Source organism: Streptomyces sp. YIM S03343 (genome assembly GCF_054729195.1).
This window is the reverse complement of record NZ_JBPUKX010000002.1, coordinates 1-225,914: the sequence shown is the minus strand read 5'-3', so window position 1 is coordinate 225,914 and position 225,914 is coordinate 1. Positions and strand designations below refer to the sequence as shown.

Genomic DNA, 225,914 nt, shown 5'->3' with positions numbered 1-225,914 from the left:
CCGGCCCGGGCCGAGGGTTCGGTCCCGGCCGGACGCCGGCCGGGACCTTCTCCCACCTGCAAGGTGTTCCCGTCAGTGCTCGACGTCGGGCTTCGGCATGCCTTCCAGCTCCGCGATGACCAATGCCTCGACGGTCGCCGAGAAGCTCAGGTTGTGCACTCTCCCGTTGGCTTCGTAGGCGGGTGAGGGACGCAGGTAGACGCTCAGCGTCACTTCGCCGTCCTGATGGCCGTGCTGGTCCACGTCCACACTCACCAGCTCGCGGCCGAACCAGAATTCGTCGCCCGCGCCCACCATGCTGTGAGCGACCAGATCGAACGACTTGATGGCCACGTCAACGGCACGGTTCCCCTTGTAGTCCTGGCGAATGCGTGCGTCCTCGAAGAAGAACTTCTCCTTCCTTTCCACCGGCTTCCCGATGTAGATGTTGTCGACATCGAAACGAACGACCCGGAATGCGAGTGCCATGTAGTCCTCCATCAGGAGCGGCAGCGCCGACTCCCGTACGGCGGCGATCCCCCGCCAGGGCGACAGACGGCGGCGGCTGGTCGTCTTCATCCTTTGGCACGCCCGGGCCCGGTGCTCGCCGGGTACGGCCGGATGCTTCGTGTGTTCCGTCGAGGCCGGCTGTTCGGGTGGTCGAGCACGGCAGTCGGCGGAGGAGCCGCGCTGGATGTCGGCCTCGGTGAGGGCGTCGACAGCCTCGGTGACATGGCGGTGGGACGTGGTAAGTCCGCCGCGAACCCGGCCGCGAGCCGGGCATACGTGTGCGCACCCGCAGATGGGTGAGTATGAGTAAGGAGAAGCGGGCCTACGCGCTCGCCGAATTCTTCGACGCCGCGTGCACGCAAGATATGGTCCGGGCCGCAGAGCCTGGGGCGACGAGTCCGAAGCCGGCCCCGGCTTGTTCCGCCGGCCGCGTCAAGCCTCAACCCCGGTAGTCAGCAAGGCCCCCCGGCGGATGAGCTGAGACGTGAGACATCTCGCCCGATCCCAGGGCCTCGCCTGTCAGGCTTTCATCACCCGATCAGCGGCGAAGTCAAGACGCTCGCTGGTAGTTCCGGGCGACGTCCTCGGCGAGCTTCTGGCCGGTGGTCAGGGCCTCGCCCACGCTGGTCTTGCCGGCGATGGCGGCGGATATCTCCTTCGTCACCTCGGTGCCGAGGTCCTGGAATTCGGGGATGGCCACGTACTGGATGCCGACGGTGGGCCGGGGCTGGATGCCCGGGGCGGCCGGGTCGGCCTGCTGGATGGACTTCAGGGTGATGTCGCCGAACGAGGCGGCCGCCTTCTGGTACTCGGGGATCTGATAGGTGCTGGCCCGCTTCCCGGCGGGCACCCTGGACCAGCCGAGCTTCTCACCGACCAGGCTCTCGTACTTCTTGCTGGACGCCCAGAGCATGAACTTCGAGGCCAGGCTGGCCTTCAGCGTGGTCTCCGGCATCGCCCATGCCCAGGCCCAGAGCCAGCCGCTGCTGTTGGTCTCCTCCACAGGTGCGTACGCGTATCCGATCTTGCCCGCGACCTTGCTGATGCTGGCGTCCTCCAGCGAACCGGCCGCGCTGGTGGCGTCGTACCACATCGCGACCTTGCCGTGGCTCATGGCGTTCAGGCATTGGCTGAAGCCGGCGTGCGCCGCGTCGTCCTCACCGTGGCTGCGGACGAGATCGACGTAGAAGTTGGTGGCCTTCGCGAAGCCGGGGCTGTTGACCTGGGCCTTCCAGTCCTTGGTGAACCAGGTGCCGCCGAAGGTGTTGACCATGGTCGTCAGCGGCGCCCCGAGCTCACCCCAGCCGGGCAGACCGCGCAGGCAGATGCCCCGCATCCCCGGCCTGGCGCCGTCGGCCTGGGCGGCGAGGTCGGCCACCTGCTGCCATGTCGGGTGTGCCGGCATGGTCAGGCCCTTGTCGGCGAAGATGTCCTTGCGGTACATGAGGAAGGACGACTCGCCGTAGAAGGGCAGGGCGTACGGGTTGCCGTCCGGGTCGGACAGCGACTGCATGATCGGCTTGAGCAGGTCGTTGCGGTCGAAGTCCCTGCCCATCGCGATCTCGCCGTTCAGCTTGCGCAGCCACCCCTTCACGTACCAGTTCCAGGCCTCGTAGGCGCCGATGGTGATGACGTCGTAGCGGCCCGTGTGGTTGGCGACGTCCTGGGCGACCTTCTCGCGCAGTTCGTTCTCGGGCAGGACCGTGAAGTTCACCTTGATGCCGGTGTCCTTCGTGAAGGTGCTCTCGGTGAGCTTCGCGATGTCCTCCATCTGCGGGTTGCCGACCATCAGTACGTTGATGCTCCTTCCGTCCCCGTCCGAGGACCCGCCGACAAGCGAGCACCCGGACAGGAGAAGAGCCGTGGTGGTTGCGCCGGCGATGAGCGCATGTCTGGACGATGGCATGGTGCACGCCTCTCTGTAGGGATGGCGATGTTCTGGGCAGCGAACGGAAGCACGCCGCGCGCTGCTGCCGCTGCGGTGGGCAGGGAGGCGGTCACCACGTCAGGTTTCGGGGCGACTTGCCATGGTTGCCACCGTCATCTCGGCATTTGGGGGAGCGGGCGCAGTGTATGGGCATGATCCAATGCACTTCCAGGCCGATGTGCCCTTAGTGTTCAGGTCGTTATCGACGGTGACGGCCGGGGCGGGCGCCGGCCCGAAACCGCGATCAGTTCGTGACAGGCTTGGCACAGCCCTTGTTCCTCCGACCTGCTACGGAGGTGGCCCGTCGGCGAGTTGACGGGTTCGCGGACGGTTGCCGCGTACCGCTTGTCGGCGCTGCGGTCCCCGGCGAGGATCTGGGTGGCCGGGCGGAGCATGGCGGCGATCTGAGCCCCGTTCCCACCGTCGTGGGACAGACCGACCATGTGCCGCCGGTGGGCGGCGGGGTCGTGCCGACGGATGGTCGGACCGCGCGCCTCAAGCCCGTTGAGGACTCCTGCCGCGCTGCCCGGGTCCAGGCCGAGTACTTCGCCTCGCCTGCTGACTCATGGCCCCGGCTGACTCAGCAGGGTGAGCGCGATGACCTGCCGACGACGGAGGCCCTCCGGCCCGTGTACGCGTCGATGTCGCCCGCGCGGAAGCGGTTGCAGAGACGCGCGAGGTTGTCAGACAAGTGCGGTGGTGGGAGTCAGGGTCCCGCCGTCACCGCACGCCGTGTCCCGGCGGACGGCCGCCCCCGCGATCGCCGGCTACGGTCCGCTGCGGTCCGCGACGACCCGTTCGACTGGAGGACCGGCAGGGCGGGCGCGCCCGTCGGCAGCATGTGCTTGGCGGCCAGGACCGGTGTCTCGCCGGCCCGTACGACCTGCGTGATCAGCACGGCGGGGGTGTCGGCCGACCGGTTCAGCTGCTCACCCCGATGCTGTCCGACCAGTGTCGCCGTCACCGTCGAGTGCGCGCCGAGCGCCACCCCGTGCGACGCCCCGGTGAGCACGGCGAGCATCGAGGTGCGGTCGGGCGCGGGCTCCTCGCGCAGCGCGCGGGCGAACGCGGGGTGCACCCGCTCCAGTACGTCGTCGGTCGCCGCCCACTCCTGGCTGAGCGCCGCCGCCGCGGCGTCCCCGGTCAGCAGCGACTCCCAGAACCGCAGCTCCGCGCGGGCGGGCGCGAGCAGGTGCTGGGTGGTGAAGTCGGTCGGCTCCTCGACGGTCCGCAGCAGCGCCCGTACGTGCAGGGGGGCGCCCGCGCCGATCACCTCCTCCAGCGGCTGGATGTGCTCGAAGCCCCGGCGCGGCGGGCGGTCGTTCACGGTGCGGCCGACCCCGCGGCGCACGGACAGCAGGCCGTCCTCCTGGAGCAGCAGCAGGGCCTCGCGCAGGGCGGGCCTGCTCACGCCCAGCTCGGCGGCGAGCCGGGGCTCGGAGGGCAGCGTCGAACCGGGCGGATAGGTCCCGGCATGGATGGCGTCCACGATCCGCTCGTACAGCACCACGACCGGCCGTCGCTGCTCTCCGCTGACCACCAGTGCCCCTCCTCGGCTCACTTGTCAGCAAGTTATGCCGTCAGCGCCGCACCGGCAAATGCGCGACGACCAGGGCGAGGGACCTTCGGCCGGTGTGGTGGGCCGGAGGCCCTCTGACGTTATACGCGCGTAGATTCCAGGCTGTCCTCATGCACTTGTCTGACAAGAGAGGGCAGGGGCTGTTGACCGTACATCCAAGACATGACCTGCAAGGCAAAGGGGCCGACATGTCCACCACGCTCGGCCGGAGTCGCTCCGGATCCACATCCGAATCCGAATCCGACCTGGCGGGGCGCGGGCCCATGCTGGTGGCGATGGTGGTGGCCGTACTCGGCTATCAGATCAACGCAACCATGCTCAGCCCGGCCATCCCCGACGTCGTCAAGCGGCTCGGCACCACGACCGGCGCCGTGGGCCTTTCCCAGACGCTGTTCTTCCTCATGGCGGCGATCGGCCAGGTCACCCTGGCCCGCCTGAGCGACCAGCGCGGACGCAAGCCGATGATGATCATCTGCGCGGTCTCCCTGATCCTCGGCGACCTGCTCTGTGTCGTCGCGCCGAACATCCAGATCTTCATCGCGGGCCGTATCCTCCAGGGCGTCTCCGCCGCGTTGTTCGCCCTCACCTTCCTCACCCTGAACCAGGTGCTCACCCCGGCCGGCTTCGGCAAGGCCGCGGGCGTCATCACCGCCGTCAACGGCGGCCTCGCCGGTATCGACGCCATCGCAGGCGGTCAGATCGCCGACACCATCGGCTTCCGCGGCATCTTCGTCTGCTCCACCCTGATCGCCGTCGTCGGCCTGCTGGGTGTTCGCAGATACGTACCGGACGTGCCGCCGACCACCTCCCCGGACGCCCGCTTCGACTCGCGCGGCATCTCCGCCCTCGCCCTCGGTCTCACCGGCATCCTGGTCGGCCTCGCCGAGGGCGCTGCCTGGGGCTGGACGTCCGCGCTCACCCTCGGCTTCCTGCTCGGCGGTCTCGCCTCGCTGATCTTCTTCGTCGTCTCGCAGAAGAGCGCCCCGAACCCGGTCATCGACGTCGAGGTCCTCGCCTCCCGCCGCGCCTGGCCGCTGCTGCTCACCACCATCTGCACCCTCGGCGGCGCCTTCGGGGCGATCGCCCTCACCATCCCGCTCTACTCCCAGGACACCCGGGTCGGTCTCGGCATGTCAGCGGTCATGGCGGCCGTCGTCTTCCTCACCCCGGTCCAGATGATCGGCGTGATCTCCGCCCCGCTGACCGGCCGCTTCGGCCCGAAGATCGGCTGGCGCAAGCTCGTGGTCACCGGCGCGACCGCCAACTTCGTGATCTTCCTCCTCGCGACGGTGTTCCTGAAGAGCCAGTGGGTCCTGGTCCCCGCGCTGGCCGCGCTCGGCGTCACGTACGCCGGTTTCATGCTCACCGGCCTCAACGCGCTGTCCGTCACCGCCGCTCCGAAGGACAAGCCCGGATCGCTCTCCGGCCTCAACGGCGCCTGCTTCGGCATCGGAGCCTCGCTGGGCATCGCCCTCGCCTCCGCCATGATCAGCGCGGGCAGCGACGCCGGCGGCGTCACCGCGGCCGGTTACCAGCACGCGATGTACTCGGCGCTCGCCCTGCTCGGCGTCGGCGTCGTCACCGCCCTGCTCATCGAGCGTCCCGAGCCGTCCGACGTGGGCGGCACCGGCCAGGGCGACGAGCCGCTCATCGGCACCCACCACTGAGCCCTCACGCGCAGGGCCAGTCACCCCGCCCCCGGCACCAGGACATCTCGCCCGGTGCCGGGGGCGGGGTCGTCGTCCCACCCGGCCCGGACGACCGAGTCATCCCGCGCCCGAGAGCTCGCCTCGACGGCCGAGGCGGCGCCAGACGGCCCGTTGGAATCTGAGCGTCAGCACGCCCACCACAATCAGCAGCACGATGTTGAGTAGGAGTTGGCCCAGTGATCCGCGCGCCTCGCTCCAACCGGAGAACGCGCAGGACACCCCGATGTCGGCGGCGGCGGGGATGGTGGTGACCGAGATGAAGACGCCGAGCAGTGCGCTGGACCTGGCCTGCGTCAACGACATGATGCCGACGATGCCGGCCAGTACCGCGACGACGACCGAGAAGAGATTGGGGGCGTCGATGAGCGCGGAGACAGGCCGGATGCCCAGTTCGAATGCCTTGGGCTGACGGTCGAGGCCCCGGACGGCCCGGGAGAACAGAAAGGTCACCACGATGGCCGTCAGGAAACCCGCGGTCAGGGCGAACAGCCCCTGCCGGATCCTGGTGGCGTTCTTGAGGTCGATGGCCAGCGCGACGCTGGTGATGGCGCCGTACTCCGGTCCGACCACCATCGCCGCGACGATCAGAATCTGGGAGTTGGTGAAGATTGCCACCGCTGCCAGGATGCCTGCGATGACCAGATAGATATAGAAGCTCGGCCCGTACGTGCCCTCCGAGCGGATCCGCGCCTCGACTTCGTCCCAGACGGGTGCGTGCGCGAGCGCCCCGAGCTGCTGCCGCTCCGCTTCGGCGGCCACGCCCGAGAAGGCCGTCTCCACCGGCTCGATGACAAGGGATCCACGGCGGTCGAGACCGAGTTCGCGCAGGCCGCGCAGTACGGCGTTGGCTCCACCCGAAAGGACGTCGCACTCGACCGCGTCGCCGTCGGGACGGTGTGCCGACCCAGGTTGGACCACCAGGTTGAACACGAAGCGGTTGCCGGTCAGCAGCCCGATGGCCCGGGGTGCGAGATCAGGGGGGCTCACCAGCCGGAGGTGGATCATCTGCATGCACGATCTCCCTCACGCGGCGGGCGACGGCCGAGCCGCTGTGGTGAGTGCGCGTACTCGGAGTCGGCTCAGGCTGGACCCGGCCGACTACAGCCAGTAATGCCTGCCGGGGCGGCGACGGCAAGCCGAGTGGGGGGTATGCGGGCGGCGCAGGCCGCCAGTGGGCCGTAGGGGCGCCGGCCTCTGGAGCGGTCGGCGGTACGGCCGTGGGGCTGCGCTCTCGGCGACTCCTTCGATGTGACAGGTGGGACCAAGGGGACTGATAGTGAACAAAGGGGGATTTGCCGATTCTTCGGAGCAGCCATGGATCGCTATCCTCCCATCGCCGACCACGGCCTGGTGGGTGACCTGCAGACCGCCGCGCTGGTCTCGTCGCAGGGTGTCGTCGACTGGTTCGCCGCTCCCCGGTTCGATTCGCCCAGCGTCTTCGCCGCGCTGCTCGACCACGACCGCGGCGGGTACCTGCGGCTGGCTCCCGAACACCCCGACGGGACGTTCAAGCAGCTCTACTATCCCGACACCGCCATCCTGGTGACCCGGTTCATGTCACCGGACGGGGTGGGCGAGGTTCTCGACTTCATGCCTCCGAGTCATGATCGCACCCCCACCGACCGGCACACCCTGGTGCGTGTGGTCCGTGTCGTGCGCGGGACCGTCGACTTCACACTCGAGTGCCGGCCGCGCTTCGACTACGGCCGCGCCGAGCACGAGCTAGCACTCGGCGACGACGGCGCTCTGTTCCGGGCTCCCGCCGCCGACGGGCACCTGCGGGCCACCTTCCCGCTGGAGCGGGACGGCCAGGACGTGCGCGGACGGGTAAGTCTGAGCGCAGGCGAGTCCGGTGGCGTGGTGTTCACCGTCTGCGCGTCCGGCGGCGAGGCGCCCGAGGCCCCCACGGCCGACTGGCTGACCGGACAGTTCGACGACGTCGCAGGGTTCTGGCGGCAGTGGCTGCGCCAGTCCCGCTACCGGGGACGGTGGCCCGAGCTGGTTCACCGCTCGGCCATCACCCTCCGGCTCCTCACCTATGCCCCGACCGGCGCGCTGATCGCTGCTGCCACCATGGGCCTGCCCGAACAGGTCGGCGGAGAACGGAACTGGGACTACCGGTTCACCTGGGTGCGTGACAGCGCGTTGTCCGTGCGGGTCATGCTCGATCTCGGCTTCGCCGACGAGGCCATCGGCTTTGTCCACTGGCTGGTGGACAGGCTGCGTGAGCGCGAGGGCAAGGAGGAGGAGCCGCTCCAGACGATGTACCGCGTCGACGGCAATGCCGACCTGCCGGAGGAGACGCTCGATCACTTCGAGGGCTACCGCGGCTCCTCGCCCGTCCGTATCGGCAACGGCGCCGCCGACCAGCTTCAGTTGGACATCTACGGCGAGGCCCTCTACGCGGTGTCCCAGGGTTTCGAGGTCGCGCAGCAGTCCAGTATCGAGGGATGGCGGGCGCTTGCCAGGACGCTGGACTGGCTCGCCGACGCCTGGGACCGGCCGGACGAGGGCATCTGGGAGACCCGTGGCGGCCGCAAGGACTTCACCTACAGCCGGGTGATGTCGTGGGTCGCCTTCGACCACGGGATGCGTCTGGCCGAGTTGTTCCGCAGGCCCGCCGACGTGGACCGGTGGCGCAGGGCGAGGGACGCCGTGTTCGACCAGGTCATGGAACGGGGCTGGAGCGAGAAGGAGCGCGCCTTCGTCCAGCACTACGACGAGGACGTGCTGGACGCCTCGCTGCTGCTCATGCCCAGGGTCGGATTCATCGCTCCCCGGGACAGGGCCTGGCTCTCCACTCTCGACGCCATGGACCGCAAGCTCGTCTCCGACAGCCTCGTCTACCGTTACGACCCCGCGGCATCGCCCGACGGGCTGCGCGGCTCGGAGGGCACCTTCAGCCTGTGCACCTTCCTCTACGTCGACGCGCTGGCCCGGGCGGGACGGGTGTCCCAGGCCCGCTACACGTTCGAGAAGATGCAGACCTACGCCAACCATGTCGGCCTCTTCGCCGAGGAGATCGGTCCTGCCGGGGAACAACTGGGCAACTTCCCCCAGGCGTTCACGCACCTTTCCCTGATCATGGCCGCCATCACGCTCGACGAGGCGCTCGACGCGGAGCACGGGCGCTGACCCATGGCCACGCAGACCCGTCCGGCGGAACAACCACGGCTCACCGCAGCCGAGTTCGACGCGCTGTACCGGCGCCTGGCGTCGCGCGCCGCCTGGGCCGGGGGCGAACGGGGTGCCTTGGCCGCGCTCACCCCCAGCCGTGTGCTGGACGCCACCCGCGAGGTGCGGACCGGCCGGTCGGTCACGCTGGCCGCGCCGGTCGAGACCTCGCGCGGTCCCGACGATCCGGAGCCCGCACGGCACCGGATGAGCGCGTGGCACGGGCAGACCGGTGACACGGCGGGCGGACTTCACTTCGCCAGGGACAGCTTTGCCATGAACGTGCATGGGGACGCCGACAGCCACTTCGACGCCCTGTGCCATGTGATCTACGACGGTACGCTGCACGGCGGAGTGAGCGCGGGCAGCGTGACGGCGGACGGCGCCACGGCGCTCTCCGTCGACACGGTCCGCGACGGGATTGTCGGACGTGGCGTGCTGCTGGACATCCCGCGGGTGCGTGGCGTCCCGTGGCTCGAGCCGGGTGATCACGTGACCGCCGATGACCTCGCGGGAGCCGAGAGCGCACAGCAGGTCCGAGTGACCGAGGGCGACCTTCTGTTCGTCCGCGTCGGCCACCGCCGGCGCCGTGCCGAGCTGGGAGCGTGGCACTCGGCGAAGGCCCGTGCGGGCCTCCATCCGTCCGCCATGGAGTTCCTGGCGGACCGTCGGGTGGCTGTGCTCGGCAGCGACGGGAACAACGACACCGCACCGAGTTGCACCGAGGGTGTCGACTTCCCCGTGCATGTGCTCGCGATCCACGCCATGGGCCTGCACCTGTTGGACTACCTGCAGTTCGAGGACCTGGCGCCGGTCTGCGAAGGGGAGGGACGCTGGTCGTTCCTCTGTGTCATTGCTCCTTTGAGGCTGCCGCTCGCCACCGGTTCACCGGTCAACCCGATCGCCGTTCTGTGAGTTCTTGGATCCCGGGTACAGATGGAACGTCATGTGCACAGTCCGCGCGCTGCCCACCGTCGTCGTGGTCATGGGCGTCTCGGGATCGGGCAAGTCCACTGTGGGAAGACTGCTCGCGCGGCGGCTCGCGGTGCCCTTCCTGGAGGCGGACGACCTCCACCCGGCCGCGAACCGCGCCAAGATGGCCGCGGGACGTCCCCTCGACGACGAGGACCGCCGGCCCTGGCTGACGGCTCTGGTCGCCTGGATCCGGGAGGCGACGGACTCGGGCCGTGGCGGAGTGATGGCGTGCTCGGCACTCAAACGCGAGTACCGGGACCTGTTCCGCGGGGCCGGCGCAGGCGTGTGGTTCCTTCACCTGCAGCTCGACCCCTCTTCCGCCGGTCGACGGGTCGCCGGACGGGTGGGGCATTTCATGCCCGTCCAATTGGAGGACTCGCAGTACGCCACTCTCGAACCCCTGCGAGCGGACGAGCCGGGGATGACCGTGGACGCGGCAGCCGCCCCGCAGACCATAGTCGACGAGGCGGCGAAGGCCGTGTCGGCCGCCGAATGAACGGGCGCCTGCTCGATCCCCCTCAGGTCGCAGATCCCAACAGCGCCCGATAGGTTCGAAATAGGCTGGTTGCACCTGATCGCCCTGGTGGGCGCTCCTGCGAACGGATCTCCTCATGGCTGACGATCACCACTACGACGTCATCATCATCGGTACAGGAGCGGGCGGCGGTACGCTCGCTCACCGGCTGGCCCCCACCGGCAAACGGATCCTGATCCTGGAACGCGGCGACTACCTGCCGCGGGAACGGGACAACTGGGACTCCACCGCCGTCTTCGTCAAGGGCAAGTACCGTGCGCCGGAGTTCTGGTACGACAAACACGGCAACGAGTTCCCCCCGGAGGTCAACTACTACGTCGGCGGCAACACCAAGTTCTACGGCGCCGCCCTCTTCCGGCTCCGGCCCGAGGACTTCGGTGAACTGCGCCACCACGACGGCACCTCACCGGCCTGGCCGATCCGCTACGAGGACCTGGAGCCGTACTACACGCAGGCGGAGCAGCTCTACCTGGTGCACGGGCGGCACGGCGAGGACCCCACCGAGGGGCTGGTCGGCGGCCAGTATCCACACCCCCCGGTCGAGCACGAGCCGCGCATCCAGCAGCTCAGTGACGACTTGGAGAAGCAGGGACTGCACCCCTTCCACCTGCCCATCGGCGTGAACCTCACCCAGGACGACAACGGCGGGGCCACCCGTACCAGCGTCTGCATCCGCTGCGACCGGGTCGACGGCTTCCCCTGCCTCATGGGCGCCAAGTCCGACGCTCAGGTGATCTGCGTCGATCCGGCGCTGGAGCACGACAACGTCACGATGGTGACGGGCGCCCAGGTGCGGCGCCTGGAGACCGACCCGACCGGACGCACCGTGACCAAGGTCGTTGCCGAACTCGGCGACGGCGCGACCGAGTCGTTCGGGGCCGATATCGTGGTGGTGGCCTGCGGCGCGGTCAACTCCGCTGTCCTGCTGCTGCGTTCGGCCAACGACAGGCATCCCGGCGGCCTGGCCAACAGCTCGGACGTGGTGGGACGCCACTACATGCGGCACAACAACCTGGCCCTCATGGCGGTGTCCAAGGAACCCAACCCCACCACGTTCCAGAAGACCCTGGCCCTGCACGACTGGTATCTGGGCGCGGACGACTGGGACTTCCCGCTCGGCGGCATCCAGATGCTGGGCAAGTCGGACGCGGACCAGATCCACGGCGAGGCGCCGCGCTGGGCCGGTGCTGTCTCGCCCGACATGCCGTTCGAGATGCTGGCGCACCACGCGGTCGACTTCTGGCTGTGCGGGGAGGACCTGCCGCTGTCCGGGAGCCGCGTCACCCTCGACAAGGACGACCGCATCCACCTCGCCCTCGACGAGAAGAACAACATCGCCGGACTCGAACGCCTCCGCCACAAGCTGCAGAAGATGCTCGGTCACCTGGGCATGCACGAGCACCGTCTGCTGTCGCACAGCATCTACCTGCACAAGGGCATGCCGATCGGGGCCACTGCGCACCAGGCGGGCACCGTACGGTTCGGCGAGGACCCTCGCAGTTCGGCCCTAGACGTCAACTGCAAGGCCCATGACGTCGACAACCTCTACGTCGTGGACACCAGCTTCTTCCCGAGCATCGGCGCGGTGAACCCGTCACTGACCGCCATCGCGAACGCCCTGCGGGTCGGCGATCACATCGCCGCACGGCTGAGCTGACGGGAGCGGCGCCCGCCCTTTGCGCGACAGCACCCGTCACACGTTGTCCCCTGGCGTTCCGGCGGCCGAGGTGTCGGCATCCGTGAGCGGCTCCAGCTCACCCATCGTGTCGAGCCGGAACAGCAGCACCAGAGCCGGGCCGACCAGCACGACGGCGATGACCGTGACGATCGTCAGCCAGCGCAGGGTGTGCGCGGCGCCGGCCGCCTGGGCCACCGTCAGCGAGGTGGGCAACATGTAGGGCCGCTGCGCGAGGCCCCAGGCACCGACGGTCAAGGCGATGCTCGCCACCGAGGTGTAACGGGACAGGCCGTAGGACCGGCGCCACAGCATCAGGACCGTGGCCAGACCGCAGACCCCGGCCAGAACGACCAGCACCAGGCCCCATCCGCCGGTGAGTCCCTGCCAGACGTATCGCGCGTCGTCGTGGGTGACGGGCAGGCCGACGAGCGCCAGGACGACGACGGCCGCGAAGGCGAACAGCGCGCGCGACCGGAAGTAACCGACGAGGTCGTCGGCGTCGAACCGGCGGGCGTCGGAGCACAGGAACACCGCCCCCAGGAACGCGGTTGCGGCGATGGCCAGCAGACCCGCCAGGACGGAGGTCGGGTTGGCCCAGGCGTCCGCGGAGGCGGTCGTGCCGACCGCCACCCGACCGGAGGCGATGCCGCCGAGCACGGCCCCGAAGAAGAACGGCGTGAGCAGTGATGACACCGCGAACACCGCCCCGTAGACCCGGCGCCCGGCCAGCCGGCGGGTCGGTTTGCGCAGGGCGAATCCGGCCCCGCGCAGCAGCAGCCCGACGGCGCCGAGGACGAGGGGCAGCCACAGCGCGGTGAAGACGGCCTGGAACAGTGTGGGGAAGCCGGTCCACATGACGACCAGGATGAAGATCAACCACACGTTGTTGGTCTCCCAGACCGGTGCCATGGCATGGTCGATGAGCCAACGGGGCCGCTTGCCGCGCTCCGCTCCTCCGGCCAGCAGGTCCCAGAAGCCGGCGCCGTAGTCGGTGCCCCCGGCGCAGGCGTACGCGGCGATCGCGATCACCAGGACCCAGGCGATGAGATCGGCCATCATGACGCACCGCCCGCGGAGTTGCCGGACCCGTGCCGGGGCGCGGCCTGGGCCGGCTCCGGCTCTCTGGGCCCGTACGGGGTGCCGGCCTCAGGGGGCGACGCGGCCCGTGCGACGGCATACCCCTCGTCGGCGATACGCCAGCGGGTCCGCATCTTCAGGACGACCGCGAGGAACGAGCCGAAGACGGCCACGTACACGCCCATGACGATGCCGAGCGTCGTCCACAGCGATCCGGCGCGAGTGGGTGTCACCGCCTGGGAGACCCTCATGAAGTTGTAGACGATCCAGGGCTGCCGGCCGACCTCGGTGGTGATCCAGCCGCACTCCACGGTCACCAGGCAGGCGACTCCCGCGGCCGCGGCGCAGCGGAAGAACCAGCGGCTGCGGGGCAGGTCCCGGCGCCTGAGCCAGCACCAGCCGTACCAGAGCGCGAGCAGGATGAGCAGGCTGCCGATGGTGACCATGATGTCGAAGGCCCAGTGGGCGATGGTGGCCTGGACGACGGTGGGGCGGTCGTCGGCCGGTACCGACGTCAGCCCGGTCACCTGGGTGCTGGGCTTGAAGCTGGCGAGGATCGAGTCCAGTTGCGGGATCTTCAGGCCGCCGGAGACCGTACCGTCGCTGTTGAGCCTTCCGAACATGTACTCGGGCACATGGGTGTCCGTTTTCCAGACGAGCTCCATGCCGGCGAACTTGACCGGCTGCTTGTGGAAGACCGCCCGGGCGGCGGAGTCGCCGAGCATGAACTGGACCGGTGTGAGGATCGCGGCCACGGTGAACGGCACCGTGAAGCCCAGCCGGTGGTACCGGTCGCGGCGCCCGCGCAGCCAGCCGACCGCGTACACGCCGGCGACCACATAGCCGGCGGTCAGGAACATCGCCACCACGAAGTGCCAGTACTCCGCACCGAAGATCGGCGTGAAGACCGCCTGCCGCACATCGACATGGACGGGATTGCCCTTGGCGTCGAGTGCGAACCCTTGCGGGGTGTTCATCCAGGAGTTGGCGGCGATGATGCCGAACGCCCCCAACAGAGCGGCCGGCGGCAGCGGTACGCCCAGCCAGAAGTGCGTCCAGGGCTTGAGTCGGCGCCAGCCGTACAGGTAGACCGCGATCAGAACGGCCTCCAGGAAGAACGCCCATGCCTCGACCCCGAATCCCAGGCCGAACACGTCACCCCAGCGGCCCATCATCCGGGGCCACAGCAGGCCGAACTCGAAGGACAGCACGGTGCCGGTGACGACACCGATGGCGAACTGGACCGCCATGACCGCCGACCAGCGGCGGGCCAGGGTGAGAGCGACGGCGTCATTGCGGCGCAGCCCGCGGTGGTGCATCAGCAGGGTGATGAACGGCAGCGCCACCCCGAACGGGACCAGCAGGATGTGTGAGGCGAGGGTGAAGGCCATCAGCTCGCGAGCCGGCAGGAGTTGAGGGGGGCTGTTCGCCAGATACGCCGCTGTGCTGAGCATGTACGCCTCGGTGGTCTGCCCCGCGGGGCGCGGGAGTGGGCAAGGACGGAGTGCGAAGGGAGGCCGGGGTGTCTCGCCGGTCGGAGGGACGGCAGCACGGTGCCCTGGTCAGGGAGACGGCGGAGGTGCCTTCCGCGGCGGCGGGCCACCGTCGGACGAGGGGCTGCCGTCGGACGAGATGAAGGCGCGTTCGCGTCGCGCATTGGTGGCGAAGGTGACCGCCCAGCTGAGCACCGCTCCCAGTCTGCTGCGGAATCCGGTGAGAAATGCCAGATGGATGAAGAGCCAGACGAACCAGCCGGGCGCTCCCGACAGATGCACCGGACCGACCTTGACGACGGCCCGGCCCCGGCAGATATAGGCGGCGCTGCCGAGGTCCGTGTACTTGAAGGGCTTCGGCTGCTTCGTCCTGCCCTCCACGGCGTGGCGTACCGCCCGGCCGGCATACGCGCCCGACTGCATGGCGACCTCGGCCAGGCCCGGCAGCCGGTTCAGGCTCATCGCATCGCCCGTGACGCGGATCTCCGGATGACCGGGAAGGGTGAGGTCGGGTTCGACCGCGATACGCCCGGCCCGGTCCTGCTTGGCACCGGTCGCCCGAGCCACCACCGCGGCGATCGGCGGGGCCTCGACCCCGGCCGTCCACAGCACGGTGCGTGCCGCGAACCGGGAGACCGCGCCGGTCCGGTCCCGTACCGTCAGGCCGTGCGCGTCCACGTCGGTCACCATCGTGCCCATGTGGAACTCCACGCCGAGGCTCCGCAGAGTCCGTTCCGCGCGATGGGCCAGCCGAGGGCCGAACGCGCCCAGCACATCGTCCGAGCCCTCGAAGAGCAGCACCCGGGCCTGGGCGGAGTCGATCGTCCGGAATTCCCGGTCGAGGGTGTGACCGGCGATCTCCCGGATCTGACCGGCGAGTTCGACCCCCGTCGGCCCGCCGCCGACGAGCGCGAAGGTGAGCCACTGCCGCCGCTCCTCGGCGTCCGCGGTCGTTTCGGCCATCTCGAACGCCCGGTAGAGCCGTCGGCGGATGTCCAGAGCGTCGTCCAGGGTCTTCATACCGGGGGCGTACGCGGCGAACTCGTCGTGCCCGAAGTAGGACTGACGCATCCCGACGGCGACGATCAGATCGTCGTAGGGCAGTTCGAGAGTCCTGCCGTCGGACCGCCGGGCGTGCACGAGCCGGGCCCGGACATCCACATCGGTGGCCTCGGCGAGCAGGCAGTCCACGTTGTGGTGTCGGCGCAGCACCTTGCGCAGCGGCTGGGCGATCTGCCCTTCGGAAAGGATTCCGGAGGCGCACTGGTAGAGCAGCGGCTGGAAAAGGTGATGGGCGCGGCTGTCGACCAAGGTCACGGCGACCGGTGACCGCCGCAGGGCCCGGGCGGCGAACAGCCCGGCGAAACCCCCGCCGAGAATCACCACCCGGCGGGGCGTGACGTGATCCTCCACGGACCTCAGCCTCCGGTGGCGAAGCCGGGGAAGAGTGTCATTCCGCCATCGACATAGAGGGTGGTGCCGACGACGTAGTCGAGCAGATCGGACGCGATGGCGACGACGGCGTAGGCGATGTCGTCAGGGTCGCCCACCCGGTCGTACGGGATGAGCCGCAGCAAGTTGGCCTCGGCGTCGGGGGTGGACCAGGCGCTGCGGTTGATCGGTGTGCGGATGGCGCCTGGTGCGACGGCATTGACCCTGATCCGTTCGGGGGCCAGTTCCTGGGCCAGGGTCTGCATCATCATGGATACGCCTCCTTTGGAGGAGGCGTAGTTCACGTGTCCCTTCCAGGGGATGATCTGGTGGACCGAGCTCATGCAGATGATCTTCCCGGCGGACCGTGACACCTCCTCCACCACACCGCGCCGCCGGAACTCCTTGACGGCCTCCCGGGCACAGAGGAACTGGCCTGTCAGGTTGACGTCGATGACCTCCTGCCACTGGGCGAGCGTCATGTCGGTCAGCGCCGAGTCCCGCTGCAGGCCTGCGTTGGCCACCAGGATGTCGATGGTGCCGAACTCCTCGACCATCCGCCCGACCATGTCGATCACCTGGTCCTCGTCGGACACGTCGGCCTTGTGGGCGTAGGCGCGGACCCCGAGGCCCTTGATCTGCTCCACGACCCTTTCGGCTTCTTCCGGCCCGGCGATGTAGTTCACCACGACGTCCGCTCCGGCATGGCCCAGGGCGACAGCGGTAGCCAGGCCGATACCGGAGCTGGCACCGGTCACCAGCGCCTTCTGACCTCTGAGAAGCGGTTCGGCCATCACGTGGCGGCCATCGACGGCCCTTGCTGCCATCTCGTCTCTCCTTCGGTGTCTCAAGCGGCACACCCGCCGGGAGCGGGCGGTACACAGGGGGAGGCCGAGGGCGGTCGGCCCGCCGGTACGGTCGCAGGACGGAACAGGGCAGATGCCGGAACCGTCGGATGCCCGGCGCTCCGACCAAAGCATCAAGGGTCGTGACGGGGACGGAACGGCACACCTCGAAGGCGTATACGGCCGTGCATGCCACACGGGCGGCCTACGAGCGCCACCGCAGCGGGCTTCGCATGCGGCGCCGGTCGCCGTGATGACGGGTGCCGCGGGCGGTGTGCAGCGGGCGGGATTGCTGCGCCGGGGCCGGGTGGTGGAGCAGCTGTGACCTGCGTCGGCTTCACCGCCGACCGGTTTCGGCCGGTGGTCGAGGGCCGGGCTTTGCTCAAGCCGCCGGTACGGTGCCGATCTCGGCCGGCAGGATCAGATCCGCGGCCGTGGCGGCCCGTACCTCGTCGGCGGTGATGCCGGGAGCGAGCTCGGCGAGGAGGAAGCCGTCCGGCGTGATGTCGACGACCGCGAGGTCGGTGATGATGCGGTGGACAACGGCGCGGCCGCTCAGCGGCAGGGTGCACGCGGTCACGAGCTTGGGGCTGCCGTCCTTGGCGGTGTGTTCCATGAGGACGATGACCCGGTCGGCTCCGTGCACGAGGTCCATGGCGCCGCCCATGCCCTTGACCGTCTTGCCGGGGATCATCCAGTTTGCGAGGTCGCCCGAGGAGGAGACCTGCATGGCACCGAGCACGGCGGTGTCGATGTGGTTGCCGCGGATCATCGCGAAGGACAGGGCGGAGTCGAAGAACGAGGCGCCGGGCAGGGCGGTGACGGTCTCCTTGCCCGCGTTGATCAGGTCGGCGTCGAGTTCGTCCTCGGCAGGGTAGGGGCCCACACCAAGGATGCCGTTCTCGGAGTGCAGGACCACCTCGACGCCGGGCGGCAGTTGGCCGGGGATGAGGGTGGGCAGGCCGATGCCGAGGTTGACGTAGCTGCCGTCGGTCAGTTCCCGGGCTGCCCGGGCCGCCATCTGCTCGCGGGTGAGAGCCATGTCAGGTGTCGCCTTCCTGCCGGACGGTCCTGCGCTCGATGCGCCGCTCGGCTGCGGGGTCGCCGGGCGTCACCCGGACCACGCGCTGGACGAAGATGCCGGGCAGATGGACCTCGTCGGGGTCCAGTTCGCCCGGTTCGACGAGGTGGTCCACCTCGGCGACGGTGATCCGGCCCGCCATGGCGGCCGGCGGGTTGAAGTTGCGGGCGGAGGAGCGGAAGCAGAGGTTGCCGTGCCGGTCGCCGATCGTCGCGCGGACCAGCGCGAAGTCGGTGGTGATGCCGCGTTCGAGCAGGTACGGACGTCCGTCGAAGTCCCGCGTCTCCTTGGCGGGCGAGGCGACCGCGACCGAGCCGTCGTCAGCGTACCGCCAGGGCAGTCCGCCCTCGCCGACCTGGCTTCCGGTTCCCGCAGGGGTATAGAAGGCGGGGATGCCGGCGCCCCCTGCGCGCAGCCGCTCCGCGAGCGTTCCCTGGGGCACGAGTTCCACCTCCAACTCGCCGCTGAGGTACTGCCGGGCGAACTCCTTGTTCTCGCCCACGTAGGAGCTCGTCATGCGGGAGATCTGCCCGGCGGCGAGCAGGAGGCCTAGGCCCCAGTCGTCGACGCCGCAGTTGTTCGAGACGATCCGGAGGTCGTTCACCCCACGCCGCCACAGGGCGTCGATCAGTGTGGCCGGTATCCCGCACAGTCCGAATCCGCCCACGGCGAGCGAGTCGCCGTCGGAGATGTCGGCCAACGCCTCCGCCGCGCTCGCGACTGTCTTGTCCAGACCCATGGGGCCCCTTTCTCTCGGGCGACCGGGAAGACTTGCTGGTCACAACCGGTGCCAGTGCCGACGACGAGCAGCGAGCCTAGGTGTGGGGGCGATGCGCGAACATGGCTGTCATCCACACATCGACCCCCGCCGAGGTGTCGCCCGCCCCCCGTGTGGGCCCGGGCGGCGAAGTGAGGGTCAGGCGGAGCAGCCGGAGTCCGCGACGACGTAGTAACCGGGCGCGGTCTGCTCCAGGGTGTGCGTGGTGAACGTGTTCCACAGCCCCATCGACCGGCCGGAGCCCTTGGCGTAGGTGCGGCCGCCGCTCTGGTAGGCGCGTCCGGCGACGGTGTGGTCGTAGTTGCCAGCCGTGTGGCACGTGGGTGTGAACCCGGTGGTGGTCGCGGCCACCACAGGGGAGGGCGCGCCCGCCGTGCCCGACGCGTCCACGGCCGCCACGGTGTAGCTGTACGTCGTGCCGGTGGCCAGCCCGGTGTCGGTGTAGGAGGTCGACGTGGTGGTGCCCACTTTCGTTCCACGGCGGTAGACGTTGTACGACGCGGCGTCGGTCACCGCGTTCCAGCTCAGGTCGGCCGTGGTGGCGGTGGTCCCGGTGACCGTCAGCCCCGTCGGCGCGGACAGGTTTCCGGTGTCCTGGCCGTCGCCGCCGAGACCCCAGAACAGGGTGGTGCGGTAGCTGGAGCAGATGGTGTCGAGGTAGTAGGTACCGGTGCTGCCGCACTGCTCGGTGCCGCTGCCCGGGTCGACCGCGAGCCCGTGTGTCATGCCGGAGACGGAATAGACCTCGACCGCGGGCCGACCCAAGGCGTCGTCATAAACGCTCAGTGTGGTGCCGCCGCTGAGACTCTCGGTGCTGGAAGGCGTCTGTCCGATGCCCCACACGTCGGTCCACTGGTCGCGCAGTTCGCCGGCGTCGGCGGGCCGGACCGTTGTGTCGGCGGTGCCCTGCCAGATCGCGACGCGTGGCCAGGAGGCGGTGCCGGCGGGGGCCGCGGCGCGCACTGCATCGCCCCACTGGGCGGGGGCCTTGTCCGGCGGGCTGTACATGCAGGTGTACGCCGAGGAAACGCTGTCCGCGCAGTACGCGGGCAATCCGGAGTCGATGGCGCCGCCCGCGAAGACGTCGGGGTAGGCCGCGAGCATGTTCGCGGTCATGGCGCCGCCGGCGGAGAGACCGGTGATGTAGACACGCCCGGTGTCGCTGCCGTACCGCGAGACGGCTGTGTCGACCATCTGCTTGATCGACAGCGCCTCTCCCCGGCCGCGCGTGCTGTCGTCCGACTGGAACCAGTTGAAGCAGGAGTTGGCGTTGTTGGTGCGGTTCGTCTGGGGGAGGACCAGGGCGAAGCCGTACAGGTCGGCGAACTTGGGCCACCCTGAGTGGGAGTAGTAGTCGCCCGCGTCCTGCGTGCAGCCGTGCAGGGCGACCACGAGCGGGGCACCGGACGGCAGGTCGTCGGGTGCGTAGGTGTACATGGAGAGGTTGCCGGGGTTGGTGCCGAAGCCCGTGACCTGGGTCAGGCCCGCGGCGGACGCCTGCGGGCCCATGGCGACCAGGCCACCCGTGAGGGCCAGAGCCCCTGCGGCGGCTGTGATCCAGCGGCGGATGCCTCCGAAGAAGCGTCGGCCCCTGCCGGAGCGGTCCGAGCGGTCCGAGCGGTCCGAGGGGTTCGAGGGGTTCGAGGGGTTCGAGGGGTGCGACTGTCCCATGACGACTGCCTCCTGATGGATGAACTCGCCGTTCGCCGACAGCGGTTCGGGGCCCGGTACCGGCGTGGCCTGAATCATCGGGGCACCCGTGGCGAAGTTGGCATGGGCTTGCCACTCAGGGCCGGCGGGGGCTCTGTGTGACCGCCATCCATGGCCGCGTCCGCGACGGGCGTGTAGGGCGGGAGCCCGCAGGACAGGTCCCGTTCCGATCCCACCGGCAGGGTGGTGTCCCGGACCACCACCGCCGGGAGAAGGACGGTGGTGGTCCGGCCTCTATGCCCGGGGGAACCGACGCCATAGCCTCCGGCGCGTCCTTGCACGCGATCTCGGAGGCACACTGATGCGTTCTTCCTCCAGTTCCCCGTCACGTCGTCGGCCGCGGGTTCTCCCGGCGGCCCTCGCCCTGACCGCCCTCGTCCTCACCCCCGTACCCGCCACGGCCGCATCAAGGGACCCAGGCGGCCCCTGCGAGAACCTGGCGCAGGCGCGCGTACCGGGTGCCGAGTACCAGCAGGCAGCGTGTCTGGACGAGTTGACCACGGCGGGCACGGTCGCCTCGGGACACACAGACCCGGCCGACTGGGCCGGGCTGACGCCGAAGGACCTCACCGTGCCCAGCGGGGTCCCCGGCATACAGATCGACGGCTACTTCCCCGACACCTCCACCACCAACACCGACCACGGCTGGAACCACGACGCCCAGTTCGTCATCCGCCTGCCAGGCCGGTGGAACGGTGGTCTGGTGGTCGCCGGCACCCCCGGCAACCGTGAGCAGTACGCCAACGACCGCGCCATCTCCGACTGGGTGCTCTCCCGCGGCTACGCCTACGCCGCCACGGACAAGGGCAACACCGGCCTCGCTTTCTATCGGGACGGGAAGATGCCGGGCGATGCCATCGCCGAGTGGAACGACCGGCTCACCCAGCTCACCCGCGCCGCCCGGGCCACGGTCGCCCGGCGCTACCACCGTCCACTGTCACGCACTCTGGTGACGGGCATGTCCAACGGCGGATACCTGGTGCGTTGGCAGTTGGAGAACCACCCCGAGCTCTACGACGGGGGCGTCGACTGGGAGGGCACCCTGTGGCGCTCCGACGGGCCGACCCTGCTGGACTTCCTGCCCAAGGCACTGCGCCACTATCCCGTCCACGCCGCCGGGGGCGAGGGCGCACAGCAGGCGCGGGAAGCCCTGCACGCCGCGGGGTTCCCGGCCGGGTCGGAGTTCCTCTGGCCCTACCACTACCAGGTCTACTGGGACCTGACCCAGCGCATCTACCGCGAGGCACTGGACCCCGGCTTCGACGGGCCGACCGAGGCGGGCACCCCGTACTGTGCGACGGGCACACCGCAGTGTGACACCGACTACGACCTCACGGTGCACCCCGACAGCGTCAGGAAGGCGGTTCGGAAGATCGCGCTCACCGGGCGGATCGGCAAGCCGCTGATCACCGTGCACGGCACCCTGGACGTCCTGCTGCCGATCAGTCAGGACTCCGACATCTACGCCCGCATGGTGCGCGAGGCCGGCCGCGGCAGGCTGTACCGCTACTACCGCATCGGCGGCGGCACCCACACCGACGCGCTGTTCGACACGTTCCCTGACCGGCTGCGTCCGCTCACGCCGTGCTACCGGGCGGCGTTCACGGCGCTCGACGGCTGGCTCACCACGGGCCGGCGGCCGCCCGCCTCCCGCACCGTCGCCCGGCCCGAGGGGGCGGACGCCGCGACCCTCCTGGACGACTGCCCCCTCGGCGGACGGGACAGCACCCGCCTCTCGTCCGCGTCCTGACCCGTCGTTCGCGCCATGGTGAGGGACACCACCTCCGGGGCACGGTTTGTAGCTGTCGCCCCCATGGGAGGAGACCGCGCCTCTCTTTACTGTTTCCCGCCATGACGAACACGTTTTCCGCCCCGGCTCCCTTGCCGCCCCCCGGCGCCGCGGTCGACCTGAGCGGGCGAGCGGCTCTGGTGACCGGCGGCGGCAGCGGTATCGGCCGGGCCTGTGTGCTCGCTCTGGCGCAGGCTGGGGCCCTTGTGCACGTGGCCGACCGGGATGCCGCGGCGGCGAAGGCAGTCGCGGAGATGGCAGGCGGTGAGGCGCACGTGGTCGATCTCGCGGACGGGGGAGCCGTCGATCTCCTGCCGCCCGGGGTCGACATCCTCGTCAACAACGCCGGCCTCCAGCACGTGGCCCCCCTCACGGAGTTCCCGACGGAGCGGTTCGAACTGATCCAGAAGGTGATGGTCACCGCTCCGTTCCTGCTGATGCGCCGGGTCCTGCCCCACATGTACGCGCGGGGCTGGGGACGGATCGTCAACGTCTCCAGCGTCCACGGACTGAGGGCCAGCGCCTACAAGTCCGCCTACGTCGCCGCCAAGCACGCCCTGGAAGGGCTGAGCAAGGTCGCCGCGATCGAAGGCGCCCCTCACGGAGTGACCAGCAACTGCGTCAACCCCGGGTACGTCCGGACCCCCCTTGTCGAGGGTCAGTTACGGGACCAGGCCGCCGCCCACGGCATCAGTGAGGCAGACGTGCTCTCCGACGTCCTGCTGGCCCGCTCACCCGTCAAACGCCTCCTGGAGTCCGAGGAGGTGGCCGCCGCCGTCCTGTGGCTGTGCGGCCCCCACACCGGCCACCTCACCGGCGCCTCCCTGCCGCTCGACGGCGGCTGGTCCGCGAGCTGAACCGCCGCCGCACCGCCGCGCACGGTCCCCGTACCACCCGTCCCGCCCAGCCCCGTCCCCGTACCACCCGTCCTGCCCCGCCCCGTTCGTGAAACCGGTGAATCCATGGCTGACACCAGCACACCGCGAGGCGGCATCCGCCGCATCGTCGCCGCGAGCCTGATCGGCACCACCATCGAGTGGTACGACTTCTTCCTGTACAGCTCGGCCGCCGCCCTCGTCTTCAGCACGCTGTTCTTCCCCAGCGCCGACCCGCTGGTCGGCACGCTGCTCGCCTTCGTCACATACGCCATCGGCTTCGCCGCCCGGCCGCTCGGCGGGATCGTCTTCGGCCACTTCGGTGACAAGATCGGCCGCAAGAAACTGCTGGTCGTCAGCCTCCTGATGATGGGCGGGGCGACCTTCGCCATGGGCCTGCTGCCCACCTACGACAGCATCGGCGCCGGAGCGCCGGTCCTGCTGACCGTGCTGCGTCTGATCCAGGGCTTCGCCCTCGGCGGCGAGTGGGGAGGGGCCGTCCTGATCGTCTCCGAGCACGGCGGCGACAAGAACCGCGGCTTCTGGGCGTCCTGGCCGCAGACAGGTGCTCCCGGCGGCAACCTGCTCGCCACCGGAGTGCTGGCGCTGCTCGCCGCGTTCCAGTCGGACGCGGCCTTCCGGTCCTGGGGCTGGCGCGTCCCGTTCCTGCTGTCCGGGGTCCTCGTGGCGGTCGGCCTGTGGATCCGCCTCTCGCTGTCCGAGTCCCCGGTGTTCCTGGCCGAGCAGGCCAAAGCCGAGGCGGCCGCGGCGCGGGGCGTGAAGGAGAAGGCTCCGGTCGTCGAGGTGTTCCGGCGCAGCTGGCGCGAGGTCCTGTCCGCCATCGGCACGCGGTTCGGCGAGAACATCTCGTATTACATCCTCACCTCCTTCCTCCTGGTGTACGTCACCGAGCACCTGGACCTTCCGAAGAGCACCGCACTGAACGCGGTCCTGATCGGCTCGGCCGTGCACTTCGTCACGATCCCCGCATGGGGTGCGCTGTCCGACCGCGTCGGCCGGCGGCCGGTCACACTGATCGGCTCCGTGGGCATGGCCGTCTGGGCGTTCGCCTTCTTCGGCCTCCTCGACTCCACGTCGTTCCCCGTGATGACCCTGGCCGTCACCGTCGGACTGCTGCTGCACGGTGCGATGTACGGGCCGCAGGCCGCGTTCATCTCCGAGATGTTCGACACCAGGGTCCGCTACTCCGGCGCATCGGTGGGCTCTCAGCTCGCCTCCATCCTCGCCGGGGCTCTCGCCCCTGTCATCGCCGTCGAACTCCTCAAGGACTACGGCTCCGCCACCCCCGTCAGCCTCTACCTCTGCGGGGCGGCCGTGGTCACCACCGTCACCGTGGCGATCACCCGGGAGACCCTGGGCCGCGACCTGGCCCGCTCGCGGGACGGAGAGCCGGCCGCCGCCCCCGCCGCCCCCGCGGTCGACCCGGCAGTGACGCCGCCGCTCTCGTGAACCGCCCGGTCTGCCGCGATGATGTGCGAGGAACGCGGCAGACCCGGCCCGCGTCGCCGGACACCGCGACACCCGCCCGCGAGGAGGCCCGATGACCGCCGACCGCCGAGCCGACGCCCGGATGCCGACGGCTGCCGAGGCGGCCGCGCGTCGCCTGCTGGACCTCCTCGCCGCCGACGCTCCCACGGAGGAACTCGCCCTCCAGCCGGCCCGCTCGCGTGCCGACGGAGCCGACCCGGCGGACATGGTCCACATCGAGAAGAGCACAGGCGCCGCCCTGTCCGTGCGGCGGGTACTCGACCAGCACCGCCGCCGGGAGGCGGAACTGGTGGCGCTGTTCGACACCGCGGGCGATCTGGCCGGCCTGCGGGACCTCGACGCCGTGCTGCGCGCCATCGTCCGGCGGGCCCGCACCCTGCTCGGTGCCGACGTCGCCTATCTCACCCTCAACGATCCGACCGCGCACGACACGTTCATGCGCGTCACCGACGGATCCGTCTCCGCGGCCTTCCAGCAGCTCCGACTGGGCATGGGAGAGGGCCTGGGCGGGCTGGTCGCGCTGACCGCCCGCCCCTACGCCAGTACGGACTACGCCACCGACCAGCGCTTCCGGCACACCGGGGCGATCGACGACGGGGTGGCCGAAGAAGGGCTGCGCGGGATCCTCGGCGTTCCGCTGCGGGTGGGCGAGGAGATCATCGGGGTGCTGTTCGCGGCGGACCGCACCCCGCGCGAGTTCACTCCCGACGCCATCGCCCTGCTCGGCTCATTCGCCGACCACGCTGCCGTAGCGATCGACAGCGCCCGGCTGCTGGAGGAGACGCGCAACACCCTTACCCGGCTCGAGGACGCCAACGCGTCGGCCCGGGTGCACAGCGAGGCGCTGCACCGGGCCTCCGACGCCCACGACCGCCTCACCAAACTGGTGCTGCGCGGTGCGGGCATCGACGAGGTAGCAGATGAGATCGCGGCGCTGCTCGGAGGCGGAGTGGCCGTCCACGACATCGACGGCAGTGAGCTGGCCCGGGCCGGGACCGAGCCGGTCACACCCTCCGCCGTCAGCCTGGCGGCTTCGCATGCCGACGGCCGCGCGGTCCACACGGACGACGTCTGGACCTGCGCCGTGCTGGCGGGCACCGAGCCGCTGGGCAGCATCGTGCTCACTGGACGGGCGGACCTCTCCGAGGCCGACCGGCGGCTGTTCGAGCGCGCCGCGCTGGTCACCGCGATGCTGCTCCTGATGCGCCGGTCCGTCGCCGAGACCGAGGACCGGGTGCGAGGCGAACTCTTGGACGATCTTCTCGCCGGCTCCACCGCGTCGTTACGCCGGCACGGCGGAAGCCTGACCCTGCGGGCCCGGCGTCTCGGAGTCGACCTCGCCCGCCCCCACGTCGTCGCCGTCCTCGACTGCGAGCCGCCGCTGCGCCCCCGGCTCTCCGCGGAGACCACCCGCACGGCCCGCAGGCTCGGCGGCCTGGCGGGGACCAGACACGGCCACATCGTCTTGCTGGCTCCCTGCGACCAGCCCGGCACCCTGGCCCGCACCCTCGCCGCGGACCATGCCCGCACCCTCGGCACCTCCGTCACCGTGGGCGCCGCCGGCCCCGGGTGCGGACTGGAGCCCCACGCAGCCCTCCACGCCGAGGCGGTGCGCTGTCTCAGGGCGCTCCATGCCCTCGACCGCACCGGCGAGGGAGCTGACATCGCCGACCTGGGCTTCATCGGCGTCCTGCTGGGCGACCGGGCCGACGTCGGCTCGTACGTCGAGCGCGTCCTCGGACCCGTCATGGCCTACGACGCCGAGCGCGGCACCGAGCTGCTGCGCACGCTCCACGCCTACTACGACCAGGGAGCCAGCCTCTCCCGCGCCAAGGACGCCCTCCACGTCCACGTCAACACGGTCGTGCAGCGCCTCGACCGGGTGGCGCACCTGCTCGGGCCCGACTGGAACACGCCCGCCAGGGCCTTGGAAACCCATCTTGCGCTCCGTCTCCACCAGTTGACCCGCGTCGCCGACAGCGCCGACCTGTGACCCGCGGGGGCATTCCTCGTCTCGCGCGCCGCCAGCGCGACGACGTTGTGGCGCATGTTTTGAGTTTTTGCTCTAATTAGAGTGTGAGCTCAAAGAAGTTGGAGGGTGCCAGGTCGCGCGCGGCCTCGGGCACGAAATCGCAGGCGACCCGGGGCCGGATCCTGGACGCCGCGCATCAGTTGTTCAACGACGAGGGCACCGCCGCGGTCAGCACCAACCACATCGCTGCCGCGGCCGGGCTCAGCCCGGGGAACCTCTACTACCACTTCGCCGACAAAAAGGAGATCATCCGCGAACTCCACGCCCGGTACGCCGCAGCGCACGAGGACCGGTGGCGCCAGGCCCCGGACGCACAAGTCGGCCTTGTGGCGCTGCGACAGAGCGTGACCGAGGGGGCAGCGCTGGCCTGGCGGTACCGGTTCTTCGAACGGGAGCGGCTCGCGCTGCTGCGCGCGGATCCGCACCTGTGCGCCGACTACCGCGAGGTGTACGAGCGAAGGCTCGTCCAGTGGCTGGACTACGCGGAGCAACTGGTGGCACACGGGTTGGTGCGTCCGCCGCGCCCACCGGGCACGCTTCGCCGTCTGGGGATCGCCGTGTGGCTGATCGCCGAAAACTGGCTGGCCTTTCTGGATGTGGTGGGTGATCCCCAGGATCCGGAGCAGGTCGCCGAGGGGGCGGATCTGATTCTGGTGGCACTGGAGCCGCATCTGACCGCCCTCGGGCGGCGGCAGTGGCAGGCGTCGGCTCCCGAACCGGGCAAGGGCGGAAGCAGCGGAATGACAGGCGGTTCGCAGGCCGGTGAGGCCGGCGTCGCAGACGCCCGGCACCGTCTTGCGGGAGAGGAGTAGGGGTTGTGGAGCGCAGCCGTGTTGACGACAAGCCGGTCGGGAGGCGCCGGGTGATCGGTATGGTCGGCCTGACCGCGGGCGCCGCCGCAGTGGCCGGGGCCGGGGGTCTGACCTGGCGGGCGGTGGAGGAGGGAGTGTTCGCCACCGGAACCGGGCCGGCCTACGCGGCCTGGGACCGGTGGAACCCTCCCGGTCGTGAGGTGCTGAACCTGGTCCGTGCGGGGGTACTGGCCGCCAGCGCGCACAACACCCAGCCCTGGCTCTTCCGAGTCGGCCGGGACCAGATCGACCTGTACGCCGATCTGGAACGCGGTATGGGCAGTATGGATCCGTTGCGGCGCGAGATGCATCTGTCGCTGGGCTGCGCCCTGGAGAATGTGGTGCTGGCAGGGCTGCCCAACGGCAGAAGGCCGACGGTCGTGCTGATGCCTGACCCCGCGCGGAGCAGCCATGTTGCGCGTATCTCCCTGAGCCCGGCGCCGGTCGCGCACTCGCCGCTGTTCGCCGCTGTTCCGAAGAGGCACACCAACCGGGGCGCCTACGACACCGGACGCCCGCTCTCCGCCGATGTCCTTGCCGGGGTGCACGGCCTGATCGGCTCCGGCTCCGTCCGCCTGCTCTGGCTCACGACCGAGGCGGACAAGCGTGTCTTCGGGGAACTCACCGTGCGTGCAACGGAAGCGATCATCGCCGACCCGCGGCAGGCCGCCGACGACTATGCCTGGTACCGCACCGGCTGGCAGCAGATCCAGTCCCGCAAGGACGGCATCACGATCGACGCCTCGGGACAGCCACCGCTGATCCGCGCGGCGGCCAAGCTGCTCGGCACCTCGCGCAAGCAGAACCAGGACGGATGGCTGCGGGCGACCCGGGACAGCCAGGTGGCCACCGCGGCGGCGTTCGGGATCCTGATGGTGCGCGACCGCCTCGATGCCGTCCAGCGCCTCGAGACCGGCCGGATCTGGCAGCGCACGCATCTCTGGGCCACCACCCGGGGGCTGGGTGTGCAGCCGCTCAACCAGGTACTGGAACGCATCGACAGGGAGGACTCCGCCGGGCTGACTCCCCGGTTCACCGACGCCATGGCCCGCTTGGTGCCGAAGGGATGGCATCCGCTGATGGCATTCCGGATCGGCCGTCCCACCGTCGATGTGGCGGCCAGCCCTCGTCGCCCGGCCGAAGACGCCCAACTCACCTGACTCGCAGGGGTAATGCACGATGAACGACGCGCTACGGACCTGGTGGAGCACCGGTCTGACGGCGATACTGGCCGCGCTGTACGGATGGATCGGCTTCGCCGCACACGGCGTGGACCGCGCCCTGGGCCTGACCGGTGCCCTGCTGATCCTCGCTGCTTTGCCCACCGCTCGCCGGTCCCGGGCCCTCGCCGTGGTCCTGCTGGTGTCGGGAGCGGGGCCGTTGGCCGTCGCGGCGTGGTGGAGCATCGCCGCGCCGCTGGTCGGACTGCTGGTCCTGCCGCTGGGCTGGGCCGCCATCCGCACCCAGTCCGCCCCCACGACAGACCCGAAGCGGTAAGGACCCGGGTTCCTGACCTGTCCGCCCAACACAGCCCCGTTTCTGCCCAGTTGACCGCTCTGCCGCCCTGGCCCGTTCTCTGCCGCTGATCGGTCTACGCCTTGACTGGTACAGACCAATGCGGTTGGGTGTGCCTCACACCCCCCACCACGGCCGGCCCCGCGCCGCGTCCTGTCCCACCGGTACGCGCACAAGGCTCGCTCTGTCCTGCCCGCGCCGGGTACGGCCGTTCTCCGTCAAGGAGTTGATTCCGTGTCGAGGCGCCGTATCTCCGCGGTGATGACCGTGCTCGCCCTCTCCGCCGCCGTACCCGTGCTGGTGCCGACCAGCAGCGCGTCCGCCGCCACCTGCTCGAGCTACCCGAGCTGGGTGGCCGGCAAGGCGTATGCCACGGGTGACATCGTCCGCTACACGGACGGCAAGGCGTACATCGCGGAGCACGACAACCCGGGCTACGACCCGGTCATCAGCACCTGGTACTGGGAGCCGTACGGCTGCGACAGCGGCACGGGCTCCAGCACCTGCGCGAGCTACCCGAGCTGGGTGGCCGGCAAGGCGTACGCCACCGGTGACATCGTCCGCTACACGGACGGCAAGACGTACATCGCGGAGCACGACAACCCGGGCTACGACCCGGTCATCAGCACCTGGTACTGGGACCCGTACAACTGCGACGGCGGCACCACCACACCCGTCGGCAACTTCGTGGTCTCCGAGGCCCAGTTCAACCAGATGTTCCCGAGCCGCAACAGCTTCTACACCTACAGCGGTCTCGTTGCCGCACTCAGCGCCTACCCCGGCTTCGCCACCACCGGCAGCGACGAGACCAAGAAGCAGGAGGCGGCCGCTTTCCTCGCCAACGTCAGCCATGAGACGGGCGGACTGGTCTACGTCGTCGAGCAGAACACCGCCAACTACTCGCACTACTGCGACTGGAGCCAGCCGTACGGCTGCCCGGCCGGTCAATCGGCCTACTACGGACGCGGCCCCATCCAGCTCAGCTGGAACTTCAACTACAAGGCCGCAGGCGATGCGCTCGGCATCGACCTGCTCAACAACCCGTCGCTGGTGCAGACCGACGCCGCCGTGGCGTGGAAGACGGCCCTGTGGTACTGGAACACCCAGTCCGGCCCCGGCACCATGACCCCGCACAACGCCATGGTCAACGGCGCGGGCTTCGGCCAGACGATCCGTTCCATCAACGGTTCCCTCGAGTGTGACGGCAAGAACCCGGCGCAGGTGCAGAGCCGTGTGAGCGCGTACCAGCAGTTCACGCAGATCCTGGGCGTCTCGGCGGGCGCCAACCTGTACTGCTGACCCGGTCCCCGGGCGGTCGTGCCGCTGCGCAACCGGCACGGCCGCCTTCCGGTCCCCTCTACTTTCCTGCGCCCGGCGACGGTTCCCGGCGGCCGTCCGCCACCGGAAACTTCACCTTCTGGTACGGGTGCTGTTGCGGGGAAGCAACGGTTCCGTTACTTGACCGTATTGGTCCAGTCCAATAACGTCAGCCTCGAACAGAACCCCACACGGGACAACACCCCCCACCGTCAATGATGTTGACGGGCCATCACCCCTCATGGAGGGCCTGTGGTTTCCCGACGTTCCTTCCTGGCCGCGGCCGGTGCCGTCAGCACCGCCGCAGCGCTCAGTCCGTTCTCTCCCCTCACCTCCAACGCGGCGGCAGCAGGAGTCTCGCTCCCCATCAAGCTGGCGAACAACTCCGGCCAAGGCACCGTCTACGCCTACATATCCGGCACCGACAGCAGCGGCTGGCCGGTCTTCGTCTCGGCGAACGGCACCCTGAACCGGCTGCCCAACCCGTCGTCCGCGGTGACCCCCATCGCCGACTACTCCATCCCGCTGGGCGCCTCCGGTTCGGCCGCAACGACCGTCAACCTGACCAACTACGTCATCGGCGGACGTGTCTGGTTCTCGGTCGGCAAGAAGCTCCAGTTCTTCGTCAACCCGGGCACCGTGCCCGGCGTGGTGCAGCCGGCGCTGGTCAGCTCCGACCCCAACTGGTCCACCAACTGGACGTTCTGCGAGTTCACCTTCAACAGCGCCAACCTCTACGCCAACATCTCCTACGTGGACATGGTGGCGCTGCCGATCTCGATGTCCAGCACCGGCAGCGGCGGCAACCAGTCCGTCAGCCCGCTGCCCTCCGGCGCCCTCGCCTCCATCGCCTCCGGCCTGCAGGCACAGCACGCCTCCGACGGAGCACCCTGGGACAGGCTGGTGGTCAGCGACTCCTCCGGCGGTGTGCTGCGCGTCATGGCGCCCTCGCACTCGCCGGTGGACTTCGGCGGCTACTGGGACGACTACCTGAACCGGGTCTGGAGCCACTACGCCTCCACCCCGCTGACCATCAACGGCCAGGGCAGCATCGGTTCCTACACCGGCACCGTCTCCGGCAACGCCATCGTCTTCTCCGGCCTCAACACCAACGGCGTGCCGTTCACCAAGCCGAGCGCCGTCGACATCTTCGGCTGCGCGTCCGGTCCGCTCTACAACTCCGGCGGGGACGCACGCGGGGCGATCGCCGCCCGGCTCGCCGCCGCGATCAACCGCAGCTCGCTGCTGGTCTCGGGCGGGAACAACAACCCCGACGGCGTGACACCCTCGCAGTACTACCAGGACTCGATCACCAACCACTACGCACGGCTCGTCCACAAGTACGCCAGCATCGGCTACGCCTTCCCCTACGACGACGTCGGCCCCACCGGTGCGGCCCCCGTCGACGGGCACATCCAGGACGGTGCGCCCACCTCGTGGACCATCACCCTGGGCGCCGGCGGCTCCGGCGGAGGATCGGGGGGCGGCTCGGGCGTCAGCGCCTACAGCACCATCCAGGCGGAGTCCTACTCGGCACAGAGCGGGACCACCACCGAGAGTTGCTCCGACTCCGGCGGCGGCAGCGACGTGGGCTACATCTCGAACGGCGACTGGCTGAAGTTCTCCTCCGTCGACTTCGGTTCGGCCTCCCCGAACCAGTTCAAGGCCCGGCTGGCGTCGGGTGCCGCGGCCGGCATCAGCGGCGCCATCCAGGTGCGGCTCGACAGCACCGGCGGCACGAAGATCGCCGAGATCAACTTCGCCAACAACGGCGGCTGGCAGAACTGGCAGACCATTCCCGCCAATATCGTCGCCTCCGCCACCGGCGTCCACGACGTCTATCTGGTCTTCTCCTCAGGCAGCGGTTCGGACTTCACCAACATCAACTGGTTCACCTTCACCAGCTGACCGTCCGGCCCCGGAACAGCAGACGTCGCGGGCCCAGCGCTTCTCGGCGGACAAGCGCTTGACTCAGGCGACGCTCTCGGGACCGTCCCGGCCGACGTACGGTTCACCCATAGCGGTGCTCGCAGCCCTCCCAGGGCGGCGGGCACCGCTGTCGGTTCGGCAGGCAAAGAGCCCGGGTTCCCTACCGAACGCTTCACGCCCCCTCGGGGCGGCAACACCGCTGCGCGCCGGGTGGCGTCAGCCTTCCGCAGCCTCCCCGGCGTGCCGCCGGATCGCGCATTCGACGCCGTCGAGGATGCGCTCAAGGCCGTAGGTGAACAGGAAATCAGGGTCGGCGAACCGCCTGGCCTCGCCGGGGTCGAAGGCGCCGGCGTCCACCGCCCGGCGCAGTGCGGGGAAGCGCTCCGCGTCGGCAAGGGCTCTCATTGCCGTGGTGTAGGAGGCCGCCCCTTCGGCGACCGGGACACCGCTTTCCCGCGCGGCGTCCTGCATGTCGGCCAGGACCCGGGCGTCCGCGAACACGTGTCCGTTGAGCAGCAGCAGGATCTGGGTCTTCTCGAACTCGCCGAGAGGTGTTCCGGCCAGCGCGCGCAGGCCGCGGTCCAGCCAGGTGAGCTGGCTGGGGGTGCCCATCCGCTCGGTGACCCGGATGCGCTCAAGCCACGGGTGGCGCTGCATGGAGGCCCGCAGTTCCCGCGCCCACGTGTCCAGGGCGGTACGCCAGTCGTCGTCGGGGACGTCGAGCACGGTCGGCGGCTCCCATGCGGCGTCGTGCATGAGGAGCAGGAGCTCGTCCTTGCCGGCGACGTAGCGGTAGAGCGACATCGTGGTGAACCCGAGGCGCTCGGCGACGCGGCTCATCGAGACCGCGCCGAGACCGTCGGCGTCGGCCAGTCCGATCGCGACCTGAACGATGCGCTCCAGGCTGAGTCCCAGTCTGGGCTTGCGCTGGGGTCGTTCGTCGGATCCCCAGAGCCGCTTCAGGCCGCTGGGCAGCCCTTCGTTCGCCGTCTCGGTCCGTTCGATCCCATCCACGATCTATAGTGTAGACGCAGTATATGTCGTACACTCAATGTACGGCATACATTCCGTGTTGCGGAATTCCGTGATGAGGTGACAGAACGTGAGTACAGCGATCTCGGTGTCCGGCCTGGTGAAGACGTTCGGGTCGACCCGAGCCCTGGACCGGCTCGACCTGAGCGTCAAGACCGGAGAGGTGCACGGCTTCCTGGGACCGAACGGCGCCGGCAAGACCACCACGACCCGGGTCCTGCTGGGCCTGCTCCGCAAGGACGGCGGGGATGTCACCGTGCTGGGAGGGGACCCATGGCGCGACGCCGTCGCGCTGCACCGCCGTATGGCCTACGTACCGGGCGAGGTGCATCTGTGGCCCAACCTCACCGGCGGCGAGGTGATCGATCTGCTGGGCGCCCTGCGGGGCGGTCTCGACCCGGCCCGCCGCGCCACCCTGCTGGAACGCTTCCAGCTCGACCCCACCAAGAAGATCCGCGCCTACTCCAAGGGCAACCGGCAGAAGGTGGCCCTGGTGGCGGCCTTCGCGTCCGACGCCGAGCTGTTCCTCCTCGACGAGCCGAGTTCCGGCCTGGACCCGCTGATGGCGGCCGTCTTCCAGGACGTGGTCCAAGAGGCGCGGCAGGCCGGCCACACGGTGCTGCTGTCCAGCCACATCCTGGCCGAGGTCGAGGCCCTGTGCGACCGCATCACCATTATCCGCGCAGGTCGGACCGCTGAGACGGGGACCTTCGACCAGCTGCGCCATCTGACGCGTACGAGCGTCGTCGTCGAGACGGCGCAGCCGGCCGGCACGCTGAGCACGCTGCCCGGGGTGCACGACGTGAGCACCGACGGCCGTCGTGCGCGCTTCGGAGTCGACCCCGGTGAGCTCAATCGTGTGCTGCAGCACCTCGTCGCGTACGACATACGCACCCTGACCAGCTCACCGCCCACCCTCGAAGAGATCTTCAAGCGCCACTACGGGGACGACGCGGCCACCACCGCCCCGGACGCCGGGGCCGCAGCGGACACCGCCCAGGCAGAGCCGGTGAGTTCACGATGACCGCGCTTACCGGCACGACCGCTCTCACCCGGCTCGCGCTGCGGCGCGACCGCTTCGCGCTCCCCGCCTGGGCACTGGGCCTGGCCGCCCTGATGGCCGGGTTCACGGCCATGGCGGCCGGGCTCAAGGAGGCGGATCTGGTCCAGGAGACCGAGTTCACCGCGGGGAACCCCGGACTGCGCATCTTCGGCCTGGCCTCCGGGGCCAGCGTCGGCGGCTACACGATGCTCCGGAGCTACATGCTTCTGGCGGTCCTGGCCGGGCTGATGAGCACGCTCGCCGTCGTCCGGCACACCCGGCAGAACGAGGAGACCGGCCGCGCCGAACTGGTGGGCGCCTCCTCGACGGGGCGGTACGCGTCCCTGGCCGCGGCTGTCGTCGTGGCGGTCTGCGCGAACATCGCGCTGGCGGTACTGACGGGACTGGCCATGATCGTGAACGGCCAGCCGGTGGCCGCGTCGTTCACGGCAGGGGTCTCCGTCGGCGCCGCGGGCACCGCTTTCGCCGGCGTCGCCGCGGTCACCGCGCAGCTCTCGTCGAGCTCACGCGGGGCCAATGGTCTCGCCGCCGGGGTGCTGGGGATCTCCTTTCTGCTCGCCGGTGTGGGCAACATGCTCGGCAGCGTCGACGCGAGCGGCCTGTGGGCGGAGAGCTCGTGGCCGGCCTGGCTGTCGCCGCTGGGCTGGGGTCAGCAGATGCGGCCCTTCGACGGCGGGCGCTGGTGGCCGCTGGCGCTGTTCGCCGTCCTCCTGGCCGTCCTGCTCGCCGTCGCGTGCGCGCTCGCCGGACGGCGGGACGTCGGCAGGGGCGTACTCCCCGACAGGCGCGGGCACGCCGCGGCCGCACCCGGTCTCCTCAGTCCGCTGGGCCTGGCCATGCGTCTGCAGCGCGGCACACTGCTCGGGTGGGCGATCGGCATGGTCACGCTGGGCGCGGTCCTGGGCGCCGTCGCCGACGACGTCAAGAACCTCGAGGGCGCCGCCCTCGAGTGGTACACGCACATGGGCGGCACCGACCGGATCGTCGACGCCTACCTCACGTCCGTGGCCGAGATGGCCGGTATGGCCGTCGCCGTCTACGTCGTGCAGATGCTGCTGCGCATGCGCGCCGAAGAGGCCGAGGGCCCCTTGGAGTCCCTCCTCTCGTCCTCCGTGAGCAGGCCCCGGTGGGTCGTGAGCCACGTCCTGAATGCGGCGGTCGGCGCAGTGGGGCTTCTCCTGGTCTTCGCCGTCAGCATGGGACTGACCGCCGGCCGGGTGCTGGGCGACACCCCGGCCCAGCTTCGCGCCATGACCGAGGCGGTTCTCGTCCAGCTTCCCGCGATCCTGGCGATCGGCGCCCTCGTGATCGCGGTCACCGGGCTGCTGCCGCGCTGGGCCGGACCGGCCTCCTGGTCGGTCCTCCTGGGGTCCCTGCTGCTGGGGCCGATGTTCGCGCCGAACGTGAAACTGCCGCAATGGATGCAGGACGTCTCACCGTTCACCCATACCCCGAAGGCCCCCGCAGACGGCATCACCGCCGCCCCCGTCATCACCCTGCTCGCGGTCTCCGTGGCCCTCGCCGCAGCGGGCTTCATGTCCTTCCGGCGCCGCAGCCTCGTCCTGCCGGCCTGATGCACACCGATCCGGGCCGGGGGCCGGACAGTGGACGGCCGAAAATTCCGTGGTCCAGAGCACCCGGGAAAATTTGAACATTCAAATTATTGGGCGTATCGTCCGGCATTGATTGAGGTTTCAAAGACCCTTCCCGGGGGTGTCATGGTCACCGCGCACACGGCGCGCACCGCGCATACCGTGCACCTCCGGATGGGTCTGGCGTAACGTTTCATCTAGCTCGGCTGAACGGACTCCCACCACCATGAGCAGCAAGAACAGAAAGGGCGGAAACGGCCCCCGAAAGGCGGAAGACCCGGGCCGCCGCGCCCGTGTGGCGGCAGCCCGTCGGCAGGCCGAACGCGATCAGGCCCGACGAACGCTGGTGCGCCGCACCGGCATCGTTGCCGGCGCACTGGTGCTCATCGGCGGCGTGGTGGCCGGTGCGATAGCCCTGAGCAACAGCGGGACCGGCGGGCAGGCGGCGTCGGGTGCCGACAAGATTCCGGCCCATCCCATCACCCAGGCCAAGGGTGCCGTTGCCGACCCGCCGTGGGCCGCTCCGGGGAATCCGTCCGCCCGGGCGGACGCGGCGGGGCTGTCGTTGCTCGGCTCCGAGGGTGAAGTGCTGCACATCCACTCGCACCTCGACGTGATCGTCGACGGCAAGGCTGTGACCGTGCCGTCCGACATCGGCATCGACGAGGCGCACGGCGTGAGCCCCTTGCACACGCATGACGCATCGGGCGTCATCCACATCGAGTCGCCGAAGAAGGCGGACTTCACCCTCGCCCAGTTCATGACCGAGTGGAACGTGGCGCTGACCGCTCACAACATCGGAGGGCTGAAGGCCGGCAACGGCAAGGAACTCCACGTGTACGTCAACGGCAAGGACTACAGCGGCAACCCCGGCGCGATCAAGCTCGGCTCGCACCAGGAGATCGCGATCGTCTACGGCTCGGCGGGCCAGAAGACCACGGTCCCGGGCAGCTACAACTTCCCGTCCGGCGAGTAGCCCTCGCCGGGCAGGCCGAGACGGCACCGGGTCCCTTCCCTCTGCCGTGCCCGCGGCCGCTGTGCGGTCTTCCCCGACCGCTTCTTGGTAGACGGATGTGGCAGGCGGGAGCGGGCGGTCAAGGCACGGCCTACGGCCGGAGCGCGATCTTGCCGTGGGCGTGCCCCCGTTCCAGTTCGCGGAACGCGTCGCGCACGCGCTCCAGGGGGTAGGTGCGGGTGATCGGCACCTCCAGATCCCCGCGGGCGGCAAGCCGGGCCAGCTCGCCGAGCACGACCGCGCACGCTGCCACGCCTTCGCCGTAGCCACGTCCCAGGACAGCCCCTCCGGACGCGAGGTCAGATTCACGTCGTCGACCACGACGAACTCCGCGTGGCTCGCCCTGTTGTGGGTGAAGCCCAGCACCTCGTCGCCCACCGCAAAGCCGCGCACCTGCTCACCGGCCTCCACCACGACGCCGGCCAGATCGCCGCCCTGCCCGAAGGGGAACGTGGCCGGCCAGCGTTTGTGCCGCGTGCCCTTGCAAACGGTGTAACTCTGATCGTCCACGGGCTCCGGTACGGGGCGAGCAGGGCAGCCGTCGCATGGCCCGCACCGGTCTATTCCTTAGTGGGCCATCCGTCAGTCGCACCGGGACACGGATGTTCTCCGATCGATTTACCGATGGGTGGGCGGATGTCGGCGGTGGAATCATTTCCATCGGTTGTGCAAGCGCTTCCCGGAATTTACGGGAAGTTGCTGCGAACGCTCGTCGACAGAAGCCGCCAAGGTGATGTAAGGCGGCAAAATATTCCGATCCGGACACGTGAAAGAAAGTCGTTGAAGATTTGAACGCGCTGTGTCCGCGGTGCGTATCGGGTGGGGTGACCAGCAATCCCGTTACCGTCACCGTCGCGTATCAGATGGTGCCGGGTCGTGAAGCCGACTTCCACTCGTGGGGGTGGGCCGTGCTGCGTGCGAGCGCACAGCAGCAGGGCTTTCTCGGGGGCGGAGTACTGGTCGACGCAGCGGAGGAGTGGCATGTGGTATACCGCTTCGACACCGAGGGCGATGCCCGGACCTGGGAGAACTCCCTGGCCGGGGCGTATTGGGCGGCGCACGCCGAGGGCCTCGCCCGGGAGACCGGGCGCCGCACGGTGCACGGCTCCAAGGCCTGGTTCGACTCCCAGACACCCAAGGCGCCGAGCCCGCCCGCACCCTCGCCGCCGGCGAAATGGAAACTGTGGTTCGTGAATATGAGTGCGGTTTTTCCACCCGTGCTCTTATTCAATCTGACCGTGCTTCCCTATCTCGGCAGCCTCAATCCACTCATCCGTACTCTGCTGCTCTGTCTCTGTGTGACCGCACTCGTCACCTGGATTCTGATGCCGCGGCTCCAGCGTTTCTTCAAGAAATGGCTGTACCCGCCGCTGCAGGCGCTCCGCGGACGACACAAACGGCGGACTGCCTAGGCCCCGAGAACGACACAAGGGAGGTGGGCGGCGGGTGAAAACCCTGCTCATCGACAATTATGACTCGTACACGTACAACCTCTTCCAGCTGATCGCCGAGGTCAACGGTGAGGAACCCACGGTGATTGTCCACGACACCCTGCCCGGGGATGTTCCGGACCTGCGGGAATTCGACAACGTCGTGATCTCGCCGGGACCGGGGCACCCGGCCGAACCGCGCGACTTCGGCATCGCCGCCCAGGTCATAACCGATGCCACGGTCCCCGTGCTCGGCGTCTGCCTGGGCCACCAGGGCATCGCCGTGGGGGAGCGGGGCCGGGTGGGACCTGCGCCGCAGCCCCGGCACGGACACCTCACCACCGTCCGGCACGACGGCCGCGGCCTCTTCCAGGGGCTGCCGCAGAACTTCACCGCGGTCCGCTACCACTCCCTGGCCGTCGCGGGGCCGCTCCCGGACACCCTGGAGGCCACCGCCTGGGCCGAGGACGGTGTTCTGATGGGCCTCAGGCACCGCGCCCGCCCGGTGTGGGGCGTGCAGTTCCACCCGGAGTCCGTGCTCACCGACTACGGCCACCGCATGCTCGTCAACTTCCGCAATCTCACCGCCGAGCGCGCCCGCAGCCCCCGTACGAAGAACACCGCGGTCCTCGCGTCCGCCCTCCCCGTTCCGCGCCCCGGATCCGGGAACGGCACACCGGCCGCCGCCGCCATTCCCCGCCCCCGCCGCTCCGCGCCCACCGCCCACCGGCTCCACTTCCGCCGCATCCCCGGCGCCGTGGACACCGAGACGGCCTTCACCCGCATGTACGCCGGCTCTCCGCGCGCCATCTGGCTGGACAGCTCCCGCGTCGAACCGGGCCTCTCCCGCTTCTCCTTCCTCGGGGACGACAGCGGCCCGCTCACGGAGTACATGCGCTACGACGTCGAGGCCGGCGTCTGCGAGGTCGAGCGGCCCGGACAGCCCGCACGCAAGGTCCGCGCGAGTGTCTTCGACTACCTCAAGCGGCAGTTGGCGACCCGCCGCATCGACGCCACCGGACTGCCCTTCGACTTCACCGGCGGATACGTGGGCTACTTCGGGTACGAGCTGAAGGCCGACTGCGGCTCCCCGAACCGCCCCCGCGCCCGAACCCCCGACGCCTGCTGGCTGTTCGCGGACCGCCTGGTCGCCGTCGACCACGAGGAGGGCTTCACCTACGCGGTCTGCCTTGCCGAGGACAACCCGCAGGCCGCCCGCGAGGCCGCCGACTGGCTCGATGCCGTCACGGCCCGACTCACCTTCGTGGCAGGGAAGGACGAGCCCGCCGCAGACCTGCCGCCCGGGGAGCCCACCGGCTCCGCCGAGCCCTGGCTGGACCGCGACCGCACGAGGTACCTCGCCGACATCGAGGCCTGCCGACGGGAGCTTAAGGCCGGCACCAGCTACGAGATCTGCCTGACCAACGCCGCCCGGATGCCCGCACCGGATGACCCGTACGCCTTCTACCAGGCGCTGCGCCGGGTGAACCCCTCCCCGTACGCGGCCTACCTGCGCTTCGGTGACCTCGACGTGGCCGGATCCTCCCCGGAGCGGTTCCTGAGGATCACCCGGGACGGCGTCGCCGAGGCCAAGCCCATCAAGGGCACCGCACCGCGCGGCGCCGGTCCGGAGGAGGACGCGGTCCTCAGGGACACGCTGGCCGCCGACGAGAAGACCCGCGCGGAGAACCTGATGATCGTCGACCTGCTGCGCAACGACCTCGGCCGGGTCTGCGAGACGGGCACGGTCCGGGTCTCCCGGCTCATGGCCACCGAGACGTACGCCACCGTCCACCAGCTCGTCTCCACCGTCGAGGGACGCCTTCGCGCGGACACGGACGCCGTGGACTGCGTGCGCGCCTGCTTCCCGGGCGGCTCGATGACCGGCGCGCCGAAGCTGCGCACCATGGAGATCATCGACGGCCTGGAGACCGAGGCCCGGGGCGTCTACGCCGGGGCGCTCGGCTACCTCGGGTGCAGCGGCGGCGCCGACCTGAACATCGTCATCCGCACCGCCGTGATCGCCGACGGGCAGCTTCACCTCGGCGCGGGCGGCGCGATCGTCCTCGGCTCCGACCCGGCTGCCGAGTACGACGAGATGCTGCTGAAGACCGCCGCCCCGCTGCGCGCCTATCACGAGCACACCACCGCCCCGGCAACCGCGGAACAGGAGGCGGCCCGATGACCACCCCCCGGTCCACGCTGGCCCTCGCCGACACGGACGCCCCCGGCGACAGCGACGCACCCGCGGACACCGACGCTCCCGGCAACCTCGCGGCCCAGCTCGCCGAACTCGCCCGGCGGCGCGGCTGGACCCACCGGCTGGCCTTCCACCAGGGGCACCGGTCCTGGACCCACGGCGAGGTGCACGACCTGGCCGCCCGTGCCGCCACCGTGCTCGCCGACCACGGCGTCGGCCCCGGCGACCGGGTGCTGCTCGCGCTGCCCGACTCGATCGCCTGGGTGACCGCGTTCCTCGCCACCGCCCGACTCGGCGCTGTCGCCGTCCTGGTCAACCCCGAACTCACCCCATCCGAACTGGAGTTCATGGCCGACGACACCGAGGCCGTGCTCTGCCTGACCGGCCCCGGCCTCGACGACCGCTTCCCGCGCCGTACCCGTCTCGGCGCCGACCAACTGGTCGCCCTCACCCGCGCCGCCGCACCCCTGACCGGTGCCCACCGGACCGACGCCCACTCCCCGCTGTACATCCAGTACACCTCGGGCACCACCGGCCGCCCCAAAGGTGTCGTCCACACCCACGGCGATCCGAAGGCGTACCACGACCTCATCGCGCGGCGCCTCCTGCGCATCACCGAGGACGACGTCACGCTGTCGGTGTCCAGGCTGTACTTCGCCTACGGCTTCGGCAACGCGTTCGCCTTCCCGCTGTTCTCCGGTTCCTCCGCGGTCCTGGTGGACCGGCGGCCGGGCCCCGCGGCCGTGGACGACCTCGTCGTACGCCACCGGGTCACCCTCCTCTACTCCGTGCCCTCGGCCTACGCCGCCCTGGTCGCGGACCGGGGCAGCGGGCACAGCGCCTGCTTCGCCTCCGTGCGCGCCGCAGTCTCGGCCGGCGAGGGCATGCCCGCCGGGCTCGGGGCGCGGGTCACCGAGCTCCTCGGCGCACCCGTCCTGGAGCAGATCGGCTCCACGGAGGCCGGGCACGCCTTCTGCGCCAACAGCTTCAGCCACAACCACCCGGGCACCGTCGGCCGCCCCGTCCCCGGCTTCGAGGTCGAGCTGCGCGATGGCTCGGGGCAGCCCGTGCCGGACGGCGAGGAGGGTGAACTCTGGGTGCACGGACCGACGTTGATGCCCGGCTACCTCAACCGGCCGGAGGACAGCGCCCGCACCCTGGTCGACGGCTGGCTCGCCACCCGGGACCGGGCACGCCGCGAACCCGACGGCACCTTCCGGCACCTGGGCCGCGCCGACGACATGGAGATGGTCGGCGGGATCACCCTCTCCCCACTGGAGGTCGAGGCGCTGCTGCGTACGCACCCGGCGGTCAGGGAGGTCGCCGTGGCCGCCGTCACCGATGCGCGCGGCGCGAGCAGACTGCGGGCGTTCGTCGTCCCGGTCACCCCCATCCCGCCAGGACTGGAGGCCGAACTGATCTGCCTCGCCCGGGAAAAGCTCGCCGCCTTCAAGGTCCCCCGCAGCGTCAGCTTCGTCGGCTCGCTGCCCCGCACACCATCCGGAAAGCTCCGCCGCCACCTCGTCCGCCAGGGCGCCTGGTGACCCTGCAGAAAGGACCGGGCTCATGCCACAGCAGCAGCCCCTGCTCGCCGACCGCGCCTTCTATCTGGGCCCGGTGTTCCGGCAGGCGGCGGACCGCCACGGCGCCGTCTTCGTCACCCTCGACCGCCCCCTCGACGTCAGCCCCGGCCTCGGTGTCGACCTCACCTACACGGCCCTCGCCGACCTCGTCGAGGAACTGTCGGCACGCCTGTGGGAGGCGGGCGTACGACCCTCCGAGGAAGTCGTCGTCCACAAGACGGACAACGTCGACATCGTGCTGCTGACCTGCGCCGTCTCCCGGATCGGCGCCGTCCCCGTGCTGCTCTCGCCCACCCTCGCGGGCCCGGTCGTCGCGCAACTCCTGGCCCGCCTCCACCAACCCTGGCTGATCACCGACCGGGCCACACTCGAAGGCACGCTGAGCGAGGCCGCGCTGCCCGACCTGGTCCGCCGGACCCTCTCCGTCGACGACGCCCCCGGCGCCGTACCGCTGGAGAAGTACGCCGGCTCGCAGCCCCCGGCCGCCGTGCGCCTCCACCCCCGCGAACCCTCCCTGATCACCCACAGCTCCGGCACCACAGGCGTCCCCAAGCTCGCCGTGCACTGCGCGAACACCATGTGGAACCGGCTGGTCCCGCAGAAGGCCATGGGCCTGCCCACCCGCGGTGAGACTGCCGCGCTGCACATGTCCTTCGTGCACTCCCGCTTCTACCACCTGCTCGGCGTCCTGCTGCACTACGGCAGCCCCCTGGTCCTCATCACCGACCCGGACCCGGCGAAGGTCGGCCCCCTGCTGACCCGGCACCGCCCCGGAATCGTCGAGACCCACCCCAACACCTTCGTCCTGTGGGAGGAGTTGGCGGACGCCCCCGGGGCCCCGCTGTCCCGGGTGCGCTCCTACGGCGCCACCTTCGACGCCATCCACCCGCGCACCGTGCGGCGCCTGCTCGACGCCTCGAAGCGCCGAGCCCCGTGGCTCATCCAGCTCTACGGGCAGAGCGAGACCGGCCCGGTCGCCTTCCAGTGGTTCACCCGGCGCAGCGCGGCCCGCGCCGACGGCCGCCGGGTCGGTATCGGCATACCCGGCTTCACCCGGGTCCGGGTGGCCGACGAGACCGGACGGCGCGTCCGACCGGGCACCCCCGGCCGCATCGAGGCCCGCACCCGGGGCCGTATCCTCACCTACCTCGGCGGCCACCAGCAATACCTGCGCCAACTCGGCGACGGATGGTGGCAGATGGGCGACATGGGTTACCAGAGCCGCCTGGGAGCCCTGTATCTGATCGACCGTGAGATCGACCGGATCGACACCGTGCACAGCAACCTCGAAGTCGAGGACGCCCTCATGTCCCGCCTGGAGGAACTGCGCGAGGTCGTCATCGTGCCCGGCGCCGAGCGCGAACCGGTGCCCGTGGTGTGCGTGCGCGGCGAACAGCCCCTCGACCTCGACCGCTGGCGCCGCGCGGTCGCCGACCTGCCCACGATGGCCGAACCACAGCAGTGGCGGTTCGAGGAACTGCCCATGACCGCCACCTGGAAGGTGAAACGCGTCGAGATCACCCGCCTGCTGACCGAAGGTGCCCACGCGTGAAGCCGGCCGTCGTCGTGGGCGCGGGCCCGGTCGGCCTCGCCGCCGCCCTCGCCCTGCGCGGCCACGGCCTGCCCGCCGTCGTTCTGGAGGCAGACCCGGAGGGACGGCAACGGCCAGGCAGCCGCGCCCTGTTCGTCCACCGCGAGACCCTGCACCTCCTCGACGGGATGCGGGCGGGCCTGGCCGCCGAGATCACCGGCTACGGCCGCAGCTGGCAGACCCGGCGCACCCTCTACCGCGGCCGTGAGGTCTATGCCCGCACCTTCCCGCCCCCCTCCGGACTCCCGCCCTTCACCAGCCTCCGCCAGGTGGACACCGAGCGCTTCCTGCTCGCCGCCTGCCGGGCCGCCGGCGTCGAGTTCGTGTGGGACGCGAACGTCGCGGAGGTCCGCACCGCGCCGACCGGCGTCACCCTGACCACCGAGGACGGCCGCACCTGGAACGCCGAACGCGTCATCGCCGCCGACGGCGCCCGCTCGACCGTACGGCAGGCACTGGGCATCCCCCTTGAGGGCAGTCACGCGGCCGGCTTCCACGTCGTCGCCGACATCGCCGACATCCCCGGCAGCGAACTCCCGCTGGAGCGTGTCTTCCACTACGAGCACCCCGGCGTCGGCGGCCGCAGCGTGATGCGCGTGCCGTTCACCGGCGGCTTCCAGCTCGACCTCCAGTGCCGCGACGACGACGGCCAGGAGGAGTACGGCACCGAGCGCGCTGTCCGACGCTGGCTGCCTGCGGTCGTGGGGGAGGGGTACGAGGACCGCATCCTGTGGGTGTCCACGTACCGCTTCCTGCGCAAGGTCGCGGCCGACTTCGCCGATCCGCACCACCGGGTGCTGCTCGTCGGCGAGGCGGCCCACCTCTTCCCGCCGTTCGGGGCGCGCGGCATGAACAGCGGGATCGCGGACGCCGCGGCGGCCGCGGCGGCCGTCGTCACCGGTACGACGACGGCCGTCGCCGAGTTCGCCGCCGCCCGGCGGGCGGCGGCCCTGTTCAACAGCGCCGCCGCCGGAGCGGCCCTGGACCACCTGCGGCCGCAGCGCCGGACCGTGCGGGCCCGGCAGCGCGCCGCCGCAGCCCTCGCACCGGTCCTGCCCTGGTGCGGCTCCTGGCTGGAGCACGCCCCTTACGGACCGCGCGGCGGTGCGCCGGTGAACGCCGGACGTACCTACTGATGACCGTGCCCCTGACCGAGGAGGGAGCCTCGATGACCCGATCCGCCGTAGTGGAAGGCCTGTTGGCCTGGAAACCGGCCGAGGGGCTGATTCCCGCCCAGGTGGAGAGCGGGCGGCTGCTGGCCGCCGACTCCTGGCTGCTGCGCGACGGACGCATGCGCGGCCTCGAACGCCACCGCGAGCGCTTCCTGCGCGCCTGCGGCGAGTGCGACGGGCCGCCCCTGGGGCAGCTCGTCGAGTTCTGGCGGGACGTCACGGACATGCTCCCGCGGTCGGGGGAGTGGTTCCCGCGGGTCGAACTCGAGGCTGGATCACGCGAGTTGCGGCTGTGGCTGCGACCGGCACCACCGCTCGCCCCCGAGGTACGGGTGTGGGCCGAGGGCCAGACCGATCCGCGCACCCTTCCCCAGCGCAAGGGCCCGGATCTGGCCATGCTGGCCCGCATCCGTAACCGGGCCTCCGCCCACGACGCCGAGGAGGCCGTGCTGGTCGCCCCCTCCGGGCTGGTGCTGGAGGGGGCCGCCTCCAGCCTGGTGTGGTGGGAGGACGACACCCTCTGCCTGCCCTCGCCGCGGCTCCCGGTGCTCGCCGGGGTCACCATCGGCCTCATCCAGGAACACGCCCGGCAGTCCGGCATCCGCATCGCCCACCGCGAACGGACCCTGGACGACCTGGACGGCCGGGAGGCCTGGCTGGTGAACGCCCTGCACGGCATCCGGCCGGTGACCGCCTGGACGGGACGGGACCTCACCCCGGGCCCCGCCGTCCGCGCCCCGGAATGGCGGGACCGGCTCGACGACATCGCGGAGCCGTTGCCGGAGCAACGCTGACGGAATGACGAAAGAGAATCGCGCCGGATCAGAATATGACGACCCGGCGCGATTCGTTGTGTGTGATGTGTGGTGCGTGGAATGGGATGCGAACCGGAAATCTACTTCTTGGCGGACTGATAGGCCCCTGGAACCATACGCGTCGCGATGGCGATGCGGTTGTAGGCGTTGATGACCGTGGCCGCCCAGACGAGGGCGGCGAGCTGCGCTTCGTCGAAGACCTCGGCGGCTCGCGCGTACACCTCGTCCGGCACGTGTCCGTCGTTCACCAAGGTCACGGCCTCGGTCAACTCCAGTGCGGCACGCTCGCGTTCGCTGTAGAAGGGGGTCTCCCGCCAGGCGTTGAGCGTGTAGATCCGCTGTTCGCTCTCGCCCCGAGCGCGGGCGTCCTTGGTGTGCATGTCGAGACAGAACGCCCATCCGTTGATCTGTGAGGCACGAATCCGGACGAGTTCGAGGATCTCCGGCTCGACCTTCGCCTCCTGTGCCGCGGAAACGGCGGCAGCGTGCAGGGCGCCCATGGCGCCGGACACATCGGGCGTGATTTTCTTCAGGGCAACGCGCGGCAGGGATTCGCTATTGGTCATACCGGAACTCTAGCTTTCCGGAACGGAGTTCGATTGCGAAAACCAGGAATTCCCCTGAAACGGCAGCAGGTTGCGGATCTGGCCAGGACAGGCGACTTCACACTCCGGGTGCGGGCCGTACGGCGATCCCGTTCCGCTCAAGCAGCGCCGCCGTCACCCCGTCTCCCGTCACCAGCTCACCGGCGAACGATCCGTCGTACACCACACCCCGTCCGCACGACGGGCTGCGCGGCATCAGCAGTGCCTCCGCGCAGCCGGCGTGCCGCGCCGCCGCGAGGGCGCGCCGTGCCCCGTCCACGAACTCCGCTGTCACGTCACGCCCCGTGTCCTCGACGACCCGCGCTGTCCCGTCGAGCACGTCGTGCCCGTCGCCACCCACCAGCTCCGCGGGCCGCCGCGGTGTCGTGAGCCCGCCCGCGACCTCTGGGCAGAAGGAGACAACTTCGCGTCCGGTCACTGCCTCCTCGACTGCCGACGATGCCTTGTGGCGCCCGTCGAACCGGCATGGCACCCCACGCAGACACGCGCTGACCAGGATCGCTTCCATGTCGTCAGGCTAGTACGCGTCCGCCCCATCTGAGGCCGGCCTCCCGGCGGAGGTGATCACGTGGACCCGAGACGAAGCCCTCCCCAATCGATAGTCTACTATCGAGGTGATAGTGGACTATCAGTTGTTCCGTCGGATCGACGAGCGGAGCAGCGCTCGCACGACGACGAGAGGGAGGGCGATCTGTGGACGCGCCCCGCACGGAGCCGACTGAAGCCGGGAAGAGCCCGGGACCAGGGACTTCCGAGGTCTGGGGCCTCGTACTCTCCAGCGGGGCGGCGCGAGGGGCCGCTCATGCCGGGGCCCTGCTGGCGTTGGCCGAGTACGGGGTCGATACCGAGATCGTCGTAGGGACGAGTGTGGGGGCGCTCGTCGGCGGTGCATGGGCGGCAGGGCTGTCGGCCACGAAGATCGCCGAACGCATCGAAGCCGCGACCTGGTCGGACTTCGGGAGCCTCCGATTGAGCCGGCGGATCGCGCTCATCGAGACGACCGCGCTCAGGGCGAACTTGCACTGGATCTTCCAGCACCGGCATGTCGATGACCTTCCACGCCGCTTCGCGACCGTGGCGACCGACGTGCGCACCCGCCGGGCGGTCCTGCTGGACCGGGGCTCCGCGGTCACGGCGGTCGAGGCGTCGGTCGCAGTCCCCGGCGTGTTTCCTCCGGTGCGCGTCGGCGACATGGTGCTTGTCGACGGTGCACTCAACTCGCAGCTGCCCGTCTGGGCCGCCCACCGACTCGGTGCCACGCGGACGATCGGCATACGGCTGCGCGCACCCTCCTCGCGCAGCGGCCGTTCGGCCCTTCAACGCGCGGTTCTTCCCCCGGCGGACATCATTGAGCCCGATATCGAGATCGTCATCGACACCGACGGACACTCCTCGTGGACCTCACGGGACGTGCCCCGGCTCATGGCCCTCGGATACGACGCGGCTACTCGCCAACTCCATGAGTGCGCCCGGGACATGGACCTCACGTCGATGCGGGTTGCCGGTGTCCGGCGCTGAGACGAAGCTCCCGGAGGGGCGGTCTCCCCACGGAGGATCGCCGCGCGACGTCGACACGCTTGAGTCTCTTGCTGCCCGGGTGCTGCGGCGCGGTGCCGGTGCCCTGATCGCGCTCGGTGTCCGAGGAGTCGCCCGGCTGGAGATCTCCGGGCTCGAGGAGTGCGGTGATCTGGGGAAGGGGCCTCTGATCGTCATCAATCACCGCAGCTTCCTCGACCCGCTGGTGGTCGTGACCCTGTGTCGCAGGTATGGCGTGTGGCCGTACACCCTTGCCCGGGAGGACTTCTTCGACAGGCCCTTGAGCCGTACGGTCCTTCGTGTACTCCGGGCGATCCCCGCCCTCCGAGGGCGCTCGGCCCTGGGCGGACTACGGCGAGCCGAGCGCCTGCTCGCAGCGGGACAGGTCGTGGTGATCGCTGCGGAAGGGCGGATCGTCCCTGATCACGAGCGTCCCGACGGCGTCGGCGAGCTACGTGGTGGGGCCGCCTGGCTCGCGTACCGCACCTCCGAGATGGTGGTGCTCACCCTGACCGGAACGGATGACGCGTGGCCGGTCAGGCGCACACTGCCGCGGTGGAGGGCGCTGGACCGGCCGATCGTCACCGTTCGTGCACGCCGGGTCTCCCTCGATCCCGGCGCACGCGGCCACTCGATCACCGCCACCATCCGCGCGACGATGTCCGAACTCATCGACGGGGCCTGACCCGTGGCGGCCGGGAGGCACAGGCGCGGCTCCCGCCATGCTGCCCTGAGGGCGACGGGAGCCGTACGGCGGAGATACGTCAGCTCAGGCCGACGGCCTCCAGGGCGGTGGTCCAGTCGGCGGCGATGGCCTTCTGCGCCGGAGCAAGCTTGATCGTTCCTGCGCAGACCGCCTTGTACAGCTTGTACTCGACGGTGTCCTTGTCGGTGGCGCTGGACCCGCCCGCGTCGTAGCGGGGCTCGGGCCACAGGTTCTGCTCGCTCTTCGGGCTGCCGCCCAGGGACAGCGGTATGAGGTGGTCTTCTTCGTAGTCCGCGGTGGAGGTGTCGCTGTAGCCGTACTCGGCGATCTGTTTCACCTTCAGCGCGTTGGTGTAGCTGGTGGACGGACGGATCGAGGAGCTGTAGCCCGAGACGCAGATCGTGGAGTTGATCGTGGACTGGGTGACGGCCGAGTTGAGCGCACCGGGCTGGCAGGCGGGATCCTGCAGCGGCAGATACGCCTGCGAGCAGCTGGCGGCGTGCGCGGTCCCGGTGGTGATGACCAGACCGCCGGTGGCGAGGGTCAACGAGCAGATGGCAACGGCGATGTGGCGCATGTGGGGCATGGCATGGCTCCTGCATGGAAGACTCACTTCGGCATGCGCTCGAAGTGTCGCTGACATGACAACAGAGCGGGGTCTATGCGGGTAGATCAATACGATGAACAGCTCGTTACCGACAGATGGCCCGGGTCGGCCCCGGCGTGATCGGGCAGCGCGTGCTCGTGCTTCAGACCGTCGCAGCGACGGATACGAGGTGGCCGACGTCCAGCCTCACTCCGGGTGGAAACGTCGGCCCCCTGTCAGCCCTGTCAGCCCTGTCAGCCCTTCTGTTCGACCCTCACCCAGTCCACCTCGGCCTGCACTCCGCCGGCCGCGATCCTGTCCACGCTGGACTGCGGCAGACCCCAGTACGGGGTCGTCACCTTGTTCCAGCCGGCCGGGTACGCGCCGCCGAGGGCGAGGTTGAGGATGACGTACTGGTTGTGGTCGTAGACCCACTGACCGCGCGTCGACTCCAGCTTGTTGCGGGTCGTCTCCTGGACCGGCCGGTCGTCGACATAGAACCGCATCGCCGTCGGGGTCCACTCGACCGAGTACGTGTGCCACTCGTCGACCCGGCCACCGCCCGGGAAGACCTGGCGGGCGCCGATGTTGCCGTCGGCGGAGTAGCCGGGACCATGCAGGGCGCTGCTCGTCCAGTCCGGGTAGCCGATGGCCTCCATGATGTCGGTCTCGCCCGAGGCGGGCCAGGACACCGACGGGTTGTCGACGTTGCTGCCGAGCAGCCAGAAGGCCGGCCAGAAGCCGTCGCCGGCCGGGAGCTTCATACGGGCGCTGACCTTGCCGTACGTGAAGTCGAACTTGGTGTTGGTGTCGATGCGGCCGGAGGTGAAGTCGTAGGTGCCGCCGCCCGCCTGGGTGCAGTCGTTGCAGTACTTGGCGCGCAGGATCAGGCTTCCGTTCTCGGTGCGGATGTTGTCCGCGGAGTCGACGTACGCCTGGGACTCGCCGTTGACCGGGCCCATCTCGGTTCCGGTGCGTACGACACGCCACTTGGAGCGGTCGAGGGACGAACCGGTGAAGTCGTCGAAGAACTTCGTCTGGTACGACCCCTGTTGCTCGCCCGGGAGCGCCGGGTAGGCGGCGTTCGCGCTGCCGCCGGTGCCCCAGACCTGGAACTCGTAGAGGGAATAGCCGAATTGGGCGGTGTAAGGGGCCGGGTTGTAGAAGCTGCGGCGCTCCTTGCCGAGCATGCGGACGTAGCGGCCGGTCACCGGGGAGGGAAGGACGATCGTGTCGTGCAGGCCGACCGCCTCGCCCGGGGACTTGACGTCGGCGCGGCGGGAGGCGACTTCGGCGGCCGAAGGCTGGTACACCGTCCGCCAGTCGACGTTGTTGTCGGAGACCTGGAGTTGGTAGTCGACGGCGTAGGCGGCCTCCCAGTACAGGTCCACCTTGGAGATGGTAGAGGTGGCGCCGAGGTCGACGGAGACCCAGCGGTCGGCGTTCCAGTCGCTGGACCAGCGGGTCGCGTCGTCCTTGAGGCTGGCTGGGATGCCGCCGTCGGTGACGAAGGCGGGCGAATTGCCCGCGTGCTGGTAGAAGTTGCTGTACGCCGGGTGGTTGAGGGCCAGGTTGGTCACCGACGGGGAGGCCGGGGCGGGCTCGCCGCCGTAGACCCTGAAGGAGAACAGCGAATAGCCCCAGGGCGTGGCGCGTTCGATGCCGCGCATACGGACGTAACGGCCGGTCGCCTCCTGGGGGTAGGTGTGCGCGGTGACGGTGCCTCCGGTGCCGTCGGTCTCGGTGTAGAACGGGGTCCAGCCGGTGCCGTTCTTGGAGACCTCCAGGACGTACTTCTTGCCGTAGGCGGCTTCCCAGTGGAGGACGACGCGGTCGACGCGGATGGTCGAGCCGAGGTCGATGCGGATCCAGGCGTCGTCGGCGAAATTGCTGGACCAGCGGCTGGCGGCGTTGCCGTCGAAGGCGTTGCCGGGGGTGGTCGCCCCGTTCTCGCTGCCGGAGGCGGTGACCGAACTCGCGTCGGCGGCGTAGGCCGTGCCCGCCCGGTCGGCGTCCCAGGTGACGGCGGCCGCGGCGGGCGGTGCGGTGAGGATCGTGCCCGAGGTGAGCAGGGCGGCCGTGGCGAGCGCGGCCAGGAGGGTACGGCGGGCGCGGGATGGCATGGGGGACTCTCCCTCGAGTCAGATTGGTGTGGACCTGACATTCACGGGCTGGTCGCAAGGGCGGCGGACGGCGGCGTCTCTGAGGTTGTGGGGGGTTCGGCTACTGAATGCCGTCATGGCTTAATTTAGGACGTGAGTTAAACGTCGGGAGGCATGCGCGTCAAGGGGAACGGCAGGACTTGCAACAGGAGCTGCTCCGCTCTCCACGTGACTTGATCCGATGGCCGGGCATCCGAGGAGTCCTGCCGAACCCTTGACGCTCCCGTTCGGACAGTTGAAGCAATCAGCATCGGGAGGGCGCCCTCGGCCCGGCTGAGTTCACTCTCTGAATCCAGGAGCTGTCCCATGTCCGGCCTGGTGTCGGCTTCTCGTCCTCACCAGCGGCGGTGACGCCGGTCTTGCCGCCTTACCCGTCGTCGGGGCCCTCCGCCGATCGGTGTTGACGTCATCAACGTGCGACGTCTAGTGTTGATGACGTCAGCACGCGACCCTCTCAGGCCGAGGAACACACCATGTCCGACCGCCGACACACGTCCCGGCGGGCGATCCCCGCCATGCTCACCGCCGTCATGGACGCCGGTTCCGTCCCCGTCCGCACCCTGCAGGAGTGCCTCGGCCCCCTGGCCGCCCGGCTCGCCGACGGTGAGGGCACCGCCGAGGCCACCCTGGAGCCGGCGCGGCTGATCGTCCGGCTCTCCCTCACGCCCGCCCCCGAACCCGACCGGGACGGTGCGGAGGCGGCGGCACTGTCCCGCGACGATCTCCTCGACGCGCTCGCCGCGCATCAGCAGATCGCGCGGGAGGTCACCCACGTGCTGGCCCTGGATCGCCCTCTGCCCCTGCTGACGCTCACGATCGAGGGCCCGTGGCAGCGCTACGAGGTGGAGCTGTCCGCCGGACGCGACCGCGACCTGGTCGGCATCGCCGAGATCGCCGAACTGCGCGGGGTCGCCCGGCAGAGTGCCCACCGCACCACCCAGCTGTCCGACTTCCCCGACCCCTACGCCGACCTCGCCGCAGGCCGGATCTGGCGGCGCCATGACGTCGAGCAGTACTTCGCCCGCCGGGACAGCAAGGCGCAGGAGAGCAAGACGGCGGGCCCGCCGCCGCCGTGGCTCATCTACCGGCTGCAGATCGCGGGCATGCTCGCCGACCGCCGCAAGCAGCTGCCGCCCGATCTGGCGAACGCGGTCGATCACCCGCACCTGCTGACCGGCGCCCTGCTTGCGCGGGCCGTCGCCGAACTCGGCGGCCCGGCCGCGATCTGCGACCGGCTCAGCGTCTCGGCGCGTACCGTCCAGCGCTGGATCGCCGGGACCGACTGATCGCCGGAGTGGCGTACGCCCGGGGTGCGGCGGCATCTGCTCGGCGACCGTCAGACCGGCCCCGCCGCTCCGTCCGGATCAGTGCCCGCCGGGCGTGGGCGGCGCCGGCCGGGCACGGGGAGCGAAGGGAGCAGCGCAGGCTCGCCCGCGCTGCTCGTCGGCACCCCCGGCCCGGGACCGCAGCCAGAGCGCCGATGTGACGGCCCTGCCCGAAGTCACCGCCACCCTGGAGCGCATCCGGATGCCCGAGCAACTCGGCGTCCGCAACCCCTACTTCCTGCCCCACGAGGGCACCATCCGGGACACCACCCGGGTCGAGGGCAGCGAGCTGATCTCGTTCTCCAGCTACAACTATCTGGGCCTGTCCGGCCACCCGTCGGTCGCCCGGGCCGTGCACGAGGCGGTCGAGCGGTACGGCACCTCGGTGTCCGCCGCCCGCATCCTGTCCGGCAACCGCCCGCTGCACCAGGAACTCGACGAGAGCCTGGCGGGTCTCGTCGGCGCCGAGGCCGCGGTGACTCTGGTCAGCGGCCATGCCACCAATGTCACCGTCATAGGGCACCTGGTGGGCCCCGAGGACCTGATCCTCCACGACGCGCTCGCCCACGACAGCATCCTCCAGGGCTGCCGTCTGTCGGGCGCGGCCCGCCAGCCGTTCCCGCACAACGACATGGCCGCCCAGGACCGGATCCTGAACCACGTACGGGACCGCTACCGCCGGGTCCTGATCGTCGTGGAAGGTGTGTACAGCATGGACGGCGACACCGCCGACCTGCCCGCCCTGATCGCCCTCAAGCAGAGGCATTCGGTGCTGCTGATGGTGGACGAGGCGCACAGCATCGGCGTGATGGGCAAGACCGGCGGCGGCATCGGTGAGCACTGCGGCACCGACCCCCAGGACGTGGACGTCTGGATGGGCACCCTGTCCAAGTCCCTGGCGAGCTGCGGCGGTTATGTGGCCGGACGCCGGGAGCTGATCGAGCACTTCCGGTACACCCTCCCGGGCTTCGTCTACAGCGCGGGCCTCACCCCACCGAACGCCGCCGCCGCTCTGGCAGCGCTGCGGCTGATCCGTGAGGAGCCCGAGCGGATCGCGCGGCTGCACGAGCGCTCGGAACTGTTCCTGCGCCTCGCCGCCGAGGCCGGGATCGACGTCGGCACCAGCGAGGGCACACCGATCGTGCCGTGCATCATCGGCGACTCGCTGAAGACGATCCGGCTCGCAGACCGGCTCTACACCCGCGGAATCAGCGTCAATCCGATCCTTCACCCGGCGGTGGAGGAGCGGCTGACACGGCTGCGCTTCTTCATCACCTCCGAGCACACCGAGGAACAGATCGCGTCCACCGTCACCGCCATGGCCGAGGAGTTGTCCCGGCTGGGCTGACCGGAACAAGAATGATCCGGAACAAGAGCCAACTGCTACAAGAGCCAACCGAGACAAGAACTGACCGACACAAGAACTGACCGACACAAGAACTGACCGACACAAGAACATCCGAGCAGGAGACAGACATGACGACGCACGTGGTCATCGGAGCAGGAGCGATCGGCGCAGCCACCGCTCTCCTCCTGGCCGAATCCGGCGACCAGGTGACGGTCGTCACGCGGCAGGGCACCGGCCCGGATCATCCCCGCATCGGGAAAGCGGCTGCCGACGCGACGGACCCGGACCGGCTGGCGCGAATCGCCGAGGGCGCTGCGACTCTGTTCAACTGCGCCGCTCCGCCCTACCACCGATGGGCCGAGGAATTCCCGCCGCTGGCCGCGTCCTTGCTCACCACCGCCGAGCGCACCGGCGCCGGGCTGGTACTGGTCGGCAATCTCTACGGATACGGCCCGGTCGACCGCCCCATGACCGAGGACCTGCCGCTGACCGCGACCACCGTCAAGGGCGGGGTGCGCAGCCGGATGTGGCAGGCGGCCCTGGCCGCGGCGCAGGCGGGTCGGGTCCGCGTCAGCGAGGTGCGCGCCAGCGACTTCATCGGGCCGGGAGCGCAGTCGTTCTTCACCGTGGCGGTTGCTCCCGGGGTGCTCGCCGGGCGGCGTGTCCTGGTGCCCGCCGACCTTGACGCGCCTCACTCCTGGACGTGCACCACCGACGTGGCCCGCACCCTTGTCGCCGTCAGCCGAGGCGAGGGAGCCTGGAACCGGCCCTGGCACGTGCCGTCCGCCCCGCCGCTGTCGGTGCGGGAGCTCGCCACCCGGCTGGCTCGACTCCACAACCGGCCGGTGCCGCGCCTGCGCCCCCTGCCGGGACCACTGTTGTCCCTGGCCGGAGTGTTCTCACCCCAGGCACGTGAACTGGTGGAACTCCAGTACCAGTTCCGCCGCCCCTTCGTACTCGACAGTTCCTCGGCCGAGGTGGCCTTCGGCCTCGCGCCCACCCCCGTGGACCAGGCACTGCTCGCCCTTCACCCCCTTCCCCGAGAAAAGAGGCCATGACCGAACGCATTCGGGTGGGCGTCATCGGCGCCGCGGCCGCTGTCTGTACCATCGAGGTTCGAGTGACGTGGATCACTAAAGATCTATGTATGGGATGCAACTGCGACCCTTGCTGTCACAGTCTGACAGGAGGTCGGGCCCCTGAGGGCCGGGGAGCGAGAGAGCGGGGCAGGTCGTGGGACGGCGCAGCGGGGGCATAGGGATCGCACTCGTCACGGTCGCGATGCTCGTGGGCACGAGTGCCTGCGGCGGGGGCGGCAGCGACAAGGCGGCTGGGGACGACGCGAAGGCGCCGTCGGGAAAGGCGAGTGCGAGTGCGTCACCCACGCCGACGAAGCCCGCGGGGCCGCCGATGCTGCTGGACACGATCACCCCTCAGACGGGAAACACGGTCGGCGTGGCCATGCCGATCTCGGTGATCTTCACGAACCCGGTGGCGGTGAAGGCGCGGGCCACGGTCGAGAGGCACCTGAAGGTGAGCGCCTCCCAGCCGGTGGCCGGCGCCTGGCACTGGATGGGCGACAGGCGCGCCGACTGGCGGCCGAAGACGTACTGGCCCTCCGGCACGAAGGTGAAGATCGACGCCGACCTGAAGGGCGTCACCAACGGCAACGGACGCTACGGCGTGCACGGCTACACCCACACCTTCACGATCGGCGACGACGTACGTGCGGACGTCTCGGTGACCGGCCACACCATGAAGGTGACCCGCAACGGCAAGGCGGTACGCACGCTGTCGATCAATGCGGGCAGCGCCCAGTATCCGACGTGGAACGGCACGATGGCCGTCATCGACAAGCAGGAGAAGGTCCACATGACCTCCTGCAGTGTCGGCATCAGCTGCGACAAGGGCAGCGCCAACTATTACGACCTGACGCTGCCCTGGGATGTCCACCTGACCCAGTCCGGCACCTATGTGCACTACTCGACCGGTGACCCCAATCCGGGCAGCGGCAGCGCCCGTGGCTCGCACGGCTGCGTCCATCTGTCCCTGTCGGACGCCAAGTGGTTCTACGGCCAGGTCAAGCAGGGCGACCCGGTCACCATCACCGGCTCGCCCCGTGCCAAGGCCTCGGCCGACAACGGCTACGCCGACTTCAACGTGGGCTGGGATCAGTGGCTCGCAGGCAGTGCGTCGGGGGAGCAGACGACCGCGCAACTGTGACAGGGGCAGCGGCGCCGACCGGCCGTCACCGATCGACAGAGCTGCGACGCCTCCGGATCAGGGGAGCACCGGCGACCGAGAGCGCGCACACCATCAGGACCACAGGAAGCACTCCGGCCCATCCTGGAGCCGCCCGTAGCAGCCCGGCGGAAGCCCCCGCTCCCACGATCAGGGCTCCCAGCTGGGCCGGTACCCAATGATCCGGGCGGCCCGCGCCCACACCCTTCACGATGTACATGGTGAGCGTCCCGGTCAGGTAGGTGGTCACCGCCGCTGCCCGACCGGCCGCCACCATGGCAGCCGACTGGATGCCCATCGCCGCCGCAGCACCGAACTGCAGGAGGTTCCGGGCCATTTCCCCCGGCGACCCGCCCACGGCAGCCCAGATCCCCGTGCCTGCGGCGAGGAGAACGGCTTCTCCCGCAAGGCAGAACATGACCGGCTGCGGCCAATGTGTGACCGCATTCTCGGACCGACGGGTGAGCCAGGCGGTGGCGGCCGTGCCCACACCGAAGCCGGCCAACGCCAGCACCGCTGCGGTCATGCCGGACGCCTGTCCCCGACCCACTGCCATCCCGAGCAGAGCCAGATTGCTCGTCATCACCCCGGCGAACACATGGTCCAGCGCGAGGAAGGAGATGGCTTCCACAGCCCCCGACGTCGCCACCAGAAGTACAACAGCGACGTGCAGGCGTGCCCCGGCTCCGGTGCCCTTCACTGCCCGGCCGTAGGTCGGCATGGGTACCCGGGCTGGTCGGTCAGTGTTCCTGGAGCACGGCGAGAACGTTGCCGGCGGGGTCGGTGAACCACGCGATCCCCGCGGGGCCGCCGTTGTCGGCGCGGACGATGCCCTTTTCGTCGTGGTCGAATCCCGAGTAGCGCTCAAGAGTCACGCCTCGCCGTTCCAGTTCGGCGACAGCGGCCCCGATGTCGTCCACCGGGAAGTTGAGAATCGTGAACGTCGCAGGGGTGTGCGTCTCCTTGGGGTAGACGAGGACCTGCGCGCCGCTGCCGAGCTTGAGGGTCAGCATCCGCATGTCCCCCTGCCCGGACTCCTCGACCTGGAGGCCGAGAGTCTCACCGTAGAACCGGCGGGCCTCGTCGAGGTCGTCGACCGAGAAGCCGCTGAAAGCCTGCGACTGTCCGAACATGCCGTGTGTCTCCTTCACGGGTGAGCGATACCGACGTCTCAGGGCACACCAGAGGCGCCATGGCCGGGCGCCGCGCCACGCGGACGGCGTCCGGATGGTCGTGCGCCCTTCACCCTCACGAATCGCCGACGCGGGTTACGGAAGGGAGCACGACATGCGCCGTCGGTGACCCGCGCGCCGGAGGAGCCCCTGCGGCACCACCCACCGACGCGACGCAAGCCGTCGGACCTGCTCTGCGTGCGGTCGCGGCGACGTGCCAAGCTGTGGGTGTGCGCCGCGATCCGAACCTGGACGAACTGGGGGCCTACCTCAAGTCTTGCCGTGCCCGGTTGAGCCTTGCCGCAGCGGGCTTGCCCGACAGCGGTGAGCCACGTCGTGTCCCCGGTCTGCGCCGTGAGGAAGTCGCCCGGATGGCCGCGATCAGCACCGATTACTACACGCGGCTGGAGCAGGGCCGCATCCCCGCCTCTGCGGCCGTCCTCGGCGCTCTCGCTCAAGTGCTTCGCCTGGACGACGACCAGCGGGACTACCTGCTGACCCTCGCCGGGAAGACCTCCGTGCCCACGGCCGGCCGCAGCGACCGGCAGGTCGCACAGCCGCGGCTGCAGCACCTACTGGACGACCTCACCCTGACGGCGGGGTTCGTCATCGGGCGTAACACCGATCTTCTCGCGTGGAATGCGATGGCCGCCGCCCTCGTGATGGACTTCGGGAGCATCCCGGAGCACGAGCGCAACTATGTGCGCCTGGTGTTCACCGACCCCGCCATCCGCGTGCTGTACAGGGACTGGGAGGACATGGCCCGACTGGCCCTGTCGCACCTGCGCATGGACAGCAGGCGCAATCCTCACGACCCCCGGCTGACGGCTCTCGTCGAAGAACTCTCCGCGCGGGATCCGCAGTTCCGGCTGTGGTGGACCTCGCACGATGTCGCCGTGCGGGCCGGCGGCACCAGGCTGCTCCGTCACCCCGTGGTCGGCGACCTGACTCTGGAACGGTCCACCTTCAGATTTACCCGACGGTGCCGAAGGCCGTCTGTTTCTGATCCGCGGCCCAGGACGCCAGGAGTCGCAGCCCGTCGCAGGAAGGAGAATCGGGCTCGGCCGTCCACACGATGATGCTCTGCTCAGGGTCCGTGGCACACATGAGCGTGTCCCAGTCGAGCGTCAATTCCCCCACTACCGGGTGCCGAAGGGTCTTTCTGCCCTTGCCCCGTATCGCGACGGCATGTTCCGTCCACCACTGCCGGAACTGTGCGTCCCGAACGGACAGTTCGTCGACCAGAGAGGCGAGGCGCGGGTCGCCGGGGTAACGCGCGCTCTCCATGCGCAACTGCGCGACGGCCAGGCGGGTGACGTCCTCCCAGTCCGCGTACAGCTTGCGCATCCAGGGCTCTGTGAAAAGCAGCCTGACAAACACGCGCTCCTGCTCGGCATAGCGCCCGAAATCGGTCCACAGCGCGGCAGCGAGCTGGTTCCAGGCCAGGATGTCCGTTCGCCGGCCGATGACGAAGGCGGGAGTGGCGGTGAGGTCGTCCAGCATGCGCTGCAGTTGAGTGTCCACACGCTGGCGGACGGCTGACGCGGACGGACGCGCCGTCTCCTTCGCCGCGAGGTCGAAGAGATAGGTGCGCTGGTCCTCATTCAGGCGGAGCACCTGCGCGATCTCCTTCAACACGGGAGCCGACGCCGGGAGGCGGCCCTGCTCGATCCGCGTGTAGTACTCGGTGCTGATCCCGGTGAGAAGGGCCACTTCCTCGCGGCGCAGACCGGGCACACGCCGCCGTTGCCCGGCGCGGAGTCCGACGTCGCAGGGACTGAGCTCGGCACGGCGGGCCTTGAGGAACTCACCCAGCTCGTTGAGATGCGGGTTGCGGCTCATGATCTCCAGCCTCGCACAGAAGCCCGGCGTTGTGAGGGGGAGAAATCCTTCCTACGTTGGCTCGGCTCACGCATGAGAACCTTTGTGCGCGGCGCGGTGGCGCGGACGCTCCCCAAGTGTGCGCCGGTCAATACCCGTTCACCCGTTTGCCGCAGCGTAGCGATGCCCTTTCGGCTGAATACTCACTATGACGACCGGGGGTCGGGACGGTCGATTGCCTTGCAGGCCGGCACACAAAGAGAAAGGGTCGCCATGTCCACGGAAACCGCATCTGAGGCCACCATCCAAACCGCCAGGGGAGAAAGCCTCGCGGCGATCACCGGTAACGTCGCCGACATCTCGCGCGGCTGGGTCGTCTGGAACGGCACTTTCAACGGCTGGGTCGACTTCCGGATCAACTGGAACATCATCAATCCCAACTCGACCGTCATCGTCACCGCATCCGAAATCGACGCGAACGGCGTGAGATTCATCGGGGCCGCGCCGTTCACGGTGACGAGCATCGCACCGGCCGCCGGCTTCGTCGTCGCCAAGATCAACATCGCATGGGACAGCCCCCTGCGCATTCGCACTGACCTCGCAGTGCTCAACTGACCTGCTGCACAAGCGCCTGCGGTCAGCGGGCACGCTCCGGCCATGCCGGTACCTGTGCCCGTCGTGCCTGTCGGCTCCGTGCCCCGCACGGGGTTGTGGCCCCGCAGGTCAGTGCTGAAGCAGAAAGCGGCCCGTCTTGTCTCCGGGTCTGCGGCAAACACCCTCGGGCGGGTGTCCGTTCGGGGGTGTTCGTGTTCCGGCTCGGACGTGGAGACCGTCGGCGGCCGGTCAGCAGATCCGGGGCAATTGTTCGCCGATGAGCATGTCGAGGATGCGGCGTGCCCCCAGCAGGGTGCGGACCGTGACCTGCCCCGGGGCGGATTCGAGGACGGTGCCGACCTGTACGGCCCCCGCGCCCTCCGGGAGCGCGCGCATCGCGGCGAGCAGCCGGTCGGCCCGGTCGCCGGCGACGAACGCGACGAGGCAGCCCTCGTTGGCGACATGCAGCGGGTCCAGACCCAGCATCTCGCAGGCGGCGGTCACCGCGGGCGGCACCGGAAGGGCGGCCTCGTCGAGTTCCACACCGACGGCGGACGCCTGCGCCAGTTCGTTGACGGCCGATGCCAGCCCGCCTCGGGTGGGGTCGCGCAGGGCGTGCAGGGCGGGGCCGACCGCCTGCACCATCGCGCGGACCAGCCGGTGCAGCGGCTGGGTGTCGGAGGCGATGTCGGCTTCGAAGCCGAGTCCCTCGCGGGTGCTGAGGACGGTGGTGCCGTGCAGTCCGATCGGGCCCGAGAGCAGGACCGCGTCGCCCGGACGCACACGGTCGGCGGACGGTGTGGCCCCAGCAAGCCGCCGGCCAAGACCTGTGGTGTTGATGAACAGCCCGTCGGCGGCCCCGCGGCCGACGACCTTGGTGTCGCCGGTCACCACCGGCACCCCGGCGGCCGTCGCCGCCCGCCCGATGGACTCGGTGACCCGGCGCAGCACATCGAGCGGGAAGCCCTCCTCGATGACGAAGGCCACCGACAGGGCGAACGGCTCCGCGCCCATCATGGCCACGTCGTTGACCGTGCCGTGCACCGCGAGCGACCCGATGTCGCCGCCCGGGAAGAACAGCGGGCTGACGACGAAGGAGTCGGTGCTCATCACCAGGTCCAGGTCTCCGAGCGGGAGCACCGCGGCGTCCTGGGCAGGCCCGGCGGGCGAGGCCTGGCCGAGGCCGGGCAGGATCAGGTCCCTCAGCAGGTCGGCGGAGAGCCGCCCGCCGCTGCCGTGGCCCAGCAGCACGCGTTCGGCCTCGGCCCGCGGCATGGGGCAGGTGGCTCGCAGGGGGTCGGCGGCGGTCATCGGTCGGTCCTCCGTCCGGCGTTGTGGAAGGCGGCGCAGGTGCCCTCGGTGGACACCATGGGGGCGCCGAGCGGGTTCCGCGGAGTGCACAGGGTGCCGTAGGCACGGCAGTCGGTAGGCACCTTGGTGCCCTGCAGGATCTCCCCGGCGATGCAGTCCGGGTGTTCCCGCGCGGTCAGGGCCGCCACGTCGAAGCGGGTCTCGGCGTCGTATGCGGCGAACTCCGGGGCGAGGCGCAGCCCGCTCTCGGGGATGGGTCCGATACCGCGCCAGGTCCGCTCGCTGACGGTGAAGACACGGCTGATCGTGTCCTGGGCGGGGGTGTTGCCGGAGCGGACCACGGCTCGGGCGTACTGGTTCTCGACCTCGTGGCGGCCGTCCTCCAGTTGACGGACCGTCATGAGGATGCCTTCGAGGAGGTCCAGCGGTTCGAAGCCGGTGACCACGATGGGCACCTTGTACCGGGCCGCGAGCGGCTCGTACTCGGTCCACCCCATGACCGCGCAGACGTGCCCGGCGGCCAGAAAGCCCTGGACGCGGGCGGCGGGGGAGTCGAGGATCGCGGTCATCGCCGGGGGGACGAGGACGTGGCTGACGAGGATGCTGAAGTTCTTCAGGCCAAGGGTGTGTGCCTGCAGGACGGCCATGGCGTTGGCGGGCGCGGTGGTCTCGAAGCCGACGGCGAAGAACACCACTTGGCGGTCCGGGTGCCGCTGGGCGAGGCGCACCGCGTCGACCGGTGAGTACACGACCCGCACGTCGGCGCCGCGTGCCTTGAGCGCCAGCAGGTCGGTGCGCGAGCCGGGCACACGGAGCATGTCGCCGAAGGACGTGAAGATCACATCGGGGCGGGCGGCGATGGCGAGGGCCTTGTCGATCAGCTCCAGGGGGGTGACGCAGACCGGGCAGCCGGGGCCGTGGATCATGCGCAGCCCGTCGGGCAGGAGCTCGTCGATGCCCTGGCGGACGATGGTGTGGGTCTGGCCGCCGCACAGCTCCATGATCGTCCAGGGGCGGGATGCGGTGGCGTGGATCTCCTTCAGCAGCCGCCGCGCGAGGACGGGATCGCGGTACTCGTCGAGGTATTTCACTGTCCCAGCTCCCCGGCCAGGGTCTGGCCGCCGTCCATGGCGCGCAGCACATCGAGGGTGCGCCGGGCCTCTTCCTCGTCCACCCGGCTGATGGCGAAGCCGACGTGCACGATGACGTAGTCGCCGACCTCGCACTCCGGGACGTAGGCCAGGCAGACGTCCTTGCGGACGCCGCCGAAGTCGACCGTGCCCATGCGCAGTCCCGCATGGTCGTCGGTGGTGATGATCCGTCCGGGGATGCCCAGACACATGGCCCCCTCACCTTCCTTTCAGCAGGCACGCGGCGATGGCGGCCTGCCCGTAGCTGATACCGCCGTCGTTCGCCGGGACCAGGTGGTTCAGGCGGGGCTGCAGCCCGCCTCGCCCGAGGGCGGACACCAGGCCGGTGACGATCCGGCGGTTCTGGAGCACGCCGCCCGACAGGCACACGTCCCGCAGCCCTGTCTCCCGGGCGGCCTGTTCGACGAGGGCGACGGTGACGGCGACGACGGTGTTGTGGAACCGGGCCGCGAGCCGGGGCACCGGGCGCCCGTCGGCCGCGCCCGCGAGCAGGTCGCCGAGGGTCGGCCGGGGGTCGTAGACGAGCAGGCCGCCGCGCCGCTGAAGCCGCCAGGCCAGTTCGCCGCGTTCGCGCGGGTCGGCGGCCGCCTCCAGCGCGATGGCGGCCTCGCCTTCGTAGTCGGCGTCGTCGCGCAGGCCGAGAAGGCTGGAGACGGCGTCGAACAGCCGCCCGGCGCTGGAGGCGAGCGGCGCGTTGACGCCGCGCTCGACCATGCGGCGCACCGTCCGCACCTCGGCGACGGGCAGCCGGTCCAGGAACGGGCCGGTGCACGCGTCGTCCAGGCCCAGCCCGTCCAGGCCCGGCCCGCCCTGGCCCGGCCCGCCCTGGCCCGGCCCGCCCTGGCCCGGCCCGCCCAGGTCCTCCGCGCCGTACAGGTAGCCGAGCGCCATCCGTGCCGGGCGGTGGACGGCCGCCGCGCCGCCGGGCAGCGGGGCGGTGCCGAAACGCCCGAAGCGGCGGTAGCCGGTCAGGTCGGCGATGAGGATCTCGCCGCCCCACAGGGTGCCGTCGTCGCCCAGGCCCAGCCCGTCGTAGGCGACGCCGATGAACGGGCCGGTCAGGCCGTGTTCCGCGGCGCAGGAGGCCACATGGGCGTGGTGGTGCTGGACGGGGATGCGGGAGCGGGCGGGGAAGCGGTCCGCGGCTTGCGTGGACAGATAGGCGGGGTGCAGGTCATGGGCGACGTACTCGGGCGTCACGGCCTCCAGCCGCATCAGGTGCGCGAGGTTGCCGCTGAACGCCTCCAGGGTGTCGGCGTCCTCCAGGTCGCCGGTGTGCGGTCCGAGCACCACGCGGCGGCCGTCGGCGAGCGCGAAGGTGTGTTTCAGCTCGGCGCCGACCGCGAGCAGCGGACCGGGCGCGGGCACGGGCAGCCTCAGCGGTTCGGGGGCGTGACCGCGGGCCCGGCGGACGATCGACTCGCTGCGCCCCACGGCCCGGGTCACCGAGTCGTCGTAGCGCGCGCGGATCTGGCGGTCGTGCTGGAGGAAGCCGTCGGCGATGTTGCCGAGCTGGGCCGGTGCCTCGGTGTCGTCGATGACGATCGGTTCCTGCGAGCGGTTGCCGCTGGTGACCACGAGCGGCCGGTCGAGGTCGTGCAGCAGCAGATGGTGCAGGGGCGTGTACGGCAGGAACAGGCCGATCTGGCGGGTCCCGGGGTGCAGTCCCTCGGCCACGGCCGGACGGGTGTGCGTCCGGGCGGTGAGCAGGACGATGGGCGCGGCCGGTGACGTCAGCAGCTTCTTCTCGGTCGCGGTCGGATTCGCCAGTCCGGCCGCCGCCCGCAGGTCGCGGACCATGACGGCCAGCGGTTTGGTCCAGCGGTGCTTGCGCTGCCGCAGCCGCCGTACCGCCTCCTCGTCGGTGGCGTCGCAGACGAGCTGATAGCCGCCCAGGCCCTTGACGGCGACGATCCCGCCCTCGGCGATCACGGCCACCGCGGCCCGGAGCGCCTGCTCGCCGGCGGCCGCGGGTCCCCGGCCCGGGACCGGTTCGCCGCCCGGCAGCCATGACAGCCGGGGGCCGCAGTCCGGGCAGGCCACCGGTTCGGCGTGGAACCGGCGGTCCAGCGGGTCGGTGTACTCGGTGCGGCACCGCAGGCACAGCGGGAAGGCCCGCATCGCCGTGCGGGACCGGTCGTAGGGGAGATCGTCGATGATGGTGGCGCGCGGTCCGCAGTTGGTGCAGTTGGTGAACGGGTAGCGGTAGCGCCGGTCCAGCGGGTCGAACAGCTCGTGCAGGCAGTCGTCGCAGGTGGCGATGTCGGGCGGGAAGTCCCGCGACGCCGAGGGGTTCACGGTGCTCTCGGCGATGGCGAAGCCTGTACCGGCCGGCGCTGGTGGCCCGCCCGGCGCGCCCACGGCGACCCGTGTGACGCGGGCCCGGGGCGGCGCGTCCGTGCGCAGCCGGCCCGCGAACGCCGTGAGGACGTCCGCCGCAGCCGCCGCCTCGATGACGACGAACCCGCCCGCGTTGCGGACCGAGCCGTCCACGCCGAGTTCACCCGCGAGCCGGTGGACGAACGGCCGGAAGCCCACGCCCTGGACGGTGCCGTGGACTTCGTAGCGCCGTGCGGTGCGGCCGCTCATCGGACCGCACCCGCCTGCGCCCTGCGGGCGGCTGCCGCGGGGCTGCCCATGAAGACGCTGCGGCACACCGCCGTATGAGCGGCAAGTGCAGCTATCGCCAACTCGCCCAGGTCAGGCATGGCCCGACCATGCCCATCGGAAGGTGCCCACGACAGGGGCCGACGGGCCCCGGCGCCGGGACCTTCGTCACCTCCCTGCTCGGCGGCCTTACGGCGCTTGCCGGTCGGGGCGCCGGTGAGGGAACGCACTACCGGTCCGTGCAGGAGTAGCAGGGGTCGATGGATGCCTGGATGAGGGGCAGGTCGGAGATGCTCTCGCCGACGGCCATGAGCGGGACCGTCGGCATGTTGGCGAAGGTGGGGGTCCGCACCCGGATCCGTGCGGGCACGTCGGTCCCGTCGGAGGCCATGTAGTAGAACACCTCGCCGCGGGGTGCCTCGATCCGGAGGGACGCCTCACCGGCGGGCACGGACGGGTACAGCGGCCCTCCGATCGGTCCGGCGGGCATCATCTCGATGGCCTGCTCGATCAGGCGGCAGCTCTGCAGGATCTCCAGGGCGCGCACGACGATCCGGGCGAAGACATCGCCCTCTTCCCGCACCGGGACGTCGAACTCGAGCTTGTCGTACGCCTCGTACGGGGCGGACTTGCGGATGTCCTGGGCGACACCGGAGGCCCTGGCCAGGGGGCCGACGGCACCGTGGGCGAGGGCGTCGTCCCGGCTGAGGAGGCCGATGCCCGAGCAGCGGGCCCGCACGGTCGGGTCCGCGGTCATGATCGGGATCAGTTTCTCGGACGTGGTCTTCTCGATCGTGCGGACGGCGGCCAGGACGGCGCCGGGGTCGGTGATGTCCCGGTTGACTCCGCCCGGCCGGTTCATCGCGTAGTTGACGCGGTTGCCGGAGATCCCTTCGAGGATGTCCATCACCTGCTCCCGGAGGGAGAAGCAAGTCATGAACAGGGTCTCGAAGCCGATGAGGTTGCAGGCGACGCCGGCCCAGAGCAGGTGGCTGTGCAGCCGCTCGGCCTCGGAGACGACGACCCTGATGTACTGCGCCCGTTCGGGCACCTCGAGCCCCGCGATCTTCTCGACCGCCCGGCAGACCATCAGCGTATGCACGTTGCTGCAGATTCCGCAGACCCGTTCGAGCAGGGCGATGTCCTGCGTGTAGGTCTTGCGCTCGGCCAGCCACTCGATGCCCCGGAAGTTGAAGCCCACGGTGATGGAGGCGTCGCTGATCCGCTCGCCCTCGCAGGTGACTTCGATCTTGTAGGGCTCTTCCAGGGCCGGGTGGAACGGCCCCATCGGGACAACGGGACTCATCGGTGCTCACCCTCCTCGGCCGCGATCGCCGCGTGAGCGGTCTGCGCGGGATCGGCTTCGTTTCCCTGGTGCCGCGTGCGGACGAACAGACCGGGCGGGTCACCTTCGCGCAGCATCAGCGGCGGTGTCGTGTCACGGCCGTCGAACTCGGGACCGTAGTAGTCGCGGATCTCGCGCTCGGCCCAGTCCGCACCCGGCACGATGTCACTGATCGAGGGGACATGCCCGGACGTCACTGTCGTGGACAGATTGACCAGTTCGCCGTCGGCGTCCCAGGTGTAGATGATCCGGAGCGCGTCCCCGTCACCGGGCGTGGCCGTGATCGTGACGAGCCGGACCACGTGCTCCCTCATGATCCGGGCCATGGCGCGGACGTCGAGGTCCGGCCACGTGGCCCAGTACCCGCCGGCGGTGTGTGCGTAGGGCCGGTTTCCGTTCAGCTCCCGCAGGAGTGTTTCAGCGTCCATGGCTGTTCTTCTCCGTGTTGCTCATGGCGGCGAACGTCCTGCGCAGCACCTCGGCGGTCGCCTGACGTCGGCAGTGCTCACAGAGCCGGGCCCGTCCGCGCAGCTCGTCGGCGAGCTGTCCGTACGCGGCGCCGACGAGGTTCTCGTTGTACGGCATCGCGGGCTTGCCGCACCCTGTGCAGGGCGGGTACTCGACGACCGTGGTGTTCGTCTGCTCACCGGGGCTGTTGGCCGACGTGCCCCGGTCCGACACCTGGCTCAGCGCGTCGACGGGGCAGTGCCGGACGCAGGCTCCGCAGAACGTGCAGCTGGCCGGGTTGTAGACCCAGGCGCAGGAGTCCTCGGCGGGACGCAGTTCGATGGCGGCCGAGACACAGACCTGCGTGCAGATCCCGCAGGCGACGCATGCGTCGGGATCGTTGGTCACGTGCCCGCGGTACTCGGCCGCCGGTGGCTCCCGGTCCGGGAACCGCTCGGTCTGCGGCCCCCGGACCCAGTTGCCGCCGATCAGATGGAGGATGTTCATCGCTGACGGCTCCTAGAATCCGGCGAACGCGAGGACGAGGGCGGACCCGGCGGGGACGAGCCCCCACAGCCAGAACCATCGGGCGGTCTGGGCGAGCTTCAGACGGGCCGTCGCGGCTGCCGCGACCGAGAGCAGGACCACGACCACGAGCGACAGCATCAGGAACACCAGGACCCGCACCGGCCAGCCGAGGCCGTCGACCGGCAGGCTGAGCGCGGCCACCAGCCCGACCAGCGCCACCCATTCCAGGCCGTGCGCGAGCTCCCACAACGCCAGGCGCGGCCCGTCGTACTCGGTGGTCGCCCCGGCGTAGATCTCCTGCTCGGCACTGGCGATCGAGAACGGGTTGAGGTGCAGCTTGGCCGGCAGGCAGATCAGGATCGCGATCAGAGCCAGTGTCCGCACCGGCCAACCGGCCGTGAGAGCCATGCCGTTGAGGGACAGTCCGCTGCTGTAGGCGAGCGCGGCCAGCGCGGTGAGGAAGGGCAGGTTGTAGGTCGCCGTCATGATCGCTTCCCGGGAGGCCCCCAGGCCACCCCACAGCGACTGGGAGACGTATCCGCCGAGCACCACCAGCAGCGGGCCGAGCTCGATCAGCCCGACGAGCAGGATGAGGTCTCCGTCGAACCCACCGCTCGTGGGAACGACCGGCAGCAGCGTGGCCGCGCCGAGCGTCGCCACGACGGCAGCCGTCGGCAGCGCCGTCATCATCAGCCCCTGCAGCGGCGGCCGTTCGACCGATCTCTTGCCGAGCAGCTTCACGACGTCGAAGAACGGCTGGTAGAACGGCGGCCCGATCCGTCCCTGGAGGCGGGCGTTGATCTTGCGCTGCAACCACTCCATGAGGAACGCTGCTGCGAAGGCATAGAGGAGGCCGGGGAAGACCAGCAGCTGGACGGCGGCCCGCACCGATGTCATCGCCGCCCCGCCTCTCCGGCGGCGTCCACCGTGCTCGGACCTCCCTGACGGTTCGGTCGCGGCTTGTCGCCGGCCAGGATCGCGGCTGCCTCGGCGAGACCGGCGACGATCGCCTCCGGCCGTGGCGGGCAGCCGGGGACGTAGACGTCCACGGGCAGCACGCGGTCGAGGGGGCCGACGACGGTGGGACTGCCGGCGAAGACATTGCAGGAGGCAGTGCAGGAGCCGAGCGCCACGACCACCTTCGGGTCGGGAACCTGCCCGTAGACCGTCTGCAGCGCCTCGCACGTCGTACGGGTCACCGGCCCGGACACCACGACGATGTCGGAGTGCCTGGGGCTGCCCTCGTGCTTGAGGCCGAGCTGCTCCATGTCGTAACGGGGTGTCAGACAGGTCATGAACTCGATGTCGCAGCCGTTGCAGCTGCCGGCGTTGGCGTGGAACACCCATGGGGAGCGGCGCCGTGCCGTGCGCATCAGGGAACTGAGGAGTTTCATCGGACAACCCAATCCTGGAGCAGTCGGGGGAGGAGACCGGCGGCCAGGACGGCGGTCGACAGGCCGACGAGGGCGATCACCCGGGGAGGCGGTTCAGTGGCCCAGACGGACACCGGTCGCGGGCGGTCGGCGGGCAACGGCGGGGCATCTGCTGCGCCGCCCCACCACGCCAGGGCGATGACCCGGGAGTAGGCCAGCACCGACAGGATCGTGGCGACGATGAGCAGGGCCAGCAACAGCCCGCTCTCGTGCTGGGCGGTGGCGTACACCCGCCAGTGGCCGGGGAAGCCCGGGGTGAAGGGGACGCCGAGCGTGGCCAGGCTGCCGAGGACGAAGCCGGCGGCGGCCAGCGGATGGTCCCGGGCGACACCCCGCGATGACAGGGTCAGGGGGCGGTCGGCCTCGGCTCCGGCGAGCGTCGCGAACAGCAGGCCCTTGCCGAGCGCGTCGGCGGCGGCCCCGGCGGTGGCGCCGTCGAGGCCGAACTTGCCGGCCAGCGCGATCCCGAGCACCAGGAACCCGGCACCGGTGACGGTGGAGAACGCCAGCATGCGCTTGACGTCGTGCTGGGCCAGGGCCAGCACCGCACCGCCGAGGGCAGAAAGCAGGGCGAGCAGGAGCCACGGCCAGGTGGGCGAGAACAGCCACGGCTCGGTCTGCCTGAGACTGATCAGTTCGGCGAACGCGGCGACGTCGACGACCGCGACGACGAGTCCGATCAGGGCCGCCGGGGTGCGCCCTGCCATCGCGGGGAGCCATAGGCAGGCGGGGACCAGCGCCAGCTTGATGGCGAACCCGGTCAGCAGCAGCGCCAGGACCAGGTGTGCCGGAGCTTTGTCGATGAGGACCGTGCCGGTCACCAGGGTGAGAGCGGAGAGTACGGCTGCCGCGAGGTAGGCGTTGCGGGCGGCGGCGTCCACACCGGCGAGTACCAGGACCCCGACGGCCACGAAGGCGGCGCCCTCCAGCAGGAGCACACGGACCAGCTCGTCGTCGGCCAGCAGGCCCGGGACGACCATCAGCCCGGCGAGTGCGGCGGCCCAGATCCACCGCCGCGGCTGCGGTGAGGAGGCCATCACCAGGAGCAGCCCGAGGAGGGCTGTCGTGATCGCCACGGCCAGGGACCAGGGGCGGGCCACGTCGACGGCCGGCTCGTCGACCCGCACGACGTCGGCCCCGGCGACGGCGACGAATCCGATGAGGACCGCGAGGGCGGTCAGAGCGGCGACGGCCCGGCGTTCCAGCCATGCGGCGGCACGGCCCGCCACGGCGCAGACGCGCAGGGTGGTGTGCCAGACAGCCAGGTAGTACCGGTCCACGTCGGCCCAGCGGTAGAACGGCGCGAGTCCGCGGGCGACGGGGGAGGAGAAGTCGCTGGCGCGCAGGTAGCTGTGCTTGCGCAGCGTCTCCCCGCCGGTGAACGGCGCGGTGGGAGGCGCCAGCTGGGTTCCGAGGCCGACCGGGGCGAGCGCCCAAGGGGCGGGGCCTGCGGAGACGAGCTCTCGCGGTGCCCAGGCTGCCGTGGCGGCGGCGGTGGCCGGCAGGGCGCTGCGCCGGCGCAGCCGCTGGTAGGCGATGGCGCCCGCGACGACCGAGAGCAGCGTCAGGACGAGGCCGCCGGCGAGGAAGGAGCTTCCCGTGGAGGTGAAGCCGAACCAGCTCACGTGGACGTGCCCCGAGAGGCCCATGCCGCTCAGCGCAGGGTCGATGAGGTGGTCGAGGGCGAGTTGCGGTGCGATCCCCAGGACGAGGCAGGCGGTGGCGAGGATGCCGGACCCCATGAGCATGGCCCGGGGCGATTCGTGGGCCTTGGCACTGGCCTCGCCCTCCGCGCCGAAGAACATGGCGGAGGTGGCCTTCATGAACGAGAACATGGTCAGGACGCTGACGATCCAGGCGATCAGCGCGGGGATCGTCTGGTGCGACTGGAGGGCGGCGACGTAGAGCAGCAACTTGCTGACGAACCCGTTGAACAGCGGGACGCCGGCGATGCTGGCGGCTGAGACCAGCCACAGCCCCGTGGTGCCGGGCATCCGCCGGGCCAGGCCGCCGAGGCGGTCCATGTCCCGGGTGCCGGCGGCGTGCTGCACCGCTCCGGCGCCGAGGAAGAGGCCGCCCTTGAACAGGCCGTGGTTGAAGGTGTGCAGCAGGGCGGCGGCGACGCCCAGCGGGGTGCCCAGGCCCAGGCCGAGCATCATGTAGCCGATCTGGCTGACCGTGTGGAAGGCCAGCAGCCGCTTGGCGTCGTGCTGGATCATCGCGAACAGGACGCCGACGAGCATCGTGACCGTGCCGACCCAGACCACGCCGTTCTGCCAGGCGTCCGGCCACGGGGCGAAGGAGTGCATGCGGGCGACCAGGTACACACCGGCCTTGACGTAGACGGCTGCGTGGAGCAGGGCGCTGACCGGGGTCGGGGCGGCCATCGCGAAGGGAATCCACGTGTGCAGGGGGAACTGTACGGACTTGGCGACGGCGGAGACGAGCATGAGGACGAAGACGCCGCCGGTGAACGCCTTGGCGACCTTCGGGTCCGTCCACAGCGTGGTGCCGGTGCGGGCGTAGATCACCAGGATGGCGGCGAGCAGGGCGTAGCCGGCGCTGTGGGTGATCACCAGGACCTTTCGCGCCCCGTATGCCGCCGCCTTGTCGGTGTACCAGAAGCTGACCAGCAGGAAGGAGCAAAGGCCTACGATCTCCCAGCCGGCGTACATCAGCAGCAGGTCCGCGGCGAACACCAGGGTGATCAGACCGGCGATGAAGACCTGCATGATGATGTAGAAGCGGGTGGCGGAGATGTCGTGCGCCATGTACGGCACGGAGTAGAGCAGGATCGCCGCGCCGATCGAGGTCGCCATGAAGGCGAACAGCAGGGCGAGCCCGTCGACATGGAAGGTCAGTGAGACGGGCCCGTCCCAGGAGCCCAGGCGGCGGTCGAGCACCTCGCCGCCGAGGATCGTGGGCCACAGGGCGATCACGGCGGCGCAGGACGCCGTCGCCATACCCATCGCCAGCCACCCCTTGGCGGCCCCGGACAGCACGCGGGACAGTGCTGCCTGCAGGACCACGCCGAGCAGCAGCACGGCGACGGGGACGATGACGAAGTCGTTCAACTGCACGGGGTTCGCATCCCTTCCGGACTCATCCGCCGGCGACCATCGGGAAGACCGACACGTCGTCCCGCGTGGTGAGCGGTGTGGCGAGGCCTCCGGTGAGCCGGACGTTGCGTCCGTTGACCAGGAGGATCAGTTCGGGGCCGAGTTGACCGTCCGCCAGGACGGCGCGCCGGAATTTCTCGCCGTATCGCGTGGAGAGCAACTCCAGCAGTCCGGCGATGTCGGCGGGCGGATCGTCGAGGTCGAACGACCGCTCTCCGGTGAGTTCGCGGAAGGTCGCGAAATATTTGATGTGCACCGGTCAGCCTTCGGTTCTCCGTGTGTTCCTGCGGGGGACGGCCAACGGCAGGGAGCCGGTGGCCGTCCCGCTCGGGGTTGCTCCTGTCACAGAGACAGCTCTTCGAGCTTGGCCTGCGTCGGCACGCCCTCGGCGTCCCAGCCCCGCAGGCTGTAGTACTCCGGGAGCATCTCGGGCAGGCGGTTGACCTCTCCTGCCGACGCCCCCGTCTTGGGCGGCTCCTCAAGGAGCCGCTTGGGCAGGGTGTCGTCCGCGGCGGTGTAGCCCACCTTGAGGTTCCACATCCGCTCGAGGTTCCAGATGCGGTCGCCGGCCTTCAGGAACTCCTCCAGGGAGTACTCCACACCGGTGAGTGCGCTGAGCATCTCGGCCAGTTCGGGGCCGCCGGCCCCGAAGGTCACGAACAGGCACGACCCGGTGGCGTCGAGCGCGGCCGTCAGGTTCTGGAACGCGATGGCCATCGCAGGCTTGCCCTCGGTGGTGTGCGGGTCCGTGTCCGGGCCCTGGCCGAGCACCTCGTAGGAGATGGTGTAGCCGCGCACATGGCAGCCGCCGCGGTTGTTGGTCGCGTAGTTGAGGCCGATGCCCTGGATCCCCCGCGGGTCGTAGGCGGGCATCTCCTGCTTCTTGGCGGTCATGGACAGCTCGGGGTGCCCGACGCCGGCGGCCAGCCGGTAGGAGCCTTCGGCCAGACGCTTGCCGAAGCCTTCCCCGACGCCGGCCTTGCGGACCGCTTCGACCATGGCCTGAGCGTTGCCGAACGTCAGGTCCAGGCCGTCGGTGTCCTCCTTCGTCAGGTAGCCGCGCTCGAACAGCTCCATCGCGCAGGCCACCGTGCTGCCCATGGAGATGGTGTCCAGGCCGTACTCGTTGCACAGGAAGTTGGCCTTCAGGATGGCGTCGAGGTTGTCCACGCCGGAGTCGGCGCCGAAACCCCACGCGGTCTCGTACTCCGGCCCCTCGCCCTCACCTGCGAACAGCGGGTTGTCCACCTTGGTGACCCGGCCGCAGCTGATCACGCAGGCGTAGCAACCCTTCGGCCGAAGCAGCTGGTTGGCGGCCAGGGTCTCACCGCCGGTCTTGTCCGCCGCCGGGAAGTAGCCCTCCTGGAAGTTGAAGGTCGGCAGGGCCCCGACCTCGTTCAGGATGTTCACCAGCACGTTGGTGCCGTAGGCCTTCAGACCCGTGCCACCGACCGGATTGGCCTTGACCTTGGCGGTGCAGTCGAGCACGGCGGACTGGAACCGCTTTGGATCGGCGGCGGTCACCGGGCCGGTGCCGACCACGACGATCGCCTTGAGCTTCTTGGAGCCCATGACCGCGCCGACGCCGGTACGCCCCGCCGCGCGGTGCATCTCGTTCATGATGGCCGCGATCAGGGACAGGTTCTCCCCGGCCGGGCCGATGCAGGCCACCTTGGCTTCCTCGTCGGTCTCCGCGCGCAGTCCGTCGACGGTGTCGTGAACGTTCACGCCCCAGAAGGCGCTTGCGTCGCGGATCTCGACCTCGCTGTCCCGGATCCAGAGATAGACCGGCGTGGGGGACCGGCCTTCGACGATGACGGCGTCGTAGCCGGCGTACTTGAGTTCCGGACCCCAGGTGCCGCCCGAGTTGGAGGCGGCGATGGTGTTGTTGAGGGGGCTCTTCGTGACGACGTTGTAGCGGCCGCCGGACGGTGCGAACGTACCGGTGAAGGGTCCGGGAGCGAAGACCATCTTGTTCTCGGGGCCGAGGGGATCGGCCTGGGGGTCGACCTCGTCGGTGATGATCTTGGCGCCCAGCCCGCGCGCGCCGATGTAGTCGTGGACCAGTTCGGGGTCGGTGCGCTCACGCCGCACCGTGCCATGGGTCAGGTCGACCCGGAGAATGGTGCCGGTCCAGCCGTGCATCACTTCACCTCCTCGAAGACGGCCTTGAGCTTCTCGGCGACGACACGCTTGCGCGCGCGCGTCTGCTCGGCGTCGTCGACGAACTCCAGCGCGCCGTTGGGACACATCGCCACGCACTGAGGGGCGCCGGCACACGTGTCGCACTTGGCGATGAGCTTGGTGGCCGAGTCGTATTTGACACTGCCGAAGGGGCAACCGATGACGCACAGCTTGCAGCCGATGCAGGCGTCCTGGTCCAGTTCGACCAGATGGGAGCCGGGGGGGCCGTAGTGCATCGCCCCGGTCGGACAGACGCTCACGCATCCCGCGTCGTCGCACTGCTGACACGTCAGGGGAACCGAGAAGCCCTCGCGCTCCCAGGTCAGGGTGTTGATCCGGGACGCTCCGGGCCGGAAGCCGCCCTCCTGCTGGAAGGAGCACGCGAGTTCACAGATGCGGCAACCGGTGCACTTGTCGGGATAGATCATCAACATTTTTGCCATGTCGGAGTCCCCTTCGCTGCCCGGACGGCGGTCGGCGTCCTGGGACGCCCTCCGTCCTCGCCGGGTGGTTTCCTTGCCATTCCGGATTACACCCTCCTTCAGTTCCTGGAGGGATGATTGCACCGTGGTGCATGGCCGGGGAGGGACCTAAGGCCCTTTTTCCTGGTGTGTGGTCGGCAATTCTTTCCGCTATTAACGTTGCCTTACGTTGCACCTCGGAAAGACGGTGAGGGTAACCTTATGTAGCGCACGGGAGAGATGCCGCAAGGTTGCCTTACGCTGCACGGATGCCCGGTGACTCCACTTCATTATTGACCCCCGGGCAAGGCCTCGCTAGATTCAAATTGCGGCAGGTTCCTGTGGAGTCGAGATACGCGTACGGCCATGCCGTTCCACACGGAAGCCGACGGAATTTCATTCGTCGGCTCCACCGGACACACGGAGGTGACCAGGGTGACCGGTCTCGAAGAGGCTCGGGAGACGATCCTGAGCTCCGTCTCCCCCCTCGGCCCCGAGGTCGTGCCCCTGCCGGACGCTGCCGGGCGCGTCCTCGCCTTCGATCACCTCTCCTCCTGGGACCTGCCGATGTGGGACAACTCGGCGATGGACGGCTACGCCGTACGGGCCGCCGACTGCCGGGAAGGCTCGGTCCTGCCGGTTCGGGGGTTCCTGCCTGCCGGCAAGCCCGCCGTCGACGCGCTGGAGCCGGGGCAGGCGGCCCGGATCCTCACCGGCGCGCCCCTTCCCGCGGGGGCCGATGCCGTCGTCCCGTTCGAGCTGGCCGAAACCGCTCCGGACGGCGTCCGGCTGCTCGCCCGGCCCGCGGCCGGTGACCATGTCCGCAAGCAGGGCGGCGATCTGCGGGCGGGAGAAGCGGTGCTGTTGGGGGGCCGCACTCTGGGCCCGGCCGAGATCGCCCTCCTGGCCGCGACCGGCGTGTCGACGGTCCCCGTCATCCGCCGGCCGCGGGTGGCCGTCCTGTCCACCGGAGACGAACTCCTCATGCCGGGTGAGGCCCTGCAGGACGGCAGGATCTACGACAGCAACAGTCCGGCGCTGGCGGTGGCGGCTCTGCGGGCCGGAGTCGTACCCACCGTCCTGCCGATCGCGCGCGACCACCCTGACGACCTCCGCAGGCGCCTGGGGGAGGGGCTGCGGGCCGACGTTCTGGTGACCTCGGCGGGAGTCTCCGCCGGTGACCGCGACCTGGTGCGGGAGGTCCTCGGCGACCTGGGCGTCAAGGAAGCCTTCTGGAGCGTGGCCGTCCAGCCCGGGCGGCCGATGGCGTTCGCCACCACGGACAGCTGCCGCGTCTTCTCGCTGCCGGGGAATCCCGTGGCGGCCTTGCTGACCTTCGAGGTGTTCGTGCGGCCCGCGCTGCGCCGGATGCTGGGCCACGCCAGGCCTGTCGAGCCGACGCTCCGGGTCCGGCTGGGGGAGGACGTCCGGCCGCGCTCGGACAGGGTCACGCTGCGACGGGTCCGACTGGACCGGACGCCTGACGGACCGGTCGCCGTGAGCGCAGGCCGGCAGGCCACGGGGTTCCTGACCACCCTGGCCGGGGCCGATGGCATCGCGTTCATCCCCAGGGGCGAGGACATGTTCCGCGCCGGAACACAGGTGGACGTCCAGCCCCTGCGTACCGAGAGCGACTTCACGGGAGGGGCGGCATGACCGCGTCCCCGGCACCGCATCTGAGCCGGGACCGACTCGTCGGGATCACCGCCCGCACCGCTCACCTCGTGGCCGGCAGTGTTTACGTCGGCGGACGGGTGGTGGACCGCCCGGAAGGCGAGCTGCGCATCTGGCGCCGACTGACCGTTCTCACGGGCGTGGCGCTGCTCGTGACCGAGGCTCGTCACAGCCGTGACTGGCCTCGCCAGGGACGAGGGCTGAGCACGTTCGCCCATGTCGCCGCGCTCGCCCCGGCCCGGCTGTCACCCGCCGCGGCCAAGGTGTCCCCGCTCGTGGCCCTGGTGATCGGCTCGGTGGGCAGTCATCTTTCGAAATCCATCCGTACCTGGACAATCTTGAAGCGCCCGGGCGGGGCGTCGGAGGACTCCGGTTGCACGACGGGCTCGTGCGAACACAGCCGACGTGGGTGAGGCCGCCCCCGCAGCGCCCGCGCCTTGGACCGAACGACCCTAGTTGGACCGAAAGACCCTAGGACACTGACGCCATGAGGCGGTATATGTCCCGTATCGTTGACGTTTGAAGGACGTGCCATGGCGCCGCAGCCAGACCCGCCCCGCTCAGGCGGCGAACCCACCTCCCCGGTCGGCTCGCTGGCCGTCGACGTGGCGTGCCTTTCGGGCGCCGCTCTGATCGGCGGCCCTCGCTCGCCCGGCCTTCGCCCGGTGGTCGCACAGTCGTGGCAACGCTCCGAAGCGGTGCGGGCCGGCCGGGACGGCGACCACCTGCCCCGCATCCGGCGGCAGGCGGACGAACTGACCGGATACCGTGAGAGCCATCCCCTGGCGCTGATGCTGCCCGTCTGCCGCGACCTCCTCGATGACGTCGCTCGCGAGCTCGGGTGCATCTTCGCCCTGGGCGACGCACGGGGAACTCTGCTGTGGGTGGAGGGCGACCCGCGGACCAGGAGCCGGATGGAGCGGATCCACTTCGTGGAGGGCGCGGACTGGTCGGAGGACGCGGTCGGCACCAACGCGCCCGGGACCGCCCTCGCGGTCGGTGCCCCGGTCCAGATCCGCACCGAAGAGCATTTCAACGAGGTGGTTCGTGCCTGGTCCTGCGCGGCGGCGCCCATCCGGGACCCGGACAGCGGCCGGCTCATCGGCGTTCTCGACATCACCGGCGGTGCCGCGGTCGCCGAACCGCAGGTGCTGGCACTGGTCAGGGCGACGACCAGGGCGATCGAGGCGGAACTCGCCGGGCAGGTCGCCCTGCGTGACCTGCGTGCCCACGAGAGCTACGTCAGGAGCGGGCATGCGCCCGAGGGCGGCGCGGCCGCGCTGGTCAGCCCCGGCGGCCGGGTCCTGGTGGCCAGCTCGGATCTCGGCCTCACCAGGATCGCGGAGGTGAAGGCGACCGGCGACGGCGTCGGCCGGCTGCCGGACGGCCGGCGGCTGCTGTTCGAGCCCGTGGGGGTGAGCGGTTACGTGGTGGTCCGCGTCGTGGACGGCCCTTGTGAACCGGACCCCTTGTCCCCGCTGCGGTTGAGCGTTCTGGGGCGTGACACGTCGATGCTGGAGGTCGACGGCCGTACGATCAGGCTCGGCCCCCGCCACAGCGAGATCATGGTGCTGCTGGCCGGTGCCAAGGACGGCCTGACCGCAAGAGGTCTTGCCGAGGGCCTGTCCCGGACGGAACTCAACCCGACGACCCTGCGGGTGGACATGAGCCGACTTCGCCTCCTGGTCGGGGAGGAGCTCCTGGCGTCCCGCCCCTATCTGCTGCGCCGTCGCGTGCGCATCGACGCCCACGTCGTGGAAGGTCTGCTGGACGAGGGGCGGATTCCGGAGGCATTCGGGCTGTATCCCGGCCCGATGCTGCCGCACTCGCAGGCGCCCGGGATCGTACGGCTGCGTGAGGCACTGCACGAGCGGCTGCGCTCCGCCGTCCTCGCCGGCTACGACGCGCGCCTGCTGCAGCGGTGGCTCGACACGCCGTGGGGAGCCGACGACGCGCAGGCGTGGCAGACCTTGAGCGGGCTGCTTCCGGAGGGATCCGCACGGCGTGCCGAGGCTCTGCAACGGGCGACGTCCCTTCAGGCGGCGGTGCCCCTGTCCTGAGCACGGCCGGACAGGGGCACCGCCGGCGAGCGGGACGAGGGCAGCTTCTTTGGCCCGGCGGCGAGCGGGCCCGAGGGCAGCTCCATTCACCCGGCGGTGAGCGCCAGCTCCTTCAACGCGGCAAGACTCTCGTCGATCTCCGACATCGTGGTCATGGGCCCGGGAGCCAGCCGAACCGTGCCGTGCGGGTACGTCCCGAGGGTCTGATGGGCGAGCGGGGCACAGTGCAGGCCGGGACGTACGGCGATCCCGAAGGAGCTGTCCAACGCGGCAGCGAGATCGAGCGGCTCCCAGCCGTCCACCGTGACGGACACGACGGCGATCTGCCGGGAGGCATCACCGGTCCCGTGCACGTGCAGGCCGGGGATCTCCTTCAGTCCGCCCAGAAGCCTGGCCGTCAGCGCTTCCTCGTGGGCCCGCACCTCGGCCAGGCCGCGGTCTCGCAGGAAACGGAGCCCGGCCCCCAGACCGGCGATCCCGACGGTGTTGACCGTCCCCGCCTCCAGCCGGTCGGGCATCTCATCCGGTTGGCTCAGTTCCTCCGACCTGCTGCCGGTTCCGCCCTGCCGCATCGGCGTGAGCTCCACGCCGGAAGCCACGAAGAGGGCACCGGTTCCCGTCGGCCCGAGCAGTCCTTTGTGCCCGGGGACGGCGAGCAGGTCGATCCCCTGCGCCGTGACGTCGATCGGGAGCACGCCGGCCGTCTGGGCGGCGTCCACGAGGATCAACGCTTCGTACTGGTGGGCGAGTTCGGCCGCTTCGGCCATCGGCAGGACCGTTCCGCACACGTTGCTCGCATGCGCCATGGCAACCAGTCGGGTGGGCGCGGACCTCAACTCCCTTTCCAGGTCAGCGAGATCCATGCTTCCGTCGCGAGCGCACGGGATCCGGCGGACGTCGACGCCGGACTCGGCCAGCGCGAACAGCGGCCGGGCGACGGCGTTGTGCTCCATGCTCGTGGTGACGACGCGGTCGCCCTCTCGCAGCAGCCCCCACAGGGCCAGGTTCAGGGCGTCGGTCGCGTTGAGCGTGAACGCCAACCGGGCCGGGTCGCCGGCGCCGAGGAGCGAAGCCAGCATGCGCCGGGTGTCCGAGACGACACCTTGCGCGGCCAGGGCCAGGGAATGCCCGGAACGCCCTGGGTTTCCGGCTTTGTCGGTGAGGAAGCCCGCGATCACAGTGGCGACGTCGGGCGGCTTGGGGAACGAGGTGGCGGCATTGTCGAGGTAGATCATGTCAGTCCCTCACCACCTGTCAGGCCCCTACATACCGGGCATAGAGCGACCGTGCCACGCTCAGGTCGTCGGTTCCTTTCACGATGGCCCGGCCGTCGGGGAACACGGTCAGCTCATGTGCTCCCAGGCCGAGACGGAGCAGGAACTTCGTCGTGGTCAGGGTGCCCACCCCGGCCAGCCGGGTCGCGAGCTCGCCCAGATCCAGGGCTACGCTGTGCCCGGGGCTGACCTGGACGGCGTTGCGCCCGCACAACGACGCGGTTCTGCTGGTGGCGCCGGCCTCCAGGAACTCGTAGCGGTGCCGGCCACAGCATGGGCAGTCGGGTGAGGGACCGGCCCGGTCGCTGTCCAGCCTGTCGTTCTCCCAGACATCGAAGTAGACCAGCTGCGGGTTGAGGTGCTCGCGGTCCCCGACAAGGAGTTTGACCGCTTCCGTCCACTGGAACGCCGACACCATGACCACGGCCGATGCCAGCACACCCGCCGTCTCGCAGGTGTCCAGAGCCCCCGCCGGAGCCTGCACGGGGAACAGGCAGCGGAAGCACTGCGTCCGGCCGGGCACAACCACCATCGCCATGCCTCCGGAGCCCACCGCGCCGCCGTAGATCCAGGGGATGCCGGCCTTCACACAGGCGTCGTTGAGCACATAGCGGGTCTCCAGATTGTCGGTGCCGTCTAGGACCACGTCCGCGCCGGCCACCAGTGCCTCGACGTTGTCCGGTGTCACGTCCGCCACGACCGGCTCCACCGTGATCTCGGAGTTGATCCGCCGGACCGCTTCCGCGGCAGCCACTGCCTTGGGCGCGCCCGCCGCCGCGTCAGCCTCGTCGAACAGCAACTGGCGCTGCAGGTTCGACAACTCGACGACGTCACGGTCGACGATCGTGATACGTCCGACTCCCGAGCGGGCCAGGAGATCGACCGCGGCGCTCCCCAGAGCCCCGCATCCGACGACCAGCACCCGGCCGGCCCGCAGCCGCTCCTGGCCCGCCTGGCCGATGCCCCGGAACCTCGCCTGGCGGGAATACCGGTCGCCGTTGTGATCTCCGGGCGCGGTTGTCATGGGACCTCCCAGTACACCAGGGCCGACCCGGTCTCCCATGGGCGGACGTTCGAAATTGTCGAGTGACAGCCATCATGATTTCCCTCGGCAAGGCATTCCGGCAAGGCCCGACAGTCCCGCGCAGCGGCCATTTCCATACTCCGAAGGTCCCGCCTGGCGCGAACAGTCCGCACCATTTCTCCGCGCCCAACGTAAGGTTACCCTCACCGCCTTTCCGGGGTGCAACGTCAGGCAACGTTAAATTGGCCGAGGATAAATTTCGACCGTGTTCCCGGAAAAGGACTTACGGCCCATCCCCTGCCCCTGGGCCCAGGGTGCGATCATTCAAAGACATCCGCCGATTACGTGCACGGCGGAATTCATTCATCGGCATCACCGGGCACAAGGGATCGGGACGGAGCCGTCCGGCCTCACCCCTTCGGGCGGAGAAGTCCTGCTCGGACAGAAGAATCTTGAGGAGGACATCTGATGTCCAAGCTCACGAGACCTACGCGCAGGGCTGTGTGCTGGGCGGCGGCGGCCGTCACCGCCGCGACCGTGGCCGGATGCGGAGGCACGGCGTCCTCTGCCTCCGGCAGCGCCACCTCGGCCCCCGCGAAACGCGGGGTCATCCTCGCAACCACGACGTCCACCCAGGACTCCGGGCTGCTCGACGTTCTGGTTCCGGCGTTCGAGAAGGCGTCCGGCTACCAGGTGAAGACGGTCGCCGTCGGGACCGGGGAAGCTCTCAAGATGGGCCAGCAAGGCAACGCGGACGTCCTGCTCGTCCATGCCCCCTCGAAGGAGGAGACGTTCATGGCCGGCGGTTACGGCGTCGACCGCCGCCTTGTGGCCCACAACCACTTCTACGTCGTCGGACCCACGTCGGACCCGGCCGGGCTCAAGTCCGCCGCAACGGCCGCCGCCGCCTTCAAGAAGATCGCCGCTGCCAAGTCCGCCTTCGTCTCCCGCGGCGACGGGTCGGGGACGGAGACCAAGGAGCTGGCCGTCTGGGACAAGGCGGGCGTGAACCCGAAGGGCAAGTCCTGGTACCTGCAGAGCGGCCAGGGCATGGGTGCCACGCTGCTGATCACGTCGCAGAAGCAGGGGTACACCCTGACGGACGACTCGACCTTCCTCTCCACAAAGTCGAAACTCCAGCTCACCTCACTGGTCCAGGGCGACCCCTTCCTGCTCAACGTGTACCACGTCATCGAGGTGAACCCCGCCAAGTTCCCGAAGGCGAACAGCGCCGGTGCCAAGGCGTTCGAGGACTACGTCACCGGGTCGAAGGGGCAGTCGATCATCGCTGAGTTCGGCAAGGACAAATTCGGCAAGCCGCTCTTCAGCGCCGACGCCGGCAAGAGCGAGACCGAGCTGAAGTAGACCCCTACGAGCGACAGGAGAGCGCGATGGACGACCTGGTGCAGATCACTCTGCTCTCGCTCGGGGTGTCCGGCCTGGCGACGGCGATCAGCCTCCTGATCGGCCTGCCGCTGGGAACCTGGCTCGCGCTCTCCGCCTTCCGTAGCCGCGGTGTGCTGCTCAGTGTCGTCAACACCGGGATGGCACTGCCGCCCGTGGTGGCCGGTCTTGCTGTTGCCTTCACCCTGTGGCGCAGCGGTCCCCTCGGGGATTACGACCTCATCTACACCCCGACCGCCATCGTCATCGCCGAAGTGGTGATCGCAACCCCGGTGATTCTCGGCCTGGCCGCCGCGGGCATCGGCCAACTGGACCCGCGGCTCCGGCTCCAACTGCGGGGCCTGGGGGCTTCCCGGTGGCAGACGATCTGGTGGCTCTGGCGGGAGGCGAGGCTGTCCCTGCTCGCCGCCCTCATGGCCGGTTTCGGAAGCGTCATCTCCGAAGTGGGCGCCGCCATGATGGTCGGCGGCAACATCAGCGGGCAGACCAGGGTTCTGACGACCGCCATCGTCCTCGATGTCGGCCGTGGCGAGTTCGGCGCCGCGGTCGAGCTCGCCGGGATCCTGTTGGCCCTGGCCTTCCTCATCAACGGGGTACTGACGTGGGCCCAACTGCGAAAGCAGCAACACTGACATGAACGCGAGACTTTTCCACCGGCAGCCTGCTCGCCCCTTGGACAGCGGTCAGCCGACTCCTGCCGTCCTGGAGGTACGGGGGCTGGTGGTCGAGCGAGGCCACCGGCGCGTCCTGGACATCGAACGGTTCTCGGTGGGCCGCGACGAGACGGTCGCCGTGGTCGGACCGAACGGCGCCGGGAAGAGCACACTCCTGCTTGCCATGGCCTCCCTTCTACGGCCCACGCGGGGAGAACTGGCGTTCAGCGGAACCCCCGTCACGCCAAGACGGTCACTGGCCCTGCGTCGCAGGATCGGTCTCGTCCTGGCCGATCCGTTGCTGCTGGACACCACGGTCCGGGGGAACGTCGCCTCGGGCCTGCGGTTCAGGGGTGTTCGTGGCAAACAGGCGGGCCTGCTTGTCGACGAGTGGCTGGACCGGCTGGGCATCCTTGCGCTGAGGGACCGTCATGCCCGCGAAGTGTCCAGCGGCGAGGCACAGCGGGTGAGCCTCGCCAGGGCCTTGGTCCTGGATCCCGAGGTGCTGCTGTTGGACGAACCCTTCGCGTCCGTCGACGTCGCGGCCCGAGCGCAACTCGTGGACGATACGGAGCGGTTGTTGCGCGAGACGGCGCGGGGCTGCCTTCTGGTGACCCACGACCTGGACGAGGCCGGTCGGCTCGGATCCCGGATGGCCGTCGTCATGAACGGTCGGTTGCGTCAAGAGGATGTGCCGCAAAAGGTGTTGGCCGCTCCGGTCGACCCGGAGGTGGCGGCCTTCGTCGGTGTCGAGACCCGGCTGTCCGGTCGGCTGGAGTCGGTTCACGGCGGGCTGGGAACAGTCACGGTCCAGGGACATCGGATCGAAGCGGTCACCTCGCTGCCGCCGGACCGGAACGTCCTGTGCTGCCTGCGGCCGGAGGACGTGACGCTCCGGAGTGTGGGTCGGCTGGGTCCGCCGTCCCCGCTCACCAGCGCCCGCAACCGGCTCGCCGGAGTCGTCGTGAACCTGGTGTTCAGGGGGCCCCTCGTTCATGTCACCGTGGACTGCGGAGCGGTACTCGTGGCCGCCGTCACGAAGATGTCCGCGATCGAGATGGGTCTGCAGCCGGGAGACAGGGTCGAGGCATCCTTCAAGGCCACCGCCCTGCACTTGATCGGCCTGCCGGAATGAGCCGCACGCATCCCTCGTCGGACGGGCACGGGAACAGTGCGGGCTGACGGGCGACGAACCCCGCACGCTCCCGCTCAGCCCCCGATCGCGCTCATCGGACGATCGGGCCGGTGGAACTCGCCGTCGTCGATGCCGTGGCCGCGTTGCTTGGCCCGCATGGTCACGCGCCACACATCCGCGATCTCACGGTCGGACGCGCCGCCGCGCAGCAGGGCACGCAGGTCGGTCTCGGCGCGGGCGAACAGACAACTGCGCAGCTGCCCGTCCGCGGTCAGCCGGGTGCGGTCGCAGGCCTGGCAGAAGGGCCGCGTGACGGAGGCGACGATTCCCACGGTCGGGACGATCCCGGCCGGCGAACGGACATCGGAGACGACCCACGTCTCCGCTGGAGCCGCGCCACGCGTGGCGGGATGAGAGGGAACCAGAGTGAGTTCGGACTGCAGAAGGCTCAGTATCTCGGGCGCCGAGACCATGCCGCCCCTGTCCCAGGCCTCCGAAGGGCCCAGGGGCATCTGCTCGATGAACCTGGGCTGGTATCCCCGCTCCAGGGCCCAGCGGACCAGGGAGACCGCCTCGTCGTCGTTGACCCCGCGAAGGAGCACCGCGTTGGTCTTGATGGGTGTCAGCCCCGCCTCAGCCGCTGCCTGCAGACCTGAGAAAACCTGGGGCAGCCGGTCCCGACGAGTCAGTCGGGCGTACCGGTCGCGGTCGAGGGTGTCGAGCGACACGTTCACCCGCCGCAGTCCCGCAGCGTGCAGGGCCGAGGCACGCCGCTCCAGCAGAACGCCGTTGGTGGTCAGGGCGGTCTCGGGGACGTGGCCTTCGTCCGTCCGCAGCGAGGCCGTGGCCGCGATGATGCGCTCCAGTCCGGGACGCAGCAACGGTTCCCCGCCGGTGAAGCGTATCTGCCGAACACCCAGGTCACGGACGGCGACAGTGATCAAGCGGATGAGCTCGTCGTCCGTCAGCAGGTCCTCGGCCGGACACCATGGGGCGCCTTCGGCAGGCATGCAGTACGAGCAGCGCAGGTTGCAGCGGTCCGTCAGGCTGATCCGCAGATTGGTGGCGGTTCGCCCGAACCTGTCCGCCAACGCGGAGATGTGGGGCATGGGTTGAGACTACGAACCTCGACAAGGCCGCGACCATGGATCCAACGTCCTGATTCCCGGCCCGAGATCCCCCTGTCAGGGGGCCTTCCGGCCCTTTCGCGAACATGTCGGCCTATTGCTGAATAGGGCAGATGCTGCTCTGAAGGGGACCGGGCCTCGCAAAGCGATCCGGGAGAAGAGGAAGTGCCGTGCACGAGCTGTCGATCTGCGAAGGGATCGCCCGAGCCGTGATCCGCCATGCCGGCGGGCGCAAGGTCCGGTCGGTCGAGCTCAGGGTCGGAGCGCTGCGGCAGGTGGTTCCCGACGCCCTGGTCTTCTGCTGGTCCGTCGCGGCCCGTGACCCCCTCCTCCAGGGATCGGTGCTCGACGTCGACGTGGTGCCCGCCGAGGTCGAGTGCGTCGAGTGCGGAGCCAGGCACACCCTCAGCAGATTCGTCCTCCAGTGCCCCGACTGCCAGGGCCTGGTGTCGGTGGTGTCGGGTGAGGAACTCCTCATCATGTCCATCGAAGTCGAGGACGGGGACGACCCGGACGGCAGTCCGGCGGAACAGGACAGCGGGCAGCCGGCGGGCTCCGGCACGAAGGAGTGATGGGTCATGGGTCGTTTCCACCGGCACGAGGACGGCACCGTCCACGCGCACGCCGACCACGACGACGGCGAACACTCCCAGGCGAGCGCGGCCGTCGGTGACCACTCGGGGTACCGCACAGGAACCCAGCGTGTGGAAGTCCTGGAAGCGATCTTCGGGGAGAACGACCGGCTCGCTGCCGCCAACCGCGCCGACTTCGACGCCGCCCACGTCCGTGTCGTCAATCTGATGTCCTCACCCGGGGCGGGCAAGACCATGCTTCTGCGTCGGACGTTGGAGCGTCTTGCAGGAAAGCTGCGAGTCGGCATCGTCGAGGGGGACATCGAGACGAGTCTGGACGCCGACCGGCTGCAGGGCTTCGGTGCCGCGGTTGCCCTCATCAACACGGGTGACGGGTTCGGCGGCGAGTGCCACCTCGATGCGCCCATGGTCCGCTCCGCACTGCCACGGCTGCCGCTGGGGGACCTCGATCTTGTCGTGGTGGAGAATGTCGGAAATCTCGTCTGCCCGGCGGAGTTCGGCATCGGTGAACACGCCAGAGCGATGGTCTACTCCGTGACGGAGGGTGAGGAGAAGCCCCTCAAGTACCCGGTGATGTTCCGGTCCGTGAACCTCGTGGTGATCAACAAGATCGACCTGCTCCCGCATCTCGATTTCGACCTCGATCTCTTTCTGAAGAACCTCGAGGCGGTCAACCCCGGCGTCGCGACGATCATGGCGAGCGCCAGGACGGGGGAGGGCGTCGACGCCTGGTGTGCCTGGCTCACCGATGAAGCGCAGCCCTCCGCCACACCTTGAGGTCTTCAACGATGTGCCTGGCGGGCGCCAGGACAGCGGGATCGTCCTCGCCCGGGGCCATCTTTGCGGTGCGCCAGTCGACGGAGCCGTCGCGACTCACGCCCGCAGCTTGCGGATCCCTCGCCCACTTGTACACCGCGACAACTTTCACGGCGCGTACTCCCTTCACGACGCTGCATGCCCGCCGAACGATTCGCGCCTCGGCGTCGCCCTGGTGCGCGGCTCCGCCGGGCATCCGTCACGCTCAGCCCGGTCTCAGGCAACCGTGTGGCGAGGCCGGGGCCAATGTCCTGCTCACCCAAATCGCCGGCGGTTCCTGTCTTCGTTGACAAAGGACATCCGCGCGAGCGAGCATCGCGCAGACCCGCACACCTGACGCACCGCTTCGGGTGACGCGACGGACACGGGAGTAAAGGGGTCAGGACATGGCCGCCACCGATCCGATCCCGGAAGACATCAGGCGCATGCTGGGAAGCGCGATCGCCCGTGACGCGGACCTGATTGTCATGAGGGCCCTCGCGGAAGTGCACCGGCACGTCGTCGACGTGGTCGGCGGTATCGGGGCAGCCGAGTACCTACGTCCCGTCGTGGCCGACGCGGTCGCGGAACATGCGACATCCCTCACCCTCGGCCTGCGGACGGTGCCCCGGGGTGATTCGACCGCGGCGCTGCGCATCGCCCAGGACCTGGTGGCCATGTTCCTCGTCCAGTCCGTCACCGGTGTCGCCCTGCTGGCGGTCGATGACCGGGGCGGCTGGGAGTGGACCCTGACCGGCTGGGTCTTCAACGTGGCCACGATCGGCACCGTGCGCCTCGTTCACCATCTGATCCTCTGGTTCACTTGGGGATTCGTCGTCAACCACGTCTACTCCGCGATCCTCATGGACAACGTCGAACGCAGCGGAGTGATCTCGTCCATGGTCAACGGCTTCAAACACGTACCGAAGCACCACCTGCCGAAGGACCCCGCGGACAGGGACCAGCAGACAAGGACCGCCCATGAACAGCCGACCCCCCGTGCTCGTCCTCGGCATCGGCAACGAACTGTTCACCGACGAGGGCCTGGGTGTCGTCGCCGCCCACCGCATCGCCGGGCTCAGCCTCGACGGTCTGCAGGTGATCGACGGCGGCACTCTCGGGATCGCCTTGCTCCCCGAGATCGCCGGCCGTGAGGCGCTGCTCGTCCTGGACGCCGTCGTCGCGGATGGCGCCGAACCCGGGACCGTCGTCGTCCTGCACGGCGACGAGGTCACCCGTGCGCAGAGCCTGATGGTGTCCGCCCACCAACTGGGCATCGCGGAAGCCCTCGCGGCCGCCGAGTTGGCGGGGTGCCGCCCCCACCGGCTCGCCGCGGTCGGCATGGTCCCGGCCGACCTCGACACCGGGTACGGCCTCTCACCGCTCGTCGGGTCCCGGCTCGACCGCCTGGTCCGCCAGGCCCTGGATGTCCTCGCCGGCTGGGGAGTGGAGGTGCCTGCTCATGCATGAGGCCGGCCTTGTCGCCGCCGCCGTCTGCGCACTCGCTTCGGCGGTGGACGGCCGCCCATTGCGCAAGGTGACGCTCGCCATCGGCCCCGGGGTCGACCCCGGGGCCGCACGCCACGCCTGGGAACACGCGACCGCGGGCAGCCCCGCGGCGCAGACCATGGTGACCTGGGCTCGGGCGTCCGACACCCTGACCTGCTTCGACTGCGGACGGGACTACCCCGGCGACCGCCTCACCCCCTGCCCCGACTGCGGCGCCGACGGACTCGTCACCCGCCCCGCCCCCGAGGTCGAGATCCTCGACTACGAGATCACGGCGGCCCCGCGCTGAGCCCGTCCGCAGGCCGTCGTGCGTGCGTCACAGAACCTTCAGATGCTCGGCGAGGTCCCCGGCAGGCGCCTGCGCCTGCCGGGGACCTCGGAGACACGGAGCATGTCATCGGCTGCCTCACCTGGGTGTTACGACCAGGGGACATGGCGCAGGCTGGAGACCTGGCCACCACCACGCCTCCAGCCTTGACTGCCGGGACTTGTCTGGCCGCCACCGGCGGCGGCCACGATCAGATCGTCTCGCGAAGCCCTTGAACGACTTCGGCAGCCCGCCTGCCGGAGTTCAGCGCGCTCTCACACGAGCCCGTGTACAGGTAGTCGCCGCACAGGTACAGGCCCTTGACGTCCTGGTAATGCCGCTCGCGCAGCTGCTTCATCGCCGTCGCGGCTCCGGGGTGCATCGTATAGTTCCCCTCCTCGATCTTGATCGTCTTCGCGGAGGAGAAGTGCTTGGGCAGCTCGGGGAAGAACTTCCGGAACTCCCTCGCGGAGACTTCGGCGATCTCGTCCTCGCTCGAGTTCCAGTACCTGTCGTTCCCCTCGCCGTAGTAGAAGAGCGAGACACACTCCTTGCCCGGAGGCAGGGCTGCGCTTCCGTAGCGGGAGTTGAACAGCAGGCCGCAGAAGGGCGCCCCGGTCCGGCGCGGCATCATGCCACCCATCATCCTGTCCGACAGGACTTCGTCGTAGAAGAGCATGGAGTGCATGCACCGGCAGTAGGTGACCTTGGAGATCGCGTGCTTCTGGGCATCGGACAGGCCAGGGATCAGCCCCAGCACCTTGTTGCCCTGCGTGGCGCAGATCACGGCGTCGGCCTCGTAGAAGCCCTTGTCCGTCTCCACACCGGTCGCCCGGCCGTTCTTTACCGTGATCTCTCTGGCGGGGGTGTCCGCCACGACCGAGTCGCCCAGGTGCTCGACGAGCTTGGTGCCCAGGTCGCCGACGCCGTGCGTGAGGACCTCGCACTGCCCGCCCATCACCGACTTCACCCACATCGCGCCGGCGGCGATGCCCAGGTCGGCCGGCACTGTCAGGCCGATCGTGGCGATGATGGGCTGAACGAGGTTCTCCAGTACCTCCTCGCCGAAGTTGTTGCGGACGAAGTCCTCGAAGTTGCCGCTGTCCTCGCCGTCCAGGTCCGCCAACCAGTCAGTGTTTCCTTCGTACATCCCCGCGCCCTGGCGAGCGATCCATTCGAAGAACCTGGGCAGGTTGGGTCCCATACTCCCGGCGAAGGCTCCGGCCTTCGCCAGCTCCACCGCGTCGCTCGGATCTGGCTTGGAGTTCACCCATCCGTTGTCGAAGTAGGTCCGCATCAGGCTCATGTCCACGGGCAGGACCTGGTCGGTGAGCCCGACCTCGTCGATGAGCTGGTGGGCCACCGTGTAGCTGGGAACGAACAGCTGGGTGGCGATGTTGATCGAGAAACCGTCCTGCTGGTACATCTTCAGGCGGCCGCCGGGCTTCTTGTCCCGGTCGAGCAGAGTGACGTCATACCCGCTCTTCTTGAGCGTGAATGCGGCCGACAGCCCTGAGGAGCCGCCGCCCACGACGACAACCTTCTTCATCAGAGGCGTTTCCCTTCAGTGATTGAAGCAAGCAATGCAGAGAATCGATGACCGGGCCCCGTCGCCGGCCTTAGATGGCGCCCTTCATGTGGAGAACGGCGTGCCTCGCGAAGGTGATGGTCTTCCCCGAGGCGATGCCCACGACCAGTTCCGGGTAGTAGTTGGTGCCGAAGAACCCACCGGCGACATCACCGGCTGCATACAGGCCGTCGATCGCCTTTCCGGCTGTGTCCAGCACCTGCATGTCGGTGTTGATGCGAACTCCGTCCGTCGTATGCATCATCCAGCCCGCATTGGTGGCACCGTAGAACGGCGGCGTCTGGAGGGCGATCAAGTCCTTGGCCGGCTTGCCGAATTCCTCGTCGAGGCCGGCCTTTGCCATGCGGTTGTATCGCTCGACGGTTGCCTTGAACTGGTCGACGGGCAGCTTCAACTTCTCGGCCAGTTCCTCAATTGTTCTTGCCTTCTGGATGTAGCCCTTCATCGAGGCCCGTGCCAGGAGCAGCCGGTTGATGTTCTTCCGAATGCCTTCGTATGTTCTGGGCCTGGTCGCGCTGGGGATCTGGCGGCAGCAACCGACCAGGCGGAAGCGCTCGATGTTCTCCCAGTACCTGGCGTCCCAGATCACACAACTGACGCCGTTCTTCTCGTGTTCGAGGGGGTAGATACTCACGTCGTACGGGACGGACTCGTTGCCGTAGCGACGGCCGTCCATGTTGACCTTCAGGAACGGCTGGCTGCCCATGTGGAAAGCGTCCAGCGGCCCGAGAGTGGAGCCGAGTCGCCGGAAGGGGAGGCCGGACCTCGCACCCGGTTTCGCGATCCCCCGGTCGAAGAGGCCGGCGGTTCCATAGCGGTCTTGGTGGCCTCCGGCCCAGATCGCGGCCTTGATGCCGTCGCCCGTGTTTCCCTTCTGTCCGTAGTACAGGGTCGTGACAGCCGTGGCCTGGGGATTGCGCTTCCCGAACAACTCGTGGTCGTCCGAGTAACCACCCGTGCACAGAAGCACGCCCAGCTCGGCCACGATGCGCAGATAGCTGCCGTCCCGGTTCTTGGCGAGCGCTCCGACCACCCGGCCTCTTGACTTGATCAGCTTGACCAGCGGGGTTCTGAACCTGAACTGGACGCCATAGCCCTTCGCCTTTTTCACGAGCCAGGGCTCGATGAGACCCACACCCCCGTGCAGGCGAGCCTTCGGCCCTCCTTTGAGCAGCGGAATGATGAACTTCGTGTGCGTCGGGAAGATCTTGAAGTCCCCGTGACGACCGTCTCCCGTATCCCATTCCGCAACGTGCTTGATGCCGTACTCGGCCAATTCCTCGGCGAGGAAGTCCATGGTCGGACCGCTTTCGTCCGCCCACAGCCGGATCAGGTTCTCGTTGACGGGGTTCGTACGCTCGATGAGCTTCCGGTCCACATCGTCGTACTGCGCCGGATACTGGACCAACTCCCGCACCAGTTCCTCTTTGTCGAGCCTCGCCGGGGCGCCGGCCGCCCTCTGGGCCCTTGAGTCGACAGCTCCGTTATAGGTCTTGTAATAGCCGACCCGCGCATTCTTCTCGATGACGAGCGCCCTCGCGCCCTGGCTTCCGGCGACGATCGCCGCCACCATGCCGGCCGTTCCTGCGCCGACGATCAGAATCTCGGTCTCGACGGTCTCCGCAATGGCTGATTCCGGAATATCGGGTTCGGTGCCGTACCAAGCGCTGCCCGCGATGTCGTACGCATGTTTGTTGGCCATCATGACGTTCACCTCTGTGCTGGCTGGTCCTCAGGACCACTGGTGGGCTACGGGCATGCTCGGATCGACCGGACGCCCGGTCCGCGCCGCGCCCACTGCCCGAACCCGCGGGCAGCTCCTGTGGCGACGCGCCGAGGGGCCGACACCCTGCCCATGGCAGATACAGGTACTTCTCAGGGGCTCCACCGACGCGGCCACCCCCGTGGCCAGGACGGGGAACGGTGATGCAGGCCGTGACTCCCACGTCGGGGACTGACGGTGAGCTTCGTCAGCGGTCGCCTGCAGCCGACGGACCCGTCGCGGCTGACCGTCGCGGCCTTCGAGCCTCTCGCCCCTTGCGCACCCCAACAACTCCCACAGGCATGCACTCCCTTGCGCGGACACCTCGGCCACCGTCGGCCCAGCCAGACGGTCGCGTCGTGGTCGCCCCCACCAGGCACTGTGTCCCGGTCGACCTGAGGGCATGCAACCACGCAGGCCACGGCGGACCCCATATCCCGCTGAACCAATTCACGGGGGGTTCTTGTCGTTCGCGACAAGGGTCGTCCCACCCGGCGAGGGGCGCGCCGATCAAGAGCAGCGAAGCGATCTCCGTCAAGAGCTCTCGTGGCCGGCCGCAAGGCCCGCCTGGACGCCCTCGCCGCTCAGCACGCGGACGAGGGCATCGAGGCCGCCGCCTTCCCCGCCGACCTCTCCGACCCCGCCTGGCTGCCCCCTCTGGTGGACGCCATCCGCGGTTCCTTCGGCCGCATCGACGGGGTCGAGTACACCCCGATCGGCGGCGATACATCCCCCGGGGCCGGTGGTGTTACAGCAGTCCCGACAGAGGCAGAATGCGCTCGGTGAGCTGTCCGCGCAGCCTTCCGTCGGCGATCTCGGCTCCGGCCAGCCAGTCGGCGTTGACCAGCAGTCCGGCGTGCTCGGCGATCTGTTCGGGCGGCAGGGTGCAGAACGCCGTGACCTGGTTCAGGTGCAACCCGCCGTCGTCGGGGTGTCCGAGGTGTCCGTCGGGGCGGGCGTGGGCGGCGGTGTACAGGGCCAGGAGCCGGGTTGCGGCACCGAGTTTCTTCTTGCGGATCTTCCGGTCGCCCACGACTTTCTGGGCCCAGCCGGAGATCCTCGCGCGGGTGGTCTTGCCGAAGCCGAACGGGCGGGGCTGCTCGGGCAGCAGCGCGGGGACGGTGACGGCGGTGGGGTCTTCGGGCCGGGAGGCCATCGCCTCGCAGGCGGTGCCGGGCAGGCCCAGCCAGCCGGCTGCGACCAGCCGTTCGAGTACCGGTTCGGCATCGTCCTGGAGCCAGCCCGCCAGGTCCTGGCCGGTGATGTTCCCGGTGCCGGCGCGGGCGGCCCGCAGGGTGAGCATGACGACGGCGAGGCGTACCTCGGCCTCGGGGAGCGGGGCGTGGGCGGTGGCGTAGTCCAGCACGGCGCGGGCGTGCACGGCCTGACTGCGGGTCAGCAACCACTCCACCACCGGCCCGTCCCCACCTGCCGTGCCGCCGACCAGGGGGCCGACACGGTTCTCGTGCATCTCGCGGGTGGTCTGCGCGGCCTTCTCGGCGCGTTGCGCCTCTTGGCGCAGGGAGTTGTCGCCGCTCACGTCGGCCCACGTCGCGAATGCGCGGGCCTTGCGCTCGTGGAGTTCGGCGAGCAGGGCGAGGTCGGGTTCGGCGCACTGCTGATAGGCGCGGAAGGCGTCGCCCAGCTCGATGAGCTCCACCCGGAGGATGTCGGGCTTGAGGTCGTGCGGCACGATCCGCTGCGCGATCTTCCCCCACCGCTTGGCCCGCCGGGATGCTGCGCCCGGCGATACGGCGCGGGCACGGGGCACCGACGCCTCGGGAGTTCGGGGTGACGGGGTATCGGCGGTGGGGGAGGGGCCGTGGTCGGAGAACATCGCCGCCGCACGAGCCCCGGCCGTGCCGTCCGCGGGATCCCGCTCAGCAGCCGGCTTCCGCGCCGCCCGGTCGCTCGCGGCCGATGGCGCGGCGGTGTCCAGGACGCGGCAGCCGGGGATGGCGGCAGCGCAGCGCGCGCACATCTCGGCGATCCGCCACAGCCTTCCGGCCCTGTCCCCGTACACCGTCAGCACCACCAGACCGCCGCACCGCACCGTCTCCGTGACCGGTCGCGCACCACCCGGTCGTCCGGCGGCAGGCTCGGAGGTGTGCCACGCGCAGTCGGCGGCGCGGCAGGCGCACCACGCCTGGCTGCGCGGCCCGCCGTCCGCGCTGATGCCGGCCAGGTGCATGTTGATGTGGCCGGTCGCGGCCTTGCGCGCCTCAGTGGCACCACCGGTGAAGCGTTGATCGGCGCAGGCCGGGCGGGAACAGGAGAGTGTCACCACGCCGGCGGAAGGGCGGCCATAGGGGTCCAGGCGCACCGTCCATACTCGTCCCGCGATGCGTTCCTCATGCTGTGTCCCGGCCTCCACCGCCATGGGCACCTCCCACGTTCCTTGATCCGTTGCCAGACGGTCCCCATCATCGGGGATACCGCCACCCAGTCCCCGGATAACGGAACTTTCGGGCCCGGCGTGCCGCCTCGTACGTTCTTGGCAGCCGACAGCACGAGCACGGCTGTGATCACCACGACGGGCCTGGCCGCCGCCTCCACCCCGACCGCCGTCGAGGTTGTCGAACGCGAGCGAGCCGGTCACCCCGATACCGTCGCCGACGGTATCGCCGAGGCGATCCCTCGCGCGTACAGCCGTGCGTCGAGGTGTGGAGCCAGGAGCCCGTGGCCGGGAGCCAGGCGCGTCGTGGCAGCACCGTGATGCTGCGGATGGTCCGCAGCGACCAGCCTCGCGCTCCGAAGACCACGGTGTTGTGGGCGGTGAGCTCCCCCGTTCGGCCGCATGGCAGAGCTCGTGCACACTCGCCCCGGGCCGACCGCTCTCAGCTGTAATGCGGCCGGATCCGGGACGCCGAAGAGGCCATGGAGATGCCCGTGCACCGGATCCTGTCGAGTGGAGCCGGGCTTCGACGTGCGCAGGTTGTTCCGCCTGCGCTACAGTAGATCTTGGACGGGCTGCCGAAGGGCAGGAATCGTCCACGCGTTGGTGGTCTAAGGAAAGACGCCCCGCTTCCTGCGGGGAGATGCAGGTGCAAGGCCTGCCCGGCGCTCCGCACCCGCCATTCCCCGCCCCGCTACCTACCGGGGTGGGGAATGGCTTGTTTCAGTCCTCCCATGCAGAGCCGTGGCCTGGGATCCCGGCCGCCGACGGCAGCATCCTGGGCGGCTGGCCGCACATCACGGCATCACCGACGTGGAACACATCGAGATCGAGCTGTCGCTCAAACACCCGCACAAGCGCCTCGTCCCCGGCCAGAGCCCTCATTGCCGCCCGGCGGACGCCCGGGTCGTCCTGGAAGACGGACACCAATGAACAATCCGGGCGTGGCGTACGTACGTATTTGAGGGTAAATACTCCGTGAGAGGAGAGGCGATCATGAACCTCCTGAAGCGTGCAGCCCTCATCCTGGGCTCCGTCGCTCTCCTTACCGGCGCCGCGGGTGTCGCCGCCGTCCCCGCCTTCGCCGGCCAGCCCAACCAGTCCTGCGAGGACCAGCCCAGCCGCCCCGGCCAGTCCCAGACCGCCACCGGCTCTGCCTTCAACCCCGGTGGCGTCGCTGGTACCCACTACGCGGGCGAACAACCGCAGAACTCCGTCAACCCCCACTCGGTCTCCCAGTACGACGTGGCCTGCCTCCAGGTCTCGACGCACTGACAATGCCCTCACGCCATCAGTGCAGCCCCGGCGGCAGCGCGAACAGGGGGAGCCCCACTGTGCCCCTCCGGGAGACGTCAGGGTGCTCTCGGGGACATACCTGATGGTCGATCTCTCCGGGCCGGAGAAAGATCGGCAATGTCCGCTGCGGGCCGCACAGCCGCCCGCGGTGGACGGCCGAAGTACGCCGTTCCGGCGTTTCACTCCATTCCCGGAGCCGCCGCATGCCCACACCACTGTTCCGAGGAGCGCTCGCTGCGACCCTCCTCATCGCCCCTCTCGTCGGGTTAGCCCCCGACGCCGATGCCCAGGCTGAGGTGACTTCCTCCGGCACGAACCGCCCGGCATCGACCATCGACTGGTCACCCTGCGAGGAGGAGGCGACCGCCGAGTGCGGAACGGTCACCGTGCCCATCGACTGGGACAGATCCCGGGGTTCCACGATCGACGTCGCCGTCATCCGCAGAAAGGCGACCAATCCGCGGGAACGTCTTGGATCGCTCGTCCTCAACCCCGGCGGCCCCGGCGGATCCGGAGTGGACGTGGTCCTCCACGCGTATGACACCTTTCCGAAGGAACTGCTCAGCCGCTACGACCTGGTCAGCTTCGACCCGCGTGGCGTGGGCCGCAGCCATCCGATCGTGTGCTCGCAGAAGCTGACGGAGGCCGTCCTTTCCCCCATCGTGTCGAGCGAGAAGGAGTTCGACCGGGCGGTGCGGAGCAGCGGGCGCCTGGGCAAGGACTGCCGCCGGAGGACCGGGCCGCTGTTCGACCACGTCGACACGGTCAGCGTCGTGCATGACGTCGACGCCATTCGCACGGCCCTCGGCGAGCAGAAGATCGCGTTCTACGGGTACTCCTACGGCACCCAGATCGGCCTGCAGTACGCCGAGCTCTACGGTGACCGGCTCAGTGCTCTGGTCGTCGACAGCACCGTGGACCACAGCCTCTACAACCCGGAGTTCGTCGAGACCACGAGTGCCGCCGTGGAGGACTCCTTCGACGAGTTCGCCGCCTGGTGCGACCGGAACACCGCCTGCGTTCTCCACGACCAGGGGATCCGGCCCGTCTGGCGCAGTCTGAAGCAGAAGGCCGCCCAGGGCGCGCTGTCCTCCCCGTACGAACCGGGCGCGGCCTTCGGCACCTTCGAGCTGACCACCATGGTGAGATCGCTGCTCACCGGCCCGTACTGGTCAGGCCTTGCGAAGATCATGGCGGCCATGGATTCCGGGTCCACGGTCGACGTCTCCGGGAAATTCGCGACCTTTACGGTGTCCGAGCTGGCGATCTCCTGCCAGGACTGGGACTTCTCCGTGCGCGACTACAGTGACTACGCCGAGTATGTCGAGCAGGCGCAGCGGGTCGCGGAGGACCTGGGGCCGTCACCTGACGCTCTCAAGCAGATGGTCTGGTGCGCCGGTTGGCCGTCGAAGGTCAGCAATCCCCAGCACCGCCTCGACGTCACCGAAGGCCCGAAGGTGCTTGTGGTCAACTCCCTCCATGATCCTGCGACGTCGTACGCCTGGGCGCGGAATGTGGCCCGGCAGTTGGGGGACAGGGCGGCCCTGATCACCTACGAGGGATGGGGCCACGGCAGCTTCAGCGACTCTTCCTGCACGATGAACGCCATCGTCACCTACCTCACCGAGGACACGGCGTCCGCCAGGAACACCGGTTGCCCCGCCGTGGAACCAAGCCTGGAGTACCAGGACTCGATTCTGGGGAGCTGATGCTCCGCCAGCGGTTCGCGGACTCATGTCCCGTCACCTGATGACGAAGAGCCAGCAGGGCGGGCGCTGAGGGATGGCCCGGCCGTTCCCTGGTGGACCCCGCTGGGGAACGACCGGCTAGTCCGGGTCGGCGGGTGTCCAAGGCGGCAGAGCAGACCTCTCCGGGTACGGAGACCGACGTCCCACTTGGGCGTCCCTTCCCGGACCTTCGAGATCAGCGGCTCTCAGGCGTAGGGGCCAGAACCTGCTCGGGCTGAGGCCGTACGCCGACGCCCTCGACACCGACGCGGGGAAGCCGGCGAACAGGCTCCCGAGCCAGCCCCACTGGAAGACGGCGACCACCATGCCGTATGCCCCGCCGATGGACAGCAGGTTGACCACGGTGGCCTTCAGCGGCACGGCCACGGAACGGATCCTGCGGGAGGCGGACTGGGACGTCCGGGTGCTGATCCTCACCACGTTCGACCCGGACGAGTACGTCTACGAAGCGCTGCGCGCCGGTGCCAGCGCCCTCGTCCTCAAGGACATTCCCCCGAGCAACTCGCCACCGCCGTACGCACCGTGGCCGAGGGCGGGGCGCTGCCGGCACCGTCCATCACCCGGCGCCTCATCGGCGAGTTCGCACAACGACGTGCCGTCAACGCCACCTTGGCGGGCCCGCCGTCTGGGGCGACTCACCGACCGCGAACGCGAGATCGTGGCGGCCCTCGCGCGCGGCGCGAGCAACTCGTAGATCGCCGCCCAGCTCTTCACCGGACCCGCCACCGTCACGTCACATGTGTCGAGCATCCTCACCTAGCTCGGTCTGCGTGACCGCGTCCAGATCGTGATCTTCGCCTACGAGAGCGGACTCGTCGAAGCGGGCGGCCATGACATCGGCCGCTGAGACGACGGGCGCCGCACGCCGAGGAGGGACGGGCACGGCTGCACGGGCGATCACCGGCAATCAGTAGCGCACTGGAAGACTGAGCAGGCCGCGGGCGCGCATCGACGGTCGCCACTGCGGTCCGTCCGGTGGGAGGTCAAGCGCAAGTCCCGGAAAGCGGTCGATGAGGGCGGAAAGGGCGATCTCGGCCTCCATACGGGCCAAGGGTGCCCCCAGGCAGTAGTGAATCCCGTGCCCCAGCGCAAGGTGTCCCGTCGCGTCCCGAAGGACATCGAGCCGGTCCGGGTCGATGAAGCGGCGCGGGTCGCGGTGGGCGGCGGCCAGCGACAGCAGGACGGTCTCGCCGGCCGGAATGTCGACTCCGCCGATGGTGATGTTCTTGGTGGGGAAGCGGCGGATCGCCAAGGGCGCGGGACCGTCGTAACGGGCAAGCTCCTCGAGGGCCGATCTCAGCCGGCTGGGATCGGCGCGGAGCGCAGCCAGTTGCTCGGGATGGCTGAGCAGGGCCAGGGCGGCATTGCCGATGAGATGGACGGTGTTCTCATACCCGGCGAAGAGGATGAGGAAGGCCAGCGACATGAGTTCGTCCTCGGTCAGCCGGTCCTGGTCGTCTCGGACGGCGATCAGCGCGGAGAGCAGATCGTCGGCGGGGGCGGCCCGCTTGGCGGCGAGGAGCCCGGTGAAGAAGCCGAGCATGGCCCGGACGGCTTCCTTCGCCTTCTCGGGCCGGGCCGGGTCAGGGGCCACCAGGGAGTCGGTCCAGGACCGGAAGTCCTGCCGGTCGTCCGGGGTCACACCCAACAGATCGCAGATCACGGTGATCGGCAGCGGCGCCGCGTACCAGGAGATGAGGTCGGTGCGGCCGTACGGTGCCATGGCGTCGAGCAGTGCGTCGGCCGTCGTCCTGATGGGTTCCCGCAGGAGCTCGACACGGCGTGGGGTGAACGCCTTGGACACCAGGCGCCGGATGCGGGTGTGGTCCGGCGGGTCCATGTTGAGGAGGTTCGCATCCAGCGCCGGCGGAAGCGCGAGGCCCCGGTAGCCGCCGGGTAATGCGTTGCGCTTGTCCAGGGAGAGCCGGGGATCGGCGAGTGCCTGGCGTACGTCGTCGTAGCGGGTGACCAGCCAGGCCGGAAGCCCGTCCGTCCCGGTGATCCGGTGGACAGGCCCGGCCTCGCGCAGCCGCGCGTACACGACGTACGGGTCGGCGATCAGCTCGGCGGGGTCAACCAGGGGCATGTGCCCGGGCGTTGTGGGTGGCATGGTGTCCACCCTAGACAGACGAGTCGTCAGCACGGACCGCCTCCGTAAGGAGAGCTGGGCCGGAGTCCTTCAGCAGGAACCGGCACGCACCTCCTGCCGCGCCGGCCCCAGCGCGCGCTGCCGGTTCAGGACGAGGCCGTCGGGGTTCCTGCCGCCGACGGATTCCCGGGCGGACATTGTTCGGACGCTCCGGAGGGGGTGTGCAGCGCGCGGCCTGCCTCGCCTGTGGGCGTTGGCGGGCGTGACTGTTTGCGGAGGGTGCGGTGTTCGCGGGGCGGACTGATGAGAGATCTGCATTTCTCGATCCGTGTGCCACGTCGGAGGCTGGCGTCGTGGTGGAAGCGTCCGGGATGTTGCCCGGGGGTGTGACCTGGGCCGGCCCCGTGTCGGGCGGGTGTCGCCACTGTGTGTGTTCGCAATGACGAGGAGCAGGCCGTGAGCTGGTTCGGTGCCGGGATGCCGGGTGGTGTCGTCCCGGGCTGCCGGCTGTCTGCCCGTGCGTGTCCGCCGTGTTGAGGTTGCGCGGTGTCACGTTCGGCCACCGTGTGACGGCCGTGGCTGCGGTCGGGGCGGGCGAGGCGCCGACTGCGTGCGATGTCGTGTGAACGTCTGATACGTCTGATCACCCGAGAGGAAGACCTGCCATGATCCGTGGCAATTACGAGTCGGACCACGACAAGCGGAAGGAGCTCTCCCACGAGGAACTGGGGACGATTCCCCCGATGAAGTTCGAGGAGTACTCCGAGCGTCTGAAGCACTGCTTCACGATGACGCGGACGAACGGCATCCTCGAGGCGCGTCTGCACACCAACGGCGACTCGCTGCAGTGGGGCGCGGCGGCGCACCAGGGTCTGCACTACTTCTTCAATTGGGCTGGTCGTGACCCCGACAACGAGGTGATCATCCTCGGTGGCACGGGCAAGGACTTCATGAAGGGGATCGGCCGGGTCGACAAGGAGGGGAACTGGCAGCCGTCGTACGAGTTCGCCTCCGACCCCGAGCACGCCTGGCGGATGTACGACTACCAGTACTACGACGGGACGAACGACATCGAGGGCCAGGTCTTCGACGTCGAGGTGCCGACGATCGGTGTGTGGAACGGTGCGGCCTTCCACACGGATCTGGTGCTGTTCTCCGACATCACGCTGGCGACCGAGGACGCCTGGACCACGGAGATGCACTTCCGGGTGAACATGGTTCCCGGCGACGGTATCGGGATCGCCTGGCGTGAGCTGATGGGCCGTAAGCGGTACGCGTACGCGGAGCTGACGGGTGAGATCATCACCGCCCGCAAGGCGCTGCAGCTGGGCATGGTCAACGAGATCTGCGACGACACCGAGGCGGCCTACGCCCGTGCCCGGGAGATCGCCGAACTGATCATGCACACCGGGACCCGGGTGACCCGTCGAATCACCACGCAGCAGCTGCGCAAGGCGTGGAAGGAAGACATCGCCGACGAGCTGCGCAACTCGTTCGCGGCGGAGATGTATGTGACCGCGACGGAGCACTCGCCGCACGAGGTGAGCTACTGGGAGTGGGCGCACGAGGAGGCGGAGCTGGTCAAGGCCGCCGAGAAGAAGGGCAAGGTCATCCGGCCCCGGCTGAACGGCGGTCAGGAGGAGGACGAGATCAAGTAGCACGACCCGGACGGCCCCGGTGGAGATGCCTCCACCGGGGCCGCCGGCCCGTCCCGGCCACCGCACCCCGGCCGCCGGAACACCGCGCCACCGGCACGTCAAGCCCTGACAGGTCACTGCCGAGAACGTGACGCGGTCGGGGGCTGCCCCATGCCGTGCCGGTCCCCCTGACCAGGAACGAGCGTTCCCTGGACAGCCCCGGTCGGTGCGCTCCCCGCCGCGGGCACGGTCGTGCGGCTGCCGGAGGGAACGGAACGCGGCCGCAGGCCCAGGACGAGGCCGGTGATCACTATGGTGATGCCCAGCCATACCGACGGTCCTGGCACGGTGCCCGAGAGAGCGCCGACGGCCGCCGCGGCGAGTGGCGCGATGCCGGTGAGCAGCCCGGCCCGCCCGGCCCCGACGGCACGAACCGTCGAGTACCACAGTACGAAGGCGACCGCCGTCACCATCACTGCCAGGTAGCCGACGGCCGCCCACTGCGGTGGGGACAACTCCCTCATGGCCGAGGGCTCTTCCGCCGTGGCGCCGAGAACGGTCAGCAGCGCCGCGCCCAGCCACGTCGCGTGTACGGACACCCCCCACGGGGAGTGACGCCGCAGTACCGGCACCGCGAGCAGCGTGAAGGCGGCCTCGCAGCCCAGGGCCAGCGCCGCCCAGGCCACCCCGACGGCATCGGTGCGGCCCGTACCCTCCACCAACACCGCGCCTGTCATGACGACGGGTGCCGCCAGGAGGACCTGCCGACTGGGCCTGCGCCGTTCCAGCACGGGGCCCACCACCCCGAGCACCACCGGTGCACACGCCACCGCCACGGCGACCACCGCCGGTTCCGCATGAGCGACGCCCCGGACCACGGCCACGTTGAACAGCACCAGACCGGTGGCCGCGAGCCCGGTCAGCCACAGCCACTCCCGTCCGCGTGGCCACACCAGGCGAGCACCGGTGAGCCGGGCGATGACCACGAGGATCGCGGTCGCGGCCGCGTACCTGACGGCCTGGGTGGTGAACAGCGGGGCGTCGACGAGCGTGCGCGAGACGGTGACGCTGCCGCCGACCAGCGCCATGCCGACCATGCCGGGGGCGAGCTGGGCGAACGAAGCGGTAGGTGTGTCCATGCCGTCCACCCTGCCGTCACAATGGACGTCATGGGCAGGTCCACCGAGCCATCGCCTGAGGGGTCCAAAACACCGGCCCCGACGGCTGAGGCGAACAGCAAGCCGACCTCCGGCGCGGCCGTGGGTTCGGACTTCCTCCAGTTGGACATCGGCCAGGCGCCGCCCGGCAGGCGTACCGACTGGCTCGCCGACCGGCTGCGGTCAGCCATCGCCGACGGCCGACTGCCCGTCGGGGCACGGCTGCCTGCCAGCCGAGTGCTCGCCGGGGAACTGCGCGTCACCCGGGGCGTGGTCACCGAGGCCTACCGGCGACTCGCCGAGTCCGGCCAGATCGCCGGTCGTGGCCGGCTCGGCACGGTGGTCGTGGCCGCTCCCGCCGCGCCCCGCGAGCGCGCCCGCGGGGCGGCGGAGCGCGGCCCCGCGCTCTTCGGCTCGGCGGACCGCGAGGGTGTCGCCGACGCTCTGCGCGCCATGCCGTGCCGGATAGACCTCTCCCCGGGCGTCCCCGATCTCGCCGCCTTCCCCCGTACCGGCTGGCTGCGCGCCGAACGCGCCGTCCTCGCGGGCGCGGGCCCGGCCGACTTCGGCTACGGAGACCCCCGGGGTGCTCTCGCCCTCCGCCGGGCTGTGGTCGGCTGGCTGGCCCGCAATCGCGGCATCCGCGCCGACCCGGACGAGGTGATCGTGGTCGCGGGTGTGGCCCAGGCACTCGGCCTGCTCGGGCAGCTTCTGCGGGCGGAGGGGATCGACCGCATCGCCGTCGAGGACCCGGGATCCCTCGGAGCACGCCAGCAGTTGGAGTACGGGGGCCACACGGTGGTCCCCGTCCGCGTGGACGAGGGCGGCCTCGACGTCGGTGCGCTCCGTGCCAGTGACGCCCGGGCGGTGCTCCTGACCCCGGCCCACCAGTTCCCCACCGGTGTCGTCCTCGACGGGGAACGCCGCCGAGAGCTGCTGAGCTGGGCGGCCGACGGCGGGGTGGTCATCGAGGACGACTACGACGCCGAGCACCGCTACGACAGGCCGCCGGTACCGGCACTGCGCTCGCTGCTGCCCGAAGGCGTCTGCTACGCGGGCAGTGTGTCCAAACTGCTCGCGCCCGCGCTCCGGGTCGGCTGGCTCCTTGTGCCGTCGGGCCGGCAGGACGCCGCCGTGACCGCCAAGCGGTACGCCGACCTCGGGAACGGCATCCTCACCCAACTGGTCCTCGCCCGGCTGATGGACTCCGGCGAGCTCGAACGGCACCTGCGTCATGTCCGGCAGCGCCACCGTCGGCGCCGCGACGTGATGCTGCGGGCGGTCGAGGCACACCTGCCCGGCGCCCGGGTCCACGGGGCGGCCGCGGGCCTGCACCTGCTGGTCACCTTCGGCGACCCGCGTGGCGGTGTCCGCGACGGCGGCTTCGACGACACCGACCTCGCCGCGGCCGCTCTCGCACGGGGCGTCAAGGTGCACCCGCTGTCCTGGCACCGGATGAGCCCCGGCCCCCCGGGTCTGGTCCTCGGCTACGCCGCCGGCCCCGCCCACGAGATCGACGAGGGCATCGCCCTCATCGGCGCCGCCCTGCGCGGTCTTCATCCGGTGGCCCCGGGTGGCCGACCCGCCGGCGCGTCGGGCAGCTGACCTGACGCGGTGTCCGCCTCTGCCACCTCGGCAGCCGACTGCGCCGTGGACGCAAGGGAACCCTTGGCATCCGGTTGGCGCTCAAGTCCTGAGACGCGTGCGGCCGTGCGGTCCCGCGAGGAGGACCGCACGGCCGTCGTCGTTCTCCGGGTCGCCGCTACGGGGCGTCCAGCACGGTGCCGCTCAGTACCGCGCCACCGGGGACCGGGTCCCCGTGGTCATCGGTCAGCTGGAACCGTACGGACTCGGCGGGCTCCGTCACCCGGTCCGTGACCGTGGGCAGGGTCACGTTAGCGCTTACCTGCCCCGGGCGCAGGTACACCCACACGGAGAGGTACTTCACCTGCGACAACGGACGCTCGGGATCCGGCTTCTCACCCGAGGAGTCGGCGAGCCACTGCGGGGTGACGTCCTTCGTGGACAGCTCAGCGCCGTCGGTGACCGGCACGACGCCGAAGCCCACGCCGAGATCCACGTCCGCGGACTCCGACAGGGACACCTTCCACTTCAGGGACTGTCCCTCGGACACCCGGCCGGCCACCGGTGTCACACTGACCGTGGGCCTCGGGTCGTCGTTCAGCACGGTGATCCCGCCGCGGTAGGAACCGATGACGGCGCCCCGTACGGCCTTCACCAGCACGTTGTTCTCCACGTCGTACGAGAACCGCTTGTCGCCCTTCACCCGCACCGCCACGTCGATGTCGTGGCCGCCCGGGCGTACCGTCACCAGGCGCTGCTCGGTCTTCTGGGTGACCGGGTCGACGACGTAGACCCGTACCTGCCCGCTGCCCTTTCCGGACACCTGCACCGGCACGCGGTACGTACGCACGCCGGAGTCGCCTTCCTTGACCGCGGTGCGGCCGACGTCGACACGTGGCAGCGCGGGCTCCGCTGCCGCCGGGGTGCCGGGACGCCAGCCCCAGGCGTCCATCAGCCAGGCCTTGCCCGAACGCGAACGCGGCGTGAGGCCGAGGGACTTGACGTGCTTGAGGTCGAGGCCGGCCCGGGAGGCGGCCGTCAGCGGGACGCGGATCTCCCGCGCCCAGTAGGAGGCGGTCCGATCGGTGCCGGGCAGGCCGTCGACCCGGATCCGGCCGAGAGCCGCCCGCTTCCCGCGGGCATCGGCGAGGGTCACGTCGAACTGTGTGCCGGTCGAGTTGGGCGGTACGAACATGCGCAGCGCCAGGTCCTTGGAACCACTGAGCGAGACCGGCGTGCCGGGGCGCACCTGCGTGGCGTGTCCGGCCGCGGACCACTTCAGGGCCACTGCGCGACGGCCGGTCTCCCGGTCGGTCTCCCACTGGGCGAAGTGCGGTGAACTGCCCTTCGCGTCGCGGCTCAGGCAGGCCACGCCCGGAGCCGGGTCCACGGCCGCGCACAGCCGCCCGCCGGTCACCGAGACCTTGGCGTCCGGCAGGAAGCCGCCGCCACGCTTCGCCCCGACTGCGTGGGTGAGCACGCGCGCGGGGTCGGCCGAGGGTGCCCGCCTGCCCGAGCCGTCGAGCAGCGGCCGCACCCGGTCGTCGCCGGCGACGAACAGCCGGGCCGCCGCCGCGATGTAGGTGCTGCCCGCCCGGTGCTGCTGGTTCGCGGTCAACCGGGTCGCGGTGCCCGGCGAGCACACCGGGTCGCGGTGCCCGGGATCGTCGTAGAAGTCGTCGTCCGCGGGCGCCTCGGCTTGCCCCGGAGTCCACTCGGTATTGAAGAAGTTGTGGTCGGCACCGACCACGTACACGGCGCTGTGCAGTGCGGCGCCTCGGCTCGTACCTCGGGTGCCGTCGACGTAGATCTCGCCCTGGAGGTCGGACACGTCGCCGTCGCAGCCCGGCAGGATCGTCGCCGACGGCACGTCCGCGACCGGGTTCTGGCCGAAGACCGTCGGTCCGATGAGGACGGTGCCGCGGATGTGCCAGCGCACCGGGCCGTGGTAGCCGTCCTGGGCGGCGGGCGGCGGGTAGAGGCTGTCCATCGCTGCCCGGTTGACGCCCTCGCCGCCACGCGAGTGGCCGACGAGCAGGACGCGCGAGAGGTCGGCCCCCGGGGCGTTCCGTACGACGGCGGGTGCCGAGTCCGGGTGGGCGGCCCAGTCGGCCCAGCGGGCGAGGTGCTGCCGTACCAGCGAGGAGCGGGCCTGCGCGCCGCCGTCCTCGGCCGCGTAGTCCTGCCCGTTGATGCCGTTGGCCGAGATCGACACCGTCACATAGCCCTGCGACGCGAGGAGTCGCTGGTCACGCAGATAGCCGCGGTGGCTCGGGATCGGCTTGGTGCCCGCCGGGCAGGGCCAGTCGCCGGTCACTTCGTTGCCGCGATAGCAGGTGGAGTGGCGGCCGTGCAGGAACAGGGCGAGCGGGCGGTGACCGGTGGCACCCTTCGGTGCGACCACCACGGCCTTCATCTCGACCGGTTGGGCGAACCCGGGCAGCCGCACCGGGGCGAGGCCGTACTCGCCCGTCGTCGTGCGGAACGCGCCCGGCTTTCCGGGGTCGACGGGGTTCGCCGGGAGCGGGGCGGGCGGCTGCGCCGCTGTCAGGGAATGCCGGCTGCCGGGGGAGCGCGTACGGCCCGCGGCGTCCAGTGTCCTTCCTGCGGAGCGTACTTGGAGCCCCGTCAACGAACTCGTGTCGCGGGCCCGGCCGAGATCGAGACGGAATGTGCGCCCGTCCGCGTCCGGCCGGGGGACGCCGAGCGGGCGGCCCCCGGAATAGAACTCGACGCGCGCGTCCCCCATGGGCACTTCGGTGGTCGAACGCCAGACGAGCTGCCGTTTCGTCCCCTCACCGGTGATTTTCCAGCCGGGCGGGACACCACCGTCCCCGTCGGCCACCGCTCTCGGCGGTCCGGTGTCCGGCACCGCCGCCTGCGCCGGCCCTGGCGATCCCCCCGCCACCGCGAACACCACCGCGGCGGTCACCCATATTCGCCGGGTACGCATCAAGGCACCCCTCCTCAACTTCCGAGCTCAGGCGCCCCGTTGGTCGGCGGGGGCCTCTCGCGTCTCGGAGGATGACGAGCGGAGCCTGTGGGTTGCCTGTGGTTGGTGAGCAATCGGCGGCGCGCTGTGCCTGTGCGCCGACGGGGCCGAAAGGGCATGGGGGAGTGGCCGCCGGGAAAGGGCACCTCATTGAGCGGACACGCTGATACTGGATCTGCTTGATCCGGGTTAAGCGAGTGGGGTGCTGCGGAACCGCGAACACCGCGTTCTCGCAGCCGCTGCCCCGTCCGCGGCCGGGACCGGCCGGGCGGTCCTGCCGGTCAGGAACGTCACGCAGGCCCCTGAACCAGCACCACGTATGTGTTGCCCCTGCTCAGCAGCATCGGCCGGTCACCGACGGTGTACCGCGTCGTGGAGGTGTCGGTGGGCTTGGACCACAGGCCGTGCCAGACCTTTCCGTCCCGGTAGAAGTCGGCACGGCCGCTGCCGGTGGTGACGGTGAAGACCTCGTTGTCGGGGTGGCCGGCGTTGAAGTCCGTGTACTTGCCGGGCACCACCCGGACGTGCTGGACGATGACGTTGACGGCGGTGAGCGACGTCGACCGCCCGTCCACGGCGATGCTCCACGTCGTGCCGTTCGCGGTGAAGACGAAAGAAGCGGTGGGCATGGCCGCGCGGACGCTGTCCGCCTGGCTGCCGCCCGGCATGTTTGCGCCGAACCGGAAGCCCACATCCCTCGCCTGGGCCAGGTCCGGGTACCGGGCGAACACCTGGGCCGGACGAATGTACGTGGGCGAGGACCCGCCGTTGCTGAACAGTCCGCTGACCGGCGTGATGTTCCGCAGGTCGGCCTTGGCCAGGTCGTGCAGCAGACCGGAGATGGCGCCGCTGTAGGCCAGGCCGACATGCCCGTAGGCGGCGAGGAGGGGGATGTCCGTCTGGCGGGCGCTGCGCACGGGGCCGACCCGGTCGGGCGCGTGGTTGCTGTCGTAGACCGCCAGATAACGGCTGAGCCCGCCCTCGACCTGCTCGACATAGACCACATCCGCGGCGTTCAGGCCGACCTGCTGCGCCTGGGCGGCACCTACGTTGTCGACCTTCACCGCCAGCACCCGCCCCGCCGTTCCAACCCCTGTCAACGGGTTGGCGGCGGGGCGGGTTGACACCGTCGGCGAAGGAGTCGTGGCCGTACCACCGCCCTTCGGCAACGCCAGGAACAGCACCGCTGCGATGATCGCGGCCAGGGCCGCGACGATCCCCGCCACGGCGGCGGCCGGCAGGCGGCGCAGGCGGGCCATGAGCTGTCCTGGCATCGTGATCACCCCGATCAGTGGTGGATGACGACCGCGGTGCGGGGCGGCGGAGCGCCACTCGCCACCGTACTGAAAGTGGCCGCCGGTGTTGCCGACCGGCGCTCCTGCCCGACGGCGGGCACGGACGACTCACCCTCCGAAGATGCCGGGGCCGGCCTGTCGGCCGACGACGCCGACCCGACCGGGAGATCGTCGCGTGCACCTGTGTGGTTCAGCCGCGGCGGTTCGTCCTGGACCGGGACCCTGCGGGGGTCAGTAGCCCCCGCTGCCTCCCGAGCTGCCCGAGGACGGGCTGGGCGCGGTGATCGGGTTCCCGCTGGGGCCGACCACGTACCAGGTGCCTCCGAAGGCCGAGCTGCCCTGGCCGTTGGTGTCGCCGGACTTGGTGTCCCCGGAGTAGTGGTAGAGGGGGTGGCCCTTGTACGTGACCTGGGTCGTGTGGTCGTTGCGGGCGGTGGTGCCGAGCAGAGCGGCGTTCAGGCCCTGCGCGCCGGGGTGTCCGGTGGTGGTGTCGGGCGGCCAGGCCTGGGCGCAGGCGCCGTAGCAGTGCGAGGTGGTGCCGCTGTCGGCCTGGAACACGTAGAGGGTCCTTCCGGATCCGTCGACGACGATCCGGCCGAGGGAGGAGCTTCGCGCCTGGACCATGCCGGAGCCGCCGGTGGCGGACGCGGAGCTGCTGGACGGGTGCGAGGAGCCGTACGAGGAGCTGGTGCCGGAGCTTCCGCATGCGGCGGCGAATGCCGCGACGGCGGTCGCAGCCGCAGCGATGGCGGCGGTGCGGTTCATGACGTTCTTCTTTCCGCCGGAACCCCCTGCCGCGAGGTGTGCGGTAGGGCTGGTCCACCGGCCCGCCACTGGGGCTGGTCTGTAGTTCGATACGTGCGGTAGTTCCGTTTGATTCATTTATGGGCCTGTTTCACTACGATGCGTGTGTGGCGCTCCGCTGCTGGGCCGACCGCCGGGTGAACATGTTGCACTCGGTACACGTATGTCGATGTATAGACCTCTTGGTGTGTGCGTGGTTGTTCGGTCGGGGGTGGAGGCGGGGTGACGGTGCGATGGCGTGTCGCGAGCGCCTCGCTCTTGGCGCCTATCTGCTGGGGTCGCTCGATCCGGCGGAACGCTCTGCCGTGGAACGGCACGTGGTCCGCTGCGCGGACTGCCAGGCCGAACTGCAGGAGCTGGCCCCGCTGGTCGAGCTCATGCAGCATCTGCCCTTCGAGGAATCGCCGCAGACGGTGCGGAGCGCGTGGGGCCCCGGCTCGGGACGGGCTGCCCCGGGCCCGGCCCTCGAGCCCGGCCGCACCGCTGACGCCTTGTCCCGCGTGGTGCGGCGAACAAGGATCCGCCGGGTTCTGGTCGGCTGTGCGCTCGTGGTCTCGGCCGCCGTCGCGGGCGTAGGCATCCATCTGGGTGCCCGTGCCCCGCAGCCTGTGGCGGTCCGCCCGGCGGCCTTGGTCTCCGCCACCGACCCGGCCACCCATGTGAAGGCGTCCGCCGCACTCACTCCCGACCTGACGGGCACCTCGATCCGGCTCCGCATGTCGGGGCTGCCCCCGGCTGTCTGCCGACTGGTGGTGCACGCCCGCGACGGCCGCACCGAGACGGCCGTCGGCTGGACGTCCGGCTACGCGAGTGCGATCAGTGTCCCGGGATCGACCTCGCTCCGCGTGCGGGACATTTCCCGCCTGGACGTCGTCACCGGCCGAGGCCGACTCCTCGTGGAGCTTCGACCCCGGTGAGCGAAGTTCCGCACCGGTGGGGACATAACGGGTTGAACCATCAGGTGTCCTGATACGTACCTTCTGGCGAAGACCGGCAACAAGCCCTGCCCAGCAGGTGACGGAGGTGGCCATGACAGTCGTCGGCCCTGGAACACGCGTACAGCAGCGGGCGTGGACATTCTCCCCGAGTGTCCGGCTGTGGCTGCTTCGTCTTTTCACCGCCGCTTGTCTGGCGGTGGACGCCTACGTGCACGCAGACCTCGCCCCGACCTACGACTCGGTCACCAGGACGATCAGCCAGGGCGACCTGTTCCGGATCGAGGCCGCCGCCGCCGCACTGGCAGCCTTGCTGCTGGTCCTGCTCGGCACACGGCCTCTCGTGTGGGGGTACGCGCTCCTGGTGGCCGCAGCCGGAGCCGCCGCGGTGCTGCTCTACCGGTACGTCGACGTCGGTGCCTTCGGGCCGCTGCCGAACATGTACGAGCCTGTCTGGTACCCGAAAAAGACCGCGTCCGCCATCGCCGAGATGGCGGCAACGGTCACCGCTGTCGCCGGGCTCGTCCTCGCACGCCGCCTGAACCGGCAGCCCGGGGCACGGCCCTGAGCGGAGCCCTTTGTCGGGCGTCGGCAGACCGGGCTCCACGGTGCGCGTCCTGTCGGACGCGCCCCGCGGAACCGCAGGCTCATGCGCTGCGGCGTACGACCAGGGAGAAGTCGGTGACGATCTCCGAGGGGTGGCTGGTGGGGCCTTCGGCGATGCGCCGCGTGAGCAGTTCCACAGAGATACGGGCTATGTCGGCGCTGCCTGGGTCGATCGTGGTCAGACTCGGGTTGCTGTAGGCGGCGGCGGTGACGTTGTCGAAGCCGACGACGGCGACTTCCCGGGGCACGGAGACGCCGCGGGTGACGAGGGTATGCAGGGCACCGAAGGCCAGGGAGTCGTTGAAGCAGATCACGCCGTCGATGGGGATGCGCTTGTCGAGGAGTCTGGCCATGGCGCTCGCGCCGTTGGACTGGTGCCATTCCGTCGCGAGCGCGACCCGTTCCTCGTCCAGGGGCAGACCGCTGCTCTCGTGGGCGAGACGGAACCCTTCGTAGCGCAGCGAGGCGGCACTGATGGGCCCGCCCGCGGGGTTGACGCCGATGGCGGCGATGTGGCGTCGGCCGCGGTCGATCAGGTACTGGGTCGCAGCCATGACGGCCTCGGTGTTCGCCATGGTGACGTGGTCGACGGGTCCGTCGAAGATGCGGTCGCCCAGCAGGACCAGGGGGCCGCCTCCGGTGAGCACGCGCTCGTCGGAGGGTCCGAGGGCGTGCGGTTGGAAGATCAGGCCGTCGGACAGCTGGCGGCTGGTGCCGGAGAGGATGTCGAGCTCGGTCCTCAGGTCTCCACCGGTCTGCTGGATGATCACAGTGAGGTGGTGCTTGCCGGCTTCGGCCATGACCGCCCGGGCGAGTTCGGCGAAGTACTCGATGCCGAGGTCGGGGAGGGCCAGAGTGATGAAGCCCGTCCGGCCGGTGCGCAGGCCCCGGGCGGAGACGTTCATCTGGTAGCCCAGCTCCTGGACGGCCCGTATGACGGCGTCGCGTGTCTCGGGGCGGACGTTGACCTTGCCGCTGAGCACGTTGGACACGGTGCGCGCGGTCACGCCGGCGGCCCTGCCGACGTCGGCCATGGTGACCGGGCGAGCGGGCGGATGGGACATGGGTCTGCTCCTCCTTGAAGGCTGGCTATCAGTCAGCGGCACGCGTGGTCAACCGGAGCACTGCCCACGACACCGCAGGGAGGGACGCCGTGATGACGCCGTCCCGCAGCCGCGTGTCCAGCCGGCCCGGCCGTACGCGGTCGGGGTGTTCGGCGTCGTTGCGCGTCTCGGGGCTGGGACTGTGCACCATGACGGCGGACTCGAGCGCCATCGCGCCGAACGCGCTGATGTCCACCCGCACCTGTGTGGGGCTGCCCGGGTCGCGGTGTGCCAGGTAGATGTGCAGGTCGCCCTCGGGGGCCGAGGCCGCGGCGCAGGCCACCGCCGGCGTCTGCGGGTCGTCCGTGGCGTCGTAGGTGGCCGAGCGCACACTCGGACGCAGGGCGGTCATGCCTGCTGACCGGCGGACGTCGGCGAACGGGTAGAACGTCGTCTGGCGCCAGGCGGGGCCGTCGGCCTCGGCGATGATGGGCCCGATGACGTTGACCAGCTGGGCCATGCTGGCCGCCCGGACGATGTCGGCGTGGTTGAGGAAACTGATGAGCATGTCGCCGACCACGACCGCGTCGGCTGCCGTGTACCGATCCTCGAGCAGGGCGGGGGCCACCTCCCAGGGCATGCCCTCGGTGACCCGGTCGTCGTGCTTCTCCCAGTCCCAGACGTTCCACTCGTCGAACGATATGGCGATGTCGCGGGTGGACCGAGTGGTTGCCTTGACATGGCGGATGGTGGCGGCGATGTCCTCGATGAAGCGGTCCATGGCGACGCCGGAGGCCATGAAACGGGGCAGGTCCCCGTCGTTTCGGAAGTACTGGTGGCAGGAGACGTAGTCGACCACGTCGATGGTCCGCATCAGGACGTCCCGTTCCCAGGACCCGAAGGTGTCCATGCGGTTGTTGGAGCTGCCGCAGACGATCAGTTCGAGGTCCGGGTCGACGGCACGCATGGCGGTGCCGGTGGCGGCGGCGAGCCGTCCGTACTCGTCGGCATCCTTGCGGCCGATCTGCCACGGTCCGTCCATCTCGTTGCCCAGGCACCACATGCGCACCCCGTAGGGGTCTGCCGCGCCGTTGGCGCGCCGGGCGTCGGAGAGCGTCGTTCCCCCGGGGTGGTTGAGGTACTCCAGCAGATGGAGGGCGGAGCGCAGGTCGCCGGTGCCCAGGTTGACCGCCATCATCGGCTCGACGCGGGCCGAGCGGCACCAGGCGAGGAACTCGTCGACGCCGAAGGCGTTGGGCTCGACGCTGTGCCAGGCCGGGTCGAGGCGGACCGGACGCCGGTCGCGGGGCCCGATGCCGTCCCGCCAGTCGTAGGCGGACACGAAGTTGCCGCCCGGGTAGCGGACGGTGGTGACGCCGAGTTCCTGCGTGAGCTTGAGGACGTCCGTCCGGAAGCCCTCGTTGTCCGCGTCGGGATGCGCGGGGTCGTAGATGCCGCCGTACACGCCGCGACCGAGGTGTTCGACGAAGCTGCCGAACAGCCGAGGATCGATACGACCGATCGTGAATCCGGGGTGCAGAACGACGTCTGCACGCTTCGCAGCTGGCACCGGGTAGCCCCTTACCAAGAGATATTTCATCGTGGAAACCAGTGGGTGGCCACACACTATGCCACCCGCCCTTGATGCCGTGCCACCGCCGATGTCTGCATTGATCAAGCTCCCGACACGGTAACCCAGTTGTGAACGCCTCCCCTTGACGCGCGCCACACGCGTTCCTACTGTTTCGCACGGCTCCACAGATTTCATCGATGAAGTCATCGATGAACGCCTGTGGTCGCAGCTGACCCACAACGAAGTGAGGCGTCATGAGAGCAAGAGCAACGGCCGGCGCGGTGCTGCTGAGCGCGACACTGCTGGCCGTGGCCGGATGCAGCCCGAGTTCCAGCGCGGGCGCCGACGGGTCGGGCGGCGGCAAGACCCTCACGGTCTGGCACTACTACTCGGTTCCGGGCCAGACCGCCGGCCTGGACGAACTCGGCAAGGACTTCGCCGCCGGCCATTCCGGCGTGAAGGTCGTCAACACCTACATACCCTTTGACCAGTTGACCAACAAGCTGGTCCAGGCTGCCGGCACCGGAAAGGGCCCGGACGTGGTGGTCTACAACGCCGCCGACACCTACACCCTCACCCAGGCCGGCGCCATCAAGCCGATGGGCGCCTGGTGGGACGGGCGCGCCGACAAAGCGCAGTTCCCCGATGCCGTGGTGCAGAAGGTGGACGGTCGCGTGATGGGCGTCCAGGGCTTCGTCAACCTCATCGGCCTCTGGTACAACAAGGACATCCTGGACAAGATCGGTGTCAAGCCGCCGACCACGTACCAGGAACTCGAGAAGGACATGGCCAAGGCCACGGCCGAGGGCTACGACGCGATCACTCTGACCGGCAAGCCCAACTCCGAGGGTGAGTGGCAGGCCTTCCCGTGGCTCTCGCGGCTCGGCTGGAAGTACGGCGCCCCGCAGCAGGAGCCCCTGAAGAAGGCCTTCGAGCAGGTCCAGGACTGGACCGACAAGGGATACCTGTCCAAGGAGGCCTCCACCTGGGACCAGACCGTCCCCTTCCAGAAGTTCGAGGCCGGCAAGACCGCTTTCGCCGTCAACGGCAACTGGCAGATCACCTCGGCCAAGCAGAACGCCTCGTTCAAGTACGGCGTGGTGCCCCTGCCGGTGGAGAGCCAGGGCTCTGTCTACCTGGGCGGTGAGGTCCAGAACGTGGGCGCGTTCTCCAAGAACAAGAAGCTTGCGCAGGAGTTCCTCGACCAGGAGTTCTTCTCCAAGAAGGGTGAGCTCACCCTCCTGAAGGCGTTCGGCTCCATCCCCGCTCGCGCCGACGCCGGCACCGACCCGGCCATCAGCGATGACCCGATCCTGTCGGTCTTCAGCAAGATCGTCACCAACAACGGTCACGCGTCGCCCGACCCGGCCATCCCCCCGAAGAACGTCGCCCAGGTCCTGCAGAACGTCGGAACCCAGTGGAGCGCGGCCATCGCGGGCAACGGCTCCCCCTCGAAGCTGAGCTCCAGGCTGCTCAGCCAGCTCAAGCCGCTGCTCTCCAGCCGCTGAGCCGGCGCGGCCACCCGCGCAGACCCCTGCTCGAACGCGAAAAGCGCGAAAGAAGACACCATGACGAGTGCATTGGATCTGGACCCAAGCCCCCGAAAGGCCGGCTTCCGGCCTATGCCGTCACGGCGCAGGCGGGCGGCGCACGGGCGGAGCCGCCTCGGCTTCGCCTCGCCCGCCCTGACCTTCCTCGCAGCGCTGTCGATCTATCCGATCTACGTGCTGATCAGGATGAGCGTCAGCCAGGTGTCCTCCGGGACAGTCAACCAGGCGTGGCCGTTCGTCGGCCTGCGCAACTTCCGGGCCCTCTGGGACGGACCGGACCTCGGCAGTGCCGCAGTGCGCACGGCGGTCTTCGTGGCGGTGGTGACCGTCCTCGGTGTGGCCGGCGGCCTGGGCGTCGCCCTCGTCATGCGGGGCAACAAGTTCACCACCTCCGTCCTCCTGGCCGTGATGGTGTTCGTCTGGGCCTTGCCGCCGGTCGTCAACGGAAGCGTGTGGAAGTTCCTGCTCGCAGACAACGGCCTCATCAACGGCCTGCTCCGCGACCTCCACCTGTCGGACGGCGTGCCGTTCCTCTACGACCAGCACCTCGCGCTCTATTCGGTCGCCCTCGTCAACGCCTGGGCCGTCATCCCCTTCAACGCGCTGGTCTTCCGGGCGGCCCTCCTCAACATCGACCCGTCCATCCTCGAGGCCGCATCGCTCGACGGCGCGAACAAGTGGCGCGAGGCCAGGAGCATCCTCATCCCGTCGGCCCGGCCCACCGCGTTCATCCTGACCATCCTGACCATTGTCTACGCGTTCCGAAGCTTCGATTTCGTCTACGTCATGACGGCCGGCGGCCCCGGCCAGGCCACGACCACGCTGCCGTACCTCAGTTACACCCAGGCCTTCACCGAGAGCGACTTCGGCATCGGCTCGGCAACCGGCGTGATCTCACTCCTCATCGTCGCCGCCCTGGCAGTCGTGTACGTCCGCGCAGCCCGCAAGGAGGCGGAGTGACTCGGTTCAGCCCCGGCCCGTCCACCGCACCCGTGCCGTCCACGACACCGCTCGCCCCCCGACCGGAAGGCCAGTCCGCACCCGTGGCCGCGAATGACGTCACCTCTCTCCAGCCCGAGAAGGCCAGGAAGCCCAAGAAGGCCAAGAGCGACCGGGGGCACAAGCCCCGCCGTGAGCGACAGCCGGTCGCGCGTACCACCCGGGCTGTCCTGACCGTCGTCTACGGGCTGCCGCTGCTGTGGATCGTGCTCACGTCCCTCAAGCGCCAGGGCGACGTGCTGTCCAGCACCTTCGCCTTCACCCCCACGCTGCAGGCCTACCGGGACGCGTTGGCCAATCCGGACCTGCCGTACGCCGTCCTCCAGTCGGCGCAGATCTCCATCGGCACCGTGCTCGTCGTCCTGGCGCTCGGTACACCGCTCGCCTACGCACTCGCGCAGGTCCGCGGACACGTTGCCGGAGTCTTCCTCGGCCTGCTGATCTTCCTGCAGATGGTGCCGCAGACCGCGAACGTCATCCCCCTGTTCACCGTGCTGAACAAGCTCCACCTGCTCGACACCACGGCCAGCCTCGTCGTCGCCGACAGCGCCATGCTGCTTCCCTGGGCCACCCTGCTGCTCCGGCCGTTCTTCGCCGCCATACCCGGCGAGATCGAGGAGGCGGCCATGGTCGACGGGGCCGGGCGTCTGCGCACGTTCTTCTCTGTGGAACTGCCCATGGTCCGCAACGGTGTCGCCACCGTCGGTGCCCTGATCTTCCTCGTCGCCTGGGGCGAGTTCGTCTACGCCATCAATTTCCTGATCACCCCGGTCAACTACCCGATGAGCGCACTCATCGCCCAGCAGACCTCCGGCTACGGCGTCAACTGGCCCGGCCTGATGGCACTCGCCACCCTCTCGTCCATTCCGCTGCTGGCCGTCTACACCCTGTCCTTCCGGTCCCTGCGTGAAGGTCTGTCCGTCGGGTCCGTGAAGTGAAGCCCGGCCCGGCCGCCCCGGCCGGGCCGTTGACCATTCGTCCAACCCGAGAGGTCGTCATGGTTTCACCGCCGAAACCACGGTTGGCCGTCGCCGCACTTGCGGCGGTCCTCGCGGTGGTGTCCCTCGCCATCGCTCCACCGACCAGGGCACACGCTGCCACCACCTATCCCTTCACCCTCTCCTCCAGCCAGCTGAATGTGGGCTTCGCCTCCGACGGAAGCATCCAGTCCCTGAAGGTCGCAGGAGACACCTTCGACACCGAGTACGTCATGAACCCCGACGTCGCTCCCGACCAGGGCAACGAGCCCCGTGCCAGGTACCGCCAGTGGCTGGGGAACGTCATGTTCTCCTACGCCACCGGTACCGGAACCGTCAGCAGCACCGGCGTCGGCAGCACACGCTGGAAGTCCGGTTGGACCACTTCCTCCGCGGACTCCCGCACGGTGACCAAGTCGGCCGACGGGAAGACCGTCACCGTCACCTACAACACGTCGTCCGACGCGAACGGCATCAAGGACTTCACCTTCACCGAGACCTACAGCCTCGCGGCGGACGGTTCGCTCACCTGGACGCAGAAGGTCACCAACACCTCGGGTCGGCGCCTGGTGATCGGCGACTGGGGCGTCCCGATGCCCGACAACGAGTTGTGGAAGAGCGGCGACCAGATCTACGAGACCCGCGTCCTCAGCCACTCCTACATCGGCAAGAACGGCTCCTACGTCACCCTGCAGCGACCCAGCGGCCAGGGTCCCTCCGTGCTGTTCACCCCGGACACCGCCACGGGCTCCGGCTTCGAGTACCAGGACCGCTGGCGCACCGAGGAGGTCGGCGACACCACCTGGGCCTGGAACGCCAACAACGAGGGCTCCAACGTCAAGGGCCTCAACGTCTACTACGTCCATTCCATGGCGGCCCAGAAGACGAACCGCGGGTACCTGCCCTCGACCAGCCTCTCCTTGGCCCAGGGCGGCAGCAAGACGTACACCTTCCACATCGGCAAGGTGAACTCCGACCAGGATGTCAAGGACAGCCTCTACAACCAGGGCCTCCTCGACGCCACCGTCGTGCCCGGCATGGTCGTCCCGTACGACCAGACCGCCCAGATCGCCCTGCGCGTCAAGGGAACCGTCAACAGCGTCGTCGCGAAGAACCTGAACGACTCGAGGAACAGTTCCCCGACCGACCCCAGCGTCACGTTCTCCCGCACCAAGGGCCAGTACCGCATCTACAACGTCGGCTTCGACTCCACCCAGATCGGCAACGACCAGCTGACGGTCAACTACACCGACAGCGGCGGCCGCGCCAGGACGTCGGTCCTGCAGTTCGATGTCATCGGCAAGATCTCGGACCTGCTGGACTCGCACGCCAAGTTCATGGCCGACAAGACCCAGTGGAACACCTCGGCCGGTATCACCACCGCCGACATCCGCTACAAGACGTTCGACGACTGGATGATGAACGCTGCGGACGGCTCCGTCCCCAGCGGCTCCGACCCGCCGGCCGGACGCCGCAACGCGTACGCCGGCTACTGGGGTCTCGGCGACGACTGGGGCCTGACCCACGGCGAGTTCCTTGCCGCGAAACTGGTCGCACGCCCCGACGCCACCCAGGCCCAGGCCCTCGACGACTACCTCGAGAAGGCCGTCTGGGAACACCTGATGGGCAACACCGCAAACCAGCCGGACCCGAGCTACCTCGTCTACGACTTCTGGGAGCAGGGCCACCCCGGCAGCCAGAACACCACGCCCAGCTACCGCGGTTACGCCTATGCGCACGTCTTCAACACCTACTTCGGGATGTACCAGATCGAGAAGCAGAACCCCGGTCTGATCACCTATGCCCACGACGCCAACTGGTACCTCGGCACCGCCTACCACATCTTCAAGGAGCTGTACGACGGCCCGGTCGCCTACAACTGGAACACCGGCCTGATGGGCGAGCTGACCACCCCGGCCCTGATCACCGCCCTGCGCGCGGAGAACCTGAGCGACTACGCGAACGACGTCGAAGCGAAGATGGCGGCCAAGTACGCCAACTTCTCGGCACAGAAGTACCCCTACGGCTCCGAGTACAGCTACGACAACACGGGCGAGGAGGCGGTCTACACCCTGGCCAAGCAGAACGTCAACGGTGACAAGGCCAACGCGCTGCGGATGATGCGCGACATCGTCCTCAAGACCCGGGCGGCACGCGGCCAGATGCCGGTCTGGTACTGGTACGCCGATCCCACCTCCATCACCGGTGAGAACTGGTGGCAGTTCCAGTACAGCATCGCCCTCGCCGGCTACACGATGGACGACTACATCAACCACACGTCCGCGCTGGAGACCGGCACCAACGCCGTCTCCTCCGCAGACCGAGCCACGCTGCAACGGCTCAACTACGCCGCCAAGCTGGGTACCTTCTCCACCATCAACTCCGGCCAGATCAGCAACCACCCCGACAACATCGGCGCTTCCGCATGGAGCTACCAGTCCGAGAAGGGCAACCTCGGCACCCTGGGCACCGGCGGCGGCACCGGTGTCCAGCTGCTCAATGGCTGGCGCGGTATGACCGGTGAGTCCGACCTCGGTCTGTGGGGAGCACTGCAGACGCTGAGCGCGGACGTCGTCACAAACGACCCGATCTTCGGCACCGTCGGCTACGGCGCCACCGTCACGTCCGGATACGACTCCACCGGCGTGGTCCCCAAGGACGGACTGGGACGTCGTCTCAACCTGATCACCCAGCAGCTGTCGGTGTCCCTGGACAACGACCGGTACACCGCGGCCACCGTCGACTCGAACAACAGCGACGTCGATCTCACCTTGAAGAACCTGAGCGGTGCGGCCCACAGTGCCTCGCTGAAGGTGACCGGCCTTGCGCAAGGCACCTACGCGGTCAAGGTCAACGGCACAACCCAGAAGAAGGTGAACGTCTACACGGCACCCGCCGACGCATCGAACCTGCAGGTACCCACCACGGTCACCTACGACGCACCCACCGGGTCCACCTACACGGTGCACCTGGTGCCCACCACCTCCGACGCCAACAGTGCTCCGACGGTGAACGCGGGCACCGACCAGACCGGTCTCCGCCAGAGCCTGGACACGATCAAGCTCAGCGGTGCCGTCTCCGACGACGGCCTGGGCCGGCCCAACGGCACCCTCACCACCACCTGGTCCGTCGACAGCAAGCCCGCTGGCGCGACGGTAAGCCTCACCAACGCCTCCAGCCTCCACCCGACCGTCACCGAGGACAGGCCCGGCACCTACGTGTTCCGGCTGACCGCCAGTGACGGCGCCCTCAGCAGCAGCGACACCGTCCAGGTCACCGTGGACGCACTGCCGCCGATGCCGGCGAACTGGGTGCACTATTCCTTCGACTCCTCCTCCGACGGCACCGTCCCCGACCTGTCCGGCAACAACAACGCCCTCACACTCAAGGGCAACGCCGTCACCGGCGCCGACAGCAGCGACAGCGTGCTCAGACTCGACGGCAGCGACGGCACCTATGCCCAGCTGCCCGACGACATCCTGGCCAACGGCACCGACATCACCATCAGCATGCGGGCCAAGGTGAACAGCGCCGCCGACTGGAGCAGGCTGCTCGACATCGGCTCCAGCACCCAGAAGTACCTCTACCTCGCCCCGAGGACCGGGTCCGGCACCGTCGGCGTCGGGATCAGCACATCGGGCAACGGCAACGAATCCCAGATCACCACCGACTACACGATGCCCACCGGGACCTGGGTGACGATCAAGCTCACCTTCAAGGACAACGGCAACGGCACCACCACCGGAACCCTCTACGCCAACGGCACCCAGATCGGCCAGAACACGGCCATGACCGTGGCGCCGCGCGAGCTGGGCCACACCACCGGCGACTACCTCGGCAAGTCCCAGTTCCCCGACCCGTACCTCAACGGCGCCATCGACAACTTCCAGATCCACGGAGACATCGAGTAGCCCGGCCTTCTGACCCGGTGGCGGGCCCCGCCCGGGCCCGCCACCGGATCACACCCCGACTCACCGACCCGCCACGACACCAGACCAGAGTCAGAAAGGGCAGTCCCGTGCCCCACCCGATGAGCGGACCAGTCGCACCCACCGTGACCGCATCCGGCGTGCTCCACCCACTGCCCCACACCGCGGTCACGCTCGACTCCGCCGGCTGGCTGGGAGAATGGCAGCAGCTCAACCGGACCACGACCATCCCCCATGTCCTGACCGAGGTGGAGGACGGCGAGGCGTACAGCAACCTGGCCCGGCTCGTCGGCGACAGCCAAGAGCCCTGGCACATGCCCTTCTTCAGCGACTCCGACGTCTACAAGACCCTGGAGGCGATCGCCTGGGCCGCCCCGAACCTCGCGCCCGGTGATCCGACGCTCGAGCGCGCCACACGCCTGGTCGAACTCCTCGAACGGGCCCAGGAGGCCGACGGCTACCTCAACTCCTACGTCCAGGGCACCGACACCGCCACACGCTGGGCAGACCCGCAATGGGGTCACGAACTGTACTGCGCCGGGCACCTGTTCCAGGCCGCCGTCGCCGCCGCCCGCACCGACGCACTTCCCGGGCTGCTGGATGTGGCCCGCCGTTTCGCCGATCACCTGGTCGCCCGCTTCGGCCCCGACGCCCCCGCCTACGTCGAGGGCCATCCCGAGGTCGAGACCGCGCTCGTCGAGCTCTACCGCACCACCGGCGACACCAGTTACCTCGACCTGGCCAGGCGCCAGCTGGAAGCCCGCGGCCACCACCGGCTCGGCGAATCCCTGTTCGGCTCCGCCTACTTCCAGGACCACCGGCCCGTCAGCGACGGCGGCCCCGCCACAGGCCACGCCGTGCGTCAGCTCTACCTGCTCACCGGCGCCGTGGACATCGCCGTCGAGACCGGCGACCCCCAACTCCTCGACGCCGTGCTGCGTACCTGGCGCGACTTGGTCGAGACCAAGACCTACATCACCGGAGCCCACGGTTCCCGCCACCGCGACGAGTCCATCGGCGACCCCTACGAGCTGCCCGCCGACCGCGCCTACGCCGAGACCTGCGCCGCCATCGCCGGCTTCCACCTGAACTGGCGGCTCCTGCTCGCCACGGGAGACGCCCGCCACGCCGACGAGATGGAGACCGCCCTCTACAACGCCATCGCCGTCTCCACCTCCGTCGACGGAACCGCCTTCTTCTACTCCAACCCGCTGCACCTGCGCACCGGTCATGAAGGCGGACACGAAGACGCCCCCTCCGCGCGCCGCCCCTGGTACGCCGTCGCCTGCTGCCCGCCCAACATCGCCCGACTGCTGGCCACCGCGCACGACTACCTCGCCACCACCGACCCGACCGGCGTCCAGATCCACCACTACGCGGCCGGAACCATCCGCACCACCGTCGGCGACGGCACTGCCACCCTCACCGTGGCCACGGGCTACCCGTACAGCCCCACCACCACCCTCGCCGTCGACGCCACCAGCACCGGCACCTGGGAACTCGCCCTGCGCATCCCGGCCTGGTGCACCTCCTGGACCCTCCACACCGACGGCCGGCCTGCCGACGCAACCTCCCACAACGGCTACCTACGCATCCGCCGTCCCTGGCACGACCACCGCCACGTCGTCGCCCTGACCCTCGACATGCCCGTGACCCTCATCAGCCCGCACCCGCGCGTCGACAGCGTCCGCGGCTGCCGGGCGATCACCCGCGGCCCCCTCGTCTACGCTCTCGAAACCGCGGACCTGCCCGCCGGAGTCGTCCTCGAAGACCTCTCCCTCCACGACATCCAGGGCCCGCCTTCCGACGCCACCTCCACCGCCGGCATCATCGTCCGACTGCGCCACCACCCCGCCGACCACGCCCCCCTCTACCGACCCGTACCCGGCAGCGTGGCCCCGGCGAACCAGGACCGCGTACTCACCGTCCCCGCCATCCCGTACCACCGCTGGGGCAACCGCGGCCAGGGAGCCATGCGCGTTTGGATCCCCACCGCACACACCTGATCAGGCAGGAACGGGACACCTCCGCTAGAGCGGAGGTGTCCCGAGGGAGTGTCATGAATCAGGTGTGATCTTCCCCGAAGGAGTCACCTGATGAGTACGACGATGGATCACCGGATCGAGTCCTTGGGCAGCGTGTCGCTTGCCGTGGCTGGCGGTGGCGTTCAGGGTGCCGACGTGAGGTCGATGCCGGTGTCTGAGAACGGTCTGTCCAGTGAGTTGCTGGAGGAGCTGGCCGCGTTGGCGGCCGAGAAGGTCCGCGGCGGGGGCGGACTGCGGCTGATGGGCGAGGGCGGGCTGCTGCCCGAGTTGGCCCAGCACCTGATGCAGGCCGCGCTGGATGCCGAGATGGACGAGCACCTGGCTGCCGGGGCCGGCCGGGTGGGCGGGCGCGGATCGCGCTCGGGCGGCAACATGCGCAACGGCTACCGGGCGAAGAAGGTCATGACGGAGGTCGGCCCGGTGACGGTGCAGGTCCCCCGTGACCGGCTGGGGACCTTCCGGCCCCGGATCCTGCCCGCCTACGCCCGCCGCACGGGCGCGCTGGACGATCTGGTGCTCTCGCTGACCGCCAAGGGCCTGACCTCCGGTGAGATCGTCTCCCACCTCGCCCAGACGTACGGGATGACGACCACGAAGGAGACCATCTCCACGATCACCGACAAGGCCCTGGAATCGATGGCGGAATGGCGCACCCGCCCGCTCGATCCGGTCTACCCGGTCGTCTTCGTCGACGCCGTGCACGTCAAGATCAGGGACGGTCATGTCGCCAACCGGCCGATCTACGTGGCCGTCGCGGTCACCGCCGACGGCTACCGCGAGATCCTCGGCCTGTGGGTCGGCGACGGCGGTGAGGGTGCCAAGTACTGGACCACAGTCCTGACCGAGATCAAGAACCGGGGCGTGCGCGACGTACTGATGCTGGTCTGCGACGGGCTGAGTGCTCTGCCCGACGCGGTGAACACCGTCTGGCCTCGCACGGTGGTGCAGACCTGCGTCGTCCACCGAAGCCGTCAAGAAACAACGCGTTGCTTCGCGGAGACGAGATCGTTGATCTGGTATGCGCATATCCGACGAGGTCCGCAGCCAGTTGGCACGACGGTTCGACGTTCTTCTCCCGCATCTGAACGAGCGTCAACGGCGACTGGCGTTGGCGACCGAGGCCCGGCTGATCGGGCACGGAGGCGTCGGACTGATTGCGCGGATAGCCCAGGTCAGCGAGACGACTGTCCGCAAGGGCGTGTTCGAACTCGAGGCCGGGGCCGACCCGCTGCCCGAGGGGCGTATCCGGCGCCCTGGTGGCGGGCGGATGCGGGCCGAGGAGGTCGACCCTCAGCTGGTCCCGGCCCTGATGGCGCTGGTTGAACCGGACGAGCGCGGTGATCCGATGTCGCCGCTGCGCTGGACGACGAAGTCGCTGCGGCACCTGGCCGCAGAGCTGTCCCGGCAAGGGCATCGCGTGACCGCACCCACGGTGGGTCGGCTGTTGAAGGAGCAGGGGTTCAGCCTGCAGGGCACCGCCAAGACGCTGGAAGGCGATCAACACCCTGACCGGGACGCGCAGTTCCGCTATATCAACGAGCAGGTCAAGGAGCATCAGGCTGCGGGTGATCCGGTGATCAGCGTGGACGCGAAGAAAAAGGAACAAGTGGGGCAACTGCCGATGCCCGGGCAGGAATGGCGGCCGGCCGGACAGCCCGTCGAGGTCGAGGACCACAGTTTCTTCGCCGGTCCGCATGTGGAGTCCGTGATCCCGTACGGGATCTACGACATGAGCACGAACACTGGCTGGGTGAACGTCGGCACCGACCACAACACTGCCACGTTCGCGGCAGCTTCGATCCGCCGCTGGTGGCAGGCGCGCGGCCGCCACGACTACCCCCAGGCATCACGGCTGCTGATCACCGCGGACGCCGGGGGGTCCAACAGCTACCGCTACCGGGTTTGGAAGGCCGAACTGGCCGCGTTCGCCGCCGATGTCGGCCTGAACGTCACGGTGTGTCATTTTCCGCCGGGCACAAGCAAATGGAACAAAATCGAGCACAGGCTGTTCTCCCACATCACGATGAACTGGCGCGGACGCCCCCTGACCAGCCACGAAGTCGTCCTCAAAACAATCACCGCGACCACCACCCGGACCGGCCTGCGCGTCGAGGCCGCTCTCGACGAAGGCTCCTACCCGACCGGCATCGCGGTCAGCCGAGAACAGTTGCAGGCCCTGCCGATCACCGCGCATGCCGACCACGGCCAGTGGAACTACAGCATCGCCCCGAGCGGCGGCACCGCCCTCGCCCCGCGCGCCGACGAACGCACCGAGGCCCGCGCCCAAGCCCTCCAATTGCTCACCGACCCCCGCCTGACCGGCATGAGTACCGACGAACTGAACGCGCTGAAAGCCAAGTTGGCCCCCGCCCAGGCAGCCGCTGCTGAACAACACCGCTACGTGCTCCGCAAAGGGCGCCGCGTCGCCACCACCGGCCGCAGCCGATCACTGCTCTCCGATGCGGACGAAGTCCTGATCACCGTCATCTACCTGCGCCAAGTCTGCCCACAGAAGGTGCTGGGCGACCTGCTCGGGATCAATCCCGTCACCATCGGCCACGGCATCAAGGCCACCCGGAAGCTGCTGGACGAACAGAAGATCGGCATCACGCCCACCATCGTGCGCTACTTCACCCGCGCCGAGGACCTCCGCGCCTGGGTCACCGGCAGCGGCCCGGCCCAGCACGCTCCCGCGACACTGACCCGCCAGGCGCTGACGGCCCCGACTCTGACCGGCATGAGTCACGAGGCACTGCATGCCCTGCTCGAAGAACTGATCGTGCCCTATGCCGCCGCGATCGAAGAGCGCCGCCACCGCCAGCGCGGCGGCAACCGGCGCCCGGGCACTCGCGGCGGAGTCTTCCGGCAGAAGATCACCGACGGCGACCGGATCCTCGCCACGATCCTCTACCGCCGCCGCGTCTGCGGCCTCGACGCTCTCGCCGAGCTGTTCGGCGTCTGCCGCAGCACACTGTGGAACGCGATCCGTGATGTCCTGCCGATCCTCGATGCCCGCCACACCGACATCACTCCCGCCGACCACCGCCACCCCACCGCAGCCGACCTGCTCACCTCAGTCGGCGCCGATAAACACCAGGTTGTTTCTTGACGGCTTCACCTCATCCGCGCCAGCCTGCGCTATGCCTCCCGCCGTGACTGGGCCGAGGTCGCCCGCGACCTCAAGCCCGTCTACACCGCGGTCAACGAGGACGAAGCACGTCAACGGCTCGCCGAGTTCGACGCCACGTGGGGCAAGCGCTACCCGTCGATCGCCGGGACCTGGCAACGGGCCTGGAGCGAGTTCGTGCCCTTCCTCGGCCTGCCCGACGCGATCCGCCAGGTCGTCTACACCACGAATGCGATCGAGTCGCTCAACGCCCGCTACCGGCGCGCGGCCCAGGCCTGCGGACACTTCCCCAACGAGCAGGCCGCCCTCAAGCGCCTCTACCTGGCCACCCTCGCCCTCGACCCCACCGGCCGCGGCCGCCAGCGCTGGAACAACCGCTGGAAGTCCGCCCTCGACGAGTTCGACGTCCTCTTCGACGGACGCCTTACCGCCGGCCGGGTGTAGGCCGAACAGCCCACCGATCAACTCGTAGGCCAAACAGACGAATCACACCTAATTCCTGATAGACCCTGTCCCGACGGTCCGAAGTGGCTTCACTTGGCACTGGAGTCGTTTGCGTTCCAGCGGTCGTCGTAAAGCCCCAGCTCATGGGGCGCGGCGGCCGATCAGCCGGCGACGCGTCCGATACGGACCTTCCACACCTGCGGCCCCTCCTCGATGTACTCCCAGGTGAACTGGTCGGTGTGCTCGGCGGCCAGCTGGTAGTACAGCGGCTTCGGGTCGTGATCGTTGACCAGCACGAAGTGATCGTCGACGTCGAGTGCGCCGTAGGTGGAGAAGATGAGGTCGTGGCGGCGTGCGGGGATCTCCTGGCGGACGTCCAGCTCGTTGTTGGCAGCGGTCATGACTTACTCCTTGGTGGGTGGGGTGGGGTGGGTGCCGATGTGGTTCCGGTGTCCGGCAGTCGGGCGAGATAGTGCAGCAGGCCGTTGAGCCGGTCGGCGGAGCGTGCATGGTTGCTGCGCAGTACTGACCATGCGTGGCCGGCCAGCCGGCTGGCCAGGTCGACTTGACCGGTGCTACCGAGAGCCCGCAGCCCCCGCACCAGCAGGTCGACCACGGCTGCCATCTCCGCGTCCGCGTCCGTGTCCTCGCTGGGCACGGAGTGCACATCGCGCTGGGTGGGCACCTTCGGTCCGGTCATCGTCGACTCCCTCCTTCATTTCGTACTATCCCGGCTTGTTTTTACGATAGCACTCGTAAAAATGAAGGAGTCCTCCCGGCTCACCTCACCCGGCACGAGCCGACGTGAAAGGGTGCCCGGTGGTGCGGCAGTGGGCGCCGCATCCGGTTGCCAAGCCGTGCGGTGAGCACGAGGCCGGCCGTCACGGCCGTGGCGGCCGGCTCCGGAGAACAGGAAGGACAGGTCGCCGAACTGTCATGGAGATCTCATCGACTCACCGTGCGATCGAGAACCTGATCGCCGCCTACGCCGAGCACGTCGACAGTGGAGACTTCGGGGCCGTCGGCGCGCTGCTGGCAGATGCCGTGTTCGTCGGCAGCGGGACACCCGTCCGCGGCCAAGAGGCCATCGAGGCGATGTTCCGGGACACGCTCATCACCTACCAGGACGGTACGCCGCGAACCAAGCACGTCACGACCAACACCGTCATCGACATCGCGGCTGATTCCACGCACGCAACCGCGCGGTCGTACTTCACCGTGCTGCAGGCGCTGCCGGACCTGCCTCTGCAGGTTATCGCCGCGGGCCGGTATCACGACCGGTTCGAATGCCGTGAACAGCGGTGGCACTTCACCGAACGGCGCGTACATGTCGACCTCGTGGGGAATGTGACACACCACCTGCGAGCCTGAGCCATGGCGATACGGGCGGGCTGCCCCAGGCCTTCCGGGGAGGACCTCAGGATTTCCTCTTCGGGCAGACTTCACGGTCACTCCGGACCCGGCCGGCCGCGATTCGCGCTGGTCGGGCGCCCGGCTGCCCACCGGTGAGTGCATACCGCAAGTGCCTTGCGGAGCTGCACTGTTGACACACCCTGAGGTGGTGATCGAGGATCACGGGTAGATCTCGGAAGCACTGAAGAATCCCCCACGTCCTCTATTGGTGCCCTGTCGGTTCCGCAGTCGAGAGACTCCGCAGAGGGCGGCGAGCGTGCCGCCCGGTCTCCGCAACCTCATATCCCGGTGAACATGACCGATGCCTGGTCATAGGGTCGCCGGATTCTTTCCTGCCGTTCGACATGAACCGGTGCGCCTGCTCGGCGCCGACCGTCAGAGATGCAGTAGACGGGAAGGTCAGATTCAGTCGATGCACATCGCCCCCCGCATTCTTTCCCGCGTGCCCGGCAAACCCGTCCCTGGTAAATCAGCTCCTGCGAATTCCGCCCCGCCCGACGCCCCGGTTGGCCCGCTCGACCGCAGCCCCCGCCCGCATTCCCCCATGCGCTCGCCCCGGACGTCCCGCGCGAAGGCGACGAGACCCTCCGCACTCGCCTGACCAGCGAGAACGGTGCGGTGCGGCAGTGCATTGACCCTTCCGGCGTCGGGTTAGAAGAGGCCGACACGCCTTTGAGCGTGCGCGCGGGCCCTCGCTGACGGGGTTCCGCTGCCGTATCCGCTGCTCCAACCATCACACCCGCTTTCCCGATATCCGCATGCGAGTGACGAAGGAGTGTGCACATGACGCTCAACGCCCTGATGGGCACATCCCCGAACGGCGACAGGCTCTCGCGGGTCGGTGCCGCCGCGCGGCTCCACACCGTGATCAGCGGTCACTGGCCGTCGGACGTCCTGCTGCGCCTGCGTCTGCGGCAATGGCCGGACCCGGCGGAACCGCCTCTGGAAGGCCACGAGGTGGTCGCTCTCCACGACGGCGGCCACACGCACATCCTGGACACGGGCACAGGCTTAGTCACCGTGCAGTTCACGCCCGAGCCGGACTCCGCGCCGCACACGCTGGAGCACAGCGACCCACCCACCCCGCGCTGGCGTGCCGCCGTGCTGACGGAAGGCGTCCGGCCGGACGCTCCGAGGCCGGCCGCGGTGGCACAGGCGCTGGCCGAAGCCCTGCGGAGCGAAGGCGTCGCCTTCAGCGACACGGAAGTCGCGACACTGTGGGAGGCGATGCCGCTGCTGCGCCGATACGCCACCGGGGACAGTGCCCTCGGAGACTGGGCCCTGATATTCCGCGACCACTACGTGGAGAACAGCGTCGGTTTCCTGCTGGCCGCCGAACGCGCGGGATTCTCACCGCAGTGGATCTACGCCTTGGACAAGGGCGACAAGACGTTACGCCGGGATCGCGTGCACGGATGGTTCCTGTCCCGGGGTTACCGCAGCGCCACGCTCGACAACTCGGTCGTGAACGGCACCGCCACCGACGAGGAAGTGGTTCGTGCGCGGGACGTGGGTGCCGACGTCGACGCCTTCATCCGGACGGCCCGGGCCGCAGGCAGGCGCGTGCTGATGGTCGACGACGGCGGCATCATCGCCCTCGGCTCCGCGCGCGACCGTCTGGTCACCGAGCAGCCGGACGCCGCACTGGAGTTGACCGTCAGCGGCCTCAAACGCATCGCGGCAGCCGACGACATGCGCCTTCCTGTCTTCAACATGGCACGCTCCCAGGTCAAGACGCACCTGGCCTACAACGAGATCGCCGACTCCTGCGTCCGGCGGCTGCGTGCCATCGTGCCGGGGGAGAAGTTCGTGGGGCGACGGGTGCTGTCCCTGGGCTTCGGCACCCTCGGTGCCCGGATCGCCAGGGCGCTGCGCGCTGCCGGGTGCCGCGTCACCGTCGTGGACACCGACGCACTCGCACTCGTGCGCGCCGCCGAGGAGGGGTTCGACACCAGCCGCTCGGCCCATGAGGCCTTGTCGCGCATCCGTCCTTTCCTGGTCCTCGGCACCACCGGCGAGGACGCGCTCACCGGGGCCGACCTGAGGCTGCTGCCCGACGGCGTGCTCCTGGCCGGATTCGCCACCCGGGACTTCAGCCTGCTCAGTGAGCGTCGTGTCGCGACCACGGTGTCGGACGTCCCGGGTGTCGGCGTCCGCCACACTCTGCCCGGGGGCCGCTCGGCAATCCTCCTCGGTGACGGCCGGTCACTGAACCTCTATGCGTACGAGGGCATCCCCAACCGCGGTTACGACGCCTACCGCGCCGCCACGCTGGTCGCCGCCAAGCATCTGTGCCGTTCCGCGACGACGCTGTCGTCCGGGGTTCACCTGGAGGCCGTGGACGAGGTGGTGCGGGAGGCGGGGCTGTTCGAGGCGTACTACGAGACGTATCTCGCCGACACCGCCGGGCCGGCTGCGGAGTACGCCGAGGACGCCGAGGACGGTGGCGACGCGCATGCATGACCTGCCCCGTGTGTGCATCGTCGGTTACGGAGTGGCCGGCCAACTGCACCATCGGCTGCTGGAAGCCACCGGTCTGCGCGTCTGCACCGTCGATCCGGCACTGACCGGCGTGCCCGCCGGCGCCTGCAGTCACCGTCCCGTCGAGCACCGGGCGAGAGTGGAGGACGTGTCGGCTCCCGTGGATCTGTGGTCGCTCTGCACTCCCACGCAGACCCACGTCGACGCCCTGGCGGCGGTCCTGGAGCGTGATCCCCGGGCCCGGATCATCCTGGAGAAGCCGGCCTGCCGGGCGCAGGATGTGCCCCGTCTCCTGAATCTGCTGGAGCGGTATCCCGAAGCGCGCGTGGTGGTGATGAACCAGTACCGGCACGCCCACGCGCTGCGCCTGCTGGACGACCTCCGGCGCCACCACATGCCGTCCCACCCGGTGACGGCGGTGCGCGTCGCCTTCAGCAAGGACCGGCGCGCCGACATGGAGGCAGGCCGGTTCGTCGACCGCGACCACGGCGTCTTCGGTTATGAATGGCCGCACATGCTGGCGGTGGTGAGCCGATTACTGCCCTCCGAGGCCTACCGCGCCTACGTCGAGAGCCCCGTCGAGGACGTGCGCGGCGTCGTCCATCACGACTACTTCGTCACGGCCGCCCGGGAACGGGCCATGACGGCGGACGGCGTCGAACTGGAGCTGTACTCCTCGGTCCTCGGCGATCCACCGGACGACCCTGACGTCCCCGACTGGACCAAGGCCTTCGGACACTCCACCGGTGGCCGCCAGCGACTCGCCCAGATCCAGGTCGGGCCCGCGCTCTTCACAGCCGAGATGGACCCCGTCGCCCTGCCGGACGGCTACCGGCTTCCCGGCGGTACACACCGGTTGACGGCCCACCTCCCCACCGGTCGCAGGGAGATACTGGTGAACGACTCACCCATGGACAACGCCTTGCGCACCGTGGTCGCGCGGTTGCTCGGCGATGCGCCCCTGCCCCCGGTCGACTTGCGGCCCGTACACCGCATCAGCGCCCTCGCCGGCCACTTCGGGCGGGACCGTGCCACCGCCGCGGTGGGGCAGTCGAGCGGAGGGGCCGCATGAGCAGGCTCCGTTTCGGTGTCCTCGGCTGCGGGGTGATCGGCGGTCTGCACGCCCGGGTGCTCAGCTCCTACCCACCGCTTTCCGCGCGGGCGCGACTCGTCGCCGTCGCCTCGTCCGCACCGGAGCGAGCACATCGGCTGGCGGCGGAGACCGGCAGTGAGGCGACCGATGCCGACACCCTTCTCAACCGGACCGATATCGATGTCATCAGCGTGTGCACACCCAGCGGACTCCACGCCGAAGTGGGGCAACGGGCCCTGGCCGCGGGCAAGCACGTCGTCGTGGAGAAGCCAGTGGACGTCACCGCCCGGGCGGCGGACCGGCTGATCGACAGCGCACGGAAGGCCGGACGCACCCTCGCTGTCATCAGCCAGCACCGCTTCGACCCCGCCGCCCGGATGCTGCGTCGCGCCCTCGACGCGGGGGAACTCGGCACTGTCACGTCCGGGCTCGTCGAGGTCCCGCTCTGGCGCGGCCAGTCGTACTACGACTCGGGCGACTGGCGCGGCAGCCGTGCCCTGGACGGCGGGGGAGCGCTGCTCAACCAGGGGGTGCACGCCGTCGACCTCATCCAGTGGTTCATGGGTCCGGTCGTGGAGGTCACCGCGCACACCGCCCTGCGGGGGCACCACGGCATCGAGGTCGAGGACGTCGTCACCGCGAGCCTGCGGCACGCCGACGGCGCCCTGACGTCCCTGCTGGCGACAACCGCTGCCTACCCGGGACGCACCACGCGCCTGGCGGTGCACGGCGACCGGGGAAGCGCCGTGCTGGACAATGACGAACTCACCTACTTCCACGCCGCGGGGCCGGGAGACGACACCTCCGCCTACGGCGCCTATGGGGCGGGCAACCAGGCCGCTGAGCGCCGCCCGGCCGCCTCTGCGCAGCAGCGGGACGCCAGCGGGCTGCTCCCCTCGCCGCACGGCGACCAGCTCCTCGACTTCTGTGACGCCGTCGCCGAGGGCCGGGCGCCCAGCGTCGACGGCCAGGAGGGCCGCAAGGCCCTGCTGACCGTTCTCGCGGTGTACGAGGCGGCGCGCACCGGCACCGTCACCCGTGTGTCGTCGGACCCGGCCCCGGTCACTGCACCCGCCCTGTTCGCCTCGTCCGCCCCCATGACCCCGGAGTCGGCATGACCACCGTATGTTTCGTCGTTGCTGACGACGAGTTCGAACGTGACTTCCTGCAACTTCCCTTGGACGTCGCCAACGCGGCCGCTGTTCTGCGCCAGGACGGTGCCCACGTCACGGTCTGGGACCGCCGCCTGAGTTCCACGGCACCTCCCGTCGACGCGGTCGACGTGGCCGTCGTCGTCACGGCGATCGCGGACCGCGCGCAGTGCTATCCGCTCGACCTGCACCCGGTGCGCACCGCCGTGGAACATGTGCGAGGGACCTGGCCGCGGGCCACGGTCGTCGCGGTCGGCCCGCACGCCACCCAACTGCCCGCGGCCACGCGGCGTGAGCTGGGTGTGCACCACGTGGCGCGCGGTGAGGCGGACGCGGCGGCGGTGCACGGCGTCCGTGACCTGCTGAGCGGCAGCCCCGTGCTCGGCGAGCTGCCGCTGACCGGGACGTACCCGCCGCTGGTGCTCGACGAGGCGCCCCTGCCGGCCTACGACCTGCTGGACCTGACCGCCTACACCGCCGAGATGATCACCGGCGGGCGGGTCCGGCGCGGACCGTGCGGCATGGTGCTGGGGGTGCGCGGGTGCACGTACGGCTGCACGTTCTGCCATCTGCCGTTCGGTACCCGGATGCGCCCGCAGTCCGTGCGGCGCACGCTCGCGGAGATCGATGCGATCCGCGAACGCGGCGTGGACTCGTTGTTCTTCCTCGACTACGTGTTCGGTCTGCATCCGGACTTCTACAAGGACCTGTGCACCGGACTCGCCGGAGGCGGCATCGGCTGGACCGGTCAGAGCCGGGCAGAGGTGGTTCTGCGCCAGGACGTCGACCTGTGGGCCGCGGCGGGATGCAACGGCATGTGGCTGGGAGCCGAATCGCCGGCCGTCGCCGAAACCGGCGTCGGCAAACGCGTGACCGCGGAGAAGATCGACGCGGCGATCCGCAGGCTCTCGACGGCCGGGATCACCCCCTTCGCCTTCGTTCTGCTCGGCCTGCCCGGTGACCCGGCGTGCCTGAGCGGCGAAGTGGTCGACTGGGCTGCTTCACTGCCCGGTTACTTCGGGCTCAACCAGCTCTTCCTGCGCCCCGGCACCCCGCTCTACGACGAACTGGCGGCCGACTACAACGGTGGTACCCAGCCGACGACTTGGGCCGAGGTGGAGGCGGTCACCCGCCGCTACCGGGAGCGCTACCCGGTCAGTCTGGACGACCTGTGGGAGCGGCTCGTCAGGCTGCCGAACTACATCGGCAACGCGATGGCCGCCGTATGAGCGCCGCCCCCACCGTCACCGGCGACGGCCCGGCGCGCCTCGGCGTGCCCCGGCGAAGGATCCGGCGTCCCCCGGCCAGGACCTGACGGACCGCCCGCCGGTGCCGGGGGCTGCGCTTCCGCCACCGGCCACGGTGCGCCCGTACAACGAGAGGGAGGAGTCCGTCGTACCGTGACCACCGATGCCCGGAGCGCGGCGCCCGAAGCGGCCGATGCGAGGCCGGCGCTGCCGCGCGCGTTCTGGTGGCTGTGGACCACCACGCTCGTCAACCGGCTCGGCGGCTTCGTGGTCGTCTTCCTGTCACTGTATGTGACGCTGGAGCGGGGCTACTCGGCGTCCCTAGCCGGTTTCGTCACCACGCTCTACGGCGTCGGCGGCGCGGTGGGCGCGGTCGGCGGCGGTGTGCTCGCGGACCGCCTGGGCAGGCGGGTGACGCTGCTGGGTGCCCAACTGCTGAGCGCCCTCACCACGGGGGCGCTGGCGTTCGCCCAGGACCGGGTGGCTATCGCGGTCACCGCGTGCCTGGTCGGTGTGGCGGGCAACGCTTCCCGGCCGGTCGTCCAGGCCGTGGTGGCGGACGTGGTCACCCCGGAGGCACGGGTCAGGGCGTTCTCTCTCACCTATTGGGCCGTCAACATCGGTGTCGCCGTCTCCGCGGCGCTTGCCGGGGCGCTGGCGCAGCACGGCTATCTCCTGCTCTTCCTCGGTGAGTCGGCGGTGACCGCGCTGTGCGCGCTGACCGTGTACCTCACCGTGCCCGAGACGCGGCCCGATCCGGCACGGCGCCCGGACGCCGACCCGCCCGAGAGAGCCGGGGATTCGCGGCCGCGGCGCCGGTTCCTCGCCTTCGCGGCCGTGACCTTCCTGGTCGGGCTGCTGATGCAGGAGGTCAGTACCGCACTCCCGCTCACCATGACGCAGGCGGGTCACACCGCACGGGACTACGGCCTGGTCATCAGTCTCAACGGCCTTCTCGTGGTGATGCTGCAACTCCCCGCGGGCCGGATCACCGCGCGGTACGGTCCCACGGGTCCGCTGGTCGCCGGGGCCCTGCTGCTGGGGGCGGGGCTGGGGCTGACCGGTGTGGCCGCCTCCCTCGAGGTGTACGCCCTGACCGTGGTGATCTGGACGGTCGGCGAGATCGTTCTGGTGCCGACCGCCATGGCCACCGCGACCGAACTCGTGCCGGGCCGCGCGCAAGGGCGTTACCAGGGTGCGTACAGCTTCGCCTGGGCTGCGGCGGCGTGCGTTGCCCCGGCGGCCTCGGGATACGCACTGGACACCGTGGGCCCGGCCGCCCTGTGGGGCGCGAGCGCGGCACTCGGCGCGCTGGCGGCCGCAGGGTACTTCCTCATCCTGCGGGGACGGAAGTGATCAGCGGGAATTGCGCGGCCGGCGGGGGCGGCCGGGGCCCTGTGACAGGTCGGCCGCAAGAACATCCGAACGAGACGGCGAGCAGGAGGAACAGAGGGATGGCCGACCGGATGACGTTCTGGGACTACTCGAGGTCGCAGGCGCTCAGCTGCTACAACGGTTCGAAGATCGACGTGCGCGGGATAGCGGAACTGTGCGGCATCCGCAAGGACACGGAATCGGTCGACCTGCAGCTTCCCTCCCCTGACGAGATGGCGGGGATCCATCCGCTGGCACTCACGCGGCCTCGACGATGGGAGGCGGCCATCGTCGCGACGATCTACGCCTGCAGCGGTCAGATCGCCGCGCGAGAGGAGGTGATCAAGGCAAGAGAGCTCCTGGATCGGCTCCCGAGGACCGATCGCAGGGCCCTCACCGTGTCGCGCATGCTGGCGCTGGTACCCACCATGATCGCCGGCTTCCGCTTCAGCCGGCAGGGCGAGACGTTCAACCCGGAGTCGAACCGCTACCTGGAAGGCGCGCGTTTCCTCTCGGTGCTGCTGGAGGACCGGCCGGCCCTCGACGTGGAGATCGGGCTGTGTGCGCACCGGGCCGGTGTGAGCAACCCGGTTCTTCCCGAGCACGTCAGCGGTACGGGCCTGAGCCGAATGCTGGCATTCGTCGGTTCGCTGATGGACAACTCGCTCGCGAAGAAGCGGACGGTCGAGATATTTCAGCAAACGGCGACCGATCGGGCCGCGAGCACGGTGAATTCCCTCGTCTTCACGCACTACGCGGCCGGAGGAAGGGTGGAGTATCTGCTCCGCATTCTCGATCAGCACGCGGACGACATGCGGACGGCGGTGGCGCGGCACAACACCGTCTCGGGCACGGAATTCAGGTTTAAGCCGCTCGATCCCCTCAGCGACTCGGTCGAGCGCCATATGGAAGAAGTATTCGGCCCGGACTGGTCCGGCGCGCCCGCCGACCCGCGATGGAGAAGCGGGGGGACGCTGGACGCGGCCGTCGCGGAGGCAAAGGGAAAGATGGCGCGGTTCATGCGGAACGAGCCGCTCGAACTGGACCGTCTGCTCAGGGTTCACAAGAACTCCGAGGATCCCAGCGAACGCGGTGTATCGGCGCTCCACTGGTTCGACCGGCATCAGCGGCAACCACTCGAGGTCCGGGCTCGTTACGATGTCGCTTTCCACCATCGCCTGGCTCTGACCACCTTACGAAAAGGCGGGGTGGGAATAGGGATGGAGCGGGGATGGGACGCGTACCAGTGGCTCGCTTGGAGCGTCGCGTACGGCTCGACCCGGACGGAGATGCCGCTGCTCTATGCCAGGAGTTCGACCGAGCCTGCGAGCCGTATTTCCTTGAGGAGCTTCAACCTCCGGCAGTTCTGGTAAACCCTGCCGGGCTTCCGGGAGGCCGCCGCTGCTTGTGCGAGGCAGGCTGTTCCCATGAGGTCACATCCTCGCTCGCCCGTTCGGCCGGGAGTGCCCCCTCGATCAGGAGTGGGCGGTCGCGGCGAGGTCCGTTTCACGCTGGCGCAGTGTGCGCCCTTCGCGATCGCGCTGGGCGTGCTGGGCGTCGAGCTCTCGCCCGCACACAATCTGGTGACCGGTCCCGTCCTCACCACGACGCCGGCGCTGGCCGCGATGACGATGGGCCCGGTGGGCACGCTGTCCGCGGCGGCTTTCGCCGGGGGTGTGAACGCAGCCTCCGCGACCTACAACCATTCGTGGGGAACCCAGACCCAGCTGATCATCGGCAACTTCCTGGGGCTGATCGTGGTGTCTGTGGCCAGTGTCATCCTGAGTAACGCGGTGCGCACGCGCAGGCAGAGCGAGCTCGACCGGGTCCGCCGGATCGCAGTTGCGGCTCAGGAGGTGGTCCTGCGGCCCGTCCCCGAGCTCCTGGGCCCGGTACGGGCGGCCAGCCTGGCCCTCGCGGCCGGGACAGGTGCACAGATAGGCGGCGATCTGTACGAGGCGGTGCAGACGCGCTACGGCGTGCGCCTGATCGTGGGGGACGTCCGGGGGAAAGGTCTGTCCGCCATACGCGCGGTCGCAGTGGCATTGGGCGCGTTCCGGGAGGCCGTTCACTACGAGGACAAAGTGCAGGAGGTCATGAATCATTGCGGGGCCGCGCTGCGGCGAGAGGCCGCCGTACCGGGTACCTACTCTCAGGCAGAACTTCCCGAAGTCCTCCTGGAGGGATTCACCACCGCGCTCATCGCCCAGGTGCCGGACGAACAAGTGGTGTACCTGGTCAACCGCGGCCATCCGCCTCCGCTGGTGCTGCACCATGGCAAGGTCCAGGCCCTGATGTCGGCCTCGCCGCTGCCGCCGCTCGGTTTCGAAGACCTCGTCGACGGGCCTCCTGCCGAGCCCGAGGGCTTCCCGTTCCTGCCCGGTGACCGGCTGCTGCTCTACACCGACGGCGTGATCGAAGCCCGTAACCGTGACAACGCCTTCCTCCCTCTGCCGGAGACCATGGAGCAGATACCCGCCGGCACCTCCCCACAGGAGTTCCTGGACGAACTCCACCATTCACTGATCCGCCACACCGAGGGCCGCCTGACGGACGACGTGGCGATGATCCTCATCGACCGGCTCTCATGAAGAGGGCCGCAAGCAGGTCAGCGCAGAAGCCCGATCGACGGAAGCACTCACCCGGTCCTCCTGGAGCCAGTTGCCTCAGAACGGCCCGCTGCCTCAGGGCAGTCCGTCCCTCATCCAGTCGCTCATCTGCGGAAAGGCCTGCGTCACCGGGTCCGGTGACGGCTGTGGCACAGGGGAGTGCCGGTGGGCCGGGCGGAGGCCGAAGAGGGATCCCGCGGCCTGAGCCAGCCCGGCCGCGCAGTAGGCGGCTTGCTCGGCCTGAACGTCCGCCCGGCTCAGCGCACCGGCGAGGGCGTCCTCCACCAGGTTCAGTCGCATGGCCATACCGGCGATCCCGACCCGCCCACCGCCCGGCGCGTGCGCCAGTGCGGTGAGTACCTCGTCGGCCCGGACCCGCACCAGGCCGAGTGCCTCCCACCCGGACGGCTGCCGGGCGGGCGCGGCGGTCGGCGCTCTCGGCGCCGGGACGCCGGCGGCGTCCCGGATCCGGTCCCCGACGGTCGTGTGCCACGGCGCCAGGGCGCCGTGCAGTTCCGCGGACAGACCGTCGAGGAAGGCCAGGAGCCCGGCCGCGCCGTCCGGGGGAGCGTCCGCGAACGGGGGTCGGCCGTCGGCGGAGGCCCTGGTGAGCAGGGCCCTTTGCAGCGGGTCCAGGATCTGGCTCGCCTGTTCGGCCGCGGCGTGGCAGGCATGGTCGGTGGGCATCGACCCTCACTCCTGTGCCGGGTCGCCGGAGGGCGGCTCGTCGGGGACGGACCCTGCCGCGAGGGCGAGGAACTCCGCCAGGTGGATCGCCTTCGCCCGGGAACGGCTGCGGCGCAGGCCCTGCTGCACCTGCCGCAGGCAGCCGGGGTTGACGGTCACCACGTAGTCGACGTCGGCCTCCTCGACCTCGCGCAGCTTCGGTTCGAGCACCCTTCTGCTGTCCTTCGGCCTGAGCAGCGCGTACGTGCCCGCCGCGCCGCAGCACTTTCCGGCGCTGGGCAGTTCCACGTAGTCGGCGACCTCGGCGATCAGCTCGCGGGGCGGGCGGGTCACTCCCATACCGTTGCGCAGATGGCATGAGTCCTGGAGTGCCGCGCGCGCCCGGCGGCCGTTCACCATGACCTGACCGACGGGCTGGTGGTCCTTGGCGTCGAGGTACTCGCTCAGCTCCCGCACCCGGTCCCGGCCCAGGTGGTGCGCGAGGTGTGCCGCGCAGCCGCCCGCGGTGGTGAGGATGGTGCCGGGCAGCTGTTCTCCGAGCTTGCGGGCCATGTCGGCACCGGTCTCGGAGTCCCCGTTGTGCGCGTGGAGCGCACCGCAGCAGCCCTGCTCGGAAGGCACGGTGATCTCGGGGCAGAGCTGCTGTGCGGCTCGGGACACCCCGGGGTACATGCCGCGCTCCACGCAACCGAGCATCAGCGACACCTGCGGCCCGTCCGCCTGCTGCCGGCAGCAGCCGCCGTCCCCGCACCCCTGCGCGGGCTCGGGACCGGCCGTCGCCGACGCGGACCGCGTCGGCGCGGAGGTCGCCGCCGGGACGGTCTCCGGTGCGGACGGGGCGGGCGCGGCCGTCGCCGTATCTCGCGCGTGCCGGCGTACGAGCCCCTGGAGCCGCAGCAGCCCCGGCCGGGACACCACCGCCATCAGGGCGCGGGCGATCCACGGCCGGTTCGAACCGCTCCACTGGTGGTCACGCCACTGCTCCAGCAGCTGCCCGTACTCCACGCCCGCCGGGCACACCGTCTCACAGGCCCGGCAGCCCAGGCAGAACGACGACTCCTCGGCCAGTGTGGCGTCGTCGGGGGCGAGGTCGCCGGCCTCCAGTGCCCGCATCAGGGTGATACGGCCGCGTGGGGAGGAGGTCTCCTCGCCGGTCAGGGCGTACGTGGGACAGGCGGGCAGACAGAACCCGCAGGAGATGCAGCGGTCCAGCAGGTCCTTGTCGAAGATCCCGAGGCCAGGCTTCTGCCCGGGCGCGGGTGCGGGCGTACGGCCGGTCGGGCCGGTGGGATGTCCGGTCATGATCCGAGCTTTCCGGGATTGAGAATGCCTGCCGGGTCGAAGGCCTGCTTGATGCGCCGCAGCAGGGCCATCTGGTCCGCTCCCAGCCGATCGGTGAGGTACGGCAGTTTGGCGGCGCCCACACCGTGCTCGCCGGTGATGGTGCCGTCGAACGCGATGGCGGCCGCGAAGATCTCCGCGAACGCCCTGTGGGCTCGTTCGGCGCCATCGGTGTCGTCCGGGTCCAGCACACAGGTCGGGTGCAGATTGCCGTCCCCGGCGTGGCCGAAGGTCGCGATCCTCAGGTCGTGACGATCGGCGATCTTGTCGATGCGGTCCACCATCTCGGCCATCCGGTGCCGCGGCACGGTGGCGTCCTCCAGGATCGTCAGCGAGCCGAGGCGGGAGAGCGCCGGCAGCGAGCAGCGGCGCGCCGCGAGCAGCGCGTCGGCGCGGGCCACGCTCTCCGCGAGGGTGACCTCGAGGGCACCCGTCTCCATGCACACGTCCTGGATGCGGGCGAGGTTGCCGGACACATTGGCAGGCGAGCCGTCGTCACCGAAGATCAGCAGCGCGCCCGCGTCGCCGCGCAGACCCAGCCCGGCGTACTCCTCGACCGCGGCGATGCACTTGCGGTCGAGGAACTCCAGCGTGGCCGGGACGATCCCGGCCGCGATGACGGCCGCCACGGCGCGCGAGGCGTCGGCGAGCGAGTCGAAGTACGCCACTCCCGTGCCGGTGTCCGCGGGTGCGGGGAGCAGGGCCACGGTGGCCTCGGTGATCACCGCGAGGGTGCCCTCGGAGCCGGTGAGCAGCCGGGTCAGGTCGTAGCCGGCGACGTCCTTCCACAGTCTGCCGCCGGTGCGGATGATCTCACCGGTGGGCAGCACCGCCTCCAGACCGAGCACGTAGTTGCGGGTGACGCCGTACTTCAGTCCCCGCAGGCCGCCGGCGCAGGTGGCCACGTTGCCGCCGATCGTGGAGACGGTGTGACTGCCCGGGTCGGGGGCGTAGAGCAGTCCCCGGGCGGCCGCGGCGCCCGCGAGCGTCGCGGTGGTGACACCGGTCTGCGCGCGGGCCAGCAGTTCCTCGGAGCTGATCTCCAGCAGCTTGTCCAGCCGGGTCAGCACCAGGACGATGCCTCCTTCCAGCGGGACGGTGCCGGCGCACAGATTGGAGCCGGCGCCCCGCGGCACCACGGGGATGCCGCGGGTGGTGGCGTACCGCAGCACGGCCGCCACCTCCTCGGTGCTGCCGGGCAGTACCACGGCCTGCGGGCGGGCGTTGAACAGCGGGGTGGCGTCGCGGGCGTAGGCGGCGAGCGCGCCGTCGTCGATCCGGACGTGGCTGTCGCCGACGATGGCCGCGAGGTCCTTGGCCAGCTCGGTCCCGGTCGGCATCAGCGCACCACCATCCAGCTGAGGACCGGGGTGGACTGCAGGTAGACGAGGGCACAGACCGCGACGAGCATGCCGAGGCCCCAGCCGACCACCTTGCGGAACAGCTCGCCCTCGCGGCCCTCCAGGCCGACGATCGCGGCGGCGATGGCCAGGTTCTGCGGGGAGACCATCTTGCCGAGGACACCACCCGTGGTGTTGGCGGCGCTGAGCAGGTAGGGGGAGATGCCGGTCTGCTGGGCCGCGGTGACCTGGAGCATGCCGAACAGGGAGTTGGAGGAGGTGTCGGAGCCGGTCACGGCCACACCGAGCCAGCCGGCGATGGGAGAGAGCAGGGCGAAGGCGCCGCCCGCCTGTGCCAGGAACAGGCCGAGGGTGACGGTCTGGCCCGACAGGTTCATCACGTAGGCCAGGGCGAGCACCGCCATGACGGTGACGATGGTCCAGCGGAACTGCCGCACGGTGTTCCCGTAGGACCCGGCCGCGCGGCGGACGCCGATGCCGTAGAGCACGGCGGTGAGCAGCCCGGCCAGGAGAAGGATCGTTCCGCCTGCGTTGACGACGTTGAAGTTGAAGACCAGCGAGGACAGCGGCTCGCCCTTGGCGTTGACCACGTCCAGGCCGGGCCAGGCGAACTTCCAGCCCGAGTGCGCCTCCAGCCATGTCTTGATGGGACCCGAGGTGGCCAGGGCGAAGAGAGCGACCACGATCAGGTACGGCGCGAAGGCCTTCAGTGCGGAGCCCTCACCGGTCTCCCGGCGCCGCAGCACCGCGTCCGAGGCCTGGGCGCCGACGGACCCGGTGACAATGACCGGCGCCGTCCGCTGGGCGGCCAGCACCTCCGAGGGCTGCCACACGCGCAGCATCGCCATGACCGCCAGCGCGCCGGTGAAGGCGGCCACGATGTCGGCGATCTCGTACGACAGGTAGTTCGCGGTGACGAACTGTGCGGCGGCGAAGGCGAAACCGCCCACCAGGGCGACCGGCCAGGTCTGCCGCACACCCCGGCGCCCGTCCACCATGAACACCAGGATCAGCGGAACGAACAGGGTGAGCAGCGGGGTCTGACGTCCCACCATCGCGCCGAGGTCGGCCGCGTCAAGGCCGGTGATCTTGCCCAGGGTGGTGATCGGGATGGCGATGGCGCCGAAGGCCACGGGTGCGGTGTTGGCGACCAGGGAAACGGAAGCGGCCTTCAGCGGGCGCAGCCCCACGGCCATCAGCATCACCGATGAGACCGCGACCGGGGTACCGAAGCCGGCCAGTGCCTCGAGCAGCGCGCCGAAGCAGAAGGCGATGATCACGGCCTGGACGCGCTGGTCACCGGAGAGTGATCCGAAGGCGCGGCGCAGGACCGCGTCCCAGCCGGTGATCTCGGTCATCTTGTAGATCCACAGTGCGTTCAGCACGATGAAGACGATCGGGAAGAGACCGAACACCGCGCCCTCACTCGCCGCGAGGGCGGCCTGCCCGACAGGCATCGAGTAGGCCAGGACCGCCACCGCCAGAGCGACGGCCAGCGAGACGAGCGATGCCTTCCACGCCTTCCAGCGCAGCCCGCCGAGCAAGACGAAGAGCGTGACCAGGGGAAACGCCGCGCATACGGCGCTCCACCCGAGAGAGCCCCCTACGGGGTCGAAGATCTGTTGGTAATCGGCCATGAAAGCGTCCTTGCTTCGTCGGTTGCCAACTTGTGACCCCCGTCACCTCTGGCTCCGGGGCTGGTCGATTGTCAGACAATCTCTCATGTCTGTCAATGGGTCTTGTTACACGTCGTGAGACTATGTGGGGGGTCCCCAATGGAGGTATTCATGGCTCAGGACGCCGCAATCCGGCTGTCCACCGTCTCTGTCGTCGACGCGCTCGCCGCATCCCTGCGCAGCCGGGTGCTCGACGGTCGGCTCGTGTCCGGCACCACATTCGCGGAGGCGGAGGTCGCGGCCGAGTACGGTGTCTCACGGCCCACCGCCCGCAGCGCGGTGACCGCACTGGTCCACGAGGGGCTGCTCCACCGGGAAGCGAACAAGCCGGCCTATGTACCGCAGCTCACCAGCGCCGACGTCGCCGACCTGTTCCTCGTGCGCATTCCGCTGGAGACACAGGTGGTCAAGGTGCTGGTCGAGCACGGAACGGTGCCGGTGACCGCGGCGGAGCGAGCCATAGCGGATCTGGACCGGCTGGGGCCCGAAGCGCCGCACAGCACGTTCGTGGAGTCCGACCTGCGCTTCCACCAGTCACTCGTGGAGGCCGTCGGCAGCCCGCGGCTCACCCGGCTCTACCACGGCATCCAGGGCGAGGTGCACCTGTGCATGGTGCAGACCCGGCACACCCTGGGGCGGGAGCGCATCGTCACCGAGCACAGCGAGGTACTGGAGGCGCTGCGGGCCGGGGACGCCGACGAGGCGGTGCGCCGGATGCGCGCACACCTGGACGGCGCCAGCCGCTCACTGCAGCGGCTCTTCGACGAGAGGATCCTGAGCGTCGGCCACGGGGGGTGACCGGAACTCGGGGTCAAGCCGTACGTGCCCGTGCGCCCCGGTCCCATGGCCGAGGTGCACGGCGGACGATTCCCCTTCGATCTCAGCGCTCATGACGGCTCCTCAGCCGGTCGTGAGCCCGAAGACCAGGATGCACAGCGCCCAGCACAGCACCACGAGGGCAGCCCCCGCCACATGGATCCGCACGGACTGTGCCCGCAGGGGCACCAGCCAGAAGGCGAGGACCCGGTTCACCAGGGGCATGAAGAACCAGGTAAGAATGGAAACGCTCAGTACGTTGCCGATGAACAGGCCGATGTAGCCGGGCAGTCCGAGGTCGTCCAGCCCATGACCGACCGTCAGATTGAGGACCATGACGGTGGGATACAGGGCCAGCACCACGGACATGGCCTGTTTCCAGTTGGGCGGGACCTCGTCGTCCGCGCCGTCACCGAAGCGGAACCAGCCGCTGAACGCCGACCCCACTTTGTGCACGTCGTACGTGGAGAAGTAGTCCTCGCCCTCCTCCAGGAGCCCGGCGCGGACGTCGGACGCGAGCCATTGGTCGAGGTGTTCACGCGTGTCGAAGCGGAAGACGACGACCCAGTTCTCCTGGATTCCCTCGACCGGCCTGAACAACTCGGTGCCCATGAAACCGGGAAACTTCCCCTGGGCCTTGAGGACTTTGTCCTGCCACCGCGCGAACTCCTCCTCGCGGCCGGGTCGCACATGATGCGAGATGACCGCCGTGACGGCTTCCTCCTTGGCGGGCGGTGGCGCCGCACCGGCGAGGACTTCCTGCGTCGGCGACCCGTCGAACAGCGGACGGCCCTCGTCGAGCAGTTCCCGGCGCGCGCCGGAGTCCAGCCAGGCGGTCAGCTTGTCGATGCGGGAGAAGCGGAACACCACCACCCAGGCGCGCTCGTCACCGACGCCCGGGGGATACATTTCCGTCCCCTCGAATCCGTCGAATGCGCGCACGGCCCGATTGGTCCGCTCCTGCCAGCGCTGATAGTCGTCCTCGCAACCTTCCCGCACCATTTGGGAGGTCACCACGGTCGCGCCGTCTCCGGCGGGGGCACGGATTGCACTGACACCCATGCGGAGTAGTCTAGTTCAAAGGGGAGTTGTCGGACAAACGGGGATATGTGGCGAGGGTGGGCAAGCGGGGACGAGCAAGAAATCATCCAGCATTTTCCGCTGCAGTGCTGAGTGGAGGTCGGACATGGGTCACAAGGAGTTCCTGGCCGAAGCGGTACAGCTGGCCACCGAATCCGTCGAGAACGACTGGGGCGGTCCGTTCGGTGCCGTCATCACCCGGGACGGCGAAGTCCTGGCCCGGGGACAGAACCGTGTGCTGCTCACCGGCGACCCCACCGCGCACGCCGAAGTGGAGACCATTCGCAAGGCCGTACAGCGCTTGAACCCCGCGGCGCCCTCGATACCGCAGGAACACCAGAACGAGAGCACGCTGGCATACGTGCCGCGCCCCGAAGGATCGCCCGACCCGGTTCCGGAGCGGGCCAGGATGCTCCAGGGCTGCTCGATCTACATCAGCGGCGCCCCCTGCCCGATGTGCATGAGCGCCATCTACTGGTCGCGGATCGACAACGTCTACTTCAGCTGCGATCTGCACGCCACACGCGAGATCGGCTTCGACGACGCCTTCCAGTACGAGGACTTCCAGAAGCCCCTCGACCAGCGCCGGATCCACATCGAGCAGATCCACCCCGAACTCGGCGCCGAGGCATACGAAGCCTGGGCGTTCAAGACCGACCGTCACGCGTACTGACGTACCCGCGACGGGGGTTGCAGCGAGGAGCGTCGTCGGGGCCTCCTCCCCGCCGCCCCGTCAGGAGGCCGGGGTGATCCGTTGGTCGGCGGCGTGCTCGCGGTGGTCACTCCGGTCGGCTGATGGCCCGCCAGCAGGCGTCGGCGATCTCATCGAGCTGGGCCTGGGTCAGCTCCATGCCGCCGGCGGCGAGGCGGACGGCCGGGCTGAGGGAGAGCTCGTAGAGCACGTCGATGGGAAACGGGCGCAGCCGTGCGGCGATCTCGGGCAGAGCCACCTGGGCCAGGAGCGGGTCGTTCTCGTTGGTGAGGGCGGCTTCGTGGGCGGGGCCGCGGTAGGGGGAGTGCTCCACCTGCAGGAGGAACTGCGCGTGGTCCGGGTTCGCCTTCAAATACCGGTAGCAGGCCAGCCACAGGACGTGGAACCGCCTTTCGGCAGGGAGATCCGGGTCCAGATCCGTCGTGACGGCGAGGCCGAGCGCGGCTTTTGTCTCGCCGTACGCGGCCAGCACCAGTTCGTCCTTGGAGGCGTAGTGGGTGTAGGCGGTGCCGGTGGCCACGCCGGCCTCGCGGGCGACCGCGGTCATGGACGTGCCGTGGAAGCCGTTCTGTGCCACCAGGCTGCGCAGGGCTGCGCGGACGGCGGCCGCCCGGTCGGTCGGCGCCGCCATCACGCGCCGGCCGGGGTGTGCAGGTCGAACGCGACACCGGTTTCACGCTCGGACACCTCCCAGAGCTTCGCGACGGCCTGGTCCATCCCGAACCTGCGCAGGATCGGCTTGCGGACCGGAGCGCCGTTGTTCACGAACACCGGACCGTAGAACTCGCCGCCCTTGGCCGCCGGGTCGGTGGAGGCGCGCAACTGCGGCAGTGCGCCGTCGTCGGCGGACATGCCGGTGTGCCGGGCCATGGCGTGGAAGAACCGCTGGGAGGCGCCGCCGCCGGAGCCCTCCACGCTGACCGTCTGCAGGTCGGTGTCGGACAGGCCGGGGTGCGCGATCAGGCTGACGGTGTGCGCGCCCGCCCGCTCCAGGTCGCGCTGCAGCCCGAGCCCGAAGTGGAAGTTGGCCAGCTTCGCCTGGCCGTAGGCACGCCAGGGCCCGTAGCGGCCCTTCAGGTGGGGGTTGGCCACGTTGACGGGGCGGCCCATGTGGTGGGCGGTGCTGGTCACAGTGACGATGCGGGATCCGGGCCTGCGCAGCAGCGCGGGCAGCAGGAGTGCGGTCAGTGTCCAGTGGCCCAGGTGGTCGACGCCGAACTGCATCTCGAAGCCGTCGATCGTGCGCGTCTCAGCGATTGCCATGACGCCCGCGTTGTTGACCAGGAGGTCGAGGCTGTCGTGGGCGGCCAGGATCTCCCCCGCGGCCTCCTTCACGGACGCCTGCGAGGACAGGTCGAGCGCGACCAGTTCCAGTGAGGCGTCCGGGACGGCTGCCCGGATCGCCTCGACCGCGGTGGCGGCCTTCTCCTGGTTGCGCACGGCCATCACGACGTGCGCGCCCTTCGCCGCCAGGTTCCTCGCGGTCACCAGCCCGAGCCCGCCGTTGGCGCCGGTGACGACGGCCGTGCGGCCGTGCTGGTCGGGGATGTCGGTTGCGGTCCAGCCCATCTCACACCTCCGAGTGAATGTTCATTCAACGTAGCGGGCGTGTTCCCGGCCTGCAAGCCGGGCATCGAAGAGTGGCAACCGGACGCGGAACTGTCGGAATGGTCATGGCGGGTGGGTCCATGACGAGTGGGTCCATGACGAGTGGGCGCGCAGATGGCGGCGGCGTTCGGCGACGGCCGGCGACGGCTCGGCTGGCGACGGCTGGCGACAGCGCCGAGCGACTTGCCAGAGGGATTGCCCTTCGGATGCACTGAAGCGCGGCCCTGAGGGCCGCGCCAGCGGTGTTACCGGTAGATGCGAGGTGGGCGTGTACTACGTGAGTCCGGCTGCTTCGCGTTCCACCTGGCTCAAGGGAGGCCCGCTCAGAGGGCCCTTCCGCTGCCCGAAGGCCATGTTCCACAGCATGTCCGGGGCGAAGAGGCGAGGGGCGGGTGTCTTGAGGCTCATCACGTCCAGCAAAGCGCGCAGGGCGTGTGGGTTCTCGGCCCCGGCGGCGACTGCTCGATCGACGTAGGCCGAGAGCGCGCGCTCGATCGCCGTGGGAGGGTTCGGGGCCGCACCGGGGTAGTAGGCATCCTGGCCGACGGCAAGATTCCAGGCGTTTGCCACAGGCCGTGAAACGGCTTGCTGGATGCGACGGCCGTTGCCGTGTGAGATCGGGCCGTGCCGGTCGAGTACTTTCCGCATCGCGATCACAGACTGAGCTGCCACCGTCAGCCCGTGCCCGTAGACCGGGTTGTAGCCGGCGATCGCGTCACCGAGTACGGCGAATCCCTCGGGCCAGCCGGGGGTGTCTTCGTAGTAGCGACGCCGGTTGCGGGTGCTGCGCGTGGTGATGGGGTCGGTGATCGGGGAGGCCCCGCGGATCAACTGGCCGATGATGGGGTCCTGCGGACCGGTCAGTGCGAACTCGAGGAATTCGCCTGGATCGGCCGTGGGCTCACCGCCGCGGGTGCCGGAGAGGGTCACCATCCACCGTCCCCCTTCGATGGGCACGATGATGCCGCCCCTGCCTGGTGCGGTGCGAGGGTCGGCCTGGACGTTGACGATGGGGTAGGGCAGTTCCGCCGTCGTGCCGGGCGCCTGGTACAGGCGGCTTGCGTAGACGACTCCGGCGTCCACCTCCCGCTCGACGACCGGCGGGTGGCCGAGGTCCTGCAGCCACTGGTGGGCCTGTGAACCGCGACCGCTGGCGTCGATGACGAGGTCTGCGTCGAGGGTGCTCACACCGCTGTCGGCGGACAGGCGAACGCCGGAGACGTGGTTCTTCTCGCCGGTCAGTCCGTGGACTTTGGTGCCCTCCACGAGCGTGATGTGCGACTTCGGCAGAACGTGATCACGAACGGTGGCGTCCAGCAGATCGCGACTGCAGGTGATCATGTGGTGGTGGGAGTTGTCGAATCTGCGAAACCATTGCCCTGAAGGAGCCTTGCTCACCAGGTCGGTCATCACGTTGATGAGCCTGGCGCCTCGGGCCACGAGGGTGGCTGTGATGTCGGGGAGCAGATCTTCGAGGGCGGCCACCCCGCCGGACCAGAGCAGGTGGGCGTGATGGGCCTGGGGGAGGCCTTTGCGGTGCTCGGCGCCTGCTGGAAGTCTGTCGCTCTCGATGACGGTGACTTCGTCGAAGCGGGTCGAGAGCACTGAGGCGGCGAGCATGCCGGCTGTGCTGCCGCCGATGACTATGGCCGTACGGTGGCGATTGCCGGGTCTCTCAGACATGGGAAGTGACACCTTCTGTCGCGGCCGCCTGCCGGCGGACTGTATCGATCGTGGCCGAGTGGGCCCGTAATGCATGTGATATGGCGACCAGTTCGCTGTCAGGTCGCGCATGGTCGCTCGCCGGCCGGTCGGGCGCCTCATGTCCGGGCGCCTCATGTCCGGGCGGGGCGGCGACGTCCGAGGCTGAGGTCGCCCTCAGGAGGCTGATGGCGACGAGGATGTCGACGGCGCCGGCGATGGCGCGGGATTCAGCCTCGGGGAAGCCTGCAACGAGGGCTTCCCGACAGGCCTGTTCGCGTCGGGAACGGCTCAGATGCCGTGCCAGCTCGAGCAGACCGTCGTTGATGCATGCCTTGCGATGCTCCAGTCGGAGTTCCGTCCCGCTGACCCGTCCGGTGGCCGGGGCCGGCGCGTCACTCACCGTCTGCATCAGTGCCCACAGCGGTGCCAGACGCCGATGGGTGTGCCACATGTCCCAGCGGTCCTCTGCGAGGGGGCCGACCTGGCCGCCGATGAAGCCCACGGCCACGAGGAGCGCTTCAGTGATGGCAAAGGGCGGAGCCACGTAGGTGGACAGCCAGTCGAGGTTCCGTCCGCTCCAACGTGCGCTGATGGCCGCGATCTTCGCGATGTCGAAAATCAGCCCGAGCGCGTATGCCACCTGGAGGCAGATCACCGCACGACGCAGCCACTTCTTGCTCGCGAGCTCCTTGAACCAAGCCCAGAGAATGGAAGCGGCAACGACAGCCGACACCATGTGGGCCACGAGGTAGAGCATCGAGTGCTCGACCATCCACGGGGTGTTGGCGTAGTAGACGTCGAGATCTCGAAGGCGTTCGACGCTGTGGTCGCCGAGGAAGAAGGTCACCCACAGACCGAGGATGATGATGCTGTACGCGACCCAGACCATGCGGGTGCGCCTGCTGCGGGCCGCGGAGGGGGGCTCCCGCCAGACGATGATGAGCCAGAGGCATGCTCCGCAATAGGCGCTGAGCAGGGAGTAGACCCATACGCCGGCGAAGTTGGGTACACCGGTGATCTCGTTGATGCGGTGCAGGTTGTTCGGCGGCAGGGAAACGAAAACGGCGGCGCCGATGCCGAGCAGCATGGCAGTGGCCCGGAGGATCGGGTCGCGCCAGGCACGCCGGAGGAGCGGGAGTTTGATCACGAAGGCCACGAAGAGCAGCAGTGCTGGGATGACATAGCCGATGAAGGATCCGGCGATGTCCCAGCGCATCACAGCCCGCCGATGATGCCGAGTGAGGACGAGAGCCGGTCTGCCAGTGTCTCCTGGGTGGGGTGGCCGGTTCCTGCCTGTGGGCCGACGAGCTTGTGGAACTTGGCGGCCAGGCGGAGTCCGCACTGTTCCGCTTCCCACTCGGCCTCGGGGTCTGTGGCGTCAGCCGACCGGGTGGCCATGGCTACGACCTCGTCCCAAGGGATGTCGTCGTCGTTTCGGGCCAGCAGACGCCGGGCGGCAGCGCTCAGCCCTGTGGGGTAGTGGACACCGAGAGTCTGGAAGTAGCAGTGCCCGAGTTCGTGGCCGGCGATGACGAACTTGTGCTGATCGGGGGCGGTGTCCTCCACCACGACGATGTACTCGTCATCCTTCGCCAGCGTCACTCCCGATAATCCCATGTCTGTCGGGAACGTCACGAACTTCAGCCGGACGGGGCGATCGAGCTGAGGACTGAGCGTCGCGCACACGGCGTTCAGCACGGCTCTGGGATCCGTCGGCGGCGTCAGCGTGCGCGCGGTGTCCCGTAAGAGCTGATCGAGTAAGCGCTTCGGTGTTCTCTTGCTCATTGGTCATCCTTGAGAGCGAGGATCAGCAGCGCCGCCATCTGGTGGGGCGACGGCTTCGTTCCACGGAATGCGATCAAGTCGGGGTCGACCTTGAACTGCTGCATGAGGGCACGCAATTGCTCACCCTCGTCGAGCCCCCTGAAGCGCTGCAGGAGATCCTCCAGCGTGTCCGAAGCCGTGGCCGGCAGATCGGAGGGCTTCGGCTCGGCACGCCGGCGCAGCTTGTCCAGCTCGGGGGCGAGGGTGAGGTCGAGTGCCTCTGCCGCGGTCATGCCGAAGAAGCCGCGGCTGACTCCGAAGAACCGCTCCAGCCCGAGCAGGGTCGGAACGTTCGGCATCTTGCGTCCGGAACAGAGATCCGTGGCCCACCTGTCGGAGCAGCCAAGGGCCGCCGCCAGATTCTTCCGGACGGTGGCCTCGTTCCTTCCGGCAGCTTCCACGTGGATTCTGAAGGTCTGGGAGATTCGCTTCGGGACATGCTCTTCGACCGTCCGCGGCTCCCGGACGGTCTTTCCGTCCAGCAGGGCCCGAGCCTGCTGTGTGGTAAGTGAGGACCGGCGTGCGAGCTCGGGGATGTCCAGTTCTTTGCTCAGGTCAAGGCTCCTGCTCAGGACGAGTTCGTCAAGAGCCCTGAGCGTTCTTTCAGGCAGGGGTTGTGACGCATTGGGGAGGTGACTCACCTGGCAGCCTCCGGGAATCGGGGGTGTACGGAGCACGGGCAGACCCTATGGCCTCGAGTGGTCGAGTGGCCAGACACAGCATGTCAGGAACGATCGATCCTTACTCTTGGAACGAAGGATCGTTGACATCCAGGCGACCTTCGTAGCACCATCCAGGCCGAACGCGTTGTCGTGCACACCTCCGAGTTGAGCGGCAACCACACTCCAGACACACAAAGACGGGGGTACTCCGCGTGGCTGTGCTGCGACGCGCCTTTTGTGACAAGCCGCCAGGTGTCTGTACTGCGCGTCGGTGGGAGCGGCACCGACTGCTCCTGCCGGGCGCGGTGATCATGGGCGCGACGCCCTTCCACTCGTTGTCGTCGTGATGTGCGTCATGGCCCCACGCATCGGGTCGTACGTATCAACCTGCGCCCTTGCTGTAACAAGGTGGCTCCGCCCACCGGGGCTGTCGCCCCAAGACCGTCAGGGGCTTCCTGTTCAGACCGCCGGGTTTCGCGGGGTGCAGGAGCGCGACGCGTATCTTGCCCCGTCATCCGCATCAAGGGGGATCGGTTGACTACGCGACACCCGATCAGCGCTGACTTCACTCAGACCGACATCGACGAATACCGCAAACTGGTGACGGGCCTGCTCGCCGCCTGCAGGCGAGTCGCGGATCAGCACTCTCCTACGGGAGCCTGGGAACCCTCTTCGCATGTTCTTTCCGACCAGTTCGGTGAGGCCATGGGGCTCATCGCAGACCTCTCTCAGGCGTTACACGGCACACGCATCGGTATCCGCCGGATCCACGGGCGGGCGCGTGAGCGGTTACACACCCCTGTCGCATCCCCCCGGCCAGGGATGTTCATCGCGCCCAAGGACACCCCATTCCCTTGGGGGAGCCTCCCACCCGGCGAGACCCAGCGAAGTCAAGGACACAGCACCCTGCGCGACGGGCCCTGACCCGGGGGCTGAGGCGGTTTGAGCCGGGTGACCACGGGCTCTTCTTCGGTCGGGGCCGGCGGATGGAAAGGCGTTGCTGGTTCTGGCGCATGAGCACCGGTTCGCAGTGGTGGTCGGAGCTTCCGGCAGCGGGAAAGTCCTCGCTTCCACCCTTCGTCTCGGGATCTGTCGGCAGGCAGGTGCGGATGGTCATGCCGTAGTGCCGGCCGACCCCGACGACCTCGGGGTTGCGGACCGCGATGTTCGCGATGTGCTCGGTCGTGACGGTCTCCCACCACGATCTGGCCGCGGTGGGTTCAGCGCTCGGCGATGCCGTCCTGTCGCGCCTGCTGCCGCTCCGCCAATTCCCCGAGTGTGAGCAGTTGACGGCGCATCATCACCAGATCGCCCCACGCCGGCGCGCGCAGCCTCACCCGCCGACACCCGGCGCGGCTTCGGGGTCAATAGTTTCACCGATCTGTCCTGCCGTCGAAGATCCGATCAAGCGCTTGGACTGAGTCGAGGCCTCATGCTCCGCCTCTGCGTCGGCGAGGCGCGGCCGAGCGAGGCGGCGTCGAGCGCATGTGGTCGCGCACCGGTGCCAGCAGACCTGCGAGGGCTTCGACGTCTTTACGCGAGAGCGGCTCGAACAGCAGGCCGCTGACCACCTCGATGTGCCCCGGCAGCACCTGCGCGAGCAGCGAGCGCCCGGCATCGGTGATGGTGACCGTGATGCTCCGCTCGTCGTCCGGAGAAGGGGCGCGCACGACCAGGCCCGCCTTCTCGAGCGAGGCAGCCTGGTAGGTCAGGCCGCTGCGGCTGTAGACGACGCCGTCGGCCAGGTCGGTCATGCGATGACTGCCCGTCGGTGAGTCGCCGAGCCGGGCCAGCAGCTGGAACTGCACGTAGCTGAGATCGCCGGCGTCGCGCAGCTGCTGTTCGACCGCGTGCCGGAGCAGGCTGGTCACCTCGATGAGGTCGAAATAGGCGCCGAGCTGCACGGGGTCGAGCGACGGCGGCGAATCAGGCATGAGCGAAGTCTACTGCTTCGAATTCGAAGAGTATGGGTCTGCCGCCGTCCCAGCCGTCCCAGCCGTCCCAGCCGTCCCAGCCGTCACAGCAGCACGGTGTGGGCAGCATTGAGCCCGACTGAGCACCGCAGAACGTGGAGATCGGGCAGGGTGGCGCAGGGTCGCGGTCAGGAGGGCGCCGCCGCCCAGGATCCTGAGGACCGGCCATGACCATCCCCTACCTGGCCCAGTGGGAGGATCAGCAACAGCTCGAGTGGATCCTCATCACCTCCGAGAAGGCCGACCTGCTGCTCATCGCGACCCCCGGCGGGCTGGAGAAGATGTTCCGCCACGCGGGCCGTGACCTGCGTGAGCCACGCCCGGAGGGCTTCGAGTTCCCGGCGCAGTTGCTGGTCGAGGCCGCCGGGCTGTCGGGCAGTGTCGTTCTCTGCCCTCCTCGATGACGGCAGCCCGGCCGCAGGAATGAGGCCGGTCCAGCTCGAGCACCTCCATTGCGCGAACGCATCGCCCAAGCCGACGTCGAGCCAATCGCGGCGATGAGGGCGTACCGGCGGTGACCGACCCCACTTGCTTCGAATTCGAAGCAGCTGTAGCGTGTTCTGAAGTTGCTTCGAGTTCGAAGTAATCGACAGGAAGTGAAAGCGAGACTCTGATGAAGGCAGTGCGTTTCCACGAGTACGGCGACCCCGACGTCCTGCGCTACGAAGACGTGACGCAGCCCGTCCCCGGTACCGGGCAGGTCCGGATCCGCGTCGCTGCGACATCGTTCAACTCCGTCGACGGCAACATCCGCGGCGGCTTCATGCGTGGCCCCATCCCGGTGGTGCTGCCCCACACCCCCGGTATCGACGTCGCCGGCACGGTCGACGCGCTCGGTGAGGGCGTCGACGGCCTCGAGGTCGGCGACGGCGTCGTCGGCTTCCTGCCGATGGACGGCAATGGAGCAGCCGCGGAGTACGTCCTCGCACCGGCCGAGGTCCTGGCCCCGGCGCCCAAGAACGTCCCCTTGGCCGACGCCGCCGCGCTGCCGCTGGTGGGCCTGACCGCGTACCAGGCGCTGTTCGACCACGGCGAGCTGACGGCCGGGCAACGCGTGCTGATCAACGGCGCCGGCGGCGCGGTCGGTGGCTACGCCGTGCAGCTGGCCAAGAATGCCGGTGCCCACGTCATCGCCACGGCGAGCCCGCACAGCAGCGAGCCGGTCAAGTCCGCCGGCGCCGACGAAGTCATCGACCACACCACCACCAGCGTGACCGCGGCAGTGACCGAACCGGTCGACATCGCGCTGAACCTCGCACCGGTCGACCCGGCCGAGCTGGCCGCGCTGGTCACCCTGGTCCGTCCCGGCGGGGTCGTCGTGAACACCACGGTATGGATGCCCGCCCCCAGCGACGAGGAACGCGGCGTGCGGGGCATCGACCTGTTCGTCCGCAGCGACGCCGACCAGCTGGCGCAGCTGGTGGCCCTGATCGACCGCGGCGAACTGCGCGTCGCCGTCGCGGAGCGGGTGCCGCTGGCCGAGCTGCCGACGCTGCACGCCCGCGCCGCCGAGGGCGCGGTGCACGGCAAGGTCATCGTCGTCCCGTCCGCAGACTGACACCGATCCTCCACCGAAAGGAAAGGGCCGAGGCCGGCGCGATGGCGGATGTCATACCACCGGCCGTAGGCGATATCGCAGGGCGCCGCGCCATGTGGGAGCCGATCATCGGCGCCGCGGGAACGGCCCAGCCCGTCCCGGCCGACGTCAGGACCAGCGAGCACCATGCGACCGCCGGCGACGGCGCGCAGATCAAGATGCGCTGGTACGTCAAGGACGGGGCGACGCCGGGCTCAGCCGTGCTGTTCTTCCACGGCGGCGGGTACATCTTCGGCCACATCGACCTGTTCGACGGGCCCGTCGCCCGCTACGTGTCCGCCAGCGGCGTGCCGATGCTGTCGGTCGAGTACCGCCGCGACCTCATTCGCGGCCTTGGTTCGCGTCGGCGGGATCAGGACGCGCCCGTGGTGCGCCGAGTCGTTGTCGACGAAGTGGTGGGGCGCCAGCCGTCTGCTCGGAGCAGAAAGCCACCCAGTGATTACGGCGGCTTCGTGAACGCACTGCTCATCCACTTCGTACTACGTGGCAAGGCAGCATGGCCAGTCCACGCCTGCCGAGGCTGAGGCGCGCCGCAGCAAAGGTGCCGCCCACGACTGTGGCGCCTCGTGGAACAGCCAAGAGGTCGATGACTGCAGGACAACAAGCCTCTGCCACTACCGAGACGCCAGAACTCGCCGACTTCACTCCGGATACCGACCCTGAGCTGCAAAGTTTCAGGTTCGGGCTCCACCGCGAGAGGACTGAAGAGGTGTGCAACCGGTCGACGGAGAACAGCCGCAGGGCGATACCACTGCGAGATGATGTCCATGCTCAATTCAGACGAACGCACAGTGATGGTCGACGCTGCCTTTGCTCTCCTCATGGCTGCAATCACCATGCGCGACCTCGCCAGCACTATGTCTCCGGCCGCTTACGCAGCCATGCCGGACGGGCTCCGCGGACGCATCGCCCGCCCCGACTATCAGAACGCGTTCGACCAGCTCCCCGCCGAAATCCGAGCCGTGGCACATGCCCTGGTCTACGCCGACCCCGACATCATCGCCCCGAGGAACGTCTGAAGTGACTGTTTGGCACGTGTTCTCCAGGGTCTGAGAACGGTCTTGCCGTGGGTGTGGCGGAGTTCGAGCTCGGTGTAGGCCTCCCGGACCTGCGCCAGCGGGTAGACGTTCGCGATCGGCACCTCCAGGTGTCCTTCGGCGATGAGGTCGGCCAGCTCGGCGAGCACCTTGGCGCCCGGACCGGCCACTGGATCTCTCTCCTTCGACTCGCTGGGGTCCTTGTTCCAGGTGGGGGGAGGGCTGTGGGCTACGCCCGCCGAAGTGCCGGCACGGGTCGTGCCGGCTAGCAGTACCGGCACGGTCTGGCCGCCTTGCCACGTGCGACCCGGTCCTCGTCCCGCGGCACGGTCACCGGCAGCGGCGCTGTTGGCGGAGGGGTGGCGGACTGGGGTACTGCCGCCGGCGGCTCCGGCGTGGCACCGGCCAGTTCCCGGCGGTGGACCCGGATGGTGACGATCGCGATGAGCAGGCCGAGCAGCGCTGCGCCTGCGGCGACAACGAACGCACGGGAGAAGCCGACCGCCAGGGCGTGGTCGTAGATGGACGCGGACGGAGGGGTGCCCGGCTTCGCGGCGGCGGCGTGCGCGGTCTGAGTCCTGACGCTGTTCGCGACGGCGGTCCAGGCGACGGTGCCGAGCAGTGCGAGCCCGATCGCGCCGCCGACCTGCTGGCCGGTGTTGAGCAGGCTGGAGGCGACACCGGAGTCTGCTCGGCCACATTGTGCAGGGAGACCAGGGACAGCGGGACGAACACCAGGCCGAGCCCGACCGAGGTCAGGAGCAGCGGGCCCAGCAGCTGGCCGGTGTAGCCGGAGTGCTCGGTCAGTCTGGAGAACCAGAACGTGCCGCCTGCGACGGCGGCGGCGTCGGCCAGGATCAGCGGCCGGGCGCCGATGCGCGCCACCAGCGGCGATGCCAGCGCGGAACCGGCCACGACCCCGATGGCGAACGGCAGGTAGGCGACGCCCGACTGGATCGCGCTGTAGCTGAGTACGGACTGCATGAAGAGGGTGAGGAAGAAGAACAGGCCGAAAAGCGCGGTGGCGATGCACAGCATGATCAGGTAGGTACCCGCCCTGTTGCGGTCGGCGAGGATCCGCATGGGGAGCAGCGGGTGGGGGCTGCGCCTTTCGATCCAGACGAAGGATACGAGCAGCGCTACGGACGCGGTCAGCGATGCCAGCACCTGCGCGTCACCCCAGTGCGAAACTCCGTCGGACCCGGTGGCGGCCTTGGAGAGGCCGTAGACGAGCAGCGCGATTCCGCCGGTGCTGGTGACCGCGCCTGGCGCGTCGATCCGCCCGGGCCTGCGCGGCGATTCGGCCAGCACGCGTGGTGCCGCAGCCGCCACCACGATCCCGATCGGGACGTTGACGAACATCACCCGCGCCGGAGGCTGGTGATGTCACGGTATCTCCCTGGGCCTCGGAGCACGTCCCTGGCGGCCGTGCGAGCTTTCGCGAGGGGACCAGGCTCGCTGCCGACGCGGTGAGAGGGCCTCACCGGATTCCGGTGATTCACCTGATTCGTCCGGCGGGCGAGGATGAATTCACGTCCGTTCTTCACTCCGGGCGACATCCTGGCCCGGGACGCTGCCGCCGGCACCCGGGACCCGTTTCCGGCCGGGATCTGGGGCGCGGGTTGTTCGTACGGGCTGACCCTGACCCTGCCGCGCTGGTATCCCAGGGCGATCTACCATGAAATGCGAAGTCTTCTTGATCCGCGCACCTGCCCACAGCGAAACGCTAGGGAGGCCGTCATGGAGTTCGGGAACGGATTCGGACGGGTGGACGACTCGCGCTACCTGCCGATCTCCGAGCACGGCCTGATCGGTGACCTCCGCACCGCCGCGCTCGTCGGGACCAACGGCACCATCGACTGGTACTGCTGCCCGCGCTTCGACGCGCCGAGCGTGTTCGCGTCCATCCTCGACGCCGACAACGGTGGATCGTTCGAGCTGGCCGCCGCCGTGCCGGCCCGTACCCGCCAGTTCTACTTCCCCGACACCAACGTGCTGATCACACGGTTCTACGCGGCCGACGGAGTCGCGGAGATCCAGGACTTCATGCCGGTCGTCGACGAGTCGAGCGAGGAAGCCCGCCACCGGCTGATCCGACGGGTGATATGCGTCCGGGGAACCCTCCCGTTCAGGGCGCGGATCGCGCCCCGCTTCGGCTACGGCACCGAGGCCCACACCGTCCGTATGCAGGCCCAGGAGGCCGTCTTCGAGTCTCCTTCGCTCTCACTGGCCCTGACCTCCACCGCACCCCTCGAATGCGACGGCGCGGACGTGCGGTCGCACTTCAAACTCCTCGAAGGCGAGTCCATGGTGTTCGCCCTCGACCAGCTCGCCGATGATGTCCGCCCGCGGGCCTGCCCGCGCGCCGAGGCGCAGGCACAGGCCGAGGCGACGGTCCGGTTCTGGCGCCAGTGGCTGAGCCGCTCGCGCTACCGCGGCCGGTGGCGGGAGGTGGTGCACCGCTCCGCGCTGGCGCTGAAGCTGCTCACCTACGCGCCGACCGGTGCGATCGTGGCCGCGCCGACGACCAGCCTGCCCGAGCGGGTCGGTGGTGAGCGCAACTGGGACTACCGGTACGTGTGGGTCCGTGACGCCGCCTTCTGCGTCTACGCCATGCTCCGCCTGGGCTTCACCTCGGAGGCCGAGGCGTTCATGGGCTTCCTGTCCGAGCGGGGCATTGCCCGGGGCACCGGGCCCACCGGTCCGCTGCAGATCATGTACGGCATCGACGGGCGGAGAGACCTGCCCGAGTCCGAGCTGACCCACCTCGAGGGGCACTTGGGCTCAGCCCCGGTGCGGGTGGGGAACGCCGCCACCGGGCAGCTCCAACTGGACATCTACGGTGCACTGATCGACTCCGTCTACCTCTACGACAAGTGGGGGCAGCCCATCAGCAGCGACCACTGGGACGAGGTCAGTGCCGTCGCGGACTGGCTCTGCGACCACTGGGACCAGCCCGACGAAGGTGTCTGGGAGACCCGCGGCGGCCGGAAGAACTTCGTCTACTCGCGGCTGATGTGCTGGGTGGCGATCGAACGCGCCATCCGGATGGCCAACCGCCGCGGCCTGCCGGCCGATCTCCCGCGCTGGCGGCAGAACCGGGACATGATCTACCGGCAGATCATGCGCGAGGGCTGGTCGGCCGAGCGCGGGGCATTCGTCCAAGCGCTGGGCAGCGACATCCTCGACGCGTCGGTGCTGATGATGCCGATGGCCAAGTTCATCGCGCCCACCGACCCCAAGTGGCTCTCCACCCTGGACGCGCTCACCTCGGGCCTGGTCTCCGACTCACTGGTCTACCGCTACGACCCGGAGGCCAGCCCGGACGGCCTGCACGGTTCCGAGGGCACGTTCTCGATCTGCTCCTTCTGGTACGTCGAGGCACTCACCCGAGCCGGACGCCTGGAGGAGGCCCGGCTGGCGTTCGAGAAGATGCTCACCTACGCCAACCACGTCGGCCTCTACGCAGAGGAGATCGGCCGGACCGGCGAGCAACTCGGCAACTTCCCGCAGGCGTTCACCCACCTCTCGCTGATCAGCGCAGCCGTCAACCTCGACCGCGCCCTCGGCTGAGTCCCGCAGCCGACGGCCGTGGCGTACGGCCGCCCCTCGTGCGGGGGTTCCCATGATCCTCGGCAGCACCCGCCCCGGCCGCAACGGCAAGGGCGTCGCCGACTGGGTCATCGGCCGCGCCGGTGATAGGACCGCCGCCGAGTACGAACTGGTCGACCTCGCCGACTGGCCCCTGCCCTTCATGGACGAGCCGCTGGCCCCGTCCATGGGCCAGTACCAGGGCGAGCACACCCGGGCGTGGGCCGCCAAGGTCGCCGAGTACGACGGCTACGTCTTCGTCACCCCCGAGTACAACCACTCCCTCCCCGCCGTCCTTAAGAACGCCATCGACTTCGCCTACGCCGAGTGGAACGACAAGGCCGCTGCCTTCGTCTCCTACGGCACCGTCGGCGGCGTCCGGGCCGTCGAGCACCTGCGCTCCGTCGCGAGTGAACTCCAGCTGGCCCACGTCAGGCAGCAGCTGTGCTTCTCGCTGTTCACCGACTTCGAGAACTTCTCCCTCTTCAAACCGGACGCGCACCACGACGCCGCGGCGGCCGGCCTGTTCGACCAGCTGGAGTCCTGGTCAACAGCCATGAAGACCCTGCGCAGCTGAGCCTCTGCTGAGCCTCTGCGGTTGGATCACCGCAGCCGCGATGCGAACGGGAGGATTTCTGATGCCGTCGGATCCGGGCGAGCGCTCGGGCACAAGCACCAGCAGCGACCCAACCCCGGAAGAGGCCTGGTCGAACCACATGTACGCCATCGATGCCGCAGGGTCGTCCGCTCTCGGCCCATGGCGCGTGCGCCGGATCGGATACGGCGCGATGCAGCTGGCCGGCGACAACGTCTTCGGCCCGCCACGCGACCGCGACGAAGCATTGCGCGTGCGGCGTGCCGCGGTCGACAACGGCGTCACCCACATCGACACCGCGCAGTACTACGGCCCCGGCGTCGTGAACGAGCTCATCCGCGAGGCGCTGCACCCGTACCCGGCCGACCTGGCCATCGTCAGCAAGGTGGACGAGGTGAATCACCGGATTCCGGCGATGAGTGTCACCTGCTCCGGCGTGACCCTGACACCGGATACGACCGTGAGACGGGACCGCCGGGCGAGCGGCTCCTTCCCCCTACGGAGCGTGAACATGTACCGAATCGTTGCATGAGACAACCCCTGACTTCCCAGTCGTGAGCCTGAACGGACGATCGACCGGGCAGTCCGCGCAGAGGAGAACGATGATGACGGAGGACTTGAGCGGCTGGACTGCCCATGGCTGCGCCGTGGTGCTCGTCGACCAGCAGGCCGAGGTGGGTGTTGTGGATGCGGAGCAGCGCGCCGCGGCGGCGACCCTGGAGGGCCGCTGAGATGGCTGGCCGGCTGGAAGGGAAGGTCTGCGTCGTCACGGGCACGGGCGGCAGCATGGGCCGCACCACCGCCCTGACCTTCGCCCGAGCGGGAGCTCTGGTCGTCGGCTGTGACGTGGTGGTCGACCGGGCGGAGAAGACCGTGGATCTGGTCCGTGCGGCGGGCGGCACGATGGTGTCGCTGCAGCCGTGCCACCTGTCCGATCCTGCCGAGGCCGCGCGGCTCGTGGAGTTCGCGGTCGTCGAGTTCGGCCGTATCGACGTCCTGTTCAACCTAGCTGCCAGGACCCGCTTCAGCTGGCTCGAGGACGTCACGGACGAGGACTGGGACGGCGCCCGGCGGGACGAGGTCGACCCGGTCCTCTACCTCACCCGCGCGGCCTGGCCGCACCAAATCCCCGCCCACCCTGCGCGGAACGGGGCGTCAGCCGTGTTCCGCCGAGCCGGTGAGCCGGAGTTTGCGCTGGGCGCGCTGGTAGAACGTGGTGTGGCCGAGTCGGACGACGCGTGCGGCGGCGGGCAGCATGGTCACCTGCACGCTGTCGCCCGGTGCGACGTGGCCGGCCAGGAGGCCGTCGGCCTCCACGGCGAGGTCGCCGCTGTGCGGCAGGACTTCCAGGTCGAGTCGCTCGCCGCTGGAGAGGAACACGGAGCGGTTGAACGCGGCGTGTGGAGCCACGGGGGTGATCAGCAGCCCCTCTGCGTTGGGGGAGACGATCGGGCCGCCGGCGGAGAAGCTGTACGCGGTGGAGCCGGTCGGCGTGGCGACGACGACCGCGTCGGCGGTGTAGGCCACGAAGGGCTCGCCCTGGACCCGTACGGCGACCGCTGCGGACTTGTGTCCCGGGCTGCGCACGAGCACGACGTCATTGAGTGCCGTCTCCTGTGCGGTCCCGAAGCGGGCGTGGACGCCGGAGCGGTTTTCCACGGTGAAACGGTGGGCGTCGATGGCATCCAGGGCTGCAGGGAGTTCCGGTATGTCGACCTCGGCGAGGAAGCCCAGACGTCCGACATTGACGCCCAGGACCGGTGCGTGGCCCGCGGTCGCGAGCCGCATGGCGCGCAGCATGGTGCCGTCCCCGCCGAGGCTGATCATCAGGTCGGCGCTCGTGGCCATCTCCTCGGCCTCGACCGGAATGGCCTCGCAGCCGATCCGGGCCACCTCCGCCGCCAGCCCCAGGACCTTCGTCCCGCGGGCCCGGCTCCACCCGACCACGGCCTCCACGGTGGGCGCGCAGGTGCGCTCGGGGTGGAGTACCAGTCCCACTGTGCCGATGAATCCCATCCGGGGCACCTCGAGTCGGCCAGGCCGCTGTTGCTCCCTCCAGTCACGCACAGCCGGCCGCCACCTTCAAGGGCACCGCCGGGCCCTCGTGATCACGTCGGGCCGCATCACGTCCTGTCGCACGGCTCGACCCGGAACGACCCCATGGCTGACAGCCCGATCCGGCGGATTGATCCCTCCGCGGAGCCGAGCGGAGACGGGTGTGTGGGCCTCAGTGGCTCCCGCCTCTACGACCCCCTGCGCGCCCAGGGCCGCTCCCGCCCCGCGAACGTGCAGAAGCCCCGGCCAGGTCAGTGGGAGGGCAAGTCGGTCGAGGGTAGTTCGACGGTGACGCGGAGCCCGCCTTCGGGGCGGGCGGTGAGGGTGAGGCTTCCGTCGTGGGCGTGGGTGATGGTCCTGACGATGGCCAGGCCGAGGCCCACACCCGCGTGGTCGGTGTGGAGGCGTTCGGTGCCACGCCGGAACGGTTCGGTGAGCGTCGCGACCAGTTCCGGGGTGACCTGCTCGCCGGTGTTCTCGATGGTGAGCACCACGCTGTTCGGGCGGACACCGGTCTGCACCCGCACGGTGCCGCGTTCGGGCAGGTTGTGGACGATCGCGTTGTGCACGAGGTTCGTGGTCAGCTGCAGGAGCAGCGCCGGCGATCCGGACGTGGGTGTGATGTCGCCGCCGGTCTCGATGGTGACGCCGTGCTTCTCCGCGAGGGGCAGCAGCGTCTCGGTGGCCTCCTCCGCAAGGAGGGAGAGGTCGACGGGTTCCCGGGTGAAGGACCGCTGCTCCGCGCGGCTGAGCAGCAGCAGGGCCTCGGTGAGGTCGATGGCCCGGGTGTTGACGGCGTTGAGGCGGTCGAGGACCTCGGCGGTGTCGCGGTCCGGATCGGCGTGGGCCACGTCGAGAAGAGCCTTCGAGATCGCGAGCGGGGTGCGCAGCTCGTGCGAGGCGTTGGCGGCGAACCGTTGCTGCTCGGCGACCTGGGCTTCCAGTTGTGCCAGCATCGTGTCGAAGGCGTCGGCGAGTTCGCGGAACTCGTCCTTGCGGCCGGGCAGCCGGATCCGGTGGGAGAGCGATCCGGTCGAGGCCCGGCGGGTGGCGTCGGTGATCCGGGACAGCGGGGCGAGCATCCGGCCGGCCAGCAGCCACCCTCCGACGAGGCCGAACACCAGCAGGAAGCCCAACACCGCGGCGGCCCTCGGTGCAAAGACGTGCAGCAGGTTGGACCGGACGGGAAAGACGCCGTGGGTCGTGCCGCCCATGGAGCCGGGGATGATGAGCGCGCGGTCGGGGACGTAGCGCAGCAGGAACATCCACACCGCCGCGAGCAGCAGGGCGCCCGCCACCATGAGGAAGCCGGCGTAGCTGAGGGTGAGCTTGAGACGAACGCTGACCCCCGGCGCCCTATCCACGGACGGCTCCCTGACCTCCGGCCTCGGGCTGTACGTCGATGCGGTAGCCGACGCCCGGCACGGTGGCGATGATCCAGGGCTCGCCGAGACGCTTGCGCAGGGCCGACACCGTGATGCGCACCGCGTTGGTGAACGGGTCGGCGTTCTCGTCCCACGCACGGGCCAGCATTTCCTCGGCGCTGACGACACCGCCTTCGGCGCCGACGAGGACCTCGAGCACGGCGAACTGCTTGCGGGTGAGCGCGACGTAGCGGCCGTCGCGGTAGACCTCGCGGCGGAAGGGGTCCAGCCGCACGCCGGCGATCTCGCGCACGGGCGGTCGGCTGTGGGTGCGCCTGCGGTCGAGCGCCCGGAGCCGGAGCGCGAGCTCCTGGAGCTCGAACGGCTTGGTGAGGTAGTCGTCGGCGCCGAGTCCGAACCCGGAGGCCTTGTCGTCGAGACAGTCGGCCGCAGTGAGCATGAGGATCGGCATGCCGCTGCCGGAGGCGACGATGCGTCGGGCGATCTCGTCGCCGGACGGCCCGGGGATGTCGCGGTCGAGGACGGCGATGTCGTAGGCGTTGACACTCAGCAGGTCCAGTGCGGTGTCGCCGTCCCCCGCGACGTCAGCCGCTATCGCCGCCAGGCGCAGACCGTCGCGGACGGCCTCGGCCAGAAAGGGTTCGTCCTCGACGATCAGCACGCGCATGCTCCCGATGCTACGAGCCGGGACATATCGTCCGCGTATCGAAAATCCCATACGCGCCGGCAACACCGCGCTGCGTTGACTGGCCGCATGAACCACACTCCACGGTCAGTGATCGCCGCCGTCCCCGCCACGGTCTGCAGGGCGAGGCGCGCCGCCTCCCGGCCGGAGCCCTGGAAACGCGGCCGGGTGCTCGCGGCGCCGGCGCTGCTGCTGGGCCTCGTCATGCTGCTGCACGCCGAGATCCCGAACGGGTTCGGGAACCTCGGCAGCCTGGTGGAGACCGTCCTGCCGTGGTTCGGCCTGTTCGTCCCGGTGCTGCTGGTCGCGGCCCTGTGGCGCCGCTCCGCCATTGCGGTGGTCGCGGTGCTGCTGCCGACCGTGGTGTGGCTGAACCTCTTCGGCGGGCTGCTCGGTGACAAGTCCCACACAGGGGGTGATATCACCGTGGCCGAGCAGAACGTCGACGCCGACAACCCCGACCCGGCCGCCACCGCACGCCACCTGGCCGCCTCTGGCGCGAACGTGCTGGCCCTGGTGGAGCTGACCCCGCAGGCCACGCCCCTGTACGAGCAAGGCCTGGCACACGCGTACCCGTACCACACGGTGCAGGGCGCAGTCGGTCTGTGGAGCCAGCTGCCCATCTCGGACACCCGGACGATCGACATCATGGACTACGGGCCGTTGGCCGCTTCAAAGCCGGCCGCCGACAAGCTGGCCACGAACCGGGCGCTGCGCACCACCGTGGCCACGAGCCACGGGCCGCTGACGGTGTACGTGGCCCACCTGGGGTCCGTCCGCGTGATGCCCAGGGAAGGCTTCTGGACGGCCTCGCGGAACATCGGTGTGCAGACGCTCGGCAAGGCCGTCGCCGCCGATCCGAGCAAGCAGGTGGTGCTGCTCGGCGACCTGAACGGCACGACGGGCGACCGCGCGCTCGCCGACCTCACCTCACAGCTGCGCTCGGCCCAGGATACGGCCGGCTCCGGCTTCGGCTTCACCTGGCCGGCCGCGTTCCCGGTGGTGCGGATCGACCAGATCCTGGTCCGGGGTGTGGAACCGGACCGCTCGTGGGTGCTCCCGGCCGACGGCAGCGACCACCTGCCGGTGGAGGCCGGCATCAGTTGGTGAGCGCCCCCGTCCAGACGGCCAGTTGGAAAGCGAGGGCGGTCTCGGTCACGGTCGGCGTGTGGCCGGCCTTCAGCCGCAGGGCGGTCGGATCAGCCGCGGTCCTGGACGGCCGGTGCCCGCGCATCTCGGGCCATTCGGAGGCGCGTTGCATGCCGTAGGGGTGGGGAACCACACATCTGTCCGTCCGGCCTGCGGCACGGCGATGCGGTCGACCAGCCCCTCGATGCGCAGTCCGGCCGGCCGCCGCCTGATCTGCTCGATACGCACCTCGGGGGCGATCACCAGGTGGTCTGCTCGGTGGTGGCCATCTCAGCAGGACCCTGCCGATGGTGTTGGTTGGCCAGGGCGATGAGGGCCGTTCGTTGTGTTGAGCTCGCTACTGCTGCTGGTAGGCCTTGACGTCTTTGATGAGCAGGTAGGTGTCGCGCAGGTTGGCTTGGTCTTTCAGGGAGCGGTAGATGCCCCACTTGGGGCGCGCCCGCTCGGGGCCGAGCCAGGTGTCCAGGCCGCTTGCGGAGGCGTTGGCGACGGTGGTGGAGCCGTCGTTGACCGTCCAGTCGATCTTGCCGCTGGTGCCGTCCTTGAAAGTGATGTCCAGCTGGGTGCTGATCCACTTGTCCTGGAGCGGGGTGAGAGGGGTACGGCCGACGATTTTCCCGCTCAGAGCCGAGTTGAGTTCGATGGTGGGCTTGCCGCCGCTTTGGCGCAGCGACATGACGATGATCGGCGATGTGCCGCCGCCAGGCTCCTTGAACTGCATGATGTGGGTGAAGCTGGTCGTGGCGTGCAGCGAGCTCGGGATGTACATGGAGTAGGTGAAGCGCCAGGTCTGGCCCCGGAGGATCTTCAGGTCCTGGCCGGCTGCAGACATCCCCTTGGCCTCGTTGCGCTGTCGGTCCGAACCGTCGCGGTCCTTGAGGTGCATGTCGAAGCGGTACGCCCCGTCCTTGACATAGATGTGCTTGACACCGGGGTGCGAGCCGGACCGGTCGTCCTCGACGCCTTCGAAGGCGCCCAGCCCGTCCTTGGCCGCGTCCGGGTGCCACATCAGCTTCCAGCTCCCCGCCTTGGCCGTCGCGTTGCCGGCGGCAACCGAGCCGGTGGCGGTGCTGGCGCCGCCGGTGCTCGCCATGGCGTGGGTGCCGACGACGGCGAGTGTGCCGGCCACTACGGCCGATCCGGCCGTGAGCACGGCCTTCCGTCGGCTGAGCCGGCGCTGCCGGTGGGAGTGCGCCACTGTGTTCTCCTGGAAATCGGCTCTCCGCGGCCCTCATGCGAGAGCGTACGGGTGAGAGCGGCGGCCGCGGTGAGCCGCCCGAATCTCATCCCAGCAGGTGACAGGCGGCAATGACTCTGATCAAGGTTGGCTTGAGGATCTGTTAAGGCTCCTTACAGGTAACAGGCGTGCCGGTGTCTCAGGAGTGCCCGGACCACCCGCCACAACGTGGCTGCTCGCGTCGCGCTCACCGGGATGATGTTCCTTCTCCCGCTCTGCTTTCCAATCGAACAGGCTTACCTCTGCCCGTGTCCGAGGCGGGTTCAGAAACCTCCGCCCGACTTTGCCCTGTCCGGCCCGTGCGCCCAAACCCAACCGGCCCGGCCCGGCCCTGCCCGGCCCGGCCCTGCCCGGCCCGGCCCTGCCCGGCCCGGCCCGGGCAGGCCGCTCGGCTCCAAGAACCAGCAGCCCGCCACCCGCTACGACGTGGGCAAAACCGTCAGACGCCCCGATATCATCATCGAACGCGACCGGGCCAGACCCTGACGAGTGTCGTGGGAGATCCCAATGTGGACTCCACGTGTCAGGTCGCGGTCGGGATGTAGCGGGCTGCTGCGAGCTTGGCCATCGTCCGAAGTCTCGCAAAGTAGGAGGCGCAGTACTGCGAGTTGATCAGGGTCACGACCTTGTCGAGGTCGGCGATGCAAGCCCAGAGGATGGCAATGCCGCTGTCGTCGAGCCCACCGTTCAGCTCTTTCTGGACGAGGCAGGCGACGTCGGCGTCCAGGAGGATCAGCTCCACGCCCTCAACGTCAATGCCGCGGAAGCTGTCCGGGTACAGGGCGCGCCGGTGTTCCTCCCACAGCCGGGTGAGTCGGTCTTCAGGCTGCGCTCCGCTCATGTCGACAGCTGCCACGTCTGCCGCAGATGGTGGGCGAAGGAGCAGGGAAACAGCATCGAAGACGGCATGCACCATGGTGATGGCCCTGACCGGGCCGAGGGCGGCTTGGCCAGCGTGCACTTCAGTGAGCCTTCCGCCGTCGCCGCCCCATGTCGGTGAACCGGAACAAAGACTGCTGCGCCTACCACCGGCGCATCGCCGCCCGCCGCGAACGGCAGCGGGCCCTGGTCGCGGTGATGCACAAACTCGCCGTCGCGATCTGGCACATCCTCTGCCACAAGACCTGCTAGCAGGACCTCGGCGCCGACTACCTCGCCTACTCGACCCCGCTCGGGCACGCGGCGATTGACCTGGAGAGGCTCGCGAGATCGGCTACCTACTCGCCGTCGCCTCGACCACCAGATTCCCACTGCGCGGGCAAGGTCTGCGCCGACGCCCCTTCCTGTCGATCCGGAAGAGCAAGCACGACAAGCTGTACGTCCGCGACCCGGACCGGGTGATGCCACAGGACATGCTCACCTCCCCCTACGACGGGGACGCCCGTATGCCTGCGGCTGCCCATGACACCGGATACCGTCTGAACGACTGGCAGTTGTGGCTGACGGACGACCGCGCGAAGGCCTACGTCCGTACCTCCGAAGGCGTCGAGGCCTGGCCGCTCGCGAAGGACGGCTTCGGCTGCATGTGAGCCGCGGCCAGCTCGGCGTGCAGGACGACCAGCAACTGCCTTACGTCATCGGTGATTTGGGCGGCGTCGGCCTCCAGCAGCACACGCAGCAAGTCGGTGTCGGCATTCCGGCGAAGGTGGCGGCGACGGCCGGGGCGGCCGGCGGGCGTTCGCGGCGCCCGCCCGCTCACCCCGTGTTATTGCGGGAAGGGGCCAGGCTCGGAGACGTTGGCGAGCGCGGCGATCATCCGCTCCAGACCCCAGCGGGCGTCGACCAGCTTGGGTCGCCTTCCCTTTTTCTTCAACTCGCAGAGGTGGTCGTCGAAGTCGTCGTGTTCTTCCTCTGGCGCGAAGACCACGACCAGATCACTGAAGGTGAAGTGAAAATCGCCTATATGGCGCCACTCCCGCTCCCACCAGAACTCTTTCCGGGTCTCCAGTGGCTTGCCCATCTGCTCAATGAAGGGGGTCAAGCGCAAGATATCGGCCTTCGCCGCCGCATCCTCTCCTCCCTCAGACGGGTCGCTGGCGACTTCTCTGACCTCGGCGACCATGCTGTTGACAGGGACGGTCAGCCAGTTGTGGCCAGGAGTGATATCGAGGTACCACACTGGGTTGGCACCCATGCGCCGAGCGAAAGTACGGGTGAAGGCTATGCCGTAGCCGTTGAACCTCATGGTGCGGTTGGGAATTTGCTCACACATCATCCAGGCGTGTTCGAGGGGTGTCTCGGTGAAGCAGACAGTCCGCTGGGTGTCAGCGATGACCTCGTAATCCTTGGAGAGCTTGGCCGCCATGCCGAAGACGCTGCGGGCCTCTATCGTGCGATCTTCCAAGATCGCCTTCAGATTGTCGCTGGCTGTGCCGTCCGCGGTGTCGCGGGTGAAGTGGACCACGAAGGCGGACAGGTCGGTGCGACGGTGGAGCAGGGTCTCGATCGATGACATGTATGCCTCTCCTGGAACGATGTGCACCGATGGGGCATCGGTCGGCCGGGCCCGAGCGCAAAGTCTGGCCCACTCTCCCGTCAACTGGCCTCATCGACGGTCCGGCCCGCCACGAGGACCTCCAGGCGCAGCGCGCGGCGCTGCGTTCACGTGGGCTTCGGGCGGCGGGACCGGGCCCGTAGGAGTAGCGCTGAACCCACTGCTGAGGCGAGGAGCACGCCGCCACACGCTCCAGGCCGCCAGCGCGGTGCGGGATGTCCCGGAAGAGCGTGCCGCCTGTGTGGAGCAGGCACCTGCTCGTGCGGCGGGGGTGATCCGCAGCCGGGCCCACGCTTTGTCAGTGCCGTCCTGGCTGACGTCATGTCGGTAGACGACGTAGAGCCCGGGTGTGGCGTCGCACTTGAGTGTGGTCGTGGGGGTCAGGACGGCTTTGTCGCCGCGGAGGGTGGGCCGGTCGGTGAAGGCACGCGAGGTGAGGGTGATGTACCCGTCCGATCCCTCGTCGTCGTTGTCGGTGATCGTGATGCGGCTGTCGGCCTTGAAGGTCCGTACGTCCCAGGGCGACTGGGGCCACGTGTCGCTTGCCGCCCTGCGTTCCTCGCGGTCCGGCGGGGGCATGTTCTTGACCTTGTCGCGGCACGCGCGGCGTGCGTCCTCGTCAGCGGGTTCGACCTGCACCCGCGCCCATGGGGCCGGTTGACCAGCCGGCACCTCGGCGTTGACTCCGGCGGAGTCCCGGGTAACCGGATAGGTGCCGGGGCGAGCGTCGCAGGCGATGGTGACGGTGGCTGTCAGCAGTGGTGCCATCATGCGCAGCTTGCCGGCCGCGACGAACGCGTGTGAGTTGACGGTGTCGCCGTACGCGGCCTGTCCGACCTTGGCGATGGCCGTCAGGGTGTCGCCGGGATGCACCGACCGGACACTGTGCAGGGGCAGAGTCGGCGACGGCGAGGAGGCCGAGGCCGGCCCAGCCGCCAGGAGGGGCAGCAGGAGCGGGATTGCCGTCCACGCGGCTGAACGGAGTCGGTCCATCGCCTACCTGTCTGATATTTGATGCCATGTCAGGAACTGATCGCTAGTATGTTACCGATCTTCACGTCGAACTGGCTTGCGATTCCGAGGAGTTCGGTACCGCTCATCGTTCGGCTTCCTCCAAGATGGGAAGATTCCTCGTTGTGTTCCATATACAGATGGTTTCCGGCCCTTGCGCTCGGCCTGTGCACGGGCGTACTCGGCACCGGCCCGGCGTCCGCCACGACCGGCACGTCGCTGCCGTCGGCCTCCGCCACGCAAGCGGCCTCCACCACAAAGACCCAGGGGCCGCCGGAGTCGCCGGCCCCCTCGGCGTCGTCGACGGTTGCGGGGGCCGGCGAGCCGACCGCCTCGCCCTCCCCGTCGGCACCGTCACATAGGCCAGACCTGCCTCGCGCACTGCGAGGTACCGGTCGTCGCTGACGGAGTAGGCGCAGTCGGCGACCACCGCCCGGCAGCCGAAGCCCGCCTCCTCGCCCCGGGCTGCGAGGGCCGCGGCCAGCTGCGGATTCGTGCGGAAGGCGGGATCGGACCGGCCGCGGGCGAAGTGGTGGGCGGGGGTGTAAGGCCTCGCGTGCAGCGGGTGTAGACGCGGCCGTCGGTCCACACCGTGGTCACCGTGACGATGCCGTTGTCCGTCTTGCCCAGCCGGCCCAGCCACTGCCGGCCCACGTGCGCGGTGGCCGTGCCGTCCTTGCGGTCCCCGGAGTCGTCGATCACGATGACCCCGCCGTCGTGCGGAGCCGTTGCCGGCTCCTCGCCCAGCAGTTCAAGGCAGCGGTCGTTGACCTGCTGCCATCTCAGGGCGACTTGGACAGGAAGAACTGCAGCCACTGCGCCCCCGGCATCCCCGCACCCGCCAGACAGGTGACCGTCTTGTTCCTCTACCTCGGCGCCAGCAGCCCGGTCAGATACTCATAAAACCCCCGTCGCTGGGCCAGGCTGAAGAAGAAGTCGTCGAACCGGGGCGCGTACTCCTCCAACGGACCCGGCGCAGGCGGACACGGACGGCGAGCGGTCATCTTCAGTCCCCAGCAAGGCAGTTGACTCCAACCGCCGACCTACGGCCAACCCGGCCAGCCGTCAAACCACGCCACCACCGGATCTCAACGAACCACCGGTAGGCAACTCCGTCCCGGGGCGGAAGCGGCCATCCGCGATACCTCATCGTCGGCCCGGCCGATTCCTCGGCCATGGCCTCATCACCGTACGGGATGGAGGGACGTCCCAGCGCGAGAGAGAGCAGGCCCGGCCCGCCCGCTTCCCCTTTTTCGCGCGACAGCCAAAGGAACACACTCGCGGACGAACCCAAGGACTGGAAAGGCCGTCAATCAGCACGTCGGGCATCATCCGATCCAGGGAAAGGTCTCCCGTGCCTTCATCAGTACGAATACGACGGTCGCGCATACTCATCGTGCTCGTGGCAGCAGTGACCGTCGTCCTGACCGTCGCGGTGATCATTGCCCTGACGGTCACGACGTACGATCACACGTCGCCGCGCGCCGCCCGGGACAAGGCATCCGGATCCGTGGCCGGACCAGTCGACTGCCGTAAGGCGAAGTGTGTGGCCCTCACCTTCGACGGTGGCCCCAGCCCGACGACCCCCGGGCTGCTGGACATCCTGAAGCGGGAGCACCTGCACGCGACATTCTTCGTACAGGGCGCTGGCCACATCGGGAAGTACCCCGAGATTCTGCGTCGCATCTCGGACGAGGGGCATGAAATCGGCAACCACACCTGGAGTCACAAGATCCTTACGCAGATCGATCAGGACGAGGCGCGTCAGGAACTGACGCGCACGCAGAGCGCCATCGAGAGGATCACCGGCACCAGGCCCGCTCTGATGCGCCCGCCGCAAGGCCGCACCAACCGCAAAGTGGCCAAGATCTGCCGAGAGTTGGGTTTGGCACAAGTGCTGTGGAGCGTCACGGCCAAGGACTACGAGACGACCGACTCGGCCCTGATCACCAAGCGTGTGCTCGATCAGACCCACCGCGACGGCATCATCCTGCTGCACGACCTGCACAAGGGCACCGTGCCCGCCGTTCCTGGGATCCTCAGGGCGCTCAAGCAGCGCGGCTACACGATCGTCACGGTGTCGCAGCTGCTCGCCCCGGCCAAGTCCCAGCCGGGTATGGTCTACCGGCCCTGAGCCAGGGTCAGATGGGGACACCGATCACGACCGGACCGCCGATGGTGTCCATCGACTCGTAGCGCACGATCGGGCCGGTGCGTGGTTCGTGCAGGATCTGGTCGTCGGCTTCGTCGGCTTCGTCGTAGTCGTAACTCTGGAAGTAGCGGGGCTTGCCCGCGACATCGGTGAGGGTCGGCACGCAGATGCGGCGCAGCACCAGCGACAGGCCCTCGCCCTGTTCCGGGACCTCGGAGACATCGCGGGCGAGATCGAGACACTCAACGGTCTCGGGGAAGCGTTCCGAGGCTGCGGCGAACCAGTGCTGGCGCGCACCCAGCACGCGGCGGCGCTGGCACTGGCCACCGAGATCGGCGACCGCTACGAGCAGGCGCGCGCTCAGGCTGGCCTGGCCCGGCTGCGCTTCGAGGCGGGGGACGCCATCGCAGCGCGCGACGGCTGGCGCAGAGCACTCGAGCTGTACGTGGAGCTGGGCGTCCCGGACGCAGAGGAGATACATACACGCCTGGCCGAGCTCGAAGACTGCTGAGCGGCGAAGACGGAAGGCCGCCCCAGTGCTTGCGGCAGAACCACACATCGGCCGTTTCCGGCGAGGGTCAAAGGAGACACAGATGCTGGAAGAAGTACTGGCAGGGCTGGCCATGACCGGAGCCACGACCGTGGTGGCGGCCATCGCCACCAGCGCCTGGGACAGCACCCGGCACGCGGTCGTGCAATTGTTCGCCTATGACCAGGGCCGACAGGCCGCCGTGATCGCAGCTCAACTGGACGGCGATGCTGCCCTGGTGGCACAGGACCCCGACACACCGACGGTGCCCGCCAGGACCTCGTCGCGCCTTGGAACCGGCGGCTGGCAGACTTCCTGCGCCGGCACCCCGACCTCCACAAGGAGTTTCAAGCCCTCGTTGACGCCGTTCGGGCTGAGCTGCCCCAACCTCGACAGCAGTGGGTGCAGAACATCACCGCCCGTGACTACGGTCATGCCTACGGGGTCCAGGGCGGAAACATGAATGTCTACCACATAGCTCCGGTACGGCCGACGCCCGCGGCCTCGCAACCGACGAGAGCAGCACTCCCGCCCCATGAAACCGTCGGGTGGTGGCGGGAAGCGTGCTGGGGTGGCGTGGGGGTGGCGGTCGGACGGCCGGGCCAGACGTAGGAGGGCCGGGAGGGATGGCGGGGCGTCAATTTGACGTCATGTCAGAGTCGTTGTGGGATGTATGTGAGAGTCACGGCGATGTGGGCGGTATGTAACAGAAGTCTGCTGTGCTCATGTTTCCGGTTGTGTAGAGGGATGGTGTGGTTGTGCGGCCGACCGGCTGCCGAATCGCATCACGCACCACTGGTGACCTGCGGTTTCATGTATGGCTGTCCGGGGTGTGCGCGTGGTCTTCACCGACCCGCGCAGTGAGTTCGACGGCAGGACCATGTGCGGTGACCCGGAGGGTGTGAACGGCATTGTAAAGACCGGTCTGTCCAAGGCAGACAACACACAGGTGCGCTCGAAGTGGGTATGGCGTCCTGTATGAACCGTTCCGGGTTCGGCAGGGACTCTGATGTGCGAGTTGTCCGAGGCTGGTCATGATCCAGCGGGCGACATGTGTTTCGGGGCGGGCGGCCCCAAACCCGCTGAATCGCAGACCCGGTGGACACCCAGGTCAGACGCGCGGCGTCGCCGAGAAGGCCCGGAGAGCGGTGCCAGGATTGCTCCCGGTCCCGCATCTCCGGACCTCTCGCCGAATCCGCCGTGCGCCTTTCAGCGCACGGCGGACTCTCCACGGTGTACGTCGTCAGACGTGGTTGGTTACTGTTCAGGGATTGGGGATCCTCGACGCCCCGTAGCGGCAACGGGCGACCGTTACGGTGAGGGTCGTCAGGCCGTCGCGGGCTGCTTGGTGTCCTTGCTGCCGTCGGCGTTCGCCGTCGCAGCGGCCGCGCCCACCGGTGTGCCGGGGGTGTTCCCCTGGCTCGGCTTGCGCATGCCCTTCAGGACGACGACCAGCGCCGTGGTGACACCCACACCTGCCGCGATGGCGATCAGGTAGAGGAACGGGTTGCCGATCAGCGGGACCACGAAGATGCCGCCGTGCGGGGCGCGCAGCGTGGCGTCGAAGGCCATCGACAGGGCGCCGGTGACCGCGCCGCCCGCCATCGAGGAGGGGATGACGCGCAGCGGGTCGGCCGCGGCGAACGGGATCGCGCCTTCGGAGATGAAGGAGAGGCCGAGGACCCAGGCGGCCTTGCCGTTCTCGCGCTCGGTCTCGGTGAAGAGCTTGCCGCGCACGTTGGTGGCGAGGGCCATGGCCAGCGGCGGCACCATACCGGCCGCCATGACGGCCGCCATGATCTTCATCGCGGAGTTGCTCGGGTCGGAGACCGCGATTCCGGCGGTGGCGAAGGTGTAGGCGACCTTGTTGACCGGACCGCCGAGGTCGAAGCACATCATCAGACCGAGCAGCGTGCCGAGCAGGATCGCGTTGGTGCCGGACAGGCTGTTCAGCCAGTCGGTCATGCCCTTCTGGGCGGAGGCGATGGGCTTGCCGATCACGACGAACATCAGGAATCCGACGACCGCCGAGGAGATCAGCGGGATCACCACCACGGGCATGATGCCGCGCAGCGAGGCCGGTATGTCGATCTTCTGGATGGACAGCACCACGCCACCGGCGATCAGACCGGCCGCGAGGCCGCCGAGGAAGCCCGCGTTGATGGTGAGCGCGATCGAGCCGCCGACGAAGCCGGGGACGAGACCGGGTCGGTCCGCCATGCCGTAGGCGATGTAACCGGCCAGGACCGGGACGAGGAAGCCGAAGGCCACGGCGCCGATCTGGAAGAGCAGGGCCGCCCAGCTGTCGCCCTGGGTCCACACGAAGTGGTCCATCACAGACGGCGCCTTGTTGATCTTGTAGCCGCCGATCGCGAAGCCGAGGGCGATGAGCAGACCGCCCGCGGCGACGAAGGGGACCATGTAGCTCACGCCGGACATCAGCCACTTGCGGAGCTTGGTGCCGTAGCCCTCGCCGGGCTCACCGGCGCGCTCGACCGGGCTGCCGGAGGCACCCGGTGCGGCGGCCGCGGTGACCTCGCCGCGCCCGGCCCTGGCGCGCACGTCGGCGATCAGTTCGGGGGCGCGGTTGATGCCGGCCTTCACGCCGACGTCGACGGTCGGCTTGCCGGCGAAGCGGTCCTTGTCCCGGACGGGCACGTCGTGTGCGAAGACCACGCCGTCCGCGGCGGCGATCACGGCCGGGTCGAGCCGGGTGAAACCGGCCGAGCCCTGGGTCTCGACGACGATCTCGACGCTCGCCTCACGGCCGGCCTTCTCCAGCGACTCGGCCGCCATGTAGGTGTGGGCGATGCCGGTCGGGCAGGAGGTGACGGCGACGATGCGGAACGGGCGCTCTCCGGCGCCGGCGGTGTCTCCACTCTTCACGGCGGCGGCAGCTGCGGCCTTCTTGTCCCCGCCGATGAGGGCCGCGGCCTCCGCCGGGCTGTCCACCGACCGCAGTGCGGCGGTGAAGTCGCTGTCCATCAGGCGGCGCGCGAGTGACGAGAGGATCGTCAGGTGGGCGTCGTCCGCCCCGGCGGGAGCGGCGATCAGGAAGACGAGATCGGCGGGGCCGTCGGCGGCGCCGAAGTCGATACCGACGGCGCTGCGGCCGAAGGCGAGCGTCGGCTCCGTGACATGCTCGCTGCGGCAGTGCGGGATGCCGATGCCGCCGTCCAGGCCGGTGGCCATCTGTGCCTCACGGGCGGCCACGTCGGCGATCAGGCCGTCGAGGTCTGTCACCCTCCCCAGCGACACCATGCGCTCGGCGAGTGCGCGCACCGCCGCTTCCTTCGTTTCGGCTGACAGGTCGAGATCGACCAGATCCGCCACGATCATCTTGCTCATCGCGGACTCCTTTGTACACGTACGCCCGGGGGCGGGATTGGGGACGGGAGGGGTGCCGTCAGGGGGCGCCTGACAGGTAGAAGGGGAGAGGGGGATGAAGAACGGGAAAGGGAACGAGGGGCATTGAGGGGGAGTTAGAGGAGGTGGGTGCCTGTTCGGGCCCCGCCTCCGGTCGGCCACAGCGAGAATCGGGGGCTCACCGCTCGAATGGCCGGTCCGGGGGAGTCGTCCGCGGCCGGGGTGCCGGGGACGGCTGGGTGTCGCGCCGGTCGGCGCGTTCAGGAGGCCGGTTCGGTCAGTACCCGGTCCACCGGGATGTCGTCCGTGACCGTCACGGCCGTCGGGTCGAGGTCGTCCGGGGTCGGCATCACGCTTCCCGGCAGCTGTACGGCCGCGGCGCCGTGCGCGATGGCGGAGGCCAGCGCCTGGGGCCCGCTGCCGCCGGCGATCAGGAAGCCGGCGAGCGAGGAGTCGCCCGCGCCGACATTGCTGCGTACGACGTCCACGCGTGCGCTGCCGAACCAGGTGCCGGCGTCGTCCACGAGCAGCTGCCCGTCGGCGCCCAGGCTCGCCAGCACGGCACGGGCGCCCATGGCGCGCAGTTCCTCGGCCGCCTTCAGCGCGTCGCCCACGGTCGTCAGGGGTCGTCCGACGGCCTGGGCCAGTTCCTCGGCGTTGGGCTTGACGACATCGGGCTGCTCGCGCAGCGCCTCCAGCAGCGCGGCACCCGAGGTGTCGAGCGCGATCCGCGCGCCACCGGCGTGCGCCCGGGCGACCACATCGGCGTACCAGGACGGCGCGAGCCCGCGCGGCAGGCTGCCGCAGCAGGCGATCCAGTCCGCGTCACGGGACTGCTCGCGCACCGTCTCCAGCAGCAGCTCCTGCTCGGCGGCGGACAGCTCCGGACCCGGCGCGTTGATCTTGGTGAGCACCCCGTCCGGTTCGGCGAGGGCGATGTTCGAGCGGGTGGGGCCGGCGATCGGGACGGGCGCGACCTGGATGCCCTGTGCGTCGAGCAGATCGGAGACGAGCGCTCCCGGCGCACCGCCCAGCGGCAGTACGGCCACCGTGTGCTGCCCGGCGGCGGTCACGGCTCTTGAGACGTTGACCCCCTTGCCGCCCGGGTCGGTGCGCTCACCGGTGGCGCGGATGACCTCGCCGCGGTCGAGCGACGGGACCTCGTAGGTCCGGTCGAGGGACGGGTTCGGGGTGACGGTGAGAATCATGCGCGCACTACTTCCATGCCGCCGCGTTCCATGACGGCTGCGTTGTCGGGGCTCAGCCCGCTGTCGGTGATCAGCAGGTCCACGTCGCTCAGGCCGCCGAACCGGGCGAATCGGATATTACTGCCGTCGCCGACTCTGAGCGGGAACGTGGTGGGACGTCGGTGGCGACGGCCCGGGGTGATCAGGGCGGCGGACAGGGCGCAGGCGGTCGCCATCGCCGCCGTCATCCGCAAGCGGGCATGCTGGGATACATGTCTTGACCTCAAGATGCCTCCTGGCCTGTGGCCGTCCAGTGGGCGGAAGCGGGACTTTGGCGTGGGCCGACCGAAAAGCGACACCCCGGTCGGCGTCTCGCCTACATGCCGTCGGCCAGATGTCATCGTTGACTTATGTCATCGATGACATCGAGTGGCCCGATGATGAGTGGAATCCGGCCGGTGTGTCAAGTCCGTTCGTGTCCGGATGAAGTCCGAACCTGTTTACGGTGTGCCAATTCGGAGGTAGCCTCTGCGTGGAAACCACAGGTTCGGGCATGGGTTGGAGGTATCGGGCATGTTATGTGCCGGAACGGCAGCAGGAGATTCTCCGGCTCACCCGTGACGGCGGCCGGGTCGACGCGGTGTCGCTGGCCGAGGAGTCCCGGGCTGCCCTGGAGACGATCCGCCGCGATCTGACGGCACTCGACCGCGCGGGTCTGGTGCTCCGGGTGCACGGCGGCGTCATCCCGGCCGGGCGTCTCGGCTTCGAGCCGGACCTCGCCGAGCGTGAGACCACGGTCACTACGGAGAGGGACTGCATCTCCAAGGCCGCCTTCGCGGAACTGCCGGCCGACGGAGCGTTGATCCTCGACGTCGGCACGACCGTCGCACGCCTCGCAGGGGCGATCCTCCTGGAGCCGTCTTTCACGGTCGTCACACACTTTCTGACGATCGCCGCCCGCCTCGCGGACCACCCCGCCATCCGGCTTCACCTCGTCGGAGGGCGAGGGAGCGGCTGGTGTGCCCAGCCGGGTCAGGGGCACCGCTGTATTCGCAGCTCCGCCGCCTGGCAGCACCCGCAGGGCGAGTTTGTTCGAGGAGTTTGTCGGTTCAATGAAGGCGTCCGTGACGCACATGTTCCAGAACGGTGATCTGACGCGGGCTCATGCGCTGCTCTCCCCCGGAAAGGCTCGGAAAGATCGGGGCAGAGGGGCCGCACGGCGACGCGGGCGCTGACCGGCTGCCTGGCGACGACAGCGACGGACGTTGCCGATCTGTGACGGGTGGAAGGCATTGACGTTGCCGGGGTGCGGAGTCCATCATCCCGGCCAGGGAGTGTCAACGATGACATGAGTCAACGCTGACACCCCGGCGACATGCTCCGATCCCAACCCCGTGCCGCTCGCTATCCCACAGGAGCCGAACATGTCCCGCACCACTCGTCCCTCCTCCTGCTTCCTCAGAGCAGCCGCAGTCACGGGCATCGTGACCCTCACGCTGACGGCGTGCGGGTCCGGCTCCGGATCGGGCTCCTCGAACTCGGGCGGCGTCAAGGTCGGCCTGATCACCAAGACCGACACCAACCCGTTCTTCGTGAAGATGAAGGAGGGCGCGGAGACGGCCGCCAAGAAGAACGGCGCCCAGCTGGTCACTGCGGCAGGCAAGTTCGATGGCGACAACACCGGCCAGGTCACCGCCATGGAGAACATGGTCGCCTCCGGTGTGAAGGGCATTCTGATCACCCCGAGCGACTCCAAGGCCATCGTGCCCGCGATCGAGAAGGCGAAGGCCAAGGGCGTCCTGGTCATCGCCTTGGACACCCCGACTGATCCGGAGAGCGCGGTCGACGCGCTGTTCGCGACCGACAACCTCAAGGCCGGCCAGTTGATCGGCGAGTACGCCAAGGCCGCCATGAAGGGCAAGACAGCGAGGATAGCCGCCCTCGACCTCGCGCCGGGCGTCTCCGTCGGCGTCCAGCGGCACAACGGTTTCCTGAAGGGCTTCGGCGTGACCGACAAGGACCTCGTCTGCGCCCAGGACACCGGTGGCGACCAAGCCAAGGGCCAGACGGCGATGGAGAACTGCCTCCAGAAGGAACCCGACATCAACGTCGTCTACACCATCAACGAGCCGGCCGCCCTGGGTGCGTACACCGCGCTCAAGGCCAAGGGCCGAGAAAAGGACGTCCTGATCGTCTCCGTCGACGGCGGCTGCACCGGCACCCGAGCCGTCAAGGACGGCAAGATCGCTGCGACTTCGCAGCAGTACCCGTTGAAGATGGCCGCCGAGGGCGTCAAGGCTGTCGTGACATACGCCAAGGACGGCAGGAAGGCATCCGGATCCACCGACACCGGCGTCACTCTGATCACCGACAAGGCAGAGGACGGGGTCACGTCAAAGGACACCGCCTACGGCCTGCAGAACTGCTGGGGCTGAGCCCCGTAGGGCCGTACGACACCGCCCCCCAAGCGGGGCGGCCGGCCCGCCTCCCTGACCAGGGACGAGTGCCCCTTGTCCCGGCGGTGGGGGATTGTCCCCGCCTCCGACAAGGACATCTGTCATCCGACAAGGACTTCGCATGCCAGCCACGACCACGCCTTCGAGCACATTTTCGCCATATGCCGAGCTCAAAGCGCCGACCACGGCCCGCAGACTGCTCACGGCGCCGACCACCGGCCCGCTGGTCGCCCTCCTCCTCGCCTGCGCCTTCTTCGCCCTCTCGACCGACCAGTTCCTCACCGGCGGCAACTTCTCGCTGATCGTGCAGCAGGTCATGGTCGTCGGCACCCTCGCCATCGGACAGACCCTGATCATCCTCACCGCGGGCATCGACCTGTCGTGCGGTGCCGTGATGGCGTTCGGCAGCATCGTGATCGCCAAGATGGCTGCCGAGGGCTCCCTGCCCCCGCTCCTCGCCATCGTGCTGGGCACGGCCGTGTGCGGCGGGTTCGGGCTGCTCAACGGGCTGCTGGTGCAGAAGATCCCACTGCCGCCGTTCATCGTCACCCTCGGCATGCTCAACGTGGCATTCGCGCTGACGCACATCTACTCCAAGGAACAGACGGTCGCCGACCTGCCTGGCACGCTGACGGCCCTCGGCGAGACCTTCCCGCTCGGCCACACCGACATCACCTACGGCTCTCTGGTCACCATCGCCCTGTTCCTCCTGCTCGCCTACGCGCTGAGCAACACTGGTTGGGGTCGGCACGTCTACGCGCTGGGCAACAGCCAGGAAGCGGCACGGCTGAACGGCATCCGCACCTCCCGACTGACCATCGGCATCTACACCGTGGCCGGTCTGCTGTACGGCATCGCCGCCCTACTGCTCATCTCCCGTACCGGGGTCGGCGACCCGCAGGCCGGCCAGACCGACAACCTCGACAGCATCACCGCTGTGGTCCTGGGCGGGACCAGCCTCTTCGGCGGGCGCGGATCAGTTCTGGGTACTTTCATCGGCGTGCTCATCGTCGGTGTCTTCCGCAACGGCCTGCAGTTGATGGATGTCGCCTCCATTTACCAGACCCTGATCACCGGTGTCCTGGTGATCCTCGCGGTGACCGTCGACCAGATCTCCCGGAAGAGGGCCCGATGACCGCCACCTCCTCACCCACGCCCGTGCTGCAGGCCCGCGGTCTGGTCAAGCGCTACGGCCATGTTTCCGCCATCGACGGCGCTGACTTCGACCTGCTGCCGGGCGAGGTCCTCGCCGTCATCGGCGACAACGGCGCCGGCAAGACCAGCCTGATCAAGGCCCTTACCGGGGCCCTGGTCCCCGATGCGGGCGAGATTCGCCTCAACGGCGAGCCCATCACCTTCTCCGGTCCGCAGAGCGCACGCGCCCACGGCATCGAGACGGTGTACCAAGACCTCGCCGTGGCCGCCTCGATGGACATCGCCTCGAACATGTTCCTCGGGCGCGAACTGCGTCGGCCCGGCGTCCTCGGCAGCGCCTTCCGCATGCTCGACAAGAAGCGCATGCGCCAGGAGGCCGCCGAGCACATGGCCGACCTGAAGATCGGCCTGCGCTCACTCACGCAGGCGGTCGAGACCCTGTCCGGTGGACAGCGGCAGGCCGTCGCGGTCGCCCGCGCCGTCGCCTGGGCCCGCAGTGTCGTCGTCATGGACGAGCCCACCGCCGCTCTCGGTGTCAAGGAGTCCGGCCAGGTCCTCGACCTCATCCGCCGCGTGCGCGACAAAGGCATGCCGGTCGTCCTGATCAGCCACAACATGCCGCACGTCTTCGAGATAGCCGACCGGATCCACGTCCACCGCCTCGGCCGACGCGCCGCCGTGATCAAGCCTTCCGACTACTCCATGGCGGAGGTCGTCGCTATCATGACCGGCGCCCTCACCGTCGATGCGGCCGGAGATACTGTCGTAGCGGATTCCGAGGCGGCAAAGGCGGCAGGAATCCAGGCCACCTGACAGCACAACCCAGCTCTCGTGGTTTCCGGCCGAGGCCAGGCCGGAACCGAGGCCACAACAGGAGACAGCTTTTCCATGGCAGCGAACCGCCGCCCCACCCTGGCCGACGTCGCCCGAGAGGTCGGAGTGAGCGCCAAGACGGTCTCCCGCGTCCTCAACGAGGACGGGCCCGCCTCGGCCCGGACCAGAGAACAGGTTCTCGCCGCGGTGGCCAAGCTGGGCTTCCAGCCGAACCTCATGGCCCGCAACATCCGCGTCGGCGGACCTGACACCACCATCGGACTTGTCATCCCCGACCTCGCCAACCCCTTCTTCGGAGCCGTGGCCCGGAGCATCGAAGACACCGTCCGCGACCGTGGCCTGACACTGCTCATGGGCTCCTCCGCGGACGATCCCGACCGCGAACGCGACCTGACGGACAAGTTCCTCGCCCGCCGCGTCAGCATCCTGATCGTCGTGCCGTCCGTCGGTGCCGACCACGCCCACCTCAAGTCCCACCGTACGGCGGGACTTCCCGTGATCTTCCTCGACCGGCCAGGAGCAGGCCTCGCCGCGGACGGAATCGTGAGCTCCAACCGCGCGGGCGCTCAGGACGGCGTCGCCCATCTGATCGCTCACGGGCACCGGCGCATCGGCTTCGTCGGTGACCTGCCCGAGAAGCTGTACACACGCCGTGAGCGTCTGGCCGGCTACCGCTCGGCGCTGCAGGAAGCCGGCATCCCCTACGACCGCGCGGTCGTCACAAATGCCCACGACCAGCAAGGGGCCGAGGCCACGACCGCCCAGCTTCTCGCCCTGGCCGATCCCCCCACCGCCCTGTTCGCCGGCAACAACATCATTGCCATGGGCATCGTCGCCGAACTGGCACGCAGCAAGCGCAAGCACGTGGCCCTCGTCGCCTTCGACGACGTCTCCCTGGCCGAGGTGCTCGAACCGGCCCTGACCGTCGTCGCCCAGGACCCCGAGGAACTCGGCAGAGCGGCGGCGACCACCGCCCTGGCCCGCCTCGACGGCGACCGCACCCGCGCCCGAACCATCACGGTACCGACTCGCCTGATCGTCCGGGGCTCGGGAGAGCAACCTGCGCCCGGCACGCAGGAGACGTGACCCGGCCGCCTCGGTCCAAGCGCAATCTTGTCTGAGTGCTTCGTCGAGTGGCTCCCGCAGGGCTGAGGAGGTCGGTGCGACGGCGGTGGCAAGCAATGCCGGGCCGCCGGCCAGCGGCGCGAGGACGGCACAGCTGTCCTCGGTCCCTTCGCGGAGCAGGACGGGGGAACTCCGAACGTCCGTCAGCCGGCTAGTCCGGCCACAGTCAGGCGGTGCTTCCGGGGCGGGTGCCACGCCTGGGGCGGGTGGTAGGACACAACACCAAGAACCTCAAACACCCGGAGGAGCACGGAGCGCTGCCGGTCCGGGTGAAGATCTGGGGAACCGTGGACCGGCCTGTAGGGATGGGGGCCAGACCGTGAACCGCACGCCGGTCAGGCACTCGCTTCGGGCCCAGAGCCAGGCGCCCTCGGCACCGCCCTTTTGAGGGCCGGGTGTGTGCAACGCGACTCCGCCGCCCGGACGTCACCCGTGGCGACGGTGGCCGAGGTCCACTCGCCTCCTCTCCTCTTCCGGCCGCTGCTCTCTGTCGCCCTCCCTTTGCCTGGCCGCCGGGCCGGGCAGCAGCACCGGCTCGAGGCGGATGCGCTGTTGATCGGTGAGATACCGCTGCAGCTCAGGTGGCCGGTAGTCGCCGATCGTGTCGTAGCGGTTCTTGGCCGGCACTCCCAGGAACTCGTTTCCGTCGAGGTTGCCCTTTTCGTCGGTTGCGCATCCGAGGGGCCGGTGCAGCGGCTCGCCCAGTCGGTACAGACCCGTTCGCGAGGGGTGCAAGGTGCCCGAGCTGTCCGGCCGCACACCGAAGCCGACGCTCCCGCCCGCCTTCATCTCGCTCGGGCCGACTGCGCTGAGCACCTCGGAGTCGAACTCCAGCCCGTGCCGGCCGGCTTGCTCTGCCATCCACAGCAGGGCGATGTCGGACAGCCCCGTCTCCTCGTAGCCGCCACCGACATCGCTGTGCGACCCGGCGAACCACACTTGCTTCAGCTCCTGGCCCTGCTCGGCGGCGCCCGGCTGCTGGTGCCACAGCGTCGGCTGGAACGCTGAGCGCTGTTCGTCGATGGACAGGGCGTGGAAGGCCGCCTTGACCCAGCTGCTCAGCTCGGTGTCGTGGAACGCCCAGCGGCGGTTGAACCGGTGCACGGCCGGCTGGAGCCACCGAGGGTCCGGAACCGGTATGCCCAGGGCGCCCACCGTGTCCCACACCCCGATGAAGTGGATTTCCGTCTCGTGCGCGTACGAGCGGCGGAAGAGCGTGGAGGCCACACCGCTCGGCTTCTCGATCCGGTCACGGTAGAGGGCCCAGGCCTGCCGGATCCGGTCGGTATGGTCCCTGCGCACGATGCCGCTGTTGCGCACCAGACCCGCAAGGCTGCGGGCGGTGAAGGCGCCCCGGCTGAAGCCGAACAGGAACAGTTCGTCGCCGGGTTGGTACGTCTGGACGAGGAAGCGGTAGGCGTCGGTGACATCCCGGGACAGTCCCACACCGAACGCGCCGCCGCCCAGATGCTCCCACCGGTGGGTGCCGACGCCGCTGTGGTAATAGACGCGCTGGTCCTTCCCGGTAGCGGGTCCGGGGTGCACCGACAGGGCGATCTTGCTGACATTCGTCTTGCTCGGCTGGTCGGCAAAGTTCCATGTGCCGTCGCAGCAGACCACCAGACGCCTAGTCATGACCATCCCTCCTGCCGCGTGAAGTGCCTTGTGTCGTAGAGGTGTTCAGCAGGTCGAGGTTGGCGTCCGGCATGTGCGGTGACCTCGGCGATCCTGCTTGACGGACAACTGGTGAGGATCCGGCCGAATTCGGTCGTTTCCATTCAAGCGTCTCTCCACTGAGGCTGGTCGTCCACCGGACTCACGTCGTATCGCCGGACGGCGACCGATCTCGATCGTGATCGAACGCGGCCGGCCCGTCAGCCCGGTGCTGGAGCGGCCGGGCCGCTCGGTCAGGCCCGGCACCTGCTCGGCGAACGTCGTGCGGGTGCAGCGCCGGTGGCAGAAGCACTGGTGCACCTGCGGCCGGACTGTGTCCCCGTGAGGACCCAATGGCCGGTCCACCAGGGTGTGTTGGTGTGTGCGGTGCCGACGAGGGCGCGGCTACCACCGCCACCGAGCGCACCGGGCATGCGGCACAGGCTTGTCGCACGTCTCGGCCAGGACCGGGTCGGCGTCGTCGCCGCGTCGAGACGATGACGCACTGAGCACACGGGCCGTGCCATTCGCCCGGTGGCCGCCCCGGACTCGGGGCGGCCACCACCGCTCACCAGTACATGAGAGCGATCGAGCCGCTACCCCAGCTGGAGTACAGGCGGGCCCGAGCCACATAACGGTGGTCCTTCACGAGCTTGACACCGAGGCGTCCGTTGCGGTCCTGTCCGCTGTCGTCGTCGGCGGTGACGTATTGCAGACCGTCGGCGGTCTCCTCGAACAGGGCCAGGACGACGTCGCTGTTGCCGAAGGTGCCGACCTGATAGCTCCGGGTCTCCGGCGGAACGATCTCGAAGTCGGCCTGACCCCCGGTGGCGAGCTGCACCGGCGCCGACTGGAAGGGCTGGAGTCTGGCCGGCTGGGCGACCAGCGGCGGATACCACTGGAGCACACGCTCCTTGTCCGTGGCGGACAGGCCCAGCGTCTCCGGGATGCCGCCGCGGTAGTTCTCCGGACGCACGATGAGCCCGGGCCCGAAGCTGTACTCCATGATGGAGTCGGGGTCCCAGGTGGAACCCGTCACCTCGTTCTGCGACAGCTTGCGCAGGATGTTGTTGAACGTGACCTCGTGGGGCCAGTTGTTGGGCGGTCCGGCGAGGTCCGCGTAGACCTTCTCCTCGTTCCAGACGATGCCGGCGAACGGGTTCTGGTGCTCGTGGGCGAAGCCGATCGCGTGCCCGGTCTCGTGCAGCGCGGTGGCCTTGCCGTACGGGGTGGTCAGGTCCCAGCCGAACGTCATGGTCGGCTCGGTGGTCCCGATCCCCAGATTGTCCCGGCCGACATACGACGCGGACCCCTCACTCTCCCGGAAGAGGACGCGGATCTCGGAGTCGCCGGGATCGGCCACCTCCTGGAACTCCAGCCCGATCCCGAGGGCCTTCCAGGATTGGAAGGCGTGCCGGACCTCGTCCAGCTGCTCCGGACCTCCGATGTCGCCGCCTTGGTCGAGGAAGGCGTAGTGCAGGATCGTGCCGTTGATCCACTTGGCGCGGATCAGGAGTATGGCCCTCGAGCGGTTCGGGTTGAGGTCCGGGCGCAACACGGGCTGGGTCTGCGGTGGTTGGGCGCAGTAGCGGGGCACAGCTGTCCCGCTTTCGGTCGGCGCGTTCATGGTGTCTCCTTCAGGCGCGTGTCTTTCACCGCGAGGGTGAGCGCGTACCCAGCCGTCGGCCGGTGGTCGGGCGGAGAAGGAGGTCGGCGGCGTGATACTGATCGCCACCACGGTGTTACGGCTCTTGGTGAAACGGGACCGTGTCCAGCAGAGTGGTGTGACGCCGAGCGCCAGTGGCGCTCCTTCGTCGCCAATGCCCTGTTCGCAGGGCATGCGCAGCGAAACGGAATGTGATCAGCTACACCACGTGAGCGGACACGACCGTGACATGCCCGATCTGATTATTTCATCATCTTTCCGGACGAGTCATTCCGCAAGTCGTGAATGGTTAAACACCGCAGGAAACAGGGCGGTTGAACCGTGAAGCACCGCCTTCTCGTGCGGGCCTTCACACGTCGGCGGCCGTGCTCGGACAGGAGGTTGTCGAGCACTGCCCGTCCGATTGTCCCGGTCAGTGTTGCGTGTCGACGGTCAGGTAATTCCTCACGATCTGCATGCCTGGACGTCTCCCTCTCGGCTCCGGCCTCGTGATCTTCGTCGCCACTCAAGCGTCGTGCGCGTGCCCGCTCTGTCTCTGGGCTCGCCACGTGGGCCGCCGCGCTGTACCTGTTCCCGCGGTTGTAGTGCCCGGACACTCCCAAGGCCGGGAGGGCGCGTGCTTCCCGAGGGCCTGGCCCGCCACCTCATACTCGGCCACGCTCCGTCGCTCGGGATCGTCCTCGACCTTGCGGCTGCACGAGTCCATCGCAGTGGCCGTCAAGGCGCTGGCTGGGCCGGCCCAGGAATGCGAGGGCTTGTGCCTGGCGGGCTGGATGGTCGCCGGTGAATGCGGCAGCTCCGAGCTGGCGGCCGTGTACCGGGCGGTGGGCTACGGCACCACGGTCGACACGACGATGCGTCATACGCTGGGCATCGGCCTCGGCGCATTCACCGAGCGGTGGCGCGCGTAGGTCCGGCGGGAGTTGAGATGACGTCTGGAGACGACCTGACGGCGGGTGGTCCGGTGCCCGAACGGGACCGTGCGTCCCGTGACGCGGGTACCGGGGCGGACGCGGGCCAGGAGCCCGGTGACGGTGACGGTGCCGGGCGGCGCGCGGGCGTGGGCGGCGGCGAGCAGAAGCCCGCGTCGGCGGGTGCCGGGGCAGGCGGGGACGCGGATGCCGGGTCGGGTGCGGGTGCGGGGCGGGTCGCTGTGGCCGGTGGCGGCCCGGACTTCACTCCCGGGGAGGCGGCACGGGGGCGGGCGCTGCGGCGTGCGCAGCTGCCCTGGTTGCTCGGCGGCCGGGCCGCCGGGCTCGCGCTGCTGGTGGTCCTCGGGCTGACGCCGGCGGGCGCTTGGCTGGTGGGGCTGTTCGGGGACGGGTGGGCGGTGCGGGTGCTGTGCGGCGGGCTGGGACTGGTGGTGATGCGGCAGGCGGTGTCGCTGCCGTTCGCCGCGCGGGTGCGGGTGGTGCGGGCCCGGTTCGGGCTCGTCACGCAGGGCTGGGGCGGTTGGGCGGTCGACGTTCTGCGCGGTCTGCTGGTCTCCGTAGCGCTGATGCTCGGCGCCCTCTACGGCGTCTACGCGCTTGCGGGGGCGACCGCCCGGTGGTGGGCGTGGGCGGCGCTCGGCGCGGCGTGCGTGGTGGTGGTGCTGTCCTGGCTGGCGCCGGTCGTGCTGGAGCCGGTCTTCAACCGGTTCCGCCCGATGGAGCCGGGCCCGCTGCGTGACGCTCTGCTGGCCCTGGCCGGGCGGGACGGGATCGCCGTGCGCGAGGTGCTTGTCGCGGACGCCTCGCGCCGGACCACCGCGCTCAACGCGTATGTGTCCGGCTTCGGGCGGACACGGCGGATCGTCGTGTACGACACGCTCCTGACGACCGCCGCCCCCCGGGAGGTGGAGCTGGTCGTGGCGCACGAGCTGGGGCATGTGAAACACCGGGACGTGGCCCGGGGAACCGTCCTGGGTGCGTTCGGCGCGGCCGCGGGGGTCTGCGTGCTCGCGCTGGTCGTACGGTGGCGGCCGCTGCTGGACCTGGCGGGCGTCGACGGCTTTGCCGACCCCAGGTCGCTGTGGCTGCTCGCGGCCGCCGTGGCGGTGGGCTCCGCGTCGGTAGGGCCGCTGGGGTGCGCCGTCAGCCGCCGCGTCGAGCGGCGGGCCGACCGTCATGCCCTCGAACTCACCGGTGACCCGGTGGAGTTCATCGCCATGCAGCGCCGCCTCACCGTCGCCAATGTCGGCGACCCGGATCCGCCGCGCGTTCAGCATGTGCTCTTCGGCACCCACCCCACGGCGGTCGAGCGCATCGCCGCTGCACGGCGGTTCGTCACCGCGGGCCGTGAACGGCCATAGCCTCGGATCACATCCTGGGACGTCCACCTGCTGGTCGGCCCGATGACCCCGGCGGAACTGCGGGAGGCCGTGATCAGGCCGACCTTGGCCGCCGGGCTGCTGGTGGAAGGGGCGCTCAGCGCCAGGATCGTCGAAGAGGTCGCGGACCAGCCCGGCGGGCTGCCGATGTTCTCCCACGCCCTGCTGGCGACCTCGCGGCACGCCGCGGCCGGAAGCTGACACTGGCCCGCCGCAACGCCAGGGACGACCTCTACCTCCCACCGACCCACCGGACCCGACTGGAAGGCATGGACGGATTGCCTCGTACTGGTCGCCTTCGCCGCACGGGGTGAGGCGACCGGGCCGATGGGCTGCGCAGGCCGCGGGGTTACGCCTGGTCGCCGGCTGCGGAGGGGCGGAGCAGCAGCGTTGCGGCGGCTGCGGCCAGGACGACCAAGGCGGCGAGCACGAGGCTGACCCGCAGGCCGTGGACGAATCCGGCGTGGCTGGTGATGAGGGCGCCGAAGACGGCGACGGCGAGGGCGCCGCCGACCTGGCGGCTGGTGTTGAAGACGCCGCTTGCGGTGCCGGCTCGGTGGGCGGGGACGTGCTCCAGCAGCAGGGCGGTCGTCGGAGGCATGATCAGCGGGGCGGCGACGCCGACCGGGACGAGGAGCAGCGCCAGGGCCCAGACGGAGACTGAAGCGGGCACCAGGCTAAGTGGTCTGCGTCGTAAGTCCTTCGGGGGTTGATCATGTTGCCGGGGCGGCGGAGGATTCTTCTGGGTGATCGGCGGTGTGCCGGTCGAGCCTGGCCAGGAGATCGTCCAGGTCGGAGGTGGTGAACTTCCACTGGAACGGCTGTGCCGTGGCGTTGTAGCGGTCTTCGAAGGCTCGGAGCCGGTCCGCGACCTCGTTGAGGTCGGTGAAGTCGTTGGGTGTCACGACCTTGCGCTGCACAACGGAGAAGTAGATCTCCACCTGGTTTAACCAGGAGGCGTGGATCGGGGTGTGGACGAGGACCGCGTTCGGGTAGGCGGCGGTCAGCCGGTCGGCGGCCTTCTTGCCGCGGTGGGAGGATCCGTTGTCCACGACCCAGAACACGCGTTTCGCGCTGGCGTAGGGCTCTTGGGTCATGACCTGGTCGACCAGGGCCATGAACGGGGCGATGCCGGTTCTCGGCTCGCAGCGGCCGAAGGTCTTCGCGTGGTGGACGTCGTAGGCGGCCAGGTAGGCCAGGGCGCCACCGCGGCCGTAGGTGTGGTTCACCCGCATCGCCCTGGCCTGCCCGGGGGCCAGGGCGGGGTGGCAGCGGCAGCGGGCCTGGATGGAGGTCTTCTCATCCGCGCTGATCACGTACTCGTCCGCGCAAAGCGCTTCGCCGTTCCAGATGCGGGCATAGAGGTCGAGTACGAGCTCGGCCCTGGACCGAAAGGCAGGGTCGGTGATGAAGATCCAGGACTGGTACTGCCAGGGCTTGAGCGCGTCCTGCCTGAGCCAGCGCCGCACGGTGGAGGCGGAGATCGCGCCGGCGATGGCGCGGCCGACGACCTCGCGGGCCAGCTCCGGGGCTGACCAGCGCGAGAGCGGTGTGCCGCTCTCGGCGGGCAGTTGGCAGGCCAGGGCCTTGACCTGGGCGGTCTGCAGCGGCGTGAAGGAGGCGGGACGCCCGGAGCGCTTGCGGTCGGACAGCGCGGGCAGCCGGTGCTCGGCGAATCGGCCGCGCCAGGTGCGGACGGTGTCCAGGTGCAGCCCGGTCTCGCGGGCGATGCGGGCGTTGGGGCGGCCCCGGGCTGCGTGCAGGACGACCTGGGCGCGCTGACGGAGCCGGTGCTCGGTCTTGTGGCCGTAGGCCATCGTCTTGAGCCGCCTGCGCTCGGAGGCGGTCAGGGTTATCGAGCGGGCAGGGGCAACGGGCAAGGCGGGCAAGCCGATCACGAGAAGTGGATCACGACAGGCCGTATCCTGCCCGCCCCCCGATCGCCGGCCCTCCGGCAGGATGTCCGCTGTGCCAACGCCCTCGGAACATACCCGGCTCCAACTCGAGCTGTATCTGAACATGCACGCCAAGGCCGCTTGGCCGCAGCTGGCCGGCCTGCGCGTCCGCCACCGGGGCCAGTACGCCTACGTGGACGGTGAACTGGCCGACGGCCAGAGCGTCAAGCTGATGCGCCTGCGCTACCACGGCACCGCCAGCCGTTGGGGCTTCGCCCTGCACGACCCGGCCAGCGACCGCTACCAGGACGCCCTCCTGCCCACCGGCACTGGCAGCGGCACCCCGGAGGACGCCCTCGACACCGCCTGCCACCTCCACCTCACCGCCTTCGACAGCTGACAGTGCACACACCCACGACCGGCTCTGAAGTCAACCCCCGAAGGACTTACGACGCAGACCACTAAGGATCACCGAGCCCGCGGCCATGACGGCCAGGCCGGTGACGATGGTCCGGCGTGCTCCGAGCCTTTCGGCGATCCGCGCGGAGTACGGGCTGAGCAACGCGCTGATGGCCATCATCGGCAGGAACGCGATGCCGGCGCCGAGCGCGGACAGGCCGCGGATCTGCTGCAGGTAGAGGCTGAACAGGAACGGCAGACCGTAGAAGCCGACCATGAAAGCGAACCCGACGGCGACCGCGACCACGACGGTGCGGGAGCGGAACATGTCCAGCGGCACCATCGGGTGCCTGCCCCTGGCCTGGGCGATCAGGAAAGCGGCGGAGGCGAGGACGGCCACGGCGAGGGCGAGCAGTACCCGCGGGGAGGTGAGCCCGGCGGCGCCGGCTTCGATGGCGCCGTAGGTCAGGCCGCCCATCGCGAGGACGCCGGTGATCTGCCGGGTGAAGTCGAAGGGGACCTTGTGCCGCGGTGAGGGCTGGGTGCGGGCGAGCAGCAGCAGGGTGACGATGCCGATGGGCAGGTTGATGTAGAAGATCATCCGCCAGCCGGCCAGGGTGAGCAGACCGCCGAGGACCGGGCCCGCCGCAGCGGCCACGCCGCCGCCCATGGCCCAGATCGCCACGGCACGCGAGCGCTTGCCCGCGTCCGGGTAGGCGTGGCGGATCAGGGCCATCGAGGTGGGCATGACGACCGCGGCCGCCGCGCCCTGGACGAAGCGCGCGGCGACGAGCGCGCCGAGGCTGGGCGCGAGTCCGCAGGCGGCGGAGGCTACGACGAACAGGGCGAGCCCGGAGCCGAAGGCGCGGCGGGCGCCGATCCGGTCGGACAGGGCTCCGGCCGACAGCAGCAGCGCGGCGAACATCAGGGTGTAGCCGTCGACGACCCACTGCAGTCCGGTGATGCCGCCGCCCAGGCTCGCGCGGATGGACGGCAGGGCCACGTTCACGATGGTGGCGTCGAGGGTGATGACGAAGAAGCCGAGGACGGCCGCGGCCAGCGTGGCGGACGTGTGGCGCTCGGCCGGCGCGCCTGCGACGGCGGCTGATCGGGTGGTGGAGCTTTTGAGCAGCATGGCGGATCAGGGTCCTTCGAGCGAGGAGGCGTCGACCTGCGGTACGTGGCTTGTTCGTCACGGGGCGAAGACATCTCCAGGCAACCAGCCCGCGGGGCGGGCAGGGAGTCACAGTCGTTGGGGGTACTGCCAGGGACCCCCGGGCCGAGGTGGTGCGTAGGCTTGCAGCGTGCGATCCGGCATCGACGTCAGCGACGACATCCGCGAGTTCCTGACCACGCGCAGGGCCAAGATCACCCCGCAGCAGGCGGGGCTGCCCGACTACGGTGGCAGGCGCCGCGTGCAGGGGTTGCGGCGTGCGGAAGTGGCCCGGCTGGCCGACATCAGCGTGGAGTACTACACCCGCCTGGAGCGCGGCAACGTGCGCGGTGTCTCCGACGACGTGGTCGAGTGCCTGGCCCGCGCGCTGCGCCTTGACGAGGTGGAGCGGGCGCACCTGTTCAACCTCGTACGGACCGCGAACGCCTCTCCGGCTTACCGGCGTCCGCCCACGCCCCGACGGGTAGGCATCAACGTCCAGCAGCTTCTGGACGCGATGACCGGGGCTGCCGCGTTCGTGCGCAACGGGCGGTTGGACGTGCTCGCAGCCAACCACCTCGGCCGCGCCCTGTACGCCGAGGTCCTGGCTGGTCCGGAACGTCCCGCCAACCTGGCCCGGTTCATCTTCCTCAAGCCTTCCGCCGGGTTCTACCGGGACTGGGCGAACACCGCGGGGCTGACAGTGGGGAGTCTGCGCAACGAGCTGGGCCGCAACCCCGGCGACCCGGACCTCGCCGAGCTGATCGCCGAGCTCTCCGAGTCCAGCGAGGAGTTCCGGGCCGGGTGGGGAGCCCACGACGTCACCTACTACCGCAGCGGCATCCAGACCTTCCACCATCCGATGGCCGGCGACCTCGACCTGGACTACGAGGCGCTCGAACTCCCGGCCCACCCGGGGCTCACGATCATCGCCTACACCGCGGCCCCCGGCTCGGACTCCCGAAGGGCGCTGGACCTGCTGGCGAGTTGGACAGCCGCCCCCGCACCGGAAGCGGTGAACCCTTTGGGGAGTGCCGCCAGGGACTGAAGCCGAATGACCGGCCTTCTCCGCATCGGAACGGGCAGGGCAAACACCATGTAGGTCACGATTCATACGGTCCGGGGTGTGACTCCTCGCCGGGCAACGCATCGTCACGATGGCCCCGCAGGCACAGTCGGCGCGCGCAGACTCCTTTCACGTCCGGCGTCGTTCGCCCGCGTCAGCGTCGGCCATCGCGTCCGTGAAGGTCAGGGGCCGCCCCCCACCCGGACGAGCCTGGCAGCGCCACGGAGCGGTACTTCTTCACCTGCGACTCAAGATGGTCATTCAGGCATCTCGGGTCGTTCCCATGGGCGCGGACCGACGCACCCCGGCCCTGCTGAGGTACGCCCAGGACCGGGAAGAAGATGGTCAGTGGACAGCCGGCGGGCGCCGCTTCGGGTCGTGCCCCGTGAAGTGGTGCAGGGGTTCGAGCGCTCCGCGTTCTGGTTCGAGGCCCCTGGTGATCTCCGCGGAGGCGGCAGGCCACGTAGCGTTCCGCTGAAGCCGGTCGAACGCGTCCGCCGCGCACCCGGTGCCTGCCCGCCGGGCGCACGGCGACGCTGCGATCAACTGCTGGGGACGGTGTCCTCGAACGTGGTGCCCGCGTTACGGTACGCCGCCACCTTCGCGGCGACCTGAGCCGGTGTGAGGACCTGGTCCTTGACGTGCAGGACGTAGTCGATCTGCTCGTCGTAGGCCCGCGCGGTGGAGCTCGTCAGGCCGCCGAAGTCGATCAGCCACTGGTTGAAGTTGATCGACATCGGTCGCTCCGGCAGGTACGCGGAGTCGTGTGTGCCGAACAGTTGGCCGTCGATGTAGTACTTGATGTTGTTGTTGTCGATGGTCAGCACGAGGTCGTGCCAGCCGTTGTAGCTCTGACGGCCCTCGGTGTGCTGGTTGACCGCCACCCACGGGTCGGGCTGGTAGGTCTCCCAGGACGTCGTGTAGAGGATGTTCGAGGGCTCGCCCCAGCCGCCGTTGGGCAGGTACTCGAAGTCGTACTCGGAGTAGTCGTCCGCCATCGGTGCGGTGAGGTCGTTGATGGTGAAGAAGGTCTGGACGAGGTGGTCGCCGTCCGGGCCGTACTTGGGCGCGTCGCTGAACTTGACCCGGGCCGCGTAGGTGCCGTTCTTGAACTTACGCATGTTGGTGACGACCTCGGTCTGCTTGGTGCTCTCGCCGGTGCCCGCGGTCGAGGTCTCCAGGTTCATCACGGAGTTGCCGTCGGCGGTGGCGAAGGTGACGCTCTCGGGCGCCCAGGTGGCACCGGACACACCGGGGCCGCCGGAGGCGGAGCGCACGTTCCAGCCGTGCGCAGAGATCTTCGGGTCGTTGTAGGCACTGTAGTTGAAGTCGTCGAACAGTGTGGCGCCGCCTGCGGGGGGATCGGTCGGCGGGTCCGTCGGGTCGTTGCCCGCGGGGGCCCGGCCCCACAGGGTGGTGCCGGACAGTTGCGCCGTGACCTTGGACCAGTCGCCGTACGAGGTCTGGGAGGCGCCGAAGGAGTAGTCGTCGCTCTGGTTCAGCGGTGCCCACGTCGACTGGTAGAAACGCAGATGCATGTCGCCGGTGTCCGCGCCCGGGGCGAGCGATCCGGCGCCCGAGGTGAATCCGATCTCCAGGTAGCTGTCGGCCGTGGCGGTCGGGTGGGCGAGCGTGCCGAAGGTGCCCGTGACGTTGGCGCAGCCCTTGACGGCCCAGGAGCAGGCGAAGCGGTAGGTCGCGCTCGCCGAGTCGGCCTTGAAGTAGTAGCGGATCTTGACGCCGCTCAACTGCACGTCGGTGGTTCCGGTGTTCTTCACCTTGAACCAGGGCTCGGCCTGGTCGGCACTGGCTCCGGTGGCGCTTGTCCGGTACTGGACGCTCAGCCCGTCGTCGGCCGCGGCGGCGGGGAGTGCGGTGAGTACAGCGGCGCCCATGGCCACCGCGACGGCGGCGGACGCGGCGGCACGCAGCCGTTTCTTCGCGAATCTCATCATTGTTCTCCAGAAGGTGGGGTGATTCCGGAACGGGACAGGGTCTGGGGCGGTGTTCGGGGTGATGTCAGGAGTGGTACCGGACGCCGAGCGCGTCGAGGCGGGCCGTGTGCTCGGCGAGGCGGGCACGGAAGTCGGCCCAGTCGGTGACGCAGCTCCAGCCGCGGTCGGCAAGGGCGCACAGCCGCGGGTAGGTGAGGTACTCGATGCGGGCAGGCGTTTTGACGAACTCGGTCCACAGCTGGGCCTGGGTGCCGAGCACCCGCCCGGCCACGTCCGTATCGGTGTCCTCGGGTACGGGGTCGTGGGCGTGGACGGCGCGCAGATCGACGACGCCTCCGGGCTGGGCCAGTGGCTCGCGCGGGTCGTCGGACTGGGCGTAGCCGAGATAGGTGGCCCGGTGGTACGCGTTCACGACGGGGTGGCCGCGGTGGGCCGCCGTGCGGGTGTGGGACGGGTCGCGCCAGGTCATCACGGTGAAGTCGAGGGGAAGTTCGGCGCCGGTCTCGGCCCAGCCGACCGGGCGGCGTCCGTTTTGGACCAGGAAGTCGCCGATCTGCCCGAGGAACCAGCCGTGCAGGGCCTCGGGGTTCCGCAAGCCCTCGGCCGCCGCTCGTGCGCGTGCGGCGGCACTGTGCGTCCACTCGACGGTGGGGCACTCCTCGCCGCCGATGTGGATGTACGGCGCGGGGAAGACGTCCATGACCTCGTCGAGGACGGTACGGCAGAAGCCGAGGGCCTCGTCGTGGACCCCGAGGACGGTGTCGCACACGCCCCAGCGGGTCCAGACGTCGAGGGTGCGCTCCGGGTGGTTGCCCAGTCCGGGGTAGGCGGCGAGGGCTGCGCGTACATGCCCGGGCATCTCTACCTCCGGCATGACGGTGACGCCGCGCGCGGCCGCGTACCGGACCAGGTCGGCGAGTTCGGCCCGCGTGTACGCCCCGTCGTGCGGGACGCCGTCGTACGTGCCGCTGCCGGCCGGGCCCGTCTGCGACTCGGCGCGGTGGCCGCCGACCTCGGTGAGCTTCGGATAGGCGGCGACCGGCATGCGCCAGCCCTGGTCGTCGGTGAGGTGCAGATGGAACATGCTGATCTTGTGCAGGGCCAGCAGGTCGACGTATCGGCGCAGGTAGGAGACGGGCTGGAAGTGGCGGGCCACGTCCAGCATCGCGCCGCGCCAGGGGTGACGCGGGACATCGGTGATCTCGGCACACGGCAGCACCCAGTGCGTACCGGGCTGCGGGGTCTCCGACAGGGCTTCGGGAGGCAGGAGTTGACGGATCGTCTGGATGCCGCGCAGCAGGCCGGCGAGGTGCGCGGCGCGCAGCAGCACGGTGTGCGGGGCGATGGTGAGCCCGTACCCTTCGTCGCCGAGACCGGTGAGCCCGGAGGCGAGTGCCAGGGTGAACTGTCCGCCCGGGGACGGTCGCAGGGGCAGCCCGGTGGCGGGGGCGAGCAGGGTGCGCAGCAGTTCCGCGGCCGGTTCGGCGCCCGCACCGATGCGCAGCGCGGTGTCGGTGTCGAGCGTGAAGTGCCCCGGCCGGAGTACGGCTTTGGCGGGACGGGGGACGAGGGCGAGCACAGGTCGGTGTGCGGGCATGGATCGTCTCCGGAAGCAGGTCGCGTGGGGGTGGTGTGTGGTCAGCCCTTGACAGCGCCGGCCGCGAAGCCGGCGGTGACATGGCGCTGGAGCAGCAGGAACACCACGAGTGCCGGGGCGGCGAAGAGGGTCGAGGCGGCCATGGTGGCGCCCCAATCGGTGCCGAAGACGTTCTGGAACGAGGACAGCCACACGGGCAGGGTGCGGTGGTCCTGCTGTTTGATGATCAGGAAGTTGGCGTACGCGAACTCGTTCCAGGCGGTGATGTAGCCGAACAGCGAGGTGGCCATCAGCCCGGGTGCCAGCAGCGGGAACGCCACGTACCGGAACGCGCCGAGCCGGGTGCAGCCGTCGACCTGGGCGGACTCCTCCAGTTCAGGGGGGATCGTGCCGATGAAGCCGCGCAGCATGATGACGGTGAAGGGCAGCGTCATCATGAAGTAGACGAGGGTCAGGGTCGGCAGCCGGTCGAGCATGTCGGTGTCCCGGGAGATGATGTACACCGGGATGATCAGCGATTCCCAGGGCGCCATCTGGGCGATGAAGACCATGAGCATGAACTGCCGGCGCCCCTTCCACCGCATCCGGGCGACCGCATAGGCGGCGCCGAGCGCGATGACGAGGGCGAGCAGGACGGCGCTGAGCGTGACGAGGACGCTGTTGCGCCAGAATAGGCCGAAGCCGGCTGCGCCGACGGCGGTGCGGAAGTGATCGAGGGTCCAACTCTCAGGGATGATCCGGGGGTTGTCGGACTGGATGTCGCGGGTCGGGGTGAACGCGGTGGCGACCATCCAGTAGACCGGGAACAGGCAGACTACGACCGTGACGACGGCGGCGGCGTTCAAGGGCAGGCGGCGGATCCGGGGCCGGGTGGTGCTCATCCGAGCTCGTCCTCCTGGCGGAACATCTGACGGAAGTAGAAGACCAGCACGCCCGACATCAGCACGACGGTGAGCATGGAGGCTCCCGAGCCGAGGTCGTAGCGCTGGCTCGACAAGGCGGTCTGCACCGCGTACACGGGCAGGATCGTGGTCGCGTCGCCGGGCCCGCCATTGGTCATCACCCAGATCTGGACGAACGCCTTGAACGTCCAGATCACTTCGAGCGAGAGCACCAGCAGGAAGATCGGCCGGACGATCGGGAGGGTGATGGAGCGGAAGATCCGCGGCCCCGACGCCCCGTCGAGCCGCGCCGACTCGTACAGTTCGGTGGGGACGGTGGTGAGGGCCGAGTACAGGGTGATCGCGGCGAACGGCACGGACTGCCACACGACGAGGAGGACCACGATCGCGAAGGCGGCCGGGCCGTGCGCGAACCAGGGGTAGCGGTGGAAGGACTCGAACCCCAGGTCGGTCAGGACCGCGTTGACGATGCCGAACTCCGAGTGGAAGAGCCACTGGAACACGGTGGTCGCCGCGATGACGGGCATCGCCCAGGTCAGCACGAGTGCGCTGAGGACCGTGGTCCGGCCGAAGCGGCCGAGGCGTTCGACCACGAGCGCGACAAGCGTGGACAGGACCATGATCAGTACGACGTTGACCGCCATGAAGAGGAAGGTGCGGCGCACCACCTCCCAGAAGCGGTCGTCGCTCAGCAGCGTCTCGTAGTTCCTGAATCCGACGAAACGCGCGTCGCCCATGATGAGCTGGCGCAGACCGAAGTCCTGGAGCGAGATCACCACGGAGCGGACCAGGGGATAGACGAGCAGGTAGAGCGTGCCGAGGACAGCCGGCGCGATCAGGAGGTACGGCCAGATCCCGCGGCCAGCGGCCGTCGACGGGTGGCGCCTGCCCGCGTCGGTGGACCGCCGGGGTGGCCGGGTGGTGAGTGGGGGGCGGGCCGCGGTCTGCTCTCGGACTGCCGACACGGCGCTCCTCCTTCCCATGCGTCGACGACGGTTCAGGAGCCGGAGTTCACTGCCGCGGTGATGGCGTCGGACGCCGTGGTGGCCGCCTTCTGCACATCGCCTCCGGTGAGTACGGCCGTCATGTAGTCCTTGATCGGGTTTTTGGCCTCGACCGCGGCCCAGCCGGGTGTGTTGGGCGTGGCGTGGCCCTCGGCCGCGCCGACCGCCATGGCCGCGGCTCCCGGGTCGGATGCGACCGCGGAGGCCAGGGTGGTCTTGTTCGGGACATAGCTCATGACGAGAGCCAGCTTCTTCTGCCAGGTGTCGCCGGCGAGTTCCTCGATGAAGGTGTAGGCCGCGTCCTGCTTGGTGGAGGCCGTGGGTATGACGAGGTCGGAGCCGCCGGTGAAAACCGCGCCGGGTGTGTCGGCTGTCTTCCCCGGGATCGGGAAGAAGCCGAGCTTGCCCTTGAGCGCGGGGTTGTTCTGGATGACCACGTTGGCGCCGCCGGGCGTCGAGATGGCCTGGGCGACCTTGCCCTTGGCCATGACGTCGGCCTGCGGGGGGTTGGCCTCGTCGGCGTCCTTGGGCCCGCTGCCGAGGGCCTGGAGCTTCTTGTAGAACTCCATGCCGCGGATCGCTTCGGGGGTGTCAAGGCTGCCCTTCCACTTGCCGCCGGACTGGGTGGCCAGGTCGCCGCCCTCGTCCCAGACGAAGCCCGCGAGGGCGTACCAGTTCTGGCCGGGCAGGTAGATGCCCTGCGTACCACCGGTGTTGAGCTTCTTGGTGGCGGCGAGCCACTGGTCGCGGGTCTTGATGGCGGTCGCGTCGATGCCCGCCTTCTTGAAGAGGTCGGTGCGGTAGATGACGACGCGGTTGGCGGCGTAGTAGGGGATGCCGTACTGCTTGCCTTCGTAGGAACCCGGCTCGGCGAGGCCCTTGAGCCAGTTCTGCCCGCCGAGTTCGCCGACCTTGTCGCTGAGGTCGAGCAGCCCTCCGCTCTGTGCGAACTGAGCGACCTGAGTGTTGCCGGTCTCGATGACGTCCGGGGCGTCGTTGCTGGCGAGGGCCGCCGTGACCTTCTCGCCGATCCCGTCCCACTCCTGGATCTGCACCTTGGCCTTGATGTCGGGATGGGCGGCCTCGAAGTCCTTGACGAAGTCGTTCTGGAACTGGGTCGAGACACTGTCGCGCATCAGCCACACGTCGATGGTGGTGCTGCCGCCGGAGCTGTCGTCGGAGGCATCGGAGGAGCTGCTGCAGGCACTGAGCCCGGCCGTCATCAGGAGCGCGGACACACCGGCAAACAAGCGGAGCTTCACGGTTCACCTCTGGAGGACGTAGCCTGACCAGTCTGACCAGTGAAGTCCACTGGTCAGCTCACCTCGTGATGTGGGGAAGAAGGTGGCATAGACCAATCAGGGCGTCAACCCCCTAGGGCGTAACGGGCTTTGGTGCGAAGTTCAGCAGGATTGCGGACGATCACGACCCGACAGCCGTTACAATTCCCGAACCACGAGGGCGATCGCAGGCGACCGCTGGTCAACTGGTCAACTGAGATTCCGGGCAAGAGGGAGTGCGACATGACGGCCGACGAACCAGGTGCGGTACTCAAACGGGAGCGAGTGCGCGACTTCCTCCTCGACCTGGTCGAGTCACAGCGCCCGGGGGACGCGATCCCCTCCGAGCGGGCCCTCTGCGCCCGCCTTGGTGTGTCCCGTCCGACCCTGCGGGCGGCGGCCGACGAACTGATCGCCGCGGGGCTGCTGGTACGGGAGCACGGACGCGGCATGTTCGTCGCGCCCGAGAAGATCACCCAGGAACTCGTCTCCGGGCAACAGGCGATGACCGTTCCCAGGGCCGCCGGAGCCTGGTCGAGCCGGCTATTGGAGTTCACCACCATCCCGGCAGGCGCCCGCGTGGGCCGCAAGTTGCACCTTTCCCCCGCCGCCGAGATCGTGTACGTGGCGCGGCTGCGCCTGGTCGACGGCGCCCCGATGGCCATCGAGCATCTGCACATCAAGGCCGATCTGGTCCCCGCCCTGTCCGCCGGGGAACTGGAGGCCGGCGACCTCTACGAGCACCTGCGTGAACAGCACGGCGTGCATGTCCGGGAGGCCGTCCAGACGATCGAACCGACCGTCGTGACCCGGGCCGAGGCCGAACTGCTCGACGTGCCCGAGTTGTCTCCGGCGCTGCTCTTCGAGCGGCTCACCTCGGACACCACGGGACAGCCCGTCGAGTACGTCCACTCGATCTACCGCGGAGACCGCTACCGCATCGTGTCCCGGCTCACCCTCGGCCCCTCGGCCCCGGTACCGTCGGCCCGCGTCGGTCACCACCCCGGCATCCCTCCGGGCGACTTCGCGCACGGCGACACGATCACATCCTCCACGCGCGGCGACATCCAGTCGGCACCGTGAGCCAGGGCAGTGCCCCGTGGCGCCGGCTTCAACCGCGGAGATCGTAGGGCGCGGCCTCGGCCGGTCCCAACTCCCCGACGGCCGCGCTGGCCTGCGCGGAACTGATGACCTGTCGCGGACTTGGTCTTGGACCGCGCGGGCGAAGAGATCGGCGTCGGACAAGGCGAGGTTCATGCCCTTGCCGCCCATGGGGGACACGATGCGGGCGGCGTCCCCAAGGAGGAACAACTGGCCTTACTGCATGGGGTCGTGGACGAGGCTGCGCAGCCGGAACGGTGGGTGCAGACCTGCCGCCGCGAACTGCTGGACCGCATGCTGCTCTGGAACCAGCGGCATCTGCCACGCACTGTGAGAGTCCGAAGACGTCTACAACTCCCACCGCCCCCACCAGGGCATCGCCCACGCCCGCCCGCCGTACCCGCTGCCCGCTCCTATCAATCGAGCCCGACGGGATCGCCCGCCTCGGCGGACGACGGCGCGATCGCCTCGGCGGCATCTCCACGAGTAGCAGCATGCAGCCTGACCTGCACGGACGAGAATTTCGGCAAGGGCAGCGTCATGGATTGAGGTATGGGTCTTTCGCCATGCGTGTGTAGGCCGCAAGCGACGACGGCGAGGAGTTGATCTGCCAGTGGCGTTCCTTGTCGATGTCGAACCACACGAGCGCCTTGATCAGCGGGAATTCTGTCTTCAGTGCCGGAACGATGCCGTCGATCCATGATGCTTTGCTGCCCCCGACCTCATCGGAGCCCATCTCGCCGATGATGACGGGCTTCCCCTTCGCGGCGAGCTTGGCGTAGATCGCGGTGAAGAGGTGGGGGAAACTCTGCCACTGGAAATCGGGATCGGACGTGCCCCAGTTGTATCCGTCGACGCCGGTCCAGTCGACGTATCGATCGCCGGGGTAGTAGGCCATCGCCGACGGGGCGTCGGGGCTGTCCGTGACATTCGGACACCACGCCCAGATGACGTTCGTGGCGCCTCGTGCCACAAAGATGTCATGGATGTGGCGGTACGCGGCTATGTATTTCGCCGGGTCGTGTCCGCCCCAGCCTTCCTGCTCGTTCATCTCGGCCGCGAAGTCGAGGAAGAACTCCTTGCTGAGTGCCTTGGCCCCGTCGGCGCGCTTTCGGATCGTCGTGTCCAGATCTCCGCTGATGATGTCGTCGAAGTCGACGTCGAACGGCTCCCAGTTGACCAGCGGGATGCGGCCGTCAGCGAAGTCTCCGCGCACGGTCGGGGAACCGGCCCAGTCGTCCGCCCAGTTGTAATAGGTGAGGTGGACGGCTGGCTTTCTTCCCACGCGCGCGTCGGTCTCAGCCATCGTGCCTGCACCGTAGTAGTGACCGAGCAGCGCTCCGTGCGCAGGGACCAGAGGGGTCTTACGCAGCGCCGTTGCTTGAGCGGAAACGTTGGGTCGGTCTATCGGATCCGCACCCATGTCCGATTCTGAGCGGGAACACGCGGTGGCGAGTGTGGTGAGCGTCATCAGCAGCACCGTTGCTACGACGCTCGCGACGGAGCGGCACAATCGTGTGCTCTCCGAGCGTTGCTGCGGATCGGCGGCGTACCGGTGCCTGAGGTGTCTGTTCACGGCTTCAGGGTGCCGACCGGTCCATGAGAGGACGATGAGACGGTCAAGAAGAAGAGTGCTGGGGGAGCACGAGTTCGACGAGAGCACCGTTTCCGGGTGCCTGGGCGCGCCCGGAAGGATCGTCATCGCACCTGGGGATACTCGTGGCACCGTGCTCATCCCGGAGAAAGCCGGCGGCTACTGCTGCACCTCGACTGGGGTGACGGCCCCAACACGGGGTGCGAGGCGTGCGGCCTGCCTGTGGCGAACCGGATCGACGACTGTTCACTCTGGCAGGCGGTCTGGCTCGCGCCAGATGCCGTGCGCCGCGTCCCCGTCGACAATACCAGCACCGCGACGCTCTCCTGGGCGGAACTGCTGGCGGAGGGGACGGGCACGCCCCCGGTTGCCCCGATCACCAGATGGGGTTCGCTGCTCGGGCTGGACCACTGGTGGTCATGGAGCCCGCAGTGGGAGGCGGCAGCCGACCGGGCGCTCGCTCACCTGCTGGCAGCCTCGGACGGTCGGCCGGTGACGGTTCCGCACGGCCTGATCGCGGAAGTGTTCCAACGCGCTCTCGACGGGCCCGCGGCCCGCACGCGTGCCATGGTGGAAGCACGCATGACCGACGAGAGCCGCAGGTGCGGCAGGTGGAACCGTGAACGGACCCGGCATCGACTACCAGGCCGTTTTCCAGGCCCTTCCCGCCGGTGTGGCGTTGCTGACGCCCGACCTGGTGTACGCGGACGTCAACGAGGCGTATGCCAACCTGTCCGGGCGCGCCCGCAGCCAGCTCATCGGCCGCTTCCTGTTCGACGTCTTCCCCGACAGCCCTCGCGATCCCGCCGCGAACGGCACGCGCAACCTGTACGCCTCGCTGCGCCGGGTGGCAGCCAGCGGGGAGCCCGACACGATGGCGCTGCAGCGCTACGACGTGGAAGATCTCGATCGGCCCGGGATGTGGCAGGAGCGGTACTGGAGCCCGGTCAATGTCCCCGTCCTCGCCCCCGACGGCAGCGTTGCCCTCCTGCTGCACCGGGTGGAAGAGGTCACCGAACTCATCCGCGCCCGCGGCGGCCGGCCGGAAGGGGACCGCGCACGGGTGCTGGAAGCCGAGCTCTACACCCGGGGCCGGGAACTGCAGGAGGTCAACGAACGCCTGCGCAAGGCCCACGCCCGCGAGCGCGAGGTCGCCCTCCACCTGCAGGAGGCGATGCTGCCCGCGCCCCGGCCACTCGGCCACCACCGTGCCGCCGTACGCTATCGGCCCGCCATGGGGGCACTGAACGTGTGCGGCGACTGGTACGACCTCGTCGACCTGCCCGGCAGCAGCCGTACCGCTGTCGCAGTCGGCGACGTCGTCGGCCACGGACTGCGCGCCGCCGGCGTCATGGGCCAGCTCCGCAGCGCCCTGTCCGCGGCCTCCCGCGTCGCCACCGGCCCCGCCCAGGCCCTCGAAGTCCTCGGCCTGTACGCCCGCTCCGTCGACGGCGCCGAATCCACCACTGCCGCATCCGTCTTCATCGACTGGAACAGCCGCATCCTCACTTACAGCAGCGCCGGCCACCCCCCGCCCGCCCTGTGTCATCCCGACGGCACCGTCATCTTCCTCGACCAGGCCACCGACCCACCGTTCGGCGCCCGCCCCGAGCACACCCCCCGCCCCCAGGCCCAGACCGCGTTCACCGACGACTGCATCCTTCTCCTCTACACCGACGGGCTCGTCGAACGCCGTCACGAAGACATCGACACCGGCCTCGCCCGCCTCGCCGAATCCCTGACCCGGCACCGCACCATTGACCCCGACACCCTCAGCGACGCCCTCCTGGCCGACCTGATCCCCCCAGCCGGCCTCACGGACGACACCGCCCTGATCGTCATGCGGCTGTGACGAGGCGCGCACACGCACACTGTGCTGTACGACCGTGATCAATCTCAGCGCCCACTGTGCCGATGTTCCCCACCCGCACCGAGGCCAGGGCCCTAACGACACGCTGAGTTACTTGTCACTTCGTGGCAGCCTCGGGAGAAAAGGGCCGTTTCGGGGACTGTAAAACGATCATTTGACAGACCCCATCCTGGCCGGAACCGCCACGGCGATCTTCCTGATCGTCGGCTACATCTCGAAGATGGTCTACCCCAAGTCGGCGTTCGCCCAAGCGATGCTCACGGGCGGTTGGGTGTTCGGCGCCGTGACCGCGGCCGCGATCCTCGTCGCCGCCGGCGGGCTGTTGCTCACCATCCTGCGCAACACTCCCTCGCTTGACACATGGCCTTCGAGCGGCGAGGTGACCCGGGCCAGGGAAGCCTGGCACGAGGCCCTGCTGGAACGCGGCATCTTCCCCTTCCTGCAGGCTGCCCTCGGCGACCCCGCCGCGGCGTCCGGCCTGCACTGTGCCCCTTCTCCGGCGCCGACCGGCCGCCTGCCGCACATCGGCTTCGACCGCCCGGGCTTCAGCAGCCCCGACGGCCATTCCACCCCGGGCCCACGCCCAAGCTTCACCAGCCCGGACTACACCAGCCCGGACTTCGGAGGTCGGGAACACCAGGCGGAGTGATTGCTGGAGATGAGCGGCGCCTCGCCTCGATGGCGCAGGCGAAGATCGAATCTCCCCGTCATCAGGAGGTGGCCCCGCCCGGCTGGGTGGACCCCGGCACCGCCCGGGCCATGTCGCGCGGCGCGCCAGCCAGGCGGTCTCGGCCTTGTCCGCCCTGGGCTGCCCGGTCACGTACACGACGCGGGTCCTGTGAGCGCGGACTCCACCACGTCGTACGGAGATGCCCAAGGACCGCTGATCCGAACCCGGTCGGTGTTCGGATGGCGTCTTCTCCATCCGGTCGGCCCGGACACCACCTGGGAGGACACGCGCGACACCGTTGCGTGGAACAGCTCCCAGATCATGTCCGGCTGGCTCGGCAACTACGACCACGTCCCCGAGCTCCAGCCGACCGAACTTGCCCGCCTGCTACGCCAACACGGTGTCCCGGCTGTGCTCTGCGCGGATTGCGGCAAGCCCATCACCGACCGCCACCCGCGGTGGGCTGGCATATGGGTCACTCCCGACGGTAACTGCGGGCCCTTGTGCGGAGTTCCCCGAGGCCCGTCCTGTCGCTGCGAAGCCGCTGCTCGGGACACTCACCGACCAGGAGTTCGGCGCCCCACATCGTCCCGCTGAGAACACGTGACGGTGACCTTCGGGTTGACCGGGCGACCTCCGCCGGAGACGTCGGCATCACCTACGCGTCTCCCGACCGCGCCTGATGTTAGGGATGTCGTGAACGGTGTGTCAGCGAGAACCGACTCCCCGGTTGCCCCGACTGTCGTCTCCTGGCGGCCGAGCCCGCGCTGCCAGAGACGTTCACCGCGGCGACGTACGGTGCGACGACCGGGTGCTGCTCGATTCCGGCCGGGACTGCCCCGGTGCGAGGACCGGCAGGCCGACCGCCGTGCGCAGCGCCACGCGGCCGCGGCCAAGGTCGACGCCGTAATGCCCGGGGCGTCGGAGGTGAAGCGGAGGGCGGCGGTCGCGCGGCAGCTTCACCAGGATGTGACGGCCAGGATGTGGGCGAAGGCGCACGAGTGGCAGCAGGTCCGCGCCCGGCAGGCCGCCGCAGCTCGCGCCCGCGTAACCGCCTCACGACGTCCTGGCCGCGCCGGTGACCCCGGTTGTACTGCCCGCGCCCCGTCCGGCCGTTCCCACGCCCCTCGAAACCGGGGTGCACGGACATCGACGGCCAGGAGCTGGTCCTCGAAGACCTGACCCGCGAGCAGGTCCTGGACTGGCGCCCCCGCGCCGCGCACGACCAACAGGTCGTCCACGACCAACGGGTCGTCCACGACCACATCGCCCGCCACGGCGAGCACTCGGCACAGCGCCTGTTCACCAGGGAGCTCGTCAAGCAGGTGACCCGCCTGTTCCGCCTCCAGCACCTCAGCGTCGGCTGCCTACCCTGGGGGCAGTCATGACCGGCGAGCTATCCGGCGTCGACCTGGCCCGGGTCGCACTGCGGGCCGCAGGGGAGACTCCGAGGAAGAACGGCACAGCCGTACGGCGAAGCCGAAGCCGCGCGCCACCCGGATGGTGCGGCGCGACGGGCGCGAGCCGATGGGCCTCGGTGCCGCGATCGGCGCGCTGGTCACCGAGCGGGCCTGGGAACTTCCGGCCGCCGGCGCCACGCTTCAGGACCGCTGGGCGGCCATCACCCCGACCTTCGCCGCGCACGTCACCGCCATCGGGTATGACGCCGACTCCGGCCGACTCAGCGTGTGCCCGGAGTCGCCGGCCTGGGCGACGAAGCTGCGCCTGGAGCAGGTCCGCGTCATCGTGGCCGCCAACGCGTCGGCCGGCCGCACGGTCGTGCGCGCCCTGATGATCCTCGCGCCCGGCTCCTTGCCCGTGTCCGTCCGGGACGATGACGTCCCGCAGGTGCCAGCCGTGCCCAAGAGGCCCGTGAAGACGAGCGAGTCGGCCAGCGACGGCTACCAACGGGCGCTCGCCGCCCACCGGCAGGCCGCCACGGCCCGGCTGGCGGACCCGCTCGTCGCTGAGGCGGTCGAGCGGCAGACTCGTGCGATGCGCGAACTCGGCGCCCGTGCGTTCCCCGAGTTGGACCACGTCCCTGCCCCGATCGCGGCGGCTGTGGCTCAGCGCCGCCGTCAGGCCAGTACTTCCCGCGCTGCCGCCCGCCAGCCCGGGCAAGCAGGAGGCGGGCTTGTCGCCGTCGCCGACTCTGCCGTCCATTCGCATCGGCGATGGGGGGTAGCAACAACTGCTGTTGGACGCCCCGCACGGCCGGCTCGACCATGGCACTGACAGCCTGGACCACCGTGAGAGGCAGGCAGTGATGTTGATGTTCAACGATGTCAGGGACTCGTCGTCCTTCCAGGTCAGCGCGTCGCTCGACGGCGAGCATCTGACCGGCGAGGACATTCGCGATCTGGAGTTGGTGCGTTCGCGGCGTGCCCTGGCCTACCTGAAGCAGAAGCTCGGCAAGGACGCGATGCTGGCGCTGCTGAAGGGCGATCTCGACGCGACCACGGCGCGGGTGGCCGAGTGGGCGCGTACCTCGGCAGGCGAATGGGCCACCGGTGTGGTCACCCTGGAGCTGCCGGGCCTGCAAGCTGAAGCGTTCGAGCACTGGTTCATGGACGCCATCCGCAGGGATGACGAACCGACGCTGCGGGCCGGGCACCCGGACCACTTCCTGAACCACCCGCGTCCCGGCGCCCCCGCCGAGGTGATCGAGAACGTTGGTGAGGACGAACTGCCCTGGCACATCTTCCTCACCTTCCACGGCAGGGAGACAGAGTTCCCCACGCCGTGGGACCCCGCGTTCACCCACTGCTTCGGTGTCTTCATCAGCGATCGCGACGGGACACGAATCGGCTCGGCGCTGCACGAGATGCGGGACAGCAAGAACGGGATGATCGCCAAGCTGACCATCCACCTGCCCGCCGCGGCACCGTCCCACCTTGTGCGAGGCCATCTGCGGCACTTCTCGATCGAGTTCCGCAACTGGGCCGAACTGGCGTCCACGCGGTTGCACAACGAGTCCTGAAACAGAACTCGTCACTCACCGTGCGCGAGCAGGGCCGCGAGCAGGGCGCGGGTGGCGGCGGAAGCTGGTCGATCGGCCCCCACAGCCAGCCCAAGGCGCACCTCGTCCGGCTCACGGGCCAACTGGATGACGGTCAGGTCCTGGCAATGATCCGCCGCACCGGCTGGCGCGAATGCGATCCCCAGCCCGCTGCGCACCAGGTCGAGGGCCGTGGTGATGTCGCCGACCTCGACGGCGACATCGCGTTCGAGGCCGGCGTCAGCGAACAGGGCGTCCACAATGCTCCGATTCCCCCATTCCGGCGGAAAGTCGACAAAGACACGTCGTGCAAGCTCGTCGAGTGCAACCTCGCTCACCCCGGCGAGCGGGTCGTCGGCACGGCACACCGCGACGAGCCTGGTCCGCGCCACCGGCTTGATCGCGACCTCGCGTGGTGTCCGCGGCAGCAGCGGGATGAGCGCGGCATCGAACGTTCCGTCCACAACGGCTGCCAAGTGCCCGTCGATCGGGCCTGCCGACAGCCTGACACGCACGTTGACATGCGGATGCCGAGCATGGAAGTCGGCCAGAGCGAGTCCGAGGTCAAGCGATCCAGTCGACAGCACGGTACCGAGCGTCACGCTGCCCTGAAGCCCGCCACGGAGGCCGTCCATCGCCTCGCGCACCGAACGGGCGTCGTCGAGCAGAACCCGTGCCTTGCTCAGCAGCACCCGCCCGGCCTCCGTCAGCTCGATGCGCCGTTCGGCCCGATCGAACAGTGTGACGTCAAGCTCCCGCTCCAGCCGCGCTACAGCGGCCGAGGCGCCCGACTGCACGATCCGGCTCCGCCGCGCGCCCCGCGTAAAACTGCGCTCCTCGGCCACCGCGACGAAAATCTCCAGCCGACGAAGATCCATACCACCAGTATTCACCTGCCGCCCGTCGAAGCGACCATCCCCGCTATCAGGGCTGTCCGCGCTGCGGTGTAGGAGTATGCAAAGGGCCTTGGCGGCATCGGCCTGACTCCTGCAGGCAAGAAATTCACACAAAAGGTACTACTAGGAGCTGTCCGGGCGATCATGTGACCGCCCAACGTCTGGGCTGTTGTTGGGGGCATGGAGTGGGGTGATCTGACCGGTGCCGAGTGGAACGGTTGCGGAGCTCGCGGGGCGGGTTCCCCAGCAGACTCCATCCGAGCGCGGACGGCCGCTGCCGCCAGCTGTCCCTGGTCGTCACCGACGGATACGGGCGGACTTCACCCAGTTCCAGGCGAAGATCCGCGTTCCGCGGGTCGGTCCGGGTCGGCCACGCACGAAGCCCGACAGGGTCGCGGCCGACAAGGGAAACAGCAACGGCCCGTGCCGCGAGTACCTGCGGCGCCGGGGCATGCGGCACACGATCCCAGAGAAGTCCGGCAGCCGGCCCGCCCGCCTGCACAACGGCTCGCGCGGCGGACGGCCCCCGGCCGGAGAAATTCCTCTTCGTTGATCGTCAGTGGCACACCGCCGCACAGGGCGAACTCGCCGCCGGTAACGGGCCTGAGGAGACATGGATGAGTCACCGGGCCTGGGTAGCGGACATCCCAGCCGCGAGCCGATCGAAAATCCCCCGGAGGGACGACGGCCCTGCTGTACCACGCGCCCTGAGGTGTCTGATCGGACAGTCCCATGGCGGTGCATGCGTCTGGGCCGGTGCCCACCACCAGAAGGGCGGCTGAGCGCGGTGCTCCGCCGCACCTCTGCACGAGTCATGATCGGGGCCGCCCGCGACCGAGCCGCCGTCACTGACAGGCGTCGAACAGCGTCTGGGCACGCGCTGCCTCGTCGATGCTGGCGGGCTGATCACCCAACGCGGCGAGCGCGCTCGCGGCGAGGGTGCGGGCTGAAGCCTCGTACAGCGGCATCTCGGCCTCGCCGAACGCTGCCGCTGCTTCGAGCGCCGTACGCGCCGCGTTGGTGTGGTCCTGGAGCAGGCATACTTCGGCGTGGGCCAGCAGCACGAAAGCGCGCACGGCCGCGGGCTGGTCGGCTGTCGCAACGTGGGCGGCCCGGCGCACCCATCTCTGCGCGGCTTCGATGTCGCCCCGGGCGAGTTCGGCCTGGGCCAGGGTACGAAACCACGACGGCCGTTCAGCTGCCTCGACAAGGGGTAGTTCCGGGCCACCCCCGCTGTCCAGCACGGTGCGTACGCACCCTGCGGCATTTCCGCACAGCAACTGGGCCAGGCCGAGCACCCCCATCACGACTGTTCTCCGTTCCGACGGTTCCCCCCGCTCCACAGCGACCGCTTCCTCGCAGGTCTTGAGTGCCGCGGCGAAATGCCCCCGCCACAGGGAGACCGCGGCGCCCACCGCCATTGCCAGCGCACGGGGCTCGCTGGTGCCGAGCAGCAGAGCCGCCTCCAGGGCGTCGTCGGCGTACGCGGCTGCCTCGCTGAGGTTCCCCAGTCCCAGGTGAGCGAAGGCCGTCGCGGTGAGCAGATCCGTCAGCAGGTAGTTCTGGCCGGTGTGGCGTACCAGGGCCAGGCCGCGATCGAGGTGGCGGAGAGCCGCCCTGTAACGGCGCTGAAGCATCTCCGCCCAGCCGACCAGCATCAGCGCGTCGAGATACTCCAGAAGGCGTCGGTCCCCGGTGTCGTCCAAGACCCGCACTGCGGCGTCGAGACAACTCGTTCCCTCGCTGGCCTCCCCGGTGGAGGTGTGGGCCAGCGCCAACAGCGCGCGGACCCCCGCCACTTGCACCGGTTCGCCCGCTCGCAGGGCCGAGAGCAGTGCGCGCCGCCCCCAGTCGACGGCCTGGGAGAAGTCACCGCTGCGCAGCTCGGCGGCAGCGACTTGGACCTCCAGCACGGTGGTCTGCGCCGACGAGAGCTCGGTGTTCTGCGCCAGTTCACGCCGGAGAACGGCCGTCGCAGCCTCGAACCTGCCCAGAAGCCGCTCCATCACTGCCAAGGAGACGACAGCCTCCGTGCGTCGCGGACGCGAGGGAAGAAGCTTCCACGAAGCGAGTTCGCGCAGCAGGTCGTGGCTCTCCCGCAGACGTCCGGCCGCCCCCAGCGCGGTCGCCTCGTTCAGCTGCAGTTCGGATCGGCGCGGATCGTCGGTGGGGAGCAGGCGCAGGGTCTCCCGCGTCCAGCGTGCGCTTGTCGCCGGCGCACTGACCAGCAGGTCGTCGGCGGCCTGAGTGAGCAGTGCGACAGCGGCCTCGTCCCCGGCACGTGCCGAGCGCGCCACATGCGGTGCCTGGGCGACCGGCGGCGACCCACGTCGGGCCAGGCCCTCCGCGGCGCGGGCATGGGCCCCCAGCCGCCAGCCCGCCCCCATCCCGTCATACACGGCAGCGCGTACCAGGGGATGACGGAACTCGAATTGCCGGACGGCGCCCACGGGCCGCACCAGATCCCGGCGAACCAGCTCGTCCAGTGCCGACAGCACATCTCGCCGACCTGTGCCACCACGGCCGTCATTTCCGCGTCGAAGGGATCGTCGAGGACGGCTGCCGCGTGCACGACGGTGCGGGCGACGGCTGGCAGGTCACGCAGTTCGTCCAGCAGTGTGGCGCGTACGGACAACGGCAGCTGGTCGTCCGACAGTTCCATGCAGTCCGCTCGATGGAGCAGTGCCTGCAGATACAACGGGTTGCCCGCGGTGGCCTCGAAAAGCTGGCGACACCTCAGCCGGCTGACCCGAGGCCCACACAGTTCCGCGGTGGCGGACACCGACAGCGGACCGAGTGTGACCCTGGTCAGACGACCGTCGGCGTCGGCCCTGACGAGTGCCGAGGCCAGTCTCGGCGGGATCTGCCGGGGGCGGTACGCGAGGACGACAGTCACCGCCCTTCGCGGTGGATGCCGCACGAGGTACTCGATGAGCTCGATGCTGCTCTCGTCCGCCCAGTGCACGTCGTCCAGGACCAATGCCGATGCGGAACCGGGGTGTACCTCCTCCAGAAGCTCCCGTACTGCCCGGTGCAGGCGGAAGCGCTCGGCGGGCAGTGACGCCTGTCCGGCGGTGTGGGGGTCGGCCAGCAGGGTGAACAGCGAGCCCTGCATTTCGCGTTCGTCGGCAACGAGTGATTGCGGACGGTCCGGGTCCACCGGAGGGGGAGAACTTTCCAGAGCGTCGATGAAGAGACCGTACGGAATCTCGCTGATCTCGGCGGCACGGCCGGTCAGTACTTGTGCGCCGCTGTGTACCGCGAGCGTACGGAACTCGGCGAGCAGCCTGGTCTTGCCGATGCCCGGCTCCCCGACGATCTCCACCAACCGCGGGCCGCGCTCGCTGCGGTCGTCGAGCACCGATCGCAGAACGGAAACTTCTTCGGCCCGTCCCACGAGGGGCTGCGGCCGCTCCGCGTGGTGGGTTTCTGTTTCGATCCGTGGCCCCCGTGGTTCGGCCTCGGGGGCGGGTGCGAGCTGGGAGTCGGCGGTGAGGATGTCCTGGTGAAGCTGCTGCAACGCGGGCCCGGGGTCGAGACCGAGCTCCTGTGCCAGCAACTGCCGGGCGCGGTGGTAGAGGTCGAGGGCATCGGAGGTACGACCGCAGCGGTAGAGCGCGAGAACGAGTTGGCCGGTCAGCCGTTCGTCCAGAGGATGCGCCTGCGCCAGAGCGGACAGCTCGTTCACCACGAGGCGGTGCTGCCCCAGACGCAGCCGGAGGTCGGCCATGTCCAGCTGCGCGGCGAGTCGTTCGGCGTGCAGCAGGTCGCGTAGGGCGTTGAACCACGGCGTGTCCGCCCCCGCGAACGCCTCTCCCCGCCACAGCCCCAGCGCTGCTTCCCACAGCGCCACAGCCTGCTCATCTGCGTGTGCCCTACGAGCACGGTCCGTGAGGCCACGGAACCGGTTCACGTCCACCGCCTCCGCTTCCACCGCCAGCCGGTAGCCGCCCTGCTCCCGGACGATGTCGAGCCCAGGCTCTGCCAGCACGCGCCGTAGCCGGGACACGTACCCGTAGAGCACCTCCCGGCCCCGCCGCGACGCGCTCTCCCCCCACACCCGGTCCACCAGCGTGTCAGCCGACACCACCCGTCCGGCATCGGCGAGCAGGACCCCGAGCACCCTCCGCTGGCGCGCGTGCCCCACCTCCAGCGGCACGCCGTCCGACCACGCCTCAATGGTGCCCAGCATCCCGAACCGAACCGCCATCGGCGCCCCCTTCCTGCTGAGCCTGCTTGATCACCGGTGTACCCGCCCCTGATCAGCCGCTCCAGCCTGATTCAAGACTTTCCGAAGGTTTTCCGACGGTCGCACCGGCACGGTGGGCACACAACGACCGGCTCCGCGGCCCGCGGTGCGGCGTCCGAGAAGAAGGAGAAGAACCATGCTCGCCAAGATCGAGGCTTTGGGCACCGCTCTGCTGGAACGCGTCGTGCCCAGCGTCACGGCGGACGCCGCGGCTGCCCCCGGCTGGTACAGCTTCTCCCAGTGCTGGCAGTGCAACAACGGCCCGTGGGGTCACTTCGGCTACAACGCGCCCTGCGAGGCGTACTGGAACGGCTCCAGGTTCACGCGCGGGATCTGCGGCTGAACCGTCGGCGGCCCCGCATGAACGCCGCTCCCGCCGCCGGACCTTCCGACGGCGGGAGCAACCGCCCCGGCCCGCGGGCCGTCGGATCCGCCGAAGGGAACGGCATTGTCCTCTTTCGAGATCGCGGCACGGAGCCTCATCGGTACGGTCTTCCTGATCTCGTCCCTGAGCAAAGCGCGCAGCCGCGAGGCATACCGGGATTTCGCGGACTCACTGGCGCGGATACGTGCGGTCCCCGCGGCAGCGGAAGGACTCGCCGCACGGGCGGTCGTGGCTGCGGAGTTCGCGGTCTGGGTGCTCCTGGCGGTGCCGACGGCCCGGGCCTGGAGACTCGGACAGTTCCTCGCACTGTGGCTGCTCGCCGCGTTCACGGTCGCCATCGCACGGACCATGCGACGACGCTCGCCCGTGGCCTGCGGCTGCTTCGGAGCCTCCGCCGCACCTGTGGGCTTCCGGCACATCGCGCGCAACGCCCTGCTCGCGGCGGTGGCGCTCAGTTGCCTCCTGGCGCCGGTCTCGGGCTCGGCGAGCGTCGGCGAGGCGGCGGTGGCGGCACTCGCGGGTCTGGCCATGGGCCTGGTGACAACAGTTCTCGACGAGATCTTCGCGCTCTTCCGGCCCCTCACGGACATCGACGCGTCCCGATCCTCCCCTCGCTTCCCGATCGAACCCCAGGAGTCCTGATGTACGTTCTGACGGCCGCTTTTGTGCTGGTCGCGGTGCTCTGTCTGCTGAACCTGTTATTGACCATCGGCGTGATCAAGCGTCTGCGCGAGCACACCGAGATCATCGAGCCCATCCGGCAGCAGGCCGGCATCCGAACAGGGGACGAGGTGGGCGACTTCAGCGTGCGGGGCGTGGACGGCGAACCGCTGGGCCGCGAATCACTGGCCCCGGACAGCGTCGTCGCGTTCTTCGCACCCCACTGCCGGCCGTGCAAAGCACTGGTCCCGGACTTCATCCGGTGGGCGGAAGCCGACGACAACGGCAGGGACCGCAGGATCGCGGTCGTCGTCGGTGACGCAGCGGCCTCCGGTGAACTGGTGGCGATGCTGCGCCCCGTCGCCCATGTTGTCGTGGAGGAGCCCCTGGGCACGGTCGGCACGGCCTTCCGGACGTCCGCCACACCCACGGTGCTACGGGTCGGCACCGTCCGTGGCAGGACTGTGGTGACGTCCGACCGGGTGCTGGTCACGCCAACCGCAGCTGCCGTATGAGCGGGGGTGATCGGGTGGGCGCAGCGTCGTGGCGGAAGGTGTGCCCGGCGGTACGTGCCGGGATCTCCCGGACGGTACGCCTGGGGAAGGCGGCCTCGCTGTTGGTGTGCGGGACGGCTTCCTGGCACCTGTCCGCGTTCGCCGTGGCAACGCTCTGTCGCGGGGCGCTTCCCCTGGCCACCGCGTGGTTGATGAAGATCCTGCTGGACGACCTCGTGCGGGGGGCCGGGCTGTCCGTGCTGGCAGGACTGGCGGCCGTGCTGGCCGCCGTCGGAATCGCGGCGGCTGTCATCCCGCTCGTCGCGCAGTATCTGCATGCTGAACTGGACCGCCGGACGGGGGTGGCGGCCATGGATCGATTGTTCGCGGCTGTGAACCGGTTCGTCGGTATCGCTCGTTTCGAGGACCCGCGGTTTCTCGACGAGCTCCGGCTCGCTCAGGCGGCGAGCCGTAGTGCCCCGATCCAGATCGTCAGCGGGAGCCTCGACATCGTCGGCCAAATACTTCCCCTCCTCGGCTTCGCGGGTTCGCTCTTCGTCCTCAAACCGGTCATGGCCCTGATCGTCCTGGGAGCCGCCGTCCCGACGGTGGTTGCCGAAGGGCTGCTCGCGCGTCGGCGTGCGCAGCTCGTCATGGACGTCAGCCCGATCGAACGCAAGGAGTTTTTCTACAGCCAACTGTTGAGCACGGTCGAGGGCGCGAAGGAGGTCCGGATCTTCGGTTTGGGAGGGTTCTTCAGGACCTCGATGCGGCGCGAGCGCTTGGCGACCAATGCGGCGCGCAGGAGCATGGACCGCCGGGAACTGTCCGTGCAGTTCTGTCTGGAGAGCCTGGCCGCGGTGGTCTCCGGCGGCGGCCTGCTGTGGGCTGTGGACGCGGCACGCCAGGGCAGCCTGTCGGTAGGCGGCATCGCGTTGTTCGCCGCCGCCGTCACGGCGGTGCAGGGCGCGCTGGCCGCGCTGGCCACACAGCTGGCGGCGACGGCCCAGGCCCTGCTGCTCTTCGAGCGCTACCGGGCGGTCACGGTCCTGGGATCGGACCTGCCCGTGTCCCAACGGCCCGGGCGGCTGCCTTCCTTGCGGTGCGGGATCGAGTTCCGCGACGTGTGGTTCCGGTACGCGGACCAGTTGCCGTGGGTGCTGCGCGGGGTGGACCTCTTTCTCCCGCACGGGCAGGCATTGGCTCTGGTCGGACTCAACGGCGCGGGCAAGTCGACCCTGGTGAAACTGCTGTGTCGGCTCTACGACCCCACTCGGGGCGCCGTCCTGTGGGACGGGGTCGACATCCGGGAGATCGACCCGGCCGAGCTGCGGTCCCGGATCGGCGTGGTCTTCCAGGAATCCATGCATTACGACCTCACCGCCGCTGAGAACATCGGGCTGGGTGACCTGGACGCGCTTACCGATCGGTCCCGTATCCAGGAGGCAGCCCGCCGCGCGGGGATCCACACCTGTCTGGCCGCGCTCCCTCAGGGGTACGACACCCTGCTCTCGAGGAAGTTCGTGATGACACCGGACGATTCCGATCCTGCCGTCGGGGTTCTTCTGTCCGGGGGCCAGCAGCAGCGGGTCGCCCTGGCCCGCGCCCTGATGCGGCAGGAACGGGAGTTGATGATCCTGGACGAGCCGTCCTCCGGCCTCGACGCGGAGGCCGAACACGAGATCCACACATCCCTGCGGCGCTTTCGCTCCGGGAGGACCAGCGTTCTGATCTCCCATCGGCTCGGGGCGGTGCGGGGCGCGGACGTCATCGTGGTCCTGCGAGACGGCAGGATCGCGGAACAGGGCGGCCACGACGAGTTGTTGGCGGCGGGCGGGACGTACGCCGGGCTGTTCACCCTGCAGGCCAAGGACTACCAGGACCAGCACGTGGACACCGCGCCGGGCGTCTCCGACGTGGCGGTGTCCCGGTGACGCCGCGCCCGTCCCGTGCGGCTCGCCACCCGTCCTTCGAACCGGCGGCCGGGCGGATGCCAACCCGGGAGGAACTCGACACGCTTGCCGCCTCATGGCCTTCCCTCCAGCGGACGCCGTGGCATGAAACCCGGCCCGGGCGCTTCGCCGGACGTGTTGCCCATCTGCTCGGACGCCGCCTGGTGCTGGTCACCGTGCGGGGCCGAAGCATGGAGCCCGCCTACTACAACCGTGACCGAGTTCTGGTGGTGCGGGGGAGCAGGGCCCTGCGCAACCGGGTGATCGTGGTCGCCGACCCGCGTGACGAGGACGGCTTTCTGATCAAGCGGGTACTGGCAGCCCCTGGCGATCCGGTGCCGAGAGACCGCGTCCCGGCCCTCTCCCACGTCCCGGAGCAGCAAGTGCCCTCCGGAAAACTGGTCCTGCTCGGAGACAACCCTGAACAGAGCCTGGATTCACGGCAGATCGGCTACTTCTCCAGCTCGGGCGTGCTGGGCGGCGTGCTGTTGCGTGTGTTCCGCCACCCCCGCCCGGCCTGGGCCGACCGGGGCTGAGAACATGCTTTCCCGGCCAGATGTATGAGTGCAGTGCGGCATGCACACGACATCAACGACGAGGTCTGTGATCAAGCCGATCGGGTCCGCGACAGCGCGGTTGAGCTGGCCACCGGATAGTGCAGATCGTCCACGTCCAATCGGGAGGACTCGAAGCCGCGGGTGCCCAACGCGTGGACCGCCTTTGACCTCGATCCTGAGTGAGGGCCCGTAAGCTTGCTGACGGACCCTTTGCGGCGAGCGTTGGTGGGGAATTTCGAGTCTGGGCAGGTGGAGTGCCCGGCTGTCGCGTCGGGTGTACGCCAATTTCCACGGCTCCGGTGGCATGGTGCTGCTCGCAGGGGCGGGCAGGTGCTGGTCAGGCTGGGTTCGGTAGGGTCTGGAGCCGGTCCAGGGCATCGGTGATCACATCGGTCCAGGGTCAGTGCCCGGTGAGGCGGAGGATACGGCGGCAGTCGGCGGTGACGAGTTGGGGTGCTGATAAGAACGCTGTCAGTGCGCCAGTGTCCCGGGGCGGCAGGTCGTTGTGTGTCAGACCGTGGTGGCCAGCCAGCCGACGGTCTCGGTCACGTGGAGGCCGTCGCTATGGACGTTGGGATTGACGTTGACGTCGTTGAAGCGGATCAGGAAGCCCTCGGCGTTGACGTCGTGCAGGCGGATGCCGGGCGTCTCCGGGCCGTTGAACGTCTGCGTCTGCGGCAGCACGATCACCTGGGATCCGCTGGGAAACGGGGTCGGGAACGTGACGCTGAAGGTGGACGTGTTCCTCCCGCGCGTCTCGATGGGCTGGTTCGACGACAGCTCGACGCTTCCGGGCTGGATCATTGACATGGCGATTCCCACCGTTTCGGATACCTATAGTCACCATCGGTGACTGTGGGCTCCTCCCCCCGGGGAGACTCGCTCATTCGCCCGTCACTCCATCGGCCGATCGCTAATCAGCCAATGCGAATGCATTCGACCTGGAGTTCGCAAACAGGTTCTCGGCGGTCCGGGCCTTCGTCGTTTCGTGGTCTCAGTCGAGATTTTCGTCCTCGCGGTCGAGCCTGGCCGACCTTTCCGGAGTGCGCACTCGCCGGTCCGGCCCCACCGTTAGCCTCGATTCTTCAGAGGCCGGGAGTGCATGACCAGGTCGTCGGTTCACCCTGTTTGTTCCGCATGATCGCGGGCGGGGCCTTCGCGTGTCGCTGCGGCTGCGCCGGGGTTCCACCCCACCCGGAGGTCGTGCGGGTCTGTTCCTTTCCTTGTCTCATCGGCCTGGTGGCCAGATCGTCAGGTGACGGCGGGCAGGGCGGTCAGCCGGTGCCAGCAGGTGGTGAACGCCTCTGCCCAGGGCCAGGTCCGTTCGATCCGCAGCCAGCGGCGGCGGGCGTGGTCGGCGAGTCGGGCGGGCAGGTGGTAGAGGCGGAAACGCATGGTGTCCGGCTCGGCGTCGGACAGGCCGTCGATGTCGTGCAGGGCCAGCAGCCGCACCCACGCGTCGAGGTCGGCGGCGATGTTCGCAGCGAGCATCCAGCCGCGGTTCACCCAAGGCCACGAAGTTAACGAGACGGCGGTGCTGTCAAGGGTTGGTAGCTGCCGTGGCTGATCCGGCGCAGAATGCCTGAACGCGTCAGCCGGTAGAGGCACTTGTGGACCTGGTTCTCGGTTGCCCCCGCGATCCGTTTCAGCAGTTCGGGAGTGCGCCAGGTGTCGACAGTCGGCTCGGCGCGGATGACCTGGAGGATCCGTTCCGCGATTCCTGGAATCCGGACAACGAGGGGTTCGGCCTCCCCGACGGGTGCGTCAACGAGGATGCGGACGTGCTGGACGGGGGTGCTGGTGAGGGGGCGGCCGTCGTCCTTGCGGTCGTGGTAGCGATTGATCGGGCTCTTGACTTTGCGGGTGCTCAGCCGGGCCCGCCGGGGCGGCATGGCCGCGCCGCGCACAGCGTGTGCGAACTGCGTGTCGATCCACGGAGTTTGATCGAGGATTCCCTCGGCGCTCTCCAGGCTTTCTTGAGCACACCGAAGGGCGACCGTGAAGCTGAGCCGGTCCGGGTCGAGGGGACGCCCTGCCGGAATGGAGTCGGCCATGGCACGACGCAGCAACTGGTAAGCGCACAGGATGGCCCACAGTTCCTGTTCCAGGCCGCTTGGCGTGGTCGAGCGCAGGATGCGGCCTTGCATCAGGGTGTGGCGCAGCGCGAAGAACGCGGACTCGATCTCCCAGCGTTCGTGGTAAAGGCTGACCAGTCGTGCGGCCGGGTCGCGGCGGTGGTCGAGCAGGGTGGTGGCCAGGCGGTAGGTGCCGCCGACGATGCGGCCGTCCGCCAGCACGGCGTGCGTGCGGGCCTCGATCACGCGCACCCGCAGGCCGTCGAACTCGGTGAGGTAGCTGCCGTCAGGCAGTTTGGCGCGGATCGGCGGGCGGCGCCTGGACTGCATGCGCACCAGGAAGTGCGCACCGGTCGCGGCGGTACGGGTCAGGAAGGTGTTGGCATCGAAACCGCGGTCGAGCAACACCAGCATGCCGGCGCGCAGGTGGTGCAGGAGACCGCAGGCGAAAGCCATCTCCCCGGTCAGTGGCGTGCCGAGGCTCGCCCCCAGCAGCCCGCGGGTGCCGGTCTCCACCAGCGCCACGGTCATCACGACCGGGTAACCGGCCCATCCGACCCGATGAAGGACTTTCCCCAGCCAGCTGACCGTGTCCACGTTGTCCGGAACCTTGGTGGATGCGCAGCCGTCGAAGGCGACGGTGCGCATCCCGCGGTAGCCCACGCCGGTCGCGCCCGTTGGGGCCAGGGGTCCGGCGAGGACGTCGAACAGCTCCCGTATCGGGCCCGTCCCGATACGCGCCCGCAGATCACGCAGAGCCTTCTCGGAGGGCCGTCGTTCGTGCAACGAGACGCAGCGGGTCAACTTCTGCCAGATCCCCAGCGCCCCGACCCCCGCGAACAGAGCCTGGGCGAGAAGGAAGTACACGCCGACCCGGGCAGGCAGCAAGCGCGGGGCACGGCGCTGCACCCGATGCCGGGCAAGGATGTCATCCACGAGTTCGAACGGAACGAACGACGTGAGTGCCCCAAGATGACCGGGGGCAAGCAATCCAGTACCTCCACGACCGCAAGGATCGGTGGCAGACTCGTAGCTCATCAGGACTCCGGAGGAACGGCGGTCTTGGCGGACCCTCGTTCCACTACCGGAGTCCCGATCTACGCGGACTGGTTTCCCTCAACCCCTTGACAGCACCGCCATCACGTTAACTTCGTGGCCTTGGCGGTTGACCTCCCACGATTGCGAGGGCAGGTTGTCCAGCCCCATCGCCTTGTTCGTGCGTACCCGGTCTTCCACGCCGGCGTGGGAGCGGTGCAGCACGTCGAGGAAGTGGGCGTGGCCCGAGCCGGCGATGCCCCACATGTGGCGGATGTTGGTGGCGGTGATGCAGTAGCGCCAGCCGGTCTTCTTCTCGAACGCGGTCAGCTTCTTGAGGTGCCGTCGGGTCGGACGCACCCGGCGCACGATCAGCCGCATGCCCCCGGGCCAGCCCTCACGGGTGTTCAGCCCGGTCAGTTCCGCGACGAAGTAGCCCTCCTGGAGGCGGCCGTCCTGATGTATCGAGGTCTCCCAGGCGATTTCGGGCAGTTGCGCGACGGCACGCTCGTCGTCTTCGGTGATCTTCCAGCCGACGGTGTAGCGGACTGTGCGCCGCGTGGTGTTCAACGCTTCGAGGTGTTCGAGCAGCCCGTGCGTGGCCCCGGCCCCGTCGACCCGGACCAGGATCTTCGCGGCCGACGATCCGGGGATCTGCGCGAGGGCGTCGGTGAGCACGGCGATGTGGTCGGCCACCGTGTTCGCCCCGGCGTTCCCCGGCCGCAGCAGCATGGCCAGGGACTCCGTGGTGTTCGCGCACCACGCGGCCAGCGGATGAAACCCGAACGTCTTCTTGAAGGTGACCGCCGCCCCGGCCTTCTTCGAGGCGGAGGTGATGACCGTCGCATCGATGTCGATGACGATCCAGCCGCGCAGCCGCTTGCCCGCCACCGTCAGCCAGGGGAAGCCGCCCGGCCGCAGATGCAGCAGGCCCCACACGTGCCGGCGCCCCCTCGCCCGCACCTTGGCGATCTTCGCCAGGGTGGCCTCGTCAAGCGCGGCAAGAGTGCGGCGGGCGGTCGAGTCCGATGCCTCGGGCCCGAACAGCGGGCGATGGTGAAATTGAAGCTGCTCGGCCTCCGACAGGTTCGCCGCCCCGAGCACGATCGCGACCGCCAGGTGCACCAGCACCCCTGCCCGGTCCCGCCAGCCGGCCACCGCACTGGACGGCAGCACCTTCGCCAGCGCCCCCGTCAGCCCCGTCCGGTCCGCGCATCGGCGCAGCAGCACCGCCCCGGCATGCCCGATCAGCCTCTTCCCGTCAGCCACCACCGACAGCCGACCGTCCCACCCTGTACGCTCAACCACCAGAAAGGTGCCTTGCTCCCGCAGCGGATATGACCTAGACACTCACATCCTTGCAGATCAACGGCACCTTTCTGCTATCGGGGCGTCAGACAACCCAATTCCGCTGAATACCCAGGGTTAGTTCGAACACTGATCAACATTCAGTGATTAATCGGACACGGGAGGTAGATATGTCCATGCTGCTCATCACCGGCTCGTACCGGATCCTCGGTGACCGGCCCGACGGTGACACGGTCCGCTTCACCCCGCGCGACCCGGGGTTCTGGTGCGAAGTCCCCGGCCAGCGCCGCGTCAAGCGGAACGCGGATGGGGGCGCATCGCTCCGGTTGGACGGGATCGACGCCCTCGAGACCCACTACAAAGGTGTCGGACCCGATTACGTCCACCAGCCGCTGGACCTGGGCGCGCATGCCGCCCGGGACGAACTGCTGAACTGGCTGGGCTTCAGCAAGGTCGCACAGGACGTCGAGGAGAAGGTCACGGCTTCGACCCCGGAGACCGTGCCCGGCTACATCCTTACCAACGGCGTCGACGCCTACCAACGCTGCGTCGCGCTGATCGGGCGCGGCGACCCGCCGAAGGTCGGCAATCCCTCGAAGCCGGCGAAGAGCGGTGACCGGATCGAGGTCACGGTCGACATGCTGCACCAGACCGCCAACCACCACCTGCTGTCCCTCGGCCTGGTCTACCCGACCTTCTACAGCAACCTCTTCAAGGATCTGCGGGCGGACATGGCGGCCACCACGCAGCAGGCCAGGGCGACCAAGGCCCCGGGCAGCGTCTGGCTGCACGACGTGACGACCGCCGGCGCGAAGATCGCCAGCCTCGCCTCGCTCACCGACGAGCTGGTCATCGTGCCCAAGCTGTTCCGCCGCCTTGCCGACTACGTCCGGCTCTTCGGCCCGTCCCTGACCTGTCTCCCCGCCTATCTGGCCGGCGGCGCCGACGAGTTCTTCGTCCCCGACCAGCAACACAGCATCGTCGGCCTCCAGCACGTCATCGAGGTCACCAACGGCAACACGTTCCGGATGACCCGCCCGATCGAGGACCTCGTGTTCGTCGAGAAGTAGACGGGAGGCCGGGTTGGACGCCCAGCGCGCCAACGACTACCGCCTGCGCCTCACGGCCGCCTTTCCCGCCGACGTGCCGCGTCTGATCGCCGCCTACCGCACCGCCGCGAGCCAGGCCGACCCGGGCAAGGCCCTGGTCGACGCGGTCAACGCCGACCCCGCCCTCGCACGGGTCACCCGCGAGACCATCGCCGTGTGGTACACGGCCCAGTTCACCCGGCCTGACGGCAAGCCCGACGCCCCGGGCACACCCGCGCAGTACCAGGACGGCCTGATCTGGCCCGTCATCAAGGCCCACCCCCCCGCCGCACCCCAGCCGCCGGCGCCGAGCGGCTACGGCTACTGGACCGACCACCCGTGAGCCGAGGAGACGCCCCGTCATGAACCCCCAGTACGATGTCGTGATCGTCGGCGGTGGAGTGGCCGGAGCCCTCACCGCCTGCCGGATCAAGACCGTCAAGCCGAATGCCCGGATCCTGCTGCTCGACGCCGGCAGCAATGGCACCGCCAAACCCGACCGTGATGCGTTCGTCGCGGCCTACCAGACCGCCGCGATCAAGAACGTCCCCTCTCCGTACGCGGGCCTCGACAACAACCGGCTCGGCTACGCCCCCTCCTCGGACGGCACCCCCGATCCGGTCGCGATGAACCGCTACTACGTGGAGGATGGCCCGAACCTGTACGAGAGCGGCTTCCAGCGCATGCTCGGCGGCAGCACCTGGGCCTGGCGCGGTAACACCCCGCGCTTCCTGCCCAACGACTTCCGGCTCAAGACCAAGTACGGCGTCGGCGCGGACTGGCCGATCACCTACGCGGACCTCGAGCCGTACTACGTCCAGGCCGAGGCCGAACTCGGGGTGTCCGGCAACGACGACGAGTGGGTCGGCCTCACCCCGCGCAGCGCCCCGTACCCGATGCCCGGCATTGCGCCCAGTTACGGCTGGCCCGCGTCTACGGAGTCGCCCGGGCCGCGTGACCGGTCGTCTCGGCCGACCAGGAGCACGAGGTTGCGACAGGGGTTGCGCCTGTCTGTTGCGCCGGGCGTTGCACCAAGAGGTGCGCTTGCTGTTGCGCGGCCCGCGGGAGTTCCCGGGGCCGCGCAGGTCACCATCCCGTTTTACCGTGGTCGGCCTGCTGACATCCCCGTTGCGGCTGCTCTGCCCATGTTCCCTGGCTGAAGTGAAGGAGGAAGGGACGGGCGGGAAGGGTGGTGCGGCCGCGGCCGGGGATCGCGGCGCGCGCAGCCGGTTGCGCGTCGGCGGGGGCAGCCGCGCCTCGCCGCTGTCAGCCCGGCGGCGGAGCTGGAGCGGAAGTTGTTGGCGCCTCGGTGCTGTCCTGGGTGCCGAGCCCCAGGTACCGCTGTGATCGTCGGGTTCGTGGGCGGCCCGCTCGGTGGTCGTAAGCTGTCGACCACCCCGTGGTGCCCGCGCACCCAGCGCCCAGGCCGTTTCTATCCGGTCATCTGATCGTTGGCTTGGTTGTGTCGTTGAGTGACGTGCGGTGGGCGCAGATAGAGCCGTTGTTGCCGGATCTGTTCTCACCCGGTGTGCTTGCCACCTCCTAACCGCGCTGCTCGAACGCGGAGTGTCCGCCGAGGCGGTGCCGACGGATCTCTGAGTCGGGGATCCGCACGTTCCGGGGCCGGGCGCCTCGCCCCCCGGAACGTCACTTGGCGCCTTGCTCAGACCCAGGCGCGGGTTACCGGGATCCACAGCTGCGCTTCGGACTGCGCCGGGTCGTCCTGTGACGGGCGGGTGCGCAGGATCTCCGGTCCCGGACGGTACTCGTAGGGATTGGACGGGATCCACTGGGCGGCCACGTCACCCCACATTTGCTGCAGCGCCTGCGGGAACGGCCCGGTGTTCTCGAACACGGCCCAGGTGCCCGCCGGGCAGTCCAGCACGTCGAGGTCCCCGGGCAACTCGGTGGCAGTGGTCACCACAGCGTGGTAGTAGTCGAGTTCGCTGCCCTCCTCGAAGCCGTCCGACAGGCGGACGGTCGCCGACACCACGCCTTCCGGGTCCTGGTCCGAGAGGCCGACGATCCGCAGCATCGTATCCGGCGAGATGCTCCGGACATGCTCGGCGATGTGCGGGTTGATGCCCTGGTAGATCAGCGGGACGCGGGCCTTCCTGCCCACGACCCGGAATGCTTCCTTCTCCACGATGCGGTACCGCATGGTGCTGTTCCCTTCGACGATGAGGCGGAAGGACAGCCGGGGCTGTGAGTTCAGAGCCGCGCCGGTACGCCTGGCCTCGCCGGGACCGACGCCGTGCATGGCGCGGAACGCCCTGGCGAAGGCTTCCCCCGAGGTGTAGCCGTGGCGGATCGCGATCTCCAGCAAGGTCGGTTCCCCGGCCAGCACTTCGGCCCCCGCGACGGTGAGCCGCCGGCGTCGGATGTACTCCGACAGCGGCATCCCCGCCAGTGACGAGAACAGCCGTCGGAAGTGGTACTCCGACGTGACCGTGATCCGGGCCAGCGAGGACACGTCGATGTGCTGGTCGAGGTGACCCTCGATGTGCCCCATGGCCTGGTTCAGCCGATCCAGCAACCCCGGCCTCCTTCCCTTTCGATCACCAACGTTAGGAAGGACCAAGCCTGCAGCACCCGACATCCTGTGCCCGCTCCGGTCGGGTGCGGCAGGCCCACCGGGCCGGGCCGGACCGGCCGCAGGCTCGGTGCCGCGTGTCCGCCGCGTCGCGGAGTTCCTCCAGATAGCCGCCCGCGTCTGGTAACAGCTGTTACCATCAGGGTATGGCGAAGACACAGCTGGGCGCGCGCGTCGACAGCGAGATCAAGGAACTGGCGGAAGCACGCGCCAGGGACCGGGGCCTGAGTCTCGGCGACTACATCGCTGTCCTCGTGCACGAAGACACCGAAGGACTGCGGCAGCGGGGCCTGGACGCCGCGGAGCGGTTCCTCACCGAGCACCAGGGGCTCTTCGACGAAGCCGAAGACGCCGACTGCCGCACCCCGGGAGCACACGCCGCGTAATGGACCTGCACATCGACGTCCCCTGGATCCTGCGGGTCGCGGAGATCGCGGGGGCAGGTGACCCCGCCCCCGAGGACTACGGAGTGCCGGTGGCCGCAGTCGCCGCTCACCGGGCCGAGCTGCTGGACCAGCCCGTCTACGACGGCCCCTACGCCCGCGCCGCCGCCCTGGTGCACATCCTCGGCCGCTGCCGATGGCTGGAGCGCTCCAACCTGGCCGTGGCCGCTGCGACGGGCGTGATGTACCTGGAGGCTTCCGGGATCCCGGTCAAGCCCGCCAGGGAGGACGCCGCCGCCCTGCGCGACCTCCTTCGCGACCCGGCCTGCACAGCGGCGAGGATCGCCACCCTGCTGCGCGGCTGGCCCAGGTCCACCTGATTCCCCGGCCGGGAAGGCGAATCCGCTTGAGGTGTCCGGCAACTCAGTGGCAGACGTCCGCGGTGTGTCGGTGTGTCGTTCCAGCAGCCGGTTCTGCTGGCTGAGGCTGGGCTGGGCGATGTGCAGGCGCCGGGCCGCCTCGGTGACGGTGCCGGTTTCGGCAACAGCGGCGAAGTACCGCGGCTGCCGCAGCTCCACACCCGAGAGCTCGTCCATTCCCGGCTCACCCACTCTGATCAGCGCCCATAGGCGCCGGCCTATGGACGGGTCGCAGACTGCTCTTGGCGCTGCAGCGGCTGCCTGTTCTTTGCTGGGGGCATGTACGTGATTGTGCTCAGGTACGGCGCGCCGCTGGACACCATCGATGCGCTCAGGGACGCCCATTACACCAACCCTCACGGGGTGTTCGCCAAGGGAATGGCGCGCTGTGCAGGTCCTCTGGAGCCCCGCACGGGCGGGTTGATCATCGCGGAGGGCGACGTGTCGGCGATCGGGGCCGCCGTTGCTTCCGACCCGTTCGTCACCACGGGTGCCGCGACCGCCGAGATTCTCCGCTTCGAGCCGGTCTGGCCGCCGGCGCGCGCCGCCGCGGTGCCCCCGGGTCCCCGGGCGGCACCTTGACGGCGGCGCATACCTGCATCCGGCTTCCTTTCGTGGTGGGGTATCGGGGATACGACCGCTGCGCCGGCG

The 225,914-nt window shown here is 69.4% G+C and carries 201 protein-coding genes and 15 pseudogenes; 115 read left to right on the top strand and 101 right to left on the bottom strand.

All coding sequences use genetic code 11. The features are described 5' to 3' along the window. Nucleotides 1-72 precede the first annotated feature (72 nt). The 3 genes from ACSYGN_RS36790 to ACSYGN_RS36780 form a co-directional block, all read right to left on the bottom strand. Entirely contained in the window at nucleotides 73-558 is a 486-nt protein-coding gene (locus ACSYGN_RS36790) for a hypothetical protein (protein ID WP_460404389.1), read from the bottom strand. A 481-nt stretch (nucleotides 559-1,039) separates the two neighbouring features. Beyond that, nucleotides 1,040-2,395 (bottom strand): ABC transporter substrate-binding protein, encoded by a 1,356-nt coding sequence (locus ACSYGN_RS36785; protein ID WP_460404387.1) that lies wholly within the window; start codon nucleotides 2,393-2,395, stop codon nucleotides 1,040-1,042. A gap of 727 nt (nucleotides 2,396-3,122) precedes the next feature. Continuing rightward, nucleotides 3,123-3,959 (bottom strand): GntR family transcriptional regulator, encoded by an 837-nt coding sequence (locus ACSYGN_RS36780; RefSeq protein ID WP_460405744.1) that lies wholly within the window; start codon nucleotides 3,957-3,959, stop codon nucleotides 3,123-3,125. 224 nt (nucleotides 3,960-4,183) lie between these two features. On the opposite strand from ACSYGN_RS36780, the gene ACSYGN_RS36775 reads away from it, so the two are divergent. After that, nucleotides 4,184-5,662, top strand: a complete 1,479-nt coding sequence (locus ACSYGN_RS36775) for an MFS transporter (RefSeq protein WP_460404385.1) — start codon at nucleotides 4,184-4,186, stop codon at nucleotides 5,660-5,662. 99 nt (nucleotides 5,663-5,761) lie between these two features. On the opposite strand, the gene ACSYGN_RS36770 is transcribed toward ACSYGN_RS36775, so the two are convergent. After that, nucleotides 5,762-6,715 (bottom strand): DUF389 domain-containing protein, encoded by a 954-nt coding sequence (locus tag ACSYGN_RS36770; RefSeq protein WP_460404383.1) that lies wholly within the window; start codon nucleotides 6,713-6,715, stop codon nucleotides 5,762-5,764. Between the two features lie 303 nt (nucleotides 6,716-7,018). On the opposite strand from ACSYGN_RS36770, the gene ACSYGN_RS36765 reads away from it, so the two are divergent. The 4 genes from ACSYGN_RS36765 to ACSYGN_RS36750 all read left to right on the top strand — a co-directional run bounded on the left by ACSYGN_RS36765 (nucleotide 7,019) and on the right by ACSYGN_RS36750 (nucleotide 12,045). Further along, nucleotides 7,019-8,839 (top strand): glycoside hydrolase family 15 protein, encoded by a 1,821-nt coding sequence (locus ACSYGN_RS36765; protein ID WP_460404381.1) that lies wholly within the window; start codon nucleotides 7,019-7,021, stop codon nucleotides 8,837-8,839. A gap of 3 nt (nucleotides 8,840-8,842) precedes the next feature. After that, nucleotides 8,843-9,793: a cyclase family protein gene (locus ACSYGN_RS36760; RefSeq protein WP_460404379.1), complete on the top strand. Its 951-nt coding sequence runs from the start codon at nucleotides 8,843-8,845 to the stop codon at nucleotides 9,791-9,793. Nucleotides 9,794-9,824: 31 nt separating this feature from the next. After that, nucleotides 9,825-10,349, top strand: coding sequence for a gluconokinase (locus tag ACSYGN_RS36755; protein ID WP_460404377.1), 525 nt, complete (start codon nucleotides 9,825-9,827; stop codon nucleotides 10,347-10,349). A 115-nt stretch (nucleotides 10,350-10,464) separates the two neighbouring features. Continuing rightward, nucleotides 10,465-12,045 (top strand): GMC oxidoreductase, encoded by a 1,581-nt coding sequence (locus ACSYGN_RS36750; protein ID WP_460404375.1) that lies wholly within the window; start codon nucleotides 10,465-10,467, stop codon nucleotides 12,043-12,045. Nucleotides 12,046-12,081: 36 nt separating this feature from the next. On the opposite strand, the gene ACSYGN_RS36745 is transcribed toward ACSYGN_RS36750, so the two are convergent. From ACSYGN_RS36745 to ACSYGN_RS36715, 7 genes are all read right to left on the bottom strand, one after another. Further along, nucleotides 12,082-13,125, bottom strand: a complete 1,044-nt coding sequence (locus ACSYGN_RS36745) for a cytochrome d ubiquinol oxidase subunit II (protein WP_460404373.1) — start codon at nucleotides 13,123-13,125, stop codon at nucleotides 12,082-12,084. Next, nucleotides 13,122-14,597 carry a cytochrome ubiquinol oxidase subunit I gene (locus tag ACSYGN_RS36740; RefSeq protein ID WP_460404371.1) on the bottom strand — a complete coding sequence of 492 codons (1,476 nt, stop codon included), beginning with the start codon at nucleotides 14,595-14,597 and terminating at the stop codon, nucleotides 13,122-13,124. The genes ACSYGN_RS36745 and ACSYGN_RS36740 overlap by 4 nt, the downstream gene beginning before the upstream one ends. A 108-nt stretch (nucleotides 14,598-14,705) precedes the next feature. After that, complete coding sequence (locus ACSYGN_RS36735; protein WP_460404369.1) at nucleotides 14,706-16,049, bottom strand: NAD(P)/FAD-dependent oxidoreductase; 1,344 nt, start codon at nucleotides 16,047-16,049, stop codon at nucleotides 14,706-14,708. Nucleotides 16,050-16,054: 5 nt separating this feature from the next. Then, entirely contained in the window at nucleotides 16,055-16,894 is an 840-nt protein-coding gene (locus ACSYGN_RS36730) for an SDR family oxidoreductase (protein ID WP_460404367.1), read from the bottom strand. Between the two features lie 400 nt (nucleotides 16,895-17,294). After that, on the bottom strand, nucleotides 17,295-17,954 hold the full coding sequence (locus ACSYGN_RS36725) for a CoA transferase subunit B (RefSeq protein WP_460404365.1): 660 nt from the start codon (nucleotides 17,952-17,954) through the stop codon (nucleotides 17,295-17,297). A 1-nt stretch (nucleotide 17,955) separates the two neighbouring features. Continuing rightward, the gene (locus ACSYGN_RS36720) at nucleotides 17,956-18,732 is read right to left on the bottom strand and encodes a CoA transferase subunit A (protein WP_460404363.1); all 777 of its coding nucleotides are present in this window, start codon (nucleotides 18,730-18,732) and stop codon (nucleotides 17,956-17,958) included. Between the two features lie 177 nt (nucleotides 18,733-18,909). Further along, nucleotides 18,910-20,280 (bottom strand): extracellular catalytic domain type 1 short-chain-length polyhydroxyalkanoate depolymerase, encoded by a 1,371-nt coding sequence (locus ACSYGN_RS36715; RefSeq protein WP_460405742.1) that lies wholly within the window; start codon nucleotides 20,278-20,280, stop codon nucleotides 18,910-18,912. Between the two features lie 502 nt (nucleotides 20,281-20,782). Here ACSYGN_RS36715 and ACSYGN_RS36710 point away from each other — a divergent pair. From ACSYGN_RS36710 to ACSYGN_RS36670, 9 genes are all read left to right on the top strand, one after another. Beyond that, the gene (locus ACSYGN_RS36710) at nucleotides 20,783-22,231 is read left to right on the top strand and encodes a 3-hydroxybutyrate oligomer hydrolase family protein (RefSeq protein ID WP_460404361.1); all 1,449 of its coding nucleotides are present in this window, start codon (nucleotides 20,783-20,785) and stop codon (nucleotides 22,229-22,231) included. Nucleotides 22,232-22,332: 101 nt separating this feature from the next. Then, nucleotides 22,333-23,127 (top strand): 3-hydroxybutyrate dehydrogenase, encoded by a 795-nt coding sequence (locus ACSYGN_RS36705; RefSeq protein ID WP_460404359.1) that lies wholly within the window; start codon nucleotides 22,333-22,335, stop codon nucleotides 23,125-23,127. Nucleotides 23,128-23,232: 105 nt separating this feature from the next. Beyond that, nucleotides 23,233-24,615, top strand: a complete 1,383-nt coding sequence (locus tag ACSYGN_RS36700) for an MFS transporter (protein WP_460404357.1) — start codon at nucleotides 23,233-23,235, stop codon at nucleotides 24,613-24,615. Nucleotides 24,616-24,706: 91 nt separating this feature from the next. Further along, on the top strand, nucleotides 24,707-26,647 hold the full coding sequence (locus ACSYGN_RS36695) for a helix-turn-helix domain-containing protein (protein ID WP_460404355.1): 1,941 nt from the start codon (nucleotides 24,707-24,709) through the stop codon (nucleotides 26,645-26,647). Between the two features lie 83 nt (nucleotides 26,648-26,730). Next, entirely contained in the window at nucleotides 26,731-27,498 is a 768-nt protein-coding gene (locus ACSYGN_RS36690) for a TetR/AcrR family transcriptional regulator (protein ID WP_460404353.1), read from the top strand. Between the two features lie 5 nt (nucleotides 27,499-27,503). Beyond that, nucleotides 27,504-28,697, top strand: coding sequence for an Acg family FMN-binding oxidoreductase (locus ACSYGN_RS36685; RefSeq protein WP_460404351.1), 1,194 nt, complete (start codon nucleotides 27,504-27,506; stop codon nucleotides 28,695-28,697). A gap of 19 nt (nucleotides 28,698-28,716) precedes the next feature. Beyond that, nucleotides 28,717-29,034, top strand: coding sequence for a hypothetical protein (locus ACSYGN_RS36680; protein ID WP_460404349.1), 318 nt, complete (start codon nucleotides 28,717-28,719; stop codon nucleotides 29,032-29,034). Between the two features lie 252 nt (nucleotides 29,035-29,286). Next, on the top strand, nucleotides 29,287-30,351 hold the full coding sequence (locus ACSYGN_RS36675) for a glycoside hydrolase family 19 protein (RefSeq protein WP_460404347.1): 1,065 nt from the start codon (nucleotides 29,287-29,289) through the stop codon (nucleotides 30,349-30,351). 270 nt (nucleotides 30,352-30,621) lie between these two features. Next, entirely contained in the window at nucleotides 30,622-32,277 is a 1,656-nt protein-coding gene (locus tag ACSYGN_RS36670; RefSeq protein WP_460404345.1) for a beta-1,3-glucanase family protein, read from the top strand. Between the two features lie 237 nt (nucleotides 32,278-32,514). On the opposite strand, the gene ACSYGN_RS36665 is transcribed toward ACSYGN_RS36670, so the two are convergent. Further along, nucleotides 32,515-33,312: a TetR/AcrR family transcriptional regulator gene (locus ACSYGN_RS36665; RefSeq protein WP_460404343.1), complete on the bottom strand. Its 798-nt coding sequence runs from the start codon at nucleotides 33,310-33,312 to the stop codon at nucleotides 32,515-32,517. 88 nt (nucleotides 33,313-33,400) lie between these two features. Here ACSYGN_RS36665 and ACSYGN_RS36660 point away from each other — a divergent pair, with 88 nt between their 5' ends. The 3 genes from ACSYGN_RS36660 to ACSYGN_RS36650 all read left to right on the top strand — a co-directional run bounded on the left by ACSYGN_RS36660 (nucleotide 33,401) and on the right by ACSYGN_RS36650 (nucleotide 36,961). Further along, on the top strand, nucleotides 33,401-34,354 hold the full coding sequence (locus ACSYGN_RS36660; RefSeq protein WP_460404341.1) for an ABC transporter ATP-binding protein: 954 nt from the start codon (nucleotides 33,401-33,403) through the stop codon (nucleotides 34,352-34,354). Further along, nucleotides 34,351-35,967, top strand: coding sequence for an ABC transporter permease (locus ACSYGN_RS36655; protein WP_460404339.1), 1,617 nt, complete (start codon nucleotides 34,351-34,353; stop codon nucleotides 35,965-35,967). The genes ACSYGN_RS36660 and ACSYGN_RS36655 overlap by 4 nt, the downstream gene beginning before the upstream one ends. Before the next feature lie 244 nt (nucleotides 35,968-36,211). After that, nucleotides 36,212-36,961, top strand: a complete 750-nt coding sequence (locus ACSYGN_RS36650) for a hypothetical protein (protein WP_460404337.1) — start codon at nucleotides 36,212-36,214, stop codon at nucleotides 36,959-36,961. A gap of 130 nt (nucleotides 36,962-37,091) precedes the next feature. On the opposite strand, the gene ACSYGN_RS36645 is transcribed toward ACSYGN_RS36650, so the two are convergent. Next, nucleotides 37,092-37,253, bottom strand: coding sequence for a zinc-binding dehydrogenase (locus ACSYGN_RS36645; protein WP_460404335.1), 162 nt, complete (start codon nucleotides 37,251-37,253; stop codon nucleotides 37,092-37,094). Between the two features lie 158 nt (nucleotides 37,254-37,411). Next, nucleotides 37,412-37,510 (bottom strand): annotated as a pseudogene (locus tag ACSYGN_RS36640) (hypothetical protein); the annotation flags it as partial. Between the two features lie 314 nt (nucleotides 37,511-37,824). Between ACSYGN_RS36640 and ACSYGN_RS36635 the strand changes: the two are divergent. From ACSYGN_RS36635 to ACSYGN_RS36610, 6 genes are read left to right on the top strand one after another with little or no spacing between them, the layout of a single operon-like run. Beyond that, nucleotides 37,825-38,412 carry a hypothetical protein gene (locus ACSYGN_RS36635; protein WP_460404333.1) on the top strand — a complete coding sequence of 196 codons (588 nt, stop codon included), beginning with the start codon at nucleotides 37,825-37,827 and terminating at the stop codon, nucleotides 38,410-38,412. Between the two features lie 34 nt (nucleotides 38,413-38,446). Continuing rightward, the gene (gene pabB, locus ACSYGN_RS36630) at nucleotides 38,447-40,615 is read left to right on the top strand and encodes an aminodeoxychorismate synthase component I (protein WP_460404331.1); all 2,169 of its coding nucleotides are present in this window, start codon (nucleotides 38,447-38,449) and stop codon (nucleotides 40,613-40,615) included. Beyond that, nucleotides 40,612-42,174 carry an AMP-binding protein gene (locus ACSYGN_RS36625; RefSeq protein ID WP_460404329.1) on the top strand — a complete coding sequence of 521 codons (1,563 nt, stop codon included), beginning with the start codon at nucleotides 40,612-40,614 and terminating at the stop codon, nucleotides 42,172-42,174. The genes pabB and ACSYGN_RS36625 overlap by 4 nt, the downstream gene beginning before the upstream one ends. A gap of 22 nt (nucleotides 42,175-42,196) precedes the next feature. Continuing rightward, nucleotides 42,197-43,765: a class I adenylate-forming enzyme family protein gene (locus tag ACSYGN_RS36620; RefSeq protein WP_460404327.1), complete on the top strand. Its 1,569-nt coding sequence runs from the start codon at nucleotides 42,197-42,199 to the stop codon at nucleotides 43,763-43,765. Then, nucleotides 43,762-44,940, top strand: coding sequence for an FAD-dependent monooxygenase (locus tag ACSYGN_RS36615; RefSeq protein ID WP_460404325.1), 1,179 nt, complete (start codon nucleotides 43,762-43,764; stop codon nucleotides 44,938-44,940). Before ACSYGN_RS36620 ends, ACSYGN_RS36615 begins: the two co-directional genes overlap by 4 nt. 32 nt (nucleotides 44,941-44,972) lie before the next feature. Next, nucleotides 44,973-45,770 carry an aminotransferase class IV gene (locus ACSYGN_RS36610; protein ID WP_460404323.1) on the top strand — a complete coding sequence of 266 codons (798 nt, stop codon included), beginning with the start codon at nucleotides 44,973-44,975 and terminating at the stop codon, nucleotides 45,768-45,770. Nucleotides 45,771-45,871: 101 nt separating this feature from the next. On the opposite strand, the gene ACSYGN_RS36605 is transcribed toward ACSYGN_RS36610, so the two are convergent. Together ACSYGN_RS36605 and ACSYGN_RS36600 are read right to left on the bottom strand one after the other, a co-directional pair. Continuing rightward, the gene (locus ACSYGN_RS36605; RefSeq protein ID WP_460404321.1) at nucleotides 45,872-46,357 is read right to left on the bottom strand and encodes a carboxymuconolactone decarboxylase family protein; all 486 of its coding nucleotides are present in this window, start codon (nucleotides 46,355-46,357) and stop codon (nucleotides 45,872-45,874) included. Between the two features lie 97 nt (nucleotides 46,358-46,454). Beyond that, a complete protein-coding gene (locus ACSYGN_RS36600; protein ID WP_460404319.1) occupies nucleotides 46,455-46,904 on the bottom strand; it encodes a 2-thiouracil desulfurase family protein in 450 nt (149 codons plus the stop codon). A 185-nt stretch (nucleotides 46,905-47,089) separates the two neighbouring features. Between ACSYGN_RS36600 and ACSYGN_RS36595 the strand changes: the two genes are divergently transcribed. Next, entirely contained in the window at nucleotides 47,090-47,914 is an 825-nt protein-coding gene (locus ACSYGN_RS36595; protein WP_460404317.1) for a patatin-like phospholipase family protein, read from the top strand. A gap of 79 nt (nucleotides 47,915-47,993) precedes the next feature. Next, nucleotides 47,994-48,617 (top strand): lysophospholipid acyltransferase family protein, encoded by a 624-nt coding sequence (locus tag ACSYGN_RS36590; protein WP_460404315.1) that lies wholly within the window; start codon nucleotides 47,994-47,996, stop codon nucleotides 48,615-48,617. A 79-nt stretch (nucleotides 48,618-48,696) separates the two neighbouring features. On the opposite strand, the gene ACSYGN_RS36585 is transcribed toward ACSYGN_RS36590, so the two are convergent. Then, entirely contained in the window at nucleotides 48,697-49,224 is a 528-nt protein-coding gene (locus tag ACSYGN_RS36585; RefSeq protein ID WP_460404313.1) for a hypothetical protein, read from the bottom strand. A 254-nt stretch (nucleotides 49,225-49,478) separates the two neighbouring features. Beyond that, a complete protein-coding gene (locus tag ACSYGN_RS36580; protein ID WP_460404311.1) occupies nucleotides 49,479-51,347 on the bottom strand; it encodes a discoidin domain-containing protein in 1,869 nt (622 codons plus the stop codon). A 512-nt stretch (nucleotides 51,348-51,859) separates the two neighbouring features. On the opposite strand from ACSYGN_RS36580, the gene ACSYGN_RS36575 reads away from it, so the two are divergent. From ACSYGN_RS36575 to ACSYGN_RS36560, 4 genes are all read left to right on the top strand, one after another. Next, nucleotides 51,860-52,672: a hypothetical protein gene (locus ACSYGN_RS36575; RefSeq protein ID WP_460404309.1), complete on the top strand. Its 813-nt coding sequence runs from the start codon at nucleotides 51,860-51,862 to the stop codon at nucleotides 52,670-52,672. Nucleotides 52,673-52,868: 196 nt separating this feature from the next. Beyond that, a complete protein-coding gene (locus ACSYGN_RS36570) occupies nucleotides 52,869-54,059 on the top strand; it encodes an aminotransferase class I/II-fold pyridoxal phosphate-dependent enzyme (protein ID WP_460404307.1) in 1,191 nt (396 codons plus the stop codon). 128 nt (nucleotides 54,060-54,187) lie between these two features. Continuing rightward, nucleotides 54,188-55,117, top strand: coding sequence for an NAD-dependent epimerase/dehydratase family protein (locus ACSYGN_RS36565; protein WP_460404305.1), 930 nt, complete (start codon nucleotides 54,188-54,190; stop codon nucleotides 55,115-55,117). A 175-nt stretch (nucleotides 55,118-55,292) separates the two neighbouring features. After that, nucleotides 55,293-56,282: a L,D-transpeptidase gene (locus ACSYGN_RS36560; RefSeq protein WP_460404303.1), complete on the top strand. Its 990-nt coding sequence runs from the start codon at nucleotides 55,293-55,295 to the stop codon at nucleotides 56,280-56,282. Between the two features lie 25 nt (nucleotides 56,283-56,307). Here ACSYGN_RS36560 and ACSYGN_RS36555 read toward each other — a convergent pair whose 3' ends face one another. Continuing rightward, entirely contained in the window at nucleotides 56,308-57,000 is a 693-nt protein-coding gene (locus ACSYGN_RS36555) for a YoaK family protein (RefSeq protein ID WP_460404301.1), read from the bottom strand. A 40-nt stretch (nucleotides 57,001-57,040) separates the two neighbouring features. Then, on the bottom strand, nucleotides 57,041-57,433 hold the full coding sequence (locus tag ACSYGN_RS36550; RefSeq protein ID WP_460404299.1) for a VOC family protein: 393 nt from the start codon (nucleotides 57,431-57,433) through the stop codon (nucleotides 57,041-57,043). 263 nt (nucleotides 57,434-57,696) lie between these two features. Between ACSYGN_RS36550 and ACSYGN_RS36545 the strand changes: the two genes are divergently transcribed. Then, nucleotides 57,697-58,551: a helix-turn-helix domain-containing protein gene (locus ACSYGN_RS36545; protein ID WP_460404297.1), complete on the top strand. Its 855-nt coding sequence runs from the start codon at nucleotides 57,697-57,699 to the stop codon at nucleotides 58,549-58,551. On the opposite strand, the gene ACSYGN_RS36540 is transcribed toward ACSYGN_RS36545, so the two are convergent. Then, nucleotides 58,445-59,314, bottom strand: a complete 870-nt coding sequence (locus ACSYGN_RS36540) for a helix-turn-helix domain-containing protein (RefSeq protein WP_460404295.1) — start codon at nucleotides 59,312-59,314, stop codon at nucleotides 58,445-58,447. The genes ACSYGN_RS36545 and ACSYGN_RS36540 overlap by 107 nt on opposite strands. 252 nt (nucleotides 59,315-59,566) lie before the next feature. Between ACSYGN_RS36540 and ACSYGN_RS36535 the strand changes: the two genes are divergently transcribed. Then, nucleotides 59,567-59,908, top strand: a complete 342-nt coding sequence (locus tag ACSYGN_RS36535) for a hypothetical protein (RefSeq protein WP_460404293.1) — start codon at nucleotides 59,567-59,569, stop codon at nucleotides 59,906-59,908. Nucleotides 59,909-60,136: 228 nt separating this feature from the next. On the opposite strand, the gene hypE is transcribed toward ACSYGN_RS36535, so the two are convergent. The 14 genes from hypE to ACSYGN_RS36465 form a co-directional block, all read right to left on the bottom strand. Next, nucleotides 60,137-61,180: a hydrogenase expression/formation protein HypE gene (hypE, locus tag ACSYGN_RS36530; RefSeq protein WP_460405740.1), complete on the bottom strand. Its 1,044-nt coding sequence runs from the start codon at nucleotides 61,178-61,180 to the stop codon at nucleotides 60,137-60,139. A 14-nt stretch (nucleotides 61,181-61,194) separates the two neighbouring features. Beyond that, entirely contained in the window at nucleotides 61,195-62,289 is a 1,095-nt protein-coding gene (gene hypD, locus ACSYGN_RS36525) for a hydrogenase formation protein HypD (RefSeq protein ID WP_460404291.1), read from the bottom strand. Further along, nucleotides 62,286-62,540: a HypC/HybG/HupF family hydrogenase formation chaperone gene (locus ACSYGN_RS36520; protein ID WP_460404289.1), complete on the bottom strand. Its 255-nt coding sequence runs from the start codon at nucleotides 62,538-62,540 to the stop codon at nucleotides 62,286-62,288. Before ACSYGN_RS36520 ends, hypD begins: the two co-directional genes overlap by 4 nt. Before the next feature lie 7 nt (nucleotides 62,541-62,547). After that, nucleotides 62,548-64,938, bottom strand: coding sequence for a carbamoyltransferase HypF (gene hypF / locus ACSYGN_RS36515; RefSeq protein WP_460404287.1), 2,391 nt, complete (start codon nucleotides 64,936-64,938; stop codon nucleotides 62,548-62,550). Next, nucleotides 64,935-65,057 carry a hypothetical protein gene (locus tag ACSYGN_RS36510; RefSeq protein WP_460404285.1) on the bottom strand — a complete coding sequence of 41 codons (123 nt, stop codon included), beginning with the start codon at nucleotides 65,055-65,057 and terminating at the stop codon, nucleotides 64,935-64,937. Before ACSYGN_RS36510 ends, hypF begins: the two co-directional genes overlap by 4 nt. 128 nt (nucleotides 65,058-65,185) lie before the next feature. Next, a complete protein-coding gene (locus ACSYGN_RS36505) occupies nucleotides 65,186-66,262 on the bottom strand; it encodes a hydrogenase large subunit (RefSeq protein WP_460404283.1) in 1,077 nt (358 codons plus the stop codon). After that, nucleotides 66,259-66,729, bottom strand: coding sequence for an NADH-quinone oxidoreductase subunit C (locus tag ACSYGN_RS36500; RefSeq protein ID WP_460404281.1), 471 nt, complete (start codon nucleotides 66,727-66,729; stop codon nucleotides 66,259-66,261). The genes ACSYGN_RS36505 and ACSYGN_RS36500 overlap by 4 nt, the downstream gene beginning before the upstream one ends. Beyond that, nucleotides 66,719-67,255, bottom strand: a complete 537-nt coding sequence (locus tag ACSYGN_RS36495) for a 4Fe-4S binding protein (protein WP_460404279.1) — start codon at nucleotides 67,253-67,255, stop codon at nucleotides 66,719-66,721. Before ACSYGN_RS36495 ends, ACSYGN_RS36500 begins: the two co-directional genes overlap by 11 nt. Before the next feature lie 12 nt (nucleotides 67,256-67,267). Next, nucleotides 67,268-68,173: a respiratory chain complex I subunit 1 family protein gene (locus ACSYGN_RS36490; RefSeq protein WP_460404277.1), complete on the bottom strand. Its 906-nt coding sequence runs from the start codon at nucleotides 68,171-68,173 to the stop codon at nucleotides 67,268-67,270. After that, the gene (locus ACSYGN_RS36485) at nucleotides 68,170-68,670 is read right to left on the bottom strand and encodes an NADH-quinone oxidoreductase subunit B family protein (RefSeq protein WP_460404275.1); all 501 of its coding nucleotides are present in this window, start codon (nucleotides 68,668-68,670) and stop codon (nucleotides 68,170-68,172) included. Before ACSYGN_RS36485 ends, ACSYGN_RS36490 begins: the two co-directional genes overlap by 4 nt. Next, a complete protein-coding gene (locus ACSYGN_RS36480; RefSeq protein WP_460404273.1) occupies nucleotides 68,667-71,789 on the bottom strand; it encodes a proton-conducting transporter transmembrane domain-containing protein in 3,123 nt (1,040 codons plus the stop codon). The genes ACSYGN_RS36485 and ACSYGN_RS36480 overlap by 4 nt, the downstream gene beginning before the upstream one ends. Before the next feature lie 22 nt (nucleotides 71,790-71,811). Beyond that, entirely contained in the window at nucleotides 71,812-72,084 is a 273-nt protein-coding gene (locus ACSYGN_RS36475) for a MoaD family protein (protein ID WP_460404271.1), read from the bottom strand. Nucleotides 72,085-72,170: 86 nt separating this feature from the next. Continuing rightward, complete coding sequence (locus ACSYGN_RS36470) at nucleotides 72,171-73,973, bottom strand: aldehyde ferredoxin oxidoreductase family protein (RefSeq protein WP_460404269.1); 1,803 nt, start codon at nucleotides 73,971-73,973, stop codon at nucleotides 72,171-72,173. Then, entirely contained in the window at nucleotides 73,973-74,455 is a 483-nt protein-coding gene (locus tag ACSYGN_RS36465; protein ID WP_460404267.1) for a 4Fe-4S dicluster domain-containing protein, read from the bottom strand. The genes ACSYGN_RS36470 and ACSYGN_RS36465 overlap by 1 nt, the downstream gene beginning before the upstream one ends. A 453-nt stretch (nucleotides 74,456-74,908) precedes the next feature. Between ACSYGN_RS36465 and ACSYGN_RS36460 the strand changes: the two genes are divergently transcribed. The 3 genes from ACSYGN_RS36460 (at nucleotide 74,909) to ACSYGN_RS36450 (ending at nucleotide 78,207) form a co-directional block, all read left to right on the top strand. Then, nucleotides 74,909-76,129, top strand: a complete 1,221-nt coding sequence (locus tag ACSYGN_RS36460) for a molybdopterin molybdotransferase MoeA (protein WP_460404265.1) — start codon at nucleotides 74,909-74,911, stop codon at nucleotides 76,127-76,129. Next, nucleotides 76,126-76,560 carry a hypothetical protein gene (locus tag ACSYGN_RS36455; protein WP_460404263.1) on the top strand — a complete coding sequence of 145 codons (435 nt, stop codon included), beginning with the start codon at nucleotides 76,126-76,128 and terminating at the stop codon, nucleotides 76,558-76,560. Before ACSYGN_RS36460 ends, ACSYGN_RS36455 begins: the two co-directional genes overlap by 4 nt. A 120-nt stretch (nucleotides 76,561-76,680) precedes the next feature. Continuing rightward, nucleotides 76,681-78,207 (top strand): GAF domain-containing protein, encoded by a 1,527-nt coding sequence (locus ACSYGN_RS36450; RefSeq protein WP_460404261.1) that lies wholly within the window; start codon nucleotides 76,681-76,683, stop codon nucleotides 78,205-78,207. Between the two features lie 86 nt (nucleotides 78,208-78,293). Here ACSYGN_RS36450 and ACSYGN_RS36445 read toward each other — a convergent pair whose 3' ends face one another. Together ACSYGN_RS36445 and ACSYGN_RS36440 are read right to left on the bottom strand one after the other, a co-directional pair. Then, nucleotides 78,294-79,442, bottom strand: coding sequence for an aminotransferase class V-fold PLP-dependent enzyme (locus ACSYGN_RS36445; RefSeq protein WP_460404260.1), 1,149 nt, complete (start codon nucleotides 79,440-79,442; stop codon nucleotides 78,294-78,296). A 19-nt stretch (nucleotides 79,443-79,461) separates the two neighbouring features. After that, nucleotides 79,462-80,505, bottom strand: a complete 1,044-nt coding sequence (locus ACSYGN_RS36440) for a ThiF family adenylyltransferase (RefSeq protein WP_460404254.1) — start codon at nucleotides 80,503-80,505, stop codon at nucleotides 79,462-79,464. Between the two features lie 468 nt (nucleotides 80,506-80,973). On the opposite strand from ACSYGN_RS36440, the gene ACSYGN_RS36435 reads away from it, so the two are divergent. Genes ACSYGN_RS36435 through ACSYGN_RS36425 form a run of 3 tightly spaced genes read left to right on the top strand, consistent with a single transcriptional unit; the run spans nucleotide 80,974 to nucleotide 83,697 of the window. Beyond that, nucleotides 80,974-81,870 (top strand): ABC transporter substrate-binding protein, encoded by an 897-nt coding sequence (locus ACSYGN_RS36435; RefSeq protein ID WP_460404252.1) that lies wholly within the window; start codon nucleotides 80,974-80,976, stop codon nucleotides 81,868-81,870. Nucleotides 81,871-81,896: 26 nt separating this feature from the next. Next, complete coding sequence (locus ACSYGN_RS36430) at nucleotides 81,897-82,541, top strand: ABC transporter permease (protein WP_460404250.1); 645 nt, start codon at nucleotides 81,897-81,899, stop codon at nucleotides 82,539-82,541. A 1-nt stretch (nucleotide 82,542) separates the two neighbouring features. Continuing rightward, nucleotides 82,543-83,697: an ABC transporter ATP-binding protein gene (locus ACSYGN_RS36425; protein ID WP_460404248.1), complete on the top strand. Its 1,155-nt coding sequence runs from the start codon at nucleotides 82,543-82,545 to the stop codon at nucleotides 83,695-83,697. A gap of 74 nt (nucleotides 83,698-83,771) precedes the next feature. Here the strand turns inward: ACSYGN_RS36425 and moaA are convergent, their stop codons facing one another. Further along, nucleotides 83,772-84,806 (bottom strand): GTP 3',8-cyclase MoaA, encoded by a 1,035-nt coding sequence (moaA, locus tag ACSYGN_RS36420; RefSeq protein ID WP_460404246.1) that lies wholly within the window; start codon nucleotides 84,804-84,806, stop codon nucleotides 83,772-83,774. 188 nt (nucleotides 84,807-84,994) lie between these two features. Here moaA and ACSYGN_RS36415 point away from each other — a divergent pair, with 188 nt between their 5' ends. The 5 genes and pseudogenes from ACSYGN_RS36415 (at nucleotide 84,995) to ACSYGN_RS36395 (ending at nucleotide 88,010) form a co-directional block, all read left to right on the top strand. Beyond that, nucleotides 84,995-85,396, top strand: a complete 402-nt coding sequence (locus ACSYGN_RS36415) for a hydrogenase maturation nickel metallochaperone HypA/HybF (RefSeq protein ID WP_460404244.1) — start codon at nucleotides 84,995-84,997, stop codon at nucleotides 85,394-85,396. Nucleotides 85,397-85,402: 6 nt separating this feature from the next. Then, nucleotides 85,403-86,194, top strand: a complete 792-nt coding sequence (hypB, locus tag ACSYGN_RS36410) for a hydrogenase nickel incorporation protein HypB (RefSeq protein WP_460404242.1) — start codon at nucleotides 85,403-85,405, stop codon at nucleotides 86,192-86,194. A gap of 425 nt (nucleotides 86,195-86,619) precedes the next feature. Beyond that, nucleotides 86,620-87,111, top strand: a pseudogene (locus ACSYGN_RS36405) (hypothetical protein); the annotation flags it as partial. Nucleotides 87,112-87,193: 82 nt separating this feature from the next. Then, a complete protein-coding gene (locus ACSYGN_RS36400) occupies nucleotides 87,194-87,682 on the top strand; it encodes a hydrogenase maturation protease (protein ID WP_460404240.1) in 489 nt (162 codons plus the stop codon). Continuing rightward, on the top strand, nucleotides 87,675-88,010 hold the full coding sequence (locus ACSYGN_RS36395; RefSeq protein ID WP_460404238.1) for a hydrogenase maturation nickel metallochaperone HypA: 336 nt from the start codon (nucleotides 87,675-87,677) through the stop codon (nucleotides 88,008-88,010). Before ACSYGN_RS36400 ends, ACSYGN_RS36395 begins: the two co-directional genes overlap by 8 nt. A 229-nt stretch (nucleotides 88,011-88,239) precedes the next feature. Here the strand turns inward: ACSYGN_RS36395 and ACSYGN_RS36390 are convergent, their stop codons facing one another. Both ACSYGN_RS36390 and ACSYGN_RS36385 read right to left on the bottom strand, forming a co-directional pair. Next, entirely contained in the window at nucleotides 88,240-89,577 is a 1,338-nt protein-coding gene (locus ACSYGN_RS36390) for a protoporphyrinogen/coproporphyrinogen oxidase (protein WP_460404236.1), read from the bottom strand. Nucleotides 89,578-89,647: 70 nt separating this feature from the next. Beyond that, nucleotides 89,648-91,321, bottom strand: coding sequence for an FAD-dependent oxidoreductase (locus ACSYGN_RS36385; protein ID WP_460404234.1), 1,674 nt, complete (start codon nucleotides 91,319-91,321; stop codon nucleotides 89,648-89,650). A gap of 603 nt (nucleotides 91,322-91,924) precedes the next feature. Here ACSYGN_RS36385 and ACSYGN_RS36380 point away from each other — a divergent pair. Beyond that, nucleotides 91,925-92,164 carry a hypothetical protein gene (locus ACSYGN_RS36380; RefSeq protein ID WP_460404232.1) on the top strand — a complete coding sequence of 80 codons (240 nt, stop codon included), beginning with the start codon at nucleotides 91,925-91,927 and terminating at the stop codon, nucleotides 92,162-92,164. Here the strand turns inward: ACSYGN_RS36380 and ACSYGN_RS36375 are convergent. Further along, nucleotides 92,127-93,758, bottom strand: a complete 1,632-nt coding sequence (locus ACSYGN_RS36375) for a hypothetical protein (RefSeq protein ID WP_460404230.1) — start codon at nucleotides 93,756-93,758, stop codon at nucleotides 92,127-92,129. The two genes, ACSYGN_RS36380 and ACSYGN_RS36375, sit on opposite strands and share 38 nt — an antisense overlap. On the opposite strand from ACSYGN_RS36375, the gene ACSYGN_RS36370 reads away from it, so the two are divergent. From ACSYGN_RS36370 to ACSYGN_RS36350, 5 genes are all read left to right on the top strand, one after another. After that, on the top strand, nucleotides 93,732-94,094 hold the full coding sequence (locus tag ACSYGN_RS36370) for a methionine adenosyltransferase (RefSeq protein WP_460404228.1): 363 nt from the start codon (nucleotides 93,732-93,734) through the stop codon (nucleotides 94,092-94,094). The genes ACSYGN_RS36375 and ACSYGN_RS36370 overlap by 27 nt on opposite strands. Nucleotides 94,095-94,517: 423 nt before the next feature. Beyond that, nucleotides 94,518-94,706: a hypothetical protein gene (locus ACSYGN_RS36365; RefSeq protein WP_460404226.1), complete on the top strand. Its 189-nt coding sequence runs from the start codon at nucleotides 94,518-94,520 to the stop codon at nucleotides 94,704-94,706. A 63-nt stretch (nucleotides 94,707-94,769) separates the two neighbouring features. Next, nucleotides 94,770-95,048, top strand: a complete 279-nt coding sequence (locus tag ACSYGN_RS36360; protein WP_460404224.1) for a hypothetical protein — start codon at nucleotides 94,770-94,772, stop codon at nucleotides 95,046-95,048. A 224-nt stretch (nucleotides 95,049-95,272) separates the two neighbouring features. Then, entirely contained in the window at nucleotides 95,273-96,778 is a 1,506-nt protein-coding gene (locus ACSYGN_RS36355) for an alpha/beta hydrolase (protein WP_460404222.1), read from the top strand. Nucleotides 96,779-97,139: 361 nt separating this feature from the next. Then, nucleotides 97,140-97,511, top strand: a complete 372-nt coding sequence (locus tag ACSYGN_RS36350) for a hypothetical protein (RefSeq protein ID WP_460404220.1) — start codon at nucleotides 97,140-97,142, stop codon at nucleotides 97,509-97,511. A gap of 213 nt (nucleotides 97,512-97,724) precedes the next feature. On the opposite strand, the gene ACSYGN_RS36345 is transcribed toward ACSYGN_RS36350, so the two are convergent. Continuing rightward, on the bottom strand, nucleotides 97,725-98,927 hold the full coding sequence (locus tag ACSYGN_RS36345) for a cytochrome P450 family protein (protein WP_460404218.1): 1,203 nt from the start codon (nucleotides 98,925-98,927) through the stop codon (nucleotides 97,725-97,727). Nucleotides 98,928-99,571: 644 nt separating this feature from the next. Between ACSYGN_RS36345 and ACSYGN_RS36340 the strand changes: the two genes are divergently transcribed. After that, entirely contained in the window at nucleotides 99,572-100,564 is a 993-nt protein-coding gene (locus ACSYGN_RS36340; protein ID WP_460404216.1) for an enoyl-CoA hydratase/isomerase family protein, read from the top strand. A 113-nt stretch (nucleotides 100,565-100,677) separates the two neighbouring features. On the opposite strand, the gene ACSYGN_RS36335 is transcribed toward ACSYGN_RS36340, so the two are convergent. Further along, nucleotides 100,678-101,682 (bottom strand): DMT family transporter, encoded by a 1,005-nt coding sequence (locus ACSYGN_RS36335; RefSeq protein WP_460404214.1) that lies wholly within the window; start codon nucleotides 101,680-101,682, stop codon nucleotides 100,678-100,680. A gap of 21 nt (nucleotides 101,683-101,703) precedes the next feature. Here ACSYGN_RS36335 and pdxR point away from each other — a divergent pair, with 21 nt between their 5' ends. Further along, nucleotides 101,704-103,305: a MocR-like pyridoxine biosynthesis transcription factor PdxR gene (pdxR, locus tag ACSYGN_RS36330; protein WP_460404212.1), complete on the top strand. Its 1,602-nt coding sequence runs from the start codon at nucleotides 101,704-101,706 to the stop codon at nucleotides 103,303-103,305. 157 nt (nucleotides 103,306-103,462) lie between these two features. Here the strand turns inward: pdxR and ACSYGN_RS36325 are convergent, their stop codons facing one another. The 3 genes from ACSYGN_RS36325 to ACSYGN_RS36315 form a co-directional block, all read right to left on the bottom strand. Next, a complete protein-coding gene (locus ACSYGN_RS36325) occupies nucleotides 103,463-106,237 on the bottom strand; it encodes an alpha/beta hydrolase family protein (RefSeq protein WP_460404210.1) in 2,775 nt (924 codons plus the stop codon). Nucleotides 106,238-106,566: 329 nt separating this feature from the next. Then, nucleotides 106,567-107,550: a DUF3048 domain-containing protein gene (locus tag ACSYGN_RS36320; protein ID WP_460404208.1), complete on the bottom strand. Its 984-nt coding sequence runs from the start codon at nucleotides 107,548-107,550 to the stop codon at nucleotides 106,567-106,569. Nucleotides 107,551-107,802: 252 nt separating this feature from the next. Next, the gene (locus tag ACSYGN_RS36315; RefSeq protein ID WP_460404206.1) at nucleotides 107,803-108,336 is read right to left on the bottom strand and encodes a COG4315 family predicted lipoprotein; all 534 of its coding nucleotides are present in this window, start codon (nucleotides 108,334-108,336) and stop codon (nucleotides 107,803-107,805) included. Between the two features lie 272 nt (nucleotides 108,337-108,608). Here ACSYGN_RS36315 and ACSYGN_RS36310 point away from each other — a divergent pair, with 272 nt between their 5' ends. Together ACSYGN_RS36310 and ACSYGN_RS36305 are read left to right on the top strand one after the other, a co-directional pair. Further along, entirely contained in the window at nucleotides 108,609-109,292 is a 684-nt protein-coding gene (locus ACSYGN_RS36310; protein WP_460404204.1) for an anti-sigma factor, read from the top strand. Nucleotides 109,293-109,404: 112 nt separating this feature from the next. Next, nucleotides 109,405-109,878: a hypothetical protein gene (locus ACSYGN_RS36305; RefSeq protein WP_460404202.1), complete on the top strand. Its 474-nt coding sequence runs from the start codon at nucleotides 109,405-109,407 to the stop codon at nucleotides 109,876-109,878. A gap of 79 nt (nucleotides 109,879-109,957) precedes the next feature. Here the strand turns inward: ACSYGN_RS36305 and ACSYGN_RS36300 are convergent, their stop codons facing one another. Continuing rightward, the gene (locus ACSYGN_RS36300; protein WP_460404200.1) at nucleotides 109,958-110,980 is read right to left on the bottom strand and encodes a LacI family DNA-binding transcriptional regulator; all 1,023 of its coding nucleotides are present in this window, start codon (nucleotides 110,978-110,980) and stop codon (nucleotides 109,958-109,960) included. Nucleotides 110,981-111,008: 28 nt separating this feature from the next. After that, nucleotides 111,009-112,529 carry an arabinosylfuranosidase ArfA gene (gene arfA / locus ACSYGN_RS36295; protein WP_460404198.1) on the bottom strand — a complete coding sequence of 507 codons (1,521 nt, stop codon included), beginning with the start codon at nucleotides 112,527-112,529 and terminating at the stop codon, nucleotides 111,009-111,011. A 257-nt stretch (nucleotides 112,530-112,786) separates the two neighbouring features. Between arfA and ACSYGN_RS36290 the strand changes: the two genes are divergently transcribed. From ACSYGN_RS36290 to ACSYGN_RS36255, 8 genes and pseudogenes are all read left to right on the top strand, one after another. Next, a complete protein-coding gene (locus ACSYGN_RS36290; protein ID WP_460404196.1) occupies nucleotides 112,787-114,040 on the top strand; it encodes a sugar ABC transporter substrate-binding protein in 1,254 nt (417 codons plus the stop codon). A 60-nt stretch (nucleotides 114,041-114,100) separates the two neighbouring features. Continuing rightward, complete coding sequence (locus ACSYGN_RS36285; protein WP_460404194.1) at nucleotides 114,101-115,042, top strand: carbohydrate ABC transporter permease; 942 nt, start codon at nucleotides 114,101-114,103, stop codon at nucleotides 115,040-115,042. Continuing rightward, nucleotides 115,039-116,019, top strand: coding sequence for a carbohydrate ABC transporter permease (locus tag ACSYGN_RS36280; protein WP_460404192.1), 981 nt, complete (start codon nucleotides 115,039-115,041; stop codon nucleotides 116,017-116,019). The genes ACSYGN_RS36285 and ACSYGN_RS36280 overlap by 4 nt, the downstream gene beginning before the upstream one ends. Before the next feature lie 59 nt (nucleotides 116,020-116,078). Beyond that, entirely contained in the window at nucleotides 116,079-119,969 is a 3,891-nt protein-coding gene (locus ACSYGN_RS36275) for a DUF5695 domain-containing protein (protein ID WP_460404190.1), read from the top strand. 119 nt (nucleotides 119,970-120,088) lie between these two features. Then, entirely contained in the window at nucleotides 120,089-121,993 is a 1,905-nt protein-coding gene (locus ACSYGN_RS36270; protein WP_460404188.1) for a glycoside hydrolase family 127 protein, read from the top strand. Between the two features lie 183 nt (nucleotides 121,994-122,176). Beyond that, nucleotides 122,177-123,005, top strand: a pseudogene (locus ACSYGN_RS36265) (IS256 family transposase); the annotation flags it as partial. Between the two features lie 45 nt (nucleotides 123,006-123,050). After that, nucleotides 123,051-125,141 carry an ISAzo13 family transposase gene (locus ACSYGN_RS36260; RefSeq protein ID WP_460399995.1) on the top strand — a complete coding sequence of 697 codons (2,091 nt, stop codon included), beginning with the start codon at nucleotides 123,051-123,053 and terminating at the stop codon, nucleotides 125,139-125,141. A 3-nt stretch (nucleotides 125,142-125,144) separates the two neighbouring features. After that, nucleotides 125,145-125,603, top strand: a pseudogene (locus tag ACSYGN_RS36255) (transposase); the annotation flags it as partial. A gap of 161 nt (nucleotides 125,604-125,764) precedes the next feature. Here ACSYGN_RS36255 and ACSYGN_RS36250 read toward each other — a convergent pair. Further along, nucleotides 125,765-126,004: a DUF2249 domain-containing protein gene (locus tag ACSYGN_RS36250; RefSeq protein WP_460404186.1), complete on the bottom strand. Its 240-nt coding sequence runs from the start codon at nucleotides 126,002-126,004 to the stop codon at nucleotides 125,765-125,767. Then, a complete protein-coding gene (locus ACSYGN_RS36245; protein ID WP_460404184.1) occupies nucleotides 126,001-126,303 on the bottom strand; it encodes a hypothetical protein in 303 nt (100 codons plus the stop codon). Before ACSYGN_RS36245 ends, ACSYGN_RS36250 begins: the two co-directional genes overlap by 4 nt. A 119-nt stretch (nucleotides 126,304-126,422) precedes the next feature. Here ACSYGN_RS36245 and ACSYGN_RS36240 point away from each other — a divergent pair, with 119 nt between their 5' ends. The 8 genes from ACSYGN_RS36240 (at nucleotide 126,423) to ACSYGN_RS36205 (ending at nucleotide 136,953) form a co-directional block, all read left to right on the top strand. Continuing rightward, complete coding sequence (locus ACSYGN_RS36240) at nucleotides 126,423-126,974, top strand: nuclear transport factor 2 family protein (RefSeq protein ID WP_460404182.1); 552 nt, start codon at nucleotides 126,423-126,425, stop codon at nucleotides 126,972-126,974. A gap of 825 nt (nucleotides 126,975-127,799) precedes the next feature. Next, nucleotides 127,800-129,479 (top strand): Rossmann-fold NAD(P)-binding domain-containing protein, encoded by a 1,680-nt coding sequence (locus tag ACSYGN_RS36235; protein ID WP_460404180.1) that lies wholly within the window; start codon nucleotides 127,800-127,802, stop codon nucleotides 129,477-129,479. Then, entirely contained in the window at nucleotides 129,472-130,569 is a 1,098-nt protein-coding gene (locus tag ACSYGN_RS36230) for a Gfo/Idh/MocA family oxidoreductase (protein WP_460404178.1), read from the top strand. The genes ACSYGN_RS36235 and ACSYGN_RS36230 overlap by 8 nt, the downstream gene beginning before the upstream one ends. Beyond that, complete coding sequence (locus ACSYGN_RS36225; protein WP_460404176.1) at nucleotides 130,566-131,708, top strand: Gfo/Idh/MocA family protein; 1,143 nt, start codon at nucleotides 130,566-130,568, stop codon at nucleotides 131,706-131,708. Before ACSYGN_RS36230 ends, ACSYGN_RS36225 begins: the two co-directional genes overlap by 4 nt. After that, complete coding sequence (locus tag ACSYGN_RS36220) at nucleotides 131,705-132,970, top strand: B12-binding domain-containing radical SAM protein (RefSeq protein ID WP_460404174.1); 1,266 nt, start codon at nucleotides 131,705-131,707, stop codon at nucleotides 132,968-132,970. Before ACSYGN_RS36225 ends, ACSYGN_RS36220 begins: the two co-directional genes overlap by 4 nt. Nucleotides 132,971-133,141: 171 nt before the next feature. Then, nucleotides 133,142-134,344, top strand: a complete 1,203-nt coding sequence (locus ACSYGN_RS36215; RefSeq protein WP_460404173.1) for an MFS transporter — start codon at nucleotides 133,142-133,144, stop codon at nucleotides 134,342-134,344. A 98-nt stretch (nucleotides 134,345-134,442) separates the two neighbouring features. Continuing rightward, nucleotides 134,443-135,735 (top strand): hypothetical protein, encoded by a 1,293-nt coding sequence (locus tag ACSYGN_RS36210; protein ID WP_460404171.1) that lies wholly within the window; start codon nucleotides 134,443-134,445, stop codon nucleotides 135,733-135,735. A 108-nt stretch (nucleotides 135,736-135,843) separates the two neighbouring features. Beyond that, complete coding sequence (locus ACSYGN_RS36205) at nucleotides 135,844-136,953, top strand: PP2C family protein-serine/threonine phosphatase (RefSeq protein WP_460404169.1); 1,110 nt, start codon at nucleotides 135,844-135,846, stop codon at nucleotides 136,951-136,953. 93 nt (nucleotides 136,954-137,046) lie between these two features. On the opposite strand, the gene ACSYGN_RS36200 is transcribed toward ACSYGN_RS36205, so the two are convergent. From ACSYGN_RS36200 to ACSYGN_RS36185, 4 genes are read right to left on the bottom strand one after another with little or no spacing between them, the layout of a single operon-like run. After that, nucleotides 137,047-137,658, bottom strand: coding sequence for a hypothetical protein (locus tag ACSYGN_RS36200; RefSeq protein ID WP_460404167.1), 612 nt, complete (start codon nucleotides 137,656-137,658; stop codon nucleotides 137,047-137,049). 6 nt (nucleotides 137,659-137,664) lie between these two features. After that, nucleotides 137,665-138,960: a (Fe-S)-binding protein gene (locus ACSYGN_RS36195; protein ID WP_460404165.1), complete on the bottom strand. Its 1,296-nt coding sequence runs from the start codon at nucleotides 138,958-138,960 to the stop codon at nucleotides 137,665-137,667. After that, nucleotides 138,957-140,339, bottom strand: coding sequence for an FAD-binding oxidoreductase (locus ACSYGN_RS36190; protein WP_460404163.1), 1,383 nt, complete (start codon nucleotides 140,337-140,339; stop codon nucleotides 138,957-138,959). The genes ACSYGN_RS36195 and ACSYGN_RS36190 overlap by 4 nt, the downstream gene beginning before the upstream one ends. After that, a complete protein-coding gene (locus tag ACSYGN_RS36185) occupies nucleotides 140,339-141,997 on the bottom strand; it encodes an L-lactate permease (protein WP_460404161.1) in 1,659 nt (552 codons plus the stop codon). The genes ACSYGN_RS36190 and ACSYGN_RS36185 overlap by 1 nt, the downstream gene beginning before the upstream one ends. Nucleotides 141,998-142,147: 150 nt before the next feature. On the opposite strand from ACSYGN_RS36185, the gene ACSYGN_RS36180 reads away from it, so the two are divergent. After that, a complete protein-coding gene (locus ACSYGN_RS36180; protein ID WP_460404160.1) occupies nucleotides 142,148-142,834 on the top strand; it encodes a GntR family transcriptional regulator in 687 nt (228 codons plus the stop codon). A 102-nt stretch (nucleotides 142,835-142,936) separates the two neighbouring features. Here ACSYGN_RS36180 and ACSYGN_RS36175 read toward each other — a convergent pair whose 3' ends face one another. Continuing rightward, nucleotides 142,937-143,914: an antibiotic biosynthesis monooxygenase gene (locus ACSYGN_RS36175; protein ID WP_460404158.1), complete on the bottom strand. Its 978-nt coding sequence runs from the start codon at nucleotides 143,912-143,914 to the stop codon at nucleotides 142,937-142,939. 124 nt (nucleotides 143,915-144,038) lie between these two features. Here ACSYGN_RS36175 and ACSYGN_RS36170 point away from each other — a divergent pair, with 124 nt between their 5' ends. Continuing rightward, complete coding sequence (locus ACSYGN_RS36170) at nucleotides 144,039-144,605, top strand: nucleoside deaminase (RefSeq protein WP_460404156.1); 567 nt, start codon at nucleotides 144,039-144,041, stop codon at nucleotides 144,603-144,605. 106 nt (nucleotides 144,606-144,711) lie between these two features. On the opposite strand, the gene ACSYGN_RS36165 is transcribed toward ACSYGN_RS36170, so the two are convergent. From ACSYGN_RS36165 to ACSYGN_RS36140, 6 genes are all read right to left on the bottom strand, one after another. After that, nucleotides 144,712-145,275, bottom strand: coding sequence for a TetR/AcrR family transcriptional regulator (locus ACSYGN_RS36165; protein WP_460404154.1), 564 nt, complete (start codon nucleotides 145,273-145,275; stop codon nucleotides 144,712-144,714). Beyond that, nucleotides 145,275-146,213 carry an oxidoreductase gene (locus ACSYGN_RS36160; protein ID WP_460404152.1) on the bottom strand — a complete coding sequence of 313 codons (939 nt, stop codon included), beginning with the start codon at nucleotides 146,211-146,213 and terminating at the stop codon, nucleotides 145,275-145,277. Before ACSYGN_RS36160 ends, ACSYGN_RS36165 begins: the two co-directional genes overlap by 1 nt. Before the next feature lie 312 nt (nucleotides 146,214-146,525). After that, complete coding sequence (locus ACSYGN_RS36155; protein WP_460404150.1) at nucleotides 146,526-147,935, bottom strand: FAD-dependent oxidoreductase; 1,410 nt, start codon at nucleotides 147,933-147,935, stop codon at nucleotides 146,526-146,528. Then, complete coding sequence (locus ACSYGN_RS36150) at nucleotides 147,928-149,172, bottom strand: MAB_1171c family putative transporter (protein WP_460405738.1); 1,245 nt, start codon at nucleotides 149,170-149,172, stop codon at nucleotides 147,928-147,930. Before ACSYGN_RS36150 ends, ACSYGN_RS36155 begins: the two co-directional genes overlap by 8 nt. Continuing rightward, nucleotides 149,172-149,741 carry a hypothetical protein gene (locus ACSYGN_RS36145; RefSeq protein WP_460404148.1) on the bottom strand — a complete coding sequence of 190 codons (570 nt, stop codon included), beginning with the start codon at nucleotides 149,739-149,741 and terminating at the stop codon, nucleotides 149,172-149,174. The genes ACSYGN_RS36150 and ACSYGN_RS36145 overlap by 1 nt, the downstream gene beginning before the upstream one ends. Beyond that, a complete protein-coding gene (locus ACSYGN_RS36140) occupies nucleotides 149,738-150,421 on the bottom strand; it encodes a hypothetical protein (RefSeq protein WP_460404146.1) in 684 nt (227 codons plus the stop codon). The genes ACSYGN_RS36145 and ACSYGN_RS36140 overlap by 4 nt, the downstream gene beginning before the upstream one ends. A gap of 1,205 nt (nucleotides 150,422-151,626) precedes the next feature. Here ACSYGN_RS36140 and ACSYGN_RS36135 point away from each other — a divergent pair. Next, a complete protein-coding gene (locus tag ACSYGN_RS36135) occupies nucleotides 151,627-151,863 on the top strand; it encodes a hypothetical protein (protein WP_460404144.1) in 237 nt (78 codons plus the stop codon). A 9-nt stretch (nucleotides 151,864-151,872) separates the two neighbouring features. Here the strand turns inward: ACSYGN_RS36135 and ACSYGN_RS36130 are convergent, their stop codons facing one another. Continuing rightward, on the bottom strand, nucleotides 151,873-152,376 hold the full coding sequence (locus tag ACSYGN_RS36130; RefSeq protein WP_460404142.1) for a MarR family winged helix-turn-helix transcriptional regulator: 504 nt from the start codon (nucleotides 152,374-152,376) through the stop codon (nucleotides 151,873-151,875). A gap of 206 nt (nucleotides 152,377-152,582) precedes the next feature. On the opposite strand from ACSYGN_RS36130, the gene ACSYGN_RS36125 reads away from it, so the two are divergent. From ACSYGN_RS36125 to ACSYGN_RS36110, 4 genes are all read left to right on the top strand, one after another. Next, a complete protein-coding gene (locus ACSYGN_RS36125; protein ID WP_460404140.1) occupies nucleotides 152,583-152,819 on the top strand; it encodes a hypothetical protein in 237 nt (78 codons plus the stop codon). Nucleotides 152,820-153,028: 209 nt separating this feature from the next. Beyond that, the gene (locus tag ACSYGN_RS36120) at nucleotides 153,029-153,973 is read left to right on the top strand and encodes an NADP-dependent oxidoreductase (RefSeq protein WP_460404138.1); all 945 of its coding nucleotides are present in this window, start codon (nucleotides 153,029-153,031) and stop codon (nucleotides 153,971-153,973) included. A 92-nt stretch (nucleotides 153,974-154,065) separates the two neighbouring features. Then, nucleotides 154,066-154,536: an alpha/beta hydrolase gene (locus tag ACSYGN_RS36115; protein ID WP_460404136.1), complete on the top strand. Its 471-nt coding sequence runs from the start codon at nucleotides 154,066-154,068 to the stop codon at nucleotides 154,534-154,536. Between the two features lie 297 nt (nucleotides 154,537-154,833). Continuing rightward, nucleotides 154,834-155,031, top strand: a complete 198-nt coding sequence (locus ACSYGN_RS36110; RefSeq protein WP_460404134.1) for a hypothetical protein — start codon at nucleotides 154,834-154,836, stop codon at nucleotides 155,029-155,031. On the opposite strand, the gene ACSYGN_RS36105 is transcribed toward ACSYGN_RS36110, so the two are convergent. Both ACSYGN_RS36105 and ACSYGN_RS36100 read right to left on the bottom strand, forming a co-directional pair. Further along, nucleotides 154,992-155,219 (bottom strand): zinc-binding dehydrogenase, encoded by a 228-nt coding sequence (locus ACSYGN_RS36105; protein ID WP_460404132.1) that lies wholly within the window; start codon nucleotides 155,217-155,219, stop codon nucleotides 154,992-154,994. The two genes, ACSYGN_RS36110 and ACSYGN_RS36105, sit on opposite strands and share 40 nt — an antisense overlap. A 160-nt stretch (nucleotides 155,220-155,379) precedes the next feature. Next, nucleotides 155,380-156,411, bottom strand: a complete 1,032-nt coding sequence (locus ACSYGN_RS36100; protein ID WP_460404130.1) for an MFS transporter — start codon at nucleotides 156,409-156,411, stop codon at nucleotides 155,380-155,382. A 378-nt stretch (nucleotides 156,412-156,789) separates the two neighbouring features. Between ACSYGN_RS36100 and ACSYGN_RS36095 the strand changes: the two genes are divergently transcribed. The 5 genes and pseudogenes from ACSYGN_RS36095 to ACSYGN_RS36075 form a co-directional block, all read left to right on the top strand. After that, entirely contained in the window at nucleotides 156,790-158,622 is a 1,833-nt protein-coding gene (locus tag ACSYGN_RS36095) for a glycoside hydrolase family 15 protein (protein ID WP_460404128.1), read from the top strand. A 52-nt stretch (nucleotides 158,623-158,674) separates the two neighbouring features. Continuing rightward, entirely contained in the window at nucleotides 158,675-159,217 is a 543-nt protein-coding gene (locus tag ACSYGN_RS36090) for an NADPH-dependent FMN reductase (RefSeq protein ID WP_460404126.1), read from the top strand. A gap of 139 nt (nucleotides 159,218-159,356) precedes the next feature. Beyond that, a pseudogene (locus ACSYGN_RS36085) lies at nucleotides 159,357-159,623 on the top strand (aldo/keto reductase); the annotation flags it as partial. Nucleotides 159,624-159,840: 217 nt separating this feature from the next. Next, nucleotides 159,841-159,966, top strand: a complete 126-nt coding sequence (locus ACSYGN_RS36080; RefSeq protein WP_460404124.1) for a hypothetical protein — start codon at nucleotides 159,841-159,843, stop codon at nucleotides 159,964-159,966. Then, nucleotides 159,923-160,348, top strand: a pseudogene (locus ACSYGN_RS36075) (SDR family NAD(P)-dependent oxidoreductase); the annotation flags it as partial. The gene ACSYGN_RS36080 and the pseudogene ACSYGN_RS36075, both read left to right, overlap by 44 nt. A gap of 42 nt (nucleotides 160,349-160,390) precedes the next feature. On the opposite strand, the gene ACSYGN_RS36070 reads toward ACSYGN_RS36075, so the two are convergent. The 3 genes from ACSYGN_RS36070 to ACSYGN_RS36060 form a co-directional block, all read right to left on the bottom strand. After that, the gene (locus tag ACSYGN_RS36070; RefSeq protein ID WP_460404122.1) at nucleotides 160,391-161,251 is read right to left on the bottom strand and encodes an NAD(+)/NADH kinase; all 861 of its coding nucleotides are present in this window, start codon (nucleotides 161,249-161,251) and stop codon (nucleotides 160,391-160,393) included. A gap of 290 nt (nucleotides 161,252-161,541) precedes the next feature. After that, nucleotides 161,542-162,654 carry a sensor histidine kinase gene (locus ACSYGN_RS36065; protein WP_460404120.1) on the bottom strand — a complete coding sequence of 371 codons (1,113 nt, stop codon included), beginning with the start codon at nucleotides 162,652-162,654 and terminating at the stop codon, nucleotides 161,542-161,544. After that, the gene (locus ACSYGN_RS36060; RefSeq protein ID WP_460404118.1) at nucleotides 162,647-163,342 is read right to left on the bottom strand and encodes a response regulator transcription factor; all 696 of its coding nucleotides are present in this window, start codon (nucleotides 163,340-163,342) and stop codon (nucleotides 162,647-162,649) included. Before ACSYGN_RS36060 ends, ACSYGN_RS36065 begins: the two co-directional genes overlap by 8 nt. An 87-nt stretch (nucleotides 163,343-163,429) precedes the next feature. Between ACSYGN_RS36060 and ACSYGN_RS36055 the strand changes: the two genes are divergently transcribed. Next, on the top strand, nucleotides 163,430-164,470 hold the full coding sequence (locus ACSYGN_RS36055) for an endonuclease/exonuclease/phosphatase family protein (protein WP_460404116.1): 1,041 nt from the start codon (nucleotides 163,430-163,432) through the stop codon (nucleotides 164,468-164,470). Here ACSYGN_RS36055 and ACSYGN_RS36050 read toward each other — a convergent pair. Both ACSYGN_RS36050 and ACSYGN_RS36045 read right to left on the bottom strand, forming a co-directional pair. Next, nucleotides 164,460-164,621, bottom strand: a complete 162-nt coding sequence (locus ACSYGN_RS36050; protein ID WP_460404114.1) for a hypothetical protein — start codon at nucleotides 164,619-164,621, stop codon at nucleotides 164,460-164,462. The genes ACSYGN_RS36055 and ACSYGN_RS36050 overlap by 11 nt on opposite strands. A gap of 225 nt (nucleotides 164,622-164,846) precedes the next feature. Then, entirely contained in the window at nucleotides 164,847-165,707 is an 861-nt protein-coding gene (locus ACSYGN_RS36045) for a Tat pathway signal sequence domain protein (protein ID WP_460404112.1), read from the bottom strand. A gap of 271 nt (nucleotides 165,708-165,978) precedes the next feature. Here ACSYGN_RS36045 and ACSYGN_RS36040 point away from each other — a divergent pair. After that, a pseudogene (locus ACSYGN_RS36040) lies at nucleotides 165,979-166,232 on the top strand (hypothetical protein); the annotation flags it as partial. Between the two features lie 37 nt (nucleotides 166,233-166,269). Here ACSYGN_RS36040 and ACSYGN_RS36035 read toward each other — a convergent pair. Then, complete coding sequence (locus ACSYGN_RS36035) at nucleotides 166,270-166,662, bottom strand: hypothetical protein (protein ID WP_460404110.1); 393 nt, start codon at nucleotides 166,660-166,662, stop codon at nucleotides 166,270-166,272. An 80-nt stretch (nucleotides 166,663-166,742) separates the two neighbouring features. On the opposite strand from ACSYGN_RS36035, the gene ACSYGN_RS36030 reads away from it, so the two are divergent. After that, nucleotides 166,743-166,877 (top strand): hypothetical protein, encoded by a 135-nt coding sequence (locus ACSYGN_RS36030; protein WP_460404108.1) that lies wholly within the window; start codon nucleotides 166,743-166,745, stop codon nucleotides 166,875-166,877. A 209-nt stretch (nucleotides 166,878-167,086) separates the two neighbouring features. Continuing rightward, entirely contained in the window at nucleotides 167,087-167,275 is a 189-nt protein-coding gene (locus ACSYGN_RS36025; RefSeq protein ID WP_460404106.1) for a hypothetical protein, read from the top strand. 176 nt (nucleotides 167,276-167,451) lie between these two features. On the opposite strand, the gene ACSYGN_RS36020 is transcribed toward ACSYGN_RS36025, so the two are convergent. The 4 genes and pseudogenes from ACSYGN_RS36020 to ACSYGN_RS36005 all read right to left on the bottom strand — a co-directional run. Then, nucleotides 167,452-168,201, bottom strand: coding sequence for an abortive infection system antitoxin AbiGi family protein (locus ACSYGN_RS36020; RefSeq protein WP_460404104.1), 750 nt, complete (start codon nucleotides 168,199-168,201; stop codon nucleotides 167,452-167,454). Nucleotides 168,202-168,291: 90 nt separating this feature from the next. Further along, a complete protein-coding gene (locus tag ACSYGN_RS36015) occupies nucleotides 168,292-169,113 on the bottom strand; it encodes a hypothetical protein (RefSeq protein ID WP_460404102.1) in 822 nt (273 codons plus the stop codon). A gap of 149 nt (nucleotides 169,114-169,262) precedes the next feature. Further along, a complete protein-coding gene (locus tag ACSYGN_RS36010; protein ID WP_460405827.1) occupies nucleotides 169,263-169,490 on the bottom strand; it encodes a hypothetical protein in 228 nt (75 codons plus the stop codon). Between the two features lie 110 nt (nucleotides 169,491-169,600). Continuing rightward, nucleotides 169,601-170,255: pseudogene (locus ACSYGN_RS36005) on the bottom strand (IS701 family transposase); the annotation flags it as partial. A gap of 398 nt (nucleotides 170,256-170,653) precedes the next feature. Here ACSYGN_RS36005 and ACSYGN_RS36000 point away from each other — a divergent pair. Beyond that, a complete protein-coding gene (locus tag ACSYGN_RS36000) occupies nucleotides 170,654-171,385 on the top strand; it encodes a polysaccharide deacetylase family protein (protein ID WP_460404100.1) in 732 nt (243 codons plus the stop codon). Nucleotides 171,386-171,392: 7 nt separating this feature from the next. Here ACSYGN_RS36000 and ACSYGN_RS35995 read toward each other — a convergent pair whose 3' ends face one another. Next, complete coding sequence (locus tag ACSYGN_RS35995; RefSeq protein WP_460405825.1) at nucleotides 171,393-171,707, bottom strand: hypothetical protein; 315 nt, start codon at nucleotides 171,705-171,707, stop codon at nucleotides 171,393-171,395. On the opposite strand from ACSYGN_RS35995, the gene ACSYGN_RS35990 reads away from it, so the two are divergent. Continuing rightward, nucleotides 171,687-171,914, top strand: coding sequence for a hypothetical protein (locus tag ACSYGN_RS35990; RefSeq protein ID WP_460404098.1), 228 nt, complete (start codon nucleotides 171,687-171,689; stop codon nucleotides 171,912-171,914). The genes ACSYGN_RS35995 and ACSYGN_RS35990 overlap by 21 nt on opposite strands. A gap of 82 nt (nucleotides 171,915-171,996) precedes the next feature. After that, nucleotides 171,997-172,395 (top strand): hypothetical protein, encoded by a 399-nt coding sequence (locus tag ACSYGN_RS35985; RefSeq protein ID WP_460404096.1) that lies wholly within the window; start codon nucleotides 171,997-171,999, stop codon nucleotides 172,393-172,395. A gap of 863 nt (nucleotides 172,396-173,258) precedes the next feature. Here ACSYGN_RS35985 and ACSYGN_RS35980 read toward each other — a convergent pair. The 3 genes and pseudogenes from ACSYGN_RS35980 to ACSYGN_RS35970 all read right to left on the bottom strand — a co-directional run. After that, nucleotides 173,259-175,280 (bottom strand): PTS fructose transporter subunit IIABC, encoded by a 2,022-nt coding sequence (locus ACSYGN_RS35980; RefSeq protein WP_460404094.1) that lies wholly within the window; start codon nucleotides 175,278-175,280, stop codon nucleotides 173,259-173,261. Between the two features lie 278 nt (nucleotides 175,281-175,558). Continuing rightward, entirely contained in the window at nucleotides 175,559-176,506 is a 948-nt protein-coding gene (gene pfkB, locus ACSYGN_RS35975) for a 1-phosphofructokinase (protein WP_460404092.1), read from the bottom strand. Further along, nucleotides 176,503-176,616, bottom strand: a pseudogene (locus ACSYGN_RS35970) (D-beta-D-heptose 1-phosphate adenosyltransferase); the annotation flags it as partial. The pseudogene ACSYGN_RS35970 and the gene pfkB, both read right to left, overlap by 4 nt. Nucleotides 176,617-177,038: 422 nt before the next feature. On the opposite strand from ACSYGN_RS35970, the pseudogene ACSYGN_RS35965 reads away from it, so the two are divergent. Continuing rightward, nucleotides 177,039-177,491, top strand: a pseudogene (locus ACSYGN_RS35965) (DeoR/GlpR family DNA-binding transcription regulator); the annotation flags it as partial. A 6-nt stretch (nucleotides 177,492-177,497) separates the two neighbouring features. Here the strand turns inward: ACSYGN_RS35965 and ACSYGN_RS35960 are convergent. Next, a pseudogene (locus tag ACSYGN_RS35960) lies at nucleotides 177,498-177,651 on the bottom strand (carbohydrate kinase family protein); the annotation flags it as partial. 258 nt (nucleotides 177,652-177,909) lie between these two features. Between ACSYGN_RS35960 and ACSYGN_RS35955 the strand changes: the two are divergent. The 4 genes from ACSYGN_RS35955 to ACSYGN_RS35940 all read left to right on the top strand — a co-directional run bounded on the left by ACSYGN_RS35955 (nucleotide 177,910) and on the right by ACSYGN_RS35940 (nucleotide 182,016). Further along, on the top strand, nucleotides 177,910-178,920 hold the full coding sequence (locus ACSYGN_RS35955; RefSeq protein ID WP_460404090.1) for a substrate-binding domain-containing protein: 1,011 nt from the start codon (nucleotides 177,910-177,912) through the stop codon (nucleotides 178,918-178,920). A 142-nt stretch (nucleotides 178,921-179,062) separates the two neighbouring features. Beyond that, on the top strand, nucleotides 179,063-180,076 hold the full coding sequence (locus ACSYGN_RS35950; protein ID WP_460404088.1) for an ABC transporter permease: 1,014 nt from the start codon (nucleotides 179,063-179,065) through the stop codon (nucleotides 180,074-180,076). Then, nucleotides 180,073-180,909, top strand: coding sequence for an ATP-binding cassette domain-containing protein (locus tag ACSYGN_RS35945; RefSeq protein WP_460404086.1), 837 nt, complete (start codon nucleotides 180,073-180,075; stop codon nucleotides 180,907-180,909). Before ACSYGN_RS35950 ends, ACSYGN_RS35945 begins: the two co-directional genes overlap by 4 nt. A gap of 75 nt (nucleotides 180,910-180,984) precedes the next feature. After that, entirely contained in the window at nucleotides 180,985-182,016 is a 1,032-nt protein-coding gene (locus tag ACSYGN_RS35940; protein ID WP_460404084.1) for a LacI family DNA-binding transcriptional regulator, read from the top strand. Between the two features lie 465 nt (nucleotides 182,017-182,481). On the opposite strand, the gene ACSYGN_RS35935 is transcribed toward ACSYGN_RS35940, so the two are convergent. Both ACSYGN_RS35935 and ACSYGN_RS35930 read right to left on the bottom strand, forming a co-directional pair. After that, complete coding sequence (locus ACSYGN_RS35935; RefSeq protein WP_460404082.1) at nucleotides 182,482-183,690, bottom strand: DUF2235 domain-containing protein; 1,209 nt, start codon at nucleotides 183,688-183,690, stop codon at nucleotides 182,482-182,484. Nucleotides 183,691-184,276: 586 nt separating this feature from the next. Then, nucleotides 184,277-185,335, bottom strand: a complete 1,059-nt coding sequence (locus ACSYGN_RS35930; RefSeq protein ID WP_460404080.1) for a M12 family metallopeptidase — start codon at nucleotides 185,333-185,335, stop codon at nucleotides 184,277-184,279. Nucleotides 185,336-186,060: 725 nt separating this feature from the next. Between ACSYGN_RS35930 and ACSYGN_RS35925 the strand changes: the two genes are divergently transcribed. From ACSYGN_RS35925 to ACSYGN_RS35915, 3 genes are read left to right on the top strand one after another with little or no spacing between them, the layout of a single operon-like run. After that, nucleotides 186,061-186,285 (top strand): hypothetical protein, encoded by a 225-nt coding sequence (locus ACSYGN_RS35925; protein ID WP_460404078.1) that lies wholly within the window; start codon nucleotides 186,061-186,063, stop codon nucleotides 186,283-186,285. Nucleotides 186,286-186,302: 17 nt separating this feature from the next. Further along, nucleotides 186,303-187,667, top strand: coding sequence for a M48 family metallopeptidase (locus ACSYGN_RS35920; protein WP_460404076.1), 1,365 nt, complete (start codon nucleotides 186,303-186,305; stop codon nucleotides 187,665-187,667). Between the two features lie 42 nt (nucleotides 187,668-187,709). Further along, nucleotides 187,710-187,886 (top strand): nSTAND1 domain-containing NTPase, encoded by a 177-nt coding sequence (locus ACSYGN_RS35915; protein ID WP_460404074.1) that lies wholly within the window; start codon nucleotides 187,710-187,712, stop codon nucleotides 187,884-187,886. 148 nt (nucleotides 187,887-188,034) lie between these two features. Here ACSYGN_RS35915 and ACSYGN_RS35910 read toward each other — a convergent pair whose 3' ends face one another. Together ACSYGN_RS35910 and ACSYGN_RS35905 are read right to left on the bottom strand one after the other, a co-directional pair. Continuing rightward, nucleotides 188,035-188,358, bottom strand: a complete 324-nt coding sequence (locus ACSYGN_RS35910; RefSeq protein ID WP_460404072.1) for an MFS transporter — start codon at nucleotides 188,356-188,358, stop codon at nucleotides 188,035-188,037. A gap of 40 nt (nucleotides 188,359-188,398) precedes the next feature. Beyond that, the gene (locus tag ACSYGN_RS35905) at nucleotides 188,399-189,565 is read right to left on the bottom strand and encodes an IS630 family transposase (protein ID WP_460391564.1); all 1,167 of its coding nucleotides are present in this window, start codon (nucleotides 189,563-189,565) and stop codon (nucleotides 188,399-188,401) included. Between the two features lie 88 nt (nucleotides 189,566-189,653). On the opposite strand from ACSYGN_RS35905, the gene ACSYGN_RS35900 reads away from it, so the two are divergent. Further along, nucleotides 189,654-189,980, top strand: coding sequence for a hypothetical protein (locus ACSYGN_RS35900; RefSeq protein WP_460391562.1), 327 nt, complete (start codon nucleotides 189,654-189,656; stop codon nucleotides 189,978-189,980). 30 nt (nucleotides 189,981-190,010) lie between these two features. On the opposite strand, the gene ACSYGN_RS35895 is transcribed toward ACSYGN_RS35900, so the two are convergent. Continuing rightward, nucleotides 190,011-191,114: an MFS transporter gene (locus tag ACSYGN_RS35895; protein WP_460404070.1), complete on the bottom strand. Its 1,104-nt coding sequence runs from the start codon at nucleotides 191,112-191,114 to the stop codon at nucleotides 190,011-190,013. 169 nt (nucleotides 191,115-191,283) lie between these two features. Between ACSYGN_RS35895 and ACSYGN_RS35890 the strand changes: the two genes are divergently transcribed. Next, nucleotides 191,284-192,180: a helix-turn-helix transcriptional regulator gene (locus ACSYGN_RS35890; RefSeq protein WP_460404068.1), complete on the top strand. Its 897-nt coding sequence runs from the start codon at nucleotides 191,284-191,286 to the stop codon at nucleotides 192,178-192,180. 560 nt (nucleotides 192,181-192,740) lie between these two features. On the opposite strand, the gene ACSYGN_RS35885 is transcribed toward ACSYGN_RS35890, so the two are convergent. The 5 genes from ACSYGN_RS35885 to ACSYGN_RS35865 all read right to left on the bottom strand — a co-directional run bounded on the left by ACSYGN_RS35885 (nucleotide 192,741) and on the right by ACSYGN_RS35865 (nucleotide 198,918). Beyond that, a complete protein-coding gene (locus ACSYGN_RS35885; RefSeq protein WP_460404066.1) occupies nucleotides 192,741-194,153 on the bottom strand; it encodes a cellulose binding domain-containing protein in 1,413 nt (470 codons plus the stop codon). 64 nt (nucleotides 194,154-194,217) lie between these two features. Then, a complete protein-coding gene (locus ACSYGN_RS35880; RefSeq protein ID WP_460404064.1) occupies nucleotides 194,218-195,750 on the bottom strand; it encodes a beta-N-acetylhexosaminidase in 1,533 nt (510 codons plus the stop codon). Nucleotides 195,751-195,791: 41 nt separating this feature from the next. Beyond that, complete coding sequence (locus ACSYGN_RS35875) at nucleotides 195,792-196,631, bottom strand: carbohydrate ABC transporter permease (protein WP_460404062.1); 840 nt, start codon at nucleotides 196,629-196,631, stop codon at nucleotides 195,792-195,794. Then, the gene (locus tag ACSYGN_RS35870; protein ID WP_460404060.1) at nucleotides 196,628-197,617 is read right to left on the bottom strand and encodes a carbohydrate ABC transporter permease; all 990 of its coding nucleotides are present in this window, start codon (nucleotides 197,615-197,617) and stop codon (nucleotides 196,628-196,630) included. Before ACSYGN_RS35870 ends, ACSYGN_RS35875 begins: the two co-directional genes overlap by 4 nt. A gap of 32 nt (nucleotides 197,618-197,649) precedes the next feature. After that, on the bottom strand, nucleotides 197,650-198,918 hold the full coding sequence (locus ACSYGN_RS35865) for an extracellular solute-binding protein (protein WP_460404058.1): 1,269 nt from the start codon (nucleotides 198,916-198,918) through the stop codon (nucleotides 197,650-197,652). A gap of 261 nt (nucleotides 198,919-199,179) precedes the next feature. Here ACSYGN_RS35865 and ACSYGN_RS35860 point away from each other — a divergent pair, with 261 nt between their 5' ends. Further along, nucleotides 199,180-200,019 carry a GntR family transcriptional regulator gene (locus tag ACSYGN_RS35860; RefSeq protein ID WP_460404056.1) on the top strand — a complete coding sequence of 280 codons (840 nt, stop codon included), beginning with the start codon at nucleotides 199,180-199,182 and terminating at the stop codon, nucleotides 200,017-200,019. A gap of 150 nt (nucleotides 200,020-200,169) precedes the next feature. Here ACSYGN_RS35860 and ACSYGN_RS35855 read toward each other — a convergent pair. From ACSYGN_RS35855 to ACSYGN_RS35845, 3 genes and pseudogenes are all read right to left on the bottom strand, one after another. After that, nucleotides 200,170-200,247 (bottom strand): annotated as a pseudogene (locus ACSYGN_RS35855) (FAD-dependent monooxygenase); the annotation flags it as partial. 206 nt (nucleotides 200,248-200,453) lie between these two features. Then, nucleotides 200,454-200,579: a hypothetical protein gene (locus ACSYGN_RS35850; RefSeq protein WP_460404055.1), complete on the bottom strand. Its 126-nt coding sequence runs from the start codon at nucleotides 200,577-200,579 to the stop codon at nucleotides 200,454-200,456. Further along, nucleotides 200,576-201,613, bottom strand: coding sequence for a glycoside hydrolase family 26 protein (locus tag ACSYGN_RS35845; RefSeq protein ID WP_460404053.1), 1,038 nt, complete (start codon nucleotides 201,611-201,613; stop codon nucleotides 200,576-200,578). The genes ACSYGN_RS35850 and ACSYGN_RS35845 overlap by 4 nt, the downstream gene beginning before the upstream one ends. A 103-nt stretch (nucleotides 201,614-201,716) precedes the next feature. Between ACSYGN_RS35845 and ACSYGN_RS35840 the strand changes: the two are divergent. The 6 genes and pseudogenes from ACSYGN_RS35840 to ACSYGN_RS35815 all read left to right on the top strand — a co-directional run. After that, nucleotides 201,717-202,189: pseudogene (locus ACSYGN_RS35840) on the top strand (hypothetical protein); the annotation flags it as partial. Between the two features lie 61 nt (nucleotides 202,190-202,250). Next, on the top strand, nucleotides 202,251-203,483 hold the full coding sequence (locus ACSYGN_RS35835; RefSeq protein WP_460404051.1) for a PP2C family protein-serine/threonine phosphatase: 1,233 nt from the start codon (nucleotides 202,251-202,253) through the stop codon (nucleotides 203,481-203,483). Between the two features lie 181 nt (nucleotides 203,484-203,664). Next, nucleotides 203,665-204,150 (top strand): annotated as a pseudogene (locus ACSYGN_RS35830) (hypothetical protein); the annotation flags it as partial. A 1,109-nt stretch (nucleotides 204,151-205,259) separates the two neighbouring features. Next, the gene (locus ACSYGN_RS35825) at nucleotides 205,260-205,559 is read left to right on the top strand and encodes a hypothetical protein (RefSeq protein ID WP_460404049.1); all 300 of its coding nucleotides are present in this window, start codon (nucleotides 205,260-205,262) and stop codon (nucleotides 205,557-205,559) included. Nucleotides 205,560-205,671: 112 nt separating this feature from the next. After that, nucleotides 205,672-206,406 (top strand): DciA family protein, encoded by a 735-nt coding sequence (locus tag ACSYGN_RS35820; RefSeq protein ID WP_460404048.1) that lies wholly within the window; start codon nucleotides 205,672-205,674, stop codon nucleotides 206,404-206,406. Nucleotides 206,407-206,443: 37 nt separating this feature from the next. After that, on the top strand, nucleotides 206,444-207,151 hold the full coding sequence (locus tag ACSYGN_RS35815; protein WP_460404046.1) for a hypothetical protein: 708 nt from the start codon (nucleotides 206,444-206,446) through the stop codon (nucleotides 207,149-207,151). Between the two features lie 11 nt (nucleotides 207,152-207,162). Here ACSYGN_RS35815 and ACSYGN_RS35810 read toward each other — a convergent pair whose 3' ends face one another. The 3 genes from ACSYGN_RS35810 to ACSYGN_RS35800 all read right to left on the bottom strand — a co-directional run bounded on the left by ACSYGN_RS35810 (nucleotide 207,163) and on the right by ACSYGN_RS35800 (nucleotide 212,275). After that, nucleotides 207,163-208,047, bottom strand: coding sequence for a LysR family transcriptional regulator (locus tag ACSYGN_RS35810; RefSeq protein ID WP_460404044.1), 885 nt, complete (start codon nucleotides 208,045-208,047; stop codon nucleotides 207,163-207,165). Nucleotides 208,048-208,910: 863 nt separating this feature from the next. After that, nucleotides 208,911-210,071: a hypothetical protein gene (locus ACSYGN_RS35805; RefSeq protein WP_460404042.1), complete on the bottom strand. Its 1,161-nt coding sequence runs from the start codon at nucleotides 210,069-210,071 to the stop codon at nucleotides 208,911-208,913. Between the two features lie 128 nt (nucleotides 210,072-210,199). Next, nucleotides 210,200-212,275, bottom strand: coding sequence for a BTAD domain-containing putative transcriptional regulator (locus tag ACSYGN_RS35800; protein ID WP_460404040.1), 2,076 nt, complete (start codon nucleotides 212,273-212,275; stop codon nucleotides 210,200-210,202). Between the two features lie 175 nt (nucleotides 212,276-212,450). Between ACSYGN_RS35800 and ACSYGN_RS35795 the strand changes: the two genes are divergently transcribed. The 5 genes from ACSYGN_RS35795 to ACSYGN_RS35775 all read left to right on the top strand — a co-directional run bounded on the left by ACSYGN_RS35795 (nucleotide 212,451) and on the right by ACSYGN_RS35775 (nucleotide 216,341). Then, nucleotides 212,451-212,657 (top strand): hypothetical protein, encoded by a 207-nt coding sequence (locus ACSYGN_RS35795; RefSeq protein WP_460404038.1) that lies wholly within the window; start codon nucleotides 212,451-212,453, stop codon nucleotides 212,655-212,657. Between the two features lie 105 nt (nucleotides 212,658-212,762). Continuing rightward, the gene (locus ACSYGN_RS35790; RefSeq protein ID WP_460404036.1) at nucleotides 212,763-213,341 is read left to right on the top strand and encodes a MauE/DoxX family redox-associated membrane protein; all 579 of its coding nucleotides are present in this window, start codon (nucleotides 212,763-212,765) and stop codon (nucleotides 213,339-213,341) included. Next, a complete protein-coding gene (locus tag ACSYGN_RS35785) occupies nucleotides 213,341-213,874 on the top strand; it encodes a TlpA family protein disulfide reductase (RefSeq protein WP_460404034.1) in 534 nt (177 codons plus the stop codon). The genes ACSYGN_RS35790 and ACSYGN_RS35785 overlap by 1 nt, the downstream gene beginning before the upstream one ends. 191 nt (nucleotides 213,875-214,065) lie before the next feature. Beyond that, nucleotides 214,066-215,787: an ABC transporter ATP-binding protein gene (locus ACSYGN_RS35780; protein WP_460404032.1), complete on the top strand. Its 1,722-nt coding sequence runs from the start codon at nucleotides 214,066-214,068 to the stop codon at nucleotides 215,785-215,787. Between the two features lie 56 nt (nucleotides 215,788-215,843). After that, nucleotides 215,844-216,341 carry a S26 family signal peptidase gene (locus ACSYGN_RS35775; protein ID WP_460404030.1) on the top strand — a complete coding sequence of 166 codons (498 nt, stop codon included), beginning with the start codon at nucleotides 215,844-215,846 and terminating at the stop codon, nucleotides 216,339-216,341. Between the two features lie 531 nt (nucleotides 216,342-216,872). Here the strand turns inward: ACSYGN_RS35775 and ACSYGN_RS35770 are convergent. The 4 genes from ACSYGN_RS35770 to ACSYGN_RS35755 all read right to left on the bottom strand — a co-directional run bounded on the left by ACSYGN_RS35770 (nucleotide 216,873) and on the right by ACSYGN_RS35755 (nucleotide 220,741). Continuing rightward, the gene (locus ACSYGN_RS35770; protein WP_460404028.1) at nucleotides 216,873-217,184 is read right to left on the bottom strand and encodes a hypothetical protein; all 312 of its coding nucleotides are present in this window, start codon (nucleotides 217,182-217,184) and stop codon (nucleotides 216,873-216,875) included. 429 nt (nucleotides 217,185-217,613) lie between these two features. Then, the gene (locus ACSYGN_RS35765) at nucleotides 217,614-217,853 is read right to left on the bottom strand and encodes a hypothetical protein (protein ID WP_460404026.1); all 240 of its coding nucleotides are present in this window, start codon (nucleotides 217,851-217,853) and stop codon (nucleotides 217,614-217,616) included. A 29-nt stretch (nucleotides 217,854-217,882) separates the two neighbouring features. Beyond that, nucleotides 217,883-219,475 carry an IS4 family transposase gene (locus ACSYGN_RS35760; RefSeq protein ID WP_460404024.1) on the bottom strand — a complete coding sequence of 531 codons (1,593 nt, stop codon included), beginning with the start codon at nucleotides 219,473-219,475 and terminating at the stop codon, nucleotides 217,883-217,885. A gap of 78 nt (nucleotides 219,476-219,553) precedes the next feature. Continuing rightward, on the bottom strand, nucleotides 219,554-220,741 hold the full coding sequence (locus tag ACSYGN_RS35755; protein WP_460404022.1) for an IS1380 family transposase: 1,188 nt from the start codon (nucleotides 220,739-220,741) through the stop codon (nucleotides 219,554-219,556). A gap of 209 nt (nucleotides 220,742-220,950) precedes the next feature. On the opposite strand from ACSYGN_RS35755, the gene ACSYGN_RS35750 reads away from it, so the two are divergent. From ACSYGN_RS35750 to ACSYGN_RS35740, 3 genes are read left to right on the top strand one after another with little or no spacing between them, the layout of a single operon-like run. Beyond that, nucleotides 220,951-221,850, top strand: a complete 900-nt coding sequence (locus ACSYGN_RS35750) for a nuclease (protein WP_460404020.1) — start codon at nucleotides 220,951-220,953, stop codon at nucleotides 221,848-221,850. 13 nt (nucleotides 221,851-221,863) lie between these two features. Beyond that, nucleotides 221,864-222,211, top strand: a complete 348-nt coding sequence (locus ACSYGN_RS35745; RefSeq protein WP_460404018.1) for a hypothetical protein — start codon at nucleotides 221,864-221,866, stop codon at nucleotides 222,209-222,211. Between the two features lie 19 nt (nucleotides 222,212-222,230). Further along, nucleotides 222,231-223,028, top strand: a complete 798-nt coding sequence (locus tag ACSYGN_RS35740) for a hypothetical protein (protein ID WP_460404017.1) — start codon at nucleotides 222,231-222,233, stop codon at nucleotides 223,026-223,028. Between the two features lie 503 nt (nucleotides 223,029-223,531). Here ACSYGN_RS35740 and ACSYGN_RS35735 read toward each other — a convergent pair. Continuing rightward, nucleotides 223,532-224,404, bottom strand: a complete 873-nt coding sequence (locus tag ACSYGN_RS35735) for an AraC family transcriptional regulator (RefSeq protein WP_460404015.1) — start codon at nucleotides 224,402-224,404, stop codon at nucleotides 223,532-223,534. Between the two features lie 203 nt (nucleotides 224,405-224,607). Between ACSYGN_RS35735 and ACSYGN_RS35730 the strand changes: the two genes are divergently transcribed. Continuing rightward, nucleotides 224,608-224,847 (top strand): hypothetical protein, encoded by a 240-nt coding sequence (locus ACSYGN_RS35730; protein ID WP_460404013.1) that lies wholly within the window; start codon nucleotides 224,608-224,610, stop codon nucleotides 224,845-224,847. Beyond that, nucleotides 224,847-225,224 carry a fic family toxin-antitoxin system, toxin component gene (locus ACSYGN_RS35725; RefSeq protein ID WP_460404011.1) on the top strand — a complete coding sequence of 126 codons (378 nt, stop codon included), beginning with the start codon at nucleotides 224,847-224,849 and terminating at the stop codon, nucleotides 225,222-225,224. The genes ACSYGN_RS35730 and ACSYGN_RS35725 overlap by 1 nt, the downstream gene beginning before the upstream one ends. Before the next feature lie 123 nt (nucleotides 225,225-225,347). Here the strand turns inward: ACSYGN_RS35725 and ACSYGN_RS35720 are convergent. Beyond that, nucleotides 225,348-225,440 (bottom strand): annotated as a pseudogene (locus ACSYGN_RS35720) (helix-turn-helix domain-containing protein); the annotation flags it as partial. Between the two features lie 102 nt (nucleotides 225,441-225,542). On the opposite strand from ACSYGN_RS35720, the gene ACSYGN_RS35715 reads away from it, so the two are divergent. After that, complete coding sequence (locus ACSYGN_RS35715) at nucleotides 225,543-225,845, top strand: YciI family protein (RefSeq protein WP_460404009.1); 303 nt, start codon at nucleotides 225,543-225,545, stop codon at nucleotides 225,843-225,845. The last annotated feature ends 69 nt before the right edge of the window (nucleotides 225,846-225,914 follow it).

Excerpts from the sequence above, each read along its gene's own strand:
- ACSYGN_RS36225 (WP_460404176.1), top strand. The coding sequence starts at position 130,566 with ATGAGCAGGCTCCGTTTCGGTGTCCTCGGCTGCGGGGTGATCGGCGGT.
- ACSYGN_RS35915 (WP_460404074.1), top strand. The coding sequence starts at position 187,710 with ATGACCCCGGCGGAACTGCGGGAGGCCGTGATCAGGCCGACCTTGGCC.
- ACSYGN_RS36395 (WP_460404238.1), top strand. The coding sequence starts at position 87,675 with ATGCATGAGGCCGGCCTTGTCGCCGCCGCCGTCTGCGCACTCGCTTCG.
- ACSYGN_RS36180 (WP_460404160.1), top strand. The coding sequence starts at position 142,148 with ATGGCTCAGGACGCCGCAATCCGGCTGTCCACCGTCTCTGTCGTCGAC.
- ACSYGN_RS36070 (WP_460404122.1), bottom strand. The coding sequence starts at position 161,251 with ATGGGATTCATCGGCACAGTGGGACTGGTACTCCACCCCGAGCGCACC.
- ACSYGN_RS36505 (WP_460404283.1), bottom strand. The coding sequence starts at position 66,262 with ATGAGTCCCGTTGTCCCGATGGGGCCGTTCCACCCGGCCCTGGAAGAG.
- ACSYGN_RS35785 (WP_460404034.1), top strand. The coding sequence starts at position 213,341 with ATGTACGTTCTGACGGCCGCTTTTGTGCTGGTCGCGGTGCTCTGTCTG.
- ACSYGN_RS36720 (WP_460404363.1), bottom strand. The coding sequence starts at position 18,732 with ATGGGTCTGGACAAGACAGTCGCGAGCGCGGCGGAGGCGTTGGCCGAC.
- ACSYGN_RS36450 (WP_460404261.1), top strand. The coding sequence starts at position 76,681 with ATGGCGCCGCAGCCAGACCCGCCCCGCTCAGGCGGCGAACCCACCTCC.
- ACSYGN_RS36470 (WP_460404269.1), bottom strand. The coding sequence starts at position 73,973 with ATGCACGGCTGGACCGGCACCATTCTCCGGGTCGACCTGACCCATGGC.
- ACSYGN_RS36585 (WP_460404313.1), bottom strand. The coding sequence starts at position 49,224 with ATGCCCCACATGCGCCACATCGCCGTTGCCATCTGCTCGTTGACCCTC.
- ACSYGN_RS36130 (WP_460404142.1), bottom strand. The coding sequence starts at position 152,376 with ATGCCTGATTCGCCGCCGTCGCTCGACCCCGTGCAGCTCGGCGCCTAT.
- ACSYGN_RS36490 (WP_460404277.1), bottom strand. The coding sequence starts at position 68,173 with ATGACATCGGTGCGGGCCGCCGTCCAGCTGCTGGTCTTCCCCGGCCTC.
- ACSYGN_RS36600 (WP_460404319.1), bottom strand. The coding sequence starts at position 46,904 with ATGGAAGCGATCCTGGTCAGCGCGTGTCTGCGTGGGGTGCCATGCCGG.
- ACSYGN_RS36170 (WP_460404156.1), top strand. The coding sequence starts at position 144,039 with ATGGGTCACAAGGAGTTCCTGGCCGAAGCGGTACAGCTGGCCACCGAA.
- ACSYGN_RS36155 (WP_460404150.1), bottom strand. The coding sequence starts at position 147,935 with ATGTCTGAGAGACCCGGCAATCGCCACCGTACGGCCATAGTCATCGGC.
- ACSYGN_RS35955 (WP_460404090.1), top strand. The coding sequence starts at position 177,910 with ATGTCCCGCACCACTCGTCCCTCCTCCTGCTTCCTCAGAGCAGCCGCA.
- ACSYGN_RS35875 (WP_460404062.1), bottom strand. The coding sequence starts at position 196,631 with ATGAGCACCACCCGGCCCCGGATCCGCCGCCTGCCCTTGAACGCCGCC.
- ACSYGN_RS36755 (WP_460404377.1), top strand. The coding sequence starts at position 9,825 with ATGTGCACAGTCCGCGCGCTGCCCACCGTCGTCGTGGTCATGGGCGTC.
- ACSYGN_RS36705 (WP_460404359.1), top strand. The coding sequence starts at position 22,333 with ATGACGAACACGTTTTCCGCCCCGGCTCCCTTGCCGCCCCCCGGCGCC.
- ACSYGN_RS36760 (WP_460404379.1), top strand. The coding sequence starts at position 8,843 with ATGGCCACGCAGACCCGTCCGGCGGAACAACCACGGCTCACCGCAGCC.
- ACSYGN_RS36145 (WP_460404148.1), bottom strand. The coding sequence starts at position 149,741 with ATGAGCAAGAGAACACCGAAGCGCTTACTCGATCAGCTCTTACGGGAC.
- ACSYGN_RS36385 (WP_460404234.1), bottom strand. The coding sequence starts at position 91,321 with ATGATGGCCAACAAACATGCGTACGACATCGCGGGCAGCGCTTGGTAC.
- ACSYGN_RS36375 (WP_460404230.1), bottom strand. The coding sequence starts at position 93,758 with ATGGCGGTGGAGGCCGGGACACAGCATGAGGAACGCATCGCGGGACGA.
- ACSYGN_RS35985 (WP_460404096.1), top strand. The coding sequence starts at position 171,997 with ATGCTGGAAGAAGTACTGGCAGGGCTGGCCATGACCGGAGCCACGACC.
- hypB (WP_460404242.1), top strand. The coding sequence starts at position 85,403 with ATGGGTCGTTTCCACCGGCACGAGGACGGCACCGTCCACGCGCACGCC.
- ACSYGN_RS36235 (WP_460404180.1), top strand. The coding sequence starts at position 127,800 with ATGACGCTCAACGCCCTGATGGGCACATCCCCGAACGGCGACAGGCTC.
- ACSYGN_RS36335 (WP_460404214.1), bottom strand. The coding sequence starts at position 101,682 with ATGGACACACCTACCGCTTCGTTCGCCCAGCTCGCCCCCGGCATGGTC.
- moaA (WP_460404246.1), bottom strand. The coding sequence starts at position 84,806 with ATGCCCCACATCTCCGCGTTGGCGGACAGGTTCGGGCGAACCGCCACC.
- ACSYGN_RS36310 (WP_460404204.1), top strand. The coding sequence starts at position 108,609 with ATGGCGTGTCGCGAGCGCCTCGCTCTTGGCGCCTATCTGCTGGGGTCG.
- ACSYGN_RS36655 (WP_460404339.1), top strand. The coding sequence starts at position 34,351 with ATGACCGCGCTTACCGGCACGACCGCTCTCACCCGGCTCGCGCTGCGG.
- ACSYGN_RS36150 (WP_460405738.1), bottom strand. The coding sequence starts at position 149,172 with ATGCGCTGGGACATCGCCGGATCCTTCATCGGCTATGTCATCCCAGCA.
- ACSYGN_RS36350 (WP_460404220.1), top strand. The coding sequence starts at position 97,140 with ATGGACAGCAGGTTGACCACGGTGGCCTTCAGCGGCACGGCCACGGAA.
- ACSYGN_RS36710 (WP_460404361.1), top strand. The coding sequence starts at position 20,783 with ATGCGTTCTTCCTCCAGTTCCCCGTCACGTCGTCGGCCGCGGGTTCTC.
- ACSYGN_RS36605 (WP_460404321.1), bottom strand. The coding sequence starts at position 46,357 with ATGACCAATAGCGAATCCCTGCCGCGCGTTGCCCTGAAGAAAATCACG.
- ACSYGN_RS36770 (WP_460404383.1), bottom strand. The coding sequence starts at position 6,715 with ATGCAGATGATCCACCTCCGGCTGGTGAGCCCCCCTGATCTCGCACCC.
- ACSYGN_RS36425 (WP_460404248.1), top strand. The coding sequence starts at position 82,543 with ATGAACGCGAGACTTTTCCACCGGCAGCCTGCTCGCCCCTTGGACAGC.
- ACSYGN_RS36540 (WP_460404295.1), bottom strand. The coding sequence starts at position 59,314 with ATGAGCCGCAACCCGCATCTCAACGAGCTGGGTGAGTTCCTCAAGGCC.
- ACSYGN_RS36445 (WP_460404260.1), bottom strand. The coding sequence starts at position 79,442 with ATGATCTACCTCGACAATGCCGCCACCTCGTTCCCCAAGCCGCCCGAC.
- ACSYGN_RS35980 (WP_460404094.1), bottom strand. The coding sequence starts at position 175,280 with ATGAGCAAGATGATCGTGGCGGATCTGGTCGATCTCGACCTGTCAGCC.
- ACSYGN_RS36020 (WP_460404104.1), bottom strand. The coding sequence starts at position 168,201 with ATGTCATCGATCGAGACCCTGCTCCACCGTCGCACCGACCTGTCCGCC.
- ACSYGN_RS36650 (WP_460404337.1), top strand. The coding sequence starts at position 36,212 with ATGAGCAGCAAGAACAGAAAGGGCGGAAACGGCCCCCGAAAGGCGGAA.
- ACSYGN_RS36455 (WP_460404263.1), top strand. The coding sequence starts at position 76,126 with ATGACCGCGTCCCCGGCACCGCATCTGAGCCGGGACCGACTCGTCGGG.
- ACSYGN_RS36700 (WP_460404357.1), top strand. The coding sequence starts at position 23,233 with ATGGCTGACACCAGCACACCGCGAGGCGGCATCCGCCGCATCGTCGCC.
- ACSYGN_RS35765 (WP_460404026.1), bottom strand. The coding sequence starts at position 217,853 with ATGCTCGCTGCGAACATCGCCGCCGACCTCGACGCGTGGGTGCGGCTG.
- ACSYGN_RS35740 (WP_460404017.1), top strand. The coding sequence starts at position 222,231 with ATGAACCCCCAGTACGATGTCGTGATCGTCGGCGGTGGAGTGGCCGGA.
- ACSYGN_RS36400 (WP_460404240.1), top strand. The coding sequence starts at position 87,194 with ATGAACAGCCGACCCCCCGTGCTCGTCCTCGGCATCGGCAACGAACTG.
- ACSYGN_RS36315 (WP_460404206.1), bottom strand. The coding sequence starts at position 108,336 with ATGAACCGCACCGCCGCCATCGCTGCGGCTGCGACCGCCGTCGCGGCA.
- ACSYGN_RS36355 (WP_460404222.1), top strand. The coding sequence starts at position 95,273 with ATGCCCACACCACTGTTCCGAGGAGCGCTCGCTGCGACCCTCCTCATC.
- ACSYGN_RS36430 (WP_460404250.1), top strand. The coding sequence starts at position 81,897 with ATGGACGACCTGGTGCAGATCACTCTGCTCTCGCTCGGGGTGTCCGGC.
- ACSYGN_RS36250 (WP_460404186.1), bottom strand. The coding sequence starts at position 126,004 with ATGACCGCTGCCAACAACGAGCTGGACGTCCGCCAGGAGATCCCCGCA.
- ACSYGN_RS35725 (WP_460404011.1), top strand. The coding sequence starts at position 224,847 with ATGGACCTGCACATCGACGTCCCCTGGATCCTGCGGGTCGCGGAGATC.
- ACSYGN_RS36775 (WP_460404385.1), top strand. The coding sequence starts at position 4,184 with ATGTCCACCACGCTCGGCCGGAGTCGCTCCGGATCCACATCCGAATCC.
- ACSYGN_RS36245 (WP_460404184.1), bottom strand. The coding sequence starts at position 126,303 with ATGACCGGACCGAAGGTGCCCACCCAGCGCGATGTGCACTCCGTGCCC.
- ACSYGN_RS36625 (WP_460404329.1), top strand. The coding sequence starts at position 40,612 with ATGACCACCCCCCGGTCCACGCTGGCCCTCGCCGACACGGACGCCCCC.
- ACSYGN_RS36125 (WP_460404140.1), top strand. The coding sequence starts at position 152,583 with ATGACCATCCCCTACCTGGCCCAGTGGGAGGATCAGCAACAGCTCGAG.
- ACSYGN_RS35920 (WP_460404076.1), top strand. The coding sequence starts at position 186,303 with ATGACGTCTGGAGACGACCTGACGGCGGGTGGTCCGGTGCCCGAACGG.
- ACSYGN_RS36510 (WP_460404285.1), bottom strand. The coding sequence starts at position 65,057 with ATGCCTGACCTGGGCGAGTTGGCGATAGCTGCACTTGCCGCTCATACG.
- ACSYGN_RS35750 (WP_460404020.1), top strand. The coding sequence starts at position 220,951 with ATGTCCATGCTGCTCATCACCGGCTCGTACCGGATCCTCGGTGACCGG.
- ACSYGN_RS36500 (WP_460404281.1), bottom strand. The coding sequence starts at position 66,729 with ATGGACGCTGAAACACTCCTGCGGGAGCTGAACGGAAACCGGCCCTAC.
- ACSYGN_RS35885 (WP_460404066.1), bottom strand. The coding sequence starts at position 194,153 with ATGATGAGATTCGCGAAGAAACGGCTGCGTGCCGCCGCGTCCGCCGCC.
- ACSYGN_RS36610 (WP_460404323.1), top strand. The coding sequence starts at position 44,973 with ATGACCCGATCCGCCGTAGTGGAAGGCCTGTTGGCCTGGAAACCGGCC.
- ACSYGN_RS36785 (WP_460404387.1), bottom strand. The coding sequence starts at position 2,395 with ATGCCATCGTCCAGACATGCGCTCATCGCCGGCGCAACCACCACGGCT.
- ACSYGN_RS35935 (WP_460404082.1), bottom strand. The coding sequence starts at position 183,690 with ATGACTAGGCGTCTGGTGGTCTGCTGCGACGGCACATGGAACTTTGCC.
- ACSYGN_RS36160 (WP_460404152.1), bottom strand. The coding sequence starts at position 146,213 with ATGGGCTGGACCGCAACCGACATCCCCGACCAGCACGGCCGCACGGCC.
- ACSYGN_RS36465 (WP_460404267.1), bottom strand. The coding sequence starts at position 74,455 with ATGGCAAAAATGTTGATGATCTATCCCGACAAGTGCACCGGTTGCCGC.
- ACSYGN_RS36440 (WP_460404254.1), bottom strand. The coding sequence starts at position 80,505 with ATGACAACCGCGCCCGGAGATCACAACGGCGACCGGTATTCCCGCCAG.
- ACSYGN_RS35715 (WP_460404009.1), top strand. The coding sequence starts at position 225,543 with ATGTACGTGATTGTGCTCAGGTACGGCGCGCCGCTGGACACCATCGAT.
- ACSYGN_RS36680 (WP_460404349.1), top strand. The coding sequence starts at position 28,717 with ATGAACGACGCGCTACGGACCTGGTGGAGCACCGGTCTGACGGCGATA.
- ACSYGN_RS36765 (WP_460404381.1), top strand. The coding sequence starts at position 7,019 with ATGGATCGCTATCCTCCCATCGCCGACCACGGCCTGGTGGGTGACCTG.
- ACSYGN_RS36620 (WP_460404327.1), top strand. The coding sequence starts at position 42,197 with ATGCCACAGCAGCAGCCCCTGCTCGCCGACCGCGCCTTCTATCTGGGC.
- ACSYGN_RS36370 (WP_460404228.1), top strand. The coding sequence starts at position 93,732 with ATGCTGTGTCCCGGCCTCCACCGCCATGGGCACCTCCCACGTTCCTTG.
- ACSYGN_RS36495 (WP_460404279.1), bottom strand. The coding sequence starts at position 67,255 with ATGAACATCCTCCATCTGATCGGCGGCAACTGGGTCCGGGGGCCGCAG.
- ACSYGN_RS36580 (WP_460404311.1), bottom strand. The coding sequence starts at position 51,347 with ATGCCATCCCGCGCCCGCCGTACCCTCCTGGCCGCGCTCGCCACGGCC.
- ACSYGN_RS36360 (WP_460404224.1), top strand. The coding sequence starts at position 94,770 with ATGAACCTCCTGAAGCGTGCAGCCCTCATCCTGGGCTCCGTCGCTCTC.
- ACSYGN_RS35880 (WP_460404064.1), bottom strand. The coding sequence starts at position 195,750 with ATGCCCGCACACCGACCTGTGCTCGCCCTCGTCCCCCGTCCCGCCAAA.
- ACSYGN_RS36740 (WP_460404371.1), bottom strand. The coding sequence starts at position 14,597 with ATGCTCAGCACAGCGGCGTATCTGGCGAACAGCCCCCCTCAACTCCTG.
- ACSYGN_RS36520 (WP_460404289.1), bottom strand. The coding sequence starts at position 62,540 with ATGTGTCTGGGCATCCCCGGACGGATCATCACCACCGACGACCATGCG.
- hypF (WP_460404287.1), bottom strand. The coding sequence starts at position 64,938 with ATGAGCGGCCGCACCGCACGGCGCTACGAAGTCCACGGCACCGTCCAG.
- ACSYGN_RS36090 (WP_460404126.1), top strand. The coding sequence starts at position 158,675 with ATGATCCTCGGCAGCACCCGCCCCGGCCGCAACGGCAAGGGCGTCGCC.
- ACSYGN_RS36110 (WP_460404134.1), top strand. The coding sequence starts at position 154,834 with ATGGCTGCAATCACCATGCGCGACCTCGCCAGCACTATGTCTCCGGCC.
- ACSYGN_RS36285 (WP_460404194.1), top strand. The coding sequence starts at position 114,101 with ATGACGAGTGCATTGGATCTGGACCCAAGCCCCCGAAAGGCCGGCTTC.
- ACSYGN_RS35775 (WP_460404030.1), top strand. The coding sequence starts at position 215,844 with ATGCCAACCCGGGAGGAACTCGACACGCTTGCCGCCTCATGGCCTTCC.
- ACSYGN_RS36080 (WP_460404124.1), top strand. The coding sequence starts at position 159,841 with ATGACGGAGGACTTGAGCGGCTGGACTGCCCATGGCTGCGCCGTGGTG.
- ACSYGN_RS35800 (WP_460404040.1), bottom strand. The coding sequence starts at position 212,275 with ATGGCGGTTCGGTTCGGGATGCTGGGCACCATTGAGGCGTGGTCGGAC.
- ACSYGN_RS36270 (WP_460404188.1), top strand. The coding sequence starts at position 120,089 with ATGAGCGGACCAGTCGCACCCACCGTGACCGCATCCGGCGTGCTCCAC.
- ACSYGN_RS35810 (WP_460404044.1), bottom strand. The coding sequence starts at position 208,047 with ATGGATCTTCGTCGGCTGGAGATTTTCGTCGCGGTGGCCGAGGAGCGC.
- ACSYGN_RS36050 (WP_460404114.1), bottom strand. The coding sequence starts at position 164,621 with ATGCAACGCGCCTCCGAATGGCCCGAGATGCGCGGGCACCGGCCGTCC.
- ACSYGN_RS36035 (WP_460404110.1), bottom strand. The coding sequence starts at position 166,662 with ATGGTGCATGCCGTCTTCGATGCTGTTTCCCTGCTCCTTCGCCCACCA.
- ACSYGN_RS35805 (WP_460404042.1), bottom strand. The coding sequence starts at position 210,071 with ATGGAGCGGCTTCTGGGCAGGTTCGAGGCTGCGACGGCCGTTCTCCGG.
- ACSYGN_RS35895 (WP_460404070.1), bottom strand. The coding sequence starts at position 191,114 with ATGCTGCTCAAAAGCTCCACCACCCGATCAGCCGCCGTCGCAGGCGCG.
- ACSYGN_RS36025 (WP_460404106.1), top strand. The coding sequence starts at position 167,087 with ATGCCACAGGACATGCTCACCTCCCCCTACGACGGGGACGCCCGTATG.
- ACSYGN_RS36730 (WP_460404367.1), bottom strand. The coding sequence starts at position 16,894 with ATGGCAGCAAGGGCCGTCGATGGCCGCCACGTGATGGCCGAACCGCTT.
- ACSYGN_RS35795 (WP_460404038.1), top strand. The coding sequence starts at position 212,451 with ATGCTCGCCAAGATCGAGGCTTTGGGCACCGCTCTGCTGGAACGCGTC.
- ACSYGN_RS36745 (WP_460404373.1), bottom strand. The coding sequence starts at position 13,125 with ATGATGGCCGATCTCATCGCCTGGGTCCTGGTGATCGCGATCGCCGCG.
- ACSYGN_RS36485 (WP_460404275.1), bottom strand. The coding sequence starts at position 68,670 with ATGAAACTCCTCAGTTCCCTGATGCGCACGGCACGGCGCCGCTCCCCA.
- ACSYGN_RS36325 (WP_460404210.1), bottom strand. The coding sequence starts at position 106,237 with ATGCGTACCCGGCGAATATGGGTGACCGCCGCGGTGGTGTTCGCGGTG.
- ACSYGN_RS35860 (WP_460404056.1), top strand. The coding sequence starts at position 199,180 with ATGACGGCCGACGAACCAGGTGCGGTACTCAAACGGGAGCGAGTGCGC.
- ACSYGN_RS36340 (WP_460404216.1), top strand. The coding sequence starts at position 99,572 with ATGATCCGTGGCAATTACGAGTCGGACCACGACAAGCGGAAGGAGCTC.
- ACSYGN_RS35930 (WP_460404080.1), bottom strand. The coding sequence starts at position 185,335 with ATGAACGCGCCGACCGAAAGCGGGACAGCTGTGCCCCGCTACTGCGCC.
- ACSYGN_RS36275 (WP_460404190.1), top strand. The coding sequence starts at position 116,079 with ATGGTTTCACCGCCGAAACCACGGTTGGCCGTCGCCGCACTTGCGGCG.
- ACSYGN_RS36345 (WP_460404218.1), bottom strand. The coding sequence starts at position 98,927 with ATGCCACCCACAACGCCCGGGCACATGCCCCTGGTTGACCCCGCCGAG.
- pdxR (WP_460404212.1), top strand. The coding sequence starts at position 101,704 with ATGGACGTCATGGGCAGGTCCACCGAGCCATCGCCTGAGGGGTCCAAA.
- ACSYGN_RS36320 (WP_460404208.1), bottom strand. The coding sequence starts at position 107,550 with ATGCCAGGACAGCTCATGGCCCGCCTGCGCCGCCTGCCGGCCGCCGCC.
- ACSYGN_RS36220 (WP_460404174.1), top strand. The coding sequence starts at position 131,705 with ATGACCACCGTATGTTTCGTCGTTGCTGACGACGAGTTCGAACGTGAC.
- ACSYGN_RS36715 (WP_460405742.1), bottom strand. The coding sequence starts at position 20,280 with ATGGGCCCGCAGGCGTCCGCCGCGGGCCTGACCCAGGTCACGGGCTTC.
- ACSYGN_RS36550 (WP_460404299.1), bottom strand. The coding sequence starts at position 57,433 with ATGTTCGGACAGTCGCAGGCTTTCAGCGGCTTCTCGGTCGACGACCTC.
- ACSYGN_RS35760 (WP_460404024.1), bottom strand. The coding sequence starts at position 219,475 with ATGAGCTACGAGTCTGCCACCGATCCTTGCGGTCGTGGAGGTACTGGA.
- ACSYGN_RS36190 (WP_460404163.1), bottom strand. The coding sequence starts at position 140,339 with ATGCCGACCGGGACCGAGCTGGCCAAGGACCTCGCGGCCATCGTCGGC.
- ACSYGN_RS36165 (WP_460404154.1), bottom strand. The coding sequence starts at position 145,275 with ATGGCGGCGCCGACCGACCGGGCGGCCGCCGTCCGCGCAGCCCTGCGC.
- ACSYGN_RS35945 (WP_460404086.1), top strand. The coding sequence starts at position 180,073 with ATGACCGCCACCTCCTCACCCACGCCCGTGCTGCAGGCCCGCGGTCTG.
- ACSYGN_RS36100 (WP_460404130.1), bottom strand. The coding sequence starts at position 156,411 with ATGTTCGTCAACGTCCCGATCGGGATCGTGGTGGCGGCTGCGGCACCA.
- ACSYGN_RS36305 (WP_460404202.1), top strand. The coding sequence starts at position 109,405 with ATGACAGTCGTCGGCCCTGGAACACGCGTACAGCAGCGGGCGTGGACA.
- ACSYGN_RS36725 (WP_460404365.1), bottom strand. The coding sequence starts at position 17,954 with ATGGCTCTCACCCGCGAGCAGATGGCGGCCCGGGCAGCCCGGGAACTG.
- ACSYGN_RS36565 (WP_460404305.1), top strand. The coding sequence starts at position 54,188 with ATGACGACGCACGTGGTCATCGGAGCAGGAGCGATCGGCGCAGCCACC.
- ACSYGN_RS36060 (WP_460404118.1), bottom strand. The coding sequence starts at position 163,342 with ATGCGCGTGCTGATCGTCGAGGACGAACCCTTTCTGGCCGAGGCCGTC.
- ACSYGN_RS35780 (WP_460404032.1), top strand. The coding sequence starts at position 214,066 with ATGAAGATCCTGCTGGACGACCTCGTGCGGGGGGCCGGGCTGTCCGTG.
- ACSYGN_RS35820 (WP_460404048.1), top strand. The coding sequence starts at position 205,672 with ATGGTGCGGCGCGACGGGCGCGAGCCGATGGGCCTCGGTGCCGCGATC.
- ACSYGN_RS36185 (WP_460404161.1), bottom strand. The coding sequence starts at position 141,997 with ATGGCCGATTACCAACAGATCTTCGACCCCGTAGGGGGCTCTCTCGGG.
- ACSYGN_RS36175 (WP_460404158.1), bottom strand. The coding sequence starts at position 143,914 with ATGGGTGTCAGTGCAATCCGTGCCCCCGCCGGAGACGGCGCGACCGTG.
- ACSYGN_RS35950 (WP_460404088.1), top strand. The coding sequence starts at position 179,063 with ATGCCAGCCACGACCACGCCTTCGAGCACATTTTCGCCATATGCCGAG.
- ACSYGN_RS36210 (WP_460404171.1), top strand. The coding sequence starts at position 134,443 with ATGGCCGACCGGATGACGTTCTGGGACTACTCGAGGTCGCAGGCGCTC.
- ACSYGN_RS36120 (WP_460404138.1), top strand. The coding sequence starts at position 153,029 with ATGAAGGCAGTGCGTTTCCACGAGTACGGCGACCCCGACGTCCTGCGC.
- ACSYGN_RS36260 (WP_460399995.1), top strand. The coding sequence starts at position 123,051 with ATGCGCATATCCGACGAGGTCCGCAGCCAGTTGGCACGACGGTTCGAC.
- ACSYGN_RS35940 (WP_460404084.1), top strand. The coding sequence starts at position 180,985 with ATGGCAGCGAACCGCCGCCCCACCCTGGCCGACGTCGCCCGAGAGGTC.
- ACSYGN_RS36290 (WP_460404196.1), top strand. The coding sequence starts at position 112,787 with ATGAGAGCAAGAGCAACGGCCGGCGCGGTGCTGCTGAGCGCGACACTG.
- ACSYGN_RS36750 (WP_460404375.1), top strand. The coding sequence starts at position 10,465 with ATGGCTGACGATCACCACTACGACGTCATCATCATCGGTACAGGAGCG.
- ACSYGN_RS36300 (WP_460404200.1), bottom strand. The coding sequence starts at position 110,980 with ATGTCCCATCCGCCCGCTCGCCCGGTCACCATGGCCGACGTCGGCAGG.
- ACSYGN_RS36230 (WP_460404178.1), top strand. The coding sequence starts at position 129,472 with ATGCATGACCTGCCCCGTGTGTGCATCGTCGGTTACGGAGTGGCCGGC.
- ACSYGN_RS36435 (WP_460404252.1), top strand. The coding sequence starts at position 80,974 with ATGTCCAAGCTCACGAGACCTACGCGCAGGGCTGTGTGCTGGGCGGCG.
- ACSYGN_RS36115 (WP_460404136.1), top strand. The coding sequence starts at position 154,066 with ATGTGGGAGCCGATCATCGGCGCCGCGGGAACGGCCCAGCCCGTCCCG.
- ACSYGN_RS36695 (WP_460404355.1), top strand. The coding sequence starts at position 24,707 with ATGACCGCCGACCGCCGAGCCGACGCCCGGATGCCGACGGCTGCCGAG.
- ACSYGN_RS35815 (WP_460404046.1), top strand. The coding sequence starts at position 206,444 with ATGTTCAACGATGTCAGGGACTCGTCGTCCTTCCAGGTCAGCGCGTCG.
- ACSYGN_RS36195 (WP_460404165.1), bottom strand. The coding sequence starts at position 138,960 with ATGACCGGACATCCCACCGGCCCGACCGGCCGTACGCCCGCACCCGCG.
- ACSYGN_RS36095 (WP_460404128.1), top strand. The coding sequence starts at position 156,790 with ATGGAGTTCGGGAACGGATTCGGACGGGTGGACGACTCGCGCTACCTG.
- pfkB (WP_460404092.1), bottom strand. The coding sequence starts at position 176,506 with ATGATTCTCACCGTCACCCCGAACCCGTCCCTCGACCGGACCTACGAG.
- ACSYGN_RS35850 (WP_460404055.1), bottom strand. The coding sequence starts at position 200,579 with ATGACGCTGCCCTTGCCGAAATTCTCGTCCGTGCAGGTCAGGCTGCAT.
- ACSYGN_RS36790 (WP_460404389.1), bottom strand. The coding sequence starts at position 558 with ATGAAGACGACCAGCCGCCGCCGTCTGTCGCCCTGGCGGGGGATCGCC.
- ACSYGN_RS36200 (WP_460404167.1), bottom strand. The coding sequence starts at position 137,658 with ATGCCCACCGACCATGCCTGCCACGCCGCGGCCGAACAGGCGAGCCAG.
- ACSYGN_RS36535 (WP_460404293.1), top strand. The coding sequence starts at position 59,567 with ATGTCCACGGAAACCGCATCTGAGGCCACCATCCAAACCGCCAGGGGA.
- ACSYGN_RS36055 (WP_460404116.1), top strand. The coding sequence starts at position 163,430 with ATGAACCACACTCCACGGTCAGTGATCGCCGCCGTCCCCGCCACGGTC.
- ACSYGN_RS36390 (WP_460404236.1), bottom strand. The coding sequence starts at position 89,577 with ATGAAGAAGGTTGTCGTCGTGGGCGGCGGCTCCTCAGGGCTGTCGGCC.
- ACSYGN_RS35730 (WP_460404013.1), top strand. The coding sequence starts at position 224,608 with ATGGCGAAGACACAGCTGGGCGCGCGCGTCGACAGCGAGATCAAGGAA.
- ACSYGN_RS36575 (WP_460404309.1), top strand. The coding sequence starts at position 51,860 with ATGTCCGACCGCCGACACACGTCCCGGCGGGCGATCCCCGCCATGCTC.